This is a genomic window from Pectobacterium actinidiae (genome assembly GCF_000803315.1).
Lineage (GTDB): Bacteria > Pseudomonadota > Gammaproteobacteria > Enterobacterales > Enterobacteriaceae > Pectobacterium > Pectobacterium actinidiae.
In genome coordinates this window covers 630,719-851,331 of the sequence record NZ_JRMH01000002.1, presented here as the reverse complement: position 1 = coordinate 851,331, position 220,613 = coordinate 630,719, and the positions used below count along the sequence as shown (strand labels likewise).

Below are 220,613 nucleotides of genomic sequence, written 5' to 3'. Positions count from 1 at the left end.
CTCATGACACTATGGATTCATGTCATGATAGTGTGTCGAAACACACTGGGTTTCCCCATTCGGGTATCGTCGGGTATAACGCTTCATATCAGCTTACCGACGCTTATCGCAGATTAGCACGCCCTTCATCGCCTCTGACTGCCTAGGCATCCACCGTGTACGCTTAGTCGCTTAACCTCACAACCCGAAGGTGTCTTGAAAGACACTATCGCGCTGCGATTATTTGAGAGACTCATTGACAGACTGATGCATCACTCACACCACATTACTGTCGTGTCAGTATGTTCAGCTGTCATGTTTCAATTTTCAGCTTGTTCCAGATTGTTAAAGAGCAAAATACTTCGCAGCATACTGTTTCCAATACACTCTGAAGTCTTTTATGTTGCAAGTAGTAATGGTGGAGCTATGCGGGATCGAACCGCAGACCTCCTGCGTGCAAGGCAGGCGCTCTCCCAGCTGAGCTATAACCCCATCGTTGCTTACAGATACCTTAGATACCACTCACGGAAGAGTTGGTAGGCCTGAGTGGACTTGAACCACCGACCTCACCCTTATCAGGGGTGCGCTCTAACCACCTGAGCTACAAGCCTATTAAGGTATTTCTGCTCGTTATTTTCATCAGACAATCTGTGTGAGCACTTCACTTAACACACATCTTCTTGGTAAGGAGGTGATCCAACCGCAGGTTCCCCTACGGTTACCTTGTTACGACTTCACCCCAGTCATGAATCACAAAGTGGTAAGCGCCCTCCCGAAGGTTAAGCTACCTACTTCTTTTGCAACCCACTCCCATGGGTGTGACGGGCGGTGTGTACAAGGCCCGGGAACGTATTCACCGTAGCATTCTGATCTACGATTACTAGCGATTCCGACTTCATGGAGTCGAGTTGCAGACTCCAATCCGGACTACGACGTACTTTATGAGGTCCGCTTGCTCTCGCGAGGTCGCTTCTCTTTGTATACGCCATTGTAGCACGTGTGTAGCCCTACTCGTAAGGGCCATGATGACTTGACGTCATCCCCACCTTCCTCCGGTTTATCACCGGCAGTCTCCTTTGAGTTCCCGACCAAATCGCTGGCAACAAAGGATAAGGGTTGCGCTCGTTGCGGGACTTAACCCAACATTTCACAACACGAGCTGACGACAGCCATGCAGCACCTGTCTCACAGTTCCCGAAGGCACTAAGGTATCTCTACCGAATTCTGTGGATGTCAAGAGTAGGTAAGGTTCTTCGCGTTGCATCGAATTAAACCACATGCTCCACCGCTTGTGCGGGCCCCCGTCAATTCATTTGAGTTTTAACCTTGCGGCCGTACTCCCCAGGCGGTCGATTTAACGCGTTAGCTCCGGAAGCCACGCCTCAAGGGCACAACCTCCAAATCGACATCGTTTACAGCGTGGACTACCAGGGTATCTAATCCTGTTTGCTCCCCACGCTTTCGCACCTGAGCGTCAGTCTTTGTCCAGGGGGCCGCCTTCGCCACCGGTATTCCTCCAGATCTCTACGCATTTCACCGCTACACCTGGAATTCTACCCCCCTCTACAAGACTCTAGCCTGTCAGTTTTGAATGCAGTTCCCAGGTTAAGCCCGGGGATTTCACATCCAACTTAACAGACCGCCTGCGTGCGCTTTACGCCCAGTCATTCCGATTAACGCTTGCACCCTCCGTATTACCGCGGCTGCTGGCACGGAGTTAGCCGGTGCTTCTTCTGCGGGTAACGTCAATCGATGAGGTTATTAACCTCACCGCCTTCCTCCCCGCTGAAAGTGCTTTACAACCCGAAGGCCTTCTTCACACACGCGGCATGGCTGCATCAGGCTTGCGCCCATTGTGCAATATTCCCCACTGCTGCCTCCCGTAGGAGTCTGGACCGTGTCTCAGTTCCAGTGTGGCTGGTCATCCTCTCAGACCAGCTAGGGATCGTCGCCTAGGTGAGCCATTACCTCACCTACTAGCTAATCCCATCTGGGCACATCTGATGGCAAGAGGCCCGAAGGTCCCCCTCTTTGGTCCGAAGACATTATGCGGTATTAGCTACCGTTTCCAGTAGTTATCCCCCGCCATCAGGCAGTTTCCCAGACATTACTCACCCGTCCGCCGCTCGTCACCCAGAGAGCAAGCTCTCCTGTGCTACCGCTCGACTTGCATGTGTTAGGCCTGCCGCCAGCGTTCAATCTGAGCCATGATCAAACTCTTCAATTTAAGATTTGTTTGATTTGCTGAACTCGTCAGCGATGCTCAAAGAATTAGTCACTGTTTATTCGTAATGAATTTACTGTTGTTCACTCTTCAAGACTTTTTATATCGTCAAGATACGGTCTTGTGAGTGCCCACACAGATTGTCTGATTATATTGTTAAAGAGCAGTGCCACTTCATCGGTGGCGCGGGCTGCATATACTATGCCAATCCGCTTTAAAGTCAAGTCATTACTGACCGCCTTTAGTAAATCTTTTTCCTGTCACCACAACCGCGTGTCGCTGTTGCCGTGTCAGTGGAGGCGCATTATAGGGACTTCTCGGCAGGCCGCAATAGGTATTTTAAAGAAAAATGACTGTTTGCTGCATTCCACAGCAAAACCCCGCCTTATACCTATTTTTGCACAAACTTATCCACAGAAAGCATTCTATTCAAAAATTGACGAGCATCACGCAAACGTTTTCGCTACAATTCACCCCGTTCAAAATCGTCGTATTTTTGCGAACGCTAACTGAATATTTCTCTTTATTCCGCAATTATTGCTCTGACAAAGACGATATTCACATACCGTTCTTTACTGACTACCCAAATCCAAGGGATAACATCATCATGCAACAACGCCGTCCAATTCGCCGCGCTCTGCTCAGCGTTTCTAACAAAGCAGGTATTGTCGAATTTGCTCAAGCTCTGTCCCACCGTGGCGTCGAGCTCCTTTCAACGGGTGGAACCGCCCGTTTGCTGGCCGATGCTGGCTTAGCAGTGACTGAAGTCTCTGACTACACCGGCTTCCCGGAAATGATGGATGGGCGAGTAAAGACCCTGCACCCGAAAGTGCACGGCGGCATTCTGGGACGACGCGATCAAGATGATGCGATCATGACGCAGCACGACATCAAGCCAATTGATATTGTCGTTGTGAATTTGTATCCATTTGCCCAGACCGTCGCTCGAGAGAACTGCACATTAGAAGATGCGGTTGAGAATATCGATATTGGTGGCCCGACGATGGTTCGCTCCGCCGCCAAGAACCATAAAGATGTGGCTATCGTGGTCAAGAGCAGCGACTACAGCGCCATCATTAATGAAATCGACGCCAACGACGGTTCACTGACCTACGAAACCCGTTTCGATTTAGCTATTAAAGCATTCGAACACACCGCCGCTTACGACAGTATGATTGCCAACTACTTTGGTGCTCTGGTTCCGCCTTACCACGGTGATACTGATAAACCATCAGGTAACTTCCCACGTACGTTGAACCTGAACTACATCAAAAAGCAGGACATGCGCTACGGCGAGAACAGCCATCAGCAAGCTGCCTTCTATATAGAAGAGAATATTCACGAGGCCTCTGTCGCCACTTCTACACAGTTACAAGGCAAAGCGCTGTCTTATAACAACATCGCTGATACCGATGCAGCCCTGGAATGTGTGAAAGAATTTGCTGAACCAGCCTGCGTGATCGTTAAACACGCGAATCCATGCGGCGTAGCAATTGGCGACTCAATTCTTGATGCCTACGAGCGTGCCTACAAAACCGACCCAACATCTGCATTCGGCGGCATTATCGCTTTCAACCGCGAGCTGGATGAAGAGACGGCGCAGGCCATCATCAGCCGCCAGTTTGTTGAAGTCATCATTGCCCCCTCTGCCAGTGATACCGCACTGAAGGTGACCGCAGCCAAACAAAACGTACGTGTCCTGACCAGTGGCAATTGGCAGCAACGCGTTCCAGGTCTGGACTTCAAACGCGTCAACGGCGGTTTGCTGGTACAGGATCGCGATCTGGGCATGGTCGATGCGTCTCAACTGCGTGTCGTAACAGAGCGTCAGCCGAGCGAACAGGAATTACGTGATGCCCTTTTCTGCTGGAAAGTGGCTAAGTTCGTTAAATCCAATGCGATTGTGTACGCACGTGACAACATGACCATCGGGATAGGTGCTGGCCAGATGAGCCGCGTTTACTCAGCGAAAATCGCCGGTATCAAAGCGGGTGATGAAGGGCTGGAAGTAAAAGGTTCCGCGATGGCATCTGATGCGTTTTTCCCATTCCGTGATGGTATTGATGCCGCAGCTGCCGTTGGCATTACCTGCGTGATCCAACCGGGCGGGTCTATTCGTGATGACGAGGTCATTACTGCCGCCAACGAACACGGCATTGCGATGATCTTTACCGACATGCGCCATTTCCGCCATTAATTCTGGAGCTGACCGAAATGAACATTTTAGTAATTGGTAATGGCGGACGCGAGCACGCGCTAGCCTGGAAAGCCTCGCAGTCACCGCTGGCGAAACGTGTTTATGTTGCTCCAGGAAACGCGGGCACCGCGCTTGAACCCGCGCTGACCAACGTCAATATCGCGGCAACGGATGTCCCGGCGTTAGTCGCTTTTGCGCAGGAAAACCACATCGATTTAACCATCGTTGGCCCAGAAACACCGTTAGTTATCGGTGTCGTGGATGCGTTTCAGAATGCAGGGCTAAAAATCTTTGGCCCAACGCAAGGTGCTGCACAGTTGGAAGGCTCCAAAGCCTTTACTAAAGATTTTCTGGCACGCCACAACATCCCGACGGCGGAATACCAGAACTTTACCGAAGTGGAACCCGCGCTGGCCTATGTACGCTGCAAAGGTGCACCGATCGTCATCAAGGCCGACGGGTTAGCCGCTGGTAAAGGCGTGATTGTCGCCATGACGTTGCAGGAAGCGGAAAACGCCATTCAGGATATGCTGGCGGGGAATGCCTTCGGCGATGCCGGACACCGTATCGTGGTGGAAGAGTTCCTTGATGGCGAAGAAGCCAGCTTCATCGTGATGGTAGATGGCAAGAACGTGCTGCCGATGGCGACCAGCCAGGATCACAAACGTGTAGGGGATAAAGACACTGGCCCGAATACCGGTGGCATGGGCGCTTACTCGCCAGCTCCGGTCGTAACCGATGAAATCCACCAGCGAGTGATGGATCAGGTAATTTGGCCGACCGTGAACGGCATGGCCGCAGAGGGAAATACCTACGTCGGTTTCCTGTATGCCGGTCTGATGATTTCTACCGATGGTCAGCCAAAGGTTATCGAATTCAACTGCCGCTTTGGCGATCCAGAAACACAGCCAATTATGCTGCGCCTGCGCTCCGATCTGGTGGAACTGTGTCTGGCCGCCTGTGATGGCACGCTGGATCAGAAAGATTCAGTCTGGGATGAACGTCCGTCTCTGGGTGTGGTATTGGCTGCAGGCGGTTACCCGGCTGACTACAACACGGGTGATGTGATTTCCGGTTTACCACAGCAGGATGCCGAAGATGGCAAAGTCTTCCATGCGGGCACTAAGTTGAACGGTATTGATGTTGTCACCAACGGCGGCCGCGTACTGTGCGTCACTGCGTTAGGTAATACCGTCGCTGAAGCGCAACAACGCGCTTATGAAATAGCAGCAGGCATTCAGTGGCAAGGGGTATTCTGTCGAAAAGACATCGGCTACCGCGCCATTGAGCGTGAGCAAGCCTGATAAAAAAAGTTCGGTAAATGATTATCGGTTAAATACTGAAGCCCGGAGAAATCCGGGTTTTTTTATAGCTATTTAGGCTGCCACTGGCAGACATCATCCTCCACCACCAGCAATAACTGTGTCCCTTCTGGCGCTTCCAGCCACGCGACGTTTAGCGGGCGTGTTGCATGCGCTTTTTGCTGAACGATCCATTCACGTGAATCGTTGTCAAAATTAGGGCGAACCACCGTACCGTCACAAGACTGCACCTGCCCTTCCAGCCATTTCCCTTGCTTTAGCCTTACCTTGCCTGCACGCAGTACATCGCTCAATTCCAGCATGCGCTTCGCATCAAACTGGTTGAGCGCGATTTCATCATCAGAAACCGATTCACGTCTTTCGGCAAGCTGTCGCTGCATAAAGCTGACGGTTCCATCTTCTGCAAAGCGCAAACGCATATCTTCTTGCTGCGCCCCGAGCTGATTACGCTCTATCTCGCGTAGCTTATCCTGCTGGAACGAATAACGCGTCACCACCAGAGCATTGCCCTGAAGCGGGTTGTACACGGTGGTCAGCGCCGTCGTATTCTGCGCATCATCCTTGCGCCACAAACGCACAACACCGCGATCGGCAACATAACCGCTGGCGAAAACTTCCGGCGGTGCGGTGCGGCTACTACAAGCTACCACGGCTGTAAGCACGAAGCCTGCGCCACACAAACGTCGTAAAAGCAAAAGGGGCGAAAACGCCCCTCTGCTTAAACTTTTAACCAGCATGGGCTTATTTAACAGCGTCTTTCAGAGCCTTGCCAGAAACAAATGCTGGCACGTTGGCAGCAGCGATTTTGATTTCTTTACCGGTTTGTGGGTTGCGGCCAGTGCGCTCATTACGATGGTTCACTTTAAACGTACCAAAACCAACTAATTGTACTGCATCACCTTCTTTCAGAGACTCGGTAATTGCCGCCAAAGTTGATTCCAAAGCTGCTTTAGCCTGTGCTTTTGACAGATCAGCTTTGTCCGCAATTACATCAATCAGTTGAGTCTTATTCATAAGTTATCCTTACAGTGTGTTTATCGCTTGCTAAGCATCGAGTGCGACGGATATGCCCTTTCCCATTTCAGGGTGTAATAGCACTCTCCTGCATATACGCACCGACAGCCACTTTTTTTACGCCCCCCAAATGTAGACCAGACAGGGTGCGAATGTGAAGCCTTAAGACAGGCCATTTCAGGCCTTAAATCACGTTTTATCGCGTTATTGATGCAAATTTATCCCGATGTTACTACTTCCGGCCTCGCGCAGATCGGAACGGAGCCCTTTGATCAACTCAATATCGCGTTCTTCACAAGCCGCCAACAGGCGGAAAATCTCCCATTGAATATCCCATTCTTCTTCGATTGCAGGCAAAACCTTGAGCTCATCGTCGGTCATTTCTTTACCAGCCTGCGTCATTTCCAGCATGGCAACCGTGCGGATAGACGTTTCGCTAATCGCTATCGCATGTTCCAGCGTTTCACCGCTTAAGCGCGAATGAATCAACTCGCCCAATGCGATACAGGCATCAATAGCCGGGTAGACGCCATAAAGATCATAGTCTTCAGCAGCGGGAATCGCTTCTTCCAGTTTTTCCAACTGGCTATCGAAATTGACCTTCGCATCTTTAACAACCAATGTTTCCCATACCAGATCGAGAATACGACGGTAAACCATCGCGTCGCCGAATTCTGTTTGACGACAAAATTCGTGGTAATTTGGGTACATACGTTCACAAAGACATGCCATGAAAGTGACATGTTGCCAGCTCGCCAGCTTTTCCAGACGTAAATGAATGGGGTTACGTAACATTTTTATGCTCATTAACGGCGACGGACGGCAGTGTACCTGAAATAACAGTGACGCCCTATGCCTGAATTCCTAAAGTTTTACGACAATACGTTAGCCGCTTGCTGCCGTTGCCAACGCACAAATGCAGGACGATTTGATGCGACAGCATCAGCCCAACGGGTCGGCTCCGGTAACCGGTAGCCACGCATACAAGATTGTACCCAGTGCAATGCACTATCCTGACTGACTCGATGCCCCGTCGCCACAAACAGCGGATTACAGCGCGCTTTGCTACGCCATACCCAACCAATCTGCTCGCCCTTATCCAGTAACGGCTGCTGGCTGCCAACGCCTTCCGCTAATGGCTCAAACCGGCCACAAAGCCGACTTTTCGCCACGCCAATCGTGGGAACATCAACCAACAGACCAAAATGGCTGGCAACGCCGAGGCGACGCGGATGGGAAATCCCATGTCCATCGACAAACAGCAGATCCGGTTTCTGTTCAAGCAGCGCCCACGCGGCGAGTAGCCCAGGGCATTCACGAAACGAAAGAAAACCGGGGATATAGGGCATTGTCGTGCTGATACGCGCAATCTTGTATTCTATCAGTTCCAACGAAGGATAGCGCATTACCGCAATTGCAGCGCGAGTTACCGAACCTTCTTGTTCAAAACCAACATCCGCACCCGCGATAAACGCGGGCTGTTCAAAAGGTAAATCGTCGTGGCGAATCACATCAGAAGCGCGGGACAACTGCTCAGCCCGTAGCTGTTGTGTATCAATCACATCACCCCCAGTGAATCATGCGTGATAAGCGCGGGACAACCGATGCACGGCCTCAACAAAAACGCCTGCATGCTCTGGCGGCACATCCTGATGAATGCCGTGACCCAGATTGAAAACATGGCCGTTACCCTGCCCAAACCCAGCGAGGATCGATGCCACTTCCTGCTCGATCCGTGCTGGATCGGCATACAACATCGACGGATCCATATTTCCCTGTAGCGCGACCTTATCGCCTACGCGACGGCGAGCATCGGCAATATCGCTCGTCCAGTCCAGCCCCAATGCGTCGCAGCCGGTTTCTGCCATCGCCTCCAGCCACTGCCCTCCACCTTTGGTGAAGAGCGTAACGGGTACACGGCGGCCTTCATTCTCACGCTGTAAACCATCCACGATCTTATGCATGTAATGCAGGGAGAATTCTTTGTAGTCGCGTCCGCTCAGCGCGCCGCCCCAGGTATCAAAGATCATCACCGCCTGCGCGCCCGCCCGAATCTGCGCGTTGAGGTAAAGAATGACGCTATCAGCCAGCTTATCCAGCAACAGGTGTAGCGTTTTAGGCTCAGCGAACATCATTTTCTTAATGACGGTAAACGCTTTGCTACTCCCGCCTTCAACCATGTAGGTCGCCAGCGTCCACGGGCTGCCCGAGAAACCAATCAGCGGCACTTCACCGGCAAGGTTTTTACGGATCGTCCGCACGGCGTTCATCACATAGCCAAGTTCCTGCTCTGGATCGGGAACTGGCAGGTTAACCACATCGGCATGGGACGTAATAGGGGAACGAAAGCGTGGGCCTTCCCCCGCTTCGAAATAAAGTCCTAAACCCATAGCATCAGGGATCGTGAGAATGTCAGAGAACAAGATCGCCGCATCCAGCGCATAGCGCCGTAAAGGTTGTAACGTGACTTCACAAGCCAGCTCTGCGTTTTTACACAGCGACATAAAATCACCCGCCTGCGCGCGCGTTGCCTTATATTCTGGCAGATAACGCCCCGCTTGACGCATCATCCACACCGGAGTGACATCAACGGGTTGGCGTAATAACGCCCGCAAATAGCGATCGTTTTTCAGATCAGTCATGTTCTTTTCCTTTCAGCCTCACGGCGATTCTACACCGGATAGATGTGATGAAGCGGATGCGTGATAAAACGAACGCTTTATGACACAAATAGTACCACGTCAGCCTTCGTTCTCGTGATAAGCACGGCACAGTACCACCGTATCTTCGATAAGCCGACGCGCTACAGTGCCCGGCGGAGGCAACTGCGGGAGTTGGTCATAGCGGAACCAGCCCGCGTCACGCAGCTCTTTCGGATCGTGCTTGATGTCTCCCCCCGCATAATCGGCCATAAAAGCCATCATCAGAGAATGAGGGAATGGCCAAGGCTGCGAACTCACGTAACGCAGATTTTTTATCTGAACTTGGCTCTCTTCCATTACCTCACGCACGACCGTCTGTTCCAACGTTTCGCCGACTTCCACAAACCCAGCCAGCACGGTGTACATGTTTCCACGGTGTCGATTGTGCTGCGCCAGCAAAATTTCCTCACCACGGCGAATCGCGACGATGATGCAAGGCGCGATCTGCGGATAATAGCGTTCTTTGCAGTGGTGACATAAGCATGCCAGCTCCGTCTTGCTCCGTACCATTTCATGGCCGCAGTAGCCGCAATAACGATGGGAGCGGTAAAACTCAGCCAGTTGTACGCCTCGTCCTGCGAGCTGGAATAACCCCACGTCCTGATCGATTAGTTGGCGAACCGATGCCATATCCGAATCCCGCCCCTGACAAACCAGCCAGACAGGCAGCCCTTGCCATTCACCGATTTGGCGAGCCGTTTTCCCCTGCAACGACCACTCTATCGCCGTTCCGCGCGGCAATTCTCCCTGAGGTAGCCAGATTTGTATCGCATCGCTAACCACCCACCAGCCAGTTTCATCACCTTTTAGCGTCTGTTCCATATCTTTTTATTGCTCCACTGCCACTTCACTGGCATTTTACATTCAGAGTGATTACATAAGTTTTATAACTGGGATTTCAGTTATTTCTTACCGTTCACGGAGTCAACAATGCTAAACCAGCTACAAAGTCTGACTGAATACGTTGGTGGCAATAATGCGTTAATCGACCAATGGCTACAAGCGCGTAAGCAGCTTCTGGTGGCTTACTATCATCTGGTTGGCATCAAGCCGAACAAGGAAGCGCTTTCTCTTTTGGATGAAGAGGCATTGGATAATTTTTGCCAGAATCTGGTGGACTATCTTTCTACCGGCCACTTTCATTTATACGAAAAAATGCTGCATGAAGCAGCGACACACAGCGAACAAGTATTAGCGCTTTCCACCCAGCTCGACCTCGCCCTGCAAAATAACACGCAGCAAATTATGACGTTTTACGATAGTCACCTGGCGGCAGCCATCGACCATGATAACTGCCTCGAATTCCAGCAGGCACTCTCCCACGTCGGCGAAGCATTGGAAGCGCGTTTTACGTTGGAAGACAGAATGATCCAGCAGGTTTACGACAAATAGTCGTCATTTGACGTTATTTCAGAACATCATCGCACGCTGTGAAGGCACAAGCGGGACGCTTTGACATCTGCGTTTTGCCGACATACAGTGTAGGGGTTTTATTGGCTCGTTTAAGAAACGGGCATATCTTGTCGGAGTGCCTAGCGTGCTCGTGTTTTGTTTTACGAAATCAATCGTTATGACAAAACTTATGAGCGCACAGGCTGAGACCGTTAATTCGGGATCCGCGGAACCTGATCGGGTTAATACCTGCGAAGGGAACAAGAGTAATGCACCTCATTGAGCCCAAGGCTGCGTATTTGCACATACCTGCTCTGACGCTCAATATCATTATTACTCCCTCCGGGCTCCAGACAAGCAATCTTCCCTTTACGTCTTACAGGAACTTGCTATGTCTACAGAACCATTGTCTACAAAATCCTCGTCGGTAAAGACAGAATTATCTACAGCATCCAAATCCGGTCGCCGTGAACAGCGTGCCGCCGCCCAGCAGTTTATTGAAACCTTACAGGGAACCGCCTTTCCCAATTCCAAACGCATTTACCTTACGGGTTCACGCGATGACATCCACGTACCGATGCGGGAGATTCAGCTTAGCCCGACGTTACTCGGCGGCAGTAAAGACAACCCCCAATACGAACCCAACGAACCCATTCCGGTTTACGATACGTCAGGGCCTTATGGCGATCCTGCTGCGCAACCCGATGTCCGCGTTGGGCTAGCCAAGCTGCGCGCCAGCTGGATTGCAGAACGTCATGACACCGAAGCGCTATCCGGCGTCAGTTCCGATTTCACCCAACAGCGTCTGGCAGATGCCGGTTTGGATCATCTGCGTTTTGAACACCTGCCGAATCCGCTGCGTGCCAAAACAGGAAAACGCGTCACCCAACTCCACTATGCGCGACAGGGCATGATTACGCCCGAAATGGAATTTATCGCCATTCGTGAAAATATGGGACGCGAACGTATTCGCGGCGAGGTACTGCGCCAGCAGCATCCGGGGCAAAGTTTCGGCGCCCTTCTGCCAGAAAACATCACGCCGGAATTTGTTCGTCAGGAAGTGGCCGCCGGGCGCGCCATTATTCCCTCAAACATCAATCACCCCGAGTCAGAGCCGATGATTATCGGTCGCAATTTTCTGGTGAAGGTTAACGCCAATATCGGCAACTCCGCCGTGACGTCTTCCATCGAAGAAGAGGTAGAGAAACTGGTCTGGTCTACCCGCTGGGGCGCTGATACGGTGATGGATCTCTCAACCGGCCGCTATATTCACGAAACCCGCGAGTGGATTCTGCGTAACAGCCCCGTGCCGATCGGGACAGTGCCGATTTACCAGGCGTTGGAAAAAGTGAACGGCGTGGCGGAAAACCTGAACTGGGAAATGTTCCGCGATACGCTGCTGGAACAGGCAGAACAGGGCGTGGACTATTTCACCATCCACGCTGGCGTGCTGTTGCGCTATGTGCCGATGACGGCCAAACGCTTGACCGGCATCGTCTCACGCGGCGGTTCCATTATGGCGAAATGGTGCCTGTCGCATCACAAAGAGAGCTTCCTGTACGAACACTTCCGCGAAATCTGTGAAATCTGTGCCGCTTACGACGTCGCACTGTCGCTGGGTGATGGTTTACGTCCCGGCTCGATTCAGGATGCTAACGACGAGGCTCAGTTTGCCGAACTTCATACGTTAGGTGAGCTGACCAAAATCGCCTGGGAATACGACGTACAGGTGATGATCGAAGGCCCCGGCCACGTTCCGATGCAGATGATCCGCCGCAACATGACCGAAGAGCTGGAGCACTGCCACGAAGCGCCATTCTATACGCTCGGCCCGCTGACGACCGATATCGCACCGGGTTACGATCACTTCACCTCTGGCATCGGTGCTGCCATGATTGGCTGGTTCGGCTGCGCGATGCTCTGTTATGTCACACCGAAAGAGCATCTTGGCTTGCCGAACAAGGAAGACGTCAAACAGGGACTCATTACTTATAAGATCGCCGCTCATGCCGCCGATCTGGCGAAAGGCCACCCCGGCGCGCAGATTCGTGATAACGCCATGTCAAAAGCACGTTTCGAATTCCGCTGGGAAGATCAGTTCAATCTGGCGCTCGATCCCCAAACCGCCCGTGCCTACCACGATGAAACGCTGCCGCAGGAATCCGGCAAAGTCGCCCACTTCTGTTCCATGTGCGGCCCTAAATTCTGCTCGATGAAAATCTCACAGGAAGTGCGCGACTACGCCGCAAAACAAGAAGCGGAAGCCAAACCGATTGAGATAGGTATGGCGCAGATGTCGCAAGAATTCCGCTCGCGCGGCAGCGAGCTTTATCACAGCGCCACCAGCCTGCAAACCGAGGAAAGCAAATGACGGACTCGACGCCTTTTGCCCCGACGTCACAGCGGCTGGGGCTTTACCCCGTTGTCGATAGCGTGGAATGGATCGAACGCTTACTCAGCGTCGGGGTGAAAACGATCCAGCTCAGGATCAAAGATCGGTCAGATGAACAAGCCGAAACCGATGTGATCCAGGCGATCACATTGGGTCGCCGCTATCAGGCGCAGCTCTTCATCAACGACTACTGGAAATTGGCGGTAAAACATCAGGCATACGGTGTACATCTGGGTCAGGACGATCTGGATACCGCCGATCTGACCGCGATTAAACAAGCGGGTCTGCGTTTAGGCGTTTCCACGCATGACGCTCCTGAACTGGCACGCGCAGTGGCGCTCAACCCATCCTATATCGCGCTGGGGCATATTTTCCCGACGCAAACCAAGGATATGCCATCAGCGCCGCAGGGGCTGGCAGAACTAGCACGACATATTACCGATCTGGAAGACCGTTTTCCCACTGTTGCAATTGGCGGTATCAGCATCGACAGAGTCCCTGCGGTACTGGCAACAGGCGTCGGCAGCATCGCTGTCGTCAGCGCCATTACGCAGGCACCAGACTGGCGGCAGGCCACCACGGCGCTGCTCAAAATGATTGAAGGACGGGAGGCATGACATGGTAACGACTCACCATCCAGCGCCTGCCGGACTGAGCGATAGCGAATTCATGCGCTACAGCCGCCAACTGATGCTGGAAGATATTGGCCCGGAAGGTCAAGAAAAACTCAAAGCCGCCCGCGTTCTGCTGGTTGGGCTGGGTGGGCTAGGGGCGCCCGCCTCGCTCTATCTGGCTGCCGCTGGGGTCGGCACGCTACTGCTTGCCGATGATGACTCACTGCACATCAGTAACCTGCAACGTCAGATTCTGTATCGCACCAGCGACACCGACAAACCCAAAGCCGTGCTAGCGCAGCGTCAACTACAGGCATTAAATCCACACTCAGAAGCGATCGCACTCACCGAAAGGCTCAGCGGGGACACGTTATACCGCGCCGTCAATCGCGTCGATTTGGTGCTGGATTGCAGCGACAACATGACAACTCGCCATGCGGTTAACGCCGCCTGCTTCAGCGCAGGCAAGCCGCTAATCAGCGGGAGCGCCGTCGGTTTCAGCGGCCAGCTCGCGGTCTTCACTCCGCCTTATCACTCTGGCTGCTACGCCTGTCTGTACCCCGATACGGCCGAACCACAGCGCAACTGCCGCACTGCCGGCGTGCTGGGGCCGGTAGTCGGCGTGATTGGCACGCTTCAGGCGTTGGAAGCGATAAAACTGCTGGCTGGTATGCCGTCCGCGCTAGAGGGCAAGCTGAGAATGTTCAATGGCAAACAGCAGAGCTGGAACACACTCCAGCTTACGCGCGCCCCCCATTGCCCGGTATGTGGGGGCGCGGCATGAGAATCACGCTGAATGATGAGCCCTTTGAATGCCCAGAGGCCATCACGGTTGAGGCGCTGCTAAGCCAGATGAACCGGCTCCAGCCGGGCACGGCGCTGGCCATCAATCAAACCATTATCCCACGCGCTACCTGGTCACAGCATCAGGTGCAAGACGGCGATGATATTTTGCTTTTTCAGGCAATAGCGGGAGGATGACATGCTGCACATTGCCGATACGACATTAACTTCACGGCTGCTGACCGGCACCGGAAAATTCGCTACGCCAGAACTGATGCTGGCGGCACTCGAGGCGTCCGGTTCACAGCTCGTGACCATGGCGATGAAACGTGTTGACCTCAACGGCGGCAACGATGCCATTCTCGCGCCGTTACGTCAGCTCGGTATTAAGCTGTTGCCGAATACCTCAGGAGCCAAAACCGCAGACGAAGCCATTTTTGCCGCTCGACTGGCACGAGAAGCGCTCGGTACGCACTGGCTGAAGCTGGAAATTCACCCCGATGTGAAATACCTGCTACCCGACCCTATTGAAACGCTGAAAGCCGCCGAACAGCTGGTCAAAGAAGGCTTCACGGTGCTGCCCTACTGCGGTGCCGATCCGGTACTGTGCAAACGGCTGGAAGAGGTCGGCTGCGCGGCGGTGATGCCACTGGGCGCACCAATCGGCTCCAATCAAGGGCTGCAAACGCGTGATTTTCTCCGCATCATCATCGAACAGGCGCGTGTTCCGGTGATTGTCGATGCGGGCATTGGCGCGCCCAGCCATGCGGCCGATGCGCTGGAAATGGGAGCCGACGCCGTACTGGTCAACACGGCCATCGCGGTTGCTCGCGATCCCGTGGCAATGGCGCACGCATTTAGACTGGCAGTCGATGCAGGAGGGATTGCTCGTCAGGCCGGTCTGGGAAGTAAGCAGTTTGTCGCCAGCGCCACCAGCCCACTCACCGGTTTTCTGCATCAGCAAACGGAAGGGGCGGCGAGATGAACGTCGATTTCCAAACTGTCTGGGAACAGCTCGACTGGGATGACCTGACCCTGCGCATCAACGGTAAAACCGTCCGCGATGTTGAGCGAGCGCTTGCTGTACCACATCTGACGCGTGACGATTTTATGGCGCTCATCTCACCTGCCGCCAGCGCCTATCTGGAGCCGCTGGCTCAGCGGGCACAGCAGCTCACCCGGCAGCGTTTCGGCAATACAGTGAGTTTCTATGTGCCGCTGTATCTGTCCAATCTGTGCTCTAACGATTGCACCTACTGCGGCTTTTCGATGAGCAACCACATCAAACGAAAAACGCTGGATGAGGCAGAGATCCTACGTGAATGCGCCGCCATCAAGGAACTTGGGTTTGAACACCTGCTGCTCGTGACGGGCGAACACCAGCGCAAAGTGGGAATGGATTATTTCCGTCGCGTTTTTCCGCTGATTCGACCGCATTTCAGTTCGCTGATGATTGAAGTTCAGCCGCTGTCGCAAGATGAATATGCCGAGTTGAAAGCGCTGGGGTTGGATGGTGTGATGGTCTATCAGGAAACCTATCATCCCGCGACCTACCAGTTGCATCACCTAAAAGGACAAAAGCAGGATTTCCACTGGCGACTCGCCACACCGGATCGACTGGGGCGTGCGGGGATCGACAAGATCGGGCTGGGCGCGTTAATCGGCCTGTCCAATAGCTGGCGAACCGACTGCTACATGGTGGCGGAACATCTGTTGCACTTACAGCAGCACTACTGGCAGAGCCGCTATTCTATCTCGTTCCCTCGTCTGCGCCCCTGTGCGGGCGGCATTGAACCGGCGTCGCTCATGGATGAAGCTCAGCTCATGCAGGTCATTTGCGCATTCCGGTTGCTGTCGCCGGATATTGAGCTGTCGCTTTCCACACGTGAATCGCCTTTCTTTCGCGATCACGCGATTCCTATCGCGATTAACAACGTCAGCGCATTTTCCAAAACCCAACCGGGTGGCTATGCCGACGACCATCCTGAACTGGAACAGTTTTCGCCGCATGATTCACGACGTCCTGAAGATGTGGCGCAAGCCATCATACGTGCAGGTCTCCAGCCCGTCTGGAAAGACTGGGACGGTTATTTAGGCCGTTAGTTCCTAGCAGATAAGACGGCGATACGCCTGATAGTGGTCACTTAAGCGTGAAGTGAGAGGGAAACACGGTGATGAGGTTCCCGCAGGGACATCTCGCACCGTGGTAGCCCTCGTATCCCGGATCTTAAGCGCTCGGTATGCGTGATACGTATGATTTGGGATACGGCTCGCAGGTCAAAATGAGAATTACACGGAAAGCAATATTCTCGGGATAGCGCCGCGCAACATGACATTCGGCCTATCGTCACGGCCTGCGACGAAGAATACAGTAGCGTCGTTGGCAAGCCTGAGTGTTACAGAGTCTGCTGGCCGGAGCCGTTTGCCACTTATCGGTTCTGCACATCAACCCGCCGATACGGGGCTTATCCTTACCCGTATCGGCCCTTCCCTAAAAAACACGCCTCTGTTTGTTCTGAGGGTACGGTCTCTTATGTCATCAATCAGGGAGTTACACCTCATCAAGTAGTTGTTGTGCCGCACGACCAACAACCGATAAAACATGTTGCGTTTCTTCTGTTAACGGCAAAGCGTAGTTCATACGCATACAGTTACGGTATTTTCCCGCAGCGGAAAAAAGTGAGCCTGCGGCAATCTGAATCCCAGAGCGACGTACCACGGCATTAAGACGCAAAGCATCAAACGACTCAGGGAATTCAACCCACAGTAAAAATCCCCCCTGAGGACGGCTGACACAGATATCACAGGGGAAATGTTCTCTGACCTGACAGGTAAACATATCCATATTCGCTTTATAGAGCGTGCGCATACGCCGCATATGCGGCTGGTAATGCCCCTGAGCGATAAACTCAGCAGCAGCTAACTGCGTATGATTGACGGTATAACCCGTGCTGATATATTTCATGTGTAGCACACGTTCCAAATAGCGCCCCGGCGCGATCCAGCCGACACGCAGACCCGGTGCTATCGTTTTGGAAAATGAGCTGCATAGCAGTACGCGTCCATCACTATCGAATGATTTTAACGTCCTCGGGCGCGGGTAGTCGTATGCCAATTCACCGTAGGCATCATCCTCGATAATCGCCAGATCATACTGTTGTGCCAACGTCAGTAACGCCTTTTTACGCGCCTCCGGCATGAAAAAGCCCAGCGGATTATTACAATTCGGCACCAGCAATACCGCCTTGATAGGCCACTGTTCTAATGCAAGCGCCAAGGCTTCCAAACTGATCCCCGAAATGGCATCCGTCGGAATCTCGATAACTTTGATACCCAACCCACGCAGGAGCTGTAATGTCCCGGGGAACGTGGGTGATTCTACCGCAACAATATCACCCGACTGACAGATGGAACGCGCTGCCACAAACAACGCTTCCTGGCACCCTGTGGTGATCACAATGTCGTCTTCGGTCAGTTGACAACCGCTGTCCAGTGACAGCCTCGCGACCTGTTCACGCAACTCACTCGCCCCATACATGTTGCCATAATTCAGCAAACGAGGATCCTGACGCTGGCACAAGCGGCTCATCGATTTCCACAAGGGTTTGAGCGACGACTGATTAACATCGGGCATACCGCCACCCAGATTACAGACCGCGGCACTGAGGCGAGAATTAAAGAGCTCCAGTACAGAATCCCATTGGGTCACCTCAACCGGGCGTTGAGCGGGACGAGTCAGTGCAGGCACTGGCGGCGTCGCTTTACGTGGGGCAACAAAATACCCCGAACGCGGCTGCGGCATAATCAACTGCCGGGTTTCCAGCAGATGATAGGCTTGCTGTACGGTACTGATGCTCACGCCATGCTCTGTACTCAGTGCTCGTACAGAAGGCAGCCGCTCTCCGCTTTGGTACAACCCTTGTTCGATTCGCTGTTCTAGCAGCCCAGCCAGGTGTTGATAACGCGTCATCAGTATCATTCCCTATCAAATTTCACAGCAGTAACCAGTACAGATTCAAATAAAAATCACCATTCAGATGCAATATCACACAATCTGTATGCTAAAAAAATGGATTTTTTGAGTCTGTATTGAAAATACCTTTCACCTCATCATAGCGATCATTCACTGGCGAGGGGGAAAATATGGAATTTCATGAGAATCGATCACAAAAACCGTTCCGCGAGTCACCGTTCTGGCTCATGCTGATTTTGCCGTACCGCTTGTGGAAAGCCTGCCGGGCAAGAGCGCAAACGCTGAAGATACTACAGAACATGAGTGATGACGGGCTTAAGGATATCGGGCTGAAACGAAGCGATCTTGATCGATTCAGATAGCATAACGACAAAAGACAGTAGAAATGTTGCCGATACAGACAGCGCATCTGTATCGGCTAAATAGAGATTAGTGGGTCACAGTATCGCCTGAGGTTGCCTTCATCCGCATCCCGACAATCGCCGACAGTAAGCAGCCAATGGCAAGATAAGCCGCCACCGCGTGCCATGAACCATCCATAAACTGCACCAGCAGTACAGCGATAAAAGGCGTAAACCCTCCGCCAACCACGCTGGCGACCTGATAACCCACACCCGCCCCGCTATAGCGGTACGCCGTACCAAATAGTTCGGTAAACATCGGCTGCTGTACACTAACAATCATATCGTGGGCAATGTTCGCCAGCATGATGGCAAAGAACAGAATCAGCAGCGTGTTATGGCTTTCCAGCGCCATAAAGAATGGCACCGCACTCGCGGCACCAATCAGTGCGCCGGTAACATAAATACGACGGCGGCCAAAGCTATCTGCCAGATAGGCAAAGCAAGGAATGGATACGCAGCTGATCGCCCCCACCAGCAACCCGATATTCAGGAAAATATCCCGCGATAGCCCAAGATGGGTGGTGGAGTAATTGAGGGCAAATGCGGTGACGATATACATCGTTAACAGTTCGCCAAGCCGTAGCGCGATAATCAGCAAAAATGCCTTTGGATGCTGGCGCAGTGCTTCCATGATAGGGAACGAACGCAGTTTGTTTGCTCTTTCTCCCAGCGTTTTGTTCGCCTCAAATTCCTGAGACTCATCCATCCCGTTACGCACCCACCAGGCGATAGCCACCAGAATCAGGCTGAATAAGAACGGCAAACGCCATCCCCAGGTGGTAAATTCTTCATTGGTCGTCAAATTACTCACCACTGATACCGACCCAGTAGCCAATAACAGCCCAACCCCAAAGCCAACCTGTACACCGCTGCTGTAAAATGCTTTCTTCTTCTTAGGCGCATTCTCTACCGCCAACAGCGCCGCACCGCCCCACTCACCACCGACCGCAAAGCCCTGAATTGCCCGCAGCGTAACCAACAGCACCGGTGCCCACCAGCCAATCGAATCAAACGACGGCAATAGGCCAATCAACGCTGTAGAAATGCCCATCATCCAGACCGTAATCATCAACATCCGTTTACGGCCCAGCTTATCACCGAAGTGGCCGAACACCATTCCACCCAACGGGCGGAACAGAAAACCAACGCCAAACGTACCAAACGCTGCCAGCGTTCCCATCGTCGGGCTGACCTGCGGGAAAAATTCGGTATTAAAGACAAGGGCGGCAACAATTCCGTACAGCAGGAAATCGTACCAATCGACAACAGCACCAACAAAACTTCCCCATGCTGCGCGTTTTGCGCGATGTTGAGAATGGCTTACTGACTGTGTTTGTAGGGTTTTATCAGAAGAAAGTGAATCATCCTGATGAGATAATGAGCCGCCAGGCTGTGAGAGTGTTGGCGTAGTTGAGGTGTCCATGTCGGTTCCGTTCTATTTACTTTACACTACTGTACAATAAAAAATTTCAGGAAGATATAAAACGCCAGAAGCGTTTTTTAACAACGCATCGCGTTGACCGTCAGAATAGCCGTAAGGAACCTGCCATAAAAAAACCCCGACCATCATAGTCGGGGTTTTTGTTATTTACCGCATGATAGTGCAGCGCAAAAAGACTTATTCGTCGTCGCTGCTACCAAAGCCTGCGTTCAACAGTTCAGCCAGGTTAGCAGAAGCTTCATCGGCACTCACTTGAGGCACGACAGGCGCTTCACCCGCCTGACGGCGGCGCATACGATCCTGGTGGTACGCATAACCCGTACCCGCTGGGATCAGACGACCTACGATAACGTTCTCTTTCAGGCCACGCAGTTCATCACGTTTACCCGCAACAGCGGCTTCGGTCAGTACGCGAGTGGTTTCCTGGAACGATGCCGCAGAAATGAAGGACTCGGTCGCCAGAGATGCTTTGGTGATACCCAGCAGATCGCGGCTGTACGTTGCCGTGATCTTGCCATCCGCTTCCAGCTGACGGTTGGCAATCTTGATACGAGACACTTCTGCCTGCTCGCCTTCCAGGAACTCCGTGCTACCCGCGCTAACGATGGTGCCTTTACGCAACATCTGACGAACGATAACTTCGATGTGTTTATCGTTAATCTTAACGCCTTGCAGACGGTAAACTTCCTGAACTTCGTTGGTGATGTAACGCGTTACTGCATGTACACCACGCAGACGCAGGATATCGTGCGGAGACTCTGGGCCGTCGGAAACAACGTCACCACGTTCCACCACTTCACCTTCGAACACGTTGAGCTGACGCCATTTCGGAATCATCTCTTCGTAAGCATCGCTGCCATCCAACGGAGAAATTACCAGACGGCGTTTACCTTTGGTTTCTTTACCGAAGGAAATGATACCGCTGATCTCTGCCAGAATAGCCGGCTCTTTCGGACGACGGGCTTCGAACAGGTCGGCTACGCGTGGCAGACCACCGGTAATATCCTTGGTACCGCCGGATTCCTGAGGAATACGCGCCAAAGTATCACCGCTGCTGATTTTCACACCGTCTTCCAACTGCACGATCGCTTTACCCGGCAGGAAGTACTGAGCAGGCATATCCGTACCTGGAATCAGTACATCTTCGCCTTTGTCATCAACGATTTTCAGTGCCGGACGCAGGTCTTTACCGCTACCAGTACGCTCTGCACTATCCAGAACCACGATAGAGGACAAACCGGTCAGTTCGTCGGTCTGACGAGTAATCGTCTGGCCATCAATCATGTCAGTGAAACGAATGTTACCGCTCACTTCGGTGATAACAGGCATGGTGTGCGGATCCCAGTTAGCCACGGTTTCGCCACCGTTAACTTCTGCGCCATCACCTTTCGCCATTGCCGCACCGTAAGGCACTTTATAGCTTTCTTTCGTACGTCCGAATTCGTCGATCAACTTCAGTTCGGTATTACGTGAAGTAATAACCAATTTACCGTTGCTGTTCATAACGAACTTCGCGTTGTTCAGTTTCAGGCTACCTTTGTTTTTCACCTGAATGCTGGACTCAGCCGCCGCACGCGATGCCGCACCACCGATGTGGAACGTACGCATGGTTAACTGTGTACCCGGTTCACCGATGGACTGTGCCGCGATAACCCCGATGGCCTCACCTTTGTTGATGATATGACCACGAGCCAGATCGCGACCGTAGCAATTGGCGCAGACGCCAAAGTCGGTTTCGCAGCTTACAACTGAACGTACTTTAACGGCGTCAACGGAGTTCTCTTCCAACATGTCACACCACTGCTCGTTCAGCAGCGTGTTACGTGGAACCAGAATATCCGCCGTGCCCGGTTTGATCACGTCTTCAGCCGTTACACGACCCAGTACGCGCTCACGCAGTGGCTCTTTAACATCACCACCCTCGATAACCGGCGTCATCATGATACCTTCATGGGTACCACAATCGTCTTCGGTCACAACCAGATCCTGCGCAACGTCAACCAGACGACGCGTCAGATAACCGGAGTTCGCTGTTTTCAATGCGGTATCCGCCAAACCTTTACGCGCACCGTGCGTCGAGATGAAGTACTGGAGTACGTTCAGACCTTCACGGAAGTTTGCGGTAATCGGCGTCTCGATGATCGAACCATCTGGTTTCGCCATCAGACCACGCATACCCGCCAACTGACGAATCTGTGCCGCAGAACCACGCGCACCGGAGTCGGCCATCATAAAGATGCTGTTGAAAGAAACCTGCTGCTCGACCACGCCATCACGGTTAACCACATCCTCAACGGACAGGTTTTCCATCATCGCTTTCGCAACACGTTCGTTCGCCGCTGCCCAGATATCGATCACTTTGTTATAGCGTTCGCCCGCGGTAACCAGACCAGACTGGAACTGCTCCTGAATCTCGGCAACTTCGGTTTCTGCTTCTTCGATAATCTCGGCTTTTTTCTCCGGGATAACCATGTCATCGATACCTACGGAAGCACCAGAGCGCGCTGCGTAAGCAAAACCGGTGTACATCGTCTGGTCAGCGAAGATAACCGTCGGTTTCAGACCCAAAATGCGGTAACAGGTGTTCAGCATTTTGGAGATCGCTTTCTTGCCCAGAGGCTGGTTAACGATCGAGTACGGCAGACCTTTCGGTACGATCATCCACAGGATGGCGCGACCGATAGTCGTATCAATAATCGATGTCTGATGCGTCACATCGCCTTCGATGCTCTTGATCTCTTCCGTGATACGCACTTTAACGCGCGCATGCAGAGAGGCCAGACCAGCACGATAAACGCGCTCAGCTTCTTTCGGACCCGTGAGTACCATGCCTTCGCCTTTGGCGTTAACACAGTCACGCGTCATGTAATACAGACCCAATACCACGTCCTGAGAAGGAACGATGATTGGCTCACCATTCGCAGGGGACAGGATGTTGTTGGTCGACATCATTAACGCACGCGCTTCCAACTGGGCTTCCAGCGTCAACGGTACGTGTACAGCCATCTGGTCACCGTCGAAGTCGGCGTTATATGCCGCACAAACCAGCGGGTGCAGCTGAATTGCTTTACCTTCGATCAGTACCGGTTCAAATGCCTGAATACCCAAACGGTGCAGTGTTGGTGCACGGTTCAGCAGTACCGGGTGTTCGCGGATGACTTCGTCCAGGATATCCCATACGACGGCTTCTTCACGCTCAACCATTTTCTTGGCAGCTTTGATGGTGGTAGCAAGACCACGCAGTTCCAGCTTGCCGTAGATGAACGGTTTGAACAGCTCCAGTGCCATTTTCTTCGGCAGACCACACTGGTGCAGACGCAGGTATGGACCAACGGTGATTACAGAACGACCGGAGTAGTCAACACGCTTACCAAGCAGGTTCTGACGGAAACGACCCTGCTTACCTTTGATCATATCGGCCAAAGATTTCAGAGGACGTTTGTTAGAACCGGTGATCGCACGACCGCGACGGCCGTTATCCAACAGCGCATCAACCGCTTCCTGCAACATACGTTTTTCGTTACGTACGATGATGTCTGGCGCAGCCAGATCCAGCAGACGTTTCAGACGGTTGTTACGGTTGATCACGCGACGATACAGATCGTTCAGGTCGGAAGTCGCAAAACGACCACCATCCAGCGGAACCAACGGACGCAGATCTGGCGGCAGTACTGGCAGAACGGTCAGGATCATCCACTCTGGCTTGTTACCAGACTGTACGAACGCTTCCAGCAGCTTAATACGCTTCGTCAGCTTCTTACGTTTGGTTTCGGAGTTGGTTTCGGTCAGCTCTTCACGCAGCTGCTCGCATTCCTGCTCCAGATCCATATTCTTCAGCAGAGCCTGGATCGCTTCGGCGCCCATTTTCGCGTCGAATTCATCACCAAACTCTTCCAGCGCATCCAGATATTGCTCTTCAGTCAGGATCTGACGGCGCTCAAGGTTGGTCATGCCGCCTTCAACCACGACATAAGATTCGAAATAAAGCACACGTTCAATATCACGCAGCGGCATATCCAGCAGCAAACCGATACGGGAAGGCAGTGACTTCAGGAACCAGATGTGCGCAGTCGGAGAAGCCAGCTCGATGTGACCCATACGCTCACGGCGCACTTTAGTCTGGGTTACTTCAACGCCGCACTTCTCACAAATAACACCGCGGTGTTTCAGGCGCTTATACTTACCGCACAAGCACTCATAATCTTTTACCGGCCCAAAGATACGGGCGCAGAAAAGGCCGTCACGTTCAGGTTTGAACGTACGGTAGTTGATGGTTTCTGGCTTTTTAACTTCACCAAAAGACCACGAACGGATCATGTCTGGCGAGGCCAGAGCAATTTTGATCGCATCAAACTCTTCGGTTTTAGTTTGCGCTTTCAGAAACTTTAATAAGTCTTTCACGGATTGGCTCCTGTCGGAGTTAGACCTGATAGACACCTGAACTATGCCTTTAACAACACAATTCAGGTGTCCCTATGACGAATGCCAGCAATACAACGAGCTGGGATTACTCTTCTTCCAGCTCGATGTTGATACCCAGCGAGCGGATTTCTTTCAACAATACGTTGAAGGATTCCGGCATGCCTGGTTCCATCTGATGATTGCCATCCACGATGTTTTTATACATCTTGGTACGGCCGTTCACGTCATCAGACTTAACGGTCAACATTTCTTGCAGGGTATAAGCTGCACCATAAGCTTCCAGCGCCCACACTTCCATCTCACCGAAGCGTTGACCACCGAACTGCGCCTTACCACCCAGCGGCTGCTGAGTAACCAGGCTGTAAGAACCGGTGGAACGGGCATGCATCTTATCGTCAACCAAGTGGTTCAGTTTCAGCATGTACATGTAGCCCACGGTAACCTGACGCTCAAATTTCTCACCGGTACGTCCATCGTACAGGGTAATCTGACCGGAGGTAGGGATACCGCCCATCTGTAACAGTTCCTTGATTTCTTTCTCTTTTGCACCGTCGAATACCGGCGTTGCAATTGGCATACCTTTCTTCAGGTTTTCAGCCAGACGCATAACTTCTTCGTCTGAGAAAGTGCTCAGGTCGACTTTTTGACGCACATCGTCGCCCAGATCGTAGGCTCTCTGGATGAACTCACGCAGTTTAGTCACTTCTTCGTGCTGCTTGAGCATGGCGTTGATTTTCTCGCCGATACCTTTTGCAGCCATACCCAGGTGGGTTTCCAGAATCTGACCAATGTTCATACGTGAAGGTACGCCCAGCGGGTTCAGTACGATATCGACCGGCGTACCGTTCTCATCGTAAGGCATATCTTCGATCGGGTTGATCTTGGAGATAACACCTTTGTTCCCGTGACGACCTGCCATCTTGTCACCCGGTTGGATCTGGCGTTTAACAGCCAGATAAACCTTAACGATTTTCAGCACGCCCGGTGCCAGATCATCGCCTTGGGTGATTTTACGGCGCTTAGCTTCGAGTTTTTTCTCAAACTCGTGCTTCAGCTCATCATACTGTTCTGCCAGCTGTTCCAACTGATTCTGTTTATCTTCATCAGTCAGACCCAGTTCCAACCAGCGCTCGCGCGGCAGTTTGTCCAGTTTGTCAGCTTCTACACCGCCAGAAACCAGCACAGCGTGGATACGTGCAAACAGGCCCGCTTCCAGAATCTGCAATTCTTCAGTCAGGTCTTTCTTCGCCTGCTTCAGCTGCATTTCTTCGATTTCCAACGCACGTTTGTCTTTTTCCACGCCATCGCGGGTAAAGACCTGTACGTCGATGATCGTACCGGAAACACCGTTTGGTACACGCAGAGAAGAGTCTTTAACGTCAGACGCTTTCTCACCGAAGATCGCACGCAGCAGTTTCTCTTCTGGCGTCAGCTGGGTTTCACCTTTCGGCGTTACCTTACCAACCAGAATGTCGCCACCGGTCACTTCAGCGCCGATGTAAACGATGCCGGACTCATCCAGTTTAGAAAGTGCTGCTTCACCCACGTTCGGGATGTCCGCAGTAATTTCTTCAGGCCCTAACTTGGTGTCACGAGACACACAGGCCAGTTCCTGAATGTGGATGGTCGTAAAGCGATCTTCCTGAACCACACGCTCGGAAACGAGGATGGAGTCTTCGAAGTTGTAACCATTCCATGGCATGAATGCCACGCGCATGTTCTGACCCAGCGCCAGTTCACCCAGATCGGTGGACGGGCCATCTGCCAGAACGTCACCACGTTCTACCGGCTCACCCAGAGAGACACACGGCATCTGGCTGATGCAGGTGTTCTGGTTAGAACGGGTATATTTGGTCAGGTTATAGATGTCGATCCCAGCTTCGCCTGGATACATTTCATCGTCATTAACGCGGATTACAATACGGGATGCATCCACGTACTGTACTGTACCACCACGTTTGGCTACGGCAGTTACACCGGAGTCAACCGCAACAGCGCGTTCCATACCGGTACCAACCAGCGGCTTATCAGCACGCAGGGTCGGAACAGCCTGACGTTGCATGTTCGCACCCATCAGGGCACGGTTGGCGTCATCGTGTTCCAGGAACGGAATCAGGGATGCACCGACGGAAACCACCTGCTGTGTGGAAACGTCCATGTATTCAACCTGATCGCGGCTGAACAAGCTGGACTCACCTTTGTTACGGCAGGTAACCAGTTCGTCGATGAAGCGGCCTTCTTCGTCCAAATTGGTGTTCGCCTGTGCGATAACGAAGTTACCTTCCTCAATCGCAGACAGGTAATGGATCTCATCCGTCACCACGTTGTCACGCACACGACGATACGGGGTTTCAAGGAAACCGTATTCGTTAGTTTGCGCATAAACGGACAGGGAGTTGATCAGACCGATGTTCGGACCTTCCGGCGTTTCGATAGGACAAACGCGACCGTAGTGAGTCGGGTGTACGTCACGAACTTCAAAGCCGGCACGTTCACGCGTCAGACCGCCTGGGCCCAATGCAGAGATACGGCGTTTGTGCGTAATCTCAGACAGCGGGTTGTTCTGGTCCATAAACTGTGACAGCTGGCTTGAACCGAAGAACTCTTTCACCGCAGCCGAAATCGGCTTGGCGTTGATCATGTCCTGTGGCATCAGCGTATCGAGGTCGCCCAGAGACAGACGCTCTTTTACAGCACGTTCTACACGCACCAAGCCAACGCGGAATTGGTTTTCTGCCATTTCGCCGACGGAACGGATACGACGGTTGCCGAGGTGGTCGATATCATCCACTTCGCCTTTACCGTTACGGATATCAATGAGCTTCTTCATCACTTCGATGATGTCATCTTTGCTCAGGATACCAGAACCTTCGATCTCGTCACGCAGCAGAGAACGGTTGAACTTCATACGACCAACCGCAGACAGATCGTAGCGGTCTTCAGAGAAGAACAGATTCTCAAACAGCGTTTCCGCAGCTTCACGCGTTGGTGGTTCACCAGGACGCATCATGCGATAGATTTCAACCAGTGCGCTCAGACGATCGTTTGACGGATCGACACGCACGGTTTCAGACATGTATGCACCATGATCAAGATCGTTGGTGAACAGCGTCTCAATACGTTTGTGACCGGACTGGCTCAGTTTAGCCAGCAGATCCAGCGACAGCTCCATGTTGGCTGCGCCGATCAGTTCACCGGTGCTCTCGTCGATATAATCTTTGGACAGTACTTTTCCAGCGATATATTCAACAGGCACTTCAATGCGCTCAATGCCGTCTTTCTCTAGCTGACGGATATGACGCGCAGTGATACGGCGACCTTTTTCGATATAAACTTTACCGTTCGCTTCAATATCAAACGATGCGGTTTCACCACGCAGGCGCTCAGGAACCAGATCCATCTGCAATTTATTGCCATTGATTTCATAGACAATTTTATCGAAGAAAAGATCGAGAATCTGTTCGGTGGAATAACCCAACGCGCGCAGGATAATGGTCGCAGGCAATTTGCGGCGACGGTCGATACGGACAAACAGGTTATCCTTCGGATCAAACTCGAAATCCAGCCAGGAACCACGGTAAGGAATAATACGTGCGTTATACAGCACCTTACCTGAAGAGTGGGTTTTACCTTTGTCGCTATCGAAGAACACACCTGGACTACGGTGCAACTGAGATACGATTACACGCTCAGTGCCGTTAATCACGAAGGTACCGTTATCGGTCATGAGCGGAATTTCGCCCATGTAAACTTCTTGTTCTTTGATGTCTTTAACGGTGCCTTCAGGCGCTTCACGCTCGTAGATCACCAGGCGCAGTTTCACGCGTAACGGCGCAGAGAACGTCACACCACGGATCTGACATTCTTTAACGTCGAATACTGGCTCGCCCAAGCGATAGCTAACATATTGCAGCTCTGAATTACCGCTATAGCTTTTTATGGGGAAAACAGAACGGAATGCAGCTTCCAGACCGTACTGACCTTCCGGGTCTTGCTCGATAAACTTCTGGAACGAGTCAAGTTGGATAGAAAGGAGATAAGGTATGTCCAAAACCTGTGGACGTTTACCAAAATCCTTACGAATGCGTTTTTTCTCGGTATAGGAGTAAACCATAGGGTTCCTCAGCTAGCTGACAAGTCGAACCACTCTGTCTGCCCTAACAAGGACAGTTCATGCAACACTATTTATGTTGGTCGGAAAATAGAGAACTTTCCGTAATACGTCTTTCTATTACTCTTAAACCATTTCATTGCTCTTGCTCAAGCAAGGAGCCCATGCAGGAAAGCAGTATATTAAGTCGTCAATAGAAAAAAATATTGGGAGAAATCAATGGCTAAACAGTGTGAAATCCCATTGACACCCTACAGCGCAAAAAGGCTGGTGACTAAAAAGTCACCAGCCATCAGCCTAATAAATCAGGCTGCAACCTGAAAGATTGGCTTATTTAACTTCAACTTCAGCGCCAGCTTCTTCCAGTGATTTTTTCAGTGCTTCAGCGTCATCTTTGCTCACGCCTTCTTTCAGAACTGCTGGTGCAGATTCAACCAGATCTTTGGCTTCTTTCAGGCCCAGACCAGTTGCGCCGCGAACAGCTTTGATTACAGCAACTTTGTTAGCGCCGATAGCTTTCAGCACAACGTCGAACTCAGTTTTTTCTTCAGCAACTTCAGCTGGGCCAGCAGCAACAGCTACAGCAGCAGCAGCAGAAACACCGAATTTTTCTTCCATAGCGGAAACCAGTTCAACAACATCCATTACAGACATAGCTGCTACTGCTTCCAGAATTTGATCTTTAGTGATAGACATAACAATTGTTCCTAAGAATCAGAAATAGTTTATACGTTAGCAAGTGCGTTAGAAAAGAAAGCGCTATTACGCAGCTTCTTTTGCATCGCGAACAGCAGCCAGAGTGCGGACCAGTTTGCCGGCAGCGGCTTCTTTCATGGTCGACATCAGACGTGCCAGTGCTTCTTCGTAAGTCGGCAGCGTTGCCAGACGGTCAATTTGAGCCGCCGGGATCAGCTCACCTTCAAAGGCTGCAGCTTTGACCTCAAATTTTGCATTCGCTTTCGCGAACTCTTTGAACAGACGAGCAGCAGCGCCCGGGTGTTCCAGAGAATATGCAATCAGGGTCGGACCAACAAACGTGTCTTTCAGGCATTCAAATTGAGTGCCTTCAACGACGCGGCGCAGCAGAGTGTTGCGAACAACACGCATGTAAACGCCAGCTTCACGCGCTGCTTTACGCAGTTCGGTCATTTTATCAACGGTCACGCCACGGGAATCCGCAACAACCGCAGACAGCGCACCTTTGGCTACTTCGCTGACTTCAGCAACAATCGCTTGTTTGTCTTGAAGATTTAATGCCATTAGCTTTTGCTCCTGGATTTAGCCGGAGAACCTCTCCGGAACTCACTTCACTTATCGCCAAAATTAGAGATAAGCGTTGAAACACGGTGAGCAGAATCCAGTAAAAAATTATTCTTTATAAAAAAGAAAAACGTTATTTAGGCTCTGTCACCGTCTACGCAGGAGAATTAAGTTTCTTACGAAACACCTGCGGTCTTGGACGGAGGCCTGGATAGGCCAGGCTCCAACCGAAAAATTCTTGCGTTATTCCACTTGAGGAACAACGGGCGTAAAATTATAGGTAAATCTCACACCCGAGTAAAGCGGAACAAAAGCTATTAGTTAGCAGCAGCGTTCAGACCGCTCTGGTCGATGGCAACGCCAGCGCCCATAGTGGTAGACAGACTAACTTTCTTGATGTACACGCCTTTCGCCTGAGATGGTTTTGCTTTTTTCAGCGCAATCAGCAGAGACTCCAGGTTTTCTTTCAATTTGTTAGAATCGAAATCAACCTTACCGATAGTGGTATGGATGATGCCGTTCTTGTCATTACGGTAACGAACCTGGCCTGCTTTAGCATTGTTAACAGCTTCAGCAACGTTAGGCGTTACAGTACCCACTTTCGGGTTTGGCATCAGGCCACGTGGACCCAGAACCTGGCCCAATTGGCCAACAACGCGCATTGCATCTGGAGAAGCAATAACAACGTCAAAGCCCATTTCGCCTTTCTTAATCTGATCAGCCAGATCTTCCATGCCAACGAATTCAGCGCCAGCTGCTTTAGCAGCTTCAGCGTTTGCACCTTGGGTGAAGACAGCTACGCGAACAGAACGACCGGTGCCGTGAGGCAGAACGGTTGCGCCGCGAACGTTTTGGTCAGATTTACGTGCATCAATGCCGAGGTTAACAGCTACGTCTACACTTTCTACGAACTTAGCAGTGGCCAGCTCTTTGAGCAGAGCAACAGCTTCGTTGATGTCATACTGTTTAGTTACATCAACTTTGTCACGGATCACGCGCATGCGCTTGGTCAGCTTAGCCATTTATTAATCCTCCACTACCAGGCCCATGGAACGAGCGGTACCTGCAATAGAGCGCGCCATGGCGTCTACATCAGAACCAGTCATGTCCGCAGCTTTAGTTTCTGCGATTTCACGAACCTGAGCGCTCGTTACTTTACCTACTTTGTCTTTGTTCGGCTTGCCAGAACCAGACTTGATACCAGCCGCTTTCTTCAGCAGAACAGCTGCTGGAGGCGTTTTGGTAACGAAGGTGAAAGAACGGTCAGAATAAACGGTAATAACAACCGGAGTCGGCAGGCCTTTCTCAATGCTTTCAGTTTTAGCATTGAACGCCTTACAGAATTCCATGATGTTAACACCTTGCTGACCCAGAGCCGGACCTACTGGTGGGCTCGGGTTAGCCATACCAGCTGCAACTTGCAGCTTGACGTAGGCTTGTACTTTCTTGGCCATTTAACTTTCCTCAATTGGGTAATAACGCCTAGTGAAAGGCTCCCCATGGTTTGTATTACGTTTCAGTCGCTATTAAGGCCACTGAAAAACAAAAGGCGCGAAATTATAGGTTAATTTCGCGCCATAGGCAAGTCGCTATTTTCAGTAAGCCTTATCAGGCAATTAGCCTTTTTCGACCTGAGCAAAGTCCAGCTCAACAGGAGTTGCACGACCAAATATAGAGACAGACACCTTCAGGCGGCTCTTCTCATAGTCAACTTCTTCGACAACACCGTTGAAGTCAGCAAATGGACCATCGTTGACGCGAACCATTTCACCCGGTTCAAACAGCGTTTTCGGACGAGGCTTGTCACCAACCTGCTGGAGACGATTCATGATCGCATCCACTTCTTTGTCACTGATTGGAGCAGGACGGTCAGATGTGCCGCCAATGAATCCCATAACACGAGGTACGCTGCGCACAAGATGCCAACTAGCATCTTCCATCACCATCTGTACCAAAACATAACCTGGGAAAAATTTACGTTCGCTCTTGCGACGCTGGCCACCACGGATCTCGACGACTTCTTCAGTAGGAACCATGACTTCGCCAAACAATTCTTCCATATTATGGAGTTTGATATGCTCACGCAGTGATTGTGCTACGCGACCTTCAAAACCAGAAAACGCCTGAACGACGTACCAACGTTTTTTTGGAGCTTCAGACATCTTAGAACCTCAGGCCAGTGATAAACGATACCAGACGGACCAGAATACCATCCAGTCCCCACAAAATCAGTGACATCACGGCTGTCACCGCGGCAACGATTAACGTGGTGTGTAACGTTTCCTGACGAGTCGGCCAAATTACTTTGCGCACTTCGGTACGCGCTTCGCGAGCAAACGCTACGGTTGCTTTGCCTTTCGTGGTCAGCAGTGCCACACCACCGGCTGCGGCGATCAGGATAACAACGGCCAATGCACGCAGAGGAAGACTAAATTCGCGATAATAATAATTGCCAACAATCGCAACGACCAGCAAGGCACCTACTACTAGCCACTTAATCACTTCCAGGCCACGCCCACTATCCTGAGCTTCGGTATTCGCACTCATAAACCAACCTGTCACAATGATTCAGACAAATAACTTTGCCCCGCAACCACGGGGCAACCAAACCGAAAGATGTTCTGTAAAACGAATAATTCGGTATTTACGCCGTATCTACAGAGCCTATCTCACCAATGATTATATCTCACAATCGCTGATGAGATAGGTTCTACCATGACAGCGTAGAAAAAGGGCATCAAATGATGCCCTTTTATCGCGTGTCGCGTCAAACGTTATCAGCGATTAAGCGATAACTTTAGCAACAACGCCCGCGCCTACTGTACGGCCGCCTTCACGGATTGCAAAACGCAAACCATCGTCCATCGCGATTGGGTGGATCAGGGTCACAACCATTTTGATGTTGTCGCCCGGCATTACCATCTCTACGCCTTCTGGCAGTTCGATGGTGCCCGTTACGTCAGTCGTACGGAAGTAGAACTGAGGACGGTAGCCTTTGAAGAACGGAGTATGACGGCCGCCTTCATCTTTGCTCAGGATATACACTTCGGATTCGAACTGAGTGTGCGGCTTGATTGAACCCGGCTTAGCCAGTACCTGACCACGCTCGATTTCTTCACGCTTGATACCACGCAGCAGAACACCTACGTTCTCGCCTGCACGACCTTCGTCCAGCAGTTTGCGGAACATTTCTACGCCAGTACAGGTAGATTTCGCCGTATCTTTGATACCAACGATTTCAACTTCTTCACCCACTTTAACGATACCGCGCTCTACACGACCGGTAACAACGGTACCACGACCGGAGATGGAGAATACGTCTTCGATTGGCAGCAGGAACGGCTTGTCGATTGCACGCTCTGGTTCTGGGATATAAGAATCCAGGTGCTCTGCCAGTTCGATGATTTTTGCTTCCCACTCAGCTTCGCCTTCCAGCGCTTTCAGAGCAGAACCACGTACCACTGGCGTATCGTCGCCTGGGAAATCGTATTGAGACAGCAGCTCACGCACTTCCATCTCAACCAGTTCCAGCAGCTCTTCGTCATCAACCATGTCACATTTGTTCAGGAACACGATGATGAAAGGAACGCCAACCTGACGACCCAGCAGGATGTGCTCACGAGTCTGAGGCATTGGGCCGTCAGTCGCAGCAACAACCAGGATCGCGCCGTCCATCTGGGCAGCACCAGTGATCATGTTTTTCACATAGTCGGCGTGTCCCGGGCAGTCTACGTGCGCGTAGTGGCGAGACGGGGTATCGTATTCAACGTGAGACGTGTTGATGGTGATACCACGTGCTTTTTCTTCTGGTGCGTTATCGATCTGGTCGAATGCACGTGCGCTACCACCGTAGGTTTTAGCCAGAACGGTAGTGATTGCAGCGGTCAGCGTTGTTTTACCATGGTCAACGTGGCCGATAGTACCGACGTTAACGTGCGGTTTTGTACGTTCAAATTTTTCTTTAGACATCGATTGTCCCTCTAAGACACGGATAAATCGGTGGTATCACCACATCAACCAAGCGACAGCTTGCTGAATTTATTCACAGAAAGAAAATCAGGAGGAGGAAAAGGAAGTGGTGCTGATAGGCAGATTCGAACTGCCGACCTCACCCTTACCAAGGGTGCGCTCTACCAACTGAGCTATATCAGCACATCTTGGAGCGGGCAGTGGGAATCGAACCCACATCATCAGCTTGGAAGGCTGAGGTAATAGCCATTATACGATGCCCGCATCCTGGAACTCGGCTACCTAATTTTTCTGTAGATTTTGAAATTGGGGAATAAGGATTTATAGACCCCGCCTTCGTCGATCCGGCTTAGTATAACTACCGTATCGAATATCTTGTTACCAAGATGGAATTTGGTGGTGGGGGAAGGATTCGAACCTTCGAAGTCTGTGACGGCAGATTTACAGTCTGCTCCCTTTGGCCGCTCGGGAACCCCACCTGATTGTGTACTTGATGGTGCCGGCTACCGGAATCGAACTGGTGACCTACTGATTACAAGTCAGTTGCTCTACCTACTGAGCTAAGCCGGCATCAAGTGCTGCGCATTCTAGGTAGACAGAGCGCTCGATGCAACAAAAAAATTGCGTAAAATGTGCTTTCGCCTAGATTTTATCCAGATCCAGATATAAATCTAGAGTAGCAGTAAGAATTAGCGCAAAGAACCATCAGTTCTATCCAACGAAATGGCGATTTCGCCATCAAACATCCTCCTGTTTCTCATGCACCAACGACACGGTTTTGCCCTTTAGAAGAGCAGTCGTTGCACTGACCGATGCTATTTTGCTCGTTTTTCTAAGGAAATAGGCCTGGAATACATTTTGCTTGGTTAGAAATAAATTTCTGTCGAAAGGGAAAAATACGATGAAAACCGTTCAACTCAATGTAGCAACCTTACCTGTCTATCGTTAGGAACTAGCTCATCTATGGATAGATGCTGTAGAAAGAGGCGCTTCTGTTGGATATCACTCGCCACTGTCCCACTAAGAAGCCACAGAATATTTTCATAGTTTGCAAACATCCATTGCCAACGGTGAACGCATGCTATGGGTAGCACGCAATGAAGGGGGTTGCCCTACTTAGGTACCCAAGCAGATTCTCGTGCAGAAGCGTTCTACCAAGCCATGGGTTATCGCCATCTGGGAGAATTGCCAGACTATGCTTGCACACCCGATGGCTATTGCCCCCCAACGACCATCTATTATAAGCGCCTCTTTGCCGTGAATGGTTTAGGTAAAACCATCACTAGTTAGCAAGTACCCAATGCGTAAACATAGAAGCATCGGATACAGCACAGATTTTCTCTTCTTCTTTCTAGCAGCAAAGTGTTAACCTGCCCATTATCAAAAATTTATTACCTAAGAGAAGGTGCCGCGATCATCGCGTTGGCTAAACTAATAGCCCGTTTTCTTCGCTGGGCTGAGAGTCCCTTTTCTTACCTGTGAAGCAGGCAGAACACGACTTATGAGCAATAGAGAGCAATCCTTGGCCACGCCATATCTACAGTTTAATCGCAGCCAATGGGCCGCCTTGCGCGATTCCGTACCGTTAACGCTGGCAGAGGAGGAAATCGTTAAGCTCAAAGGGATTAACGAAGATCTTTCATTAGATGAAGTCGCAGAAATTTATCTGCCGCTATCCCGCCTGCTCAATTTCTATATAAGCTCTAATTTACGCCGTCAGGCTGTGCTTGAGCAGTTTTTAGGAACCGATGGCCAAAAAATACCTTACATAATCGGCATCGCAGGTAGCGTTGCTGTAGGGAAAAGTACCACAGCCCGTGTGCTCCAGGCGTTATTAAGCCGCTGGCCGGAACACCGCAGTGTAGAACTTATTACAACCGATGGATTTCTTCATCCAAATAAGGTGCTAAAAGAACGCGACTTGATGAAGAAAAAAGGCTTTCCGCAATCATACGATATGCACAGCCTGGTAAAATTTGTTTCTGATATAAAGTCAGGAACGCACAAAGTCACAGCGCCAACATATTCCCATTTAACATACGACATTGTTCCTAATAATAATAAAGTATTAGAGCAACCTGATATCTTAATATTGGAAGGTTTAAACGTTTTACAAAGCGGAATGGACTATCCACATGATCCACACAGAGTTTTTGTTTCTGACTTTGTTGATTTCTCTATCTATGTGGATGCACCCGAAACACTGTTACAAACATGGTATGTAAATCGATTTTTAAAATTTAGACAGGGTGCATTCTCAAATCCAAATTCATACTTCCATAATTATGCAAAATTAACGAAAGAGGAAGCTGTCGGCATTGCATCTCAATTATGGAAGGAAATTAATGGACTTAATCTAAAAGAGAATATTCTTCCTACCCGGGAGAGAGCTAGCCTTATTATGACTAAAAGCGCTAATCATGCTGTTGAATGTGTTCGATTAAGAAAATGAAAAAATGAATATGTAAAAAGGGGGCTCCGCCCCCTTTTTTTATGCACCACGCAGAGAAATCTCTCCACCAATATATGGCGTAACCAATCCGTCTTTTTCTAATAGCAGCGCCCCTTGACGATCTATTCCTCGGTCGGTTCCATATATTTCACGATTACCGATAATCAAACGAACCGGGCGGTTAAAATAGTTATCCAATTTTTCCCATCTAGGAATAAATGGTTCAAGCCCTTGTAGTTCAAAGACAGCTAAGGCCTCTCTTAATTCAGAAATAAGAGTCGAAGCAAGTGTATTACGATTAATATCTATACCTGCTTCTTGTAAATTTATCCAGCCTTGACTAATCGTATCTGGAGCAGGCTCTCTCATCTGTAAATTAATGCCCGCACCAATAACCAAATTAGCGGCATCCCCCGTTTTTCCGGTAAGTTCGACAAGAATACCTGCTAGTTTTCTATCCTTCAGATATAAATCGTTGGGCCATTTGACTCGAACACCATCAGCACCAAGCTTATGTAGTACTTCTGCCATTACGATACCGATAACCAAACTAACCCCAACAGCTGCAGCAGGCCCCTGTTCTAGGCGCCAGTATAAGGACAAATACAAATTAGCACCAAAGGGTGAGAACCATTGCCTGCCACGACGGCCACGCCCAGATTGCTGATATTCAGCAAGGCATACATCCCCGGAGGATAAGGTGTCCAATCGTTCTAAAATATACTGATTAGTAGAATCAATGATAGGTAAAACGGTCACTCCACCTTCTGGTAGGTGCTTGAGGATAGACTCCTCATCTAATAACTGCATCGGCGCAGGTAAAGAATAGCCCTTACCCGTCACAGTAAAAACATCAATTCCCCAATCACGTATAGTTTGAATATGTTTATTAATTGCAGCTCGACTCATCCCCATCATTTCACCCAGTAATTCACCGGAGTAAAATTCACCATCAGAGAGAATTTTAATTAATTTAAGGGGAACCGTAATGTCTTTCATGATAACACCTCGATGGCATTGACCTCTTCATACGCAGCAATAAAGCGGACTTCAGGCTCCAGCTGTATGGAGAATTTTTCAGCAACCTGATTACGGACGTGACGTGCTAATTCGACAACATCTGAGCTTTTTGCATTATTTTTATTAATTAAAACTAAGGCCTGTTTCTCGTGAACAGCTGCGCCACCAAGCTGGAATCCTTTAAGCTTGCATTGGTCAATTAACCATCCAGCGGCCAATTTAACGTTGCCATCGGCTTGTAAATACCGAGGTGCATTCGGATACTCTCGTAAAACAAGTTCAGCATGCTGAGGTGTAATTATCGGGTTTTTAAAAAAGCTACCAGCATTACCTGTCACGGCAGGATCAGGAAGTTTACTTCGGCGCATATGGCATACGGAATCAAATATCTGCTGCGGTGTAACGGTTGTAGGATCCAACTTGATCAAATCACCGTAGTTAAGTACCGGGTTCCAGTCTTTCTTTAAAAAAAATCCTACCGCGATAATCGCATACCCAGAACGGTATTGATGCTTAAATATGCTTTCACGGTAATCGAACTGGCATTCCTCAGAGGTAAAACGCATGACGTTACCTTCAGCCAAATCCAATACGTCAACATAATCACAAACATGCTGTAATTCGATACCGTACGCACCAATATTCTGTATCGGTGCAGAACCTACACATCCCGGAATTAATGCCAGATTTTCTAACCCTGCAATACCAGACTTGAGCGTATATTCAACTAATTGATGCCAGTTCTCACCAGCTCCGACATGAATATACCAGCCGTCACTTTCTTCTCGAATATCTATACCCTTGAGACGGTTTAACAGAATAGTACCTAAAAAATCTTCCAGAAAAAGGACATTGCTCCCTTCCCCCAGCAACAAAATCGGCTCTTGTGCTGCGCTGGCGACGCGCCATCCTTCAATCAATTTATCCTGAGTATCCGCAACCTTAATACAAAATGCGGAAACAGGTAATGAGAAAGAGTTATAAGACTTCAATGAAATAACGCTCGACGCCATGATAGAAATACCTACTAATTCAGATATCACATAGTCTACCTGATCTACGCAAGATACCGACGGTCTTTTGCCACCGGATACGTATAAACAACATGCACCAAACGCCCATAGCAAAAAGCCCCTGTCTCTCGACAGGGGCTTTCACTATTTGATGCCTGGCAGTTCCCTACTCTCACATGGGGAAGCCCCACACTACCATCGGCGCTACGGCGTTTCACTTCTGAGTTCGGCATGGGGTCAGGTGGGACCACCGCGCTATCGCCGCCAGGCAAATTCTGTTTCATTCCAACCGTCATGTCTCACTTTTTTGTGTCACATAACCACCAGAACCAATCCTAGAACAAGCTGAGTATCGTTTTTTATGAGTCACTCACAAAACACCTTCGGTGTTGTAAGGTTAAGCCTCTCGGGTCATTAGTACTGGTCAGCTCAACGTATCGCTACGCTTACACACCCAGCCTATCTACGTCGTCGTCTTCAACGGCCCTTCAGGGACATCAAGTGTCCAGGGAAGACTCATCTCGAGGCAAGTTTCCCGCTTAGATGCTTTCAGCGGTTATCTCTTCCGCACTTAGCTACCGGGCAATGCAATTGGCATCACAACCCGTACACCAGTGGTGCGTTCACTCCGGTCCTCTCGTACTAGGAGCAACCCCTCTCAATCTTCCAACGCCCACGGCAGATAGGGACCGAACTGTCTCACGACGTTCTAAACCCAGCTCGCGTACCACTTTAAATGGCGAACAGCCATACCCTTGGGACCTACTTCAGCCCCAGGATGTGATGAGCCGACATCGAGGTGCCAAACACCGCCGTCGATATGAACTCTTGGGCGGTATCAGCCTGTTATCCCCGGAGTACCTTTTATCCGTTGAGCGATGGCCCTTCCATTCAGAACCACCGGATCACTAAGACCTGCTTTCGCACCTGCTCGAGCTGTCACTCTCGCAGTCAAGCTAGCTTATGCCTTTGCACTAACCTCCTGATGTCCGACCAGGATTAGCTAACCTTCGTGCTCCTCCGTTACGCTTTGGGAGGAGACCGCCCCAGTCAAACTACCCACCAGACACTGTCCGCAACCCGGATTACGGGTCCACGTTAGAACATCAAACATTAAAGGGTGGTATTTCAAGGTTGGCTCCATGCAGACTGGCGTCCACACTTCAAAGCCTCCCACCTATCCTACACATCAAGGCTCAAGGTTCAGTGTCAAGCTATAGTAAAGGTTCACGGGGTCTTTCCGTCTTGCCGCGGGTACACTGCATCTTCACAGCGAGTTCAATTTCACTGAGTCTCGGGTGGAGACAGCCTGGCCATCATTACGCCATTCGTGCAGGTCGGAACTTACCCGACAAGGAATTTCGCTACCTTAGGACCGTTATAGTTACGGCCGCCGTTTACCGGGGCTTCGATCAAGAGCTTCGCCTTGCGGCTGACCCCATCAATTAACCTTCCGGCACCGGGCAGGCGTCACACCGTATACGTCCACTTTCGTGTTTGCACAGTGCTGTGTTTTTATTAAACAGTTGCAGCCAGCTGGTATCTTCGACTGGTTTCAGCTCCATCCGCAAGGGACTTCACCTACACACCAGCGTGCCTTCTCCCGAAGTTACGGCACCATTTTGCCTAGTTCCTTCACCCGAGTTCTCTCAAGCGCCTGAGTATTCTCTACCTGACCACCTGTGTCGGTTTGGGGTACGATTTGATGTTACCTGGAGCTTAGAGGCTTTTCCTGGAAGCGTAGCATTGGTTACTTCATCACCGTAGTGACTCGTCATCACGCCTCAGTGTTAACAATGACCCGGATTTACCAAAGTCATCCACCTTCACGCTTAAACCGGGACAACCGTCGCCCGGATAACCTAGCTTTCTCCGTCCCCCCTTCGCAGTAACACCGAGTACAGGAATATTAACCTGTTTCCCATCGACTACGCTTTTCAGCCTCGCCTTAGGGGTCGACTCACCCTGCCCCGATTAACGTTGGACAGGAACCCTTGGTCTTCCGGCGTGCGGGTTTTTCACCCGCATTATCGTTACTTATGTCAGCATTCGCACTTCTGATACCTCCAGCAGCCCTCACAGACCACCTTCGACGGCTTACAGAACGCTCCCCTACCCAACAACACCTAAGTGTCGCTGCCGCAGCTTCGGTGCATGGTTTAGCCCCGTTACATCTTCCGCGCAGGCCGACTCGACCAGTGAGCTATTACGCTTTCTTTAAATGATGGCTGCTTCTAAGCCAACATCCTGGCTGTCTATGCCTTCCCACATCGTTTCCCACTTAACCATGACTTTGGGACCTTAGCTGGCGGTCTGGGTTGTTTCCCTCTTCACGACGAACGTTAGCACCCGCCGTGTGTCTCCCGTGATAACATTCTTCGGTATTCGTAGTTTGCATCGGGTTGGTAAGTCGGGATGACCCCCTAGCCGAAACAGTGCTCTACCCCCGAAGATGAGTTCACGAGGCGCTACCTAAATAGCTTTCGGGGAGAACCAGCTATCTCCCGGTTTGATTGGCCTTTCACCCCCAGCCACAAGTCATCCGCTAATTTTTCAACATTAGTCGGTTCGGTCCTCCAGTTAGTGTTACCCAACCTTCAACCTGCCCATGGCTAGATCACCGGGTTTCGGGTCTATACCCTGCAACTTAACGCCCAGTTAAGACTCGGTTTCCCTGCGGCTCCCCTAAACGGTTAACCTTGCTACAGAATATAAGTCGCTGACCCATTATACAAAAGGTACGCAGTCACCTAACAAGTAGGCTCCCACTGCTTGTACGTACACGGTTTCAGGTTCTATTTCACTCCCCTCGCCGGGGTTCTTTTCGCCTTTCCCTCACGGTACTGGTTCACTATCGGTCAGTCAGGAGTATTTAGCCTTGGAGGATGGTCCCCCCATATTCAGACAGGATGTCACGTGTCCCGCCCTACTCATCGAACTCACAGCCTGTGCATTTTTGTGTACGGGACTATCACCCTTTACTGTGCGACTTTCCAGACGCTTCCACTAACACACAAACTGATTCAGGTTCTGGGCTCCTCCCCGTTCGCTCGCCGCTACTGGGGGAATCTCGGTTGATTTCTTTTCCTCGGGGTACTGAGATGTTTCAGTTCCCCCGGTTCGCCTCATGACACTATGGATTCATGTCATGATAGTGTGTCGAAACACACTGGGTTTCCCCATTCGGGTATCGTCGGGTATAACGCTTCATATCAGCTTACCGACGCTTATCGCAGATTAGCACGCCCTTCATCGCCTCTGACTGCCTAGGCATCCACCGTGTACGCTTAGTCGCTTAACCTCACAACCCGAAGGTGTCTTGAAAGACACTATCGCGCTGCGATTATTTGAGAGACTCATTGACAGACTGACGCATCACTCACACCACATTACTGTGTGTCAGTATGTTCAGCTGTCATGTTTCAATTTTCAGCTTGTTCCAGATTGTTAAAGAGCAATATCGTAAACATGACTCCGAAGAATCATCTTTAAGATATTCATGATAATGTCTTTCACTCATTATCGGATTGGCGTCCCCAAGGGGATTCGAACCCCTGTTACAGCCGTGAAAGGGCAGTGTCCTAGGCCTCTAGACGATGGGGACACGAAAAATCCGTACCGAATCAGAAATCCGGCACTATCGCGTCAGCATGAGTTTACACTCATCGCATCAACAGGTGCGCTTGCTCAGTATTTTCATCAGACAATCTGTGTGAGCACTTCACTCAACACACATCTTCTTGGTAAGGAGGTGATCCAACCGCAGGTTCCCCTACGGTTACCTTGTTACGACTTCACCCCAGTCATGAATCACAAAGTGGTAAGCGCCCTCCCGAAGGTTAAGCTACCTACTTCTTTTGCAACCCACTCCCATGGTGTGACGGGCGGTGTGTACAAGGCCCGGGAACGTATTCACCGTAGCATTCTGATCTACGATTACTAGCGATTCCGACTTCATGGAGTCGAGTTGCAGACTCCAATCCGGACTACGACGTACTTTATGAGGTCCGCTTGCTCTCGCGAGGTCGCTTCTCTTTGTATACGCCATTGTAGCACGTGTGTAGCCCTACTCGTAAGGGCCATGATGACTTGACGTCATCCCCACCTTCCTCCGGTTTATCACCGGCAGTCTCCTTTGAGTTCCCGACCGAATCGCTGGCAACAAAGGATAAGGGTTGCGCTCGTTGCGGGACTTAACCCAACATTTCACAACACGAGCTGACGACAGCCATGCAGCACCTGTCTCACAGTTCCCGAAGGCACTAAGGTATCTCTACCGAATTCTGTGGATGTCAAGAGTAGGTAAGGTTCTTCGCGTTGCATCGAATTAAACCACATGCTCCACCGCTTGTGCGGGCCCCCGTCAATTCATTTGAGTTTTAACCTTGCGGCCGTACTCCCCAGGCGGTCGATTTAACGCGTTAGCTCCGGAAGCCACACCTCAAGGGCACAACCTCCAAATCGACATCGTTTACAGCGTGGACTACCAGGGTATCTAATCCTGTTTGCTCCCCACGCTTTCGCACCTGAGCGTCAGTCTTTGTCCAGGGGCCGCCTTCGCCACCGGTATTCCTCCAGATCTCTACGCATTTCACCGCTACACCTGGAATTCTACCCCCCTCTACAAGACTCTAGCCTGTCAGTTTTGAATGCAGTTCCCAGGTTAAGCCCGGGGATTTCACATCCAACTTAACAGACCGCCTGCGTGCGCTTTACGCCCAGTCATTCCGATTAACGCTTGCACCCTCCGTATTACCGCGGCTGCTGGCACGGAGTTAGCCGGTGCTTCTTCTGCGGGTAACGTCAATCGATGAGGTTATTAACCTCACCGCCTTCCTCCCCGCTGAAAGTGCTTTACAACCCGAAGGCCTTCTTCACACACGCGGCATGGCTGCATCAGGCTTGCGCCCATTGTGCAATATTCCCCACTGCTGCCTCCCGTAGGAGTCTGGACCGTGTCTCAGTTCCAGTGTGGCTGGTCATCCTCTCAGACCAGCTAGGGATCGTCGCCTAGGTGAGCCATTACCTCACCTACTAGCTAATCCCATCTGGGCACATCTGATGGCAAGAGGCCCGAAGGTCCCCCTCTTTGGTCCGAAGACATTATGCGGTATTAGCTACCGTTTCCAGTAGTTATCCCCCGCCATCAGGCAGTTTCCCAGACATTACTCACCCGTCCGCCGCTCGTCACCCAGAAAGCAAGCTCCCCTGTGCTACCGCTCGACTTGCATGTGTTAGGCCTGCCGCCAGCGTTCAATCTGAGCCATGATCAAACTCTTCAATTTAAGATTTGTTTGATTTGCTGAACTCGTCAGCGATGCTCAAAGAATTAAAACTGTTTATTCGTAATGAATTTACTGTTGTTCACTCTTCAAGACTTTTTATATCGTCAAGATACGGTCTTGTGAGTGCCCACACAGATTGTCTGATTATATTGTTAAAGAGCAGTGCCACTTCATCGGTGGCGCGGGCTGCATATGCTATGCCAATCCGCTTTAAAGTCAAGTCATTACTGACTGCTTTCGTAAATCTTTTTCCTGTCACCACAACCGCGTGTCGCTGTTGCCGTGTCAGTGGAGGCGCATTATAGGGACTTCTCGGCGGCTGACAAGTGCTAAATGCAAAATAATTACCGAATGAGGATTTTTTCAGCAAAGCGAATTAAAAGACATCGTTATGCCGGATTTTTCACCGCCAATTGGGCGAAATCCTGTGCGAAACGGGCAACCTGCTGCCAGTCTGTATATTCAATCTCTTTAGTGCTATCCGTTTCACCGCCCGTCATACGCATAATAAGTTGAATCATTACCCGATCGAACCAACGATAACGCGGATAACGCAGCGCCCCCGCGAACACACAACACAGATCCGGTTGCCAAGGAGAATTCAGTAAAAACTTACGCGTATAGGCATTGGTTTGTATTGTGCGCTTTTCTGGCTTACGTGCAGTGAGGTTCACTGAGAAGAACGCGCTGGGCATCTGTTGCAGAGAAACCAAATGCTTATGGATAAATTGATTTACCGCAGGATGAAAGCGCCCGTACCGAACCGATGCCCCAATCAGAACCCGATCGTATTGGCCCAGATCGATATCATTCGTATTGAGTACGTTAACAACATCGCACTCCAAGACTCCTTTCAGCGTATTCGCGATATAGGAGGCAATCGCTCTTGTTTGCCCATCCCGACTCGAAAACACGATCAAAGCTTTCATTGTTCTTTATCCTTATGAGGACTATTCCCGCCAGAAGGTTGGCGTAAACAGCACTAAAAGCGTGAAGACTTCCAAACGACCAAACAGCATTGTCAGTATCAGAATCCATTTCGCCGTATCATTCATCGACGTAAAATTCTCCGCGACGACACCCAGACCTGGCCCCAGATTATTCAATGTGGCAGCGACCGCAGCAAACGCGGAGAAATCATCAACGCCTGTCGCAATAACGGCCAGCATGCTGACAATAAAAACGAGCGCATATGCGGAAAAGAATCCCCATACGGCCTCAAGGATGCGTTCCGGTAATGCCCGATGGCCGAGCTTGATCGTATAAACCGCATTCGGATGCACTAAACGCTTAAGCTCACGCGATCCCTGTAGAAAAAGCAGCAAAATGCGAATCACTTTCAAGCCGCCCCCGGTTGAACCTGCACACCCGCCAATAAACGCGGAACACAGAAGCAAAACGGGCAGAAAAAGTGGCCACGATGCAATGCTATCCGTCGTAAACCCTGCCGTTGTCGCCATAGAGACAACTTGGAAGAATGCCTGATTGATCGTCTGCATCCCGCTGTCATAAACGTGGTGGAACCACAGGACAATCGTACACACGGCCACCAGCGACAGCTGCACAAAAATGAACATGCGGAATTCAGGGTCACGCCAGTATACCTTCAGGCTGCGCCCGCTCAGCAGAGCAAAGTGCAAACCAAAGTTACAGCCGGAAATCAGCAGGAATACCGCGATGATGGTGTTGATTGTTGGACTGTTAAAGTAGCCAATACTGGCGTCGTGGGTGGAGAACCCTCCGACAGACACCGTAGAGAAGCTGTGCCCAATTGCATCAAATACCGGCATGCCAGCCAGCCAAAGCGCGACGGCGCAGGCAATCGTCAGTAAGAGATAGATCAGCCACAGCGTTTTTGCCGTATCGGCAATACGCGGGCGCATTTTGTTTTCCTTCAACGGCCCCGGCATCTCCGCGCGATAAAGCTGCATCCCACCAACACCAAGAATCGGCAGGATGGCAACGGCGAGTACGATGATCCCCATCCCACCAAACCATTGCAGCATTTGTCGATAAAACAGGATGGCTTTAGGCAGTGAATCCAGCCCAACCAGCGTGGTGGCACCCGTTGTCGTTAAACCAGAGAACGATTCGAAAAAAGCATCCGTTACGCCCAAATTAGGGTGTTCAGCAAACAGGAAAGGCAGCGCACCGACGCTTCCCAGCACCGTCCAGAAAAGGACGACGATCAGAAACCCTTCACGAGATTTCAGTTCATGCTTCTGTTTGCGGTTTGGTAACCACAGCACGATGCCAATCGCCAGCGCGACAATAAAGGTCTGCGTAAACGCTCGGCCTGCGCCATCGCGGTAAATTAACGCCACCAGTCCGGGAATAACCATCGTCCCGGAAAAAAGGATAACCAACTGGCCGACAATACGGGTTATGGCGCGCAAGTGCATCGCAGGGAATTCCTTAATGATTCATAAAAAGCGCTGGGATTATTATGGAATCGGCAATAAATGCAACGCACCGCGACTTAAATCACGCAATTTTGTTGCCGCTTCCTCGGTTACCCTAACGGGGATAGAGAACCGCAATACAACTTCCACGCCATACTCACTATGCAGCACTTTCCCGCCAAGCTGGAAGATCAGTGATTCCACCTGAGGCAACAGTGCATAGTCACAGTGTAAGCCATACTCTTTTTGCAATACTTTCTCTTGCAGCGATAACAGCTTCAGCGCTTGCTGGACCCCACCGCCATAAGCCTTCACCAGCCCACCCGTACCCAGCGGGATTCCGCCATAGTAACGTACCACCACAGCCGTAATCTCACCGATACCGCTTCCCATCAGCTGCGACAGCATCGGTTTGCCCGCCGTGCCGGATGGCTCGCCATCGTCAGAAAAACCAAGCTGCTGGGAATCGTTGGGCGCACCTGCAACAAACGCCCAGCAGTGATGCCCCGCCGAGGTATGTTCTTCCCTGACGTGCTGGATAAACGCTTTGGCCGCGTCGATTCCCGGCGTTGCCGCCAGGATCGTCGTAAAGCGGCTTTTCTTGATTTCCTCGCTGAAGCTCACGGGTGCAGCAGGAACGGGATAAACTTGCATCAGGCCAGATTCAGGTCGCGCGTCATGTTCTCCACGCGCCCTTCATGAATGACAATATTATCTTCGATACGGATACCGCCAAACGGCTTCAACGCCTCGATTTTTTGCCAGTCAACATGCTGACTCAATTCGCCCTCACGCCACGGCGCGAGCAAGGATTCGATGAAATAGATTCCCGGTTCGATCGTCATGACCATGCCAGGTTCAAGCACGCGAGTACAACGCAGGTAAGGATGCTGCGACGGTGCCGCCAAATGTGTGCCGCGATCGTCTTGCATAAATCCGGCGACATCATGCACCTGCAAACCCAGCGGGTGGCCAAGACCGTGCGGCAGGAAAGCCGACGTGAGCCCCTGCTCCACCATAGCTTCTTCGCTGATATCCCGCACCAGCTGATGCGATTTCAGCAGCTTCGCAATCCGCTGATGCATCTGAATATGGTAATCGGTATAACGCACTCCCGCCTGAATAGTATCAATCAATGAAAGCATTTCCTGATTGAGATCTTTAATTAGCAGGGCAAAGGCGCCATCGCTCTGTGCGGAATAGGTACGGGTAAGATCGGCGGCATAGCCGTTATATTCCGCCCCTGCATCAATCAGGAAGCTGCGGACATCGGAAGGCACCTGATGATCGAGCTGGGTATAGTGCAACACCGCGGCATGTTCATTGAGCGCGATGATATTGCCATAAGGCACATCAATATCACGATGACCAGTTGCCGTCAGATATGCCAGATTAATATCAAACTCGCTCATGCCGGACAGAAATGCTTCGTGCGCGGCACAATGACCGATAACGGCCGTCTTCTGTGCTTCACGCATGCAGGCCAGCTCGTAATCGGTTTTGTAAGCGCGATGATAGTGCAGGTAATCCAGCACACCCTGAGGGTTAATATTATCCGCACGAATGCCCAACTCCTGCGCACGCTGCGGGGCGTAGCCGATATAGGCAACACGCTCACGCTGCGATGGCAGACATTGGCCGATATCATCGGCATTCCGTAGCACGGAAATCTCAATCTCTTCAGTCCAGAAACTCTCCGGAACCGGCGCTACGTTATGCCAGTAATCAACAGGTGAGTAGAACCACAGCTTCGGCGGGTTAACACCGTCAACCCATAACCAGCAGTTCGGCACCTGCGTGACGGGCACCCAGGCTTTAAATTGCGGGTTAACTTTGAAAGGGTAGTCGTGATCGTCCAGAAAAACGGTCAATAATTCACCAGAGTGAATCAGTAATGCGTCAAGCTGATGGCGCGCTAAAACCGCCTGAGCACGCGTTTGCAGCGTAGCCAGATGGTGATGATATAAAGAAGCCAGCTTTTCCATGAGTATCCTTGTACGTCACGACATGATCTCTCCATTTTAACACAGGCATTCCTCAAGGGCAGCGTCCGGTGCTTTGTGATCGATTCGGCAAAAAATTAATCTCTTGTTTGCAAAAAATTAACATTAAAACCACAATTCGATTATCTGGTCATACCAGATCACTCACACAAACAGCGGAGATGAACATGCTTTATCAAGGTGAATCCCTCTACCTTAACTGGCTTGAGGACGGCATTGTCGAGCTGGTATTTTCTGCCCCTGGCTCCGTAAACAAGCTCGATACCCGCACCGTTGCCAGCCTGGGTAAAGCGCTGGACGTTCTGGCAGAACAACCGAACCTGAAGGGGTTGCTGCTACGTTCTGACAAACCGGCATTTATTGTTGGTGCCGATATCACGGAATTCCTTTCTCTTTTTGCCGCACCGGCCGAAAAGCTGCATGAATGGCTTGTCTTCGCCAACCGCATTTTTAGTCGCCTTGAGGATTTACCTGTTCCCACGCTGTCCGCGATTAATAGCTATGCGTTAGGCGGCGGGTGTGAATGCGTACTGGCAACCGACTTTCGTTTAGCAACGACGGATGCACGCATCGGTCTGCCTGAAACCAAACTGGGGATCATGCCGGGCTTTGGCGGCACCGTTAGGCTACCACGCCTGCTGGGCGCAGACAGCGCGCTGGAGATCATCGGCGCAGGTAAAGATATCAGCGCAGCCGATGCCTTAAAAGTGGGACTGGTACAGGCCGTTGTCACCAATGAAAAGCTGATTCCCGCCGCCATCAAGATGTTGAAACAGGCGATTGACGGTTCACTGGACTGGCAGGCTTACCGACGTCCGAAGCTTGACCCGCTGAAGCTCAATAAGATTGAAGCCATGATGAGCTTTACCACCGCCAAAGCGATGGTGCTGCAAACCGCTGGCAAGCACTATCCCGCACCGATGCTAGCGGTAAAAACCATCGAAGCCGCCGCGACCATGACGCGCGATGACGCATTGCAACTCGAAACACAGCATTTTGTTCAACTGGCACGCTCAAATGAAGCTCGCGCACTCGTCGGTATTTTCCTAAACGATCAATATGTTAAAGGAAAAGCGAAGAAACTGATTGGCGAGACATCCGTGCCGCAGCACGCCGCCGTGTTAGGTGCGGGCATTATGGGTGGTGGCATTGCCTATCAATCCGCGTTCAAAGGCGTGCCGATTCGGATGAAAGATATCAACGAGAAACCGCTCGCGCTGGGGATGAATGAGGCAGCCAAGCTACTGAATAAGCAGATGGAGCGTGGCAAGCTGGATGGAATGAAAATGGCGACGATTCTGGCGAGCATTCAGCCAACGCTGGATTATTCCGGGTTCGAGCGTACCGACATCGTGGTTGAGGCCGTAGTGGAGAATCCGAAAATCAAAGCCAGCGTACTCGCGGAAACGGAATCGCACGTGAGTGAGAATACGATTCTGGCTTCGAATACCTCGACCATCCCGATTGCTACGCTGGCGGCATCGTTAAAACGACCGCAAAATTTCTGCGGGATGCACTTCTTCAACCCGGTACACCGCATGCCGCTGGTCGAAATTATTCGCGGTTCCAAAACCAGCGACGGCACCATCGCCAGCGTGGTGGCTTACGCCAGCAAGATGGGAAAAACACCGATAGTCGTGAACGACTGCCCCGGATTCTTCGTGAACCGGGTGCTATTCCCCTACTTTGCAGCGTTCAGCCTACTGCTCAGGGACGGTGCCGATTTCCGCGATATCGATAACGTCATGGAGAAAAAATTCGGTTGGCCGATGGGGCCGGCCTATCTGCTGGACGTTGTCGGTATTGATACCGCTCACCATGCTCAGGCCGTGATGGCTGAGGGCTTCCCACAGCGCATGGCGAAAGATTATCGCGATGCGATTGATGTGCTGTTTGAACACCAGCGCTTCGGACAGAAGAATGGTCACGGCTTCTACCGTTATCAAACCGATGGCAAGGGGAAGTTGCGTAAAGAACAGGATGAGGCTGTCGAAACACTGCTTAAGGACATCAGCCAGCCGAAAAAAGCGTTCAGTGCAGAAGAGATTATCGCTCGCATGATGATCCCGATGATTAATGAAGTCGCGCGCTGTCTGGAAGAAGGTATTGTCGCTAGCCCCGCCGAAGCGGACATGGCGCTGGTATACGGGTTAGGTTTCCCTCCCTTCCACGGCGGAGCTTGCCGCTATCTGGATACACTAGGCAGCGAACACTACGTCGAGATGGCGCAACAATTGGCGCACCTCGGTGCAATCTATCAGGTGCCTGACGGCTTGCAGCAAAAAGCCAAAAGTAATGAAGGCTATTACCCATCGGTCGCGCCACACGCGGACGTTTCTTACGGCCAACCGGCATGAGGGCAGGAAATATGGAAAAGGTAGTGATTGTTGATGCCGTACGCACGCCGATGGGGCGCTCCAAAGGCGGAGCCTTCCGTCAGGTGAGAGCCGAAGACCTGTCCGCACACCTGATGCGTAGCCTGTTGACCCGTAACGCAGCGCTGGATGCCCGTGAGATCGACGATATCTATTGGGGATGTGTGCAACAGACGCTGGAGCAAGGCTTCAACGTCGCCCGTAATGCTGCTTTGCTGGCAGAAATTCCGATGAATGTCCCCGCCACCACGGTTAACCGGCTGTGCGGCTCCTCCATGCAGGCGCTCCACGATGCGGCCCGTGCCATTATGGTTGGCGACGCGAATGTCTGCTTAATTGGCGGCGTCGAGCATATGGGACATGTGCCGATGAATCATGGCGTCGATTTTCATCCGGGGCTGAGCCGCACCATAGCTAAAGCGGCGGGTATGATGGGGCTCACGGCCGAGATGCTGGGGCGTATGCACAATATTAGCCGTGAGATGCAGGATCAGTTCGCCGCACGTTCGCACCAGCACGCCCACCGCGCCACCCAGTCAGGAGCGTTTCGTCGTGAAATCATCCCCACGGCGGGCCATGATGCAGACGGCGCACTGCAACGCTTCGATTATGATGAGGTCATTCGCCCAGACACCACCGTCGATAGCCTTGCCGCACTCAAACCGGCATTCGATCCGGTTAACGGTACGGTGACAGCCGCGTCATCCTCGGCGCTGTCCGATGGCGCAGCAGCCATGTTGATCATGAGTGAATCCCGCGCGGCATCGTTAGGCTTATCCGTACGGGCTCGTATCCGGGCGATGGCCGTGGTTGGCTGCGATCCTTCGATTATGGGTTACGGCCCCGTCCCAGCGACCAAACTGGCGTTGAAACGGGCAGGACTAAGTCTGACCGATATCGGCATCTTTGAGCTCAATGAAGCATTCGCCGCCCAGACGCTACCCTGTATTAAAGATCTGGGGCTTCTGGAACAGTTGGATGAAAAGGTCAATCTTAATGGCGGCGCGATTGCGCTGGGTCATCCGCTCGGCTGCTCAGGCGCACGCATCTCTACCACGTTGATTAATCTGATGGAAAGTCGCGATGCTCAGTTTGGCGTGGCGACGATGTGCATCGGGCTGGGACAGGGTATTGCGACCGTATTTGAGCGCGTCTAAACACAGGAAAGCTCTGTCAGAGAACGGCTAGAAACCAAAAATCCCACAGCCGTGGGATTTTTACTTGCTTATGTCTTACTGTTATCGACTGCTTTAAATAAACGAAAATGCGTCGCTGAACATATGCGCTGTCAGCGCACCGCGCTCGTTACAAAAACGTTCACGGGCAATTTTCGCCATTTCAAAGCGACCAGCAATATAGATATCCTGCTCTGCCAGTGAGCCGTAGTCCTGCAATACCGCGCTCAGAACGGTGCCCGTTCTGCCATCCCATCCCTCTTCTGGCTGTTCGACGACTGGCACCACCCGCAGATTGGGGTGCTTAGCCGCAAAGCCTTCAAGCTCGGGTAAGTCATACAAATGCTGGGATTCACGTCCACCCCAGTAAATAGCGATATCGCGCTCGGGTTGCTGCGACAGCGCGGTCAGCAGGATAGAACGCACATACGAAAATCCGGTTCCACCCGCAATCAACACCAGCGGACGCGTACTCTCTTCCCGCAGCCAGGCTTCGCCATGCGGGATATCGACCGTCAGGGTTTTTTCCTTGTGAATGCGTTCCATTACCGCCATCGCGTAAAGATTCAGTTCGGACGCCCCAATGTGCAATTCAATAAAGTTTTTATCCATCGGGGTCGATGCCAGTGAAAAAGGACGTTTATCTCGATCGCCCATCACCACCATCAAATACTGGCCAGCCCGAAAGGAAAACGGCGCTTCAGGTAACAAACGAACGCGATAAACCGTATCGGTTATGGCTTCGACCGAAGTCACTTTACAGCTCAATGTTGTCATGCATTCCCTCTATAGGGTCATAAAAGCAAAACTGAGAACAGGGCAGCAGCCGTTAACGCCGGGGCTCTCTGTCACTAAAAATGGCCAATTCGTCCCACATTTCATCAATGCGGGCACAAACCTGTGGGTCTTTCTTGATGGGGTGACCCCACTCGCGCTGCGTCTCGCCAGGCCATTTATTGGTGGCGTCCAGACCCATTTTGGAGCCAAGGCCAGAAACTGGCGAGGCAAAATCAAGGTAATCTATCGGCGTATTTTCTACTAATACCGTATCGCGCGCCGGATCCATACGCGTCGTGATCGCCCATATCACGTCGTTCCAGTCACGCGCATTAACGTCATCATCGCAGACAATGACAAATTTCGTATACATGAACTGGCGTAAAAAAGACCACACACCCATCATGACGCGTTTAGCATGGCCCGCGTACTGTTTCTTCATGGTAACGACCGCCAGACGGTAAGAGCAACCCTCCGGTGGCAAATAAAAATCGACAATCTCAGGAAACTGCTTTTGCAGGATCGGCACGAAAACTTCGTTCAACGCCACGCCCAAAACAGCAGGTTCATCCGGTGGCCGGCCGGTGTAAGTCGAGTGATAAATGGCATTCTGGCGCTGAGTAATATGCGTAACGGTGAAAACCGGGAAGTGATCGACTTCATTGTAATAGCCGGTATGGTCGCCATACGGCCCTTCCGCCGCCATTTCTCCCGGTTCAATATAGCCTTCCAGAACAATTTCCGCACTGGCGGGCACTTCCAAATCGTTCGACAGGCACTTCACCACTTCAGTCTTATGCCCACGCAGCAACCCCGCAAAGGCATATTCCGATAGCGTATCAGGCACGGGCGTCACCGCACCGAGGATCGTCGCAGGGTCAGCGCCCAATGCGACAGACACCGGAAAACGCTGCCCTGGATTTTCCTGACACCACTCCTGAAAATCCAGTGCGCCGCCGCGATGAGATAGCCAACGCATGATCAGTTTGTTTTTACCCAGCACCTGCTGACGATAGATTCCCAGATTCTGCCGCTCTTTAAGCGGCCCGCGCGTCACGGTAAGCCCCCAGGTAATCAGCGGCGCGGCATCTTCCGGCCAGCACTGCATCACCGGAATCCGGCGCAGGTCAACGTCATCTCCCTGCCAAATCTGTTCCTGACACGGCGCTGAAGACAGGCGCTTCGTCGGCATATTCAATACCTGACGGAACTTCGGCATTTTATCCACCAGATCGCGGAACCCTTTGGGTGGCTCCGGCTCTTTCAGAAACGCCAGCAGCTTACCCACCTCACGCAGCGCGCTGACTTCTTCCTGCCCCATTCCCAACGCAACCCGTTTCGGCGTGCCAAATAAATTGCACAGCACCGGCATGTCATAGCCTTTGGGGTTCTCAAACAGGAGGGCGGGGCCTTCCGCACGTAGCGTTCGGTCAGCAATTTCCGTCATTTCAAGGTAGGGATCGATGGGCTGGGTAATACGTTTTAACTCCCCTCTCTCTTCCAGCAGTGAGAGGAACTCGCGTAAGTCACGGTATTTCATGCTATTCATCGGGGGCAGTCTATCGTTCTGGCTATTATAAAGTCTCTTCGCCAACCTGTCGCTTCCCGCAACGCCTATTTATGGTAAGAATCTGCTCACTATCAAGAATCCGATCGCCAAAATATGGTAACAAAAATATCTGCCGAAAATTTTTTATCCGTGCTCGCTTTTGTTATGCTTGCTCGTCGGAATCATAAGTCTGCGAAATTATGGAAGCCTGGTACTTACTGTATTGTAAACGTGGTCAACTGCTGCGAGCGAAAGAGCATCTGGAACGTCAAGATGTCACCTGCGTGAGCCCGATGATCACGCTGGATAAGATCGTTCGTGGTAAACGAACGGAAGTGTGTGAACCGCTGTTCCCGAACTATCTGTTTGTGGAGTTCGATCCCGAACGCATCCACACCACCACCATCAGCGCGACGCGTGGGGTGAGTAACTTTGTGCGATTCGGTGCGCTGCCGGCGACCATTCCGCAGCAGGTTATTGATGAATTGTCACTTCGCCCGATTCAGGGAATCATTGACCCACTGACGCCACAACCCGGCGATAGCGTGGTCATTACTGACGGTATTTTCTCTGGTCTTCAGGCTATCTACACCGAGCCTGACGGCGAAGCTCGCTCGATGCTGTTGCTGAATATGTTGAACAAACAGGTCAGGCAGAGCATTGATAACCGTGAGTTTCGCAAAGCCTAATCCTTTGAAAACATAGCCCTTTGAAAAAATAGCCCAACGCTCCTTGCCTACCCGGCGCGTTTATCCCGCGCCGGATGAGAACAGACTTAGCGTTGCATATGTTGATCGTGCAGCCACTGTGCGACACGCTTAGCAAAATAGGTCAGTACCCCATCTGCACCCGCACGCTTAAAGCACAGCAGAGACTCCATCACCACCGGTTGCTCTTGCAGCCAGCCGTTCTGAATCGCCGCCATGTGCATCGCATATTCGCCAGATACCTGATAAGCAAACGTCGGCACACCGAACGACTCTTTGACGCGACGCACCACGTCCAGATAAGGCATCCCTGGTTTGACCATCACCATATCCGCCCCTTCCTGCAAATCCTGGGCGATTTCCTGCAAGGCTTCATCGCTGTTGGCTGGATCCATCTGGTAGGTTTTCTTGTTACCACCTTTTAGATTGCCAGCTGAACCCACGGCATCACGGAAAGGCCCGTAATAGCACGATGCATACTTAGCTGAATACGCCATGATCTGGGTATTGATCAGATTCTGCGCTTCAAGGGTGTCGCGAATAGCGCCGATGCGGCCATCCATCATGTCGCTAGGCGCAATAATTTCTGCCCCGGCTTCTGCGTGGGACAGCGCCTGACGCACCAAAAGCTCCTTGGTGACGTCGTTAATCACATAACCATCCGCATCGATAATCCCGTCCTGCCCGTGTGTGGTATAGGGATCGAGCGCCACATCCGTCAGCAAACCCAGCTCTGGGACGGCGTCTTTCAGCGCGCGGATCGTGCGAGGAACCAGACCATCCGGGTTATAGGCTTCTTCGGCATAGAGTGATTTTTTATCCGCTTCAATAACGGGGAACAGCGACAGTACCGGAACGCCGAGCTTAGCGATCTCTTCGGCTTCTTTCAGAAGCACGTCGATAGTCACCCGGTATACCCCGGCATTGAGGGAACTTCCTGACGATGATTTGTCCCTTCCATCACGAAAATGGGATAAATCAAATCATTCACCGTCAGTTGATTTTCAGCAACCAGGCGACGGCTGAAATCATGGCGACGAATGCGGCGCATACGTCGGCCGGGGAAAGTGCCGGGAAAAGCAGTGCTCATGTCATTATTCTCCTGAATCAGGCCAGCCGGAAAACCCGGCGGGCGTTTTCATCTGTTGTCTGTCCCAACCATGTGGCATCTTCTCCACGCCACTCCGCAATCTGGCGAATAATATGAGGCAGATAACAGGGTTCGTTACGGCGGGAGGCCGGTTTAGGGCGTAAATCCCGAGGTAACAGATAAGGTGCATCGGTTTCCACCAACAGCCGATCGGCAGGAATATGCGGCAATAAGGCACGTAGCTCTAGCCCGCGACGCTCATCGCAAACCCAGCCGGTAATGCCAACCATCAGTCCCGCGGCCAGACATTCATCCAATTCATGACGATTGCCGGTAAAGCAGTGAACCACGGCGGCAGGTAACTGACCCAGCCACGGCGTCAGCAGAGAGATAAAGCGGGAATGGGCATCACGGCAGTGAAGGAAAACCGGCATAGACCGTTCGGCCGCTATCGCTAACTGCGCACTGAATGCCCTCTCCTGCTCTTCGGGAGTCGAGAAGTTACGGTTGAAATCCAACCCGCATTCGCCAATAGCAACCACGCAGGCGGCGCTTGCTATATGATTCAGCTGTTCAGCGATGGCGTCATTCCATTGGCTGGCATCATGCGGATGAACGCCCGCCGTTGACCAACAGTAATCGGGATAGGCTTGCGCCAGTAACATGGCCTGATGGCTTTCCTGGGCGTTGGTTCCGGTGATCAAGATGCCACGGACACCCGCTTGCTTTGCCCGGATGACGACCTGCTCCCGGTCTTTTTCAAACTGAGAACTGGTTAGGTTGACACCGATATCAAACATGACTCTCACTCTGGCGAATAAAAAAATAAGACCTCTCAAAGAGAGGTCATTTTACCGTTCTGCCGCAGGGAACCGTTCGTTACTGCGATGGCTCTTCCGTTTCAGACCGGCGGCCTTTGCCAACATAAAACCGCGCGAAGAAGACACCGATTTCAAACAGCAGATACATCGGGATCGCCAGTAGCGTCTGTGAGAAAACGTCCGGCGGCGTCAGTAGCATCCCAACAACGAACGCCCCGACCAAAATATAAGGGCGTTTTTTCTTCAGATCTTCTGGCGTCACCACACCACTCCAGCAGAGCAGCACGATGGCAACGGGCACCTCAAACGATACGCCGAACGCCATGAACAGCGCCATAACAAAATCGAGGTAATTATTAATGTCGGTCGCGATCAACACACCAACCGGCGCGGTTTTGGCAAAAAAGCCAAACGCCAGTGGGAACACCACAAAGTACGCAAACGCCATGCCCGAATAAAACAGCAGGCTGCTGGATACCAGCAACGGCATCATTAAGCGACGTTCATGTTTATACAGAGCAGGAGCCACAAACGCCCACACCTGATACAGCACCAGTGGCGCAGCGACAAACACGGAGACAATCATCGTCAGCTTTATCGGTGTAAAGAAAGGCGAGGCGACATCGGTCGCGATCATGCTGGCACCCACAGGCAACTGCTTGATGAGCGGTGCAGAAACCACTTGGTAAATATCATTGGCAAAGAACACCAGCACAATAAATACCGCTAGTACACAGAGAATACTGTTCAGTAGCCGCTTGCGTAGCTCAATCAGGTGGCTAATTAGCGGTTGAGTATCTTCATCGGCCATAAACTAACGACTATCGCTCGGTTGGCGGGCAGAAACAGTAGAAGACTGGGACTGCTCAGGTTTGACATTATCATTACCGACAGCGTCATCACTTGTGGCATTGCGACCATCATGGTGATGTGCAGCAGCACCGTTTTCAGGCTTCTGCTGTCTGTCTGCTGGACGTACTGCGGTTTCCGCTTCGATCACCCCATCGTAGGCCGCTTCAGGATCGTTTAACGGGGTGTTGCGTTGTGATTCCGCCGCCGCACTATGATCATCTGACTTTTGGTGATCATCTGAATTTTGCGGTGACGATGGCTCGGTATAGCCACGTTTCATCGCTTCTGCCGCCTCTTTGAGTTCATCCATTGAGGCTTTCAACTCTGGCGACAGATTCTGCAAACTGGCTTTTTCGACTTTCTTCAGACTTTCCTGAAACTCCTGGAGTTTCAGCTCCTGCGACAGCTCATTCTGAACCGTAGACGCCAGCGAACGCAGCGTCCTGATCCAACTTGCAACCGTTCTGACTGCCACAGGCAACCGCTCCGGTCCGAGGACAATCAGGCCGAGAACCATCACCAATAGCAGTTCACCAAAACCGATATCGAACACAGATTACACCTGCTCTTTATGCTGGCTCTTCGTTTCGCCCGGCTTGACGTCTGACTGATTGTCAGCGATAGACTTGGTAGAGAAATCCGCATCTGGCTGCGTTTTGTCTGCACTAGTAGACGGCTGATCGTCACCCATCGCTTTCTTAAAGCCTTTGATGGATGCTCCCAGATCCGAACCCAGCGTTCTCAGCTTGTTGGTTCCGAACAGTAAGATGACGATGACTGCGATAATCAACAGGTTCCAGAGACTAATACCACCCATAACATTTACCTCTTTTCAAAAAGGGGAACGACAGAATTCTCGTTATTATATCGGGTAATTCTGACGTGCATCATGATCTGCTTCAACGAGTTCGACGCCAGCCGATAATCCAGGCAACAATTCCTGCTGCCATCAACCCCGAGGGAGCCATATCGGCTTCAACACGGCTGATGAGTAACAACGTACCACTGATTAGCAGCGTTGCGCCAATACCCAAAAGATATCGTGACTGTCCTTGACGAGACTGCTGCGCCTTCAACTCATAGGCCAGTTGATCGACGCTTTGTTTTAACATCTTATGCTGGCGTAGCCCGTCATAAAATAATTCAGGCACTTCCGGTAATTTTTCAGCCCAGAACGGTGCCTTTTCTTTAAGCGCACGGAAAACCGCAGGCAAACCGACCTGCTGTTTCAGCCAGTTTTCCAGAAACGGCTTAGCGGTTTTCCACAGGTCGAGCTGCGGATAAAGCTGCCTACCCACGCCTTCGACATACAGCAGCGTTTTTTGCAGCAATACCAGTTGAGGCTGTACTTCCATATTGAAGCGACGCGCCGTATTAAACAAATTCAATAATACATGGCCGAACGAAATTTCCGCCAACGGCTTCTCGAAGATCGGCTCACAGACCGTACGTATAGCAAACTCAAAATCTGCAACATTGGTGTCTGGAGGCACCCAGCCCGAATCCACATGCAGTTCGGCAACTTTGCGATAATCACGGTTGAAGAAGGCAATAAAATTCTCAGCCAGATAGCGTTTATCTTCTTTGTTCAACGAACCGACGATACCGCAATCAATACCGATGTATTGCGGATCTTCCGGGTGCTCGTGGCTGATAAAGATATTGCCGGGATGCATATCTGCATGGAAGAAACTATCACGGAACACCTGCGTGAAGAAAACCTGAACGCCGCGTTCTGCCAGTAACTTCATATCCGTGCCATTGGCCGTCAGCGCGTCAACATCAGAAACAGGAATACCGTAGATTCGCTCCATCACTAACATGCTTTCGCTGCAATAATCCGAATAAACTTCCGGCACATACAGCATCGGGCTGTTCTCAAAATTACGCCGCAGTTGGATAGCGTTTGCCGCTTCTCGCAGCAAATTCAGCTCATCAAGCAGCGTTTTTTCATATTCCAGCACCACTTCGCGCGGACGCAGACGGCGACCATCCGGCAACAGGTGAGGCAACCAACCCGCCAGACGTTTCATCAGGCGCATATCCGCTTTGATGACAGGCAAAATATCCGGGCGGATGACCTTGATAACGATCTCTTTTCCCGTACTTTTCAGGCATGCGGTATGCACCTGTGCAATCGAGGCAGAGGCCAGCGGTTTAATATCAAAGTCATCAAACCACTCTTCCAGAGGGATTCCCCCCATCGACAGCTCAATTTGCTCACGCGCCAGCTTGCCATCAAACGGCTCAACCTGATCCTGCAACATCGCCAGTTGATCGGCGATGGCTGGTGGAAACAGATCGCGGCGTGTAGACATCATTTGTCCGAACTTAATCCACACCGGCCCCAGCTCCTGAAGCGCCAAACGCAGGCGCTCCCCTAAAGGCATGTCGCGGTGACGATTGGGCAACCAGAACAGCAGACGACGACCCGCACGCAGCGGAAGCGTCAGTCGCATTTTAGGAATAAGCTCGTCCAGACCATAGTCCAACAGCACACGCACAATGCTATAAAGACGGCGTAATTCACTGGGCGTCATCGTAAAGCCTCCAGCTTCGCCAGCCGTTCGGACAACGTATCGGCGGATTTATCCAGCGCAACAATTTCCTCATGGAACCAGGCATTTTCCAGTTTTCCCGGAGCTAGCCGCCACTCTTCCGTTAACGTCTCGGACAGGAAATGTTGCTGCTGATGTAATGACCGTCTCAGGAAACTCAGGGTTTTCTGTGCCGTTTGGGTAAGACCCTGAGCAACAATATCGCCCAGATAGGGGGACAACCACTCCGCCGGATCGAACTCCGCCAGATCAAACAGCACGATGAACTGCTGAACGACTTGAATATCGCCCTCTATCACCAGCTCGCCGCTGCGCATCAGTGACGATAGCTGTTGACGATCGCGTAATTTCATCAGAACCGGAACACGTGTTTTCAGGCAGCAATCAGCAGGTTCGCCCCATTGGCTAATAACGTCCAGCCGCTGTTCGTTAAACACCAGCACCAAAGGCACATCCAGTTCAGCCAACTCGATCTGAAGTGTTTTCCCCTGTAAGCGCTGACGGGCAGACTTCATGCTGCGATCACAAGCAACCGTATCGTGAAAAAGCAGCTGATTCAGCGCGGTTTCCAGCGTAGCAGTCAGAAAAGACGTTATCAGCATTGGCGTTTCCAATCAGAATTTGAACCCACGATGCAGCGCAACGATTCCACCGGTGAGGTTGAAATAATTAACACTGTCAAAACCGGCATCGATCATCATCCCTTTCAGCGTTTCCTGATCGGGATGCATGCGGATAGATTCCGCCAGATAGCGGTAGCTCCCAGCATCACTCGCCACGGCTTCGCCAATCCTCGGCAGGATATGAAATGAATAGGCATCATAAACGGTGCTCAGCTGTTTAATGATCGGCTTGGAAAACTCCAGCACCAGCAACCGACCACCCGGCTTCAGCACGCGGTACATTGAGCGCAGCGCTTTGTTTTTGTCCGTCACGTTGCGCAGACCAAAGGAGATAGTAATGCAGTCGAAGAAGTCATCAGGGAACGGCAGCGCTTCAGCATTGGCCTGCACGTAGTTGATGTTGTCGATAATGCCTTTGTTACGCAGTTTTTCGCGGCCCACTTTCAGCATTGATGCGTTGATGTCCGCCAGAATGACCTCACCACCTTCTCCCACCATACGGGAGAATTTGGCAGTTAAATCCCCAGTTCCTCCGGCAAGATCGAGAACACGCTGGTTACGTCTTACCCCACTGCATTCGATAGTGAAACGCTTCCAGACACGGTGGATACCAAAGGACATCAGGTCATTCATCAAGTCATACTTTGCTGCGACAGAATGAAAAACCTCAGCCACCATGACTTCTTTTTCATCCCTGGCGACAGTCCGAAAACCAAAGTCGGCCGTTTTCTCCTGCTCACTTGCCATCTTATCCGCCTACTATTTCAGTCAAATTTCGGGTCTACCCATTTATGATGAGAGTGTACCAGACCCGTATAAAAACCCCACTGCACTAATTTCGCCTAGCCTGGTGCCAAGCTCACGAAATCCATACTCATTTATATCCGTCATACTTCAAGCTGCTTGTGCGTTGGCTTCACGCAACTCGAATTGTTTAGGATAGGTTACGGGTCGCTAAGGAGGATTCCCCTTCTTCTCCTTCCGTTTTTACGGCAGGAGGAATAGCATCGGGCGCGACAGAACCCGGTAATTCATCGTGTTCAGCGTGCTCATGGGCCGTTGCTTTTTCGGCCAATGACGGGCTGATCGTGCGTTTAATTTCGACCCCCAGCGCACGGAACCCCTCAGCCTGGCCAATAAGGTTACCACGCCCAGAGGAAAGTTTATTCATCGCCTGACGATAAGTGCCCTGCGCTTTATCCAGACTCTGCCCCAGCGCTTCCATATCGTCTACGAACAGCCGCAGTTTATCGTACAGCCGAGACGCTTTTTCAGCGATCTGTTGTGCATTGCGGCTCTGCTGTTCATAGCGCCATAAATTATTGATGGTACGTAATGCCACCAGCAGCGTGGTCGGGCTGACCAGCATAATATTGTGCTTTAACGCCTCGTTGATCAATTCGGGCTGGCGATCGATAGCAACCAAAAAAGCAGGCTCAACGGGAATAAACATCAACACGTAGTCTAGCGAACGCAGACCCGGAAGCTGTTGGTAATCTTTGCTGCTCAACTGCCGAATATGGCTGCGAACTGAGAGCAAATGTTCGTTCAGCGCCACACTACACTCCGCGTCATCGTCACTATTGAAATAGCGCTCGTAGGCCACCAGCGACATTTTGGCATCGATCACGACATCTTTGCCCTGCGGTAAACGCACAATGACATCCGGTTGCAAGCGGCTATTGACCCCCGTCTGCACGCTAACCTGTGTTTGGTATTCATAGCCTTCACGCAGACCGGAGGCTTCCAGCACACGGCTTAACACCACTTCTCCCCAATTGCCCTGTGTCTTATTGTCGCCCTTCAGTGCTTTCGTCAGGTTGATGGCTTCATGTGCCATCTGTGCGTTCAGCTTTTGCAGATTGCGAATTTCATGCGCCAATGTATGACGTTCGCGCGCTTCTGCGCCAAAGCTGTCTTGTACCTGGCGACGGAACCCATCAAGCTGCTCACGCAGCGGCATCAGCAGCTTATCCAGACTCTGTTTATTTTGTTCATCCACCTTACGACCACTGTGTTCAAAAATCCGGTTCGCCAGATTCTCAAACTGTGTCGTCAACCGCTGTTCGCTGTTTGCCAGCAGCCGCTGCTTCTCTTCCGCCGCTATACGGGTTTCTTCCAACCGAATGGTGACTTCCCGCAGCTCCGCTTCCTGCGCGCTATTGATTTCACGCAACGTTCGCAGTTCCTGATTTAACTGCACGCACTCCTCACGGAGTTCACCGAGCTGTTGCAGCTTTTCATGGCAGGCAGAGAGTTGAGCGTGAGTCGTGCGCAGTTCTAGCTCGTTTTGCCGCAGCCTTTGTTCGTCCTGCTGCTTTGCCTGCTGTTGTTCGCTGAGCGACTGCTGAGTCTGGTGCAATGTCTGCGCCAGCAACCGCTGTTCGGTGTCATGCTGCGACAGCTTCTGCTGATGAATCAGGCTGGCAATCAACCACCCGACGAGTAGCCCGACCGCACTGCCGCCAAGACCATAAAATATGCTGATATCCACTTTGCCTCCGCCGGCCTTTCACGCTGTCGGTCAAGGTAAAATGATACTGTATGGATGTCCAGAAACAATTCCGGTTGGGAAGACGCTGAGCAGAAAAATGCGAGCCGCATTCCATATGAACAGGGATAGATGATAATTTGCAGAAAAATCAGATCGGTAACGTTGGGGGAACGGAAGGTACAGCTTAAATCTATTCCAGTAGGCGTTATTGGTGCAGCCAGTTTGGACTCGGACAGCGCACAGAAACCGGAGCGTACACGTAGTACGTGAGGATTTCGAGCACTGCCCAGGTTCAAACTGGCAAATAAAATAGCCTAATGGATAGATTCTTAGGCTAAGCGCTGCTTCGCATCACTGATCGCTTTAGCGACCTGCTGTGGTGAAACGCCACCTTGTGCAGCACGTTTATCCAGACAGGATTGCAGCGCCAGAATCGGGTACACGTCCTCGCCAATCACCGCGCTGAATTTTTGCAGATCGGCCAGCGGCAACGCTTCCAACGCTTTGCCCTGACGAATGGCTTCCACCACCGCTTCACCCACGATATGGTGCGCTTCACGGAACGGAACGCCTTTCGCGACCAGATAGTCTGCCAGCTCGGTGGAGTTCGCGTAGCCTTGCTCGGCCGCTTCTTTACAGCGCGGACGCTTAACCTGAATGCCTTCCAGCACCAGACCCGCCATCATCAGGCAATCGTGCCAGGTATCCAGCGCGTCAAACAGCCCTTCTTTGTCTTCCTGCATGTCTTTGTTATACGCCAGCGGCAGGCCTTTAAGCGTCATCATCATGCCGGTCAACGCGCCCTGTACACGACCGCATTTACCGCGAATCAGCTCCAGCGCATCTGGGTTTTTCTTCTGCGGCATCAGGGAAGAACCGGATGTCACACGATCAGACAGCTCAACGAACGCCGCCTCACCGCTGTTGAAGAAGATCAGATCTTCGGCAAAACGCGACAGGTGGATCATGCCGATCGACGCATCGGACAGCAGTTCCAGTACATGATCGCGATCGGAAACCGTATCCAGACTGTTACGCGTGGCCGAGGCAAATCCCAGCCAGCCCGCCAGTTGCTCACGGTCAATCGGATAAGCCGTTCCCGCCAGCGCACCGCAACCCAGTGGGCTGACATCCAGACGCTTCAGCGTATCTTCCAGACGGCTTTCATCACGCGCCAGCATCTCGTGGTAGGCCAGACACCAGTGAGCAAACGTCACCGGCTGTGCGCGCTGCAGGTGGGTGTAGCCCGGCATCACCGCATCTTGATTCGCTTCCGCCGTCGTGACCAACGTCTGACGCAGCTGGCGCACCGACAGCAGCAACTCGGCAATCTGCGCCTTGCACCACAGTTTCAGATCGGTCGCGACCTGATCGTTACGGCTACGGCCGGTATGCAGCTTTTTACCTAAATCGCCGACTTTCTCGATCAGACGTTGCTCAACCCAGCTGTGAATATCTTCTGCATCGCTTTGCAGGATCATCTCAGGATCGGCCTGTACCTCAACCAGCAGCGCATTCAGCGCCTGTTCCAGTTGCTGCTGTTCCTGTTCGCTGAGCACATTGACCGTCACCAATGCTTTCGACCAGCCGATCGAGCCAACGATGTCCTGCTCCGCCAGACGGTAATCAAACCGCAGTGAGTCATTAAATTGTTTAAAACGCTGATCTGCTGCCTGACTAAACCGACCGCCCCACAAAGCCATAACCCTTACTCCCAGAATTTAATTCATGTTGGTATCGCATCATGCCATACCCAGAAACGACTTACGCCAGAATACGTGTGCCAATCGCCACGCCATTGAACAGCGCAGGTAGCTGCTCAGCATGACGCCAGCTGGCGATATCAACCGGACGACCCAGCGCACGAGCAGCATCCAGCGCGGCGTTAACCTTAACAATCATGCCGTCGGTGATGATGCCCTGAGCGATCAATTGCTCGGCTTTCTCTGCCGTCATTTCGGCAATACGCTGGCCTTTACCGTCCAGAATGCCGCTAACGTCAGACAGCAGGATTAAATCCGCGCCCAGCGTTTGCGCCAGCGCCGTCGCTGCCTGATCGGCGTTGACGTTCATCAGGTCACCCTCGGCCGTAATACCGATGGAGCTAACAACAGGCAGATAGCCCGCAGACAGCAACGTGTTCAGCAGCGCAGGCGATCCCGCTTCTGCTTTACCCACAAAGCCCAAAGACTCATCTAACTGCGTGACCGTCGTACTGCCGCCATCGCCCAGACACAAGCCGACCGCATTGATGTCATGCTTCTTCGCCCATGACAGCAGCGTCTTGTTAGCGGATCCCGCCAACGCACCGGTGATGATGTCAATCTGATCGGCAGGCGTGACGCGCAGGCCGTTTTTCTTCACGACGGGCAGCGCCAGTTTCTTCATCAGATCATCCACCAGACAGCCGCCACCGTGCACAATCACTAGCGGACGCTGATGTTCCTGGCGGTAAGCCACCAGCGCGGTGAACAGACGTTCCAGCGCTTCTTCGCTATCCAGTAAAACGCCACCTAATTTGATAATTAACGGATTCATTATGCTTCACGCCTCGAAATGTCGGAACCAGTAGTCATTAAATTAACGATTGGGTTTCAGGGAAACCAAAACGAATGTTCATGCATTGTACAGCCTGTGCTGCCGCGCCTTTCAGCAGGTTATCCTCGGTGGCCACCACGATCAGGTGCTCGCCGTCGACGGAGAAACCGATATCGCAGAACGGCAGGCCGACAACGGATTTCAGCGCCGGAACGCCCTTATCGTACAGGCGAACCAGCGGCTTATCGTGGTATGCCGTGTGATAGGCCTCAGCGACATCCTGCTGGGTGACGCCCGGTTGCAGGCGACAGGTGATGGTTTCCAGAATACCGCGAGCAAAGTTGCCCAAATGTGGCGTAAAGATCACTGGCGTACCGAGGTGCGTTGAAATTTCAGGTTCATGGCGGTGGTTGAAAATGCCATAGGGTTGCAGGCTGACTTCACAGAAGCTGCTGGTCAGCGACGCTTTACGCCCCGCCCCGCTCACGCCGCTCACGGCATTAATCACTGGCCACTGTGCCGGATTCAGCAGTTGTGCATCCAGCAGCGGCTTCAGCGCCAACTGCGCAGCCGTTGGATAGCAGCCCGGCACGGCAATCAGCTGTGCCTGTTTTACGCTTTCTGCGCGCCATTCGGCCAGCCCGTAAACCGCTTTTGCCAGCCAGTCAGGGTGCTGGTGCTCAAAACCATAATAGCGACGATAAAATTCAGCGTCCTGTACGCGGAACGCGCCGGACAAATCAAAAACAGTACAGCCTGCCGCCAGAAAAACAGGAGCCAGATCGTGGCTGACTTTGTGGTCGGTCGCCAGAAAAACGACATCTACACCTTTCGCCGCTTCTTCCGCATCGGTCAGCGGTTTTACCGGGATATCGATGATGCCTTTGAGCTGCGGATGTAAATCAGAAATCAATTTTCCTGCATCGACACTTTGCGCAGAAACCATCAAAGCGGTTATGTTCATCTGTGGGTGACGGTTCAGGTAGAGCGCAAGCTCAGCGCCGGTATAACCACTTGCACCAACAATCAGCGTATTCAGCATGGGATCCGTATACCTTCTTACTTATCTATGGAACAGGTAACAGGGCTCACCAGCGTCGGTACGCTGTTCACCCGCGAAACTCAGTGAAAGTGACGAATCGCCATCGCCGTACCTTTGGGTTTCCTTTCGCCGAGCATTATTGTATTTTTATTCAAAATAAATGCATGAATATTGATACTATCCTAACCAGAGGCTGTCAACAGTGAAGATGAATTTACCCCCTTTTATTGAGCTATATCGGGCATTGATCGCCACACCGTCCATCAGTGCCACCGACAGCGCGCTCGATCAAAGTAATCATACCTTAATCAACCTGCTGGCAGGCTGGTTCGGCGATCTTGGCTTCCATGTGGAAGTCCAACCGGTTCCCGGCACCCTCAATAAATTTAATATGCTGGCGCGGATTGGTGAAGGAAAAGGTGGCTTATTGTTGGCAGGCCACACCGACACCGTCCCGTTCGATGACGGCCGCTGGACGCGCGACCCGTTCACGCTGACCGAACACGACAACAAGCTGTACGGCTTGGGTACGGCGGATATGAAAGGCTTCTTTGCCTTTATTCTGGATGCGTTACGCGACATCGATCCGACCAAGCTGACGAAACCGCTCTATGTGCTGGCAACGGCGGATGAAGAGACGACGATGGCGGGCGCCAAGTATTTCTCCGAATCGACGCAGATTCACCCGGATTGCGCCATTATTGGTGAACCGACTTCACTGCAACCGGTGCGTGCCCACAAGGGTCATATGTCCAACGCGATCCGCATTCAGGGGCAGTCTGGCCACTCCAGCGATCCGTCGCGCGGCGTGAACGCGATCGAGCTGATGCACGAAGCCATTTCTCACCTGCTGGTACTGCGTAACACACTACAGGAACGCTACCACAACCCGATTTTCCACATTCCTCACCCGACCATGAACCTCGGCCACATTCACGGCGGCGATGCCGCTAACCGTATTTGCGGCTGCTGTGAACTGCATATGGATATCCGTCCGCTGCCGGGCATTACGCTTAACGATCTGGACGGGCTACTGTCTGAAGCGCTCGAGCCTGTTAGTCAACGCTGGCCCGGTCGGTTAACCATCAGCGAGCTGCACCCGCCGATTCCTGGCTATGAGTGCCCATCCGATCACCGTCTGGTGTCAGTCGTGGAGAATCTGCTGGGAACGAAAACGGAAATCGTGAATTATTGTACCGAAGCACCGTTTATTCAGACGCTGTGCCCGACGCTGGTTCTGGGGCCGGGATCGATAGAACAGGCGCACCAGCCGGATGAATATATCGATACCAAATTTATCAAACCGACGCGGGAACTGATTTCTCAGGTTATTCACCATTTCTGCCACCACTGATCCGACGAAAGCGGCCTTGTCAGCCATGCTGGCAGGGTCATTTTGAGACAGATAATGAAAAAGAAAGATTTCATCGCACAGGATTTACTGAGCAAAATCTATCAGCACACCGATCCGCTGCCGGAAAAGCTGCCGCCAGAACGCCAGTTGGCGGAAGAATACGGGGTGTCGCGCTTCACTATTCGTCAGGCATTGGAAAAACTCGCCAGCATCGGCGCAATCCATATGGTGCAAGGCTCCGGTAACTTCATCAATCAGGGCGTACGCAGCAACCCGCTGGTGTATAACTCAATTACCGAAAAGAAATTTAATCAGATCTCATTCCGCTTGCTTAGCCTGCGTAAACGCCTGCCAAATCGGGAAGAGCAGCAGGTTTTTGCTATCAGCGAAAATACGTTCATATGGGAATTTAGCCGGTTGCGTTATGTCGATAATCGTAAGGTGCAGATTGAGATATCGAAGATGCCCGCCGCAGACTTTCCAGACATGAGTCAGAAGATTATTGAAAGCTCTATTCAGCAGTATGTGCTCAGCAAGGGCTATGCGATTTCACACTACCTGACACATTATCAGGCGGTTAACGTCACCAAAGCACAGGCTGAGCTGCTGGGCTGCAAGAAAGGCACAGCGGCGATGCATATTCTTAATCGCGGCATTTTACAGGGCGGTCGCGTGTACGAATCGAGCGATATCATCGATATCAACTACGCCTGCACCTACGTCATCCCCTTTAACCGCGATAACCTGAATTTCCGCCAGTCGCCGTAATACTTCACTCACGGCGTATGCATCGTGCCATCGGGCAGGCGACTCTGCGTCCACTCGTGTGGGCGATAGACAACGGGGAACTGCCGCGCCGCGTCCAGATCGATACCCACGCCAATACCAGAGCGTTCAATCGGATACAGATAGCCATTCTCCGGTTCCACCGCCTGCGGGAAGACCTTGCGGGTATTTTCCGGGTAAGCGACAAATTCCTGAATCGCAGCGTTATGCAGGTGGATATTCAGGTGAATGTTGACCGCCGCGCCAATAGGCGTCATATCCGGCGGACAGTGCCATGCGAGACGAACGCCAAAGTTCTGACAGAACGCGCCCAGCTTCAGCGCTGGCGTAATCCCGCCAATCTGTGAGACATGACAGCGGATGAAATCAACCTGACGGTTAATCACCAAGCTCTGCCACTCGGCAGGGTTATTAAACAACTCCCCAGTCGCCAGCGGCACCGCACTCTGGCTGCGGATCTGCGCCAGCCATTCATTTTGCGCGGGCGGCAAAATATCTTCGATAAAATAAGGACGATACACTTCTACCGCTTTGGCGAACTGTACGGCCTGATTCGGGAACAAGCGCTCATGAACATCATGCAGGATGTGGAAACGATCGCCGTATTTCTCGCGCAGCGCACGGAACATGGCGAGCGTGTTGGCCATGTACTGATCCTGATCGTAATAGGCTCCCTCCGTTGGCTGCCGCGTGCTGTGCAGCGCATCGGGATTACCGCCATAGAACCCTAACTGGCAGCGGATATGACGATAGCCCTGCGCATACAGCCGATCCACTTCCTGATAAAGCCCATCCAGCGTATCGCTGGCAGCATGGCTGTAAGCGGCAATGGCATCACGGGATTTCCCACCAAACAGGTGATAAAGCGGCATATCCGCCAGCTTGCCCTTGATATCCCACAGCGCCATATCAACGCCCGCCACCGCATTATTGATAACCGGCCCATTACGCCAATAAGCGTTGACCATCATCATGTGCCACAGATCTTCAATGTGGTTGGCATCTCGTCCTAGCAAAAGTGGTTTGAGGTACTCGTCCACCATCGCTTTGACAGCCAGCGGGCGCTGCTGGAAAGTCGCACATCCATAACCCGTCACGCCTTTATCCGTGTGAACCACCACCGTCACTAAATTATGGCGGTCGGGACGGGTAACAAGACATTCAATATCAGTAATGATTGTCGGCAACAAAAAAATATCCTCCAGCGCATTTACCGGAATAGCCCTACCCGGCAAAAACACAATCTAAAATCAGTTTCTTTTTTTGTTTTCTACTTATTTTTTCTTTTATTGTAAACCTATTATTTAAAAGATTTATTTTGGTTTGAAAAACGCGTTAAATTGATAAAAAAACCAGACCAATTTAAAGAAATAAACAAAAAAGATGCCTTAAAAAAGTAAGCATGTGATGAAAATCATGTTTTATTGGTTTGTTTTTTATTTTTTTAAATTTTACTATCTGAGGAAATAATTCAGCCAAAAATAACATAAGGCTATGCAGCGGGGAGTTTATTCCATGGGAAAAAGTGACGTTATTCAGTCAATCATTAAACTGGTTGGCGGAAACGAAAATATTAATAAAGCCTGGCACTGCATGACACGGCTTCGGTTTGATTTAATTGATGAAAGTAAAGTGCAAACTGAGGCCATCAAAAGTCTGCCAGGCATATTAGGTGCACAGCACCAGAGTGAGCAATTTCAGATTATTATCGGGCCGCAGGTCAATGAGTATTACGAACTGCTGACCGCCCAGCTTTCTCCGACAGCGCTTTCTTCCACAACACCATCACAGCCAGACGTGCAGAAGCAGAAAAAAGGGCTGATTTCGCTATTCATGGATACCGTTTCCGGCGTATTTGGCCCGATCGTGCCTGCCATCGCAGGAGCTGGGATGATCAAAGGCCTGCTGGCCGGATTGATCGCCATGAAAGTGATCTCCGCGAAAACGGATACCGTGATCGTCCTCGATCTGATCGCCAGCGGCGTATTCTATTTCCTCCCGTTCTTCCTCGCCGTCTCGGCCGCCAAGATATTTAAAACAAACGAATATCTGGCAGCGGCCGTTGCAGCCTGCCTGATGTATCCGTCGTTAATGGAAGCCGCAAAAGCCTTAGCCAGCAAAAGCCCTGATGCGGTCAGCGCCTTTTACTTTATGGGCGTGCTGCCCATTTCGGTGTTCAACTACGCCGCCAGCGTCATCCCGGTCATTTTCTCCGTGCTGGCACTGAGCTATATCCATCGCTGGGTCGATCGCATTATGCCTTCGGTGCTGAAAACCGTATTTACCCCGACGCTGACGCTGTTTATCGCCGCGCTGGTGTCACTCACGGTTATCGGGCCATTTGGGATTTACCTTGGCAAGCTGCTGGCGCTGTTTATCCAGAGTCTGTTCGATCTGTCCGCGGTCTTCGCGGGTTTTGTGGTGGGTGCCATCCGGCCTGTCGCCATCCTGACCGGCATGCATCACGCCATGACGCCCATTGCGCTACAAAACTTCTCCGACCAAGGTTTTGATATGCTGATGCCGATGATGTGTATGGCTAATATGGCGATTGCGGGTGCCACGTTTGCCATCTATTTCCATGCCAAAAACCGTCAGGATAAGTCCGTCGTGCTGTCTGCCGGAGTGTCCGCGTTGCTGGGTATTACGGAACCCGCGCTATTCGGCGTGCTGACGAAGTATAAAAAAGCGTTTATCGCCGCCACGGTTGCCAGTTCCATTGCCTCGGCGTTTATCGCGTACTTCGGCGTCCGGCTGTATGGCTATATCTTGTCCAGTATTTTCAGCCTGCCAGCCTATATCGGCCCATACTTTAGCTATGCCGTCTCTGGCATGGCTATCGCCATCGTACTTTCTTTTACGCTGACTTATATTCTGGTCGTCAGAGCCTCCAGACAGTCGTAACCGCACTCGCGGGGCCGTTGCGCCCCGCCATCCTTACCCGCTAATTAGTTACCCTAATATCTAAGCCTCTGTAATTAAATTTCACAAATTGCCAAGCCCGCCTTAATGCAAGTACAAAGAATAAGGAGAAGAAAGAATCGTCAATTGACGAACTCGCCTTATCGTGGCTAGATGGAGGCAGTGCGTTAAAATATGTCAAGTGAAATAAACTTACAAAAATGGTAGGGATGGGTCAGGGTAACTATGAACGAACAATATTCTGCAATGCGTAGTAACGTCAGTATGCTCGGCAAGCTGCTCGGCGATACCATCAAAGAAGCACTGGGTGAAAACATCCTTGATAAAGTCGAAACAATCCGCAAGTTGTCAAAGTCTTCCCGCGCAGGTAATGAAAAACATCGCCAGGAGTTGCTGACCACGCTGCAAAACCTGTCTAACGATGAACTGTTGCCCGTTGCCCGCGCATTCAGCCAGTTCCTTAACCTGACCAACACCGCTGAGCAATATCATACGATTTCACCGCACGGTGAAGCAGCGAGTAACCCAGCACAGCTTTCCAATGCCTTTGAGCGCCTGAAGGAAAGCAAAGATCTGACCGACCGCGATATCCGCGATGCCGTGGAATCGCTGTCGATTGAGCTAGTGCTAACCGCGCACCCGACCGAAATTACCCGCCGGACGCTGATCCACAAGCTGGTAGAAGTGAATACCTGCCTCAAGCAGCTCGACCACAACGATCTGGCTGATTATGAACGCAACCAGATCATGCGACGCCTGCGCCAGTTGATCGCGCAGTCCTGGCATACCGATGAAATCCGCAAAATTCGTCCAACCCCGGTAGATGAAGCCAAATGGGGTTTCGCCGTGGTGGAAAACAGCCTGTGGGAAGGCGTGCCTGCATTTTTACGCGAGCTGGATGAGCAGTTGGAACAGGCTTTCGGCTACCGTTTGCCAGTGGATGCGGTTCCGGTGCGCTTTACCTCATGGATGGGTGGTGACCGTGACGGTAACCCGAACGTCACGGCGGAAGTCACTCGCCATGTGCTGTTACTCAGCCGCTGGAAAGCCGCCGATCTGTTCCTGCGTGATATTCAGGTGCTGGTTTCCGAGCTGTCGATGTCCGAATGTACGCCGGAACTGTTGGAGCGTGCCGGTGGCAGCGAGGTACAGGAACCGTACCGCGCCATCATGAAGTCATTGCGTTCACAGCTGAGCAGTACGCTGAGCTATCTGGAAGCACGCCTGACAGGTGAAGAGCGTCTGCCCCCTAAAGATCTGCTGTTGACCAACGAGCAACTCTGGGAACCGCTTTACGCCTGCTACCAGTCTCTGAAAGCCTGCGGCATGGGCATTATCGCTGATGGCAGCCTGTTGGACACGTTGCGCCGCGTACGCTGCTTCGGTGTACCTTTGGTACGCATTGACGTGCGTCAGGAGAGTACCCGTCATACCGAGGCGCTGGCCGAAATTACTCGCTATCTGGGTCTGGGCGACTACGAAAGCTGGTCTGAGTCCGATAAACAGGCCTTCCTGATTCGTGAACTTAGCTCCAAGCGCCCGCTCCTGCCGCGCTACTGGGAACCAAGTGCGGATACCAAAGAAGTGCTGGATACCTGTCGGGTCATCGCCAAAGCGCCAATCGGTTCTGTCGCCGCCTATGTCATTTCAATGGCGCGCACGCCTTCCGACGTGCTGGCCGTTCACCTGCTGCTCAAGGAAGCTGGCTGCCCGTTCGCCCTGCCGGTCGCGCCGCTGTTTGAAACGCTGGACGACCTGAACAACGCTGATGATGTCATGACGCAATTACTGAGCATCGACTGGTATCGCGGCTTTATTCAGGGCAAGCAAATGGTCATGATCGGCTATTCCGACTCTGCGAAAGATGCGGGCGTGATGGCTGCCTCTTGGGCGCAGTACCGTGCACAGGACGCGTTGATCAAAACCTGTGAGAAAGCGGGTATAGCGCTGACGCTGTTCCACGGACGCGGCGGTTCCATCGGTCGCGGTGGTGCACCGGCTCATGCCGCGCTGTTGTCACAACCGCCGGGTAGCCTGAAAGGTGGCCTGCGCGTAACGGAACAGGGCGAGATGATCCGCTTTAAATACGGCCTGCCGGAAGTCACCATTAGCAGCCTCGCGCTGTATACCGGCGCGATTCTGGAAGCAAACCTGCTCCCGCCGCCGGAACCAAAACAGGAATGGCACGAGGTAATGGATGAGCTGTCTCGCGTGTCCTGCGATATGTACCGTGGATACGTGCGTGAGAACCCAGATTTCGTCCCGTATTTCCGTGCTGCGACACCTGAACTGGAGCTGGGTAAACTGCCGCTGGGCTCACGTCCGGCCAAACGTCGCCCGAACGGCGGCGTGGAAAGCCTGCGCGCTATCCCGTGGATTTTCGCCTGGACGCAGAACCGTTTGATGCTGCCTGCGTGGCTCGGTGCGGGCGCTGGTTTGCAGAAAGTGGTGGATGATGGCAAGCAGGGACAGTTGGAAGCGATGTGTCGCGACTGGCCGTTCTTCTCGACGCGTATCGGCATGCTAGAGATGGTATTCGCCAAAGCTGACCTGTGGCTGGCGGAGTATTACGATCAGCGTCTGGTAGAAGAAAAGCTGTGGCCGTTAGGGAAACAGCTGCGCGATCAGTTGGCCGCCGACATCAAGGTCGTGCTGACCATCTCCAACGACGATCACCTGATGGCTGACCTGCCGTGGATCGCCGAGTCTATCGCACTGCGTAACGTCTACACCGATCCCCTGAACGTGTTGCAGGCTGAGCTACTTCACCGCTCACGTCAGCAGGAACAGCCGGATGCCGATCTCGAGCTGGCGCTGATGGTGACGATCGCCGGTGTCGCGGCGGGTATGCGTAATACGGGTTAATTTCGAGAGCAGTAAAAATAAAGGCCGGTCAACTGACCGGCCTAAAACAATAACCTTACGCCAGATATTTATCCTGCAAATAATTCCGCGCACGATTATCCAGACCGTATTCCACTTCAAGCCAGCTATCGATCGAACCATGTCGTTCGTAGATGGCCTGCAACGCCGTCACGATGAACTCTTCCTGCACCGACAACACATAAGAGAACTGTCCCAGCGCTTTCTCATTCAACGTTGCCGACAGATGCGTCAGTAGCTGCTGGCGGAAGGGCGTCAGCGTCGTTTCGGTGAGCAGGTAATCTTCCATCACCGTCTGTTCATCCGCACCCAGCGCAAACATCACCAGCGCCGAACCGATACCCGTGCGATCTTTGCCCACGGCGCAGTGCTGTACCAGCCCGCCCTCGTCTGGCCGTAATAACAGCGACACCAACTGTGTATAGGCCGAGTTATTGAAAGGCAAACGGCGATAAAGCTCCAGCATGAATGCCCGAGAATCAAACGCCGCCAGCACATCAGATCCCAGTGAATCCAGATTAGCCGTCACTTCGTGGCGTAATGGATTGGCCGGATAAGCGTGATAGTTAGCGCCAGTCCACAATACATCGGGCTTCTGCGCAATTTCATCAGCATCCCGGTAATCCACCACATGGGAAATAGGTACGCCAGCAAGATGTTCACAGTCAGCCTGACTCAGCAGATCCAGCGAGCCGGAGCGAAAAAGTTTACCGTGTCGAATAAGCCGCCCATCAGCAGCGCGGTTGCCGCCTAAATCGCGGAAGTTGATTCCGCCGTCCAGCGGTAATAAAGAGGGATGGAGCAACGTTGGTTCGGTCATACATCTCCTTGCGAGGTTGAAAGGCGAGCAAGGCAACCGTATTACACGTGCTAAGCACGGTGCAGGTTAACCCGATGAACCTGAAGAGGCTATCAGGATACGGGCTGGCATCGATGATAGCCAGCCCAAAATACCATCAATTTTTTCGCTTATTCAGCCGCTAACAACCGGCGAGTCGCATCCAGCAATACCTTGATGACGGTAGTTTCGGCCAGTTTCATGGTCGCCGCATCTGGGATTTCCTGCTGGGTACGGTTCACGATTACACCCGCGATCATGCCTGCTTTCAGCCCCTGGCTGGCGCACATGGTCAGCAGCGTGGCGGATTCCATTTCATAGTTCAGCACCCCCATGCTCTGCCATTCTTCCATCGAGCCGCGGAAGCGACGTACAACGCGTCCAGAGAAGGTGTCATAGCGTTCCTGACCGGGGTAAAACGTATCGGAAGACGCTGTGATGCCGACGTGCAACGCCGCACCCGAGGCTTTTGCCGCATCCACCAGCGCGGTGGTACAGCCGAAATCCGCAACGGCTGGGAATTCCATTGGCGCGAAGTGGAGGCTCGCCCCGTCAAGACGGACGGCCGCAGTGGTCACTAACACATCACCGACGTTGATGCCGGGCTGAATCGCCCCCGTCGTGCCGACACGCAGGAAAGTGCGGATACCGAGCTGTGTCAATTCTTCTACCGCGATTGACGTTGACGGACCGCCAATGCCGGTCGAGCAAACAATCACTGCCTTGCCGTCCAACTCTGCACGCCAAGACGTAAATTCACGGTGTGATGCAAGATGTACCGGGTTATCCATCAGGCGAGCAATTTTTTCAACACGCTCAGGATCGCCGGGGACGATAGCCAGCGTCGCGCCCTGTAAATCGTTCTTGACCAGACCAAGATGGAACACATCAGATGTAGACATAACTGCCTCCCGAGCAATCAATTGGGTATTCAGAGAAATCGCGCCGGACGCCTTATCCAGGCAGCCTTTCGCAGCCAGTCAGCGTCCGTTCAATACAAAGACTCTAGCGCATCATTACGTTTTTTAAGTGATGCGAGTCACCTATGAAAAAGAAACAAATATCAACATACATAAAAAATGTGATACAAATCACTATTTATCAGATAAGGACGTCATTTTTGCCGATTAATTGTCTTCTAGTGTAGATTCTTTAATCATTGATAGTATTTATCATGGATATTCTGAAATCCCTTTTTCCATGAAAATCGGCCGATCACAGGAGAGCGCGTAATGAAGACTGATGAACAGACGACCTTCACACATCTTCCCCAAGGGCTATCCCCAGCGGTGGAACCGCAGACCTCCTCCATCATTACAACAGATACTATCGGTATCGTTGCCAGTGAAACCACTATTCCTTCTCAGGGTGAGCCGCTACCCGCGTATATCGCCAGACCGGCAAACCACGATGGGCCGCTCCCTATCGTTCTGGTGGTTCAGGAGATTTTCGGCGTTCATCAACACATTCAGGATGTTTGCCGCAGGCTGGCCAAGCAAGGCTACATGGCTATTGCACCCGAGCTGTATTTTCGTCAGGGCGACCCCAGCCACTATAACGACATTCAGCAAATCCTGACCGAGTTGGTGTACAAGGTGCCTGATACGCAGGTGCTATCCGATCTCGATCGCGCCGCCAACTGGGCAATTAAACAAGGCGGCGATGCCAGTAAGCTGGCGATAACGGGTTTCTGTTGGGGCGGACGCATCACCTGGCTCTACGCCGCGCACAACCCACAGCTCAAAGCGGCCGTTGCCTGGTATGGCAAGTTTACCGGTGAGAAAACGCTGAATAGTCCCAAGCACCCGGTCGATATCGCTACGGAATTGGAAGCTCCGGTGCTGGGGTTGTACGGCGCGAAAGATGAAGGCATTCCGTTGGAACAGGTTGATACCATGCGGCAGGCGCTGCGTGCAGCCAACGCGGCGGCAGATATTATCGTCTACCCCGATGCCGGACATGCTTTCCATGCCGATTACCGTCCCAGCTACCATGAAGAATCCGCACGTGACGGCTGGCAGCGTATGCTGTCATGGTTCCAGAAAAACGGCGCAGCGTAACGCCATCACGCCATTTTCGTTACTATCCACAGCCTAAAACGCCACCGAACAACGGTGGCGTTGGTATTTATCTTTACGGTTTACAGAGAAAGACAGCCTTAAAACGTCGTCCAGTCGCCGTTATTGCCCTTGTCTTTCGCTGCCGCTGGCGCTAAAGACAGCGTTGGCGTGCGCGTTGGTGCCGGTGCATAAGAAGCGGTTTTGCCGCTGCCATATGACTGCAATTTAAACGCGCTTACCGCTTCCGCCAGAACAGAGGCCTGTGCTTGCAGAGACAGAGCCGCAGAGGCCGATTCTTCAACCAGAGACGCATTCTGCTGGGTCGTCGTATCAATTTGTCCAACCGCCAGATTCATCTGGTTAATCCCATCGCTCTGCTCACGGCTAGCCTGCGAGATTTCGCTGATGATTTCATTCACATCCCGCACATAGCCCGTTAATCCGCTCATCGTTTCTTCGGCGGTATCCACCAGCAACATACCTTCCTGAATTTTGCTCACGGAGTCGTCGATCAAATCTTTGATCTCCCGCGCGGCGGTCGCACTGCGTTGTGCCAGAGAACGCACTTCCCCCGCCACCACCGCAAAGCCTCTCCCCTGTTCACCCGCACGCGCGGCTTCAACCGCGGCGTTCAACGCCAGAATGTTGGTCTGGAACGCAATACCGTCAATCACGCCGATGATCTCCGCCATACGCTGGGATGAATCACGAATGCCGCGCATTTTCTGCGTTACGGAAACCATCACATCGCCGCTATGCTTCGCCGCACCAGAGGCTTTGTTCGCGATGTCTGTTGCCTGCTGGGTATTTTCCGCCGTGTTTTTAATGGTAGACGTCAGTTGTTCCATCGAGGCCGCCGTTTCTTCCAGTGAGCTGGCCTGCTCTTCGGTGCGCGATGACAAATCCTGATTACCTGCGGCGATTTGCGAGGCTGCCGTGGAGATGGTTTCCGCCCCGTCACGCACCTGCCCGACAATCGTGCTCAGGCTGGTGTTCATGTGATCCAGCGATTGCAGCAGCAATCCGGTTTCATCTTTGCTGGTAACAGTGATACGTGAGGTCAGGTCGCCCTGTGCCACTCTGTCTGCCACTTGCAAAGCCTGCTGTATCGGTCGGGTTACGCTGCGCGTAATTGACCAGGCAATTAGTGCTCCAAATACAGCGCCCAGCGCTAAAATGAGCAATAAAATCATGCGGGTATTGCTGTACACCTCAGCCATGGCTTCAACGGAGGTATCCATCGCATCATCTTGATAATTTACCAACTGCTTTACCGCATCACGGTACTGGCGTTGGATAACATTCAGATTATTGTTGAACTCCTCAATCGCCGCTTCGCGATTGCCCGCTACCACTTCACTAATAATTTTATCGCCAGATTTCAGAAACTCGGTACGAATTCCGCGAATAGTGCGTAACTGGGAGATCGAACGCTCTTCAACCGTTTGGCTTTCCAGTTTGTCCAGCAGGCGACCAATTTCCTGACGGAACTCACCCACACGGCTCACGTTTGTCTGAATTTGTTCCTGACCCGACACCAGCATCAGCCGCTGATATGCCACCAGAATACTCGTGACATTATCGATCAGATTGTTGGCGTCCACCGTTTGTGGATAAACCTCTTTGACGATGTCTCTGGCACCATCCTGAAAACTGGATAGCTTAGACAGGGAAAAAATACTCACGGCAAACAGCATCAAGATCAGGATGGCAAACCCGGCACCCAGCCGATAGCCAATACGCCAATTCGCTAAATTCATGTCTCACTCCTTTTAGGTAATGCATAGCAATGTCAATTGCGCACATGTCGCAGCTTGATGGACAACAGGGCGGAGAATGGCTGGCTATCCGAAGGAAATAGCGGTTTCCCCTCTGACTGCACCACAGATACCTTAAGGCAAGCCTTTCCACGCACACTCTCAGCGTGAGAGGCGCGACAAAAACCAAGTAATTTCTTCAGGTGTTCAGGTACAAAAGTGGAAATAAATCTAACAATGCTATAAATACGATTGATAAGACCGCAGATACATTATCGAGGTCATAATAATGATCTTCCCTCTTCGTATTCACGCATCCTGCCGCCTCGGATTACTGATTTTATCGACACCCAACTCCCCATCCCATGAACAATCAATAAAAATAATGTTGCTGCTACGTAAAAGCATAGTCAGACATATTTAATCTTCATAATGGAGAAATGGGAATATCTTAAAAATCAGGATAACCATATGAATAAAAGATAAAAATTTGTATTTACTCCCTGTGACACAACGCAAAAAAATCAGGGAGGCTACAGCCCCCTGATGGAATAGACGTTATGTTAGCAACACTGTCATATTATTGCGGCAAATTTAGGCTTTCTTTGCCCCTGCCAGCGCCAGAGACAGCGTGGGCGTACTTATCGGCATCGACGCATAAGACTCGGTGTTGCTACTACCATATGACTGTATTTTAAATGCACTCACCGCCTCCGCCAGAACGGAGGCCTGTGCTTGCAGAGACAGAGCCGCAGAGGCTGATTCTTCAACCAAAGCCGCATTCTGTTGGGTGGTGGTATCAATTTGTCCAATCGCCAGATTCATCTGGTTAATTCCGTCACTCTGCTCACGGCTCGCTTGTGAAATCTCGCTGATAATACCGTGTACGTCCTTCACGTGAGCCGTTAATCCGCCCATCGTTTCTTCTGCGGTATCAACCAGTTCCATGCCTTCACGAATTTTGCTCACGGAGTCGTCGATCAAACCCTTAATCTCCCGTGCGGCAGTCGCACTGCGCTGTGCCAGTGAACGGACTTCTCCCGCAACCACGGCAAAACCACGCCCTTGTTCGCCCGCACGCGCGGCTTCAACGGCAGCGTTTAGCGCCAGAATGTTGGTCTGGAACGCAATACCGTCAATCACGCCGATGATCTCCGCCATACGCTGGGATGAATCACGAATGCCGCGCATTTTTTGCGTCACGGAAAGCATCACATCACCGCTTTGTTTCGCCGCACCGGTCGCTTTATTGGCAATCTCCGTCGCCTGTTGGGTGTTTTCCGCAGTATTTTTAATGGTGGATGCCAGCTGCTCCATTGAGGCTGCGGTTTCTTCCAGCGAGCTGGCCTGCTCTTCAGTACGCGATGATAGATCCTGGTTACCTGCCGTGATTTGCGACGCCGCTGTCGAGATCGTTTCCGCGCCATCACGCACCTGACCCACAATCGTGCTCAGACTGGTGTTCATGCGATCCAACGATTGCAGTAGCAGCCCAGTTTCATCTTTGCTGGTCACCGTGATACGTGAGGTCAGATCGCCCTGCGCCACTCTGTCTGCCACTTGCAAAGCCTGCTCTATTGGGCGGGTTACGCTGCGCGTGATAGCCCAGGCAATCAGCGCCCCAAATACGGCGCCCAGCGCTAAAATAAGCAGCAAAATCATGCGGGTATTGCTGTACACCTCAGCCATGGTCTCGACAGAATTATTCATCGCATCATTTTGGTAATTCACCAGTTGCCTCACCGAGTCACGGTAATTGCGCTGAATCACGTTGAGGATATTATTGAATTCCGCGACAGCGATATCGTTATTACCCGCCAGCGCGTCACTAATAATTTTATCGCCGGATTTAATGAACTCGGCACGAAACCCGCGGACAACCCCCACCTGCTTGCGAGCCTGTTCTCCTGAGGCATTCTTTTCCAGATTATCAAGCAGACGGCTAATCTCCTTGCGGTACGCCATAATCCGATCGACATACCCCTGACGCTGTTCCTGACTGGATACCAGCATCATCTGCAAATAAGCGACAAAGTGTCCATTCACATTATCGATGAGGTCATTAGCATCCACCGTTTGCGGATAAACCTCTTTGACGATATCTCTGGCGCCATCCTGAAAGGATGAAAGTTTAGACAAAGAAAAAACACTCACGGTAAACAACATCAGAATTAAGATGGCAAACCCACTTCCTAATCGATAACCAATACGCCAATTCGCTAAATTCACATCTCACTCCTTTTAGGTAATACATAATAATGACTACTGCGCACAGCTACCGTTTAATAACGCCGCAGAGTAGGAAATAATATTTTTCGGAAAAACAGATATGCTTTATGGGTATTTTAAATATACCCATAAAGGAGTAATTACAGATGCACTTTCAACCTGATGGAAACGTTAAAAAATACAAACAAACTCACTCTATTGATACATCCAGAGCTGCCTCCATGCCGTCTACCTTATCGGCACAATATTCTTTAGCTTTATGACGGCGTCGATTAACCACGCCGAAGAATAAATATATTGATAGCGGATAAATAATCCTTTTCGAGAAATAACCTACCAGTCGATGCAAGAAAATTAGAGGAGTAGTGCGGTGATTTTATTAAAGGAAAGACAATATAGTTAATGTTCGGGAAGGAAGAAAATTTGCAGGGGAGAAATAATAAACAATCGGAAGGTGGGGAAAATAGTGCGTATTTTATCTATTAGTCAGGGAGGCCATAGCCTCCCTGATGTCATCAGCCATTAACGATTACTGGGTTTCACGCAGACGTTGTGCTGCCTGAACCATATTCGCCAGCGCCTGACGCGTTTCCGGCCAGCCGCGAGTTTTCAGACCGCAATCCGGGTTAACCCACAGGCGTTCCGCTGGGATGCGCTGCGCCGCTTTCTTCAGCAGATCTTCCATCCATTCCACACTCGGTACGTTCGGGGAGTGGATATCATAAACGCCCGGGCCGATTTCATTCGGGTACTCGAACTCTTCAAACGACTCCAGCAATTCCATATCGGAACGAGAGGTTTCAATCGTAATCACGTCTGCATCCAGCGCGGCGATAGAATCCATGATGTCGTTGAACTCGCAATAACACATGTGGGTATGGATTTGCGTATCATCTTTCGCCACAGCGGCATTCAGACGGAAGGCATCCACCGCCCAGGCCAGATAAGCATCCCAGTCAGAACGATGCAGCGGCAGACCTTCACGCAGTGCCGGTTCGTCAATCTGGATGATACCAATGCCTGCGGCTTCCAAATCGGCCACTTCATCACGCAGCGCCAGCGCAATCTGCTTAGCGATGGTTTCACGCGTAACGTCTTCACGCGGGAAAGACCAGCACAGAATGGTCACCGGACCTGTCAGCATGCCTTTCATCGGCTTGTCGGTCAGAGACTGCGCGTATTTCGCCCACTCAACGGTGATCGCTTCTGGACGGCTCACATCACCAATGATAACAGGCGGCTTCACACAGCGAGAACCGTAGCTCTGCACCCAGCCGTTCTGGGTAAAGATAAACCCATCCAGATGCTCACCGAAATATTCCACCATGTCATTACGCTCGGCCTCACCGTGCACCAGCACGTCCAGACCCAGACGCTCTTGCTCAACCACAGCTTGCTTGATGTGCTCGGCAATACCGGTGCGGTAGTTATTGCCATCCAGACGACCCTGTTTGAAATCCAGACGCAGGCCGCGAATTTCCGTAGTTTGTGGGAAAGAACCGATTGTAGTCGTCGGCCAGGCTGGCAGATTAAAGCGCTCACGCTGGGCATCAGCACGAACTGAATAGACGTTCTGGCGCTGGCTGTCCTGTGCGGTAATCGCCGCCAGACGCTGTGCAACGGCGGCGTTATTCACACGCGTTGAGGTACGGCGAGCACGAATCGGTGCGCTGTAGGCTTCCAGCGCCTCGCCGTTGCCGCTGTTCAGTGCCTGAGACAACAGCGACAGCTCTGCACATTTCTGAATCGCAAAGGCAAACCAGCTCTTCACTTCATCATCCAGACGCACCTCTACGCTCAGATCGATAGGGCTATGCAGCAGTGAACATGAGCTTCCCAGCCACAGGTCGCGCGTCCCCACCAGCGGTTGCAGACGTTCGAACCAGCTGCTCAGGTCAGCACGCCAGACGTTACGACCGTTAATTACCCCCAGAGAGAGGACCCAGTTAGCGGGCAGTTGAGCACTCAGCGTAGCCGCATCATCCTTACCGTGAACCAGATCAATATGCAGCCCCTGAACCGGCAGCGCTTTGATTGTTTCCAGATTCTGGCTAACGCTATCGAAATAGGTCGTCAGCAGCAGTTTCACCTGACCTTGCAGTGCGTCATAAGCCGGTTTAAACGCGGCCAGCCACTCGTGCGGCAGTTCCAGCGCCAGTGCAGGTTCATCAATCTGCACCCATTTAATGCCGCGCTTCGCCAATTCAGCCAGCACCTGCTGGTAAACGGGCAGAATGTCCTGCAACAACGACAGACGGTCAAACTGCTCACCTTTCACTTTGCCCAGCCACAGGTAGGTCACCGGGCCTAACAGAACAGGCTTCACGTTATGACCCAGCGCCAGTGCCTCATCGACTTCATCCAGCAACTGTGTCCAGGTCAGCTTGAACTGCTGCCCTTTGGTGAATTCCGGCACCATATAGTGATAGTTAGTGTTAAACCACTTGGTCATTTCTGCCGCAGCAGCAGGTTGACCAGTTGGCGCGCGTCCACGGCCAATGCGGAACAGCGTATCCAGATCGACCGAGCCGTCTTCATTCTGATGGCGTGCAGGTACGTTACCCAACAGCAGACTTGTGGTCAGCACATGGTCGTACCAGGCGAAATCACCCACTGGCAGCAGATCAACGCCAGCATCCTTCTGTTGTTGCCAATGACGCGCACGCAGCTCGCGCCCAACGGTCAGCAACTCTTCCTGTGTCGCGTTACCTGCCCAGTAGTTTTCCTGCGCTTTTTTCAGTTCACGGCGTAGTCCAACGCGCGGAAAACCCAGTGTATGATTCACAATCGCCATCGTTAATTCCTCATTTAGCCGTCCAGATGTTTACACATCCATAATCCGCAGGTACTGTAGTAATCACAAGCGCAATTTATTCACTGTCACTGTGAAGGACTCTCATGATCGAATTTAAACACCTGCGAACGCTGCAAGCACTGCGCAATACCGGATCGTTAGCCGCCGCTGCCGCTGCACTTCACCAAACTCAATCGGCGTTATCCCACCAGTTCAGCGATCTGGAACAGCGCCTTGGGTTCAGGTTATTCGTGCGTAAAAGCCAGCCGCTGCGCTTTACGCCTCAGGGAGAAATTCTGTTGCAGTTGGCAGAGCAGGTGTTACCGCAAATCCAGCAGGCGTTGCAGTCATGCCATGAACCGCACCAAACCACGCTGCGTTTGGCCATTGAGTGCCATAGCTGTATTCAGTGGCTGACGCCTGCGCTAGATGAGTTCCATCAACACTGGCCGCAGGTGGTGATGGACTTTAAATCAGGCGTGACGTTCGATCCTCAGCCAGCACTTCAACAAGGCGAACTGGATCTGGTCATGACCTCCGACATCATGCCGCGCAGTGGCCTGCACTATTCGCCTCTGTTTGATTTTGAAGTCAGATTGGTGCTGGCTCCCGATCATCCGCTGGCAGGAAAAGAGAAAATCGAACCGGAGGATTTCACCGCCGAAACCCTGATGATTTATCCGGTACAGCGACAACGATTGGACGTCTGGCGTCACTTTTTACAGCCCGCAGGCATTAGTCCTGCGCTGAAAAGCGTCGACAATACGCTGCTGTTGATTCAGATGGTCGCCGCCCGCATGGGCATCGCCGCACTACCGCACTGGGTGGTGGAAAGCTTCGAGCGTCAGGGGCTGATTGTGACTAAATCGCTGGGTGATGGGCTTTGGAGCCGGTTGTACGCTGCCGTCCGTGACGGAGAGCAACGCCAACCGGTGATTGATGCGTTTATTCGTTCGGCGCGTCAGCACGCTTGTGAGCACTTACCATTTGTGAAGGACGCTTCACGACCCAATGCTGGTGTACCCACAGTGAGGACGCAATAATTATCGTCCCCACGATGAAGCTCAGCCAGTCTGGCGTTTTATGCCAGATAGCGAAGTTGACCAGTAGACCAGCCGGCACGTGAAAGTTATTCATTATGCTAAGCGTTCCGGCATCCACTTGGGTTGCGCCGTAGTTCCACATAAAATAACCCAGGCCAGAAGCACCAATCCCCAACCAAGCCAGTACGCCCCACTGCACGGTTGTAGTGGGTAATTTATCCAGATTACCGAAGAGCAGCCACGCCGCTATCGTCACGATCGCAGCCCCCAGATAAAACCAGGAAAACGCGCAGTGCTGCGGCACAGGATAGAGCTCCATCAGGCGCTTATAACCCACCTGACCTGCGGCAAAACACACATTCGCCGCCTGAACCAGCAGGAACCCCCACCAGAAATGTTCACTCACGCCGTGATAGTGGATCACCGCCGCCCCGAATACTGCCAGCAGAGCGCTCATTACGTAACCCCAGCGCAAGCGCTGTCGAGCAAGTAGATCGTAAATCAGCGTAACGTACAGCGGCGTCATCACCGTAAAGAGTAAAAACTCAGGTACGGTCAGGTACAGGTAAGCCTGGAACACGAACAGGTACATGATACCAAGTTGGCAAGCGCCCACTAACATATACAAGAAAATGACACGCGGCGTGTAACCCCGCAGGCGTAAGAATGGTAAAAACACCACTGCTGCGGCCGTCAGGCGAAACATGGCAGAAAACCAGCTATCAACCTGACCCGCCAGATATTCGCCAATCAGGCTGAATGAAAATGCCCACAAAATAGTGGTGATAGTGAGTAATGGCACGACAACATCCGCTTAGGAAAAAGTATCGCCATTGTAACGGAGATAGCTGAATGAATTTCAGCCAATATGGTTTACATTAGGGTGAATAACGAACAAATGAAAGACATCAGATACTCATACATTTATCCTCTGAGAGTAAACGGCTATTACCTTGATATTCATAAGGTATTGAACACTGATTTTAAAATGGTCATTAATTACAATGATATCAGGCCATTTTGATGGAATCAGTCAATTAGCATAAAGCAAGTTGACCAAAGAAAATCCACACGCCGTACAGAGTGACACACAGTATCCCAGCCGTGTAATAGACTGTTTTATAGCGATTTTTCATGTAAATATTGCGTGCTAAGGCAATGAGTAAGGGCGTTAGCAAAAATAAAGCAGCCACACCCGCCTGTAAGGTACGGTTACTGAGAGACTGATGAGGAATGCTACAGATAGAGTCTCCTGATTCCATCATCCAGTCATATTTATTGATCGAAAATAACTCCAGCGCAAAATAGGCGAATACAAAATACCCCACCATAGAGATAGCATCGACGATCTTTTCCTTACTTATGTTCATTCAGGTATTAAGTCCTAGCAGTTTTCTTACATGGTTTCTAATCTGTAGTAGCCGTACTCCATAAGAAATGTAGTCGAATTCTACAGAGCCACGTTCAGGCTTGGCATCAATAAAATGAATAAACTCTCTCAATTTTCTTTGTATACCTCGGTTGTAACGAACTCCCGCCATCATGTACTGTTCGTCATTCAAGTAAAGCGTTGCTACATCCGGATAATCATAGAGGATCATATCTCTTAAGTGCTAAGCAACAATCCAGAGGTTAAAATCATCCTCCATCAGACAAGTAGCTAATTCAAGCTGATCTCGCGTTGTCAAAGTATCAGGGTTTAACCCTAAGGTCTTGGCAGCAACCTGAATTTGCATAGCAACAGAACCAAAAGAGGTTTTATTTTCGGGAGACGACTTTAGTCCCAGAAACCTTTTTATCTCAAACACCTGAAACTTATATTCTTCTGGCATTCCGCCTGACTCAATCCAGGCAACACCATCGAGTAACTCAGGAAGAATGCCGGCCTGATTAGCATACTTTATTATTCTTTCTTTGTTGTACTGAATATAGGCATCTTTATATGCGTTTAAATAATACCCTCCACTCTTCCTTTCAGGATTACTTTTGCCAAACTTCCAGAAAAGAACGTCAATCTCATCCCATTTCCTAAATCTAATCTTAGAAATATCACAAAATTTATTTCGTACGATAATATCGTTTGTCATAACCGTACCCTTTATATTAGTACACTTGCTCTTCCCATAAACTGTAACCACCCGTTCCAGCGATATGGTGTTGCCAATCGATGCTTTGATACGCAACAGATATCATTTCTTCTGGCTGGTTCTCTGCATGGATCAAAGCATGTGGATAGGAAACAGCGATGTTGCTTATCACTGCCCCAATGAGTTTGACAGAATAATATTTCTCCTGAATTCCTGTCTGCGCTGTACGGTAAAAGTCGAACAAAAGTTCGAGTTTTTCGTTGTTTGAGATGGCATTTCCCAAAAGCGGAGAGGACTTATCGATGGGCTTACAAAACGCTATAGGTTGATGATTAATATTTTGGTTTCTGCTGATAGCGTGATCAAATTGCAACACAAAAATTTGGTCTTTATGCCCTATCTGATACTTATTCCCAATCGAGTCAACAGTGCCACAATCAGCAGAAATTTTCCCCTGCTGATTACCCGTTAACGTTAAATAAATATTATTCGCCATATAAAATCCTTTTATCTAATTTAATCTATGAGATCGTAATAATATCAATATAATTAGTAACAGAAATACGTTAACTATTCGCATAGAATATTTATTTTATATTCCTATAGGTTATAAAACCGTATTGAAGCTAATTTTTAGCCTGATATATATTGCATTTTAAAAATTAAAATCAATTTCTGATTATAATTTCACTGGCGTAAAAAAATTCAATGGATAAGTCTTATAGTATCATCGGATATAAATAGTTAGAGAAGTGTTGAGAGGGGGGGTATAGCTCCTCGCGTCAATATATATCACCGATATACGATTCACTAACACAGCAGTAACGATCCCAGTAATACGGGATCGTTAACAGCTTATATTATTGTGCATTTCTCTACGTCAAAAATATTTTTGACGAAAAGCAAATACTATTAAATCTGCCATCTAAACCAGGCAAAGAAAACATTACCGTTGTTGTATGTTCCGGGAATGTAAGTCGCCTGGAAAGAGAGCTTGCTGTAACTTATTGATGCCAGAGGCAACAACACAGGGATCGGAATGTAGTTCCAGTTATCACGCATCGTTACACCAGCCGTAAAGCCCAGACCCAATTGAAAATCCTGATCGCTGATTGGTCGCCAGCGCTTTTCATAACCGTAGCCACCGATAGGCTCCCATTTGTTATAGGAGTCTTTGAATGCCATGATATAAAGTCCGTGCCAGTCCCCATCCTTATCCAGACGGGAAACACCGTAGCCCGCGCCCCACGGTCTTTCATTATATTTGTCAGTCTTTTCTTTATCGTACGTCCAGCGGTTATGCCAGGTGATCGTCGGGATATAAATATCGTGGCTCTGTGGCGAATTCCAGGTCGTAGACAGATTATTTTTACTTCTCTGCCACCAGCTTTCCTCATGTTCATCCGACGCCGAAGCATTGGAATCAGCCATAGCGGGCATAAGATTTGCTGTGCTGCTCGTATTGTTTATCCCTACATTATTTATGCTTTCTGCTGCGTAACTCAAAAAAGGGACAATGGGTAGTGTAATCAAACTCAACGTGATTAAAATTCGCTTCAAATACATATAATGTTCTCTGTAACAGCGTCACGATTCCATTCAAACAAAGATGATCCAAACAAAACTATCTTGATTGTTACCAAAATATATAGTTCAGTTTACGTAATTTGCCTATATAGACGGGAAACTAAAGCGGCCTATTATGAAGGGATAAACAGCAACTGTACTTAAATAGATAGTGGGTTAAGAGGTGCTTTCAGACGTTTCCTAGCTGAAATAACAAAAAACCACCTGATTTATCGGTGGCTTATATTCTGGTTGGAACCCGTTCCAGACATAGCAAGAACGGTGAATCGTCAACACAGTGGGATTAGATACCATCGCCATATTCGAAGCCGCGATTGATCCCGTTGAAATACTGATCCATATCCATCGCGGGTTTATCGCTTTCCGGGCGGCCGACGATACGAGCCGGAACCCCTGCCGCTGTCGTATGTGGAGGAACCGATTGCAACACGACAGAACCCGCGCCAATTTTCGCACCACAGCCGACTTCAATGTTCCCCAAAATTTTGGCACCTGCGCCAATCATCACGCCTTCACGAATTTTAGGGTGACGATCGCCACTGGTTTTGCCTGTACCACCCAGCGTCACGGATTGCAGAATGGAGACGTCGTTCTCAACGACGGCTGTTTCGCCGATCACAATACCTGTTGCGTGATCGAGCATGATCCCACAGCCGATTCTCGCCGCAGGGTGAATATCGACACCGAAAGAAACCGAGATCTGGTTCTGGAAATAAACCGCCAGCGCTTTACGATCCTGCGACCAAAGCCAGTGGCCAATACGGTAAGCCTGTAATGCATGAAACCCTTTCAGGTAGAGCAGCGGAGTAGAATATTTATCCACCGCCGGGTCACGCAGGCAGACGGCCTGAATATCACGCGCAGCAGAAACGATCATCTGCGGGTCGGCACGGTAGGCTTCTTCCACGACTTCACGAATGGCAATCGCGGGCATAATCGAATTGGCTAATTTATTCGCCAGCATGTAGCTCAATGCGCTGCCCAGATTCTCGTGCTTCAGCAATGTGGCATGAAAAAAGCTGGCCAGCATCGGTTCACAGTCCGCGAGACTGCGCGCTTCTGCCTTGATATTGGTCCAGACCAGTTCCAGTTCTTCTGTCGACATTGCCTTACTCTCCGAGATACTACACACCACAACGTATATCTGTTCTCAAACGACAGGCTTATTAGCGCCACCGCTCGTCTACAAGAAAATGAAGATACTATGAGCCTCCCAGATTAGGAAGCCCAGCATAGAACGACGTGTTTTATAACCTGGCGGTTTCGTCTTTACGCGTACGCCCCAATAGGCTCAGCGCTGCCTCTCGGGCGTCTTTCCCACAATACAATACCTGCCAGAGTTGCTCGGTAATCGGCATCTCAACGCCGTAGCGCTGCGCTAAAGCCAGCACTTCTTTCGTATTGCGGTAGCCTTCAACAACCTGACCAATGCTATCCTGCGCGCTCTGTACATCCATTCCCTGCCCCAGCATCATGCCGAAGCGTCGGTTACGGGACTGATTATCAGTACAGGTCAATACCAGATCGCCAAGCCCTGCCATCCCCATAAAGGTGGTCGGATCCGCGCCCAGCGCTGCGCCAAGACGGGTCATTTCCGCCAGCCCGCGGGTGATCAAGGCAGTTCGTGCATTGGCACCAAACCCAATGCCGTCAGACATCCCGGCACCGATAGCAATGACGTTTTTCACCGCGCCGCCCAGCTGCACGCCGATAAAATCGGGGTTGCTATAAACGCGGAAGCTCTTCCCACAGTGCAGCAATCGCTGTAGGTCATCGGCAAATTCACTGTCCGTTGACGCCAGAGCAATAGCCGTCGGCATGCCGGCCGCCAATTCTTTGGCAAATGTCGGACCAGAGACTACCGCAAGCGGGATAGTTTCGCCCAACGCTTCGCGTGCGACATCCTGCAACAGGCGTCCCGTTTCCGCTTCCAGCCCTTTCGTCGCCCATACAATACGCGCATCGGCACGCAAATGAGGTTTCAGTTGACGCAGAACATCACCGAACACATGGCTCGGCACAACGACCAGCACGTTTCTGCTGGCAGCAAGCGCCTGCGCCAGGTTGGTTTCAAGCTGAAGTGAATCCGGGAAAGGCACATCCGGCAGAAAAGCCTGATTACACCGAGCTACCTGTAATGCCTGAATATGCACAGGATTGTGACCCCATAGCACGACTCGATGGCCATTACGCGCCAGCGTAATGGCTAACGCGGTGCCGTATGAACCGGCACCGATGACGGTCATTGAAGCGTCAGACGCGTTCATCAGGCATCCTGAGACTGCGCAGCACCTTCACCTTCGGTCTGCTGTTGCAGGTAATTCATGAACAGCGCATCAAAGTTAACCGGCGCCAAGTTCAATTGCGGGAAAGTACCGCGAGAAACCAGGCTGGTGATGCACTCACGCGCGTAAGGGAACAGAATGTTCGGGCAATATGCACCCAGGCAGTGTGCCAGTTGAGTGCCTTCGATACCGCCAACGGTAAAGATACCACCTTGCTGAACTTCACACAGAAATGCAGTTTCTTCACCCAGAGAAGCCGTTACGGTCACACGCAATACGACTTCATAGATGTCATCAGCCAGTTGGCTAGAAGCCGTATCCAGATCCAGTTTTACTTCCGGCTGCCATTCCTGCTGGAACACCTGAGGCGCATTCGGTGCTTCAAAAGAGATATCTTTGGTGTAGATACGCTGGATTTGGAAAGCCATTTCTGTGTTGTTTTGTTCAGACATGTTAAGTAATACCCTTTTGTTAGATTTTCTTGACGTCTTCCGTCGTCATGATTAGGCGGACGTCAGCACATTTCTGTCATTGTCGTACTGCAATCAATGTCGTACTGCAATCAGCCTGCCGGTTATCCTGCAAAATCGCCGCCATTTTCGCTGTGTATGATTTACACACATGGCACGATGTGGATAGTTTTACCACAAACTGTTTTATTTGCCGCGGACTAAAGGCAGATTCTCACCGCTCCAGCCAGCCAGACCGTCTTTCAGTACCTGCACACGTTCAAAACCGGCTTTGTGCAAATTCTCGGCGGCTTCGCGTGAAGAGAGACCGTTGGCGCATACCACGATAATCGGCTGCGACTTATGTTTTTCAAGTTCACCTACGCTGCCGTTTTTAATGTCGTTCGGCAACAGGTTAAATGCGCTGGCAATATGGCCACGGCGATAGTCGTCACGGTTACGGATATCAACGACGACAGCATCTTCTTTATTAATTAGTCGGATCGCTTCACCGCGAACCACTTCTTTCACGTTCGACAGTTTACTCTTCACAGTAAGCACAATGACCGCAACCAACAGGGCAACCCAGGAAATGCTCAAAATAGGGTGCTTGCTAATGAATGGCATAATCTCTTGCATGGGGTGTAACGACTCCCGGATCAGTTAAGCAACAAAAATATAAGGTTCCTGAGTATACCTGCGCGATACGGCAATTACAGCCAGTAAGCCAATATAGCGTATCGAATCTGCGGCGAGCTTTCCATTTATCTCTATATTGATGCGCGCAGACACGCACCTTTGTGCCATGCTTGTCACGTCTGGAAATAGAAATCAGACAAGAGACAACTGGTAAGCCGCTGTTCATCGTGGAATAATTCACTGATATGAGTAAAAACGCGTTATTTGTACAGAGTCGAGTGGCATGTAGCGCCGATCGCCATGTATCCGCATTACAAAGGCTGCTCACCCGCTGTGTCAGCGCACTCTGCGTTGGCGTTTTGCTGTTGCCCGCGCTCGGCCAGGCTGAAGATAATCAAGCACAGCTCAAGACCCTGCAACAAGATATCGCCGCGAAAGAAAAAAGCGTTCAAGAACAACAAAAGCAGCGCAGTGCCTTAGTTCAGCAGTTGAAAAAGCAGGAACAGTCTATCTCTCAGGCCAGTCGTCAACTGCATGAAACGCGCAATACGCTGTCTACGCTCAATAAAGAATTAACCAGCCTCAGCGCCTCTATCGCCAAACTACAATCGCAGCAGGATAAGCAACAAACCCTCCTTTCTCGACAGCTTGACGCCGCCTTCCGGCAAGGTCAGCACAGCGCACTGCAATTAATGCTGAGCGGAGAAGAAAGCCAGCGCAGCGAGCGTATCCTCGCCTACTTCGGCTACCTGAATGAAGCGCGGCAGAAATCCATCAACGAATTACAGCAAACGCGTGTGGATCTGGCTGACCAAAAACGCCAGTTGGAACAAAAGCAGACGCAGCAAAAAACGCTGCTGAGCGACCAACAGCAGCAACAGCAGACGCTGGAACAGGCCCAATCCGATCGGAAGAAAACGCTGTCGACGCTGGAAAGCTCGCTGGAAAAAGATCGTCAGCAGTTGACGGAACTGCGCCAGAATGAAACTCGATTGCGCGATCAGATCGCCCGCGCTGAGCGAGAAGCAAAAGCCCGTGCCGAACGGGAAGCGCGCGAGGCCGCCAAGGTTCGCGCTAAAGAAGAACAGGCCAAACGCAGCGGCAGCAGCTATAAACCGACTGAGGGTGAACGCTCACTCATGGCCAGAACAGGCGGTTTAGGGCGGCCTTCTGGTCAAGCCATCTGGCCGGTTAATGGCCGCATCGAGCACCGCTTCGGTGAACCGCTACAGGGCGAGTTACGCTGGAAGGGTATGGTGATTACCGCACCGGAAGGCACGGAAGTGAAAGCGATCGCCGACGGAACCGTACTGATGGCCGACTGGCTACAGGGCTACGGGTTAGTCGTTGTCGTGCAGCATGGTAAAGGCGATATGAGCCTGTACGGCTATAACCAGAGCGCATTGGTCGCCGTTGGCGCTCAGGTCAAGGCCGGACAATCTATTGCGCTGGTCGGCACCAGCGGCGGGCAGAGCCAGCCCGGACTCTATTTTGAAATCCGTCGTCAGGGTCAGGCGGTCAATCCACAACCTTGGCTAGGAAGATAGTCTTGTCTTATTTAACCAAAACACCGTTATTCGCGTTGAGCCTGCTCGCCCTGTCTCCTTTGGCACTAGCCGGAAAACTCGCCATCGTCATCGATGATTTCGGCTATCGTCCACACAATGAGAACCAGATTCTGGCGATGCCAACCGCGATTTCCGTCGCGGTCTTACCCAACGCGCCGTACGCCCGTGAAATGGCAACCAAAGCCCACCAGCAAGGGCGAGAAGTGCTGATCCATCTGCCAATGGCACCGATGAGCAAGCAGCCGCTGGAGCGCGATACGTTACGCCCTGACATGAGCAGCGACGAAATTCAGCGCATTATCCGCCAATCTGTCAATAACGTGCCTTACGCCGTGGGGTTGAACAACCATATGGGCAGCGCGATGACCGCCAGCCTGCCCGGCATGCAAAAAGTCATGCAGGCGCTAAGTGCCTACCAGCTCTATTTCCTTGATAGCATGACCATTGGCAGCAGCCAATCGAGTCAGGCGGCGGCGGGAACAAACGTCAAAGTCATCAAACGCAAAGTCTTTCTGGATGATTCGCAAAACGAAGCCGAGATTCGTAAGCAGTTTACCCGCGCGGTGCAAATTGCCCGCCGCAGCGGTTCCGCTATCGCTATCGGGCACCCGCATCCTTCAACCATCCGCGTCTTACAGCAGATGTTACCCACGCTGGATGCCGATATTGTCTTAGTCCGCCCCAGCCAGTTGCTTAATGAGCCGACGCGGCAGTATGAGCCACAGCCACAACCGCCGGTAAAACCGCGTAATCCGTTCCGCGGCATACAGCAATGTCGAGTCAAGCAGCCACTGGAACCGGTTAAGAATGATGTGTTCTTTAAGTTGGTGAGCAGCAGTATTCAGGAAAGCGCACCGGTGATGTTTATCAAGCACCGCTGGCAGACCTGGGTTGCCCCAACCGAAACCGAAATACACAAACAGCCGTAAATCTCAGGCGTGCGTTCCCTTTTGCTGTCACGCGGATTCACTGCGGCAAGGTTATTCTTCATCCCAATTGAGAATAACCTTGCCCGACTGACCCGAACGCATGGCATCGAACCCTTTCTGAAACGCATCAATGTGAAAGCGGTGGGTGATAATCGGTGACAAATCCAGTCCAGACTGAATCAGCGCCGACATTTTGTACCAGGTTTCGAACATTTCCCGCCCGTAGATGCCTTTGATAAACAGTCCTTTAAAAATCACTTCCCCCCAGTCAATCGACATCGGCTCATGCGGAATGCCCAGCATGGCGATGCGTCCACCGTGATTCATCGCTTTCAGCATGGCGCGAAAGGCTGATGGCGCCCCTGACATCTCCAGCCCAATATCAAACCCCTCGGTCATGCCCAGATCTATCATCACGTCCGCCAGATTTTCCTGCGCCACATTGACGGCGCGCGTTGCCCCCATTTTACTGGCGAGATCCAGGCGGTACGCATTCACATCGGTAATCACGACATTCCTTGCACCCACGTGACGGCACACCGCCGCTGCCATCATGCCTATCGGCCCCGCTCCGGCAATCAAGACATCCTCTCCCACTAAATCGAAGGACAGTGCGGTGTGCACCGCGTTACCGAAGGGATCGAAAATAGCAGCCAGTTCGTCAGAAATATTGTCGGGAATGCGGAACGCGTTGTAGGCAGGAATCACCAGATACTCCGCGAACGAACCGGGACGATTTACCCCGACGCCAATAGCATTACGGCATAAATGACGTCGTCCGGCACGGCAGTTGCGGCAGTAACCGCAGGTAATATGCCCTTCACCAGAAACCCGATCGCCAATATGAAAACCGTTAACTTCCTGACCAATCGCGACAATTTCACCCACGTATTCATGCCCAACGACCATCGGAACGGGAATGGTCTTCTGCGACCATTCGTCCCAGTTATAGATATGTACGTCTGTTCCGCAGATCGCGCTTTTGCGGATTTTGATCATGATGTCGTTATGCCCAAGCTCCGGCGTGGGGGCGTCTACCATCCAGATACCTTCTTCCGGCCGCAGTTTTGCCAATGCTTTCATGATGGTTTCCTCAGATAATCACACCCAGACGCTTGCCCACACGGATAAAAGCCTCGACGGCGAATTGGATTTGCTGTGGCGTATGGGCAGCCGACATTTGGGTGCGAATACGCGCCTGACCGAGGGGAACAACGGGATAAAAAAAGCCAGCGACGTAAACACCTTCCCGCTGTAGCGCCTGTGCAAAGTCTTGTGCCAACTGCGCCTCGCCCAACATGACGGGAATAATGGCGTGATCGGCCCCCGCCAGCGTGAACCCTGCGGCCGTCATCTTTTCACGGAACAGACGGGCATTTGCCCACAGACGTTCACGCCGCTCTCCGCCCTGCTCCAGCAGATCCAGTACCCTGAGCGACGCGGTAACAATGGCAGGGGCGAGCGAGTTGGAAAACAGATAGGGTCGAGAGCGCTGGCGCAGCCAGTCGATCACCTCATGCTTGCCCGCCGTATAACCGCCCGACGCGCCCCCCAGCGCCTTGCCTAACGTCCCGGTGATGATATCGACGCGATTCATCACCCCGCAGCGTTCGTGCGTTCCGCGCCCTTGTTCTCCGACAAATCCCACCGCATGTGAATCATCAACCATCACTAGCGCATCATAACGATCCGCCAGATCGCAAATCCCCTGCAAATCGGCAATCACGCCATCCATTGAGAAAACGCCGTCAGTGGCGATCATGACGTGTCTTGCCCCTTCCGCTCTGGCCAGTTGCAATTGTGCTTCCAGCTGGCTCATATCGTTATTGGCATAGCGGTAGCGTCGCGCCTTCGATAGCCGAATACCGTCGATGATCGAAGCATGATTGAGCGCATCAGAAATAATGGCATCCTCCGGCCCCATCAATGTTTCAAACAGCCCACCGTTGGCATCAAAGCAGGAGGAATAGAGAATCGCGTCTTCCATTCCCAGAAAATCCGCCAGCTTACGCTCCAGCTGTTTGTGGATATCCTGCGTTCCACAGATAAAGCGCACCGATGCCATGCCAAAACCATGGCTGTCCAATCCGGCTTTTGCAGCGGCAATCAGCTCAGGGTTGTCCGCCAGACCAAGATAATTATTGGCACAGAAGTTGAGCAGGCGGTTGCTGTCCCTCACTTCGATTTCAGCCTGCTGCGCAGAAGTAATGATGCGCTCCTCCTTGAACACCCCTTCGGTGCGTGCAGCCATGATTTGTGTCGTAAGCTGTTGATAAAAATCGGCAGGCATAGCATCACTGTCCCATAAAAAGATCGCTTTATGGTTTTTAAGCTAGCGGATGTGGGCAGAAATGCGGGGTAAACAGTCTGAAAATGCTGGCTTCGTCACGGCCTGAATCATCTTAAAAAAGCGGGACAACACGGGATAAATTAAGCTCTGGCTGCTTGCGGTAAAATGAAATGCTATTATAGCGGTCATAAACAGTGTGGGGCGCGGTGCCTCACCGGCAAGATTAATAAAGGTCGCGCCCATGATTATCGTTACTGGCGGTGCCGGTTTTATCGGCAGCAATATCGTAAAATCTCTGAATGACATCGGCTATCGGGACATTCTGGTTGTCGATAACCTGAAAGACGGCACCAAGTTCGCCAATCTGGTCGATCTGGACATCGCAGATTACGTGGATAAAGAAGATTTCATCGCCAGCATTGTTGCAGGTGACGATCTGGGCGATATCGATGCCGTATTCCATGAAGGTGCTTGCTCTTCCACCACCGAGTGGGATGGCAAATACATGATGGATAACAACTATCAGTATTCTAAAGACGTGCTGCACTATTGCCTCGATCGCAACATTCCGTTCCTGTACGCCTCTTCCGCTGCAACCTACGGTGGTCGCAACGATAACTTTATCGAAGAACGCCAATACGAGCAGCCGCTGAACGTCTATGGCTACTCCAAATTCCTGTTCGACCAGTACGTACGTGAAATTCTCCCAGAAGCGGAATCGCAGATCTGCGGCTTCCGCTATTTCAACGTCTACGGACCGCGCGAAAGCCACAAAGGCAGCATGGCGAGCGTCGCATTCCACCTGAATAACCAGATTAACCAGGGTGAAAATCCGAAGCTGTTCTCCGGTAGCGAGAACTTCCAACGTGACTTTATCTACGTCGGTGATGTCGCCGCCGTCAACCTGTGGTTCTGGCAAAACGGTGTTTCTGGCATCTTCAACTGCGGTACCGGTCGCGCCGAATCCTTCCAGGCTGTCGCCGATGCCACCCTCGCCTTCCACCAGAAAGGCAGCGTGGAATACATCGCGTTTCCTGAGAAACTGAAAGGCCGCTATCAGGCTTACACACAAGCCGACCTCACCAATTTGCGTGCAGCAGGCTATGACAAGCCATTCAAAACCGTCGCCGAAGGCGTAGCGGAATATATGGCCTGGCTGAACCGTACCGTTTAATCGGATAAGGATTCATAAGCGGTATGAAAATTTTGGTCATCGGCCCTTCCTGGGTCGGCGATATGATGATGTCGCACAGCCTTTATCGCACCTTGAAGGCTGAACACCCGGAAGCGGTCATTGACGTGATGGCGCCAGCCTGGTGCCGTCCGCTGCTGGCACGGATGCCGGAAGTCAATCAGGCGTTAGCCATGCCGCTAGGTCACGGCGCACTGGAGCTGGGCGAACGTCGCCGTCTGGGTGTCTCGCTGCGCGATGCGGGCTATGACCGCGCTTACGTGCTGCCCAACTCCTTTAAATCCGCGCTCGTTCCGTTCTTTGCTAACATTCCGCAGCGTACAGGCTGGCGTGGCGAAATGCGTTACGGGCTGCTGAACGACGTACGCGTGCTGGATAAAGCCGCATTTCCGCTGATGGTTCAGCGCTATACCGCGTTAGCCTATGATCGTAGCCGTATCCACCGTGCTGAGGATCTGCCGCAGCCGTTACTATGGCCGCAGTTACAGGTCAATCAGGCCGAAATTGCGGACATGACGCAGGCGTTTGGCCTCAGCGATGCGCGCCCCATCATCGGTTTTTGCCCCGGTGCCGAATTCGGACCGGCCAAACGTTGGCCGCATTATCACTATGCTGCGTTGGCACAATCATTGATTGAACGCGGCTACCAGATAGCGCTGTTCGGTTCGGCCAATGACCGTTCGGCCTGTGACGACATCCTTCAGGGATTAACAGAAGACGCACGACAGCATTGCGCTAACCTGGCGGGACAAACCTCGCTGGAACAGGCGGTGGTGCTCATTGCCGCCTGCCACGCCGTCGTCAGCAATGACTCTGGACTCATGCACGTTGCCGCAGCGCTTCATCGTCCTCTTGTCGCACTTTACGGTCCGAGCAGCCCTGATTTTACCCCGCCGCTGTCCCATCAAGCCGAGGTGATTCGATTGATTACCGGCTATCACCGGGTACGCAAAGGGGATGCCGAACAGGGTTATCACCAGAGTTTGATCGACATTCAGCCCGAACGCGTCCTCAACGCACTGGATAACTATCTTGTTTCGGGACAGAGCCTTGTGCAGAAAGAAAGTCTCACTCCGGGAGAAAACCGGGTGCCGGGAGCAGATGCATGAGGGTGCTGATCGTGAAAACGTCGTCAATGGGCGATGTGCTGCACACCTTACCAGCCTTAACGGACGCGATGCAGGCTATTCCCGGTATCCAGTTTGATTGGGTGGTTGAAGAAGGCTTCGCGCAAGTTCCAAGCTGGCACCCGGCGGTTTCCCGCGTCATTCCAGTCGCGATACGCCGCTGGCGAAAAAGCTGGTTCAGTGCCCCGATACGTCAGGAACGTGAAGAATTTAAACGCCAGCTACGCCAGCACCGCTATGATGCGGTTATTGATGCTCAAGGGCTGATTAAAAGCGCGCTGCTGGTTACGCGTCTCGCCAACGGGAAGAAGCACGGATTGGATTGCAAAAGCGCCCGCGAGCCGCTGGCAAGTTGGTTTTATAACTATCGCCACCCCATAAGCCGCCGACAACATGCCGTGGAGCGCGTGCGGGAGCTGTTTGCCGCCAGCCTGAGCTATAAGAAGCCTACTGAACGCGGCGACTATGCGATTGCCTCACGTTTCCTCTCCCAGTCGCCCGCAGACGCTGACCGCTATCTGGTGTTCCTCCATGCCACGACGCGTGATGAAAAACACTGGCCGGAAGCGCACTGGCGTGAGCTGATTGCCCTATTAGCACCGAGTGGACTACACATCAAACTCCCCTGGGGAGCGGAGCATGAGCACCAGCGCGCATTGCGGCTGGCGGAAAGTTTTCCGCACGTTGAAGTCTTACCACGCCTCACGCTGCAACAGGTCGCCGAGGTATTAGCTGGTGCCAAAGCCGTCGTTTCTGTCGATACCGGGCTTAGCCACCTGACAGCGGCACTGGATCGTCCCAATATCACCTTGTACGGACCAACTGATCCGGGACTAATTGGCGGCTATGGAATGAACCAAGTGGTGGAAATGTCCGAAAGCCAGAAAATGGAGACAATTCCCGCTAGCCTCATCCATCAAAAATTAGAGAAGCTGATAGAATTACCTGCATCAGGCGAGTGATATCGCTCCCGACTGTGAACAAATACATGCTTAATGAATTAAGGTACGAACTGGGCAAAACGCCCAGCATAAGTTCGGCTGTCGCACTGAAAGCCGTCTTCCCCGGCTGTTTACTCACATTAGCCATTATGCCATTTAGCAGCATTATTGCCGGATGGCTTTTTTATCTCACGGGTTCGCTGTCTGTTTTTTATGTAGCGACACACCTAAGAACCATTATCGCAGCTAAACGGTTGTTACTGATTCCACTTTTCCTACTGGCTATCGGCTTAACCAATCTCATTTGGTATCACCACTACTATCAACCAGATAGTCTTTTTCCTTATGTGTACAACGCCTACAGGACATCCGCGCATGCCGGTATTTTGGGCGCATTTATCCTGCTAACAGCCCTACATATCACGCCCAAAAAGCAAAAGCTGTCGCTCTTCTACATCATCGCAATTTGTGTGTTAACACTGAGCTATGCCTTTTATCAGTCACTGTTCAGTGGAATGCACCGTATTGGATTAGTCTTTGGTACCGCAACGAGCGCAGCCTATTTTCTTACCTTCATTGGTGCCTTAAGCGCACAGGCACTGCTTAAGCTCGATTCAGCCTATAAATATTACCTCTATCTGGGGCATTTCCTGTTAGTGACTGTCGCGATTCTGTTGACAGAAACTCGGGCAGCCATCTTGGTTTATCCTATTGTTGGCGCGACCATTTTATTGTCAGAAGTCAGGCACAATAAGCGTTTATTCATCAAAGCATTTATCGGTTCATCGGCCACTGTTCTCCTGTGTTTATTCCTCTTCCAGAATACGCTTCATCAACGTGTCAGCGATCTGATTAACGATATACACAGCTACAGCATGAATAACAGCATGACATCGGTGGGTGCGCGTATTGCGATGTACCAATCTGGTATAGAAGCGGGGGAAGAAGCCTTGCTCGGGCAATCGGCCGAACAGCGTGCGGAACATATTATTGCACAAGCAAAACAAGAGGCTGAGCTATCGGGCGCAGTAGGATATTTGAATATCCATCTGCATAACGACGTGATTGATGCCTTTTCCCTTAAGGGGCTGCCGGGAGCAATATTGATCGTGTTGCTCTATGCCTCCTTATTTTATTTTTCATTTTTTGTTCTACGTAGCCACCTCTCCGCCGCACTGCTTTTTGCCCTGCTTATGTATGGACTTAGCGATGTTATTCTCTATTCACGAGACATGCTTATTGCGTGGCTGATGGCATTTTGTCTTGGCACAACGCTGACCGGAAAATGGCTAAAAAAGTAGGCCTGTTATAATTAGCGTGTGACAGTAGCATTTACCTCTGTGAGAGGGGGATGGGTTTTAGTACCATAGCGCAAAATTAGCTATTCATGCTGTCGTACCACATGGATAGGATCAGTCTTTTGGTAGCTGTCGAGCCAGGGGCGGTAGCGTGCCTGTAAAAAAATAACCTTTTAATTACATGAAGGAAAACGAGTGAGTCAACGCATCATCCCTTATCACAGGATTCTCGTGGTGAAGCTTAGATATCATGGCGATATGCTGCTGACCACTCCGCTCATCAGCACGCTGAAAGCCAATTACCCTGACACCAAAATCGACGTATTGCTGTATCAGGATACGATGCCGATTCTCTCTGCAAACCCAGAGATACATCAGCTTTATGGGCTCAAAAGAAAGACGGGTACGCTTTTAGAAAAAATCTGTAATTTCAAAAGTATCAGGCAAGCGCTTAAGCAAAACAATTACGATCTGATCGTCAATTTAGCTGACCAGTGGCCCATTGCTCTATTAGTAAAATCATTGGGATGTCACAGTATTGCTCTCGATCGGGGCGATAACCTGAAAGGAAAGATTTGGCGTTCATTTTTCAGCACCTGCGTTCCGCCAATAGGCGCGCATATTGTTGAGCAAAATCTTCATCTCCTCACCCCGCTCAACCTGCCAGCGTCAAAGACATGTTCAACATTATCACTGCACTATCGTCAGGAAGACGCCCAGAATGTATTTACTAAACAGCCCGCTCTTTTAACGAAAAAATATGTCGTTATCCAGCCGACAACACGTCAATACTACAAATACTGGGATAACGACAAATTTGCTCAGGTCATTGACCATCTTAAAGAAAACAATCTCGAAGTTGTTTTGACCTGCGGTCCTTCAGAAGATGATTTAAACGTGGTGCGCGACATTCACTCACAGTGCACGCATAAACCAGATATGACCTTTGCAGGCAAAACGAGTTTTCTGGAGCTGGCTGCGTTAATTGACAGCGCCGTGTTGTATATCGGTGTAGATTCCGCCCCAATGCATATGGCTGCCGCATTGAACACGCCGCTAGTGTGTCTGTTTGGCCCAACAGACTACAAATTATGGCGACCGTGGTGCGACCGCTATAAGCAGATTTGGGCAGGTGAATATCAACAGATGCCAGCCCAACAGAATTACGATCAGACGGTCAAATATTTGTCCTGCATTCCAGCACAAGCGGTTATTCAGGCATCAGAACACATGCTGCAAGAGGCGCGGGAAGAGAACACCAAATGAACATCGCATTCTGCGTCTATAAATACTTTCCTTTCGGCGGGCTACAGCGGGATTTTCTGAGCATCGCACAAACTTGCCAAAAACAAGGCCACGATATTCGTGTTTACACAAGCGAATGGCAAGGCGACAAACCTGAAGGGTTTGACATCGTTCTCGTGCCCATCTCAGGGCTGGGTAATCACACTCGCCATCGCCGTTTTTCCGACTGGATACAACATCATTTACAACAGCATCCTGTCGACCGCGTTGTCGGATTTAGCAAAATGCCAGGGCTAGACTTCTATTATGCCGCAGAAGGATGTACGGCAGAAAAAGCGGTTCAGGAAAAAGGCTTCTTTTATCGACTCACCCCCCGCTACCGCGGATATGCAGCACTTGAGCGAGATGTGTTCGATAAAAATAGCCACACGCGTATGCTGATGCTAACGCCACGGCAAATTGCCCATTTTCAGAAGCATTACGGCACACAAGATGAACGCTTTTTTATGCTGCCACCGGGTATTTCGCTGGATAGAAAGTACAGCACACGCTCTCCAGACACGCGTTCACAGTTCCGTCAGCAACATAATCTGGATGAAAACGGATTTGTTCTATTACAAGTCGGTTCCGACTTCAAACGTAAAGGCGTTGGCCGTAGTCTAACCGCTATCGCCAGCCTGCCACAGGAACTGCGTCAACGCGTAACGCTGTTGGTTGTCGGCCAGGACGATCCAAAACCGTTTCAACAACAGGCAGAGCAACTCGGCATCGGCAAACAAATACGCTTCTTCTCTGGCCGAGATGACATTCCTGACTTCATGGCAGCCGCCGACTTGTTGCTTCATCCGGCTCATCAGGAAGCTGCCGGCATCGTTTTGCTTGAGGCTATCGCGGCTGGGTTACCCATACTCGTCACCGATGCATGCGGTTATGCTTTTTACATTGAGCGCTCGCAGGCCGGACAAGTCATCCCAGAACCCTTTAGCCAGACAGCACTGAACCACACGTTGTCACACGCACTCAGTCAGCCAGAAACGCTGAAACAGTGGGCAGAAAATGCCCGCTATTTTGCCGATACAGAAGATATTTATAGTCTGCCAGAAAAAGCCGCACAGTTGATTACCAGCGCAACCCCCCGTTAAACCAACACTGTATATTACAGCCAAAATGATGCGCTGATCCGCCACTTATTTTTAAGAGTCATAACCGAGTTAATTATGTATTTTTCATCGCAAGGTGTTATAAAAAGAAAAGTTTCATTTACTCGCCCCTTAGCGGAAAACGCAGAGTCCGATACGCTGAATATTGCTTACGGCATTGATAAGAACTTTATGTTTGGCTGTGCTATTTCAGCATCATCAATTTTGCTTCACAATCCTGACATCAAATTTTCATTTCATATATTTACCGATTCTCTCAGTGATGATGAAGAGAAGAAATTTCAAAATCTCAGCACTCAATATAATGCAGAAATTAGTATCTATATTGTAAATTGCGATGAACTAAAATCGCTCCCTAGCACCAAAAATTGGTCTTATGCGACCTATTTTCGCTTTGTCATTGCCGACTTGCTTTATCCAGAAATTGAAACACTGCTTTATATCGATGCTGACATTGTTTGCAAAGGCTCATTACACGACCTGTTAAAGATCGAGTTCAAAAATAACATAGCAGCAGTGGTAGCAGAAGAAGATAAGGTTTGGTGGGAGAAACGAGCAAAGGCACTTGATGAGCCAGGAATCAATGCCGGATATTTCAATGCTGGATTCTTATACATCAATCTTTCTCATTGGCAAAAATACGATATTAGCTCACAGGCCATGTCTCTTCTTGCCAATGAGGAAATAAAGTCAAAAATATCTTATCTTGATCAAGATATATTAAATATATTACTCATAGATAAAACAATATGGCTTGATAAAAAATATAATACACAATATAGCATCAATTATGAGCTTAACAAGCCTAAACCAGTCAACCCTATAAAGAATGACACGGTTATGATTCATTATATCGGGCCGACAAAGCCTTGGCATAAATGGGCTGAACATTACCCTTGCACGGAGTATTTTCTTGATGCAAAAAGCGCATCACCGTGGAATCACGCTCCCTTACTGCAAGCAACGACTACGAGCAATATGAGATATTGTGCTAAGCATCAATTCCATAAAAAATTTATTTTTCCCGGTATTCTTAGCTATCTTAAATATTTTTATAAAAAATTATCATCAAAATAAATCACTACCATATCAAATCATAAAAAATATAAAATCAGGAATGTAAATAATGAAGACATTATTTCTAAAAAGAACCGGTGGTGGATTAAACAATCAAAAAATGATCTTTCTCGCCCTGTTAATTGAAGCTATAGAAAAAAACAGCCCCATAGCACTGCCTTATTTCATTAATTTCATTGCTAATAAAAGCAAAAATAATCTGCGAGATAGATTCTACTTTTCTTATACATACAAATTTTTTCATAGAGATATAGATCTCTTCACAGTCTTCGATAAAATTTCAATAAATACTTTCTTTGAAAAATATAATATAAAAATAAATAATTATATCACTTCTCGATATACAGGAAAAAAACTCAATCCTGACAAACTATTTTTCAAAGGCGAATCTATCGTCAATGAATTTATAAAAAATAAAAACTATGAACACCGAGATATAGTAGCCGATTTTTTTAAATATTTAATACCATCTAAATACATGGAAGAAAAGATAGAGTATTTTATTTCTCATGCACGTCCATATGATGCCGTTTGTCAATTACGCATAGAGAGCGATTGGCCGTTAGACATTGAAGACTCCTGGGAGAAAAAACCCAATGAGGTTAACTCAACACCATTGGATCGCTGCAATCACATATTTAGTAAAATAAAAAAAACCTTACCCTCTCTAAAAACACTTTATATTACCTATGATAAAAGTGCTTTAACTTGCTCATTCGAAGATATAGAAAATTTAGCAAGAGATGGATTTGGGTTAAAACTAAAAGAGAAAAATACAACTACCGAGAATGAGTTCAGCCCTAAAAATGCATTAGAAGCATCGATCATTGATTTTGAAATTGCAGCACGCAGCGATATATTCATCGGTACTGACATGTCGACATTTACATCAATTTCAGCAGTGACCAAGTTTTGCCGAGATGGGCATCCACCTAAAGATAGGTATTTATATAATCTGCCTGGGAAGAATTTAGTTCCCGATGAAAAATTTTAATAGTAGTTAATTAGAATAAATAACTTCGTACATTAATGCTTCACTTCTCATTGTGCAAGGCCAGCACTGACAGAGGGCCACAGCCTGCCAGTGTGCGCTATCATACAAAGCTATTTAGAGTTAATAGTTAAACGTTGTTTTTACTGGTGAGTAACGAGCACCTCTCAATATAAAATTATTTATCAATAGTGCCCATTATAATTGAAAATGCGCTATTCCTTATCTGAACAATTCGACTATAAGAGTTAATATGTTGATAAATGCAATTGTTGTTATATATAACTCAGCACTTATGGAATCACAAACCATAAAAGCAATATTTAATTCAAACCAGAAAGATATTAAATTAAATATCATCATATGGAACAACGGGCCTAATCTATTAAAAAAAGAAGATATAGATAATTACATATCTGAGTGTAAAACTAGAAAAATATCGACGATTATTTATCAAGACATAAGAAATATTTCTTTAAGCAAGATCTACAATTTAATTATAGAAAAAGAACCCTTTGATTTTTTTGCTATATTAGATCAAGATACAAAGATATCTACAGATTTTTTCTCTAATATCTTGGAAAACAAAGAATACGAATTAATCTGCCCAGCAATATATTTAGAAAATAATAATAATCAACTTGACTCTCCGGTTTATAGTAATTCATTAGAAATTATTCCCTCCGGTGATTTTAACGCTAATAATATGTTAACTTGTGGCTCAGGGATTGCCATTTCCCACTCGCTATGTGAAAAAGTAATAAACAAGTATGGCTTCATGTTTGATGAGGCATATGCATTTTACTTGGCAGATCATAGTTTTTTATTTAATCTGAATGACTTCAATTTTATAAAAGGAAAGTGCGTAGGTAAAATACACCATAATCTATCTGGTTATGGGGTAAATTATAAAAAAATGAAAGAAACTGCAAAATTAGAGCATGGACTCGCACTAATTTTAAGAAGAGTGCACAAACAGAAGAAAACCAATATAGTGAAAAATCTTTTTCACGCTCTGAAGTTTTCTATAAAATCTCGCTGTAGTTACAAAAGCACTTTAAAAATTGTCTCTTGTGTATTAACCGGAAATCACCCGAGATCTAAATATAGTATCGAAAAAAATAAAGAACCAACGGTAATATTTAAATTATAGACACTCATTGAAACTCTACTGATCGGACTTTTATAAAAATGAATATAACTGCCGTTGTTGTCTTATACAATGTGAGTCTTTCAAAATCAGATACGTTGCAAAGTATTTTAATGAATCGACTTAACAACATTAAACTCACCTTGAAAATATGGAACAACGGCCCTGTAAAACTGGAAGAAAAAGATATAGAAGTATTTTTCTCTCTTTGTTCAAGTTTAAATATAAAAGTTGATATATTTCAGGATATGAGAAACGTATCACTCTCCAAGATATACAATCATTTTATTAAAGATATAGACTATGACTACATCACAATATTAGATCAGGATTCAGGACTACCTGAAGAATTTTTTGATAACAAGCTCTATGAAAATACAGACATTATAATACCTAAAATTTATTGTGATATAAATGGAAAAATGACTCAAACGCATCCATATAAAACTGAAAATGGTGAAAAAATAGTCACCGAAGGTTTTATCAATGAGAAAATAGAGACAGTGATGTCTGGTATTACCTTATCCAAGAGTGTTACAAATAGAATTATAGAATATCGAAAATATGTCTTTGAAGAAAGACTGGGATTTTATGGAATCGATTGTGATTTCTTTAAAATATTTAATGCAATGGAACCATCACCCAGAATAACTGTTTGCTGTAAAAATAAAATATGTCACTCTTTCGCACTATTAGATCCTAACGAATCAAGAAGTGAATTTAGGCAGATAGAGTTGTCTTACTTTAAGCTATTTTCCCGGATTGCATATCAGAAGAAAGGCTCAATCAGTACTCTCTGGGTTATTCTTAGAGATTTTATTAGGATGAAAAACAACTTAGTAACAACATATAATATGACTATGTTTGTGTTAAGAAAATGTCATCCTAGATCTATTTTTAATATAAAAAATAATTGCCCAACCCATAGACTGAAATTAATATAACTTCATCATAAGGAAAGAAATGAGAAAATATCTGTCTATTGGGATCATTACAAAAAACGAATCCGAACTAATAGAGGAGTGTCTACAATCTATCTCGTGGGCAGATGAAATCATTGTAGTCGATTCTGGCAGCACAGATAACACTGTAGAGATCGCACATCAATACGGTGCAAAAGTCTATCAACACAATGACTGGCCGGGATATGGTAAGCAAAGGCAGCGTGCGCAGGGTTATGCTAGCGGAGACTATATATTCTTTATTGATGCCGATGAAAGAATGACGCCCGAGCTGCGCCAATCCATTGAAAGCGTGTTACTCAAACCCAACCTAGATGATAAAATCGTTTACTCTTGCGCTCGAAAAAATCTCTTTCTTGGTCGCTTTATGAAGCATAGCGGGTGGTATCCTGATAAAGTTATCCGCCTCTACGCAAATAAACACTATAAGTACAATGATAACAATGTACATGAATCATTGGATTGTGGCGACGCTCCTATTCAGCACCTGGCTGGCGATCTTAAACATTTAACCTGTCGTGATTTCTCAGCATTCCAGAAAAAACAGCTGCGCTATGCTGTTGCGTGGGCAAGAGAACGTCATGAGAGAGAAATATCTTGCCGCTATTCTGAGATACTTACTCACTCCATATTTTCATTCTTAAAAACCTGGATATTCCGAGCAGGTTTTTTGGATGGAAAACAAGGACTCCTGCTCGCATTTGTTAACGCCCAATATACATTTAATAAGTATACAGCATTGTGGTCGTTTAATAAGAATAAGAAATAAAAATTACGATTATAATAAGACACTGATGTTATTAAATATGATTTAATCTTTTACCAAGTATGATACAGAGATGAAAACACCTAAAAAATCCATCAGATATACACTAAAAGCATACTTAATCTTCCGTGAAAATTCCAAATAGATAAAAACGTCTCTATAAGTAAGATATCTGTGGATATAGTCAGATCTTCCGGTTCGCCCGGTTGTCCTGCTTATCCCGTACCAGACTCAACGATTAGGGTCATGTGCGCCTCTACCAGCAATTTTCAGGAAAATCGGCAAAGGAATAAACAACAGCCGTTTTACAAATAGCCTTATCCGCACTAACCCGATAAAATCACCCCAGCGATAACTGATAACCGTAAACCTTATGCTACAAACTCTCTACACCATTATCCTGTACCTCATCCAACCGTTGATTTGGCTTCGCTTGTGGCTTCGTGGTCGCAAAGCTCCTGCCTATCGTCGGCGTTGGGGTGAACGTTACGGTTTTTGTGCGGAGAAGGTCAAACCCGATGGCATCATGCTGCATTCGGTGTCGGTGGGGGAAACGCTGGCTGCTATTCCCTTAGTCAGAGCGCTGCGCCATCGTTATCCCAACCTGCCGATCACGGTAACAACCATGACGCCAACCGGTTCCGAGCGCGTGCGTTCCGCTTTTGGCGACACGGTCTATCACGTTTACCTGCCTTACGATTTGCCCTGTGCCTTAAAACGCTTTTTTGACCAGGTTCGTCCGAAAATCGTCATCATTATGGAAACCGAGCTATGGCCGAACCTGATAGCGGAGCTGCATAAACGCGAAATTCCGTTGGTTATTGCGAATGCCCGGCTGTCAGAACGTTCCGCGGCTGGCTATAAAAAGATCGGCAAATTAATGCGCCATATCTTGCGGCGTATTACCCTCGTCGCCGCACAGAATCAGGAAGATGGTAATCGATTTATCGATCTTGGTCTGAAGCGATCCAGCCTGAAAGTGACCGGTAGCCTCAAATTTGATATCTCCGTGACGCCAGAACTGGCGGCACGAGCCATTACATTACGTCGGCAATGGGCACCACACCGTCCGGTATGGATCGCCACCAGTACTCACGAAGGTGAAGAAGCAATCGTTCTGGCCGCTCACCGACAGCTGCTTGCTACCTACCCTGACTTATTGCTCATTCTTGTACCTCGCCACCCAGAACGCTTCTCCACCACACAAGCGCTGGCAGAAAATCTGGGCTTCACCTACACGCTGCGCAGCAGTGGCGAGCAGCCTTCTGCGAATACACAGGTGGTTATTGGGGACACCATGGGCGAGCTGATGCTGTTATATGGCATCGCCGATCTGGCGTTTGTCGGTGGGAGTTTGGTTGAACGCGGCGGACATAATCCACTAGAAGCGGCAGCTCATGCTATTCCAGTGTTGATGGGGCCACACACTTTCAATTTCAAAGACATCTGCAACAAACTCGATCAGGCCGACGGGCTGATTACTGTGACCGATGCAGACTCCCTTGGAAAAGAAGTAGGGAAACTGCTCGCTGACGAAGACTATCGTCTTTACTATGGTCGACACGCCGTGGAAGTGTTACACCAAAACCAGGGCGCACTACAGATGCTGCTTACACTACTGGAACCTTATTTGCCCCAGCGGACACAGTAAAACAGTAGCTACCAATACCGTGAATGAAGGGCTGACGTGATGACAACCAAAGCGATTTATCCTGGAACGTTCGATCCATTAACCAATGGTCATTTGGATCTGCTGACGCGTGCATCACGACTGTTCGACCATGTGGTGCTGGCTATCGCTGCCAGCCCGAGCAAGCATACGCTTTTCACTTTGGATGAGCGTGTGGCGCTTGCAAAAGGTGCGACACAGCATTTATCGAACGTCGAGGTGGTTGGTTTCAGCGATCTCATGGCGCACTTCGCGCAACAGCAAAAAGCCAATATTCTTGTGAGAGGTTTGCGAGCCGTTGCCGATTTCGAATATGAACTTCAGCTCGCAAAAATGAATCACCACCTGATGCCTACACTCGAAAGCGTTTTCCTGATGCCATCGGAAGAGTGGTCGTTTATTTCATCCTCTTTGGTTAAGGAAGTGGCTCGTCACGGCGGTGACGTATCACATTTCTTACCCGATGCTATCGTTAGTTCCTTACAGGACAAACTATCAAAGAAGATGTAGAGAAATTATTTTTTCTTTGAATATAGATAAATCGTAAAATAAAAACGCAGGGCATACCAAAAGTCATTAAATGACTGCATTCCCTTGAATAAATTCCCACCAATACCTGTAGCGATAAATTTTCTAGCTAGCTGCTGCCGAACATCAGGCGATGATATTTTTTTACGCAAAAGCCCGAAAAGATGGCGACTCTCTCGATTAGCATGACGAATTAATGCTTTATTTAAAGTAACGTTATCTTTTTTCTGAGTCGCGATAGAAATCAAGCCCTGCATGATGTCAATATAGCTGTTTGCTCTGCGTGCTATTTTCTCAACGGATGATGACTTTGTGATCGAATGAGTATTACCAACGCGATAACCATAACCCATCTTTTCACAGAAACCGACGCGCTTGGCTACCAGCGCCAAATTCGCCGTCCATAGAATATCCTCATGCATCATATCTGGAATAAAATTCAAATTATTCAATAAGATAATATCGCGACGTATGAGCTGCAACCAGGCAAAGTGGCACCATTCATTATGTTGTACACCACGAATAACCCATTCATCGCCGCTGATTACCTCACCCCATGGTTGTTTCGTCTGAATAGGTTCTTTTATTTCTTGTTCCGGGTTTTCACTAAACTTGAAACCATTACCTATCAAGAGGTCGAGGCGTTGCTCCTCAGCTTTCCCAAGCCATGTCGATAGCGTATCTTTTTCCAACCAGTCATCGCCATCAACAAATGCAATCCACTCCCCATTCGCGTGCCGAATCCCTGTATTTCTCGCTTCAGATAACCCTTTATTTTCCTGGCTTACAATAATCAAATTCGTAGCCAATTTGCCTATCTCATTCAACTTCAAAAGACTGCTATCAGTGGAACCATCATTGATCGCAATAATTTCAAAAGAGACATTATCCTGAGCAAGCAACGACGAAAAAAGAGGCTCTATGTACTCTTCGCAATTATATATTGGAACAATGACGCTGATATCCACACGACTCATAATACCCTCTGAAGATTTTTATATTTAGGCTATAAAAGGATTACTTCTGACAGCGACGACAGAAAAATGTGCTGCGCTGCCCATGCTTCGCGATTTCTATCAGCGTTCCGCACGTCCGACAAGGTTCACCGTTACGGCCATAGACGCGCAGCTCCTGCGCGAAATAACCGGGTTTGCCATCTGATTGCAAAAAGTCACGCAGCGTCGTGCCCCCCTGCTCAATCGAAAGCTGTAGCACCTGTTTAATCACGCCCACCAATATAGCTGCATCGTTTTCATTTAACGATCCGGCCGTTCTGTCAGGATGGATGCCCGCAGCAAAAAGCGATTCGCTCGCGTAAATATTGCCTACGCCGACAACGACTTTGTTGTCCATAATCCACTGTTTAATTGCCGTCTTTTTACCGCGTGAAGCCTGATAAAGATAATCAGCAGAGAATTCCGCCTCTAACGGTTCTGGCCCAAGATGCGCCAATACCGAGCAGGTTTCCGGATTAGCCGTCCACAGCCAGGCACCAAAGCGCCGAGGGTCGGTATAACGCAGCACCTTGCCGCTGTCCATCACCAAATCAACATGATCGTGTTTCTCCGGCTCGCTATATTCCGGCAATACCCGCAGGCTGCCAGACATACCGAGATGCACAATAATCCAGCCGCGAGTCAACTCAATCAGCAGATACTTTGCTCGTCGACGCACACTGAGCACAGGTTCATCACTCAGCGAAAGAATCTCAGCGGATACCGGCCAGCGCAGGCGCGAGTTCCTCACTTCAGCATAAAGGATGGTGTGATCGACAAGGTACGGTGAAATTCCCCGACGACTGGTTTCAACCTCAGGTAATTCAGGCATGTGCGTCTCCTGATAAAGGTGGCTACGTTAGTAAACAGCAGGATACCATCTGTGATAACCCGTAAGACAGGGAATGCGGCGGGAAACAGGATAACTATTGGCGTATTTTACCCGCCGTATTTAATACAAAACCGTTAACCTAAATCGATGCGCTGACTGGCATATGGCGAAAAAAAACCCGACCAAGGCCGGGTTTTCATCGAGAAGCAGAAATTACTTAATTTTAGCTTCTTTGTAGAGAACGTGCTGACGGACAACGGGATCGAATTTCTTCAGTTCCAATTTTTCCGGCTTAGTACGTTTGTTCTTCGTAGTGGTATAGAAGTGACCAGTACCAGCAGAAGAAACCAGCTTGATCTTCTCGCGAACACCCTTAGCCATGATTCAGTTCCTTAATACTTTTCACCACGGGCACGCAGATCGGCCAGAACCGTCTCAATACCCTTCTTATCAATAACACGCATACCTTTAGCAGATACACGCAGTGTTACAAAGCGCTTCTCGCCTTCAACCCAGAAACGGTGTGAATGCAGGTTCGGCAGAAAACGGCGTTTGGTCGCATTCAGTGCGTGGGAACGGTTGTTCCCGGCCACCGGACGCTTGCCAGTAACTTGGCAGACTCGGGACATGTCTATTCTCCAAAAATCAAATCAGCTCGAGCTTCGTATAGGGTTTGGCCGCCTCGTCAGGCTTTAGAGCCCATCTCAGCAACTTCACTGAAAAGACTCTGTCATCAGGATAAACCTGCTGAGATAGGCTCTTAACGCCACACCCAAGATTCTCAAAGGTGGCGTAGTATACGCTCTGAAGCGTAAGTGCTCAAGTCCCGAACAGCTAAAGATCCCATTGGATCGCGGAAATATCTGTTAAATCCAGCCGCGTTCGGCAAAAGAAACGTATTCGCCATGCCCAATGACCAAATGATCGAGCACGCGGATCTCCATTAACAGACAGGCTTTGACAATCTGTTCGGTTATCGCACGGTCAGCCTGACTCGGCTCCGCTTTTCCCGACGGATGATTATGCGCCAGAATCAGCGCGGCAGCATTTGCCTTTAGCGCTTCACGCACAATTTCACGCGGGTGGACTTCCACGCTGTTAATCGTACCAACAAACATCTCCTGATGGCGAATAACGTGGTGCTGATTGTCCAAAAATAGAACTAAAAAAACTTCACGTTCACGCCGGGACAGCAGCAACTGTAAATATTGACCGGTCGCTTCCGGGTTCAGCATGGCGTCCTCTTTCGCCAGGCGAGAGAAAAACAGCCTCCGCGACAGCTCGGCGATCGCCTTGATCTGCGTATATTTTGATATTCCAACACCTTTGGCACTATGGAACGCGGACTGGTCCGCCGCCATTAGTTGGTAAAGCGACCCAAAATGTGCCAGTAAATCCTCTGCCAGTTGCATCACATGTACGCCCGGCAACCCCGTGCGCAAAAAAATCGCCAGTAATTCAACATCCGTCAGTGACTCAGCCCCTAAACGCACCAGTTTTTCACGCGGTGCCAATCCCTTTTCCCAGCCCATCACCTTCTCCCTATACCACTCGACGGCATCATGCCACGCCCGTAAAAACAGGACGACACTTGCGATAAAAGGCTGCGAAGCGCTTCGCAATCTTCTTAGGGAAAACACGACAAAGACCTTAAGATTCCTATCTGCCCGCAAGGTTATGGTAAAATGCCGCATCTTCTGACTTTCAATCGGACCATGATGATGACGGAATTTTCCAGCCTGAATGCACTCTCCGGCAAACGAATCGTGCTGGGTATCAGCGGCGGCATTGCCGCGTATAAGTGCCCGGAACTGGTGCGACGCCTGCGCGATGGTGGAGCTGACGTACGAGTTGTCATGACCTCTGCAGCTAAAGCTTTTATCACTCCGTTGACGCTGCAAGCTGTCTCCGGCTACCCGGTATCAGACGACCTGCTCGACCCTGCGGCGGAAGCCTCAATGGGTCACATCGAGCTGGGGAAATGGGCTGATTTAGTCATTCTCGCCCCAGCCACCGCCGATCTGATCGCCCGAGTCGCTGCTGGCATGGCGAACGACCTACTGACCACCATTTGCCTCGCGACCTCTGCCCCTATCGCCGTTGTCCCTGCGATGAATCAGCAGATGTATCGCGCAGAGCCCACGCAGGACAACCTGAGCACGCTGGCCGCACGCGGTTTACCAATTTGGGGGCCGGATAGCGGCAGTCAGGCGTGTGGCGACGTTGGGCCAGGCCGCATGATCGACCCAATGGAGATTGTCGGGCTGGCACAGCGTCATTTTTCTGCCATCAACGATCTGCAACATCTGAACATTCTGGTCACCGCCGGACCAACGAGAGAAGCGCTGGATCCCGTTCGCTTTATCACCAACCACAGCTCCGGGAAAATGGGCTTTGCTATCGCACAAGCCGCTGCTGCCCGTGGTGCAAATGTCACACTGGTAAGCGGCCCGGTTTCGCTCGCCACACCGCAGGGCGTCAAACGCATTGACGTCGGCAGCGCGTTAGAGATGGAACGCGCAGTGATGGATCACGCGTCACAGCAGCACATTGTTATCGGCTGTGCTGCGGTTGCCGACTATCGCGCCAAACACATCGCCGATGAGAAGATAAAAAAACAGAATCAGCAGGGCGATGAAATGACTCTCACTCTGGTCAAAAATCCAGATATTATCGCCGGTGTCGCAGCCATGACGAAAAATCGTCCTTATGTTGTCGGGTTTGCTGCCGAAACCCAGAATGTGGAAGAATACGCCCGACAAAAACTGGCGCGTAAAAAGCTGGATCTGATTTGCGCGAACAACGTCTCTCTTTCCGGGCATGGTTTTAACAGTGAAACCAATGCGTTACACCTTTTTTGGCAAGGTGGTGACACGCCGTTGCCGCAGTGCGACAAGCGTCTGCTTGGCCAAAAATTAATCGACGAGATTATCAGCCGTTATGATGAAAAAAATCGACGTTAAGATTGTTGACCCACGCGTTGGACAGCAATTTCCGTTACCAACCTATGCCACTCCAGGTTCTGCTGGGCTCGATCTGCGTGCCTGTCTGGATCAGGCGATTGAACTCAAAGCAGGGGAAACCACCCTGATCCCAACCGGGCTGGCGATTCACATTGCCGATACCGGGCTAGCGGCGGTTATCCTGCCCCGCTCAGGGCTAGGCCATAAGCACGGCGTGGTGCTGGGGAATCTGGTGGGGCTGATTGATTCGGACTATCAGGGACAACTGATGGTTTCCGTCTGGAACCGTGGTCAACAAACGTTTACGGTTGAACCGGGCGAACGCATCGCGCAGATGGTTTTTGTGCCCGTTGTTCAGGCCGAATTCAATCTGGTCGAAGATTTCGTCGGCAGCGAACGTGGAGAAGGCGGCTTCGGCCACTCCGGCCGTAGCTAACGCGATCCAGCCACCCATAGTGTAAAAATTCCTATAAGCCACAGTGTGCTATCGCGACTGTGGCGCTACCGGGTGCTTGTCAGTCAAATATTTAGCAAGGGTCTTTTCAGACATGGCAGAAAAAGAAAATACGAAAAGGAATCGCCGCGAGGAAATTTTGCAGGCGCTGGCACAGATGCTGGAATCCAGCGACGGTAGCCAACGCATCACCACGGCAAAACTGGCTGCGAACGTTGGCGTGTCCGAAGCGGCGCTCTACCGGCATTTCCCCAGTAAAACGCGGATGTTTGATAGCCTGATTGAATTTATTGAGGATAGTCTGACCACCCGCATTAACCTGATTCTGCAAGACGAAAAAGAAACGTTTAATCGTCTTCGTCTGATTTTGCTGCTTATTTTAGGGTTTGCGGAACGGAATCCGGGTCTGACTCGTATCATGACCGGTCACGCGCTGATGTTTGAACAGGATCGCTTGCAGGGACGTATAAACCAGCTGTTTGAGCGTATTGAATCGCAGTTGCGTCAGGTATTGCGCGAACACAAGCTACGCGATGGAAAAGGTTTCCAGCATGATGAAACGCTGTTGGCTAGCCAGCTGTTAGCGTTTTGCGAAGGGATGTTGTCGCGCTTCATTCGCTCTGAATTCCGCTATCGTCCGACGCAGGAATTCGACACCCGCTGGCCGCTGTTGGCGGCACAGCTGAACTAAACGCCTCCCTTAGATATTAAAACCCGCCAGATATTCTCTTCTGGCGGGTTCCTGAGTCACACGTTAAATCCCGTACTGCTCACGATAGGCTTTCACCGCATCCAGATGCGCTGCCATCTCCGGTTTTTCCGCCAGATAAGCAATCAAATCCGTTAACGTAATAATCGAAATCACCTTGCACTGATAGTCTCGCTCGACTTCCTGAATCGCAGACAGATCGGCACGACCGCGTTCCTGACGATCCAGCGCAATCATCACCCCCGCCAGCGTCGCGCCGTGCGCACCGATGATCTCCATTGATTCACGAATCGCCGTACCCGCCGTAATCACGTCATCCACCAGCATCACGCGGCCCTGTAACGGGCTACCGACCAGGCTGCCGCCCTCACCGTGGTCTTTAGCTTCTTTACGGTTGAAGCAGTACGGCAGGTCGCGATCGTGGTGTTCTGCCAACGCGACCGCAGCAGTAGTCGCAATCGGAATGCCTTTGTAAGCTGGCCCGAACAGCAAATCAAACGCCACGCCAGAATCAACCAGGGCTTCCGCATAAAAACGCCCCAGTAAGGCCAGATCGCGCCCGGTATTAAACAGCCCGGCGTTGAAGAAATAGGGACTGATACGCCCGGATTTCAGGGTGAACTCGCCGAACTTCAATACCTGCTTGCTGAGTGCAAACTCAATAAACTGGCGCTGGTAGGCTTTCATTACTGCATCTCCTAGTCTTACGGGTTAATCACGTTGTTAATTAGACACTGTTGGTCAGACATAAAAAAAGCGACCAATTGGTCGCTTATAAAATCAATCGATTAAGGCCGCTTTCTGCGCCTGAACGATGGTATCAATTCCCCCTCGGGCTAACGCCAGCAGGGTGAGTAATTCTTCGTGGCTGAACGGCTCGCCTTCGGCTGTGCCCTGCACTTCAATCATGCGGCCGTCTTCGGTCATGACCACATTCATGTCGGTTTCCGCAGCGGAATCTTCCACGTATTCCAGATCGCATAGCGCTTCGCCGTTCACGATGCCGACGGAAACTGCCGCGACCATGCCTTTCATCGGGTTCTTTTTCAACTTACCCTTGGCGACCATCTGGTTCAGTGCATCGGCCAGCGCTACGCAGGCACCGGTGATGGACGCTGTACGCGTGCCACCGTCCGCCTGCAAGACATCGCAGTCGAGCGTAATGGTGTATTCGCCGAGCACTTTCAGGTCGATAGCCGCACGCAGGGAACGCGCAATCAGGCGCTGAATCTCCAGCGTCCGCCCGCCCTGCTTGCCTTTGGCGGCTTCACGCGCGTTACGGCTGTGCGTCGCACGCGGTAGCATACCGTATTCGGCGGTGACCCATCCTTGCCCCTGACCTTTCAGAAAGCGCGGAACACCCTCTTCTACCGTGGCATTGCATAACACTTTGGTATCGCCAAATTCGACTAAAACAGAACCTTCGGCGTGTTTTGTGTAATGACGGGTCAATTTGAGGGGACGTACTTGCTGTGCACTTCGGCCTGTTGGGCGCATGGCTCATCTCCGGTGGGTCAATGAAAACTGGCGCGTATTATACACGAAATCCTTCGCGTTGCGGGAAAGCGGCATCAGAAAGCCATACCTTGAACTTAGGATATAACCTGAGGTTATACCCTACTGATGAACAAGTATTCGTCAGTGATGATGCATCATGAAATAGTCCGTTCATCCCTTGAGCGTTGATGAGAGAAAATCATGATGCGGCATATGCAAATTGAAACGGTCAATCTGCCACTAGCCCGTCCTATGGCGGTTGATAACGGCACGCGTCGCGCGGTTACCGTTATCCGCGTCGCATTGGAAGAAAAAGGATTTATTGGACAAGGCGAGTGTACGCCAGTCGCCCATTATGGCGAGTCCGCCGACAGCGTATGTCGCCAGCTCTCTGCGGTCCGTGAGGCTATAGAACACGGCCTGACCATCGAACAGCTCCAGAAAGACTTATCGCCGGGTGCGGCCAGAAATGCGCTGGACTGCGCCCTGTGGCGGCTCAACACCGCATTGGAAAAACAGACGTTGTGGCAACGTATCGGCATTCATCCCCCCACGTCCGTGGTCTGTGCGCAAACGTTGGCGCTCGATAGCGTGGAGAAAATGGCCGCCGCCGCATCCAATGCCGTATCTCACGGCGCCCTGCTGCTGAAAATCAAACTGGATCGCGAGCTGATTCTGGAGAAGGTCGCCGCCATTCGTGCCGTCGCGCCTAACGCCAAATTGATTATCGACGCGAGAGCAAGCTGGAGCGGGCTGGATTTACATAGCCTGTCCACGGCTCTGCTGCCTTATCAGGTCGCCATGATCGAACAACCGCTTCCTGTGGATAAGGACGAGGATTTACAGCGTTTTTCCCATCCGATTCCCATCTGTGCGGATGAAAGCTGCCGCCACAGCGGTGACATCGTCGGGCTGCGTCGTCGTTACGACATGATCAACATCAAGCTGGACAAGTGTGGCGGGCTGACCGAAGCGCTGGCGATGGTACGCGAAGCCCACTTTCACGGCCTGCGCATTATGGTCGGCTGCACGCTGGGCTCGTCGATGGCGATGGAAGCCGCCCTGCCCGTCGCCGCCGATGCCGAGCACGTCGATCTCGATGGCCCTATTTGGCTAGCTGCCGACAGCTCGCCTTATCTGACCTACAACCTTGGCCGAATTTGGCTATGACGCAATCAACCGCAGTAACCATCCAACCCTCAACCGGAGTGACCATGACGGATATCATGCACGCGGGTGCCGCCACAGCACCCGGTAACGCCCCCAGACCTGTACTGGAAATCGACGATCTGAGCGTCAGCTTTAGCGGTCGCTCCGGCACGCATCAGGCGCTCAAAGGCATTTCCTTTACCGTGAATAAAGGGGAAGTGGTCGCCGTGGTCGGCGAAAGTGGTTCAGGCAAGTCCGTAACGTCACTCGCCGTGATGGGGTTGCTGGCGGACTCTGCCAACATCGAACGCGGTGCGCTCCGCTTCACCGCACGCGACGGCAAGCAGCATGACCTGCTGAGTATGAAAGCGGAAGCACGTCGTAAGCTACGCGGTCGCGATCTCGCCATGATTTTCCAGGAGCCGATGACGTCGCTCAACCCGGTGCTGAAAGTTGGCGATCAGCTTACCGAAGCCCTGCTTGACCACAAAATCTGCGATGCCGCCAGTGCGGACAAAAAAGCCCGTGAGCTGCTGCACAAAGTGCGTATCGCAGACGTCGATCGCGTGATGAAAAGCTATCCGCACTCGCTGTCTGGCGGGATGCGTCAGCGCGTGATGATTGCACAGGCGCTGGCCTGCGATCCACAGCTGTTGATTGCCGATGAGCCGACCACCGCGCTGGACGTCACCGTACAGGCACGCATCCTGCAAATCCTGCGCGACCTGCAACAGCAGAGCGACATGGCGGTGCTGTTTATTACGCACGATATGGGCGTAGTAGCGGAAATCGCCGATCGCGTGGTGGTGATGTATCGCGGCGAGATCGTGGAGCAAGGCACTGTCGAACAGATTTTTGCCGCACCGCAACACGCTTATACCCAGTCGCTGCTGGCCGCCGTACCGAAGCTGGGCGACATGCGCGATAGCCTCTGGCCGAAGCGCTTTCCTTTACTGGGACAGGCTGCCGATCCGGAAAATAGTGAACAGGTTACCGCCCGCTATGACGCTGAGCCGCTGTTGGATATTCGCGGACTGAGCGTGTATTACCCCATGCGCAGCGGGATTTTATCCACTATCACCCACCACGTTCACGCGGTAGAACAGATCGATTTCAACGTCTGGCCGGGCGAAACGCTGGCTATCGTCGGTGAAAGCGGCTGCGGCAAGTCCACCACCGGACGCGCCCTGCTGCGCCTGGTACAGAGCCAAGCCGAAAGCATCCATTTTCAGGGCAACGAAATCTCGCAGATGAAAGAGCGTGATTTCCAGCCGCTGCGCCGGGAAATGCAGATGGTGTTTCAAGACCCGTATGCCTCGCTCAACCCGCGCCTGACGGTAGGCTTCACCATTGCGGAACCGCTGCTACTGCACGGGCTGGTGAAATCGCTGGAAGAAGCGACACCACAGGTGCAGGCGCTGTTAAAAAGCGTCGGCCTGCTGCCAGAACATGCTCGGCGTTATCCGCACGAGTTTTCCGGCGGACAGCGTCAGCGTATCGCGATTGCCCGCGCGATGGCGCTACAGCCGCAGGTCATCATTGCTGACGAAGCCGTTTCGGCACTCGATGTATCGATTCAGGCACAGGTCGTCAACCTGATGATGGATCTCCAGAAGAAAACGGGTGTGTCGTGGATTTTCATCTCGCACGATATGGCCGTTGTCGAGCGTATCGCCAACCGCGTCGCGGTGATGTACCTCGGCCAGATTGTGGAGATCGGCCCGCGCCAGTCGGTGTTTAACGACCCGCAGCACCCGTATACCCGCCGCCTGTTGGCCTCGGTTCCCATTGCCGACCCAACCCGTCGCGGCGCACGCCAGTTTGACGATAGCGAAATCCCCTCACCTTTGCGTAAAGCAGGTGAGACCGTCGCCAAAACGCGCTACCGCGAGGTCGCGCCGCAGCACTGGGTCGCCGACAACGAATCGGCAGCCTGAAACACGATGTAGTTATAAAAAAGCAACACGAAAAATAGCCAGAAAACACACTGTATTCACAACACACGTTCATTGCTGACCAGGAGAGATAACCATGAAGCCATTCGTTCGCCGCTCCGCCGTTGCCCTCGGGCTCTCACTGTGTCTGGCGGCTGTTGCCCAGGCGCAAGACCTTCGCATTTCCATCTATGCCGATATCACCGGGCTCGATCCGCACGATACGTCGGACACGCTGAGCTACTCCATTCAGAGTGGCATCTTCGAACGTCTGTTCCAGTTCGATAATAAAATGAAGCTGGTGCCGCGTCTGGCAACAGGTTATACCAGCAACGACACGGCGACTGAATTCGTCGTTACCCTGCGCGAAGGCATCACCTTCCAGGATGGTGCACCGTTCAACGCCGACGCCGTTAAAGCCAACCTCGACCGTCTGGCCGACCAGAGCAAAGGCCTGAAGCGCAACAGCCTGTTTAACATGGTGCAAACCGTTACCGTGCTGTCACCGACTCAGGTCAAAATCGAGCTGAATAAATCTTTCGGCGCCTTTGTCAACACGCTGGCGCACCCGTCCGCCGTCATGCACAGCCCAGAAGCGCTGAAAAAATACCCGGATGAAGCACAGCTGCGCGTGCACCCTGTCGGTACTGGCCCATTCAAATTCACCGAATGGCAGCAGGGTAAAGACGTGAAACTGGTGAAATTCGACAACTACTGGCAGAAAGGCTGGCCGAAAGTCGACAGCGTGACCTTCTACCCGACGCCGGAAGACTCCACTCGCGTGGCCTCGCTGAAATCCGGTCAGGTCGATGCCGTGTATCCACTGCCTTCCGATCTGATCGCCACCGTACAAAGCGACAGCAAGCTGGCGATTCAACGTGACCCGAGTATTTATCAATTCTGGTTGGCGATGAACAACCTGCGTCCGCCGCTTAACGACATCCGCGTACGTCAGGCGCTTAACTACGCCATCAACCGCGACATCTGGCTGAAAGTCGGCTTCGCTGGCATGGGTGTTCCAGCTTCCTCTGCAATGGCACCGGACGTCCAGTTCTTCGCACGCCAGAGTTCACCGAACTACACCTATAACCCAGAGAAAGCCAAGGCGCTGCTGAAAGAAGCGGGCTACGCCAACGGCCTGAGCCTGAAGCTGTGGACGACGAACCGCACCGACTACATCCGTAGCGCGCAGTTCTTCAAACAACAGTTAGAGCAGGTTGGCGTCAAAGTCACCGTCACGCCGATGGATTCAGGGATGCGTAACGCCAAGCTGTTTGGCGTGAAAGATCCGAAAGATGCCGAATTTGACCTGTTCTATAACGGCTGGTCTCCATCCACGGGTGATGCTGACTGGGCGCTGCGTCCACTGTTTGCCACCGAATCCTGGGTGCCAGTCGCGTACAACGTCTCCTACTACAGCAACCCGGTAGCGGATAAAGCGATTACCGCCGGTCTGGCCACCGCCGATGCCGACAAACGTGCCGCCGCTTACGCCGATGCACAGCGCCAAATTTGGCAGGATGCGCCAGTCGTCTTCCTGGGAACGCCGGACAACATCGTCGGTAAAACCAAGAACCTCGACGGCGTGTACATGCTGGCAGATGGCTCACTGATCTTCGATCAGGCTGAATTTAAGTAACCGGTCAGGGAGAACGCCATGTTTGCTTATATCGTCCGACGTTTGCTGGAAATGATCCCGGTTCTACTGGTGGTCTCCCTGTTAGTGTTCGGTTTTATCAAGCTGTTGCCGGGTGACCCGGCACGTATTTACGCAGGGGCTGATGCGACGATTGAGGCGGTGGAAGCCGCCCGTCAGCAGCTAGGATTGAACGACCCGCTGCCGCAGCAGTATATCAACTGGATCGGCGGCTTATTCAGCGGCGATCTGGGGGTGACGTACCGTACGCAGCAGCCGGTCATCGACGTCATCAGCAAGAGCTTTATGCCCACCATGTGGCTGGCGTTGGCAGGCTTCGTCTGGTCGGTGCTGCTTGGCCTGCTGATCGGCGTGGTGTCCGCGCTCAAGCGGGGCAAATGGCAGGACTGGACGCTGATGAGCTTTGCCGTCGGCGGGATTTCCATGCCGCCATTCTGGCTCGGCCTGCTGCTGATTCAATTTGTGGCTATGCCGTTCGGCGTCTTTTCCGTCAGCGGTTTTAATCAGCCCAGCGACATCATTCTGCCCGCGCTGACGCTCGGGGCATCGGTAGCCGCCGTCATGGCGCGCTTTACCCGCTCCGCGTTTCTGGAAGTCGCACAGGAAGACTACGTCCGCACCGCTCGTTCCAAGGGGCTGCGCAATCGGCTAGTCACCTGGAAGCATGTGATGCGTAACGCACTGATCCCGGTCATCACCATGCTCGGGCTGCAATTTGGCTTCCTGCTCGGTGGCTCCATCGTGGTCGAGAGCGTATTTAGCTGGCCGGGTCTGGGTTGGCTGCTGATTGAATCGATCAAGACGCAGGATCAGCCCGTTATTCAGGCGCTGGTGATGCTGTTCGTGTTTGAATTTATTGTCATTAACCTGTTGGTGGACCTGCTGTACGCGGTGGTCAATCCGGCGATTCGCCTACGTTAGGAGACACGATGAACCTCCCTTCCGAACCCGTCGTGGCCGTAGCCACGCTTGATGAAGAGACGATACGTTCGCCGTGGCGCGATTTCGTTCAGGTCTTTATCCGTAACCCGATGGCGCTGGTGTCCAGCAGCTTCGTTCTGCTGCTGGTACTGGTCGCGATTTTCGCCCCCTGGCTGGCACCGTGGAACCCGATGGAGCCAGATTGGGTATCGCTGGCTTCCCCGCCTTCAGCGGCGCACTGGATGGGCACCGACGATCTCGGTCGTGATGTGATGAGCCGTATTATCTATGGCGCACGTATCTCGTTATACATCGGTATCTTTTCCGTCACGCTGGGCATGCTGGTCGGCATCGTGCTCGGTCTGCTAGCAGGCTACTATGGCCGCTGGGTGGATACGCTGATCATGCGCGGTTCCGACGTGCTGTTCGCCTTCCCCGGTATGCTGCTGGCCATTGCAGTCGTCGCGATCCTCGGTCCTGGCCTGAATAACGTGATTATCGCCGTTGCGGTCTTCAGCGTTCCCGTCTTCGCCCGCATCGTGCGAGCCTCTACGCTGTCGCTGAAACAGGCGGCCTATGTGGAAGCGGTACGCTGCGCCGGTGCGCCGGATCGCATCGTACTGATGCGCCACATCCTGCCAGGCACGCTGCCTAATGTGATCGTCTATTTCACCATGCGTATCGGCACCAGCATCCTGACTGCGGCAGGGCTGAGCTTCATCGGCCTCGGCCCAGAGCCGGATGTACCGGAATGGGGCAATATTCTGGCGATGAGCCGCAGTTTGATGATGGCAGGTGCCTGGCACGTCAGCGTGTTCCCCGGTCTGGCAATTTTCTTCACCGTGCTGGCGTTTAACCTGCTCGGGGATGCGCTGCGTGATACGCTCGATCCCAAACTGAAAAGCTGAGGAAGGCGATGCACGGCGATCACCCGATGAACGACTATCAACAGCAGCAGCAGGCTCTATTGCTACAACGCTGGAAAACGACGCGGCAATTGGGTACGCCGCGCTCAGCCAGCGGGCCGCATAACCGCATTAGCGATGTGGCAGGCGTGCGCGTCGGCCACTGCACGCTGGCAGCGGGCGAAGTGCAAACCGGCGTCACGGCGATTGTGCCGCCCGGTGAGAATCTGTTTACCCGCCCGCTGCCCTGCGGCGCGGCGGTGCTCAACGGCTTCGCCAAACCCGTCGGACTAGTACAAATTGAGGAGTTGGGGCTGCTGCAAACGCCCATCCTGCTCAGCAATACGCTGGCAGCCGGCACGCTGTTTACCGCGCTGGTGCGCGATGCCATTTCCCGTAACCCTGAGCTAGGACGCACGCTGCCGACGGTGAACCCGCTGGCGCTGGAGTGCAACGACGGCTGGCTGAACGACATTCAGGCGCTGGCGGTGACGGAACACATGGCGCGACAAGCGCTGGATGCAGCAGCAGGCAGTTTCGCTCGTGGCAGCGTCGGTGCTGGACGTGGCATGAGCTGTTTTAGCCTGAAAGGCGGCATCGGCACCGCATCGCGTCTGATCCCCGAATTAAACGCTACACTCGGCGTGCTGGTACTGGCAAATTTCGGCACGCTTTCCTCACTGACGCTGGACGGCGTGCAGATGGGCGATGCCATTGCGCCTATCCTGCCGGAGCTCGCTCCACAGCAGGACGCGGGATCGATCATCATTATCATGGCGACAGATGCCCCGCTTGACGCCCGTCAGCTCAAACGCATCGCCAAACGTGCGGGCGCAGGATTAGGACGGCTCGGCAGCTACTGGGGACACGGTTCCGGCGATATCGCCGTCGCCTTCTCGACCTGTCCACAGCCACAGCCGCCGGAGGATGCACAGCTTGAACCGCTGTTAAGCGCCGCCGCCGACGCCACCGAACACGCGGTGCTCGACGCCATGCTTCAGGCTGACGCCGTGACCGGTTTTCGCGGCCATCATCGCCCAACGCTGCCACAGGCGTTGGATCGGCTGGCTGCGACTCTTTATCCATAAGCAAATTCTCCCGTAGGAAACTGATGATGAAAGTGTTTATCTCTGCTGATATTGAAGGTATCGCTGGCGTGATGCGCCCGGAGCAGTGCAGCCCCGGCACCGCGGAATACCAACTGGCACGCGGCCTGATGGAGCAGGAAGTGAATGCCGCCATCGACGGCGCATTCGCAGGTGGCGCAACAGAGGTGGTGGTCGCCGACAGCCACGCGGCGATGGTCAATCTGCGTGCGGAAAACATCGACGCCCGCGCCCGGTTGGTACAAGGCAAACCGCGCGGCTATTCGATGGTAGAAGGATTAGAGCAGCAGCAATTCGATGGCCTGATGTTCATCGGTTATCACAGCGCGGCGGGTGAGTTTGGCGTGTTATCGCATACCATCAACGGTCGTGCTTTCTACCGCGTGCGCATCAACGGTGAAATCATGGGCGAGAGCGACATCTACGCCGCCGCGGGCGTAGAACAAAAAACGCCACTGTGGTTGGTTAGCGGTGACGACACGCTCCAGAGTTGGATCGCCCGCTACTACCCTGCGACTGACTACGCTTGCGTCAAACGCGCCATTTCACAGCACGCAGCGGAATCCCTCAGCACCGAACAGGCGCGTCAGGTGATTCGTGACGCGGCAAAAGCGGCGGTGGAAAAAGCACACCGTACGCTGAATTCGCGGATTCAGGCACCCTATCGCCTCGAACTGATGGTGGCAAAACCGGTACTGGCCGATCTATTCTGTCTGCTGCCGAACATTGAACGTTTGGATGCTATAACCGTAGGTTATACCGCGCAGAGCATGCGAGAAATCACCAGCCTGCTGGGTGCTTTTTCCTATCTGGCGACAACGCAAAACTGATTCCGGTTTATCCGCCGCTATTCTGGGGCGTAAACCGCTTGAAAAGAGAATTTATCGCATGACGAAACCCGTGATTGTGATCCACGGTGGCGCAGGTGCGCTGACCCGCTCGGCTATGAGCGCTGAAAAAGAACAGCGCTATCTGGCCGCGCTGTCCGAGATTGTCGCCAGCGGACAGCGTATTCTGGCTGAAAACGGCAGCGCGCTGGATGCGGTGACGGAAGCCGTCCGTCTGCTGGAAGAGTGCCCGTTATTCAACGCCGGACACGGCTCGGTCTTCACCCACGCAGAAACCCACGAACTGGACGCCAGCATCATGGACGGACGCTCGCTGGATGCCGGTGCGGTGAGCTGCGTCAGCCATATCCGTAACCCGATTATGGCCGCGCGTACCGTACTCGAAGCCAGCCCGCATGTGATGTTTACCGCCGACGGTGCGGAAGCCTTTGCACAGCAGCACGGTCTGGAAAGGGTTGAACCTGCATTTTTCTCCACTGAAGAACGCCGTCAGCAGTTGCATAACGCACAGGCAGGCTCAGGCCGCGTCATCCTTGACCATGACGGCCAGAGTGACCCTATCGATCCCGACCGCAAATTCGGCACCGTGGGCGCAGTAGCACTGGACAGTGCGGGCAACCTCGCTGCGGCAACCTCAACGGGCGGCATGACCAACAAACAGGCAGGACGCGTGGGCGATAGCCCCATTATCGGCGCGGGTTGCTACGCCAATAACCAGACAGTGGCGGTTTCCTGCACCGGCACCGGCGAAGTCTTTATGCGCGCCGTCGCTGCCTATGATGTCTCCGCACTAATGGAATACGCTGGGCTGACGCTACAACAGGCCAGCGATCGCGTGGTGATGGAAAAACTGGTTCAGATGGACGGCAGCGGCGGGATGATTGCCGTGGACAAAGCCGGCAACATTGCCCTGCCGTTCAACAGCGAGGGGATGTACCGCGGCTATGGCTACGTGGGAGAAGAACCCATCGCCGATATCTATCGTTAACTTGCCAGCACATCGAAACAGAACGCCCAACATAGGTGCAACGCACCAATATTGGGCATCAAAATAGTGCACAAAACCGTCTCATCGCTTATCTATCGACCATTCATCACGGCCTTATAACCTGGCGTAATAATTGCAGACTTTTTGGTTATTACTCATACGATGCTCATTAGAAAGCATCAGCCGGAGCCTGCAACCATGCGATTACGCCATATTGAAATCTTCCAGGCCATTGTTCAGGCAGGCACCATCAGCGGCGCCGCCCGATTGCTCAACGTCTCTCAGCCGAACGTCAGCCGGGTATTGAATCACGCAGAGCAGCAGCTCGGTTTTTCCCTGTTTGAACGTCGCACACAGGGAATGATCGCCACCGAAGAAGGGCTACGCCTGATACCGAAAGTACAGGAGCTTTTCAGCCATCTGCAAAGCATCAGTTCGCTCACCGAACAAATCAAAACCAGCAAGGCACACTCCGTACGGCTTGGCGCGGCACACGCGTTCGGGCAAATGATCGTGGCACCGACGCTGGTGGAATTTCATAAGCAGGCCGCCTCGGTTAACGTGGAACTGGTAACCGAGCACTTCAGCACGCTGTGCCAGAACATCCTGCAAAACCAGCTCGATTTCGCGCTGATCTTTGGTCAGCAGGTGCCGTCCGAACTGTTGGCAGAACCGCTGTTCCAGTCCACGATGGTTGCCCTGCTGCCGAAAGACAGCCCGATAAACGGCCCTGTCTCGCTGGAATGGCTGTGCAACAACAATCTGCTGATGATGCAGCATCAGGACCCGCTCGGCCAGGTGGTACACCGCGCACTGCGCGACAAAGCGCTACAACCAGCGGCGTCGCTCTACATCAAAACCTACTCGGTGATTGCCGACATGGTGCTGGCGGGTGGCGGTGCAGGCATCGTCGATCTCTTTACCGCCTGTCGCTATGCCGACCAGCTCAAAATTGTCCCTATCGATCAGCCGCTGCCTTTTGAAGTCACGCTAATCAGTCGCCGCGACAACCCACAGTCACAGGCGACGCTACAGCTGAAACAGATGATGAAAAATCGCTGTCGCGAGATCGCCAGACAGAACGAGACACTGCTTTACGCTGCCTGATTCACGACAGACGCCATGCCACGGACGGTTTTTCCTATCCCCTGCGCGGGACTCAACGCTATAATCCCCTCATCATTTGCTTTACAGGTATGCACCAATGATTCGCAGCATGACCGCTTACGCCCGCCGAGAAATCAAGGGCAACTGGGGAAGCGCAGCCTGGGAACTGCGTTCCGTTAACCAGCGCTATCTGGAAACCTATCTTCGTTTACCGGAACAATTCCGCAGCCTCGAACCCGTCGCGCGTGAGCGCATCCGCGCCCGCTTGACCCGTGGAAAGATCGAATGCAACCTGCGTTTTGAACTCGACCCGAGTGCGCAAAGTGCGCTGATCCTGAATGAAAAGCTGGCGAAACAGCTGGTTAATGCTGCCAACTGGGTCAAAATGCAGAGCGACGAAGGGGAAATCAACCCGGTTGATATTCTGCGCTGGCCTGGCGTGATGTCGGCGGAAGAACAGGATCTGGATGCGATCAGCGCTGAACTGCTGGTAGCACTGGAAGGCGCGCTGGATGACTTCATCGCCGCCCGAGAAAGCGAAGGCAACGCGCTGAAAGGGCTGATCGAACAGCGTCTGGCTGGCGTCAGCGCCGAAGTCGTCAAAGTCCGCGCCCAGATGCCAAACATCCTGCTATGGCAGCGCGAGCGCCTGCAAAGCAAGCTGGAGGATGCGCAGGTACAGCTGGAAAATAACCGTCTGGAACAGGAACTGGTGCTGATGGCGCAGCGCGTCGACGTCGCCGAAGAACTTGACCGCCTCGACGCTCACGTCAAAGAAACCTACAAAATCCTGAAAAAAGAAGAAGCCGTCGGCCGCCGCCTCGACTTCATGATGCAGGAATTCAACCGCGAATCGAACACGCTGGCCTCGAAATCCATCAACGCCGACGTCACCGCGTCAGCCATCGAGTTGAAAGTGCTGATCGAGCAAATGCGGGAACAGATCCAAAATATTGAGTGACGTTTCATATCGCTTAAACCGTTCATATAATGCCTTGTTTTCAGGGCATTTTTTTACTATCATCGTCTAACATGTATTACCGAAATTCACTCTCAGGTAATTAACCGAACACCTTTTTATCATTTAAAAACTTATTCATGGCAGTTTTACGCTGTAGAGTTATTAAATCGGTGATTTAAAAATCAATATTATTTTTGTTCGATAAATTAAGATTATTACTCAGAAAAAATTAATAAATATAGCAACCCGTCCATATCAAATTCATCAATTTAATAATGATGATTGAATTGATATTTTCTAAAATGAACAGGATGGGTTGCTAATTTTAAATAATGTAAAATCAGGATGTATATTCACAATTGCAGCTAGTGTACTGCTGCTTAGTATTAATATAAACATGACATGACTTCTCATGCTTATTATTTTTATACAGCCTCACCGTTAAATGCATGTTCTTATCCGTTGCTGTAGTATGGGGACCAGCAACAACCATCGCACCTGTTGTCGACCCCGCCATGTTGGAATAAGCACTGATCGTTGGGCATTGCGAAACAATGTTTCCAGCTGAACTTTTACTCATGTCTACAGTGCTTACTGCATTCCAGTTTGATGAAAAATCCAGATAGCCCGCATGCGCAACGGTAGATGTAAAAATAAAAACAGAGGAAACTAATAATGATCGGAAAATTTTAGAGATATTCATAGTAATTTACTCCTGTCTTAAATCGATAGATAATTTTGACAAATCAAGAGAGTATTCTATTTAATCATCATGAATCACATATCTAAAACTCATGATAGATATATTATTAGTTAAAGTTTACTTTAATCCAATCAGCTAGAAAGCATAGAACTTTTGGCTACCTTCACATAGGGCTTGTGGCATTTAATGACTCCGCCATCATCACTTTACTTTCAATGTTTTAATATATATTTTCGTACAATAAATTTATTTTTAAATAAAATGAGACGTTCCGAAACTCATAGTATCTGAACCTGTAAAAAGCATCGACAATTGGCGACACTGACTTTCAAGGAGGATCGCCAATGACTACGATAAATGCTGCCATTACCGAGAGTTCCATCACTATTTTTCGAGATCTCATCGCTTCACTACCCGTTGATCATCTTAGTCATGCTCAGCGTGACGATCTCAGCGCAATCGCCGCTGAGTCGGTTGAAGGGTTGTGCCACGGTTTACAGTATGTTAGCGAATCACTGACTGAAGAAATCACCACAGAACACCTTCAACAACTCAGCACCTACCTCAGTACTTATGCGCACCTGATCCCTGCGCTGATGGCACTCAGCGAACAGACGGCATCAGTTCGCACCGCAAACCTCACCTAAACTGTCTCTATCCGATCCTAATAAGGACAAACCTTCTATGAATTGTCCTTATTGGCTTGAATTTTGTCCTTATCTCTACTACGTTTAGAGACACCGACTACTATTCTGTCCTTATAAAAATGAGCCAAGACAATCGTATACAGCAAGAAAAAACATCAATTTTGAAAGCAATGCTTCAGTTCTATGAAGCAAAAAGCCTGGGCGAAATTGAAGAATTATTATTATTTTCAATAAATAAGAAAAAACTACAGCGCCGACTTAAAGAGCTGTACGACGACGGGCAGATCGTGACGGTAGGGGAAAAACGCAATACTAAATATTATGCAAATAAGGACAATTCATCTTCATTGCGTGTCCTTAAGTCATTCGATAAGGACACTATCGATAACAACATAAGGACAATACGTGCAGATGAGGACAATCACCCCATCTTTTCCAAAGAGGCTATCTCACAGCTCGCCTATTTAGATACGCCTTCGTATGCACGTAAAAAATCCAGCTATCAATTTGATATTTTGGATAATTATTTACCCAACGTAACTCAGTACCTGCCGAATCAGATACAAACGACGCTGTCGAAAATGGGGAAACGATTTGATGGCACACTAGCAGCAGGGACTTATGCGAGGAATATTAGTCAACGTCTACTCATTGATTTGTCCTATAACTCTAGTCGACTAGAAGGTAATACCTACTCCAAGCTTGATACACAAAAACTCATAGAACAGGGGCTGACAGCCGATGGTAAAGTTCATGAAGAAACCATCATGATCATGAACCACAAAGAAGCGATTGAATTTTTAATTGAAAATGCCGAAGAGATAATAATTAATCCCTTTACAATCAGAAATATTCACGCCCTGCTTTCGCAAGATTTACTCGCCAATCCCAAAGCATGCGGTAACATCAGGCAGATAGAAGTCTCTATTGGAAAATCGGCCTATTTTCCGCTAAACAACCCCCATCAACTCGAAGAATACTTCTCTCTATTACTACGCAAAGCAGAACAAATCCACGACCCATTTGAACAGAGCTTTTTCTTATTCATTCATTTATCGTATCTACAAGCCTTTGAAGACGTAAACAAGCGAACCGCTCGATTATCCTGCAATATCCCTTTTATTAAGCACAATTTTTGCCCGTTAAGTTTTATTGATGTACCGCAAGAGGATTACTTTAAAGCATTGCTGTACTTCTATGAAACCAATGAGCTCCTGCCCGCTTTGGAGTTGTTCAAATGGGCCTATACGAGATCTTGCGAACAATATGATGTAGTAAAAGAGTCGATTGGCGAAATTGATATTTATCGCATACAACATCGTGTGGCACGAAAAGTGGCGATGGGGAATATTATCCGGGAAAATCTTAATGAACAGCTTGCAGAACAATATCTTGAGAAATACTGTGCAGAAAATGACATTCCTTCTGCCGATAAATTTATTGCCATGACACTCAGTGATTTAGCTCAACTTCATGTTGGCTCAATCGTTGGACTTGGCATTACAGAAAAAATGTTTATTGAGTGGAAAAAATAATTGAATAAACGGAAGAATCGCAGCGAATCGATAGGAGTTACTCGTCAGGACAGAAACGTAATAGTGGCGAGCGGCAAAACAGTATCCAAAGATCACCAAAATACCAAGCTAGACGCCGACTTTGCTCTCATCATGCAGCGCCACGGCCATACCATCGAAGCACTGCATGACCGATGATAAGTGCAACAAAATAGGGAAAAACCGTCATGCGTTACCTCGTCCTCCCGCTCATCCTTCTTGCCTTAACCGGCTGTCAGGCGCTCACCACCTTCGATAAATACGCCACAATGCGGCTTTATGAAGTGTATGAAGCCAAGAATCTTTCCGCCTGTGAGTACAAGCCGCAGTTTCGCGACTGTACCGTAGATAAACGTGCTTTTAACGTCAGGATTACGGACGATAAAAGCAAAATTGCGTTAGTGGTAGGAAAGCGCTATGCCTATTTCGGCTTCACGCGTGATGACTTTGCCCGCCAGACGCAGCCGCTACGTGATTTCCTGATTTGGGCACAAGATCCAAACGCGCAAGATAAACAGATCAAGCAGCTACGTAAGGCCGGAAACGTAGGCGGAACCCTGTTTTACAACACCGAGGTGGAATATCAGTTCGATTATTTGCATACGCGTGCCGATGTTCCGATGCTCGTCGTTAAACCTCATCAAACGGCTGATTCTTATGGCCTGACTATCGAGGAAGTGAAAAACCTGCTGTCGGTGATGGATGCCTGGTATGCCGGTACGTTTTCCGGAAAGCAGTTGACCTAAGGTCGATGAAAACGGCCAGGCGGGTCCATGTCTGGCCGAAGATGGTATTAAAATTTCTGTATTCTGGAAGTAAACTGGCCGCAGTTCTTCAGCATCAAATCTTTGACAGGTCGGCGATCGTAGTAGCCTTTTTCAGTCTTGAATACTTCGTAGACTTCAATGCGGCGTGGCGAATAAGCATCAACAAATTTACCAGTAACATAATAGTAATTCCCCACTACGGGTTTAAACGTCACGGTACTAAATCCGCCATTGTCTGCAATCATTCTGACCGCAATATTATGCTGCGCGCTGACCCAAAATTCACGGATCATCGTTGGCGTCTCTGGAATAGCCGGGAAGCCGAGTTCTTTATTATTGAGTTTAGTTTGGAACCCAAATGCATTATTGGTGTAGCCATTTTCTGGTGCATCAATATTAATACATCGGTCGGTCGTCGGATAAATGCGAATATAGTCAAGGTTACGGTTATCAAATGTCATACCAACACGATCCGTTCCCTGATAGTCCTGAAGCTTATTACTATACGTTGCAACCGAACATCCACTGAGTAATGCCACACTCATTCCGATCAGAAGCGTTTTCCCCAACATCACCATCCCCTATCTTTATAAAATCAGAACTTCCTGATTATTTGGCGTCGTTTTTTATTCGAGAATTAAAGCTGTAATTTTCTCACCTTAAACACTATTAATATACCCTAAATAATTCGAGTTGCGTGAAGGCGGCAACTGCGCGAATCCCCAGGAGCTTACACCAGTAAGTGACTGGGGTGAGTAAGGGCAGCCAACGCACAAGCAGCTTGAAGTATGACGGGTATAAACGAGGCAACATGGCAATTTCGCTCTATTACACCGCTCGACGTAAAAAATCCCTGAGCCAGACAGAGATATCTGCCGTGAAGGAGATCGTCCAACGCCATTCCGTTAATGACCAAATTGAGAACTATCTGACGACCGGAGAAGGCCTGAACTGGGAATCTTTTGATTTCGCCCTCAATGTAAAAATCGGTAACGTGTTCAGAAAGGGGATCGTGTTCTCCGGTTCAACTAAACTTCCCGACAACGATGAGGATGCCATCGTGACTGGCGTGCAACACTGGTGTCAGTGTTTATCCGAGATTCGTGGTGCCCTTGCACACTGTGAATGGTATGTCGCGGTTGACGATTGTGTGATTCCGTGGAGCCATGAGCTCAATGCCTTTGAGCCTACACGATAGCAACGTGGGATTCTGAAAAAAGGGAAAGATGAACGACGACGACATTTTTGATGCGGTAACGACCAGCGCATACGGGCTGTCGATGGGTGCGATATGGCAACATATTGCGATGGAATGTCGGAGCAACCCTAGGACGTACGACCAACGTCAGGCACTGTTTTTTACGCTACTGGAACGGCTCATCTCCACAGGGCAAATCAGGCTCGCCAGCAAGGGAGATTATCTGCAAGGCGAACCGAAACATCAGGTTGATCAACTCCGCAATGCCTTTCCACCCGATGTCTCCACTGATGAATGTGATGATGTAGACGAATTTGGCCTTTGGTTCTTAGCCAAAGCCCCCGCAGGCGTCGTGTGGATCACGCCCGAGGGGCAAGAGATTTGGACTTAACGCAAGCGGCTCACTCTACCTTCTTATTCTGTGTGCCAGGGTTTTCCACCGTCTGCTCTGTTGCCGTTTTGTCATCCGACGGCTGGCTCACCACAACATCGGCACCCTCAGAGTTGATCGTACTCGCGTAAAGGCGACCTTCCTCAATAAAATCTTCGTCGATACCCTCAATATTCTCCTGATTGTCACGCCCAGAGAGAATATTCCAGCAGGCGATGAACAGCGCCGCAATCAGCGGACCAATCACAAAACCGTTGATACCGTAGATTTCCATACCGCCCAGCGTAGCGATCAGAATCAGGTAGTCCGGCATTTTGGTGTCTTTCCCTACCAATAGCGGACGCAGAATATTGTCCACCAGCCCAATCACCAAGACGAAGAATGCGACGATGAAGATGGCTTGCCACAGCATATCCGTCGCGAACAGGAAGATAGCAGCAGGTACCCAGATAATCGCCGAACCCACGGCAGGAATCAGCGACAGGAACGCCATCAGCGAGCCCCACAGCAGACTGCCTTCTATCCCTGCGATAGAGAAGGCAATGCCGCCCAGTGTACCCTGCACAATCGCCACGACTACGGTACCTTTGACGGTCGCCCGGGATACGGCGGCGAACTTCACCAGCAAATGGTGCTTAACATGGGTGGACAACGGCAGCGATTCGAGAATCAGGTTCACCAGATAGGAACCATCTTTCAGGAGGAAAAAGAGCAGGTAGAGCATCACCCCGAAACCAATAAAGAAGGTGAACGTTCCTTTGCCGATCAGGAGCACGCTTCCTGCCAGATATTGCCCGCCTTTCAGCGCAACCTGAGACAGCTCCTGCTGTATTTTGGCGGCGTTATCCAGATTGTGTTCCGCTAGGAAATGCCGCGCCCACCTCGGCAGATGCTGAAGCAACTCCGCCAGCACCACCGGGAACCGTGTGTTACTGTCCTGTAATCGTGTATACACCTCATTAATTTCAACTACCAATGAGGAAACGATCACCCCTAATGGGATGAATACGATCAGGAAGATGATCAGGACGGTGAGCAGCGAGGCCACACCGTTGCGATCGTTTAATTTTTGCCGAATCTTGCTTTTCAGCGGATGGAAGATGATGGCCAGCACTGCCGCCCATAAAATGGCGGAATAATACGGCGCCAGTATGTCAAAAAACGCCAGCGTAACGACAAATAAGATAAGGATGAAGAATCCCTTCGTAAGCCCTTTAATATTCACAACGATTTCCCCTTCGTTCAATCTGCCCTCGAAATATAGAACGAAGTGGGACATTTGCAATACAGGAAAAAACGTCTGATGCTGAGCAACCGGCTATATTCGTGCCTCATGTGTGGCAATAAAGTCATTTTTTAGCTGACTATACACCGCAGCATCGTTGTCACATGCCAGCGCAGCAGCGCGCTTTATTGCCGCATATTCCGCACACACGTCAGGATTCACCCGGAGATAATCACGAAAAGCCAAATGTCGCTGAATAGGTTCGTCACCCACCACGAAGGCGTGAAGATGGTGAGTACGAGCGTCACCGCCCTTGGTGTAGTAACGACGCCCCGCTATCCCATTTTCGCCGCGGGGGCGATAGCCCAAATCGACCATGACGTGATCCAACCTGTCCAAATCGGACAGCGAAACCACCTCCAGCAGCATATCAATCACCGGTTTAGCGGATAACCCCGGCACGGCCGTGCTACCAATATGGTGGATGCTCACCGCAACGTCACCGAGCGCCTTCGCTATCGCACTCGCCTCTGTTGCGTAATTCATCACCCATTGTGGATCGTAATCCACCACGGCAATCGTGCGCTTGCCCATTCACTTAGCTTCCCCAACGTTGTCCTATCCCGTAAAGGTTATCAACGTTCAGAGGAAGGTTCAAAAGCCATCACGCGGCGCGTGACTCTCACCACGTGATTCGTTCTTACAGGCCATCTAATCGCCGCTGGGTGGCCTGCACCAGTGAATCCGTGGTGATATCGGCAATAGATTTAGCACCCGTGAGCGTCATCGCCACACGCATCTCTTTCTCGATCAGGTTCAACAGGTTAACCACACCCGCTTCGCCCGCTGCTGCCAGCGCGTAGACAAACGCGCGTCCAAGCATCACGCCATCCGCGCCCAACGCAATCATGCGCACGACATCCAATCCGGTACGAATACCGGAATCCGCCAGAATGGTGATATCACCTTTCACTGCATCGGCGATGGCTGGCAGCGCATGTGCCGTCGACAACACGCCGTCCAACTGGCGACCGCCGTGATTGGAGACGACGATGCCGTCTGCACCGAACTTTACCGCTTCTTTGGCATCTTCCGGGTCGAGAATGCCTTTGATGATCATCGGCCCTTTCCACATCTCGCGGATCCACGCCAAATCCTGCCACGAAATAGAGGGATCGAAATTCGCTGCAAGCCAGCCAATATAGTCTTCCAGCGTCGTCGGCGTACCACGATAGGCAGACACGTTACCCAAATCGTGCGGCTTACCGTTCAGGCCAACATCCCACGCCCACTGTGGATGCGTTATCGCCTGCAAAATACGGCGCGCCGCCGCGTTCGGCCCACTCATGCCGGAATGTGCGTCACGATAGCGGGCACCTGGTGTCGGCATATCTACAGTGAATACTAGCGTCTTGACCCCGGCAGCCTGCGCCCGCTCCAGCGCATTGCGCATAAAACCACGATCTTTTAACACATAGAGCTGGAACCACATCGGGCGGTTGATTGCAGGCGCAACCTCCTCAATCGGGCAGACAGAAACGGTAGATAAGGTAAACGGGATGCCTTTCTGTTCGGCCGCACGCGCGGCCTGCACTTCGCCCCGTCGGGCATACATACCGGTCAGGCCAACGGGAGCTAGCACCACTGGCATCGCCAGTTTTTCGCCAAATAACTGCGTCTCCAGACTCAGGTCAGACATATTTTTCAGGATACGCTGGCGCAGCGCGATATCTGCCAGATCGGCCGTATTACGCCTGAGCGTATGCTCGTTATACGCCCCACCATCAATGTAGTGGAAAAGAAACGGCGGCAGCTTACGCTGCGCCGCCGCCCGGTAGTCCGTTGAAGCAGAGATGATCATCGTCCTTTCCCATCCTTCTTCTTGTTTGTGCCACTGTTATGGTCAGTGGCATGACTGTTACTGGAACTGCTTTTAGTGAAATTGAAGGTACGCGACATGCGTTTGCAGATATTCCTGCAAGCCATGCTTGCCGTCCGCCCCACCCACGCCGGATTTACGCCAGCCCGCATGGAAGCCCTGCATCGCCTCAAAGTTCTCACGGTTGATGTAGGTTTCGCCGAATTTCAGCCCTTTCAACGCCTTCATCGCGGTGTTGATATTCTGAGTATAGATCGACGACGTCAGGCCATATTCGCTATCGTTCGCCATCGTAATTGCCTCTTCCAGCGTGTCGAAAGTCGCGACGGGCAACACTGGACCAAACACCTCTTCGTGCATGATCGGCATCTCTTGTTTCACATCCACCAGCAACGTTGGCGGGTAGAAATAGCCCGTACCGCTTTCACGCTGTCCGCCAAGCAGCACTTTCGCACCTTGTGATACCGCTTTTGCCACCTTGTCTTCCACACGCTGTAGCGCCGCTGCACTGATTAATGGCCCCATATCCAGCGCTTTTTTCTCCGCCGTGTTACCGAAGGTCACCTGCTCCATCGCCGCTTTAATACGGGAGATGAATTCGTCGTAGATGCCCTTCTGCACGTAAACACGCTCGGCACAGTTACACACCTGCCCGCTGTTGATAACGCGAGAGCTGACAATCGCTTTCACGGCCAGATCGAGATCGGCGTCATCCATCACGATGGCGGGGGCTTTGCCACCCAGTTCCAGCGATACCTTCGTCACGTTCTGCGCCGCCGCCGTCATGGTGGCAATCCCTGCCGCCACGCTGCCGGTCAGGCTGACCATCCCGACTTTCGGGTTAGCAGCCAGCTCTTGCCCTACCGTTGGGCCATAGCCAGTAACGAAATTGATGACGCCTTTCGGCAGACCAATCTTGTGAATAATTTCGGCGAAGATCACCGCGTTATTGGGGGTGATTTCACTCGGTTTGATGACGATGGTATTGCCGGTGATCAGCGCCGGTGCCGCTTTGCGCGCAATCAGGAAGAAGGGGAAGTTCCATGGCAGAATCCCGGTCGTGACGCCAATCGCTTTGCGGAAGACGAAGATATTTTCATTCGGGCGATCACTCTGAATAATCTCGCCTTCGTAACGGCGCGCCCACTCCGCCATGTAGTCGAGATAGTCAGCGGTGAATAGCACTTCCGTCTGCGCCAGGCCGTGCGTTTTACCGCCTTCTGCGATGATAGTGTCGGTCAGTTCGGCTTCGCGCTCACGGATGCCATCAGCAATCTTGTGCAGCCAGACGCCGCGCTCAACCGCAGGCAGCGCTTCCCAGCCTGGCTGTGCGGCCTCTGCCGCCTCTATCGCTCTCTTTGCGTCGTCAGCGGAACCTTCCGGGATCTGTGAAATAACCTGCTCTGTGGCCGGGTTCACTACATCAATCCACTTCCCGCTTCTGTTTTCAACAAACTCACCGTTGATGTACATACGTTTTTGGGTGGTGCTCATGTCAGGCATCTCCAAAGTAGGGTTAGAGAATACAACGCATAAACGAGTTGTTAATAAAACACGTCTTTTTTGTGAAGTTTTGCCATGCTGCGCGATCTGCACTGCATTTGCCTTTTCATGGCTGCCATCTCTGTCTAGCAAGTGGCAAAAAAGTCATGTTGAGAATGCCTGACGTAACACTTTTGCAAAGTATCGGAGAATGCAGGGGAATAACGGCAGAGTGGGAATGAGCGGGGCGATGACAGACGCCGCATTCAGCTACGGCGTCTGTCTGTGAAGCAGGGAAATTTTACTGCTCGTCGACTTTTACTATCTCTTCCTTCACCTTCCACTTGCCACCCACCAACTCGCGGGTTGTGGCTACCATCGCCTGTTTTTCTTCGGAGTAGGCTTCCGTGGTTTCGACAATCAGGACAGGTTTATTATTCGCCATCTGGTAGGTAGACCATTGGTGCCAGCAGCAGCCACTTTTGGTAAACGTCGTGATGGTCTTACTTTTCTCATCGATTTCGAACAGGCCGAGATTAGAACTGGCTAGCTCGGTCAGCGGCGCATTCTGGGTGAACTGCTGCTTTTCCACATCAAACAGGTAGACGTCGTAAGACGGCCCGCCGTAAGCACCGTTATTGCCATTACGCAGCATGATATCCGCATGATGGTCGAAGTTAGCGTCATCAATCACCAGCCCACTGTTGTTCTCACCGTAGACCTCGACCAGATTCGCTGTCACTTCCCCTTTCTTGTTCAGCTCGATGAACAGGTTTTCCATCGTGATACGCTGGAATAGCTCACCGCGCCCTTTCTTAAAAATATCCAGCGTGCCAGCGCCTTCACAGATTGAATAAGAGGTATCGAGATCGCACGTCGCCACGCTGAGAACGAAGTCCCACTGGCCTGAGGCCTGCGTAATCAGGGAGATATTTTCACTGCCGGAAAGCGCCTGAATACGGGAAACCATCTCATTCCCCAAACAAACCTCATCCTTGCAGCGGTCACGCTCGGCCAGCCACGCGCGCTGCTCCTGACGCGCTTGCGCTTTGTCTTCTTTTTTCACGTACCCCTGATAGGCCTTGTTTAATACTGCATCAAGCTGCTGTAAACGGCTGCTGGCACAAATCATTTTCTCGGTGTCTGTACTGGCCTTGCTGCAATCCATCGCCCAGACGGACGAAGTAAAAAAGAACAGCAGGGATGAAACGGCCAGAGATAAATAACGCATGAAGTCTCGCTCCTTGAATACAGATGAAAATCTAACTTATTAATAAATAGAGATAACGGGCTATTTTTTGCTGCCATTGCCCATCTTTTTAAGAAAGCGTTGTTGCTCAATCAGAATCGATTTCAGCGTAATACATTGGTAATCAATGCCGTAACGCGGGGCAATATCCGCAATGATTTTCGACAGTGCGGGATAGTGCCGGTGATTCCAGTTGGGGAAAATATGGTGGGTCAGATGCATATTGAGCTGTCCCAGCCAGTAACCGAGCCAGGCAGGGCGGGTAGTCCAGTCCACCGTGGTGGAAAACACGTGCTGATAGCGACCATGCCTGAACAGACCGTCTTCCGGTGCCTGATAGAATGTCCCTTTTGCCCAGTGCGACCCCAGAATCAGGACGACAAAAATCAGCGATGACAGCATTTGGCTCAGCAGGTAAACCAGTAGCAGTGAGCCAAAACCGACGGGAGTTGGCGACAGCAGCCAGTAAGGAATAGCCAGCGCCAATAAGGCATGTAGCACTTTGGAAAGCAGGAAAACGCCCCAGCCCTTCACGCCTTGAAGCGTCATATTTCGCGTCACCTGCGTTTTCCCCGCACGATCTATCCAGTCAAAAAACCAAATGATGCAGGGAAAGGTCAGCGACGCCACCAGCGGCCAGTAGTAGCGCTGGGCGCGCATAAAACCGCGAAACCGATGATAAGGGGACTGCCGCAAGACGCCGTTCTCTTCAATATCGAGATCGTAGTGCTGCACATTCACATGCGCATGATGAAAAATCACATGCCGCACTCGCCAGCAGTCGGAATCCATGCCGAGCGGAATACTCACCACGATATTGAGCAGGCGATTCGCCCACGGCCGCCGGAAAAAGACGTTGTGCGAGGCATCATGCACCACATTCACCGCCAGAAACATGGCGGTAAAAATAAAGCCAAAGTAACAGCACGCAAAGCCCCACAGCGTCGTCTGCAAGAGACTGAAACCATAAAACGTCAGACACAACGCCACCAGAAACAGCATCTTGCCGATAAACCCGGCGTTGGCAAAACGGTGATCGCCCGTTGCTGCCAGATAGTCATTCGCGGCTTTAATCAGCGCCCGATGCAACGCCAGATCGCGACCTTGTTCATAGCGCAGAGGCTTTAGCGGTGCGAGCATTACTCTTCCTCGACAATCGGGTGTCGGCCCCAGCCGATTGCCATTGCCAGCCCGTGGATCATCAGCGTCAGCATGGCTATCTTCCAATAGAGCGCTTCCCAGCCCAGATAGACGAGAAACACAGCGGGGAATAGCAGCCCCACCAGCAGCCAGATGTAAATACCCCAGCGTCGCCCTTCGGAAATCCCGCCCAGCGCGACCGCACCGGCGACCAACAGCAGGAAGAGCGCCGCCTGCGACAGGTTGGCGGAATCATAGCCGTAGCCATACAGATAGACGTAGCCCACTACCAGTGAAAACAGCAACATCGCACCGGCAATCAGCGCCACTGGCGTACAGTGAAACGTCGCCTGACCCGTACGGCGCACCGACAATTTCAGGTACGACATAAAAGGTTGGTTGCTGGCCCAAAACGGGTTTTTCGAGGGGGTTTCTCTGCCTGCCCCGTAGCGGAAAGGCGTATCAGGCAGCTGTGGACAAAAACTGCCAAACAGTTTGTCCCAAAAAATAAAGGTGCCGCCGAAATTCTTATCGGCGTAGGCGCGGTCATTCACATGGTGTACCCGATGGTGTGCTGGCGTCACCAGCACCTTTTCCAGCCAGCCCAGTTTGGGCGTCATCGCGTTATGGTTAAAGAGCTGAACGCTGTAATGCAGGATGGAAACGGTGACGAATACGTACAGCGGGACGCCGAGCAGCGCCAGAATCAGGAAGAACGGAATGGAGGTCAGCGAGGAATACCACGAGTTACGCACGCCCAACGACAGATTGAAATGCTCGCCCTGATGATGCACCACATGCACCGCCCACAGCACGCCAAAGGTATGGTGCAGGCGATGTAGCCAATAAAAACCAAAATCCCAGGCGAGTATCGCGAACAGCCACATTAACACTGGCGGCCAGGTTTCTACCCAACCCAAGCTGAAATGCGCTGCGACATAGCCATAGCAAAAAATTTCCACACTGCGGAAAAGCCACAGCATGATATGCCCTGAATTCAGGTTGAAAACCACATCGTGCCAGTTCACCTTCTCACGCTGCATCCACTGCAAAATCAGCGCTTCGCCAACCACCACAACTAACATGAGGACTATCGGTAATGCCAAATCGATCATGATTTCATTCCTGATGGCGCTTATCGTTAGGCAGCGGAGCCGCTGGGGAAATCGCCTTTACTGCCCCCCGGCGGTACAGAAAGACCCATCCGGTGATTCCCGCTAGCATCGCGCCAGTCACCAGATCGATGAACAGGTGGCGTCGCAGTTGCAGGATGGAAAAGGCAATCGCGACACCCCAGAGAAGATAAAAGCCCGTTTTCACCTTCTGCTGGCCGTCGCTCATCGCCCATACAGCCAGCACCGTTAGCGCAATATGCAGCGAGGGCAGGCAATTCTGTGGCGAGTCGATGCGCAGCAATAGCTGTAGCACACGAGTGGAAAGATCGTCCCCGACAACCTGTGGATACACCATCGTGGTCGGAAAAATCAGGTATACCACGCCCGCCATCACGGCAGTAAGCTGCGTTGCCTGACGTAGCCCCCCCAAACGCGCCATCGGACAGGATAAATAAGACAGCGGCACGATGATGAAAAAGGAGAGATACAGCCAGATAGCCGAGGCGCTAAAGGAAATCCATTCATCAACAAGTGACGTCGGCAGCACCGTTCCCTGCCCCTGAAACTGCGCGCTCAGTTGATACACCACCCCAACCGTTCCCCAGCCGAAGAGCAGCGCCTTCAGCCGCAATAGCAGCGTGTGTTGAGGAGATCGCCTCATGCTTCCCCCTTCAAACGGGTAATACGCCTGCGCTTTTGCGTAAATTCCGGCGCGATCTCGCCCGCGGTTAATTGCCACCATAGCCGCGACACATCAATGCCCTGTAACGCAAACTGCTGCGACAGGCTATCCCGACAGCCTTCCAACTCCGGCAAACTGCACGCAGCGGATAAATGCAGCGTCACGTCTCCCTGCTGTATCAGCCGATAATCGGCATGCAGCGGCAGCGCGTTAGCGATAATCCGACTACAGAGATCGGCAAACACGGTCTGAGTTTCACCACTGTGGTTCGGCAATCTCAGGCTGTCATCGCTGCGCCCTTCAATACGGGCAATCGCCATCGTCACGCGGCCACATGCACAGGGTTCCTGCTGTTTGACCAGCACATCATCCAGCCGATAGCGCACAATCGGCTGCGTGCTGCGGGTGAAATCGGTAATGATGGGCGTAAAGCGTGTGTCATCCAGCCACTGCGGCTCAATGTGAATAAATTCTTCGTTGAGATGCAGCGTGCCATGTTCGCAGGTCGATGCCAGAAAGCCTTCCGTTGCCTGATACACTTCCCCTACTTGCCCGAAGACCTGCTGTAACAGTTGCTTATCCTGCGGCTCCAACACCTCAGCCACGGAAATCACCTTTTTGACCGACAGGCGCAATTCACCGCGCAGTACCGCCAGCGCCAGCTCGCGCAGCACCTGTGCGGGGGCGACGATAATGGACGGCGACCACGCTTCCAGCCGCGGAAAATGGCCGGAAAACGGCGCGAAGAGATCGTAAAACGATAGGCTGAGCCAGCGGTTATCGACACTGTGATACAGGTTGTTATCCGCCCGCAGAAACAGCGCGACCCGTTCACCGGCGCGTAAACCGTCCGGCAGCATTTTCGCCAGCATTCCCCCTGCCCAAATCTGCTGTTCGCGCGGGCTGACGACAAACAGACCACGCTGACCAGACGTGCCTGACGACAGCCCGACGCTAAACCCGTTCACATTCGGCGTGAAGTCTCGATCCACTTCACTGCGACGGGCGCAAGCAAGCAAGTCATCCCGCTTAAGCCCGGCGGTGTTCATCCGATCGAATTCGGCCATCATTACGGCTTTGTCCATCGTCGGCCAGGAGGTAATCGGCAGCTGGCAGTAAGGACGAAAATAGGGGCTACGCGCCAGCACCCGCCGTGCAAAACGAGAAAGCTGACGCTGCTGATGGCGTTCAAGCGCCTGACGGGTGGCAAAGGTGAGGCGTCTGGCGCGGAAATAGTGCCAGATCGTCATCAGCGGAATCATAGGTCGCCCTCGTGACACAACCGAATCTCGACCTGTCCGTTCAGGTGCAACTGGTGCAGTTGGTCCAGCGTGTGGTAATAGGCTTGTGGATCATCCATCACCAGATTCGCCAACCGCGACGGTCCGCGACCTTCACGATAGCTGTGCGGCGACCAGGCGGCATCGCTTGCCAGCAGCACCCAGCCGTTTTCAGTCAGAACAAACGCGCCGAGGTGTCCGACTGCGTGGCCGGGCAACGGCACCAGCACAATCTCTTTATCGCTACCGGGTAGCGCGTAGCCTTGCGTAAACGGTGCCAGCTCGGCTGGCAGATCGGTAAGTGGGAAGTTCTCAACAAACTGGAGCGCCTGCTCAAATTGTTCAGGGATCAGCGCAGGGACAAACGCCCGCTTCAACGCTGCGAAACCACGCAGGTTTCGCGTCTGCTGCCAGCCCAGCGCCGAACAGATAAACGGCACGGAAGGGAAATCCCGCAGCCCCGCGATATGGTCGCCGTGAAAATGGGAGATGATCAGGCCGTCGATATCGGCAGGCTGAATGCCCTGCGCGTGTAGCTGATGAATCAGCGCGTCTTTCGTTTCAAAATGCACCGGCGTCATTCTACGGTACAGTTGGAACAGGCCGGAACGCGTAGCATCGGTAAAATGCTGGGCATAACCGGTATCCCAAAGCCAGCGCTTACCCTGACTTTCCAGCATCCAGACCCGCGCCGGAAAACGGCACACTTTCCATCCCGCACCGCGCAGCGCCATGCAGCCTGGATGCAGGCAGTATCCTACTTCAAACGTCGAAATATTAGCCATGTCCGTCAGTGCTCCGCTGCGCAAGATGTGTTTTGAACCAGCTACCGGTTAACTCGATGCCCTGCTGGAGGGAAAAACGTGGCTGATAACCCAGCTCTTGCTGCGCTTTCTCTGCGCTGAGCGTCATATCGAAATTCACCGCGCCTGCGCTGTAGCGCGTCAGTAGGGGCTCTTTGCGGCTAAACCACGAGAACAGTTCCATGCCACCAGCCACCACATGCAGCAACGGATACGGCACCGCCTTAACACGATAATTCATGCCCAACTGACCAATCAGCAGTTGCTGGAGCATATCTGCAAGGCGTGCCGGCTCATGATTGGTGATGTTGTAGGCCGAACCAGAAACCAGCCCCGTGCGCTGGCTGGCGAGCGCCATCGCTTCGACTACGTTGCCGACAAACGTCAGATCCAGCAGCGCTTCGCCACCGCGCGGAAGCCGCAGCACGCCGCCACCCACCGCGATTTGCTCCAGAATACGCGGCAGAATCACACGGTCATGTGGGCCAAACAGGCCACGCGGACGCAGGATGACATAGGTGGTTTGCGGGTAGCGTGACGCTAGCGCCTGAAGCCGCTCCTCGGCCAAAAACTTGGTCTGCGCATAGTGATTGGCAAAACGCGCCGCGCGGTAGCGTTCATCAATATTCAGGTGATGTTGGTAATCAAAATAAATCGCAGGCGTGGAGATATGCACAACGCGCGGGATACCCAGTTGACCGGCGGCTTCCGCCAGTCGCGCCGTTACCTCAGTATTATTCTGGTAAAAATCAGCATACTGCCCCCACGGTGATGATTTCGCAGCACAGTGCCAGACCACGTCGCAGCCCGCCATCAGCGTTCGAAACTGCTCTACCGGCGTTTCCACCAAATCAATGCGGGCGAACTGCGCACCCAGCGCTTCAAGCTGCTGACCCACGGTGCAATCGCGCCCACAGGCCAGCACCTGATGTCCGGCCTGAAGCAGCCATTCCACCGCGTTACGTCCCAATCCGCTGGTTGCGCCCGTGACGAAGACCCTCATGGAATCAATACCATCCCGCCCAGCGTCAACCCGGCGGCCGTACCGACCAGCATCGCGGGTTCACCTTCAGGCAGGCGTTGCGTCACAATGGCATGATGTAGTGCCGTCGGAATCGAGGCCGCAACCTGATTACCGTGATAGCGATAAATATCAATCAGCCTTTCCGTCGGGATCGCCAGCCGCTTACGCATATGTTCCAGCGACAGGTGACTGGCCTGATGGGGAACCACCGCCGCCATCTGCTCCAGCGAATAGCCACTGGCATCCAGCAGCCGTTGCAGATAGCCTTCAATTAAGGCAGACGCCTGCCTGAACAGCCGTTTTCCCTGCATGTGGAACAGAAAATCATGCAGTTCCATCCCCGCACGCGGGTTACGCAAGGTGCCACCTGCGCGGATTTGGCACAGTTCGCTGCCCTTCGGATAGGTTTCCAGCAGACACGCCGCAATCCCGCAACGCCCATCACCGCGTTCAACAATGGCGCACGCCGCACCATCGCCAAAAATCAGCGACGACTCTTCGTCATCCCAGTCGATCCCGCGTGAGGCCAGTTCAGTAGAGACAATGGCAATGCGCCGATAAGCGCCGGTATTCAGCAAGCCTGCCGCCACCTGAAGTGCAGAAATAAAACTGACGCAGCTGCTGTTAATATCGAAACAGGCCGTCCCTTTTGGCAGAGACGACGCCTTTAATAAATGGCTGGCGCTATAAGGCAGCGCCTGGATCGGAATGGCAGAAGCAAACAACAGCAGATCGATTGACGCCGGTGGAATCATTCCCCGCGCCAGTGCGTCATTTAACGCCACCACACCGAGTTCAGCCTGACTAGCATGATTATCGGCATGGTGACGATAGATAATGCCTGAACGGCTTTCGACATAGCCCGCAGGCTTATTGAGCCGCACATCTAATTCAGCCGACGTCACCCGCTGCGCAGGAAGCGCGCTGCCGGTAGAAATAATCTTGAGTGGAACCAATCCCTGAGTAAATGCATGACTTTGCGTCTTCAACATCAATCCTTTTCAGATTCATTATCGTTTTAGCTGTACTGAGCAGGCTATCACGTACAGTATTTATTCATTCTGCTGCTAAGAATAACGAAATCACCACGAATTGAAATCTTAAGCTGTGCGATCGCACTATTCCATCCCAATGCTTTTTCGCTATTCTCTGTTCATTCACGGTACTAAATTAGGCCAGAAGTTCTACTTATGTCATTGTTTATTAAATCGGTTATCGGCGCACTGATCGTATTGCTCATTAGCGTCCTGGCGAAAAGCCGAAATTATTATATTGCCGGGCTCGTGCCGCTATTTCCCACCTTCGCGCTGATCGCACATTACATCGTTGGCACCGAACGCGGGCTGGAAGCGCTGCGCGCCACCATCCTGTTTGGCATCTGGTCCGTGATTCCTTATCTGGTTTATCTCATTTCACTTTATTACTTTACCGCGTGGATGAAATTGCCACAGGCACTGCTCGCGGCCGTCGTGTGTTGGAGTGTCTCTGCGGCATTGTTGGTGAAAATCTGGACGTGGTATCAGGGGAATTAGCTTCTTTACTAGGATAAGATCATGACAAAGACGACCTACCCCGGCACGGTTCATCGCCCCATCCTCTCCGAGCAGGAAGCGAATCGCTTCACGCTCCCGCACTATTTCACGCTGCGCGGGCACGATGACCAGACTGAAGCTGATGTCTGGCAGCCCACACCGATTGAGGTCGATCCGGCGACGCCGTGGGTTGTCGGGCCGCAGGTGGGGGTGGATGGCGCAACATACGCTCATGTTCAACAGGCGGTGAACGCCGCGCTGCGAGCGCAGCAGGATCGGGCACGCATTGAGATTAAATTGCTGCCAGGCATCTATACCGGCACGGTCTACATCCCCGCCGATGCGCCACCACTCACGCTATTTGGGGCGGGAGAACAACCGAACGACGTCGTGATTCAACTCGCGCTGGATTCGATGTTTTCACCAGCAACCTACCGGGAAACGGTGAACTCACGCGGTGAGTATCAATCCGGCGACCCTGCGTGGTACCTGTACGATCTCTGTGCGTCAAAGCCGAACGCGACGATTGATACCATTTTTTCCGCCGTGGTCTGGTCGCAGAGCGACAATTTCCAAATGAAGAATCTCACTGTGGTGAATACGCTACTGGATTCAGTGGATAGTCGTGCGCATCAGGCCGTGGCACTACGCACCGACGGCGACAAGATACAGCTTGAACAGGTTCGCCTCATCGGTCGCCAGGATACGTTTTTCGTCAATACCAGTAACCTCCAGAATGAGTACGTCACGGATCGCTATAGCCGGGCCTACATTAAAGACAGCTACATTGAAGGCGATGTCGATTACGTTTTTGGGCGCGCGACCGCAGTATTTGAGCGTGTCCACTTTCATACCGTTTCCAGCCGTGGTGCGAAAGATATTCATGTCTTCGCGCCTGATAGCATGCCGTGGGTGCAGTACGGCTTTCTGGCAGTGGCGTGTCGTTTTACGGGCGACAAAGGCTTCAGTGGAGAAAGAAAGGCCAAACTGGGTCGCGCCTGGGATCAGGGAGCAAGGCAGACGGGATATCAGCCGGGTCAAACGGCAAACGGCCAGTTAGTGATTCGCGACAGCACGATTGACGCCAGCTATGACAGAGAACAGCCGTGGGGAGCTGCGGCAACGACCGCACGACCCTTTGCGGGTAACGCGGATTCAGCCCGCAATCTCGACGATGTGCATTTCAATCGGCTGTGGGAATACCGCAATATCGACGAGGTGTGAGGTATAGCGAAGAGGATAACAATATCAAAGTCGGGGGTTATTCGCGAAATAGCCGCATTGATGGAATTAATTAACTTGGGCATCTGGCGGCCTGTAACAATACAGGCCATAGAACGGTAAGAAGAATTTTATTATATTGCTGATAAATCTCGCTTAATTCGCATTCCCTGATGTTAGCCAGTCATCACGCTTATCCAGAGCGTTATTTCTTTTACTTTACGCCCTTAACTTGTCGTTCGATTGTATGTTTTTTCATTCCCCCATAACAATTAGACTTAGGTACAGGTGTAGGTATATACTTTTCCGTTACAAGGATGTTGATTCTTCAGACTGAGGTCATGAGATGTCGCCATTATTCTCCAGCAGCGAAATAATAAGCAGAGTAATCAAAGGTCATTTTAATGAAAATCTGGACCACTACGATGGCGTAAAATTCTCATTTATGGTTTTGAATAAGAAAAACCCCTCTGAGATGATCATTATTTCCAGTTATCCCGATGAATGGGTTAACCTCTATAAAGAAAATAAATACCAGCATATTGACCCTGTTGTTCTTGCTTCATTTAATAAAATATCGCCTTTCTCTTGGGAGAAAAGCTTGGTTATTAACACGCGACTACAGCTTGCCAAGATATTCGATCTCTCTAAGAAATATAATATTATCAACGGATATACTTTTGTACTTCACGATCATGGCGACAATCTAGCTATGCTATCGATTATCGTGGACAGCTCATATCCAGATGATGTTGATGCATTCATTGAAGAGAAAAAAGACACCTTTCAGATGCTATTAATTGATGCATATGAAAAAATCATCTCCCTTTGCAGGGAGATGATTGAAAGTAAAAAACAATTAAATAATAAGGAAATCTTTTCTCAGCGAGAAAATGAAATCCTTTACTGGGCCAGTATGGGTAAAACCTATCTGGAAGTTGCGATTATTCTCGGTATCAAAACCAGCACGGTAAAATTTCATATCGGCAACGTTGTGAAAAAACTTGGCGTCCTGAATGCCAAGCATGCCATCAGGCTCGGCGTTGAGTTACAGCTCATCAAGCCTGTGCAATAGCAGCAGGCACCCTTAGAGGCCACTGCTTCAATTCATCGCTCATAAATGTCCCTTTGCGGTTAATACGACGAGCCAACGCTTCCTGATTCTCATCATCGACGGGAAGAAAAACCAAATACACTCTTTCTTCCTTTTCTGACAAACCTTGTTCGACCACGCGAATCCCCCAGCCAGAGCGCTTTAATATCGTCAGCATAGGATGGCTCACTATCGTATATATTCCATCATAGCCTTTATCCCTTGAGTAATTAATCATCGAAAGAAACAACATCGAACTAATTGGGTAATCATTGCCTAAGATATCTTTCGCTCGAGATTTATCGACAAAAAACCGACTAGATTCCAGGTAATTACCTTCAGGAATATTTATCTCCTTGAAGTAAGGAAAAAATGTCCCGGTAATCATGTTAGGGTATTTTGTTTCAATAAATCTCAGACTACAGATAACGGTGTTATCTTTCATGCCAAAAAGATAAGTCGTGTTATTATTATCATACTGATCAAATTCCATTCCATCAGTACATTGCACGGCCCAATTCAGTCGATCTTTAAACGTCTCTTTTCTGAGGGTAAATAGCTCTTCTGATTTCGTTTCTGACAACAAGGTGTGATTTACATCGAATATCTCTAACATTTTTCCTCCATTGAAAAGTTAATACATAACCTCAAAAAACGATACATCATCCCACAGATCCTTCGCCTTCAGATTATTATCCTGGCTGATTATTTATAGATATTCTGTTCCTTTCTACGACGGTTGTACAGATGCAACCCGCATTGTCAGCAAGAGTTCACACACAAAAAGACAACGCGAGAAATCCAATATAAACATATGATAAGCAGGTAAAAAAAATCCGGAAGCGCGAGACGATTCCGGATTTTTATATTACTCAATCTGTGCGTTATTTCTCTGTTTTATCCTGCAATTGCCCGACCTGCGGCAAACCCGTGCTGGCGGAAGAAGACAGCAAGCCCGTTTCAACATAGTTAAACAGTTTTTCACGCGTATCGGTGATGTCCAGATTGCGCATAGTCAACTGGCCAATACGGTCATCCGGCGAGAACACTGAGTCGCCTTTTTCCATGGTCAAACGCTCTGGCTTATAGGTCAGATTGTCAGACACGGTATTCATGATGGAGTAATCATTGCCACGACGCAGCTCCAGTGTCACTTCGCCAGTAATGGCGCTGGCGATCCAACGCTGAGAAGCATCACGCAGCATCAGCGCCTGAGAATCGAACCAGCGTCCCTGATACAGGAAACGACCCAGTTGACGGCCATTGGCGTGGTATTGCTCAATGGTGTCTTCGTTGTGGATACCGGTAACCAGACGCTCATAGGCAATGTGCAGCAGTGCCATTCCTGGCGCTTCATAAATGCCGCGGCTTTTCGCCTCAATGATACGGTTTTCAATCTGATCGCTCATGCCCAGACCATGACGACCACCAATGCGGTTCGCTTCCAGCATCAGTTCAACGTCATCGGTAAAGGTTTTGCCGTTCAGCGCAACCGGGTGACCGCGTTCAAAACGGATGGTCACTTCTTCTGCCGGCACTTTGACGTTCTCGTCCCAGAATTTCACGCCCATGATCGGGTTAACGATTTTGACGCTAGAATTCAGGAATTCCAGATCCTTCGCTTCATGCGTCGCACCCAGAATATTGGAATCGGTGGAATAGGCTTTCTCGGCCGACATTTTATAGCCGAACCCTGCCTGCGACATAAACTCGGACATTTCCTGACGGCCACCCAGCTCATCAATGAAATCGGTATCCAGCCACGGCTTGTAAATCTTCAGTTCAGCGTTAGTCAGCAGGCCATAACGATAGAAACGCTCAATATCGTTGCCTTTATAGGTACTGCCGTCACCCCAGATGTTTACGCCGTCTTCTTTCATTGCGGCAACCAGCATCGTACCGGTAACCGCACGGCCCAGCGGCGTGGTGTTGAAATAGGTCACGCCCGCCGTCGTGTTGTGGAATGCGCCACACTGAATCGCAGCGATACCTTCAGCAACCAATTGCTTGCGGCAATCGATAAGGCGCGCATTTTCTGCGCCATATTCCATAGCACGACGTGGGATTTCCTCGTAGTCATCCTCGTCTGGCTGTCCCAGATTTGCGGTATACGCATAAGGAACCGCGCCCTTTTGACGCATCCAAAGCAGCGCAGCGCTGGTATCCAGACCACCCGAGAACGCAATACCAATACGCTGACCAACCGGAAGATGCTTGAGAATCGTTGTCATAAATGTAATCCCTGCTCGAAAGATCTCTGGATATAAGCTCAGTCGCCCACACCATTATGTTACGCCATACATTCGTGAGCATTCGAACCCTGTGTACATCCTACATCAGGCGGGCTGGTCGATGACCAACATCGACACGCTCACAAATGCATATTTATGCAAAATAAGTGAGTGATAATTTAAACATCTTTTTGGCGGGACAGGAAGAGAAGAGTCATGCTTTCGTGCAAAAAAATTTGCGGCCAATTCACGACCAAGTTAGCAAGTATAGCGCCATCTTCTCTTTAAGCTAAGCAGCAAAAACCGTTTACGCGACCCACTCGACATTAATAAAACATCGTTTCATTTTTTCGATGTTTCTTTGCTATCCTCTTGCGGTTAACACCTTCCCTTGCATATTGCTGGAGATGCTATGTCTAAGAAAGTCGCCGTTCTGCTGGCCCCTGGGTTTGAAGAGGCAGAAGCGATTATGGTGATTGATGTACTGCACCGTATGAAGATAGAAGTCACCATGCTGTCATGCTATGACAGACTGGAGCTATACAGTTATCACAACATTCGCATGTTTGCCGATGCTCTGCTGGAAAGAAACCAGGACACGCTGTTTGATGCCGTGGTTATTCCCGGTGGCCCACAGGGAACGGTGAATCTGGCCGCGAACCCGATGGTTGTTGAGTTTATCCGCCGCCATGACGAGGCAGGAAAACTCATCTGTCCACTGTGTTCCGCAGCCGCACGCGTGCTGGGTGGTAACAAACTGCTGAAAGGGCGTCGCTACGTCTGTTCCGGGGATTTATGGCAAGACGTGACCGATGGCGTTTATGTTAATGAGAAAGTGGTGGAAGACGGCAATCTGATTAGCGGTAAAGGGCTGGGCGTGTCATTCGATTTCGCCTTTACCATTGCCACCCGCCTGACGGGCGACAAAAATAACGCCAACTTCCAGGTTGAACATATCGATTACGATTACTGGCGCGTGCCAGCGTAACGTTCACCAGCCTAATAATAAGGCGCGCACCGTCGCGCCTTCCCGTGTGATGAATAGCCTCAATAACGACCTAACAACACCCACGATACGACGCTTCTGCGGTGATGTCATACGTCCGGTAAACCAGACAAAGGTCAACTTACCCAGCGACGCACATCGATTTTCTGTAGCGCCATCGAAAGCAGCAGGCTGGCCGCCAGCGTGACAGCGAAGACATAGAAGATATCGAAAACCGGATGAGCGGGTAGCATCACATCATGCGTACGCAGATAGTGAATGATCAACGCGTGGAAGCCGTAAATCGCCAGCGAATGGCGCGAAATGGTGGCAAAGCCCGGTAAAATCCACTGGCTAAAGTAGTGCTTAAACACCACCAGAAGGCTGACCGCAGCCAGAAACACCAGCGGGCCACAGTAGATGTAAAACGTCTGGGTGAACGTATCGTTCAATAATGTATGGTGCTTTGTCCCCAACGCAACCAGCGCAACACACACAACAAAGAATGGGATAGCCGCCAGTACGACTTTCTTTGGCACATCCAACATGCCTAAGGCACGCCCCAGCGCGGCATACAGCACATAGTAAAACGTATCGCCGTAAATATAGAGATTCACAGGCAGTAATTTAAAGCCTTCAAACTCCACCTTCCCCGTATTGGGGTTGGCGACAACGGCCAGCAAGATGATCAAGACGGCTATATATTTACCCGATACCGGCTTGATGGTAATAAGGGGAGAGAGCAAATAAATCACGATAATGGCGTAGAAAAACCATAAGTGATAAAAGATCGGTTTTTGTAGCGCATGGTGCAGTGCATTCAGACCGTTAATCGGCGTGAGCGTCGCAATATAAATCAGCGCGACCGTACTATAGAAAAGTAGACATAAACCGATACGCAGAAAATGCTTCTTCCCCGCGCTGCGTTCACCAAAGAATAAGTAACCCGAGATCATGAAAAACAGCGGAACGCAGACGCGCGAAGCGGAGTTCAGGATATTCGCCACATCCCAGTGTCCATCGCCCGGCGTGCCGCCTGCGGTAATATAGTAGGTTGTGCTATGAATCAGAACGACCATCATGCAGGCCAACGCCCGCAGGTTATCAATCCAGCCGATCTTATCCTTCATGTACAACCTCTTGAAAGCAAAGCGCTACTTAAAACAGCGTAGCCGTTGTTGAGCACGGGTACAATCAACGATCAACAACCTGTGATCAACAATCGGGCGAATCTGAGTCATCGGGATGGATTAATACGGAAAAACCATAGTGGTTTACGCCATGCGCACTCACCAGAAAAGGTAGGCACAGCATGGCGTTAGTGAATCAGAACAGCCCCATCGGCTTATCAGAGTAACTCACCAATAGGCACTTGGTTTGCTGATAGTGTTCCAGCATCATTTTATGGTTCTCACGCCCGATACCAGACTGCTTGTAGCCCCCAAACGCCGCATGCGCCGGATAAGCGTGATAACAGTTGGTCCAGACGCGTCCAGCCTGAATACCGCGCCCCATTCGGTAAGCGATGTTACCGTTACGGCTCCACACGCCAGCGCCCAGCCCGTATTCCGTATCGTTGGCGATCTCCAGCGCGTCATCCATCGTTTTGAACGTTGTGACCGCCAGAACCGGACCGAAAATCTCCTCCTGGAAGACACGCATACTGTTTTTACCAAACAATATCGTCGGCTCCAGATAGTAGCCTTCCGCCAGCCCGCCAGGCATTGCCTTACGCTGACCGCCCGTGAGTACCCGTGCGCCCTCTTTCTTACCGATATCAATGTAGTTAAGGATGGTATCAAGCTGACCTGCGGACACCTGCGCGCCCATCATGGTTTTGCTGTCCAGCGGGTTACCAATGCGGATAGCCTCAACACGCTTGATTGCCCGTTCCATAAAGCGATCGTAGATCGATTCCTGCACCAGCGCGCGACTCGGACAGGTACAGACCTCTCCCTGATTGAAGGCAAACAGCGTGAAACCTTCGAGCACTTTGTCAAAGAAGCTGTCTTCTTTATCCATCACATCGGCAAAGAAGATGTTCGGCGATTTGCCACCCAGCTCCAGCGTTACCGGCGTCACGTTCTGCGCCGCATAGCTCATGATCTGCTGACCCACCTCGGTCGATCCGGTGAATGCCACTTTCGCAACGCGTTTCGACGTTGCCAGATATTCACCAATTTCGCTGCCCGACCCATTAACAACATTGATGACGCCTGGCGGCAGCAGATCCTGAATCAGTTCCATCAAAATCAACACCGACATCGGCGTCAGTTTTGCGGGCTTTAGCACAATACAGTTACCGGCGGCCAGCGCCGGTGCCATCTTCCAACAGGCCATCAGCAGCGGGAAATTCCAGGGAATGATTTGCCCGACAACACCGAGAGGTTCATGAAAATGATAGGCCACGGTATCGCCGTCGATTTCGCTGATCGCCCCTTCTTGTGCACGGATACAGGCCGCGAAATAGCGAAAGTGGTCAATCGCCAGCGGCACATCCGCCCCGCTGGTTTCGCGTATCGGTTTACCATTATCCCAGGTTTCCACTTGCGCCAGCAGCTCAAGATTCTGTTCCATACGGTCAGCGATTCGGTTAAGCACCAACGCGCGATCTTGCACCGACAGACCACCCCATTCCGCTTTTGCCTTATGAGCAGCATCCAGCGCGTGGTCAATATCTCGCGTTGACGAACTGGCGACTTCACACAGCGGTTGACCCGTTACTGGCGTCAAATTAACAAAATACTGACCCGCATCAGGTGGAACCCAGGCTCCGCCGATAAAATTGTCATAGCGTTTTTTCAGATTGAGAGAGCCGTACTCGCCAGATGCGGATCGGCCTTCGAGATTATCGTGCGCCATTTCAGTCTCCTTTTCATTTCCGAGTGAGCGGCCATGCCGCGTGAAAAAAGAGGCAAACAGTAAGCAATTACATTAAGCCTATACGGGGTATGGGGTTAGCGACAGGATTCGGCCAGAGAAGAAGACAACTCTTCGAGTTGACGCACAGTTTCTTGCGAGAAAAAGTCGCATCCCTTCAGGCGCGGTGAGGTATACCCTAAATAATTCGAGTTTCAGGAAGGCGGCAAGAGAAGGAATCCCGATGAGCTTACTCAAGTAAGTGATTCGGGTGACTAAACGCAGCCAACGCACATGCAACTTGAAGTATGACGGGTATAATACTTTTAATTTCCAGGGTTACTAACATGCAGGTATTTCAGGTGGAAGGGGTTCATTTACCAGCGGATGCCGTCCTTGAGGGCGCAACGCAACATTCAGTCTATCATCCCGATTCGCTGCATCAGCCACAGTCTGACTGGCTAGCGGAAGAGGTGCCCGTTGCGTTGGTTTATAACGGTATATCGCATGTCGTCATGATGGCCTCACCGAAGGAACTGGAACAGTTCGCTCTCGGATTTTCCTTATCTGAAGGCATTATTCAATCACCGGCAGATATTTACGGCATTGATGTACAAGCCGCCTGCAACGGCATCGAAGTACAGATTGAGCTTTCGAGCCGACGCTTCTCTGGGCTAAAAGAACGCCGCCGGGCGATGGATGGCCGCACAGGCTGCGGCGTATGTGGTGTAGAGCAGCTTGCGGAAATCGGTAAACCGATCGCACCGCTGCCCTTCACACAAACATTTTCCCTTAGCAAACTTGAAAACGCGCTGGTGCGGCTGCGCGATGTCCAGAAGATCGGTCAAGTGACGGGTTGCACTCACGCCGCAAGCTGGGTCGCGCCAGACGGCACGCTGTCCGGGGGGAGTGAAGACGTCGGCCGCCATGTCGCGCTGGATAAACTGCTAGGCACCCGAGCGAAAAAGGGGTGGCAACAAGGCGCTGCGCTGGTTTCCAGCCGGGCCAGCTATGAGATGGTCCAAAAATCCGCCATGTGCGGCGTGGAAATCCTGTTTGCTGTCTCAGCAGCCACCTCGCTGGCCGTAGAGGTCGCACAGCGCTGCAACCTGACGCTGGTCGGTTTTTGTCGACCGGGACATGCGACTATTTACACGCATCCGCAGCGTCTAAGCGCGTAAAAGACGCCACCCACGTCACGGCGTTTTGCAGGCGACGGGTATAGATTAATTTGTTTTTACATAGTGCAATAACGACATAAGCGTTTGTTATCATGAAGTAAAGCAATCTGACTCATGCCACCTGTTCGAGAATAATCATTTTCAATATCATTTAATTAACTATAATGAAGGTATTGCTTACGCGGTACTAACAACACAGTGCCGTAACATTTTTTTTACCATGGAGATGCTAAACATGAGTTATTCACTGCCATCGCTGCCTTATGCTTATGACGCACTGGAACCGCATTTCGACAAAGAAACGATGGAAATTCACCATTCCAAACACCATCAGGCTTACGTCAATAATGCTAACGCCGCGCTGGAATCTCTGCCTGAACTGGCTAAATTGTCTGTTGAAGAGCTGATCGCTCAACTGGATAAAGTTCCTGCGGAAAAAAGAACTGCACTACGCAACAACGCTGGCGGCCACGCTAACCACAGCCTGTTCTGGAAAGGCCTGAAATTAGGCACGACGCTGACTGGCGATCTGAAAGCAGCCATCGAACGTGATTTCGGCAGCGTTGATGCATTTAAAGAGAAATTTGAGCAAGCAGCAGCAACCCGCTTCGGTTCTGGCTGGGCGTGGCTGGTACTGAAAGACGACGGCAAACTGGCCGTAGTTTCTACTGCAAACCAAGACAGCCCGCTGATGGGTGAAGCTGTTTCTGGTGCTTCTGGCTACCCAATCGTCGGTCTGGATGTCTGGGAGCATGCTTACTACCTGAAATTCCAGAACCGTCGCCCGGATTACGCTAAAGCATTCTGGAACGTAGTGAACTGGGACGAAGCTGCCGCTCGTTTCGCTAGCGCGAAAAAATAAAACCGTTGAGTGCCTGATACCATCAGGCCGCTTCTGCGTTTGAATATAAACTGGAATAACAGCCTGTTATTCCAGTTTTTTTATTATCCACCCTACCGCCTAACCTCATATCCGCTGACTATCCTCGCTCACTGGCGCATAAAGTTTCAGCGTAAAGTGCCGATATCTACTGCGGGTTTTTATCATGTTGTTTTGCAAAGACAGGCTTGGTAAGCGGTAATCCGGGATGCTAACACCGCTAAGCAAGTGTGCATCAGGATAGTGAATTCGACTCAATAAGATAGAGTGGTGGGATGGGATGGCGATGAATTTTGATAATTTAAAAGTCGGTAAAAAATTAGGATTAGGCTTTTTCCTGATTCTGCTGATGACCATGGTGATTGCCGGTGCGGGCATTATGCATATAAGTTCGCTGAAAGAGAGTATTGATAAAGTTAATTTAAGCAACAATATTAATGATGAAATTAACCAGGCCAAATATTACCGTGCATTATACGGCACCACTTATAATCCTGATGATATAAAAAAGAACATTGAGCACATTGCCAATATCAGTAAACTTGCTGAAAAAGCAAAAGAATTTAACTGGCCAGAAAGCGACGCCAAGAAGATAGCCGATATCCCTACATTAATTACCAGCTACCAGGAAAAGCAAAAAGGTTATATTAATGCAGTGAATACTAAAGACGCTGTCAGAAAAAGCTGGAATATATCAACAACAGAAAAACCGCTAGAGCAGCTCAACGATCAATTAAAGACAGACAATAACAGCACTACCCTTCAATTATTACTTTCGGACCTGAACCAAAAACTGATTGCCGTTCGCTATCATGTTCGCGGTTTATTACTTTCTACCAACAAAGAATCCGAAGAAAAACTGACGGATGCCATCAACGCGGCGCAAACGTCATTGACCTTTCTATATCAGAGCCTGTCTGCTGAACAGCGTGAAACGCTGGCGCCGGTCCTGACGATCATGAACAATTATGAAGAACAAGTATTGGCCTATATGCCAGCCTATCATGAGGAAATGGCACAGGCGGGGCAAATGCAGGTTGTCGCTGGACAGCTGAACGACGTCGTTAAATCTTTGCTTAGCGATCAGCTGGCCGCCTCACAGGCAGACATTCACAGTGCTACGCTGCAAATGAGCATTGCAGCATTGATTACGCTGCTACTTGGTCTGCTGATTTCCTGGTTCATTTCACGTCAGATCACCACACCGCTTGGCAACACCCTGAACATGGCTGAGAAAATCGCAACAGGCGATCTCACCATGTCCATCAACACAACGCGCAAGGATGAGCTGGGCCAGTTGATGAGTGCGATGTCGAAAATGAATGACAATCTGCACAATATGATCGATGACATTCGCGTCGGTGTCAGCCAGATTTCTAACGCGTCCAGCGAGATCGTCGCAGGCAACACAGACCTGTCGTCACGTACCGAGCAGCAGGCCGCCGCCGTTGAACAGACTGCCGCCAGCATGGAGCAGCTTACCGCAACAGTTAAGCAAAACGCGGATAATGCGCACCACGCTAACAAGCTGGCAATCAGCGCATCTCAAACCGCAAAACAAGGCGGCGAGCAGGTGAATAACGTGGTGCAAACCATGACAGCGATTGAGAACAGTTCTAAACGTATCGCGGAAATCACGTCCGTCATCAACAGCATCGCCTTCCAGACCAACATTCTGGCATTGAACGCCGCGGTGGAAGCCGCCCGCGCCGGTGAACAGGGTCGCGGTTTTGCCGTTGTCGCCAGCGAGGTTCGTAGTCTTGCCCAGCGCAGCTCTCAGGCCGCGAAAGAAATCGAAGGCCTGATCTCTGAATCAGTGACTCAGGTATCACACGGTGCGACGCTGGTTGGCAACGCTGGTAAAACGATGAATGATATCGTCACCTCTATTACGCAGGTGCATGACATCATGGGGGAAATTGCCACCGCGTCAGATGAGCAAAGCCGGGGAATTAGCCAGGTTAGTCAGGCGATTGTTGAGATGGACAGCACCACGCAGCAGAACGCCGCACTGGTGGAAGAATCCTCTGCCGCTGCTGACTCGCTGGAAGAGCAGGCGAGACTGCTGAAGCAGGCGGTGTCCGTCTTCCGCCTGGCAAACGCACAGCATGATGATACCCCAGCGGGTATCGCGTTTGCCGACCAAACGCATCGTCTGCACGCACCACGCTAATATCAACACCGCAACGTACGCAAAACGAAAAAGCCCCTGTTAAACAGGGGCTTTATCAACGAATCTATCACCAACATCAGTTGCGCAGAGAAGAAACCTCAGAATGGTTTCGGCGCGAAGCCTGTCATCTCTTTTAAACCCATCTCGCGCCCCAGTGCCGTCATCGGGTGCACCACCACCAAACCGCGAACGCTTTTCTTCAGCGTCCCCATATCAGCCTGCTCTTTTTTAGTAATCGCACGGTTGAAAGGCAGGTTCGCCAGTTTCTGCGCTTCTTTGCTGAGTTTCTGTTCTCTCACGTTACGCAGGCGCTCGATTTCAGCCGTTAGCTTCGCGCAGGCCTCCATATTGAGGGCAATTGCTTCAGCATCACCTTGTTCCAGCAGCGTGGTCTGCTTACGCGTCAGCTTATCCAATTGGTCGCTAAGGCGTTTGATCTCTGCTTTTTCCTGCTCTTTCATAAAAGATAACCTATATAACGGGAGAATAATGCGGGGCACAGCATACACTATACGCTAAATAATTCGAGTTGTTGAAAGACCCGCCACACCCATGCCGCTTGAAGGATGACGAGTATAAACGCCAGACATGACGCCGTGGCGTAATAAAGCGGAATGGGATTAAAACGCCTTTTTCAGACTGATTTGCGCAATCAATGCGGTCAGGGATAGCACCAGCGTGGAGCGCACCATCTGTTGATAGCGCTGCTGCTGCATACTCACCAGAAGCGGATCGACGGCATCTGTCCCCGGCGGTAAGGCGGGTTGTGTAGGCAACGCCGCCACGCAGTGCAGCTCACCGACAGGCCCCAGAATTTCATCATCGGTAAAACGGTAATGCCGATCGTCCTGTGCCAGTTCTTCGCCCAGCGCCATTAACAGTTCCGCATCTTCGTACTCTTTACGGCTGATCATTCCCAGGCCATAAATCAGTTTCAGGCGCACGGAAAGGTCGCCCAGCGGGCCCGTTCCCGTCATCAGAGGTTCAACAGCATATTTCACTGCATAGTCGTCTTTACGGAAAACCTGCAACATCAGGATACTGACCGCTTCCGCCAGCAGCTCAACGGCGCAGAGCATAAAGTCGCGCACGGTCTTCCCTGAGTTCAGTGCTTCCAGAACCCGGTTTTCAAACGCCTGTGTTTCTTCCATCGTCACTTCTCGACCCTTTAACCCCGCCCGCAGCCTACCCCATCTCGGCAGCATGCTTACCGGCAGGTGTGGCGACATCCTATCCCCGACGTCGCCCGTATACCTTACACCGTGTCGAAAAGACCACACCTGCCTGATGACGAGACGCGCCGATTACTGCATGGCGTTATACACATTCACTGCTTGCGCGACAACCTCGCTGTCAGCATCCAGGCCAGAAATCTGCACCAGCGCCGCCTGCGGTCCCTGAGTACGGATTAACTCAGCCAGTTCCAGCGCCTGCGGATCTTGTTCACTGCGATAATGCATCGCGGCAGCAATGCCAGTCATCAGGTTGTCATGCGGCAAATGGTATTCCAGCGTGCCAAGCAGCGGCTTGATCAAACGGTCGCCTGCACTCAGCTTGCGCAGCGGCTGACGGCCAACGCGCTCTACATCATCGTGCAGATGGGGGTTTTCAAAGCGGCTGAGGATCTTGTTGATATAGGCAGCGTGCTTATCCGCATCAAAACCGTAGCGCTTGATGAGTACCGCACCGCTCTCTTCCATTGCGCCTTTGACCACGGCTCTGACTTTCGGATCGAGAATCGCATCGCGGATCGTTTGATGACGCGCCTGCTGGCCGAGGTAGGCCGTAATCGCATGGCCGGTGTTCAGCGTGAAGAGCTTACGCTCAACAAATGCCATCAGATTATCGGTCAGTTCCATACCAGGAATCGCTGGCGGCTCACCGCAGAACTGGGTTTTATCGACAATCCATTCGCTGAAGGTTTCTACCGTCACCGCCAGTACATCGTCGCTACCAGCTTCGGAAGGCGGCACGATGCGATCCACCGCGGAATCCACGAACCCCACATGCTCAACAACCCATTCCTGATGGCCTTCCGGCAGCAGTTTCAACACATGCTGTTTTAACTGGCTGGTGCCACGCACCATATTTTCACAGGCGATAATGTTCAACGGCCGGGTATTGCCGTCGTGATGACGCTTAACCAGCCCCTGAGCGATAGTTCCGGCGATTTTTTCCAGAATCTGCGGCCCCACAGCGGTCGTCACCAGATCGGCTACGGCGATCAGCGCGACGGCCTCCTGGCTGCCGCTATGAACGGCACTCACGTTGCTGACGGTATCAATGCGCGTGTTATCACCGACAATCCGCACCGTGTAGCTTTTACGGCTGTTCAGGGCATCCAACAGCGGCTGATTGACGTCAGCGAATGTCAGTTCGACGTTGGCATCGGCCAACAATTTCCCAATAAACCCACGGCCAATATTACCTGCGCCAAAATGTAATGCTTTCATGAGACATAACCTTAAAAAAACATAAAAAGAGGCCGCCCGAAGGCGGCACTAGCCACATCAATTAGGCACTCTTTTTACCGGAGAGTAAGTCGAGTACTTCCTGAACATCCAGGGTGTGCGCCAGACGTTCAATGACGGCATCATCATCCAGTGCGTTGGTCAGACTGGTGATGACCTGAATATGTTCGTTGTTGCGGGCAGCAATACCGATAACCAAACGCGCAACCTCATCTTCTTCATCGCCAAAGCGAACGCCTTCAGGATATTGGCAGAAGACAACGCCCGTTTTCAGCACGCGGTCTTTCGCTTCAATCGTACCATGCGGCACGGCAATCGATTCGCCCAGATAGGTGGACGTCAGTTTTTCACGTTCCAGCATCGCTTCAACATACGCAGGCTCAACATAGCCGCCTTTCACCAGCTGTTCACCCGCGAAACGGATTGCCTGCTCTTTGTCTGTTGCATGCTGATTCAGGAACACATTGCCTGCACCTAGTTGGAACAGATTAGTCTGTGCATCGGCAACAGCAGGTGCTGGCGTCGCAACGGCCTCAGACTTCACCGCACCCTGCGCGGCCACAAGACGGGCTGCCAGATCGCTATACAGACCGCTATCAAGGAAGTTGGTCAATGAGATGTGCTGTGCCTGCGGCGCATGACGCATCGCACGCTCGGTCAGATCGCGGTGCGTAATCACCAGATCGACATCGTCCGGCAGGCTATTGATCGCGCTGTTGGTCACCGAAATATTGGCCAGCCCGGCATCCTGAACTTTCTTACGCAGCACACCAGCACCCATCGCGCTGGAACCCATACCGGCGTCACACGCGACGATGATTTTACGCACAGTGCTCATATCACCGCTGACACCGACGTTAGTCGCCGCCGTGCCTTTAGAAGACGCTTTCATTTCCTGCATGCGGCGCGTTGCGTCGCTCAGATCTTCTTCTTTTTGCTTCGTGCTTTTCAGCAGAATCGCCGACACGATGAAGGACACCGCAAAAGCCGCAGCAATAGCCGCAAGGTTAGCGAAGTAAGCGCCTTTTGGCGTCATCGCCAATACCGCCAAAATGGAGCCAGGAGACGCAGGAGAAACCAAACCGCCACCCAGCACGCTCAGCGTAAACACGCCGGTCATCCCGCCCAGAATCACCGCGATAATCAGACGCGGATTCATCAGCACGTAAGGGAAGTAGATTTCGTGAATCCCGCCCAGGAAGTGGATAATCGCCGCACCCGGTGCTGATTCTTTCGCGTTGCCACGACCAAAGAACATGTAAGCCATCAGCACGCCCATACCCGGGCCTGGGTTCGCTTCGATCAGGAAGAAAATAGATTTGCCGGTTTCCGTCGCTTGCTGAATGCCCAGCGGTGAGAAGATACCGTGGTTGATGGCGTTGTTCAGGAACAGAATTTTCGCCGGTTCAACGAAGATAGAGGTAAACGGCAGCAGGTTGTTCTGTACCATCAGGTTAACGCCGGAAGCCAGCACCTGAGAGAAGACTTCAACCAGCGGACCAATTGCCAAAAACGACAGGATTGCCAACAACATACCGATGATACCGGCAGAGAAGTTGTTGACCAGCATTTCAAAGCCGCTCTTGATTTTACCGTCGACCATACGGTCAAAACGTTTGATCGTCCAGCCGCCCAACGGGCCCACAATCATGGCACCGAGGAACATCGGGATATCGGTCCCGACGATCACACCCATCGTTGTAATGGCACCCACGACACCACCACGCTCACCGAATACCAGACGTCCACCGGTATAACCAATCAGCAATGGCAGCAAATACGTAATCATCGGACCGACGAGCTTCGCCAACGTTTCATTGGGGAACCAGCCGGTGGGGATAAACAGCGCGGTAATAATACCCCAGGCGATAAAGGCGCCAATGTTGGGCATCACCATATTGCTGAGGAAGCGACCAAAGTTTTGCACTTTGATCTTAATATCTGGTGAAAGCATAAAAACACACCCCTATTGAAACGCGCTGACAATAAGAGCGCGTGGTCATTATCGTGAGACGGAGTGGCAATAAAACACCGATTACCACAAGAATACTTCCGTCATTATTACTGTATGCAGCGCGGACTCTAACACGCTGTTTTCATACCGCAACTCCACGGCGGTAATGTGACAAAAATCACACAACCACCCTACATCAACGATACAAATAGGTGATTTACTTCACAAAAAACCATTAAAAATGAAAAACTAAACAGATTTTTAGACAAACACAGCGCCCTATATGTGATTTGAATCACACTTTCAAACCCCGCCTTTGTTTTATTTATGTGATGTTAATCACAATTTATTTTCACCCTCTCACCAACCGCGTTCATCTTATCCAGAATACCTCTCCGCCATATCGCATCGTTAACGCGTTGGGACATGGACTCTGCTAGGGATAATTCACGCCATTTATCCCTCTGAGCGCATTCATGACATTCTGCTGCTGCACGGGTAACGCCGCCACCATACTGTTATATTGCGCCACCTGCTGCGGCGTACGGAATTGCACAGACGCGCCATTAAACACGGCCTGATCGCCCTGAGCCTGAAGGAAGTCACCGATCTGAATCAGGTTCTGTGCAAATGCAATCGCATTCGGAATCGCGGGTAACAGCGCGTTGGTGGGCTGTAGTACCGTGCGTGCATACAACCGCTCATAGGGTATTTGCACCTCTTCAGGCTGTTTTAACGTTCGGTGGGCATTGTCTGCCTGCACTTTTGCTGCCTGCACATGCTGGCTCAAAAGGTTCATCGTCCCAATGGATTGCCGCAGATCATCACGCTGTGTCAGATAGTCTTTAGGGACGCGAATACGGGAAATTTGCCCCAGCATCGGCGTTAAACTGCCGGACACCGCCTGATTAAACTGCTGAGAAAAGGTGGTTAAGATCGCATAATCGTTGGCAAAATTGCCAAAGTTCTTCTTTTGCTCTTCCGTCAATGTCGGCAGCCTTCCATCCTGCTGCGACTGTACGCTTTGCAGGAACGCAACGAATGCCTTCCGTTGATCGGCTTCGCTATCACCACAGGCAGCCAACTGCAATGCCGCTAAAATAACCAGAACTGGCAGTAGCCAGCGTGAACGGTACGTCATCAACCTTTTCATTCCCTACTCCTGTTATGCTTACTGCCCCGCCAACCGTTGCTTTACTCAGACAAAACACGCTGACGACGGATTTTCCATGACAAGATTTTCTACGACATAAGCATAGTCGAATCAGGCTGGCTGTGTAGAAATAGGCCAGGTTTGACAACGAATACCGATTGTTCAAGCATCGAGATACACGAGGCGACCACAGGGGTGAGGCGTTCTGTAATGCAGAAAAAAATAGCCCCCGAACAGGAAAACCTATTCGGGGGCTGAGATGATAGTGGTGCTATCGTCGTTATTGCAGGACGGAAATATCCGCAACCTGCAAGAACAGTTCGCGCAGTTGGCTCAGCAGCGTCAGGCGGTTCACACGAACCTGCTCATCTTCCGCCATGACCATCACCTGATCGAAGAATGCATCGACAGGCTCACGTAATGAGGCCAGTTCAACCAGCGCTTCCTGATAGCGACCTTCAGCGAACAGCGGCGTCAGCTTGTCACGCAGCACGACAAGGTGCGTTGCCAGCGTAATTTCCGCCGCATCTTTCAATACGGCAGCGTTAACGCTCTCATTCAGCGTATCGGTAGACTTCGCCAGAATGTTGGAAACACGCTTGTTAGCCGCTGCCAGCGCCGCTGCGGCATCCAGTGAACGGAAGTGGCTGACGGCTTTCACGCGGGCATCGAAATCAGCCGGACGGGTAGGACGACGCGCCAATACCGCCTGAATGGTATCCACGCTGTGGCCTTCTTCCTGATACCAGGCGCGGAAGCGGCCGAGCATGAACTCAATCACGTCATCCACAACCTTGGCGTTAGACAGCTTATCGCCATACAAACGCACGGCTTCTTCGGTCAGCGTCTGCAAATCGAGCGGCAGACGCTTTTGGACGATGATGCGCAGTACACCGAGGGCGGCACGACGCAGCGCAAACGGGTCTTTGTCGCCTTTCGGGTGTTGCCCGATGCCAAAAATCCCTGCCAGCGAATCCATCTTGTCGGCAATTGCCAGCGCGCACGCCACCGCAGAAGACGGTAATTCGTCACCGGCAAAGCGAGGCTGATACTGCTCATTCAACGCAACAGCAACATCTTCCGCTTCGCCATCATGACGCGCATAGTGCATCCCCATCACGCCCTGCGTGTCGGTGAATTCGAACACCATGTTGGTCATCAGATCACACTTCGACAGCAGACCGGCACGCTTTGCGTGATCCACATCGGCACCAATCTGACCAGCAACCCAGCCAGCCAACGCCTGAATACGGTCAGTTTTGTCGCGCAATGAACCTAACTGCTGCTGGAACAAGACGGTTTCCAGACGCGGCAAGTGATCTTCCAAACGCTTCTTACGGTCGGTATTGAAGAAGAACTCGGCATCAGCCAGACGCGGACGCACCACTTTTTCGTTACCGGAAATAATCTGCTGTGGATCTTTGGATTCGATATTGGCAACAAAGATGAAGTTAGGCAGCAGATTGCCGCTGTTGTCGTAAACCGGGAAATACTTCTGGTCACCTTTCATGGTGTAAACCAGTGCTTCGGACGGCACAGCGAGGAATTTTTCTTCAAATTTCGCAGTCAGCACCACTGGCCATTCCACCAGCGAGGTGACTTCTTCCAGCAGGCTGTCGCTCAGATCGGCATTACCACCAATCTTGCGTGCGGCTTCTTCTGCATCGGCTTTGATTTTCGCTTTACGCGCATCGTAGTCGGCGACGACTTTACCGCGCTCCAGCAGAATCTGCGGATACTGTTCGGCGTTATCGATCGTAAATTCAGCTTCCCCCATAAAGCGGTGACCGCGAATAGTACGAGCGGAATCGATACCCAATACCTTACCGGGAATCAGTTCTTCACCCAGCAGCATCGTTACGGTGTGCACCGGACGCACAAACTGCGTTTCTTTGTCGCTCCAGCGCATCAATTTTGGAATCGGCAGCTTCGATAATGCGGTGTTTACCATGCCAGCCAGCAGCGCCTGCGCCTGTTCGCCTTTCGCGTGGGCGCGGTACAGCAGCCACTCGCCTTTATCGGTCGTCAAACGTTCAGCTTGCTCAACGGTGATGCCACAGCCACGCGCCCAGCCTTCTGCTGCTTTGGTCGGTTTACCTTCTGCATCAAACGCTTGTGAAATCGCCGGACCCCGTTTTTCTACTTCACGATCGGGCTGAGATGCGCTTAAGCGTGCCACTTTCAGCGCCAGACGGCGCGGCGCGGCAAACCAGCTTACGTCACCGTGTGCCAGGTTGGCGGCATCCAGCTCCGCCGTGAAATTCGCGGCAAAGGATTCTGCCAGATTACGGAGAGCCTTCGGCGGCAGCTCTTCCGTGCCAATTTCCACCAGAAAAGTCTTGTCAGTCATCGCTGCCTCTTAGCTCTCTTTCTTATTACACATCGGGAAACCCAGCGCCTCACGCGAGGCATAGTAAGCTTCCGCAACCGCTTTGGTCAGGGTACGAATACGCAGAATGTAGCGCTGGCGTTCGGTAACCGAGATCGCTTTACGCGCATCCAGTAGGTTAAAGCTGTGCGCCGCTTTCAGAATGCGTTCGTAAGCCGGTAAAGGCAGCGGTTTTTCCAGCGCGAGCAGATGCTGCGCTTCTTTCTCATATTGCTCAAAGCAGCTGAACAGGAAATCGACATCAGCGTGTTCAAAGTTGTAGGTCGATTGCTCGACTTCGTTTTGATGGAACACGTCGCCGTAGGTGGTTTTCCCTAACGGACCATCGCTCCAGACCAGATCGTAAACGCTATCGACGCCCTGAATGTACATCGCCAGACGTTCCAGACCGTAGGTGATCTCACCGGTCACGGGTTTGCATTCCAAACCGCCAACCTGCTGGAAGTAGGTAAACTGCGTGACTTCCATACCGTTCAGCCAGACTTCCCAGCCCAGGCCCCATGCGCCCAGCGTTGGGTTTTCCCAGTTGTCTTCCACGAAGCGAATATCGTGAATGGTCGGATCCATGCCCAGCTCTTTCAGAGAACCGAGATACAGCTCCTGAATATTGTCCGGTGATGGCTTAATGACGACCTGAAACTGGTAATAGTGCTGTAAGCGGTTCGGGTTTTCGCCGTAGCGCCCATCGGTCGGACGACGAGAAGGCTGCACATAAGCAGCGGCCATCGGTTCTGGCCCCAGTGCCCGCAGGCAGGTCATTGGATGTGAAGTGCCTGCGCCGACTTCCATGTCCAATGGTTGAACAATGGTGCAGCCCTGGCGAGCCCAGTAATCCTGTAACGTCAGGATCAGGCCCTGAAAGGTCTTGGTATCAAACTTTTGCATGTTGGATTCGCGCGCGATACAAGTGGATTTATAAGGAATGCGCCAGTATACCCTCTGACCGCAAGATATACAGCCAGAATGCGGCAACAAGTGCAAATCCCCCGTCATCATCTTTCAAATTTCAGGATCAGCCTGAAAAAACGGTCTGCAACATTTTCAGGCTCAGCAGCAGCAGTAGCGCGGCAAAGGCCTTTTTCAGCGTCGCGACAGGCAGACGGTGCGCCAGACGGGCACCAACGGGCGCGGTGAAGAAGCTGACGGCAGAAATCAAGAGAACAGCGGGCAGCGATACATAGCCGACGCTGTAGTCAGGCAACCCAGTCGCCGACCAGCCGTTAATCATGTAGCCCAGCGCGCCGGAAAGGGCAATGGGTAACCCAACCGCCGCCGATGTGCCAATCGCCTGCTGAATACGGACGTTGCACCACGTCAGAAACGGCACGGTGAGCGACCCGCCGCCGATAGCCACCAGCGCCGAAATACTGCCAATCACCAATCCCGCCAGCGAAACGCCTGCCGTACCGGGCAACTGGCGCTGCGGTTTTGGTTTGATATTCAGCACCATTTGCAGCGAAACGTAGGCCATAAAGCAGGAAAAAAAGATCGCCAGCGCCCGCGTCGGCAACAACGTTGCCAGCCAGGTGGCAGCGAATGTTCCGATCAGGATGGCAGGCGTAATCCGCACCACCACAGGCCACAGCACTGCCTGATGCTGATGATGCGTCCGCAGGCTGGAAATGGCCGTGACGACGATCGCCGCCATTGACGTTCCCAATGCCAGATGTACCAAATGCGTATTATCTACACCTTGCGCGGCAAACAGCGCTGTCAGCACTGGCACCATAATGCCGCCGCCGCCAATGCCCAATAATCCCGCCATAAAACCTACCACCGCGCCTAATGCCAGATAGGCTGCTATCCACTCTACTGCCATTCCCTGTACCCCTGTCTCTGTCTATACCCGTCATACTTCAACCTGCTTGTGCGTTGGCTGCCCTTACTCACCCCAGTCACTTACCTGAGTAAGCTCCTGGGGACTCGCGCGGTTGCCGCCTTCACGCAACTCGAATTATTTAGGGTATTGCTTTTCTTATGATCGATTAAACAGCCTTGAGCTGTTGGCAAAGCATTATTCACGATTCCGCGACGACTTTCCGCCCCATCCGTAAACGACTTTTCATATCTGCGAGCACGCCCGCAAAACACTGGTTGCATATACAGCACCGTAAATGCCATGATCGAAGCCTACTTGTAACAGACTGCCTTACAATGAACAGCTCACCCTCATCAGGAGAAAGGTATGCAACGCTGCGGCTGGGTTACACAAGACACCTTATATCAGGATTACCACGATAACGAGTGGGGGAAGCCCTGCACCGACAGCCAGAAGCTGTTTGAGTTACTGTGTCTGGAGGGCCAGCAGGCCGGTCTTTCCTGGATCACCGTCCTGAAAAAACGCGAAGGCTATCGTCGTTGCTTCCACCAGTTCGATCCTGAGAAAGTGGCACAGATGACACAGGATGACGTGGACCGGTTGGTGCAGGACAGCGGCATTATCCGCCATCGCGGAAAAATCGAGGCGATTATCACCAATGCAAAAGTGTGGGTGGCGATGGAAAGTCAGGGTGAGAGCTTCTCGCACTTCATTTGGTCTTTTGTCGAACACCAACCGCGTCTCAATCACCCGGCTTCGCTCGCAGAGGTTCCCGCCAAAACGGACGTTTCAGATGCCATGTCAAAAGCCCTGAAGAAACGTGGCTTCAAATTTATCGGTTCAACCATCTGTTATGCCTTCATGCAGACGGGTGGATTGGTCAACGACCATGTCACCGACTGCTTTTGTCATCAGGAAAGCAGTTCATGATCCGTCCTTACCGCGGCCGTGATCTTGAGCCATTGATGCAGCTCTGGCTAAAAAGCACCATTCTGGCACACCCGTTTATTCGTGAAGATTACTGGCGAGAAAGCGCCAGCGCGGTACGTGAGATCTATATTCCCCAGTCGCAAACCTGGGTTTATGAAGAGCAAGGAAGCCTCATCGGCTTTATCTGCGTGCTGAAAGAACGGTTCATTGGCGCGCTGTTTGTGGAACAAGCCTATTATGGAAAGCAGATTGGTACAGCGCTGATCCAGCATGTTCAGGCACAGTACCCCTTACTCAGTCTGGAGGTGTATCAGCAGAATACGCGCGCCTGCCGGTTCTACCATAAGCAAAGGTTTGTCGTCGTTGAGGAAAACGTCAATCAGGATACACAGGCCACGGCGCTGATCATGCAGTGGACGAAATAGGGGGGCTCCCTCGGGTTTAATAGATCACCTCTGAGTCATCGACTCAACGGGATATCAGTACATCGTGCAAATCCCCCATTAATCGCGGTTAACCTTGGGCAGATGCGGGGGCGGTATCACTTGCAGTCTCTCGCCAGCTACGCGATTATTCCATGAGCTATTTCTACGTTAACTTCCTTAATCTGCTGGAGTTTGTGATGAAACCTAGCGTTATCCTGTATAAAAAAGTGTCTGACGATCTACGTGCGCGTTTAGACCAACACTTCACCGTCACTGAACTTGACGCCTTTCCCTCACTCGATCACCCAGCCTTGGCAACGGCCGAAGGCATCATTGGTTCCGGCGGCAAGGTCGATAAAGACTTCCTGCAACACGCACCGCGTTTACGCGCGGCTTCCACCATTTCAGTGGGTTACGACAACTTTAACGTCGACGCGCTGAATGAAAAAGGGGTGATTCTCATGCACACCCCAACCGTGCTGACAGAAACCGTGGCGGATACGGTTCTTGCACTGATGCTCGCCAGCGCACGCCGGGTCGTGGAAGTGGCTGAGCGGGTTAAAGCGGGTGAATGGAAAGGGGGGGTCGGCAGCGACTGGTTTGGCACTGACGTTCACCATAAAACTATCGGTATTCTGGGGATGGGTCGTATCGGTCTGGCCGTCGCACAACGCGCCCACTTTGGTTTCAGCATGCCGGTTCTGTACAACGCACGCCGCCATCACGCCGAAGCGGAGCAGCGTTTCAATGCCCGTCACTGCGATCTCGATACGCTATTAGCCGAGTCTGATTTCCTCTGTATCACGCTGCCGCTGACGGCAGAAACTCACCATCTGATTGGCCGCGAACAGCTGGCAAAAATGAAACCCAGCGCCATTTTGATTAATATCGGTCGCGGTGCCGTCGTAGATGAAGAGGCACTGACGGAAGCCTTGGTGAAAGGAACGATTCAGGCCGCAGGTCTGGATGTTTTCGTCAAAGAACCGTTGCCTGTCGATTCTCCCCTGCTGGATTTACCCAACGTCGTCGCGCTACCACACATCGGTTCCGCAACGCACGAAACGCGCTACGACATGGCCGCCTGTGCCGTTGATAACCTGATTGCCGCCCTGAGCGGTCAGGTAAAAGAAAACTGCGTGAATCCGCAGGTTTTGAAATAGAGCCAGGTCATCATCGCTAAGCGTTTGTTTTCAAAATGCCCTTCACGCTCCAGTCACGATGTTTGCTGCGTTTCTGGAGACGTGCGGGTCGGATTATGTAGAGAACCGATTTTTAAATCTTACACACGCCCTGATAATGGATTGCCTGACCAATACGCGAGATCAGTGTATGACCGAGGTTATTATCCCAATTGAAGCTATTTTGCAGAACGACCACGGCAATACGATTCTGGCGATCTAACCCGATATAACTTGAATAACCGCCAATATATCCCACCTGATAGGTAATATGTTGTGTGCCAACCTCATCAGTAATCCAGGCAATATTGGCAGCCTGTTTGGTGCGGTTGTAATACGTTTTCATTGAATCGTTTATGGCTTCGTCCAGCGCGTAATAGCCCGTCGGATAAATATGTGCACGAGCAAATTTCAATAGATCATTGGCACTGGTATACAAACTGGCGGCACCTACCATATTGGAAGAAAAGTGCCAGTCAGGTATCGGCTTACCACGCAGAATAAATTTAGGCTGATCGCCAGCGTGACCAATCGCTCGGTAGGGAAAGCGCGTTAATTTTTGTGGGGTAAAACTGGTGTTTTCCAGTCTTAAAGGTTCGATAATAGTTTCATTAACCAAACGATCAATGGATTCGCCCGTTTTCAGTTGTAGAACATACCCCAGAATGGCATAGCCAAGATTTGAATACGTCGGCGTTGGATTCGTCGGTACCGTAAAGTCAGCCAAATAATCCAATACCCGATCGTCATCCAATAGCGTATAGAAGTTATTCCCGGTAAATAGATACTCGGCAAAAAGCCCCAGCATCTGCATATTCATCATCTGCCGAGGTAAGCCCGACGTGTGGGTAACCAACTGTAGTAACGTGATCTTTTTTGCACTGTCGCTTAAGAGAATATGAGCAGGCAGGAGTTCTTCAAGCGTATTTTCCCAGCGCAATATGCCCCGCTTTACCAGAATGCCGGTGGTTTCCGCCATAAACCCTTTACTCACCGACCCAACGGCAAACAGGGTATCTCCCGTAATGGGATAACGGTGATCGCGATCCGTAAAACCATATCCCCAACTGCGCATCGTTCCATCAGCCGTTAGCACCCCGACAACCAAGCCCGGTATCGCTTTTTGTTTAAGGAAAGGAACGGCCAGACTATCGACCTCAGCGGTTAAATCTTGATTGCAGGCAAGCCGCACAACATCGGCATCCGATTCATCAATAGACATATTTGATAATGCGCCACACCCTGAAAGCGTCAATAATGCTGCCGTGCCTAGCGGAAAGCGAAAGCGTAAACGCATAATAAAAATATCTTAAATTGACTATACGGGCGTTGAATTTTTTCGATCTTAAAAGGTTCACTTAAAAAGCACTATCAATATATTTCACCCCACTTAACGATGTCCCAATTCATTAACGTTATTCCCTTTCTTTCTACCTAAAACTGGATAACCAATACCGGTATTGTTCTTTGCTGTTTCCTACCTCCTATGGAAGTATCGGCTGTAACGAGCGGTTAACGTCTTCTGCTGTATTCCCCGTATCAGGACGTAATCGACACGCATATTCACCTGATAAAAAACAAATTTAATAAAAACCATCACATGTAGGAAAACCATCGTGGCGACTTTTTTGCATCCTCATCAGAAACTCACTATTTTTGCCTCATTGTTCCTTCTGGGTGGTGCGCTAGGCGCACAGGCAGCGGACGACGCGCCGAAAATCGGCGGTACGCTGGTTTATCTGGAACAGCAGGCGCACACCAATCTCTATACCCCCGCAGGCGGGTTTTATCCGAACGGCGGCATTCTCAACCAGATCACCGATAAACTGACATACCAGAACCCGGAAACACTGGAAATCGAACCGTGGGTTGCAGAATCCTGGACCGTCAATGCGGATAACACGGAATACACATTCAAGATTCGTCCCGGCATTACCTTCTCTGACGGCACCCCGCTGGATGCCAACGCGGTAGCGAAAAATTTTGATACCTACGGATTAGGAAATACGGCGCTCAACCAGCCGATTTCAGAAGTCATCAATAACTACCTGCGCAGTGAAGTTATCGACCCGCTCACGGTGAAGTTTTACTTTAAGAAGCCGTCTCCGGGCTTCCTGCAAGGCACGTCGGCCATCGGTTCTGGTCTGGTATCCCTCAGTACGCTTGAGCGCAATTTCAATCAGTTAGGCAATGCCAAAAACATTATCGGCTCTGGCCCGTTTGTGGTGAGCAGCGAGAAACTGGGGCGCGAACTGAAACTAACCGCCCGTAAGGATTACAACTGGGCGCCGGTTAAATCGAAGCATCAGGGACGTGCCTATCTGGACGGCATTACCTATCTGGTCACCCCAGAAGATAGCGTGCGTATTGGCGCGCTGGTATCAGGTCAGGCGGACTTCATTCGTCAGATTCAGGCCTATGATGAGAAGCGGGTACAGAGTCAGGGCTTCAATCTTTATGCGCCACCGACACGCGGCGTGAATAACAGCGTGGTTTTCCGCCCAGATAACCCGCTGGTCGCTGATATTCGCGTGCGTAAAGCGCTGCTGCACGCCACCAATACCAAAGAGATCATTGATACGCTGTTCTCAGACAACTACCCACAAGCCACGTCACCGCTGGCTAAAACCGCCGCAGGCTATGTCGATCTCTCCAGCAAGCTCACGTTCGATCCCACACAGGCCAACAAGCTGTTAGATGAGGCTGGCTGGAAAACCGGTTCACAGGGATTACGGCAAAAAGACGGCAAAACGTTGGAGCTAACCGCCTATGAATCCCTGCCGCAACCGCAGAACAAAGAAACGCTGCAACTGGTTTCTCAACAGTGGGCAAAAGTCGGCGTGAAGCTGAATGTACTAGCGGGGGATGCTGGCAGCAAAACCGTGGATAGCCTCGACCCGCTGAAAACTGGCGTAGCGCCAGCGATGGTAGGCCGTGCCGACCCGGATGTGCTGAAAAGCCAATATTACCCGACGGTACGCAACGTTCTGCTGCAAAAAGGCGGCTCCAGCGACAAGGTGAACACCTTTGTCGATACGCACCTAAATACGCTGCTGGATGGCATCGCCGCTGAAACCGACCGCAGCAAGCGACTGGCACTGGTTGGCGAAGTGCAGAGCTACCTGATCGATCAGGCCTATGTCATTCCTATTTTTGAAGAGCCGCAGGTGTTTGCAGGCGCGCCCACCACAAAAGGCATCGCGTTTGAAGCCGTTGGTCGCCCCAGCTTTTACAACACCTGGCTGGATAAGTAACACAGAAGAAAGAGGGAGGAGATCATCATGAACCGATATCTGGCACTGCGCATCGGTCAGGCACTGCTCGTCCTGTGGGCGGCATTCACCCTGTCTTTTATCCTGCTTCAGGCGATGCCAGGTGATGCGGTACTGATCAAGTTTCAAAACCCAGAGCTCGGCCTGAGCGCCGAGCAGATCGCGCAGCTGCGTTTATCCTACGGCGCCGATACGCCTGTACTCACACAATATTTTCATGCGATAGCCCAGATACTGCGTGGCGATCTCGGTCTCTCTCTTCAGGCTGGCGTGCCGGTCACCGAGCTTATCGCCGCCAATCTGCCACCGACGCTGCTACTCGCGGTGCTGGGTTTCATCGCCGCCGGGCTGTTGGCGTTCGCCCTCGCGTTCTTATCAACGCTGACGCCGTTTCAGTGGCTGCGCACCGCACTGCAATCGCTGCCATCGCTGTTTATTTCCGTGCCAACCTTCTGGCTCGGCATTGTGTTGATTCAGATCTTCTCTTTCCGTCTGGGGCTGATTCCGGTGATTAACCCCGGCGAATGGGAAGGGCTGATTTTGCCGGTTCTCACACTGGCGCTGCCAATCTCCGCCCCGCTCGCTCAGGTGCTGATGCGCAGCATCGATCAGGTGCAAACCCAGCCGTTTGTTGCCGTCGCCCGTGCGAAAGGCGCCAGCCGCAGCGGCGTGCTCTGGCGACATATCGCCCGTAACGCGATGCTGCCCACGCTGACCATCGCCGGTTTGCTGTTGGGTGAGCTGATTGCGGGGGCGCTGATTACCGAAACCGTGTTTGGGCGTAACGGGCTCGGCCAGTTGACACAGGAAGCCGTGAACTATCAGGACAGCAGCGTGTTACAGGCCATCGTACTGATTTCCGCCGCCGCCTTTGTCGTCGTCAATCTGGTCGTCGACCTGCTCTATCCCCTTCTCGATCCGCGCCTGAAAAGAACGCCAGGAGCCACGCTATGACTACCGTACCACTGGAAAAAATCACGTTTCCTCTTCTGCGCAAGCGGCCGCTTCTGCGTCGCTACGCCTTTCAGCCGGGGCTGGCGCTGGCCTGGCTGGTCATGCTGACCGTCGTACTCTGGGCACTGTTTCCCGGCTGGTTTACCAGCTATAGCCCGACGGAAGGCATCGCGGGCGCACAGCGGCTGGCACCTGACGCCGACTACTGGCTCGGCACCGACCAACTGGGGCGCGACCTCTATGCGCGCATTGTTTATGGCGCGGTGCACTCGCTTTCAGGCGCCTTTATCGCCGTCGGTCTGGGTCTGGTGCTCGGTTGCCTGTTCGGCCTGTTGGCGGGTGCCGTTGGCGGCTGGCTGGATAGCATCGTGATGCGCAGCATTGATGTCTTACTGGCTATTCCCGGCCTACTGCTGGCGCTGAGCGTTATCATCCTATTGGGTTTCGGCACGGTTAACGCCGCGATTGCCGTAGGTGTCACCTCCGTCGCCAGCTTTACCCGTCTGGTGCGTTCAGAGGTGTTGCGCGTACGCCATAGCGATTATGTCGAAGCCGCCTATGGCAGCGGCGGTACTTTTTTCAGCGTGCTGTGGCGACATATTCTGCCGAATTCACTGACCACCGTTTTCGCCTTTGCCGCTCTGCAATTCGGCAGCGCGATTTTGGCCATCTCCACACTCAGCTTCCTCGGCTACGGCGCACCACCGCCCACGCCGGAATGGGGATTGCTGATTGCCGAAGGCCGCAACTATATCGCAACCGCCTGGTGGCTAACCACCTTCCCCGGCCTGATTGTCGTGTTAGTTGTGCTGTCCGCCAACCGTATCAGCCAGTCGATCAGGAGGACGGAACGATGAGCCTGTCAGCCAGCTTACAAACCAGCGCAGCCGTGCCTGTGTTAGCTCTGGAGAACGTTACGATTGCCTATCGCAGTGACGATCGTGAGCAGACTGTGGTCGAAGGCGTCTCTTTTCATATTCAGCCCGGTGAAGTGGTGGCGCTGGTGGGGGAATCCGGTTCAGGGAAAACCACCACCGCGCAGGCCGTCATCGGTTTACTGGCCGAGAATGGCAGGCTAACGCGTGGGGCTATTCGCTTGAACGGCGTGGATATCAGCGGCTGGTCGCAGAAGCGGCTGGACAGCGTACGCGGTGCGCAGATCAGCCTGATCCCACAGGATCCCACCAGTTCCCTGAATCCAGTGCAGACCATCGGCGAGCAAGTGGACGAGATTCTGCGGATTCATCAGCGGGAAGATCGCCAGAGCACTCGCCGGAAAACGCTGGCGCTGCTGGAACGCGTGGGGCTAAACCAGCCGGAACTGCGGGCGAAGCAGTATCCGCACGAGCTGTCCGGCGGCATGAAACAGCGCGTCCTGATCGCCATTGCGATTGCGTTGAAGCCCGCGCTGATTATTGCTGACGAACCTACCAGCGCACTGGATGTCACGGTGCAGAAACGTATTCTCGATCTGCTTGATGAACTACGGCGCGAAAATGGCACAGCGGTGCTGTTCGTCACCCACGATCTGGGCGTCGCCGCCGAACGTGCCGATCGCCTGCTGGTTTTCCAGAACGGCTACATTCAGGAGCAAGGCCCAACGCTTGAGGTACTAAGTGCGCCGTCAAGCCACTATGCGCGCACGCTGCTGGCGAATGTTCCGTCGCTAAACCCAAGCCCACGTCCACAACGTGCCAACACATCGGAATCTGACATTATTGTCTCGGTCGAAAATCTGGTGCAGACCTTTCCCCTGTCAGGCCGTAAAGGTGAACATTTTCGGGCGGTGGATGACGTCTCTTTCAGCGTGGCGCGCGGCACAACGCACGCCATTGTGGGCGAATCCGGTTCCGGTAAAACCACCACGGCGCGCAGCCTGCTCGGGTTCCATCATCCCAGCGACGGGCGCATTCTGATCGACGGCGCCGACATCACCCACCTGAAAGGTGAAGCGCTGCGTCAGTTCCGGCAGAAAATTCAGTTGGTCTATCAAAACCCTTTTGGCTCACTCGATCCGTCACAGCGGTTATATGACATCGTCGAGGAACCGCTGCGCAATTTTAATCGCCATACCGCTGCGCAGCGGGAGCGAAAAATTCATGAGATGTTCGAACGCGTTGCCCTACCCGTCGCGCTGCTATCACGCAAGCCGCGTGAACTGTCCGGCGGTCAGCGCCAACGTGTCGCCATCGCCCGGGCGCTGGTGTTGGAACCACAGGTACTGGTGCTGGACGAAGCGGTTTCCGCACTGGATGTCACCGTGCAGGCGCAGATTCTACGTTTACTGACTGAGCTACAGGAATCACTGGGGTTGACGTACCTGTTCATTTCGCACGATTTAGCGGTAGTACGCCAAGTCGCCGACACCGTTTCCGTGCTGTACCACGGCAAGCAGCTTGAATCCGGCCCGGTGGAACAGATCTTCGCCCAGCCCGAACATCGCTATACCCGTGAACTCATCGAGGCCATCCCCGGACAGCAACATCCGGCTTTTGCCCGCTTTCACCCTCCCCACATTCACACTGAACCCACATTCGCACTAAACCAAGGACTGTAGAATGGCAACGAAACGTCTGGGATTTTTTACGCGGTTGCTGGATGACGCTTCCGCCCAGCAACGCTATCGGCTGGCAACGGAACAGATCGTCAAAGCAGAACAATTAGGCTTCGACAGCGCCTGGGTCGCACAGCACCACTTTCACGCCGATGAAGGCGGGCTGCCTTCACCGCTGGTGTTTCTGGCGCTGGTCGCCGCACAGACCCAACGCATCCAGCTCGGTACTGGCGTGATTACGCTGCCGATGGAAGAACCGTTACGCGTAGCGGAAGATACCGCCGTGCTCGATTTACTCAGCAACGGCAGGCTGGAAGTCGGCGTGGGTTCCGGCGGCACGCCGTCCTCATTCGCCGCGTTCGGCCATGACAGCACACAGCGCGGACAAATCCTCGGGCGTTATCTGGAAAAGCTGCGCGCCGCGTGGCGGGGGGAAGCATTGAGCGAAGACGGTAATCGGCTTTACCCTGCCGCCCCACATTTGGATAAACGCGTCTGGCAAGCCACATTTTCCATCGAAGGTGCCGAGCGTGCCGGTAAAGCGGGCGATGGCCTGATGCTTTCCCGTACCCAGCCGCGCCCAGAACATTTCCCGGACGCCACGCTCGCCGACTTACAAAACCCGATGATCGACGCTTATCTGGCCGCGCTGCCCGCTGGCGTCGCCCCACGCATTCTCAGCTCGCGCAGCGTTTTCGTGGCTGACGATCGTCAGCTGGCGCTGAGTCTGGCAGAGAAAGGGCTTAATCGCTCCGCTGCCCGTTCCGGTACGTTCCGCCCGATCCCTCACGACTCGGTAGAGGCGCTGATCGCCTCCTTCGATAGCCATGTCGGTACCGCGCAGGATGTGATTGCGTCACTGCGGGCTGACAGCTCGCTGGAACGCGCAACCGATGTGACATTCCAGGTGCATTCCATCGATCCGCCGCACGCGCTAATCCTTCGTTCGCTTGAACTGATTGCGACTCAAGTTGCCCCCGCTCTGGGCTGGAAGCCCGCCGTCAAACAGAAAAGCCCGATCGGGCAGGAGATTGCATGACGCACACTAACACGCTACACACCCATGACGTACTGGATGCGCTGGCTGAAATCAGCCCAGATTCCACTCTCGCGGCAGCCAGAAAAACCCGCGATGCGGCAACCCGCCATACCCAAGGCAGCTACGACGCGCTGTTTAATGTCGACGCCGCAGACAATGCGACATTACCGCTATCGCTGCGCTTCTGGTTTGCGACAAAAATCAGCGGCTGGCAGCAGGATGAGCAGCTACAGCATTTTTATGCCGAGCGGCTGGCGGACTTCCCTGAACCCGAGCTAACACCGGCGCTACAGCTGGCGCTAGATCATGCCGAACGCCTGACGAAAACGCCCGTGCAGGCGGCGGCGCCACACGTCACCGCGCTGGAAAAAGCAGGCTGGTCAGTAGACGATATCGTGACGCTATCGCAGCTCATCGCGTTTGTGAATTTTCAAAGTCGATTGCTGCGCGGCTATCGTCTGATTGCAGGCCATCGTGTCAGCCAACCGCATTCGCAGGCTGCTGTCGCGGGTCAGTGGCATACCCAGCCGCAGACGCACAGCGGTAAGTCTGCGCCACAGGCATTCACTCAGGCGGAACTGGGCTGGGAACCGTGGATCGCCCCCAAACCGCTGGCCGAATTTAATGCGGATGAGCAGGCGATTCTGGCGCGTTTCGGCCACACCGATTCCGACTATTTTCGTCTGCTAGGCCGCAATCTCCCGGTACTGGAACAGCGCACGCTGACGGATAAAGGAATTTTCTATACCGCAGGCGGCCTGCCGCGTAAAGAGCGAGAACTGATCGCCGCCGTCACCAGCAAGGTTAACGGCTGCATCTACTGCGCCTCGGTGCATGCCCGTAAAGCCAGCCAGCTCTCCAAGCAGGACAGCGATGTACAGCGACTATTAGATGTCGTCCCCGGCGGCGATTTGGGCATCGGGCAAAGTCCGCGTTGGCAGGCGATTATCGATTTCTCGGCACGTCTTTCCGCCACGCCCGCACAGGTCAACGCCAACGACCTGAAGCAGTTGCAAGAACAGGGACTGGATACGCTGGAGATTGTCGATGTGGTGCAGTCAGCCGCTTTCTTCTCCTGGGCTAATCGACTGATGCTTACGCTAGGTGAGCCGTTCTGGCCGGAGCATTAATCAGCGTTGCACGATAGAAAATCAGGCGACACGATATCTGCGCCGCCTGATGTTATTTATTTTTAGTGTCATAAATGAGCCAAATTAAGTAAAAACCAACAAGAAAGTATTACATATGGATATTAAGAAAACCTAAGGGCTATACTTAACCGATAATCGGTTATATTTAGAAGGTAGAGTCCATTTATGAACACTCCTGCCACTGCACCAACATTACTAAAGCTCGACGCCATTAGCGAAGCGATCGATGAACTCAGGCATGAACTCGCGCGTAGCGATGCCTCCAGCAAAGAGGTTATGCTGGAAGACCACATTCATTCTCTGGATGTATTTGGCGCACAGCTAAATACGCGGCGTAAGGCACTGGGCATCGAACTCGCTACGCTGGAGCTACAGACTGGCGTATCCCTATCCACGTTAAAGCGCTTATTCAAAGACCCCGCTCAGGTGAAATTTGCCACGGTTTATAGCGTCTGTTCCGCGTTAGGGATAAAACTGTGCGCCGTCAAGTAAAGGTCTACCTTTACGGTGTCCACATCGGCCAGTTAAGTCAGGACGATGACGGTTATCTGTTTGAATATAAAAAGTCCTACATCGGCCCGCCATTATCCTTGAGCCTACCGCTACAGACCGGAACATTTCGCAGCCAGACATTACCGCCTTATTTTGCCTCATTAGCTCCCGAAGGCTGGCTCCGGCGACAGTACAGCAAGCTTCAGCATCTGGATGAGAAGGATTTATTTGGCATCCTCATTCAAAACGGTAAGAACCTGATCGGTGCCGTGCAACTGATCGGGGAGGATAAGCCATGACAAGATGTCGAATTTTGCTGACACCGCTGACACACGAAGAAGAAAGTGCCACAGGCTATAGCCGTAAAGGGTTGAAGCATCTGACGGGATCAATGCACGCTTCCCCGACCTTACGTTTCACCCGACAGCAATTTATGCACGATTTGCCACAAGCACAGAAAGGCATGAGCATCTCTGGCTATCAGCCCAAAATTCAGATGGTATTAGAAGAACGGGCGTTTACCGTCGTTGATCATCAAGGGCTGTACATCCTCAAGCCTTCTCCGAGTGAATTTCCCCATTTGGCAGAAAACGAACATGCCACGATGACGCTAATGGCACGTCTGGGGTTTGCCGTTCCGCCACACGGGTTGCTTCGCTTTAAACCAGAGCAGGCTGATGACGAACCTGAGTTTGCTTTCGTTATTAAGCGCTTCGACCGCGACGAAAAAACGGGCCACCCTATCCATCAGGAACAGTTGGACGGTGCGATGGGGATCGGTGAAAAATTCGGTAAAATACACACGGATGGCAGGCAATACGTCAGTTATGAGCGGTTGGCTTTATTCCTTAGCAAACACGTGAATGACAATATCGTCTTCAAAATAGATCTGTTTCGCCGTATCGCTTACGCCTACATGCTGGGTAACAACGACATGCACCTGCGTAATTTTGGGCTGATACATTCGCGCTCAGGTTCGTTAATGCTGGCGCCGATTTATGATTTTGTTTCCGTCGCCCCCTATCCCACCTATTTTTCTTCCTGCTTCATGGCACTACCTCTGCTGATTCAAGAAGAAGGGGATAAAGCACTCGCGCCAGAATTTGAAACTGCATACGGAGAATATCTTGGTATGGATTTTATTCTGTTCGGACAGCGTATCGGGCTGAGTGAGAACCTGACCAAAAAGCTACTGGCAGACTTCATCAAAGAAGCTGAATGCGTTGAATCAACCTATCGGGATTCCTTTATGCCTGCGGAGGCGATTGATACGACGCTGCGGTGCTATCGACACCGCCTGAATCTTATGAGCATTCTCGATGCAGAAAGGATTTAGTGCTTCAGAATCAAACGTCTTGCTGCGTCACTGCGGGTATCGGTGCTGTGGCGCAGAACTTACCGTCGGGAGAAAGCCAGACGTGCAGCGAACGCTAAAAAAACAACGCCAGTCGTTCGGTCCATCCATTTAACTACCGAACCACGGCGCAAAAAACCCGACAGCGGACGCGTCGCGGCAATCAGTGTAGACGACCACAGCGTGCCGATAACGACATGAATAAGCACCAGCAGATACGTCCACAGCACCACTGAATGGCCAGCCGGGATAAACTGCGGCAGGAATGAAACGTAGAACACACCGATTTTTGGATTTAATACGTTGCCCAGCATGCCACGGATAAACCAGTTCTGCTGCTTCGGTGCGCTCTGTGGCGCAGCCATCACCAGTTCAGTTCTGGGTTTCAGGATCATTTGCAGACCCAGCCAGCAGAGATAGGCAGCACCGCACCATTTCAGGATGTTATAGGCCAGCTCCGATGCGGCAATCAGCGTGCCCAGACCAAACGCTACCATTGCGCCCCAAATCAGGCAGCCAACGTTAATACCAAACGCGGCATGAAAAGCCTTTTTACTGCCTTCAACGGTAGCGGTACGTAAAATCAGCGCGGTATCCAGACCCGGCGTCAGGGTCAGCAAGGTCGCAGCAAACGTAAAAGCCATCAGCGATTCGGTCAGGGTCACGGTAATTCATCACTCCAGCAGGGAAATGCAGCATAAACGCACCATTCTCCACGAGAATGACGCAAGATGGAACGCCACTCTCAGGCGAAATCAATCCTAATTACGTACTGTGCAGAGCCTACCACACCACTCTCTTCGGTCACGCCACGGCAGATCGCATAACGACAGGCCACCATCCGGTTCTGATTCAGGAAGCGTAAATAAACTCCCCTTATTGACACCTCTCCACTAGGCTATCCGGCAAGCATTATCCACGATACAGGCGCAATACCATGATAAAACGCTTCTCCCTCACACTCACCTTATTAACGCTTTCCGCCTCGTCACTGGCGCAAGATGCTCTGCCTGATGCGGTGAAAAACATAGAAAAACAGGGCATTACGATCATCAAGCCGTTCACCGCGCCCGGCGGCGTACAAGGTTGGCTGGGCAGCTATCAGGGAATGGGTGTCACCATCTACTTAACGCCGGATGGTAAACATGCGATTTCAGGCTATATGTATGACGAAAAAGGCAATAACCTGAGCGAAGCGCTGATTCAACAGGAAGTGTATGTACCTGCCGGTCGGGAGATGTGGCAGAAACTACAGCAGGCACCGTTTATCACCGAAGGAGCGAAGGACGCGCCGCGTAAAATCATCGTCTTTGCTGACCCGTTCTGCCCGTACTGCAAACAATTTTGGCAGCAGGCACAGCCGTGGGTAAAAGCAGGAAAAGTGCAGTTGCAAACACTCCTGGTCGGCGTCATTAAACCGGAAAGCGGGCGTTATGCTGCCGCGATTCTTGCCGCCAGCGATCCGGCCAAAGCCTGGCATGAGTATGAACTGTCGAACGGTAAAACGGTGCCCCCGTTCCCCGAGACTTCATCACGCAACATCTGGAATAACATTCAGCATAATCAGCGACTCATGGATGAACTCGGCGCAAACGTCACGCCCGCTATCTATTACCTGAATGATAAGAATGAACTACAGCAAGTGGTTGGACTGCCGGATGAACAACAGTTGGCGGAGATGATGGGGCAATAAGCGCAGGAGGGGATCGCCCTCCTGATGTTATCTTTTAGCGATGCGACCAGTAGGCCATAAAGTTGATCGTCTCTTTATCGAGGTGCCGCTCATCAAGAAGATAGCGGCGTAGCCGTTTGATGGCAGATGATTCCCCCGCTGCCCACGCGTAAAATGGACGATGCGCCGTTGCCCGCTCCCACAGTAGCTCGTCTTCTGGCGTCTCCGGTGCGATCTCATTCCGGTTGGTACAAGCACTGGCGGGAATCTTCACGTCCTGTTGCACCGCAGCCAGCAGGCGTTCGCCCCATACCGTACTGCCCGTTTCCTCACGCGGCAACCAGTGAATCTGCGCAAACGGGAAGTCGCCCGGCGTCACGCAGTCAGCCGCTTTTGGTACTTCAAAAAAAGCCTGCACCGACGGCGGAGAAGGCTGAGTCGCCAGCTGTTCAAGAATCCCCATTGCCGCAGGCAGCGCCGTTTCATCCGCAATCAGCAGCACCTGCTCAACGCCCTCGTGCGGTGCCCACTCATAGCCGCCGCTGTCGCCATCAGCTTCCGCGTTGGGCGCGACAATCTGTAGCGCATCACCCGGCTTAGCGTGACCCGCCCAGCTTGAAGCCGGTCCGGTATCGCCGTGCAACACGAAATCGATTGTTGCCTGCTGTGACTCGCGTGAGACGGAACGCAGCGTATAAGTGCGTAAAGTTGGACGACGCTCGCGCGGCAGTGCCAGATAGTCCTGATACCAGGTATCGCTCACGGCCATTGGGGTCAGATCCCCGCTTTCGCTGGCAAGCAGCAGCTTGATGCGCTGATCCGGCGCGTCCAGTTTCATCTGGCGCACTTCTGGGCCGGTAAACACACAGCGAACCAATGAAGGCGAGAGCAGCGTCTTGCTCTCTAAACGTAAATTGAACAGCCGATAGGCTGAAGACGTTGTACGGGTAGCTAAAGACATAGTGAGAAAGCCGTATGTTTTGTAAGGAAAATCAGTTCACGGGATAAACCCTATTCACCGCAACTTACCATAAACAAAACACTAACGATAATCATTATCACCATTCAGATAAATGTCGTGATAAAAGCGGCATTTTCTTCATCTCGCAGGCCAGAGGCCGTTCTGAGCGGGCATAAAAAATCATCAAAAGACTTGTTAACAGGTCTTCAGCTGCTTATTTTAAAGACCTATTAACCGGTCATTAGAGGTCTGTCATGCCGAATATTATATTGAGTGATACCAGTGCCAGCATCAGTGAACTGAAAAAGAACCCGATGGCGACGGTCAATGCTGGCGATGGCCTGCCTGTGGCTATCTTGAACCGCAACCAGCCTGCGTTCTATTGCATTCCTGCGGATCTCTACGAAAAAATGCTGGATGCGCTGGACGATCAGGAATTGGTTAAGCTGATCGACGAACGTAAAAACCAGCCGCTGGTTGACGTGGATTTGGATCGTTTCCTATGAGTTATCGCGTCAAATTCAGGGAAGATGCGCTAAAAGAATGGCTCAAGCTCGATAAAACCATTCAGCAGCAATTCGCCAAAAAACTAAAAAAATGCTGCGAAAATCCCCATATTCCTTCGGCAAAGTTACGGGGGATGAAGGATTGCTACAAAATCACGCTCCGGGCGTCAGGCTTTCGTTTGGTTTACGAAATCATTGACGACATATTGGTTATCGCCGTGGTGGCGGTAGGCAAACGTGAGCGCAGTGGCGTTTATCATCTGGCAAGTGAGCGGATGAGATAGCCACATTAGGCTGAGCATAAAAAATGCTGGCCAAATAGTTCACTATTCAACCAGCACATTTCGTTTTCCAGAAAAGCTGTAGACCCGCCTTCTTTATCGCATCGTCACAAACTCTTCCGACGCAGTTGGGTGGATGGCGACGGTGTTGTCGAAGTCTTTCTTGGTTGCGCCCATTTTGACGGCAACCGCGAAGCCTTGCAGCATTTCATCCATACCAAAACCAATGCCGTGGATGCCGACGATTTTTTCTTCTTTACCCACACAAACCAGCTTCATACGGCACGGCTGGCGGTGCTGCGTGACGGCGGTGTACATCGCGGTGAAGGCAGATTTATACACTTTCACCTGATCGTCACCGTACTGTTCACGCGCCTGCGGCTCGGTCAGCCCGACCGTACCAATCGGCGGGTGGCTGAAGACGACGGTCGGGATGTTGCTGTAATCCAGATGCTCGTCCGGTTTGTTGTTAAACAGACGTTCGGACAAACGGCGTCCCGCCGCAACGGCAACTGGTGTTAGCTCGACGGCACCAGTGTTATCGCCTACAGCGTAAATGCCAGAAACATTGGTGTTCTGGAATTTATCGACATTGATGTAGCCTTTGTCGTTCAACGCCACACCCGTAACGCTCAGGTTCAGGTTATCCGTCGCAGGTTCACGACCAATTGCCCAAATCAGGCAGTCGACGGTTTGTGACTGACCGTTTTCCAGCTCCAGCGTCAGGCTACCATCGGCATTCTTCACAATCGCTTTCGGGATCGATTCGGTATGCAGCGTCGGCCCTTCAGTGTTCATGACTTCTACCAACGTATCGACAATCAGCGGATCAAAACTGCGCAGCGGCGCGTGTTTGCGTACAAACAGGTGAGTTTCAGAACCCAGCCCGTTCAGTACCCCTGCAATCTCTACCGCGATATAGCCAGCACCGACAATCGCGGTGCGCTTCGGCAGCGCATCCAGCTCAAAGAAGCCGTCAGAATCAATACCGTATTCCGCACCGGGAATGTCAGGGTGAACCGGGCGGCCGCCCGTCGCAATCAGGATATGGTCAGCCGTAATTTTCTCACCATTCACTTCCACCGTGTGCGCATCGACAAAGCGGGCAAAACCGTGGATGACATCGACCTTGTTCTTACCCAGCACGTTATCGTACGACTGGTGGATGCGATCGATGTAGGCGCTACGGTTCTTCACCAGCGTGCCCCAGTTAAACTGGTTCACCGTGGTATCAAATCCGTAATCCGGCCCGTACTGATGGATCGCTTCGGCAATCTGCGCCGCATGCCACATCACTTTCTTCGGCACACAGCCGACGTTGACGCAGGTGCCGCCCAGATATTTTGCTTCGATCAACGCACATTTTTGTCCATACATCGCCGCGCGGTTGATAGACGCAATACCGCCGCTGCCGCCGCCAATAGCAAGATAGTCATAGTGTTTGGTCATCAGTGTATCCATGCTTAAGTGAATAAAATTTGCCTAGAGTGTAACGCCAGAGCCCTACGCCGAATAAAGGTTATGCCTATGGTTGCGATAGGGAAAACCGACCGCATTGCTCACCGCAACCGCGCGCATTACTCCGGTACGATTTGCTCCACCAGCGTATGACCAGTGCCTTCCGGTACCAGCACGCTATGCAGCCACGGCAGCACGCTCTTCATCTGCGCAGCCAGCTTCCACGGCGGGTTAATCACAATCATGCCAGACGCCGTCATGCCATAACGATCGCTGTCCGGCCGCACCGCCAGCTCAATTTGCAGAATGTTGCGAATGCCCGTGGCTTCCAGCTCTTTCAGCATGCGTTTGATGTGCTGACGCAGCACCACCGGATACCACAGCGCAAATACGCCAGTGCCAAAGCGTTTATGTCCTTCCTGAATGCCTTTCACCACCGCCTGATAGTCTGTTTTCAGCTCATACGGCGGGTCGATCAGCATGAAACCGCGACGGGAAAGCGGCGGAAGCTGTGACTTCAACTGCTGATAGCCATCGTCACGCAGCACTTTGGTACGCGAGTCTTTCTGGAATTCATTACGCAGCAGCGGGAAATCGCTAGGGTGCAGTTCGGTCAGATGGAGCTTGTCCTGCTCACGCAGCAGCTGGCGCGCAATCAGCGGAGAACCTGGGTAATAGCGCAGCTGGCCGTTGTGGTTATAGGTGCGTACGGCCTGCATGTAAGGTTCGAGTTCAGCCGGAATATCGTCACGCTGCCAGATTTTCGCAATACCATCCAGATATTCGCCTGTACGCTCGGCATGTTCGCCGCTGAGCTGATAGCGGCCAGCACCCGCATGGGTATCCAGATACAGGAAAGGTTTTTCTTTCTCTTTCAGGGCAGTGATGATCAGGCTCTGAACGGTGTGTTTCAGCACGTCGGCGTGATTGCCGGCATGGAAACTGTGGCGGTAACTTAGCATGCTTGCTTTCCGGTGAAGTTTTCATAAATAACGTCGATTAGCTGACAGTATAACCGTCTGCGGCGGAAAATATCCCACCAAACGCTTCCCCCTGCGAACCGCCCCGCAAACCAGCCATTTTTATCGTCTTAAATCAGTAAATTGTGAAAGATGGCCGTTTTTCATTCGATTGAAAGCTACCGATATTCAGGCACATAAAGTACGATCGCACGCTAACCATGATGGAATTGGACGTTATTCTGATGGAACCTGAATATCAGCGCTGGCTGATGGCGCTTTCCGCCCCGATGGTCGCACTCAACATCAAGTACGGTGCCCGCTTCTGCGAGCCGACCTTCTATGAGCCCGGTGAACCCGTCAGTCTGAGCAACAGTTGGGGCATCACCTCCCGCGAAGGCCTGATCGCAATGATTAACGATATGACAGACGGCGGCCACGCCGAGCGTCTGGCGTATGACTATCACCTTTGGCACCACCTGACAGCATCCGAATGGCAGCAACATTGTGCCAATCAATCGGAAGAAGCACAGAATAAGCTCGCACTGGTAGCCGAAACGGCAGCATTATGCGGTGAAGGCGGGATCCGCGCCTGGGATTTGGGGCGCATGAGTTTCCTGAGTCGCATCGGGTTACTCAACGGCTGGATTAGCGAAAAAGAGAACCTGTGGATTCACACCCGGCTGGCTGACAGGGCGCGTTACTATTACCGCAGTTGGGAAAATTATTACGCCGCATTCCTGATCGGCCGCACCTACTGGCTCGGCTCGGATGAGGAAGATCCAGAATGCCAGCGCTACATTTTCAGCAACTGTAGCCAGATTCCTGACTACATTGACCAGATCGGCACGCTCTATACCCACCCAGACTGCCCGATTCATGACCTCGACTGGGATGTTGATCCGATAGAAATGGATAAGCCCGAGTCCTTACCAGAAGCGGAAATATAATGGACACACAATGCTGGCAGCGACTAGGCATTGAGCCGACTCAGGATCTGGATGTTATCCGTCAGGCTTATCGTCAGAAAGTACCGCAGTTTCATCCGGAAACCGACCCCGAGGGCTTTAAACAGCTGCGTGAAGCGTACGATACCGCCTGCAAGCTGGCGAAAAATCCCGTACCGTCGGGTGATGAAGAACAGACCGCGACAGAATCACACGACGCCTCATCGGCAACCGAGAATGCCGATCCCCAGGCAGACGAGCTGGTAGCCGCGTTTGAGCGGCTGCTAAGCAACCCAGCCGAACGCTTCGTTCCGCTGTGCTGGGAACGCTACATTCAGCTGCTGAATCAGCAGGCTTTCGAGGTGATCGATCGCATTCGCTGGCCGCTGCTTCAGCGACTAATGCGCGAGTCTTGTCTCTCAACCCACTGTGTACAAACGCTGGCCGAGCGGCTGCGTTGGCAGCAGCGGCAGGGAGAGTTATCTGGCGATGGCGTCGACCCTATCCGCCACTTCCTCGACTCGCTCGGCTATGAAGATCTGTTCGATTTTTCCCTGCTATCGCACCTGAACCTGCCCGCACAGTTGGAAACTATCTTCTATTTCCAGCAAGCAAATGAGATGTTCTGGAATCGCCCGGCGTTTATGCTCGGCACATTACTACGCACCCCGACCGCGATTTATTGGCCCGATAGCCCCGCGCTGATGCAAAAGCTCGCACGCTGGCACAGCCACGCCGGTGTGCCCAACGCCACCCTGCGCGATTACTGTCTGCAACAGTTGGATGCGGCTCCGAACGACGCGGAATGGTTCGAACTCAGCGCCAGCCTCTGTTCGCTTACCGGAGAGAGTGAGCAGGCCTTTACGCTGTGGTTGACGCTTTATCAGCAAACCCACCATGCACAGGCGGAACAGTGGCTGATCGACTGGTGTAAGCAACATCAGCCGGATGCGCTTCCCCTGCTGATTCAGTCCTTCAACACCACGCCAGCGCCGGACCTGACGGGACTCACACTGGACGATCCGCGCCAGCGTTTCTTCATTTCTCAGCACAACACCCAAATGCTGATACGCTGGGGAGAAGCGCTGAAACTGCCGCTGTCGCCCATGCCGAAAAGCTACGCCCTCTGGAAGCTGGGAAAACAGGATCGTCAGAGCATCTATCAGCATCTGCTGCAACACAGCGGGGACGCGATTCAGGATCGCCTGTATTGGCACGCCAGTATGTTAACCGTGGGTAATGAGCGTCTGTTGCAGGACATTCTGGCACAACCGTTGCCCGACGAGCCGCTGTATGCGCTGATCTTACAGGGATTACAGTTTCAGGCGACACAGCGTTTAGCCTGGCTGGACACGGCTGGTGCGATTCATGCTTTCACGGAATGGCTATATTCGCCGTCAGAAGACGCCCTGCCCAGCGCATTCACTAACCAGAAATCGTTCGCCTGGCTACAGGCGCAAACCTGGCTGCGACAATGGCGTCCGCTGTCGCTGAATCAGTTGAACAAGCTGTACAGCAGTGGCATACATACGGAGGAAATCGACCCGATCAACGATTGTCTGGTCGAGCTGTCCGCACGCTACCAGTGCGATGCGTCTCTGGTGCCGCAAGGGGGCGATAAACCGCACGATCTCAGTGCCAAAGAGGAACTGAGACAAGCGATGCTGATCGCATTAATGATGACCGATCCAGCATCTTGTCTGGGTTTACCGCGTCAGTCGGTGCTGCCCGAACTGGCGTTAACCCACCCAGCACATTCACTCTCTCGGCTCTTTCGCAAGGCAGAGTGCCGTGATGGCGATACGATTACGCCGTTGAAAAAACAGCTCGATCTCACCGACCCGCTGCACTATCACTGCTGGATGAATTTCCCTGTTTCTATCGAGGAATATCTCAGCAGCGGGGAAACTTACAGCGAGTTCGCCGCCAGCCATTTTTATCTTAACGATGAACACTGGCAGACGGCACTGGCGGAATCGCCCATCATCTACCAGATCTTTTTCCACGCGTTTTATGCCCTCGTGGGCGAAGAAGAGCAGGCCGGGAAACACCTTGAACAGTTGGCCGCGATTCCCGTGGAACTGGAGCAGGAAGAGGCGATCCGCACGGCCTTGATCGAAGGTTCCGATCAACTGGAAAAACAGCTAAAGCAGCTCTCCGATGACAAGCGGGTCACCCTCATCGGCAAGCTGATTCAGAGCTGTGCACAGAATGACACCTTCCTGTTCGATAACAGCGATCAGAGTTTCTTAGCCGAGCATGTGTCCTATCCACACGAAGATGCCATGCTGAGAGTCGTGGCAAAGGTATTGCTACAATGTGCCGATCGGCGTGAACGTCAGTTCAAAGCGCCACAGGCTAAAAAAAGCTACTGGTGGCAGTTCTGGCGCACGAAGGCGCGCATTGGCCGCGTCGGTTTCCTGATGCAAGGCGGAGTAGGAAGCTATTTTCTCTATCGCGCGAGTGACTGGATAGGCTCGCCACCGGCGTATATTGAAGGGCTGTTACTGGTGCTCATGGTGCTCAATCTGCTGATCGCCGCACGTCGACGCTATAACGATATCGGCTCCAGTACGCCGTGGGCGATGAGTGTCTTCAGCATCCTGATACCGATATTTCTGCTGCTTCCTCTGTTAGCCCCAAGCCTTAACCGCTGGAATCAATTCGGGCCACCGCCGGCCAGTAAGAAAGCCAGCGCCGCAACCCCGTCAACGTGACGAGAATGAGTCGGGCGGCACGGTACGTGCCGCCCAAGCCTCAATAAATCTGATCCAGATATTGCTCAATACGCTGCCGCGTTTCGTCAATGGCGGGGGCATATTGCTCTTCCAGTACCTGCTCAAAGTCACGCAGCCAGAAGCCAATCCGTTCCCTCTCTTCCAAACGCGTTTGCGCCCAGGCTTTTTCCAGCCTAGCCAGCAGGGTACGGTTCAGCAGATTGTCTCTGGGATGAATCTTCAAAGATTGCAGTTTCTGGCGGCTTTTCTGTTGTTGCTCGGTACTTAGCCCCGTAGGACTGCGATCGATCACCTTCGTGAAGTTATCACCGCTGTCCGGCAAGTTAACGTCAACTTCCAGTAACCCATTGATGTCATAACTAAAACGTACTTCAATGGATTGCTTATACGATTTCGCCTTTATCCGCATGGTGAATTCATCAATAAACACGTTGTTATTGACGTAAGGGCTTTCCCCTTGATAGATCGCGATACAGATGTTGTCCTGTCCGGGTGAACCTGTAGAAAATGTCTCAACCCGTGAGGTCGGCACCACCGTATTGCGCTCCAGTATCGGGGAAAATAAGCCGTCTTGCTTATCGCTGCTGGTCTTAATCCCAAGAGTATACGGACACACATCTGTCAGAATCACTTCTTCGATATCCTGATCGCGTAGTCGACAGGCAGCCTGTACCGCAGCGCCCTTGGCGACAACGGTATCTGCATCCAGATGCTGGTAAGGTAATTTGCCAAACAGCCTGACCACCAGCTTCTGGATAATCGACATCTTCGATGCCCGCCGACCAGCACCACATGGTCTAGCTGCTCGGGCTTCAGGCGCGCATCATGCAGCGCCTGTTCTATCGGTGCACGAATGCGGTTCATGAGCGGTAGCCAGGCCGCTTCAATCTCGTCGCTATCCAGCACGATGCGCCACGCTTCATCGCGCCAGTGCCACTCCAGCTCATTCGATTGAGAAGGAAAGCCGGGCTGACATTTCAGCCTCTCAGTCTGGCTGTAAAGGCGTGCCAGATCCGTCGCTGGAATCTCCGACGCCTCAAGCTTCCAGGTTTTCAGACAGGTATTGACCATCGCCTGCGTGAAATCTTCTCCCCCAGATAGTTATCGCCCGCCGAGCTGTGTACTTCGATCAGCGGAAACGCGTATTCCAACACGCTAACGTCGAAGGTGCCGCCGCCTAAGTCGAAGACCAGCGTGCGCCCGAGCTCCTGCGTGTGTAAGCCGTAAGCCATAGAAGCGGCAGTGGGTTCATTGATTAAGCGAACCGCATTCAATTCCGCCAGCTCCGCCGCAAAACGCGTCTGCTTACGCTGTTCATCACTGAAATAAGCGGGCACTGAGATCACCACATCCTTGATGGGGTGCCCAAGGTAACTTTCCGCATCGGCTTTGAGCGATTTCAACACCATGGCTGACAGCTCAGCGGGAGAGAACGTTTTATCCCCAAGCCGGAAGGTTTTCTTGCTTCCCATGTAGCGTTTAAACAGCGATGCCGACACCTGCGGGTGCGTCGTTAAACGGGAAATCGCGGGTTTACCGACCAAAATACTGCCGTCTTCATCAAGACTGACAGCCGAAGGAGTGAAGTTCTCATTCAGCGCATTCGGTATCAAGCGCGCCTCGCCATTCTGCCAGACGCTAATCAGGCTGTTCGTCGTGCCCAGATCGATACCAATCGCCAAAGAAACGTCTTGCGGGTGCGTCATGCTGTTATTCCTTATTAACCATTCCGTACACTAGCGATTCCCAGAGTGCTCATCAGTCGCAGCTCAATAGCCCGTTCGGCGAGCAGGCTAATAGTATATACATCTTGCTCAGGAAAAGACCGCGCACGACGGATTCAGGAATATTTTTCAACAGATCTGGTGAGTGATAAATAAGCGTTATATTATTTACCATATAACGATCATTTGCGGAGCATTATCATGGGAAACCATTTTGAGCGGGGCGTCCTCGCGGGGTTAAGATCGGCCAACCCAAAATCCACCAACGACATTAACCCGTACTGCTACGACTATCGGCGCGGCTATATCTGTGGCTATGCTCACAATCTGGCGGAAACCAAAGGTGACCGCCAGCAGGCAGCCTTCGAGGCAGGGTTATTATCACGCCGCTACGGGCTGGAGCGGGAGAGAGTCGCCGAGTTCTTTACTGAACAAGGCAACCCTTACGCGATTCGGTTTTTTTATGCAGGCTATGATGCGCACACGCCGCGCGAATAGAAACCCGCTAGCGGCGCACTTCTCGTAAATCGAAGCTAATGGGGATGGTGATGCTGAGTTGCGCATTATCCCCAATCACCTCTGCGGGTGGAGCCGGAAGTGGCTGAGCACGCTGCGGCAAAGCGACAGACTCCTTATCCAGCGGCACCACGCCGCTGCTGCTGGCTAACGAGACAGCCAGCACATTCCCTGACCGATCCAACGTCACGCGAATTTGGGTGACGCCCTGTAATCGCTGCCGCACCGCCTGCGCCGGATAACGTTTATAGCGGCTCAGGTGTGCCAGCAACTGGCTGCTCCAGTCCGCAACCCCTTTGCGCATCTGCGCGGCATCGCTGTTATACGGCGCAGCGACTTGCTGGCTGCTGCCCGGCAGCGGTGCGCTGGTGACGGGGGCGGGCGGTTTTTCCGACGGTGCAACTTGTTCCTGTGGCGTCGTCTCCTGCACTGGCTTTTCCATTTTTTTCTGCACTTTTTTCTGCGGCTGTGGCTTTTCCTTTTGCGCCGTGGCAATCACTGGCTTTGGTGCAGGCGCGAGCAACGGCACCTCCGGCGTCATTTTTTCCGGTTGAGCCGCCGATTCTTGCGGTGTGGACAGCGTCTGCTGTGGGCCAACAGGTGCATCCTGAGGGCTGGACGTCGATTGCACGCTATCCGCTACCATTAACATCATGGCGGGCGGCGGCGCTTCAATGGAGGAATCAAGCGCATGGTAGCTAATCCAGACAATCAGCCCTGCGTGTAGCGCCACTGCTAACAGCCAGCCGCTCCCCCAACGAACCGTCGTTGCAGGCTGAGCCGTATTGTATTTCAGCGTCTGTGCAGCCATTAGCCTACAGCCCCTTGCCGTGGAGACAGAGGCTGCACTCTCAATGAATGGGTTTCCGAGGAGATCATCATGCGTTCTTCATCACATCGTTAGGTATAAAACAATCAACCGAGATAATGATAGGTCGTTCAGCGATGAGGATCGGGCAGAAAAAAAGTGAAAACAGCATAAACAGTAATGTTATTCCATTTTGACAGGATATTTTATCGCGCAGCGATCTGAACCCAGTAGCGAGAGAAATAACGCACCTGTACAGGAAGCGCCTCCGCCAGCGCCGCTAAAATATTATCGGTATCCGATAACGGAAATACGCCGGAAAACCGTAGGTTCTCCACCTGTGGCTGGCAACGAATGACACCGCTGCGGTAGCGGCTCAGTTCATCAACAAAGTCCACCAGACGCTGATTATCCGCCAGCAGTTGTCCTTTCACCCAGGCAGGCTCAGCCTTCGCTGTCTCTATCTGGCCGCAGCCCTGCGTAGTGAACGTCGCAGTTTGTCCGCTTTTCACCACCTGTACATCCTGACCGTTCTGCTGCGGATGAAGCCTTACCGCACCATCATATACTGCGACCTGTGTGTGATCATCCTGCGCTCGCAGGCTGAAACGCGTCCCCAGCGCCTGCACTGTTCCCTGTGCCGTCGTCACAATAAAAGGACGCGGATACAACGCGGTCTTCTCCGCCTGACCGGTTTCGATCATAACTTCACCACGAATCAACGCGATCTGGCGCAGATCGTCACCGTAGGCCACATTCAGCGCCGTCTGCGTATTTAGCAGCAGCGTCGTGCCATCATCCAATACCGCATGGCGCTGTTCGCCCACCTGCGTCTGGTAATCCGCCGTCAACGACTGCCAGAGATCAGTGCGCGATCCAGCCACGCCAGCGCCTCCGGTCAGACAAAGCGCCGCCAACGCTTTAAGTACGCTGCGGCGCTGCATACCATTAAGCGTCGACAGGCTCTGGTGTGCCGCTCGCGCGTTAAGCTGACCCAGATTGGCACATACGGATTCGATATGCAGCCACGCCTGTTCGTTATCCGGCGAGGCTTCCCGCCAACGCTGCCACTCGCGACGATCCTGTTCCGTGACGCTGTCGGACATCAGTTGCGTCAGCCACGCCACGGCTTCACGCGCGCTGTCTGGCTGAATCGGCTGACCTTGTCTGTCACGATAAAAAGTGCGATCGTTCATAGCGGCAGCGCAAAGAAACACTGGAGATTGGCGCGTTGCAGATACTGTTTCACTGAACTGCTGGAAACCCGCAAGCGTTCGGCAATATCGCTGTAGCGCATACCGTGGAGGTGCGCTAGCAGAAACGCTTCTCTGACTGGTGCTGGCAGGCCATCCAATGCAGCATCAAGCTGTTCAAGAATTTCGAGGGTAAGCAGACGCGTTTCCGGGGATGGCATACAGGCATCCGGCTGCGTGCTCAGCACGTCCAGATAGGCATCTTCAATCTTTTTACGACGATAATGATTGGCGACCAAACGGCGTGCCACGGTAGCCAAAAACGGGCGCGGCTGGCGAATCGTGAGCAGTTCCGGGTTCATCAGCACGCTAAGGAACGTGTCCTGTGCCAGGTCTTCCGCATGTTGGGCGCAGTCCAGTTTATGGCGCAGCCAGGTACACAACCAGCGGTGGTGATCGAAATAGAGCTGCTGGGCAAAGTCATTAACGCTGGCCGTCGCTTTCCTCACCATCGAACTTTACCCCAGAGCACTATTTAAACATAAGAATGATAATCGTTCTTATTTATGTTTTTTCCCTCTGACTGTCAAGTTCCGAAACGAAAATTATTCAAATTTGCTGAATCTGCATTACGCCCCTGCAACATCCCTTTTTTTACGGGGCGGACATGATATCCGCCCCGAGCGGGCGATTAGAAACGCTGTAACACGCTGATTTTCACGTTACGTCCCACGCCGGACACCGATTCGCCCAGATACGGGTAGTAATCGGTATTCAGCAGGTTATCGACCGTCACACGCGCCTCAAATCCTTTTATTGTCTGCGGCTGCCAACTGGCGAACAAACCATGCAGCACGTATCCCTTACTCTTCGGCAACGACCAAATATCAGCCTGTGGATCGCCATCGGCAGGTGAACGATCCTGTTTACGCACAAAGTCCCCCGTCCAGCCTACGGCCATATCCAGACTCGGAATTTTGGTGCCCAGCGTGGCGTGTGCTGTGGTAGGCGGAATTTCAGCAATCCAGGTTTTATTGCCCCACGGGTTACGTGGTGACGCATCGCGCTCGCCGCGAATCGAGGAGAAAGACAGGCTGCCAAACAGCCAGCGGCTGTCGTAGAAGGATTCAATCTCAACCCCTTCAATGGTATAGCCCGGCAGATTACGGTAGTTAGAGAGCGGTTGCCCGCATGATGATGACGTGCCACTCTGCGTCTGCGCTTCACACAGGATACCGCGACGGTAGAAAATTTCGTTTTTACCGCGGTTACGGAACAGCGTGGTACGAATTTGCAGGCTGTCTTCTTCCAGCATCAGGTTATTGAAGTCCAGAATCGCGCCCAGACGAAATGCTTTAATGCTTTCCACTTCCAGATTACGGCTGGTTCCCGGCACGCTGGATGCCGCAGATTGCACTTCATACTGCTCATCAACGACAGGTGCGCGCCAGGTTCGGCTGGCATCGGCAAACAGAGACAGATTATCCGTCGCTTTCCACAATGCACCAATGCGCGGTGACCAGCCGGTATAGGTCACGCTGCTGTAGTCATGTCCAGCGGCCGGAATGCTGCTGTTATAACGTGGCGCAGCATTGGGTTTCCCCGTATTCGTCACATGGTCATAGCGCACGCCCGGCGTGATGGTCACGCTGCCCAGCGTCACAGCGTCCTGCACATACAAACTACGCGTTTCCTGCTCACCAGCCGGCATGTAGTAAGGCTGGAAATAGCCGTAGTTATACTCGGCGTTATTCTTACCAGATGGATAGTAGATCAGCGTGTCGCGCTTATGCTGGTGCCAACGCATCCCGACCAGCAGCTTATGGTCGAGCGGGCCGGTGGTGAACTGGCTTTCGTTACTGACCTCCGCGAGCTGATCTTTATAGCTTACCCAGCTTTCATTCCCCAACGTGCCCAGATAGCTACCTTGAGAAGCCGAATCAGGGCGTCTGTCGTGCTGTTCGGTTCTCGATGTCGCAAATGACGCGGTCAGATTCAGCCACGGCTTATCCTCAGGCGCAATATTCCATTTCAGCGAGTAGTTTTTATCGACCTGATCGCGGTAAACCAGCTTACGCCGCCAGGCTTCTTCCCAACCGTAGCGATCAATCTCCGACTGCGTCGGTGTCGCCATATCATCACGCTTCGCAGCAAATGGCTGCCAGCCGTCAGATTCGGAGCGCATCGCGGAGAACGTCAGCGTCTGCGCATCCGTCAGGTAGATGTTGGTCTTCAGCAGGTAAGACGCCATATCGCTGGTGGAGTAGACAAAGCGCGAGCCATCGGGACGTTTAATGTTGTCGCCATCGCGCTTGCTCATATAGAGCAGGCCGTCTGCCATCCCGTCTTCCGTGCGGCCATACAGCGCGCCGCTGTAGATATTTTGCCGATCGTTGGTGTGATAGCTGTATTTGACCATCCCACCGAAATTTTCGCCCGGCAGCAGCAGATCGCTGGCGTCTTTGGTATCAACGTGAATGGTGCCGCCGAAGCCGCCGTTACCGCTGCGAATATCATGCGGGCCTTTATCGACATCGATCCGCTTAATCAGCTCTGGCTCAATAAACACCGAGCCTTGGCGGTATTTCTCAAAGCCTTTTGGCGCACCGTCCAGCACGACTTTGACGTCTTCCATATCCCCCATGCCCCAGATATTCAGGCTCTGCCCACCCGGTCGGGGGGAGCCCGCCATCGACACGCCGGGAAGCTTATCGAGCAGGCTGGCAATATTATCAGCCTGCACGCGGTCAACATCAGCCTGACGCAGCACAGAACGCCCAGCGGCAGCACTGTCCGATGTGCCACCAACCACCGAAAGCGTCGGGATCATCAGGCTGCCGTCGCTTCCCTCAGCGGCAAGTGCCGACTCCAGCCGATAACCCGTGGCCGTCGGAACCGCACTCAATCCTGTTCCCGCCAGTGCAACTGCAAAGGCCTCCTGAACGCGGTAGGTTCCCTGCACGCTCCCGCTGGTTTTATTCTGTGTTTGATCGGGAGAAAACGTGAGAATGACATTGGCGCGGCTGGCGATGGCCTGCAACGTGGTGCCTAACGACCCAGCCGGAATAGAAAACGTTATTGTTGGTGCCGTAGTCGCAGCGGCTGTTTCCGCCGCCAACGCCGAGCTGGCTACTCCAGCACTCAATATCAACATGCCAGACAGTGCCAGATGCACTGCCCGCGCCACCGTTAAGGCGGGTTTCTGCCCGGTGCACCCGCCATTATGATTGTTTATCGCCATTGTCATTCCCCTGAAATATTGAAAAAAAAGACACATCAGGTAGGTCACGTGAAAAACAAAATCGGGCAGAAAAATAGCAAAAATTTTCGAGGAAAAGCGTTTAGTACGGCGTTAACGATGATGTTCAGGTAACACATAGCGCTTATTTATGGCGGCAAAACGCACCTTTGGTCACGAGCGGTACACCCTCTGCCATTGATTTTCATGGCACTTGACCTCATCTTAGTAATTAATCCGCAATAGATATCCGCCTTGCCGGTTTCTCTTCAACAGATTCCACTTACTGGCAACGAGATCACCCACAATTATCAGGACGGCACCATGACGAATCCATTACTGACCTCATTTACCCTGCCCCCGTTCTCCAACATCAAAACGGAATATATTGTCCCGGCTGTGAAATCTGCGCTGGATGAATGCCGCGAGACGGTAGAACGCGTAGTGGAGCAAGCGGGGCCGTTTACATGGGATAATCTGTGCCAACCGCTGGCAGACAGCGACGATCGTCTTGGCCGTATTTTCTCTCCCATCAGCCATCTGAACGCGGTGAAGAATAGCCCAGAACTGCGTGCTGTGTATGAAGAGTGCCTGCCGCTGCTGTCCGAGCACAGCACCTGGGTAGGCCAACATGCCGGGCTCTATCAGGCTTACCGCAGCCTGCGTGACGGCGAACAGTACACCGCACTGAGCGTGGCACAGAAGAAATCCGTGGATAACGCGCTGCGCGACTTTGAGCTGTCCGGTATCGGTCTGTCGCCAGAAAAACAGAAACGCTACGGTGAAATCTCCGCTCGTCTGTCCGAACTGGGTTCGCAATACAGCAACAACGTGCTGGATGCCACCATGGGCTGGAGCAAGCTGATTACCGACGTCGCCGAGCTGGATGGCATGCCGGAAAGCGCGCTGGCAGCGGCCAAAGCGCAGGCAGAAGCGAAAGAACAAGAAGGTTGGCTGCTGACGCTGGATATCCCAAGCTATCTGCCAGTGATGACCTACTGCACCAATCAGGCGCTGCGCGAAGAGATGTACCGCGCCTACGGCACCCGAGCCTCCGATCAGGGGCCAAACGCAGGAAAATGGGACAACAGTGAGGTGATGGCGGAAGAGTTGGCGCTGCGTCATGAGCTGGCACAGCTGCTGGGCTTCGACAGCTACGCGCACAAATCGCTGGCAACCAAAATGGCAGAAAACCCGCAGCAGGTGCTCGATTTCCTGACCGATCTGGCGAAACGCGCCCGTCCGCAGGCTGAAGAAGAACTCGCGCAGCTACGCGCCTTCGCCAAAGAACACTACGGCGTGGATGAATTGCAGGCCTGGGATATCACCTACTACAGCGAACAGCAGAAACAGCATCGCTATTCCATCAGCGATGAGCAACTGCGCCCGTACTTCCCGGAAGAACGCGCGGTGAACGGCCTGTTTGAAGTGGTTAAACGCATCTACGGTATTACCGCCAAAGAGCGCAAAGACGTGGATGTCTGGCACCCGGACGTTCGCTTCTTCGATCTGTTCGATGAAAGCGGTGAACTGCGCGGCAGTTTCTACCTCGATTTATACGCCCGTGAACACAAACGCGGCGGAGCCTGGATGGACGACTGCGCGGGTAAACTGCGCAAAGGCAACGGCGAGCTGCAAAAACCGGTCGCCTATCTGGTTTGTAACTTCAACCGTCCGGTTAACGGCAAACCCGCACTGTTCACCCACGACGAAGTCACCACGCTGTTCCACGAATTCGGCCACGGCCTGCACCACATGCTGACCCAGATCGATACCGCCGGTGTCGCGGGCATCAACGGTGTACCATGGGATGCGGTCGAACTGCCGAGCCAGTTCATGGAAAACTGGTGCTGGGAACCTGAAGCGCTGGCCTTTATCTCCGGCCACCACGAAACCGGTGAACCGCTGCCGCAGGAACTGCTGGATAAGATGCTGGCGGCGAAGAACTATCAAGCCGCGCTGTTCATTCTGCGCCAGTTGGAATTCGGCCTGTTCGATTTCCGCCTGCATGCCGAATTTGATCCTGCGAAAGGCGCGCAAATTCTGCCGACGCTGGCGGAAATCAAAGCGCAGGTGGCCGTGGTGCCAAGCCCAAGCTGGGGCCGTTTCCCACACGCGTTCAGCCACATCTTCGCAGGTGGCTATGCCGCAGGCTACTACAGCTATCTGTGGGCCGATGTACTGGCCGCCGATGCCTACTCACGCTTTGAGGAAGAAGGGATCTTCAACCGTGAAACCGGTCAGTCATTCCTGGATAACATCCTGACGCGCGGCGGTTCCGAAGAGCCGATGGAGCTGTTCAAACGTTTCCGTGGCCGTGAACCGCAGTTGGATGCCATGCTCGCGCATTACGGCATCAAAGGATGAGCATCTGCTTAATCGCAGAAGAAGGCGCCGATAGTGGCGCCTTATCTTCTCTGGCTGAGCGCTGGGGACTGGTTTCCGACCCCGATGCGTTGATGGCGTTGGTGCTGACCGCGGAACGCCTGGAACTGCGCAAGCAGGATGAACCGAAGCTTGGCGCGATTTTCGTCGATTTCGTTGCCGGGACAATGGCGCATCGCCGTCGCTTTGGTGGCGGACGCGGCGAGGCTGTCGCTAAAGCCGTCGGTATCAAAAAAGATTACCTGCCGGATGTCGTGGATGCGACGGCCGGGCTAGGGCGCGATGCCTTTGTGCTGGCAGCATTAGGCTGCCACGTGCGTATGGTGGAGCGCAATCCCGTGGTTGCCGCCCTGCTGGACGACGGATTGCGACGTGGTTATCAGGACGCAGAGATTGGCTCGTGGCTACGGGAGCGGCTTACGCTGTTGCACGCATCAAGTATGACCGCGCTGCGTGACATCACGCCGCCACCGGATGTGGTCTATCTCGATCCGATGTTCCCGCACAAACAAAAGAGCGCACTGGTGAAGAAAGAGATGCGGGTATTTCAGTCGCTGGTTGGTGCCGATGACGACGCCGATGCACTACTGGAACCCGCACGAGCACTCGCCAAGAAACGCGTGGTGGTGAAGCGGCCAGACTATGCGCCATCGCTGGCTGGCATACCAGCACAATCTATGCTGGAAACCAAAAGCCACCGCTTCGATTTCTATCTTCCCGCCTAAAAATCTTACCGCCGCGACGCGAAGCGTCCTGGCGGCTAAAAACTTAGCCTGCTTCGCATTTCCTACGCTACTTTTGCAAAGTCTGTAGCACAAATGGGAAGTAAATCGCATAATTTCACGCTATCACCTTTTATGACACTAAGATGACATAATGAAAAAAACGCTTCTGTCACTTCTGCTTTGTTTGAGTACTTCTGCTATGGCCGCTCAAGAACCCGTCAATATTACGATTCTGGGGACATCCGACCTGCATGGCACCTTTGTTCCCTGGGATTACGCCACCGACACCGCCAACATGGCTGGCAGCCTGAGTCAGATCGCCACACAGGTGCATAAAGTTCGTGCGCAGCAGCCGAATGTGATTCTGGTTGATGCGGGCGACACCATTCAGGGCAACTTTGTCGAAACCTTCAAAAATGACAAAACCAGCCCGATGATTCTTGGTTTTAACGCCATGAATTACGACGTCTGGGTCATGGGCAACCACGAGTTCGATTTTGGACTGAACGTGCTTTCCACCTCGCTTGACCAGTTCAAAGGCACCGCGCTGGCGGGCAACATTTTTTGGGAAAGCGGTAAACCTTACTTACCCGCCTATAAAATTGTCGAACGACAGGGCGTGAAGATTGGCATCATCGGTATGGATACGCCGATGACCGCTGAGTTCGCCAAGGGCACTGACCGCGTAAAAGGGCTGAACTTTACCGATCCCGTGGGGGCAGTGAAAACCGTTATCCAGCAAATCCACGGTAAAGTGGATGCCATCGTGCTGGTCGCCCATATGGGAATCGATAACGAGAACCAGCGACCGGGTACTGGCGTCGGCGATATTGCCCGCGCGAACCCTGAATTAGCCGCCATCGTCGCAGGTCATATGCACGTAAAAGTGGATAAAGAGGTGATTAATGGTGTGATCGTCACCGAACCGGACAGATATGGCCGCGCGCTGTCGCGCATCGATTTACAGTTTGAACAGCAAAACGGCAAGTACGTGCTGATCAACAAAGACAGCTATACCTATTCGATTAAAGACGTGGATTCTGACCGCAAGATGGAAGACATCTACGAGCCTTATCACAATACCCTGCGCGCCAATGCGAACCGCCCGATTGCACAGCTCCTCGAGCACGATCTGGTGCCGCAAGATGCCGTGAAAGGTATTCCTCAGGTACACGTACAGGATACCGGCATCAGCGCCCTGTTCCAGGAAGCCAGCCGTCATTACGCCCCTAAAGCGCAGGTCATCGCGCTGCAAATTGATAACGATAAGCCAAAGCTGAATGTCGGCACCATCGCCGCGAAGGACATTGCCTTTAACTATCAATATGCTGGCGGCGAGATCACGGTTTATCAGCTCACCGGAAAAGAACTGAAGAAATACATGGAGTGGTCAGCGGGTTACTTCAACCAGTTGCAGGACGGCGATGTCACTTACAGCTTCAATCCGCAGCGTCGCGCGTCCAAGTATTCCACCAATGATTTCTTCGACGGCGTAACTTACACCATCGACCTGACGAAACCCGCTGGGCAGCGCATCACCGACTTGAAACTGAATAACGGCATGCCGGTTACCGACGACATGCCGATTCGTCTGGGCATGAACAGCTATCGCATGGGCCATCTGACGCAGAAAGGCGGCGTACTGGAAGGTAGGCAATTCCCTGTGCTGTCGGATACCAAAGTGGAATATGGCGAAGAGGCGGGTACGATCCGTAACCTAACCATCCGTTATCTGACTGAGGTGAAAAAAGGCCAATACGAAGGTACGGTGCCGCAGCGCTGGAAACTGGCGGGATTGCAGGGCTATGAGCGTGAACGCCACATTGTCGCATCGTTGCTCAACAGCGGGAAAATCAGCGTACCGACCTCAGACGATGGCCGCTACAGCAACGTGCAATCCATCAACGTGAAATCGTTACTGCTGCCTGATGCCGCGCAGCGGGAGAAACGCGTAGCGGAACTGACACAACAGCGCGACAGCGCCACCAACGCGTTGACCAAACAGCGGCTGAACGATCAGCTGACGATTATCGCGGCGATTAATTAATAGTCGCTCCCTTGCCGCACACGTAACTCTGCGGCAAGGGTAAACGTAGATGACAGATTACACGACGCCCTGCGCCAGCATCGCGTCGGCCACTTTTACAAAGCCCGCCACGTTGGCACCGCGCACGTAGTTCGTCTGGCTGTCTTCGCCGCCATACTGCACACACGCATTGTGAATGTCTAACATGATGTGGTGCAGACGCGCATCCACCTTCTCGGCTTTCCAGCCCAAACGTGCCGCGTTCTGCGCCATTTCCAGCCCGGATGTCGCCACGCCGCCGGCGTTAGCCGCTTTGCCCGGCGCAAACAGCACGCCAGCATCCAGGAACGCATCGGTCGCAGGGATCGTGGTTGGCATGTTGGCACCTTCTGCCACGGCTTTCACACCGTTAGCAATCAGCGTCTGTGCCGCTGGCAGATCCAACTCATTCTGCGTCGCACACGGCAGCGCGATGTCTACCGGTACTTCCCACGGTGTTTTGCCTGCAAGGTAGGTCAACTTCGCTTCGCGCGCGTAATCTTCCACGCGGCCATAGCGTTTATTCTTGATCTCTTCCAGCAGCGCCAGTTTTTCTGGGGTAAATCCGCTCTCATCCACCACCGTGCCGTTGGAATCCGATGCCGTGACCACACGCGCACCCAGTTCCATCGCTTTTTCAATCGCGTACTGCGCCACATTACCGGAGCCGGATACCGCAACACGCATGCCTTCAAAGCCCAAACCGTGGCGTTTCAGCATCGCTTCCGTGAAGTAGATCAGGCCGTAGCCCGTCGCTTCAGGACGAATAAGACTCCCGCCGAACGACAATCCTTTACCGGTGAAAACGCACGCCGTGTTGTTGGTCAGCTTCTTCATCATGCCGGTCATGAAGCCGACTTCACGGCCACCCACGCCGATATCGCCCGCCGGAACGTCCGTATCCGCCCCCAGATGACGATACAGTTCCGTCATCAGCGCCTGACAGAAGCGCATGACTTCACCCTGGCTTTTCCCTTTCGGGTTAAAGTCCGAGCCACCTTTGCCGCCGCCCATTGGCAGCGTCGTCAGCGCATTTTTGAACGTCTGCTCGAATCCGAGGAATTTCAGAATCGACAGGTTAACGGACGGGTGGAAACGCATACCGCCTTTGTATGGCCCGATCGCGGAGCTGAACTGGACGCGCCAGGCGCGGTTTACCTGTACCTGCCCTTTGTCGTCCGTCCATGCGACGCGGAACTGAATCACACGTTCCGGCTCTACCAATCGCTCCAGCAGGCTGTAATCCGCATAGTGAGGGTTCTGCTCCAGAAAAGGCCACAGTGTGGAAAGGACTTCATTAACAGCCTGTAGAAATTCAGGCTGATGCGGATCGCGTTGTTGAACAGAATCAAGAAAACTTGCCAGAGATACGATTTGTGCCATGAACAGCTCCTGATTGAACGAATAAGCTCCCTTCTGCTTCTTTATTTTTAGACACGCAGAAGCTTGTGGGATCGGTGAAAATGATGTTGTGTCCTCTGGACTATAACACTGGCGATGGATATTTAAGCAAGCGTTTTCTTTTCAGATAAACGTTATAATCCAATGAGATAGGAAGTGGTTTTCGGTGATTTTGGAAGGAAAATTTGCCATAAGTTTTTGTTATATAACAAAAGGCACAGCTAAGAAGCCGTGCCTTTCATCACTGAAAAAAAATGCAAAAAAAGCTAATTTTTATTCGTCTTCCTCATCACGCAGCGGCACGATGAGCATGTCGATATGCACGGTATTAATCAGTTGGCGTGCCGACGACATCAGTTTGCTCCAGAAGTCCTGATGGTGGCCGCACAACACGAGGTCGACATCGTATTTCTTGATTGCATCAACCAGTACCTGCCCTAAATCGCCGCTGCCGCTCAACGTTTCGCTGATGGGGTAGCCCGCGCTCTGAGACAACTCAGTCAATGCATTCTGGGTTTCTTCGGAAATACGCTGTTGCATGTCCCCCAGATTGACGTCAATAAGTCCCGTGTAAAGATCGGAGTAATTAACATCGACATGGATTAACGAGACTTTCGCATTGTACGGTCTTGCCATTGAAACGGCTTTTTCCACTAACACTTTGCTTTCTGGAGAAAGGTCAACAGCAATAAGGATGTGTTTGTAAGCCATAATAAGACTCCTTCCGTAAAGACTAATTAAGGGTTAGCAGATATTTCTCCTGCCGCTCAAATACTTAACAGCTAATTATATACCCTAAATAATTCGAGTTGCGTGAAGGCGGCAACCTAGCGCTGGCCCGAAGGGTGAACCTCATAAAATGAGGTTCATTAATCCCCAGAAGCTTACACAGGTAAGTGACTGGGGTGAGTAAGGGCAACCAACGCACAAGCAGCTTGAAGTATGACGGGTATAAGATAGCACTCGTCCGTGCTATCGTACTGTTCAGTCGATCACAACCCGTTTTCAAACCTGTTAATTCTATTGATAAGTGTAGTAGAAACCGCTCCTTTTCACAGGTAAATCGCGCAGCTTCTTCTTTCGAAAAGGGCATTGCCTCGTCGAAAATCGTCCTTCATGCTGATTGCGCCTGCCTCTCTGGCACAAACGAACATTCTTCTTCTACACTACAAGTAGGGAGCGGTGAGCCTGTTCGCTGCACCTTGGGATGGAAAACGAGAGTGGGGCTAGCCGTGATGCCGTTGGCTAGCCAAAATGACAATAAAATCGTGCGCAAGCGCGTGGCATAGCTATTCGTTACTATTCGTTCGTAGAAAAACATCGCAGAAAAACGTCGTCGACAAGCGTCGCAGATAAAGAGTAACGCTTGTCATCGGTGACAGGTGGACAACGGGAAGATATGGCCATCAAATCTGACGAATAGAACGACCGGGAGGGAAGCATGATTAGTACATTTGCGCTTTTCTGGGCTTTATGTATCGTCTGCATCATCAATATGGCGAGGTACTATTCTTCATTACGCGTGTTACTGCTGATTTTGCGTGACTGCGACCCACTGCTTTACCAATACGTTGATGGAGGAGGTTTTTTTACATCGCACGGTCAGCCAAGTAAACAGATCCGGCTGGTAGGCTATATCTACGCACAACGCTATCTCGATCATCACGACCCTGAATTCATTCGCCGCTGCGAGCGGGTACGGGGACAGTTCCTGCTTACTACCGCCCTGTGCGGCCTTATCGTTACCAGCTTGATTGCCATGATGTTGTGGTATTAAAACGCTGGTACTTACACAATCACGGGTATTAACACAGTCATTGGTCCTAACACCATGAACGTCGATAAAAAGTAAAAAGGCGATTCCCCACAGAATCGCCTTTTTTATGACGGACATTCTTGTCCGTCATGCGGGCCGTCGCAAGCGACGTGAAAACGTTCCCTACGTTTTGCTGAGGTTAGATCAGCTTCAACGCCAGCCAGTACAGCGTACCGGACATCAGCATTGAGACAGGCAGCGTCAACACCCAGGCCAGCAGAATACTTCTTATCGTCTTGCCCTGTACACCACCGCCGTCCGCAATCATCGTTCCGGCAACCGCCGAAGATAATACGTGCGTGGTGGAAACCGGCATACCGGTGTAGCTGGCAACACCAATCGACAGAGCCGCCGTCACCTGCGCTGAAACGCCCTGTGCGTAAGTCATGCCCTTCTTACCGATCTTCTCACCGATGGTCACGGCAACACGTTTCCAACCCACCATCGTGCCCAGAGACAGCGCTAATGCGACAGCAACGATGATCCAAAGCGGTGCATACTCAATGGTCTGAAGCATGTCTTTACGCAGGTTGCTCAGGTAGCGTTTATCTTCGCCCGACGTTTCTGGCAGCTTGATCACCTTATCCATCGTGTCAGAGATACACATCAGCAAACGACGCACTCTGCTGCGATCGTCAGGGTTCAACTGATCGTAACTTTTCAGGTTACTCAGCAGACCCTGTGTACGCTCAATCGCAATCATCACGCGTGAACTGTCACAGTGGAACTCTTTCTGACCGTTGCCGGGAATCGTGTTTTCCGGCGTAGGAATCACAGGAGGAGACAAGTCAATAACGTGCGCCAATGCGTCGCCGTGCTGCTTGTAGTACTCCTGCAAATTGACAACGGCATCACGGGTACGGCTGATGTCATAGCCAGACGCATTCATGTTAACAATAAACCCGGCTGGCGCGACGCCAATCAGCACCAGCATAATCAAGCCGATACCTTTCTGACCGTCATTTGCACCGTGAGAGAAGCTCACCCCAATCGCCGATAAAATCAGCGCGGTACGCGTCCAGAACGGCGGCTTACGTTTGCCATCCTGCTTTTCGCGATCGACGGGCGTTAGATGCACGCGCTTACGCTTTTTACTGTTGTTCCAGAAGCGGCGCAGAACCAGCAGCATCAGGCCAGCGACCACCATGCCCACAATCGGCGAGAGCAGCAGCGACAGGAAAATACTGATCATTTTCGGCACATTCAGCGCATCCACGACGGAAGTATCCGTCAACAGCGCGTTGGTCAAACCAATACCGATAATGGAGCCGATCAGCGTGTGAGAACTAGAGGCAGGAATACCGAAGTACCAGGTACCCAGGTTCCAGATAATGGCAGCCAGCAGCATGGAAAAGACCATTGCCAAACCGTGCGCCGAACTCACGTTCAGTAATAAATCCGTGGGGAGAAGGTGAACAATTGCATAGGCCACGCTCAGGCCGCCCAGCAACACACCGAAGAAATTAAAGATACCCGCCATCACAACGGCAAACTCGGCGCGCATGGCTCGGGTATAAATAACAGTGGCAACGGCATTCGCAGTATCGTGAAAACCGTTAATGGCTTCATACATCAGTACAAACAACAAAGCCAGTATCAACATCAGGCCAGTGTAGTAATCCAAACCGGCAAATAAATGTAGCATAAACGTTAGGCCATTTAGTGGTCATGAACGCGGCGCATTATCGGCGACAAGCAGGGGTCGGGAAAAGCAAAATATGACATTTTTTTGACTTAATATGTGACGGCAATCGGTGGATAAACCACTTAATCAATAAAAATCAAATAATTATATATTTTTACTAAAATATGCAAATTGTTACGCTGGTATCGAACAAAAACCAACACTACAATTTGCCGCCCTACGGCTTTCAGCCTGTGGCAATCCAAGAAGATAAACTCACTCATCGGAGAAATGCATTGTGGAACAGTTTGACGCTGTCATCATCGGTGCCGGTGCAGCAGGCATGTTTTGCGCGGCACAGGCAGGACAACGCGGACTGCGTGTTCTACTGCTCGATAACGGCAAGAAAGCTGGCCGGAAAATATTGATGTCCGGCGGCGGTCGCTGCAACTTTACCAATATGTATGCAGAGCCCGCGGCGTATCTGTCCCACAATCCTCACTTTTGCAAATCGGCACTGGCGCGTTATACCCAATGGGATTTCATCAGTCTGGTCAACAGCCACCGTATCGCTTATCACGAGAAAACGCTCGGCCAGTTATTTTGCGATGATTCCGCGCAGCAAATCGTGGACATGCTGGTAACAGAATGTGAGCAGGCGAACGTCACTCTCCGTCTGCGCAGTGAAGTTACCTCGGTGGAGAAATCAGACGATCTGTTCACCGTCCAGCTAAGCAACGGCACAGCATTCCAAAGCGCATCGTTAGTCGTTGCCTGCGGCGGTCTGTCGATGCCCGGCCTGGGTGCGACGCCGTTTGGCTACCAGCTTGCCGCACAGTTCGGCATCAACGTGCTCCCAACTCGCGCTGCACTGGTGCCCTTTACGCTGCACAAGCCGCTGCTAGAACAGTTACAAACACTCTCCGGCGTCTCCGTGCCTACCGTCGTCACCGCAGAAAACGGCGTGACGTTCCGTGAAAACATCCTATTTACGCACCGTGGGCTATCTGGCCCCGCTATTTTGCAGATTTCCAGCTACTGGCAGGCTGGTGAATTCGTCACCATCAACCTGCTGCCCGATCGCGATCTCACGCAGCTCATCAACGACGAGCGCACTGCTCATCCGAACCAAAGCCTGAAAAACACGTTGGCACAATGGCTACCTAAACGGCTGGTTGAATGCCTGCAAGCGTTAGGGCAACTGCCGGACGTCACGCTGAAGCAGTTGAATAGCGCACAGCAAACGCAGATTGAACAGCGCCTGCAAGAGTGGCGCGTGCAGCCAAACGGTACGGAAGGTTATCGCACGGCCGAAGTGACCATCGGTGGCGTTGACACCCGCGCGCTGTCCTCCAAAACCATGGAAGCCAGTACAGTGCCAGGGTTGTATTTCATCGGTGAAGTGGTCGATGTGACCGGCTGGCTCGGCGGCTATAATTTCCAATGGGCGTGGAGCTCAGCATGGGCGTGTGCACAGGCGCTGCCTTTCTGCAAATAGGCACTATAATAACCTTTATTCAGCGCTCTCCTTTAATTTATGGAGAAAAGGACGTCTCTACATAGGCCTCAGCTGCCAGAAAGGAGATGTGGATGAGCCCCAGACGTAGTGAACATAAAATCAACCTATTCCAGTTACTGGTTGCAGGCATGCTGCCACTGCTGCTTGGATTATTGTTCACGTTTGTTGAGTCCAGATTAATGGTAAAGCGTGATTTGGAATCCACCGCGCAAATCGCGATGAATCATGCCGAGAATATTTCGACACAGGCATGGCAGATGGTGGATCGCCTCCAGCGCTTTCATGGTCAGCCCTGCGACATCATCGGCGATGAACTGCAACGTCTTGGTTCGGTCTTTTCTTACTTCCGCGCTATCGGCGTTATCCATAATACTGACGTCTATTGCTCTTCAACGTTTGGTAGCACGCTGACGCCACTGAGCCGCGTCATTCAACAACCGCTACCGGAGACCTATTCTGAGCGCTGGAGCCTGTCAATTGCAGGTTCAGACAACGTAAAAGGACGCCCGGCGCTGATCTTCGTCCAGATGCCTCTCACAGGTTACGGCGCTTACGCGATGGTCGATGCGCAATACCTCATTGATCTTATGACTGCGATTAGTAAGATTCGCGGCTATCAACTTATCCTGCAAATGGATAACGGTCACCCGATTCAAACGGGTCCAACCATTACGCCCCACAGGAGCCTATTTTCTACCTCTGCGCTTGAAATCAAATCGAGCCGCTTTCCGATTACCCTCAATGTTACCGCACCCGTTTCTCAAGAAATTATCAACTGGAAGCAGGCGTTCTTCACGTTTCTGCCACTGGCCATTATTCTCTCTCTGCTTTTCACTACGGCAATGTGGTACTGGCAAAAACGTAAGTTATTCTTCCGCGAAGAAATCCGTAAGGGCATCGCTAACGGCGAATTCTCCGTCTATTACCAGCCGATCTATGACGCACAATCACAAACCTGCACCGGAGTAGAGACGTTGCTGCGCTGGCGACGCAGCAATGGGCTGTGGATTAGACCCGATATATTTATCTCGGCCGCCGAAGCAGAAAGTATGATCATTCCCATCACCCGGCATTTATTTGATCTGGTGGCGTCAGATATCGCCAGTTGGCAGGTAAAACCGGGGTTCCACTTGGGGCTCAACGTTGCAGCAGAGCATTTGCATCACCCAAGTTTCGTCTCAGACGTACACCGCTTCGCAGAGAAAGTCGCCTCTCATTCATTGAGCATTACACTGGAGCTGACGGAGCGTAACCTCATCAGCAACGGCCCTGAAATCATACAGCGCCTGCATCAGTTGCGTGAAGATGGCTTTATGATTGCCATTGATGACTTCGGCACCGGCCACTGCTCACTCTCTTATCTGCAAAACTTTCCGCTGGATTGCCTGAAAATAGATCAGGGATTCGTCAGTGCGATCTCATCTCCGGATGAAGAAGCCCCTATTCTTGATGCCATTATTAATTTGAGCCATCGCATCAAGCTTCAATCCGTAGCAGAGGGCGTGGAAACTGAACAACAGCTCATGTATTTACAACGGCGCGGCGTCAAATATATACAAGGATTTCTTTATGCTAAGCCGATGGACAATGAATCGCTGCTAGTCTGGCTTCACTACAATGGTAATAGATCGATAGAGAGCTTTATGATGAAAAATGAAGAAGGGAAGAAAAACAACTAACCGGCGGAAGCATGTCCACCGGTTTTCTATATCATATATACCCTAAGCATGACAAAACGTTAGCGTTTTGAACAACGCATAAGCAGCTTGAAGTATGACGGGTATAAATCAGAAACGATAACCGACGCCAACATTAAAGGCATCTACACGCGTTTCATAAATCTTCGTGCCTTCGTAACCAATATCAATCGCCCAGTTTGCTACTGGCGTAATTTGAATACCGGCGCCGTAAGCAAAGCGGGTCTCCTTCTCACTACCGGAATCAGCAAAAGTACCGTAATCGTATTTCCAGTCTACTTTCCCATGACCAACACCCGCTAAACCATAAACGCTGACATAGTCGTTAAAGCGGTAAGATGGGCCTGCCATCAAGGAATAGTATTTAAGTTTAGTCGTGTCATTGGAGTTGAAGTCACGATCATAATAATCTTCTTTTGCTCCCAGATAAGTGAAAGAACCGATAATGCCAAGAGCAGAATCGCCCTGATAATGGTATTTGGCCGTAATCCCTTTCGGATCTTTAAAGTCATCGACTTTCGCCTGAGCATAACCCAAAGATACCGTTTGTGTTGCCTGAGCAGCAGACATTCCCATGGCACAAGCAATCAGAGTGGAAAGCAGCAGTGTTGTTTTTTTCATGATCGAAACATCTTCCATGTTTGAATAAAAAGACGGTTTCAACATAGCGAATATACAAGTATCGCGGATGTTGGTCGCACATAAATTTACATTTAAATACGGAGAGGTAAAGTCAGTCTTATTTTTAAACAACTGGAGGGTTTTTTATTTAAACATTTAAAAAACAAAAAGATAAGTATTTATTATGGTGATTAATGTGAGATTTCAAACGCTATTTTTGGGAACATTCCGAACTGGAAGTAGTGAGAATATGAAAATCTTCGACACCCAGGAATACTGAGAGAAACCTTGAATTTGCTAAGGGAATTTTCACAAACAACTATTTTCAAGCGATACTGTTTCTAAAATAGACAGTATGAATAGACGATGATTGAAACAAGAGAAAAACTGAGAATGATTTACTGAGGAAGTGTGTTGGTCGGCGAGAGAGGATTCGAACCTCCGACCCACTGGTCCCAAACCAGTTGCGCTACCAAGCTGCGCTACTCGCCGAATGCGGGCGCATATTACTGCTACCTTATTAGAGCGTCAATACCTTTTTAGCAAAAGGATTTCAGTTGCCGTTAAAGTATCCATCCTTGTATTCGCAGCCTGAAATCGACGTCCTTGTCCGTGATTCATGTCAATTAGCGGGTCTCTGACACCAGTTATTTTTAGGGTTAATACCACCGTCAGGCGATGTGTATCCAACACATCCAAGAATGGTGTCAAACAGCTCTTCATGGCGATGTGTTTTGCCAACGCGCTGCTGCGCTTTCAACTGCTCAAACGCATGCAGATTATCGGTGTCAGCCAGAAATTTGTCTGATGTCCAGACCATCATCGGTGAACGAAACTGTTCGGGTGGTGCCATCTCACGCGGCGTACCGTGCAAATGGTAGTTATCATCAATGGATTCACCGTGATCGGATGCGTAAAACACGATCGCTTTCTTATCCCGAACCTGATCGATCACACTATCGATAAAGCTATCGGTATAGAGCACGCTATTATCAAACGCATTAATCAACTGCTCACGGGTACAGGAGGCATCAACGCCCATACACTCTGGCTGATAGCGCGCATAGCTGCGAGGATAACGCATGGAATACAGGTAATGAGAACCTTTGGTATGCAGCACAATCAGATGCTTACCTTTGGGGTAGCGGGCCAGCGACTCCTTGACCTCATCGACCAGCAACATATCCTGCACCGATTTACCGTCGTTGTGCTTCTCTGATGCAATCATTTCGCGGAAAGAGTAGTTGTTCGCCTCAATGCTATTGTAGAACCACACCTCACTTTGCATAGCAAACAGCTCAGAGGTAAAGCCCAACTCTTTCATTACAGCAAAGACATTCTGTTCTTTCAGCGTTCGCTGCGGGTTGTCTTCCGTACCGCCTTCTCGCACAAACATACAGCGCATGGAAAGCTTGGTTGAGGTATCACATGACTGACCACGGAATGCGACCAGATTCTTTTCTTTCGATAGCTTCGGCGTCGTATCTCGCTCGTAGCCTAACAGCCCCATATGATCCCAACGGGTTGTTTCACCGATAATGAAAACCACGTAGGTATCATCAATGCCCTTCGGCGGGACATAGGTAAAATGCTGAGCTGGATCGAAAAGATGGGAGGAATCCTGACTCTCGTCATACTTGGTATACGCAAATAACCCTACCGCAGACAACCAGTTAGAAGGAAGATACGAGTGAGCCACTACGCCACCATAGCTGGGCAAATCCACATTGGACTCTCGCTCGGACACTGACTGAACGTTGTCCATATAGCGAAGCGGCATCCAAACCAGCGCAACGACAGAGGCAAGAACCAGAAGAGGAAGCAACCGCTTTCCCGGTGATTTAAGCTGTTCGATCAGCGTATGACGTAGCGAGTTCTTCCAGATCAAAAACAGCGGCAATGCACTCACTGCCAGCATCCACAGGAAAAAACGAAAACCAATAACTTCTTTAGAAAGATCAATATCCGTGGTCATGACCGCAGCAATAATGCCATAGCCAATCACGACATTAAAAAATGTCATGTAATAGCTGGCTGCAACGGAAATCAATACCAAAAGAGACGCGATAATCCGATAAAAACGACGTCCCCCGAGTGAAATTATCCTCATTAGGAAAAAGGTAAATAATATACTCGCCGTCAATTCAACAAGAGCGGGAATAAATGTTGGAACCTGGTTACCGGCAGAGAGTGAAAAATAATCAAACCGGCGATAATACACTGAGATATTGAGAAAAAGACCAATATAAATTGCCAGGACAAACGATAATTTGGGTTGCGAAAAAGATGCTACAAACTTCATTATGACAAGTGCTCCAACAAACTTTTCTTATTATCTGAAGCTATACGACAACATGCGTATGCCTGAGTTCAACGGAAGTAATCAGACTATCAGGCATTTCTATATCGTAAAACAGCAAATAGTCTTATACCCATCATACTTCAAGTTGCATGTGCGTTGGCTGCGTTCAGTCACCCGAATCACTTACCTGAGTAAGCTCATCGGGATTTCTTCTCTTGCCGCCTTCCTGGAACTCGAATTATTTGGGGTATAGATCTTTAATTCGTAAATTTCACTTATGATTAAGTGGAGAGAATAGAAAAAAATTGTCCTTTTGTGTGAATGAACACACGAAAAAATAAAAGGATCGATACCAATATGTTTTAAAAAATTACCACCACTTATCTATGTATGCCTTCACGATCTAATCGGGTAATTAATTCCATGACGATAGGGTGCTTCAGGAACGCCATAATCTCTTCTGCACGTCGCTCCCCAATACCGGAAAACTGTCGCCACTGTTGCGCCGTCCACTGCTGTAACGCCAGCCAATCCACATTATCTAACGCGCTAATTGCGGAACGAGGAACAGGAATACCCAAGGCAAGTAGCCAGCGGGAGAGCGGCATCTTCCGTGCCGACTGCAAGCTCTCATAGATATCTCGCGCCCGCTTATCGCCCATGCCATTGACCGCATTAAGCTGTGCCTCCGTCAGAGATAACCATGACAGCACATCCTCCAGTAAATCATGTTGCATCAGGCGTAGCCACATCCCTTCACGTAATCCCGCGAGCTTTAAACCGTGCTCTCCACTCAACCAGACTAAACGCGCTAGAAATTGCTGCTGACAAACCGCACTATACCGAAAACAGCTAAAAGCATGGAAATCATGTTCGCTGGGGGAGACGATCGCTGGCCGTTCAGTGCCACGCCATACCACATTATCAAGACGTGGAATCCCCTGCCCTGCCAGGCTAACGCTCACCCGATCGCCGGGCAATACGTCCCACTGTTTCCAACGAGACAGCGACCCTACATTCACCCGACTGACCGATTTGTCATCTAATTTAAGAGGATTGAGTTTTAACACCACGGCGATCTTACCCGTCCGCCCGACAGAAAACACCACATCAGCCACTTCCGCAACCTGATGAACAGGCGGGTATTTCCATGCGATCGCCCAATCGGCGGATGTATTGCGCCAATAGCGCCCCTGCGGCTCTTTAGTTTGGCGGATAACTACGCCATCCGTCACAAAAGGCAGCGGACCGTGATACCAGTCATGACGCCATTTCTCAGCGTCGGCGAGTGACTCAATGGCTTGGGTATAGTCCGCCGTCATGGCAAACCCCATTTCCTTCAATTTCTCCAGACGCTCAGGCATCGTCTTTGGGCCATCCGGCCATTCCCAGACAAACAGCCCCATCTGCGACAACACAGAAGATGGCTGATGACGACGCATTTCACCGGCCACGACCGAGCGTGCATTAACACCGCCCTGAATACGCTGTCGATGATCGGTCATCTTCAGGAACAGCTCCCCTTGCAATACCAATGAAGAAGGCGCATCGGTTAATAGGTGAGGTATTCCCGGAATCAAGCGGGCTTTTTCCGTCCAGTCTTCACCTTGCAGGCCGTTACCCCGGCTAACCGCGGACATGAGCTTACCGTGCTGGTAGACCAGCGTAACAGCCACACCATCCACTTTTGGCTGAATCCATAAATCCTCATGCTGTGCGATCCATTGCATCAACTGTCTACGATCGGACAATTTTTTCAGTCCCGTATGGGCAACAGGATGGGGCTGCTTGCCATTATCGGGTAACCGGGTGGGAATAGGGTTTTGGGGCTGGAAACATCCTAGCCACTGGTTTAACTGTTCCCGCAGTTGATCATAAACATCATCTGCTATCGGGCTTTTCCCTTCGGTGTAATACACGTCATCCCACTGTTCTAACTGGTGACGCAATGCATCAATTTCTTTGCCGGAACGCGTGCTATCCCAATCGGGGCACACCGCACCAGCCACAGGGAAACTACTGCTTCCAACCACGAAGATAATCAAAAATGCTCTGATCCTGCGCCACATAGCCCTTCCTGCCATCCATTAGCGAATGGCCGCAGTACATAGCAATGCAGAGGAGAATACGAGGCGAAAAAAAGAGAAATGCCAAACGCGCCGCAAGATGATTTATCGTTTGCAGCACTCATAAAAAAGACGGGAACGCGCTTCGCAATCTAAAAAATAAACGTTGGCAAAAGGTTTGCCCAAGGGCATAACAAAAAAACAGTCAGCGGAGAATTTATCGCAGCGCGACTGATGACATATAGGCGTGTATAATGCGGGGAAATGCGCATTTTTCTGCTGCATATCACCATTCACCATCGTAACCGTTAATAAAACTTCATTATGGCTCAAGGCACGTTATATATCGTTTCTGC

185 protein-coding genes, 8 tRNA genes, 5 rRNA genes, 5 pseudogenes and 1 riboswitch (1 of these 204 cut by a window edge) are annotated in these 220,613 nt (G+C 51.6%); of the genes and pseudogenes, 86 read left to right on the top strand and 117 right to left on the bottom strand.

The annotated features are described in order from the left end of the window. The 4 genes from KKH3_RS21305 to KKH3_RS21290 all read right to left on the bottom strand — a co-directional run. Nucleotides 1-177 (bottom strand): 23S ribosomal RNA (locus KKH3_RS21305); the annotation flags it as partial. 218 nt (nt 178-395) lie between these two features. Beyond that, nucleotides 396-471, bottom strand: a tRNA-Ala gene (locus KKH3_RS21300). 42 nt (nt 472-513) lie between these two features. Further along, nucleotides 514-590: transfer RNA gene (locus tag KKH3_RS21295), tRNA-Ile, on the bottom strand. 73 nt (nt 591-663) lie between these two features. After that, a 16S ribosomal RNA gene (locus KKH3_RS21290) occupies nt 664-2,206 on the bottom strand. Nucleotides 2,207-2,810: 604 nt separating this feature from the next. Between KKH3_RS21290 and purH the strand changes: the two genes are divergently transcribed. After that, nucleotides 2,811-4,400, top strand: coding sequence for a bifunctional phosphoribosylaminoimidazolecarboxamide formyltransferase/IMP cyclohydrolase (gene purH, locus KKH3_RS21285; protein WP_039364304.1), 1,590 nt, complete (start codon nt 2,811-2,813; stop codon nt 4,398-4,400). Between the two features lie 17 nt (nt 4,401-4,417). Next, nucleotides 4,418-5,704, top strand: a complete 1,287-nt coding sequence (gene purD, locus KKH3_RS21280; RefSeq protein WP_039364301.1) for a phosphoribosylamine--glycine ligase — start codon at nt 4,418-4,420, stop codon at nt 5,702-5,704. 68 nt (nt 5,705-5,772) lie between these two features. Here the strand turns inward: purD and KKH3_RS21275 are convergent, their stop codons facing one another. From KKH3_RS21275 to nudC, 6 genes are all read right to left on the bottom strand, one after another. Next, nucleotides 5,773-6,459 (bottom strand): DUF1481 domain-containing protein, encoded by a 687-nt coding sequence (locus KKH3_RS21275; RefSeq protein WP_080756564.1) that lies wholly within the window; start codon nt 6,457-6,459, stop codon nt 5,773-5,775. Nucleotides 6,460-6,463: 4 nt separating this feature from the next. After that, the gene (gene hupA, locus KKH3_RS21270) at nt 6,464-6,736 is read right to left on the bottom strand and encodes a nucleoid-associated protein HU-alpha (protein ID WP_005970302.1); all 273 of its coding nucleotides are present in this window, start codon (nt 6,734-6,736) and stop codon (nt 6,464-6,466) included. A 204-nt stretch (nt 6,737-6,940) separates the two neighbouring features. Then, on the bottom strand, nt 6,941-7,531 hold the full coding sequence (locus KKH3_RS21265; protein WP_012772950.1) for a YjaG family protein: 591 nt from the start codon (nt 7,529-7,531) through the stop codon (nt 6,941-6,943). Nucleotides 7,532-7,608: 77 nt separating this feature from the next. Next, a complete protein-coding gene (gene nfi / locus KKH3_RS21260; RefSeq protein ID WP_039364298.1) occupies nt 7,609-8,298 on the bottom strand; it encodes a deoxyribonuclease V in 690 nt (229 codons plus the stop codon). Between the two features lie 15 nt (nt 8,299-8,313). Then, nucleotides 8,314-9,378, bottom strand: a complete 1,065-nt coding sequence (gene hemE / locus KKH3_RS21255; protein ID WP_039364294.1) for a uroporphyrinogen decarboxylase — start codon at nt 9,376-9,378, stop codon at nt 8,314-8,316. Nucleotides 9,379-9,477: 99 nt separating this feature from the next. Next, nucleotides 9,478-10,260, bottom strand: coding sequence for an NAD(+) diphosphatase (gene nudC / locus KKH3_RS21250; protein WP_039364291.1), 783 nt, complete (start codon nt 10,258-10,260; stop codon nt 9,478-9,480). 108 nt (nt 10,261-10,368) lie between these two features. On the opposite strand from nudC, the gene KKH3_RS21245 reads away from it, so the two are divergent. From KKH3_RS21245 to thiH, 7 genes are all read left to right on the top strand, one after another. Then, complete coding sequence (locus KKH3_RS21245) at nt 10,369-10,830, top strand: Rsd/AlgQ family anti-sigma factor (protein ID WP_039364288.1); 462 nt, start codon at nt 10,369-10,371, stop codon at nt 10,828-10,830. 122 nt (nt 10,831-10,952) lie between these two features. After that, nucleotides 10,953-11,107, top strand: a riboswitch (TPP riboswitch). 114 nt (nt 11,108-11,221) lie between these two features. After that, nucleotides 11,222-13,201 (top strand): phosphomethylpyrimidine synthase ThiC, encoded by a 1,980-nt coding sequence (gene thiC / locus KKH3_RS21240; RefSeq protein WP_039364285.1) that lies wholly within the window; start codon nt 11,222-11,224, stop codon nt 13,199-13,201. Beyond that, complete coding sequence (gene thiE, locus KKH3_RS21235) at nt 13,198-13,839, top strand: thiamine phosphate synthase (protein ID WP_039364282.1); 642 nt, start codon at nt 13,198-13,200, stop codon at nt 13,837-13,839. Before thiC ends, thiE begins: the two co-directional genes overlap by 4 nt. Before the next feature lies 1 nt (nt 13,840). Beyond that, a complete protein-coding gene (locus KKH3_RS21230; RefSeq protein WP_039364279.1) occupies nt 13,841-14,620 on the top strand; it encodes a HesA/MoeB/ThiF family protein in 780 nt (259 codons plus the stop codon). After that, nucleotides 14,617-14,817, top strand: coding sequence for a sulfur carrier protein ThiS (gene thiS, locus KKH3_RS21225; RefSeq protein ID WP_039364276.1), 201 nt, complete (start codon nt 14,617-14,619; stop codon nt 14,815-14,817). Before KKH3_RS21230 ends, thiS begins: the two co-directional genes overlap by 4 nt. Before the next feature lies 1 nt (nt 14,818). Continuing rightward, nucleotides 14,819-15,604: a thiazole synthase gene (locus tag KKH3_RS21220; protein ID WP_039364272.1), complete on the top strand. Its 786-nt coding sequence runs from the start codon at nt 14,819-14,821 to the stop codon at nt 15,602-15,604. Then, nucleotides 15,601-16,722: a 2-iminoacetate synthase ThiH gene (gene thiH / locus KKH3_RS21215; protein ID WP_039364269.1), complete on the top strand. Its 1,122-nt coding sequence runs from the start codon at nt 15,601-15,603 to the stop codon at nt 16,720-16,722. Before KKH3_RS21220 ends, thiH begins: the two co-directional genes overlap by 4 nt. Nucleotides 16,723-17,170: 448 nt before the next feature. Here thiH and KKH3_RS21210 read toward each other — a convergent pair whose 3' ends face one another. Continuing rightward, a complete protein-coding gene (locus KKH3_RS21210) occupies nt 17,171-18,589 on the bottom strand; it encodes an aminotransferase-like domain-containing protein (RefSeq protein WP_039364266.1) in 1,419 nt (472 codons plus the stop codon). A 173-nt stretch (nt 18,590-18,762) separates the two neighbouring features. On the opposite strand from KKH3_RS21210, the gene KKH3_RS21205 reads away from it, so the two are divergent. Then, nucleotides 18,763-18,954: a DUF1127 domain-containing protein gene (locus KKH3_RS21205; RefSeq protein WP_039364264.1), complete on the top strand. Its 192-nt coding sequence runs from the start codon at nt 18,763-18,765 to the stop codon at nt 18,952-18,954. A 67-nt stretch (nt 18,955-19,021) separates the two neighbouring features. Here KKH3_RS21205 and shiA read toward each other — a convergent pair whose 3' ends face one another. From shiA to KKH3_RS21135, 14 genes are all read right to left on the bottom strand, one after another. Continuing rightward, nucleotides 19,022-20,419 (bottom strand): shikimate transporter, encoded by a 1,398-nt coding sequence (gene shiA / locus KKH3_RS21200; RefSeq protein ID WP_039364261.1) that lies wholly within the window; start codon nt 20,417-20,419, stop codon nt 19,022-19,024. 195 nt (nt 20,420-20,614) lie between these two features. Then, nucleotides 20,615-24,838 carry a DNA-directed RNA polymerase subunit beta' gene (rpoC, locus tag KKH3_RS21195; RefSeq protein WP_039364258.1) on the bottom strand — a complete coding sequence of 1,408 codons (4,224 nt, stop codon included), beginning with the start codon at nt 24,836-24,838 and terminating at the stop codon, nt 20,615-20,617. Nucleotides 24,839-24,944: 106 nt separating this feature from the next. Further along, entirely contained in the window at nt 24,945-28,973 is a 4,029-nt protein-coding gene (gene rpoB / locus KKH3_RS21190) for a DNA-directed RNA polymerase subunit beta (RefSeq protein WP_012772936.1), read from the bottom strand. Nucleotides 28,974-29,300: 327 nt separating this feature from the next. Then, nucleotides 29,301-29,666 (bottom strand): 50S ribosomal protein L7/L12, encoded by a 366-nt coding sequence (rplL, locus tag KKH3_RS21185; protein ID WP_010285496.1) that lies wholly within the window; start codon nt 29,664-29,666, stop codon nt 29,301-29,303. Between the two features lie 66 nt (nt 29,667-29,732). Beyond that, nucleotides 29,733-30,230 (bottom strand): 50S ribosomal protein L10, encoded by a 498-nt coding sequence (gene rplJ / locus KKH3_RS21180; RefSeq protein WP_010285495.1) that lies wholly within the window; start codon nt 30,228-30,230, stop codon nt 29,733-29,735. Nucleotides 30,231-30,547: 317 nt separating this feature from the next. Next, nucleotides 30,548-31,252 (bottom strand): 50S ribosomal protein L1, encoded by a 705-nt coding sequence (rplA, locus tag KKH3_RS21175; protein ID WP_010285494.1) that lies wholly within the window; start codon nt 31,250-31,252, stop codon nt 30,548-30,550. Nucleotides 31,253-31,255: 3 nt separating this feature from the next. Further along, nucleotides 31,256-31,684: a 50S ribosomal protein L11 gene (gene rplK, locus KKH3_RS21170; RefSeq protein WP_039348150.1), complete on the bottom strand. Its 429-nt coding sequence runs from the start codon at nt 31,682-31,684 to the stop codon at nt 31,256-31,258. 162 nt (nt 31,685-31,846) lie between these two features. After that, nucleotides 31,847-32,392: a transcription termination/antitermination protein NusG gene (nusG, locus tag KKH3_RS21165; protein WP_005970339.1), complete on the bottom strand. Its 546-nt coding sequence runs from the start codon at nt 32,390-32,392 to the stop codon at nt 31,847-31,849. Between the two features lies 1 nt (nt 32,393). Further along, a complete protein-coding gene (secE, locus tag KKH3_RS21160) occupies nt 32,394-32,777 on the bottom strand; it encodes a preprotein translocase subunit SecE (RefSeq protein ID WP_010285488.1) in 384 nt (127 codons plus the stop codon). A gap of 237 nt (nt 32,778-33,014) precedes the next feature. After that, nucleotides 33,015-34,199 carry an elongation factor Tu gene (tuf, locus tag KKH3_RS21155; protein ID WP_010277443.1) on the bottom strand — a complete coding sequence of 395 codons (1,185 nt, stop codon included), beginning with the start codon at nt 34,197-34,199 and terminating at the stop codon, nt 33,015-33,017. A gap of 107 nt (nt 34,200-34,306) precedes the next feature. Then, nucleotides 34,307-34,382, bottom strand: a tRNA-Thr gene (locus tag KKH3_RS21150). 6 nt (nt 34,383-34,388) lie between these two features. Further along, nucleotides 34,389-34,463, bottom strand: a tRNA-Gly gene (locus tag KKH3_RS21145). 130 nt (nt 34,464-34,593) lie between these two features. Further along, nucleotides 34,594-34,678, bottom strand: a tRNA-Tyr gene (locus tag KKH3_RS21140). Nucleotides 34,679-34,693: 15 nt separating this feature from the next. Beyond that, nucleotides 34,694-34,769: transfer RNA gene (locus KKH3_RS21135), tRNA-Thr, on the bottom strand. Nucleotides 34,770-35,166: 397 nt separating this feature from the next. Here KKH3_RS21135 and KKH3_RS22495 point away from each other — a divergent pair. Both KKH3_RS22495 and coaA read left to right on the top strand, forming a co-directional pair. Continuing rightward, nucleotides 35,167-35,489: pseudogene (locus tag KKH3_RS22495) on the top strand (hypothetical protein). Nucleotides 35,490-35,700: 211 nt separating this feature from the next. Then, complete coding sequence (coaA, locus tag KKH3_RS21130) at nt 35,701-36,651, top strand: type I pantothenate kinase (protein ID WP_039364255.1); 951 nt, start codon at nt 35,701-35,703, stop codon at nt 36,649-36,651. Between the two features lie 39 nt (nt 36,652-36,690). Here the strand turns inward: coaA and birA are convergent, their stop codons facing one another. The 10 genes from birA to pepQ all read right to left on the bottom strand — a co-directional run bounded on the left by birA (nt 36,691) and on the right by pepQ (nt 48,356). After that, nucleotides 36,691-37,650 carry a bifunctional biotin--[acetyl-CoA-carboxylase] ligase/biotin operon repressor BirA gene (gene birA / locus KKH3_RS21125; protein ID WP_039364252.1) on the bottom strand — a complete coding sequence of 320 codons (960 nt, stop codon included), beginning with the start codon at nt 37,648-37,650 and terminating at the stop codon, nt 36,691-36,693. Then, nucleotides 37,647-38,684, bottom strand: coding sequence for a UDP-N-acetylmuramate dehydrogenase (murB, locus tag KKH3_RS21120; RefSeq protein ID WP_039364249.1), 1,038 nt, complete (start codon nt 38,682-38,684; stop codon nt 37,647-37,649). Before murB ends, birA begins: the two co-directional genes overlap by 4 nt. A gap of 153 nt (nt 38,685-38,837) precedes the next feature. After that, a 5S ribosomal RNA gene (gene rrf, locus KKH3_RS21115) occupies nt 38,838-38,953 on the bottom strand. Nucleotides 38,954-39,077: 124 nt separating this feature from the next. Beyond that, nucleotides 39,078-41,985 (bottom strand): 23S ribosomal RNA (locus tag KKH3_RS21110). Between the two features lie 227 nt (nt 41,986-42,212). Continuing rightward, nucleotides 42,213-42,288, bottom strand: a tRNA-Glu gene (locus KKH3_RS21105). A gap of 140 nt (nt 42,289-42,428) precedes the next feature. Then, nucleotides 42,429-43,969: ribosomal RNA gene (locus KKH3_RS21100) — 16S ribosomal RNA — on the bottom strand. A 389-nt stretch (nt 43,970-44,358) separates the two neighbouring features. Continuing rightward, nucleotides 44,359-44,898, bottom strand: coding sequence for a menaquinone-dependent protoporphyrinogen IX dehydrogenase (gene hemG, locus KKH3_RS21095; RefSeq protein WP_039364246.1), 540 nt, complete (start codon nt 44,896-44,898; stop codon nt 44,359-44,361). Nucleotides 44,899-44,919: 21 nt separating this feature from the next. Continuing rightward, nucleotides 44,920-46,371, bottom strand: coding sequence for a Trk system potassium transporter TrkH (gene trkH / locus KKH3_RS21090; RefSeq protein WP_039364242.1), 1,452 nt, complete (start codon nt 46,369-46,371; stop codon nt 44,920-44,922). Between the two features lie 42 nt (nt 46,372-46,413). Beyond that, nucleotides 46,414-47,025 (bottom strand): IMPACT family protein, encoded by a 612-nt coding sequence (locus tag KKH3_RS21085; RefSeq protein WP_039364241.1) that lies wholly within the window; start codon nt 47,023-47,025, stop codon nt 46,414-46,416. Then, entirely contained in the window at nt 47,025-48,356 is a 1,332-nt protein-coding gene (gene pepQ, locus KKH3_RS21080; RefSeq protein WP_039364239.1) for a Xaa-Pro dipeptidase, read from the bottom strand. The genes KKH3_RS21085 and pepQ overlap by 1 nt, the downstream gene beginning before the upstream one ends. A gap of 185 nt (nt 48,357-48,541) precedes the next feature. Here pepQ and fadB point away from each other — a divergent pair, with 185 nt between their 5' ends. Beyond that, nucleotides 48,542-50,731: a fatty acid oxidation complex subunit alpha FadB gene (gene fadB, locus KKH3_RS21075; protein ID WP_039364237.1), complete on the top strand. Its 2,190-nt coding sequence runs from the start codon at nt 48,542-48,544 to the stop codon at nt 50,729-50,731. A gap of 11 nt (nt 50,732-50,742) precedes the next feature. Further along, entirely contained in the window at nt 50,743-51,906 is a 1,164-nt protein-coding gene (gene fadA / locus KKH3_RS21070; RefSeq protein WP_039364235.1) for an acetyl-CoA C-acyltransferase FadA, read from the top strand. A 93-nt stretch (nt 51,907-51,999) separates the two neighbouring features. Here fadA and fre read toward each other — a convergent pair whose 3' ends face one another. Together fre and ubiD are read right to left on the bottom strand one after the other, a co-directional pair. After that, a complete protein-coding gene (gene fre / locus KKH3_RS21065; RefSeq protein WP_039364232.1) occupies nt 52,000-52,701 on the bottom strand; it encodes an NAD(P)H-flavin reductase in 702 nt (233 codons plus the stop codon). Between the two features lie 52 nt (nt 52,702-52,753). After that, nucleotides 52,754-54,250, bottom strand: coding sequence for a 4-hydroxy-3-polyprenylbenzoate decarboxylase (gene ubiD, locus KKH3_RS21060; protein ID WP_039364229.1), 1,497 nt, complete (start codon nt 54,248-54,250; stop codon nt 52,754-52,756). Nucleotides 54,251-54,450: 200 nt separating this feature from the next. On the opposite strand from ubiD, the gene rfaH reads away from it, so the two are divergent. After that, nucleotides 54,451-54,939, top strand: coding sequence for a transcription/translation regulatory transformer protein RfaH (gene rfaH, locus KKH3_RS21055; RefSeq protein ID WP_039364226.1), 489 nt, complete (start codon nt 54,451-54,453; stop codon nt 54,937-54,939). Nucleotides 54,940-55,025: 86 nt separating this feature from the next. Here rfaH and hemB read toward each other — a convergent pair. From hemB to argC, 12 genes and pseudogenes are all read right to left on the bottom strand, one after another. Further along, nucleotides 55,026-56,008 (bottom strand): annotated as a pseudogene (gene hemB / locus KKH3_RS21050) (porphobilinogen synthase). Nucleotides 56,009-56,064: 56 nt separating this feature from the next. Continuing rightward, complete coding sequence (tatD, locus tag KKH3_RS21045) at nt 56,065-56,847, bottom strand: 3'-5' ssDNA/RNA exonuclease TatD (protein ID WP_039364224.1); 783 nt, start codon at nt 56,845-56,847, stop codon at nt 56,065-56,067. A 79-nt stretch (nt 56,848-56,926) separates the two neighbouring features. After that, nucleotides 56,927-57,679: a Sec-independent protein translocase subunit TatC gene (tatC, locus tag KKH3_RS21040; RefSeq protein ID WP_039364220.1), complete on the bottom strand. Its 753-nt coding sequence runs from the start codon at nt 57,677-57,679 to the stop codon at nt 56,927-56,929. Nucleotides 57,680-57,682: 3 nt separating this feature from the next. Beyond that, on the bottom strand, nt 57,683-58,273 hold the full coding sequence (gene tatB / locus KKH3_RS21035) for a Sec-independent protein translocase protein TatB (RefSeq protein WP_039364217.1): 591 nt from the start codon (nt 58,271-58,273) through the stop codon (nt 57,683-57,685). 3 nt (nt 58,274-58,276) lie between these two features. Next, the gene (gene tatA / locus KKH3_RS21030) at nt 58,277-58,537 is read right to left on the bottom strand and encodes a Sec-independent protein translocase subunit TatA (protein WP_039364213.1); all 261 of its coding nucleotides are present in this window, start codon (nt 58,535-58,537) and stop codon (nt 58,277-58,279) included. An 82-nt stretch (nt 58,538-58,619) separates the two neighbouring features. Further along, nucleotides 58,620-60,260, bottom strand: coding sequence for a ubiquinone biosynthesis regulatory protein kinase UbiB (gene ubiB, locus KKH3_RS21025; RefSeq protein WP_039364209.1), 1,641 nt, complete (start codon nt 60,258-60,260; stop codon nt 58,620-58,622). After that, nucleotides 60,257-60,880: a ubiquinone biosynthesis protein UbiJ gene (gene ubiJ, locus KKH3_RS21020; RefSeq protein WP_039364205.1), complete on the bottom strand. Its 624-nt coding sequence runs from the start codon at nt 60,878-60,880 to the stop codon at nt 60,257-60,259. The genes ubiB and ubiJ overlap by 4 nt, the downstream gene beginning before the upstream one ends. Nucleotides 60,881-60,892: 12 nt before the next feature. After that, a complete protein-coding gene (gene ubiE, locus KKH3_RS21015) occupies nt 60,893-61,648 on the bottom strand; it encodes a bifunctional demethylmenaquinone methyltransferase/2-methoxy-6-polyprenyl-1,4-benzoquinol methylase UbiE (protein WP_010283801.1) in 756 nt (251 codons plus the stop codon). Between the two features lie 187 nt (nt 61,649-61,835). After that, nucleotides 61,836-63,395 carry a DNA recombination protein RmuC gene (gene rmuC / locus KKH3_RS21010; RefSeq protein WP_039364202.1) on the bottom strand — a complete coding sequence of 520 codons (1,560 nt, stop codon included), beginning with the start codon at nt 63,393-63,395 and terminating at the stop codon, nt 61,836-61,838. A gap of 329 nt (nt 63,396-63,724) precedes the next feature. Further along, the gene (argH, locus tag KKH3_RS21005; RefSeq protein ID WP_039364199.1) at nt 63,725-65,098 is read right to left on the bottom strand and encodes an argininosuccinate lyase; all 1,374 of its coding nucleotides are present in this window, start codon (nt 65,096-65,098) and stop codon (nt 63,725-63,727) included. A gap of 61 nt (nt 65,099-65,159) precedes the next feature. Next, complete coding sequence (gene argB, locus KKH3_RS21000; RefSeq protein ID WP_039364196.1) at nt 65,160-65,933, bottom strand: acetylglutamate kinase; 774 nt, start codon at nt 65,931-65,933, stop codon at nt 65,160-65,162. 37 nt (nt 65,934-65,970) lie between these two features. Beyond that, nucleotides 65,971-66,975, bottom strand: a complete 1,005-nt coding sequence (gene argC, locus KKH3_RS20995; protein WP_039364193.1) for an N-acetyl-gamma-glutamyl-phosphate reductase — start codon at nt 66,973-66,975, stop codon at nt 65,971-65,973. A 202-nt stretch (nt 66,976-67,177) separates the two neighbouring features. On the opposite strand from argC, the gene argE reads away from it, so the two are divergent. Then, nucleotides 67,178-68,329 carry an acetylornithine deacetylase gene (gene argE, locus KKH3_RS20990; protein WP_139338675.1) on the top strand — a complete coding sequence of 384 codons (1,152 nt, stop codon included), beginning with the start codon at nt 67,178-67,180 and terminating at the stop codon, nt 68,327-68,329. A 54-nt stretch (nt 68,330-68,383) separates the two neighbouring features. Then, entirely contained in the window at nt 68,384-69,097 is a 714-nt protein-coding gene (locus KKH3_RS20985) for a GntR family transcriptional regulator (protein WP_039364187.1), read from the top strand. 8 nt (nt 69,098-69,105) lie between these two features. Here the strand turns inward: KKH3_RS20985 and KKH3_RS20980 are convergent, their stop codons facing one another. Then, entirely contained in the window at nt 69,106-70,305 is a 1,200-nt protein-coding gene (locus KKH3_RS20980) for a starvation-sensing protein RspA (protein ID WP_039364420.1), read from the bottom strand. A gap of 325 nt (nt 70,306-70,630) precedes the next feature. On the opposite strand from KKH3_RS20980, the gene KKH3_RS20975 reads away from it, so the two are divergent. Continuing rightward, complete coding sequence (locus tag KKH3_RS20975) at nt 70,631-72,019, top strand: PTS transporter subunit EIIC (RefSeq protein ID WP_039364184.1); 1,389 nt, start codon at nt 70,631-70,633, stop codon at nt 72,017-72,019. A 243-nt stretch (nt 72,020-72,262) separates the two neighbouring features. Next, nucleotides 72,263-74,902 (top strand): phosphoenolpyruvate carboxylase, encoded by a 2,640-nt coding sequence (gene ppc / locus KKH3_RS20970; protein WP_039364181.1) that lies wholly within the window; start codon nt 72,263-72,265, stop codon nt 74,900-74,902. 55 nt (nt 74,903-74,957) lie between these two features. Here ppc and KKH3_RS20965 read toward each other — a convergent pair whose 3' ends face one another. Together KKH3_RS20965 and udp are read right to left on the bottom strand one after the other, a co-directional pair. Continuing rightward, entirely contained in the window at nt 74,958-75,740 is a 783-nt protein-coding gene (locus tag KKH3_RS20965; RefSeq protein ID WP_039364178.1) for a tyrosine-protein phosphatase, read from the bottom strand. 149 nt (nt 75,741-75,889) lie between these two features. Further along, complete coding sequence (udp, locus tag KKH3_RS20960; RefSeq protein ID WP_039364174.1) at nt 75,890-76,660, bottom strand: uridine phosphorylase; 771 nt, start codon at nt 76,658-76,660, stop codon at nt 75,890-75,892. Between the two features lie 330 nt (nt 76,661-76,990). Here udp and KKH3_RS20955 point away from each other — a divergent pair, with 330 nt between their 5' ends. Further along, entirely contained in the window at nt 76,991-77,818 is an 828-nt protein-coding gene (locus KKH3_RS20955; RefSeq protein WP_039364171.1) for a dienelactone hydrolase family protein, read from the top strand. A 98-nt stretch (nt 77,819-77,916) separates the two neighbouring features. On the opposite strand, the gene KKH3_RS20950 is transcribed toward KKH3_RS20955, so the two are convergent. From KKH3_RS20950 to metE, 3 genes are all read right to left on the bottom strand, one after another. Beyond that, nucleotides 77,917-79,578 (bottom strand): methyl-accepting chemotaxis protein, encoded by a 1,662-nt coding sequence (locus KKH3_RS20950; RefSeq protein WP_039364167.1) that lies wholly within the window; start codon nt 79,576-79,578, stop codon nt 77,917-77,919. A 591-nt stretch (nt 79,579-80,169) separates the two neighbouring features. Beyond that, on the bottom strand, nt 80,170-81,804 hold the full coding sequence (locus tag KKH3_RS20945) for a methyl-accepting chemotaxis protein (protein WP_039364164.1): 1,635 nt from the start codon (nt 81,802-81,804) through the stop codon (nt 80,170-80,172). Between the two features lie 529 nt (nt 81,805-82,333). After that, on the bottom strand, nt 82,334-84,598 hold the full coding sequence (metE, locus tag KKH3_RS20940) for a 5-methyltetrahydropteroyltriglutamate--homocysteine S-methyltransferase (RefSeq protein WP_039364161.1): 2,265 nt from the start codon (nt 84,596-84,598) through the stop codon (nt 82,334-82,336). 104 nt (nt 84,599-84,702) lie between these two features. Here metE and metR point away from each other — a divergent pair, with 104 nt between their 5' ends. Then, entirely contained in the window at nt 84,703-85,641 is a 939-nt protein-coding gene (metR, locus tag KKH3_RS20935; protein ID WP_039364158.1) for an HTH-type transcriptional regulator MetR, read from the top strand. On the opposite strand, the gene KKH3_RS20930 is transcribed toward metR, so the two are convergent. From KKH3_RS20930 to KKH3_RS20890, 10 genes and pseudogenes are all read right to left on the bottom strand, one after another. After that, the gene (locus tag KKH3_RS20930; RefSeq protein ID WP_039364155.1) at nt 85,544-86,443 is read right to left on the bottom strand and encodes a carboxylate/amino acid/amine transporter; all 900 of its coding nucleotides are present in this window, start codon (nt 86,441-86,443) and stop codon (nt 85,544-85,546) included. The two genes, metR and KKH3_RS20930, sit on opposite strands and share 98 nt — an antisense overlap. A gap of 235 nt (nt 86,444-86,678) precedes the next feature. After that, complete coding sequence (locus tag KKH3_RS20925; protein ID WP_039364152.1) at nt 86,679-87,011, bottom strand: YjeO family protein; 333 nt, start codon at nt 87,009-87,011, stop codon at nt 86,679-86,681. Continuing rightward, nucleotides 87,012-87,728, bottom strand: a pseudogene (locus KKH3_RS20920) (hypothetical protein). Nucleotides 87,729-87,744: 16 nt separating this feature from the next. Beyond that, nucleotides 87,745-88,224: an Hcp family type VI secretion system effector gene (locus KKH3_RS20915; protein ID WP_039364149.1), complete on the bottom strand. Its 480-nt coding sequence runs from the start codon at nt 88,222-88,224 to the stop codon at nt 87,745-87,747. 416 nt (nt 88,225-88,640) lie between these two features. Then, entirely contained in the window at nt 88,641-89,159 is a 519-nt protein-coding gene (pagP, locus tag KKH3_RS20910) for a lipid IV(A) palmitoyltransferase PagP (protein WP_234991566.1), read from the bottom strand. A 38-nt stretch (nt 89,160-89,197) separates the two neighbouring features. Beyond that, nucleotides 89,198-89,294 (bottom strand): annotated as a pseudogene (locus KKH3_RS22630) (lipid IV(A) palmitoyltransferase PagP); the annotation flags it as partial. A 304-nt stretch (nt 89,295-89,598) separates the two neighbouring features. Continuing rightward, nucleotides 89,599-90,420 carry a serine O-acetyltransferase gene (gene cysE, locus KKH3_RS20905; RefSeq protein WP_039364143.1) on the bottom strand — a complete coding sequence of 274 codons (822 nt, stop codon included), beginning with the start codon at nt 90,418-90,420 and terminating at the stop codon, nt 89,599-89,601. 142 nt (nt 90,421-90,562) lie between these two features. Further along, nucleotides 90,563-91,582, bottom strand: a complete 1,020-nt coding sequence (gene gpsA / locus KKH3_RS20900; RefSeq protein WP_039364140.1) for an NAD(P)H-dependent glycerol-3-phosphate dehydrogenase — start codon at nt 91,580-91,582, stop codon at nt 90,563-90,565. Then, a complete protein-coding gene (gene secB, locus KKH3_RS20895) occupies nt 91,582-92,052 on the bottom strand; it encodes a protein-export chaperone SecB (protein ID WP_039364137.1) in 471 nt (156 codons plus the stop codon). The genes gpsA and secB overlap by 1 nt, the downstream gene beginning before the upstream one ends. Before the next feature lie 204 nt (nt 92,053-92,256). Further along, nucleotides 92,257-92,688: a rhodanese-like domain-containing protein gene (locus KKH3_RS20890; RefSeq protein WP_010300789.1), complete on the bottom strand. Its 432-nt coding sequence runs from the start codon at nt 92,686-92,688 to the stop codon at nt 92,257-92,259. A gap of 245 nt (nt 92,689-92,933) precedes the next feature. Between KKH3_RS20890 and envC the strand changes: the two genes are divergently transcribed. Then, nucleotides 92,934-94,235 carry a murein hydrolase activator EnvC gene (envC, locus tag KKH3_RS20885; RefSeq protein ID WP_039364134.1) on the top strand — a complete coding sequence of 434 codons (1,302 nt, stop codon included), beginning with the start codon at nt 92,934-92,936 and terminating at the stop codon, nt 94,233-94,235. A gap of 2 nt (nt 94,236-94,237) precedes the next feature. Further along, nucleotides 94,238-95,185 (top strand): divergent polysaccharide deacetylase family protein, encoded by a 948-nt coding sequence (locus KKH3_RS20880; protein WP_039364131.1) that lies wholly within the window; start codon nt 94,238-94,240, stop codon nt 95,183-95,185. Between the two features lie 51 nt (nt 95,186-95,236). Here KKH3_RS20880 and tdh read toward each other — a convergent pair whose 3' ends face one another. Continuing rightward, nucleotides 95,237-96,268, bottom strand: coding sequence for an L-threonine 3-dehydrogenase (tdh, locus tag KKH3_RS20875; protein WP_039364128.1), 1,032 nt, complete (start codon nt 96,266-96,268; stop codon nt 95,237-95,239). 10 nt (nt 96,269-96,278) lie between these two features. After that, nucleotides 96,279-97,475 (bottom strand): glycine C-acetyltransferase, encoded by a 1,197-nt coding sequence (locus tag KKH3_RS20870; protein ID WP_039364125.1) that lies wholly within the window; start codon nt 97,473-97,475, stop codon nt 96,279-96,281. Between the two features lie 241 nt (nt 97,476-97,716). On the opposite strand from KKH3_RS20870, the gene rfaD reads away from it, so the two are divergent. From rfaD to coaD, 13 genes are all read left to right on the top strand, one after another. Continuing rightward, nucleotides 97,717-98,649: an ADP-glyceromanno-heptose 6-epimerase gene (gene rfaD / locus KKH3_RS20860; RefSeq protein ID WP_039364119.1), complete on the top strand. Its 933-nt coding sequence runs from the start codon at nt 97,717-97,719 to the stop codon at nt 98,647-98,649. 23 nt (nt 98,650-98,672) lie between these two features. Beyond that, nucleotides 98,673-99,776 (top strand): ADP-heptose--LPS heptosyltransferase RfaF, encoded by a 1,104-nt coding sequence (gene rfaF / locus KKH3_RS20855; RefSeq protein WP_039364116.1) that lies wholly within the window; start codon nt 98,673-98,675, stop codon nt 99,774-99,776. Beyond that, nucleotides 99,773-100,756: a lipopolysaccharide heptosyltransferase RfaC gene (gene rfaC / locus KKH3_RS20850; RefSeq protein ID WP_039364113.1), complete on the top strand. Its 984-nt coding sequence runs from the start codon at nt 99,773-99,775 to the stop codon at nt 100,754-100,756. Before rfaF ends, rfaC begins: the two co-directional genes overlap by 4 nt. 26 nt (nt 100,757-100,782) lie before the next feature. Then, nucleotides 100,783-102,036, top strand: coding sequence for an O-antigen ligase family protein (locus tag KKH3_RS20845; RefSeq protein WP_234991564.1), 1,254 nt, complete (start codon nt 100,783-100,785; stop codon nt 102,034-102,036). A gap of 192 nt (nt 102,037-102,228) precedes the next feature. Then, nucleotides 102,229-103,299 carry a lipopolysaccharide core heptosyltransferase RfaQ gene (rfaQ, locus tag KKH3_RS20840; RefSeq protein ID WP_039364107.1) on the top strand — a complete coding sequence of 357 codons (1,071 nt, stop codon included), beginning with the start codon at nt 102,229-102,231 and terminating at the stop codon, nt 103,297-103,299. Further along, on the top strand, nt 103,296-104,420 hold the full coding sequence (locus KKH3_RS20835; RefSeq protein WP_039364104.1) for a glycosyltransferase family 4 protein: 1,125 nt from the start codon (nt 103,296-103,298) through the stop codon (nt 104,418-104,420). Before rfaQ ends, KKH3_RS20835 begins: the two co-directional genes overlap by 4 nt. 75 nt (nt 104,421-104,495) lie before the next feature. Next, on the top strand, nt 104,496-105,515 hold the full coding sequence (gene waaO, locus KKH3_RS20830) for a lipopolysaccharide 3-alpha-galactosyltransferase (protein WP_039364101.1): 1,020 nt from the start codon (nt 104,496-104,498) through the stop codon (nt 105,513-105,515). A gap of 49 nt (nt 105,516-105,564) precedes the next feature. After that, entirely contained in the window at nt 105,565-106,509 is a 945-nt protein-coding gene (locus tag KKH3_RS20825) for an O-fucosyltransferase family protein (RefSeq protein WP_039364100.1), read from the top strand. Between the two features lie 250 nt (nt 106,510-106,759). Then, complete coding sequence (locus KKH3_RS20820; protein ID WP_039364098.1) at nt 106,760-107,659, top strand: glycosyltransferase family 2 protein; 900 nt, start codon at nt 106,760-106,762, stop codon at nt 107,657-107,659. A gap of 38 nt (nt 107,660-107,697) precedes the next feature. Beyond that, nucleotides 107,698-108,600 carry a glycosyltransferase family protein gene (locus KKH3_RS21385; protein ID WP_052201401.1) on the top strand — a complete coding sequence of 301 codons (903 nt, stop codon included), beginning with the start codon at nt 107,698-107,700 and terminating at the stop codon, nt 108,598-108,600. Nucleotides 108,601-108,619: 19 nt separating this feature from the next. After that, nucleotides 108,620-109,387 (top strand): glycosyltransferase family 2 protein, encoded by a 768-nt coding sequence (locus tag KKH3_RS20810; RefSeq protein ID WP_039364095.1) that lies wholly within the window; start codon nt 108,620-108,622, stop codon nt 109,385-109,387. Nucleotides 109,388-109,757: 370 nt separating this feature from the next. Next, on the top strand, nt 109,758-111,035 hold the full coding sequence (gene waaA / locus KKH3_RS20805) for a lipid IV(A) 3-deoxy-D-manno-octulosonic acid transferase (RefSeq protein ID WP_039364092.1): 1,278 nt from the start codon (nt 109,758-109,760) through the stop codon (nt 111,033-111,035). Nucleotides 111,036-111,074: 39 nt separating this feature from the next. Further along, a complete protein-coding gene (gene coaD, locus KKH3_RS20800; RefSeq protein WP_039364088.1) occupies nt 111,075-111,563 on the top strand; it encodes a pantetheine-phosphate adenylyltransferase in 489 nt (162 codons plus the stop codon). Between the two features lie 5 nt (nt 111,564-111,568). Here the strand turns inward: coaD and KKH3_RS20795 are convergent, their stop codons facing one another. The 5 genes from KKH3_RS20795 to radC form a co-directional block, all read right to left on the bottom strand. Next, on the bottom strand, nt 111,569-112,558 hold the full coding sequence (locus KKH3_RS20795) for a glycosyltransferase (protein WP_039364086.1): 990 nt from the start codon (nt 112,556-112,558) through the stop codon (nt 111,569-111,571). Nucleotides 112,559-112,598: 40 nt separating this feature from the next. Continuing rightward, complete coding sequence (mutM, locus tag KKH3_RS20790; protein ID WP_039364084.1) at nt 112,599-113,408, bottom strand: bifunctional DNA-formamidopyrimidine glycosylase/DNA-(apurinic or apyrimidinic site) lyase; 810 nt, start codon at nt 113,406-113,408, stop codon at nt 112,599-112,601. 213 nt (nt 113,409-113,621) lie between these two features. Beyond that, entirely contained in the window at nt 113,622-113,789 is a 168-nt protein-coding gene (gene rpmG / locus KKH3_RS20785; RefSeq protein ID WP_002208990.1) for a 50S ribosomal protein L33, read from the bottom strand. Nucleotides 113,790-113,800: 11 nt separating this feature from the next. Further along, nucleotides 113,801-114,037, bottom strand: a complete 237-nt coding sequence (gene rpmB, locus KKH3_RS20780; RefSeq protein ID WP_005967968.1) for a 50S ribosomal protein L28 — start codon at nt 114,035-114,037, stop codon at nt 113,801-113,803. 237 nt (nt 114,038-114,274) lie between these two features. Further along, on the bottom strand, nt 114,275-114,940 hold the full coding sequence (gene radC / locus KKH3_RS20775) for a RadC family protein (RefSeq protein WP_039364083.1): 666 nt from the start codon (nt 114,938-114,940) through the stop codon (nt 114,275-114,277). Nucleotides 114,941-115,093: 153 nt separating this feature from the next. On the opposite strand from radC, the gene coaBC reads away from it, so the two are divergent. From coaBC to slmA, 3 genes are all read left to right on the top strand, one after another. Beyond that, nucleotides 115,094-116,371 (top strand): bifunctional phosphopantothenoylcysteine decarboxylase/phosphopantothenate--cysteine ligase CoaBC, encoded by a 1,278-nt coding sequence (coaBC, locus tag KKH3_RS20770; RefSeq protein ID WP_412458870.1) that lies wholly within the window; start codon nt 115,094-115,096, stop codon nt 116,369-116,371. Continuing rightward, entirely contained in the window at nt 116,349-116,807 is a 459-nt protein-coding gene (gene dut, locus KKH3_RS20765; RefSeq protein ID WP_010285710.1) for a dUTP diphosphatase, read from the top strand. Before coaBC ends, dut begins: the two co-directional genes overlap by 23 nt. Before the next feature lie 112 nt (nt 116,808-116,919). Continuing rightward, nucleotides 116,920-117,516 carry a nucleoid occlusion factor SlmA gene (gene slmA / locus KKH3_RS20760; RefSeq protein ID WP_005967978.1) on the top strand — a complete coding sequence of 199 codons (597 nt, stop codon included), beginning with the start codon at nt 116,920-116,922 and terminating at the stop codon, nt 117,514-117,516. A gap of 63 nt (nt 117,517-117,579) precedes the next feature. On the opposite strand, the gene pyrE is transcribed toward slmA, so the two are convergent. Then, on the bottom strand, nt 117,580-118,221 hold the full coding sequence (pyrE, locus tag KKH3_RS20755) for an orotate phosphoribosyltransferase (protein ID WP_039364082.1): 642 nt from the start codon (nt 118,219-118,221) through the stop codon (nt 117,580-117,582). A gap of 93 nt (nt 118,222-118,314) precedes the next feature. Further along, the gene (gene rph, locus KKH3_RS20750; protein ID WP_039364080.1) at nt 118,315-119,031 is read right to left on the bottom strand and encodes a ribonuclease PH; all 717 of its coding nucleotides are present in this window, start codon (nt 119,029-119,031) and stop codon (nt 118,315-118,317) included. Between the two features lie 204 nt (nt 119,032-119,235). Between rph and ycjG the strand changes: the two genes are divergently transcribed. The 10 genes from ycjG to KKH3_RS20700 all read left to right on the top strand — a co-directional run bounded on the left by ycjG (nt 119,236) and on the right by KKH3_RS20700 (nt 130,607). Continuing rightward, a complete protein-coding gene (gene ycjG, locus KKH3_RS20745; protein ID WP_181939678.1) occupies nt 119,236-120,201 on the top strand; it encodes an L-Ala-D/L-Glu epimerase in 966 nt (321 codons plus the stop codon). Between the two features lie 44 nt (nt 120,202-120,245). Then, the gene (locus KKH3_RS20740; RefSeq protein WP_039364075.1) at nt 120,246-122,117 is read left to right on the top strand and encodes an ABC transporter ATP-binding protein; all 1,872 of its coding nucleotides are present in this window, start codon (nt 120,246-120,248) and stop codon (nt 122,115-122,117) included. Between the two features lie 94 nt (nt 122,118-122,211). Beyond that, nucleotides 122,212-123,753 carry a glutathione ABC transporter substrate-binding protein gene (locus tag KKH3_RS20735; protein ID WP_039364073.1) on the top strand — a complete coding sequence of 514 codons (1,542 nt, stop codon included), beginning with the start codon at nt 122,212-122,214 and terminating at the stop codon, nt 123,751-123,753. An 18-nt stretch (nt 123,754-123,771) separates the two neighbouring features. After that, nucleotides 123,772-124,692 (top strand): ABC transporter permease, encoded by a 921-nt coding sequence (locus KKH3_RS20730; RefSeq protein WP_039364072.1) that lies wholly within the window; start codon nt 123,772-123,774, stop codon nt 124,690-124,692. Nucleotides 124,693-124,700: 8 nt separating this feature from the next. Next, entirely contained in the window at nt 124,701-125,600 is a 900-nt protein-coding gene (locus KKH3_RS20725; protein ID WP_039364068.1) for an ABC transporter permease subunit, read from the top strand. A gap of 26 nt (nt 125,601-125,626) precedes the next feature. Beyond that, nucleotides 125,627-126,685, top strand: a complete 1,059-nt coding sequence (locus KKH3_RS20720) for a DmpA family aminopeptidase (RefSeq protein WP_039364411.1) — start codon at nt 125,627-125,629, stop codon at nt 126,683-126,685. Nucleotides 126,686-126,711: 26 nt separating this feature from the next. Continuing rightward, nucleotides 126,712-127,533, top strand: a complete 822-nt coding sequence (locus tag KKH3_RS20715; protein ID WP_039364065.1) for a M55 family metallopeptidase — start codon at nt 126,712-126,714, stop codon at nt 127,531-127,533. 58 nt (nt 127,534-127,591) lie between these two features. Further along, entirely contained in the window at nt 127,592-128,539 is a 948-nt protein-coding gene (locus tag KKH3_RS20710) for an isoaspartyl peptidase/L-asparaginase family protein (protein ID WP_039364062.1), read from the top strand. A gap of 198 nt (nt 128,540-128,737) precedes the next feature. Then, nucleotides 128,738-129,646, top strand: coding sequence for a LysR family transcriptional regulator (locus KKH3_RS20705; protein WP_039364059.1), 909 nt, complete (start codon nt 128,738-128,740; stop codon nt 129,644-129,646). A 97-nt stretch (nt 129,647-129,743) separates the two neighbouring features. Further along, the gene (locus KKH3_RS20700) at nt 129,744-130,607 is read left to right on the top strand and encodes a YicC/YloC family endoribonuclease (RefSeq protein WP_039364050.1); all 864 of its coding nucleotides are present in this window, start codon (nt 129,744-129,746) and stop codon (nt 130,605-130,607) included. Nucleotides 130,608-130,947: 340 nt separating this feature from the next. Here KKH3_RS20700 and KKH3_RS22035 read toward each other — a convergent pair whose 3' ends face one another. Beyond that, nucleotides 130,948-131,310 carry a hypothetical protein gene (locus KKH3_RS22035; RefSeq protein WP_072034583.1) on the bottom strand — a complete coding sequence of 121 codons (363 nt, stop codon included), beginning with the start codon at nt 131,308-131,310 and terminating at the stop codon, nt 130,948-130,950. A 344-nt stretch (nt 131,311-131,654) separates the two neighbouring features. On the opposite strand from KKH3_RS22035, the gene KKH3_RS20695 reads away from it, so the two are divergent. The 3 genes from KKH3_RS20695 (at nt 131,655) to KKH3_RS20685 (ending at nt 134,256) form a co-directional block, all read left to right on the top strand. Further along, on the top strand, nt 131,655-131,957 hold the full coding sequence (locus tag KKH3_RS20695) for a hypothetical protein (RefSeq protein ID WP_039364047.1): 303 nt from the start codon (nt 131,655-131,657) through the stop codon (nt 131,955-131,957). A gap of 119 nt (nt 131,958-132,076) precedes the next feature. Beyond that, entirely contained in the window at nt 132,077-133,492 is a 1,416-nt protein-coding gene (locus tag KKH3_RS20690) for a Fic family protein (protein ID WP_039364408.1), read from the top strand. A gap of 206 nt (nt 133,493-133,698) precedes the next feature. Further along, a complete protein-coding gene (locus KKH3_RS20685) occupies nt 133,699-134,256 on the top strand; it encodes a hypothetical protein (RefSeq protein WP_039364045.1) in 558 nt (185 codons plus the stop codon). A 47-nt stretch (nt 134,257-134,303) separates the two neighbouring features. Here the strand turns inward: KKH3_RS20685 and KKH3_RS20680 are convergent, their stop codons facing one another. Continuing rightward, nucleotides 134,304-134,849 carry a hypothetical protein gene (locus KKH3_RS20680; RefSeq protein ID WP_181939676.1) on the bottom strand — a complete coding sequence of 182 codons (546 nt, stop codon included), beginning with the start codon at nt 134,847-134,849 and terminating at the stop codon, nt 134,304-134,306. A 239-nt stretch (nt 134,850-135,088) separates the two neighbouring features. On the opposite strand from KKH3_RS20680, the gene KKH3_RS20675 reads away from it, so the two are divergent. Continuing rightward, nucleotides 135,089-135,475, top strand: coding sequence for a hypothetical protein (locus KKH3_RS20675; protein WP_181939675.1), 387 nt, complete (start codon nt 135,089-135,091; stop codon nt 135,473-135,475). Between the two features lie 28 nt (nt 135,476-135,503). Further along, a complete protein-coding gene (locus KKH3_RS20670; protein WP_039364040.1) occupies nt 135,504-135,866 on the top strand; it encodes a DUF596 domain-containing protein in 363 nt (120 codons plus the stop codon). A gap of 10 nt (nt 135,867-135,876) precedes the next feature. Here KKH3_RS20670 and KKH3_RS20665 read toward each other — a convergent pair whose 3' ends face one another. From KKH3_RS20665 to KKH3_RS20610, 12 genes are all read right to left on the bottom strand, one after another. After that, nucleotides 135,877-137,091, bottom strand: coding sequence for an AI-2E family transporter (locus KKH3_RS20665; protein WP_039364037.1), 1,215 nt, complete (start codon nt 137,089-137,091; stop codon nt 135,877-135,879). A 93-nt stretch (nt 137,092-137,184) separates the two neighbouring features. Continuing rightward, entirely contained in the window at nt 137,185-137,685 is a 501-nt protein-coding gene (locus KKH3_RS20660) for a GrpB family protein (RefSeq protein WP_039364034.1), read from the bottom strand. Between the two features lie 106 nt (nt 137,686-137,791). After that, entirely contained in the window at nt 137,792-138,952 is a 1,161-nt protein-coding gene (gene lldD, locus KKH3_RS20655) for an FMN-dependent L-lactate dehydrogenase LldD (RefSeq protein WP_039364031.1), read from the bottom strand. 72 nt (nt 138,953-139,024) lie between these two features. After that, complete coding sequence (aldA, locus tag KKH3_RS20650; protein WP_039364027.1) at nt 139,025-140,464, bottom strand: aldehyde dehydrogenase; 1,440 nt, start codon at nt 140,462-140,464, stop codon at nt 139,025-139,027. A 289-nt stretch (nt 140,465-140,753) separates the two neighbouring features. After that, entirely contained in the window at nt 140,754-141,683 is a 930-nt protein-coding gene (locus KKH3_RS20645; protein WP_039364024.1) for a lysozyme inhibitor LprI family protein, read from the bottom strand. A 60-nt stretch (nt 141,684-141,743) separates the two neighbouring features. Next, nucleotides 141,744-142,841 (bottom strand): fatty acid desaturase family protein, encoded by a 1,098-nt coding sequence (locus KKH3_RS20640; protein WP_039364023.1) that lies wholly within the window; start codon nt 142,839-142,841, stop codon nt 141,744-141,746. Then, complete coding sequence (locus tag KKH3_RS20635) at nt 142,841-143,956, bottom strand: sterol desaturase family protein (RefSeq protein ID WP_039364020.1); 1,116 nt, start codon at nt 143,954-143,956, stop codon at nt 142,841-142,843. The genes KKH3_RS20640 and KKH3_RS20635 overlap by 1 nt, the downstream gene beginning before the upstream one ends. A gap of 4 nt (nt 143,957-143,960) precedes the next feature. Then, the gene (locus KKH3_RS20630) at nt 143,961-144,617 is read right to left on the bottom strand and encodes a phosphatase PAP2 family protein (protein WP_039364018.1); all 657 of its coding nucleotides are present in this window, start codon (nt 144,615-144,617) and stop codon (nt 143,961-143,963) included. After that, complete coding sequence (locus KKH3_RS20625) at nt 144,614-145,900, bottom strand: F390 synthetase-related protein (protein ID WP_039364017.1); 1,287 nt, start codon at nt 145,898-145,900, stop codon at nt 144,614-144,616. Before KKH3_RS20625 ends, KKH3_RS20630 begins: the two co-directional genes overlap by 4 nt. Beyond that, nucleotides 145,897-146,703 carry an MBL fold metallo-hydrolase gene (locus KKH3_RS20620; protein WP_039364015.1) on the bottom strand — a complete coding sequence of 269 codons (807 nt, stop codon included), beginning with the start codon at nt 146,701-146,703 and terminating at the stop codon, nt 145,897-145,899. The genes KKH3_RS20625 and KKH3_RS20620 overlap by 4 nt, the downstream gene beginning before the upstream one ends. Then, complete coding sequence (locus tag KKH3_RS20615; RefSeq protein ID WP_039364013.1) at nt 146,696-147,724, bottom strand: NAD-dependent epimerase/dehydratase family protein; 1,029 nt, start codon at nt 147,722-147,724, stop codon at nt 146,696-146,698. Before KKH3_RS20615 ends, KKH3_RS20620 begins: the two co-directional genes overlap by 8 nt. Beyond that, the gene (locus tag KKH3_RS20610; RefSeq protein WP_052201400.1) at nt 147,721-148,737 is read right to left on the bottom strand and encodes a 3-oxoacyl-[acyl-carrier-protein] synthase III C-terminal domain-containing protein; all 1,017 of its coding nucleotides are present in this window, start codon (nt 148,735-148,737) and stop codon (nt 147,721-147,723) included. Before KKH3_RS20610 ends, KKH3_RS20615 begins: the two co-directional genes overlap by 4 nt. Nucleotides 148,738-148,935: 198 nt before the next feature. On the opposite strand from KKH3_RS20610, the gene KKH3_RS20605 reads away from it, so the two are divergent. The 3 genes from KKH3_RS20605 (at nt 148,936) to KKH3_RS20595 (ending at nt 151,573) form a co-directional block, all read left to right on the top strand. Then, nucleotides 148,936-149,277: a GlpM family protein gene (locus KKH3_RS20605; protein WP_010284221.1), complete on the top strand. Its 342-nt coding sequence runs from the start codon at nt 148,936-148,938 to the stop codon at nt 149,275-149,277. A 21-nt stretch (nt 149,278-149,298) separates the two neighbouring features. Then, nucleotides 149,299-150,501: a pectinesterase PemB gene (gene pemB, locus KKH3_RS20600; protein ID WP_039364012.1), complete on the top strand. Its 1,203-nt coding sequence runs from the start codon at nt 149,299-149,301 to the stop codon at nt 150,499-150,501. A gap of 343 nt (nt 150,502-150,844) precedes the next feature. Next, on the top strand, nt 150,845-151,573 hold the full coding sequence (locus tag KKH3_RS20595) for a helix-turn-helix transcriptional regulator (RefSeq protein ID WP_039364011.1): 729 nt from the start codon (nt 150,845-150,847) through the stop codon (nt 151,571-151,573). Here KKH3_RS20595 and carI read toward each other — a convergent pair. After that, entirely contained in the window at nt 151,557-152,207 is a 651-nt protein-coding gene (carI, locus tag KKH3_RS20590; RefSeq protein WP_039364010.1) for an acyl-homoserine-lactone synthase CarI, read from the bottom strand. The two genes, KKH3_RS20595 and carI, sit on opposite strands and share 17 nt — an antisense overlap. A 268-nt stretch (nt 152,208-152,475) precedes the next feature. Beyond that, nucleotides 152,476-153,822 carry an argininosuccinate synthase gene (gene argG, locus KKH3_RS20585; RefSeq protein WP_039364009.1) on the bottom strand — a complete coding sequence of 449 codons (1,347 nt, stop codon included), beginning with the start codon at nt 153,820-153,822 and terminating at the stop codon, nt 152,476-152,478. A gap of 412 nt (nt 153,823-154,234) precedes the next feature. Between argG and KKH3_RS20580 the strand changes: the two genes are divergently transcribed. Beyond that, nucleotides 154,235-154,810: a DJ-1/PfpI family protein gene (locus tag KKH3_RS20580; protein ID WP_039364008.1), complete on the top strand. Its 576-nt coding sequence runs from the start codon at nt 154,235-154,237 to the stop codon at nt 154,808-154,810. A 134-nt stretch (nt 154,811-154,944) separates the two neighbouring features. On the opposite strand, the gene KKH3_RS20575 is transcribed toward KKH3_RS20580, so the two are convergent. Together KKH3_RS20575 and exaC are read right to left on the bottom strand one after the other, a co-directional pair. Further along, nucleotides 154,945-155,937 (bottom strand): acyltransferase, encoded by a 993-nt coding sequence (locus tag KKH3_RS20575; protein WP_039364005.1) that lies wholly within the window; start codon nt 155,935-155,937, stop codon nt 154,945-154,947. Between the two features lie 196 nt (nt 155,938-156,133). Further along, complete coding sequence (gene exaC / locus KKH3_RS20570; protein WP_039364003.1) at nt 156,134-157,669, bottom strand: acetaldehyde dehydrogenase ExaC; 1,536 nt, start codon at nt 157,667-157,669, stop codon at nt 156,134-156,136. A gap of 344 nt (nt 157,670-158,013) precedes the next feature. On the opposite strand from exaC, the gene fdhD reads away from it, so the two are divergent. From fdhD to KKH3_RS20555, 3 genes are all read left to right on the top strand, one after another. Next, entirely contained in the window at nt 158,014-158,847 is an 834-nt protein-coding gene (fdhD, locus tag KKH3_RS20565; RefSeq protein WP_039364000.1) for a formate dehydrogenase accessory sulfurtransferase FdhD, read from the top strand. Nucleotides 158,848-159,082: 235 nt separating this feature from the next. Further along, entirely contained in the window at nt 159,083-159,709 is a 627-nt protein-coding gene (gene sodA / locus KKH3_RS20560; RefSeq protein ID WP_039363998.1) for a superoxide dismutase [Mn], read from the top strand. 298 nt (nt 159,710-160,007) lie between these two features. Then, nucleotides 160,008-161,900, top strand: coding sequence for a methyl-accepting chemotaxis protein (locus tag KKH3_RS20555; protein ID WP_039363995.1), 1,893 nt, complete (start codon nt 160,008-160,010; stop codon nt 161,898-161,900). A 98-nt stretch (nt 161,901-161,998) separates the two neighbouring features. Here the strand turns inward: KKH3_RS20555 and KKH3_RS20550 are convergent, their stop codons facing one another. The 8 genes from KKH3_RS20550 to KKH3_RS20515 all read right to left on the bottom strand — a co-directional run bounded on the left by KKH3_RS20550 (nt 161,999) and on the right by KKH3_RS20515 (nt 171,686). Next, entirely contained in the window at nt 161,999-162,361 is a 363-nt protein-coding gene (locus KKH3_RS20550; protein WP_039363992.1) for a YibL family ribosome-associated protein, read from the bottom strand. A gap of 159 nt (nt 162,362-162,520) precedes the next feature. Beyond that, on the bottom strand, nt 162,521-163,105 hold the full coding sequence (locus KKH3_RS20545) for an MltR family transcriptional regulator (RefSeq protein ID WP_167371729.1): 585 nt from the start codon (nt 163,103-163,105) through the stop codon (nt 162,521-162,523). Between the two features lie 99 nt (nt 163,106-163,204). After that, complete coding sequence (locus tag KKH3_RS20540; protein ID WP_039363986.1) at nt 163,205-164,353, bottom strand: mannitol-1-phosphate 5-dehydrogenase; 1,149 nt, start codon at nt 164,351-164,353, stop codon at nt 163,205-163,207. A 61-nt stretch (nt 164,354-164,414) separates the two neighbouring features. Then, complete coding sequence (locus tag KKH3_RS20535; protein ID WP_039363983.1) at nt 164,415-166,325, bottom strand: PTS mannitol transporter subunit IICBA; 1,911 nt, start codon at nt 166,323-166,325, stop codon at nt 164,415-164,417. Nucleotides 166,326-166,761: 436 nt separating this feature from the next. Next, on the bottom strand, nt 166,762-167,478 hold the full coding sequence (locus tag KKH3_RS20530; protein WP_039363980.1) for a DUF3053 domain-containing protein: 717 nt from the start codon (nt 167,476-167,478) through the stop codon (nt 166,762-166,764). A gap of 280 nt (nt 167,479-167,758) precedes the next feature. Next, a complete protein-coding gene (glyS, locus tag KKH3_RS20525; protein WP_039363977.1) occupies nt 167,759-169,828 on the bottom strand; it encodes a glycine--tRNA ligase subunit beta in 2,070 nt (689 codons plus the stop codon). A gap of 9 nt (nt 169,829-169,837) precedes the next feature. Further along, complete coding sequence (gene glyQ / locus KKH3_RS20520; RefSeq protein WP_010286428.1) at nt 169,838-170,752, bottom strand: glycine--tRNA ligase subunit alpha; 915 nt, start codon at nt 170,750-170,752, stop codon at nt 169,838-169,840. Between the two features lie 127 nt (nt 170,753-170,879). Beyond that, nucleotides 170,880-171,686, bottom strand: a complete 807-nt coding sequence (locus tag KKH3_RS20515) for a sulfite exporter TauE/SafE family protein (protein ID WP_039363972.1) — start codon at nt 171,684-171,686, stop codon at nt 170,880-170,882. Nucleotides 171,687-172,052: 366 nt separating this feature from the next. On the opposite strand from KKH3_RS20515, the gene KKH3_RS20510 reads away from it, so the two are divergent. The 3 genes from KKH3_RS20510 (at nt 172,053) to ghrB (ending at nt 174,201) form a co-directional block, all read left to right on the top strand. Beyond that, nucleotides 172,053-172,616 (top strand): DNA-3-methyladenine glycosylase I, encoded by a 564-nt coding sequence (locus KKH3_RS20510; protein WP_039363970.1) that lies wholly within the window; start codon nt 172,053-172,055, stop codon nt 172,614-172,616. Next, entirely contained in the window at nt 172,613-173,041 is a 429-nt protein-coding gene (locus KKH3_RS20505) for an N-acetyltransferase (protein WP_039363968.1), read from the top strand. Before KKH3_RS20510 ends, KKH3_RS20505 begins: the two co-directional genes overlap by 4 nt. A gap of 197 nt (nt 173,042-173,238) precedes the next feature. Then, nucleotides 173,239-174,201 carry a glyoxylate/hydroxypyruvate reductase GhrB gene (gene ghrB, locus KKH3_RS20500; RefSeq protein ID WP_039364399.1) on the top strand — a complete coding sequence of 321 codons (963 nt, stop codon included), beginning with the start codon at nt 173,239-173,241 and terminating at the stop codon, nt 174,199-174,201. A gap of 112 nt (nt 174,202-174,313) precedes the next feature. Here ghrB and KKH3_RS20495 read toward each other — a convergent pair whose 3' ends face one another. Next, entirely contained in the window at nt 174,314-175,516 is a 1,203-nt protein-coding gene (locus KKH3_RS20495; protein WP_039363965.1) for a serine hydrolase domain-containing protein, read from the bottom strand. Nucleotides 175,517-175,835: 319 nt separating this feature from the next. Here KKH3_RS20495 and KKH3_RS20490 point away from each other — a divergent pair, with 319 nt between their 5' ends. The 9 genes from KKH3_RS20490 (at nt 175,836) to KKH3_RS20450 (ending at nt 185,017) form a co-directional block, all read left to right on the top strand. Then, the gene (locus KKH3_RS20490; RefSeq protein WP_039363962.1) at nt 175,836-177,473 is read left to right on the top strand and encodes a TIGR04028 family ABC transporter substrate-binding protein; all 1,638 of its coding nucleotides are present in this window, start codon (nt 175,836-175,838) and stop codon (nt 177,471-177,473) included. Nucleotides 177,474-177,500: 27 nt separating this feature from the next. Next, complete coding sequence (locus tag KKH3_RS20485; RefSeq protein ID WP_010296559.1) at nt 177,501-178,445, top strand: ABC transporter permease; 945 nt, start codon at nt 177,501-177,503, stop codon at nt 178,443-178,445. After that, entirely contained in the window at nt 178,442-179,302 is an 861-nt protein-coding gene (locus KKH3_RS20480; protein ID WP_039363957.1) for an ABC transporter permease, read from the top strand. Before KKH3_RS20485 ends, KKH3_RS20480 begins: the two co-directional genes overlap by 4 nt. Beyond that, nucleotides 179,299-181,002, top strand: a complete 1,704-nt coding sequence (locus tag KKH3_RS20475; protein WP_039363954.1) for a dipeptide ABC transporter ATP-binding protein — start codon at nt 179,299-179,301, stop codon at nt 181,000-181,002. The genes KKH3_RS20480 and KKH3_RS20475 overlap by 4 nt, the downstream gene beginning before the upstream one ends. Nucleotide 181,003: 1 nt before the next feature. Next, nucleotides 181,004-182,038 (top strand): putative FMN-dependent luciferase-like monooxygenase, encoded by a 1,035-nt coding sequence (locus KKH3_RS20470; protein WP_039363951.1) that lies wholly within the window; start codon nt 181,004-181,006, stop codon nt 182,036-182,038. Continuing rightward, the gene (locus KKH3_RS20465) at nt 182,035-183,168 is read left to right on the top strand and encodes an alkylhydroperoxidase domain protein (RefSeq protein ID WP_039363948.1); all 1,134 of its coding nucleotides are present in this window, start codon (nt 182,035-182,037) and stop codon (nt 183,166-183,168) included. Before KKH3_RS20470 ends, KKH3_RS20465 begins: the two co-directional genes overlap by 4 nt. Before the next feature lie 186 nt (nt 183,169-183,354). Further along, complete coding sequence (locus KKH3_RS20460; RefSeq protein WP_039363945.1) at nt 183,355-183,681, top strand: helix-turn-helix domain-containing protein; 327 nt, start codon at nt 183,355-183,357, stop codon at nt 183,679-183,681. Beyond that, on the top strand, nt 183,666-183,980 hold the full coding sequence (locus KKH3_RS20455) for a HipA N-terminal domain-containing protein (RefSeq protein WP_039363942.1): 315 nt from the start codon (nt 183,666-183,668) through the stop codon (nt 183,978-183,980). The genes KKH3_RS20460 and KKH3_RS20455 overlap by 16 nt, the downstream gene beginning before the upstream one ends. Beyond that, nucleotides 183,977-185,017: a type II toxin-antitoxin system HipA family toxin gene (locus KKH3_RS20450; RefSeq protein WP_039363940.1), complete on the top strand. Its 1,041-nt coding sequence runs from the start codon at nt 183,977-183,979 to the stop codon at nt 185,015-185,017. The genes KKH3_RS20455 and KKH3_RS20450 overlap by 4 nt, the downstream gene beginning before the upstream one ends. A gap of 59 nt (nt 185,018-185,076) precedes the next feature. Here the strand turns inward: KKH3_RS20450 and KKH3_RS20445 are convergent, their stop codons facing one another. Then, nucleotides 185,077-185,700 (bottom strand): LysE family translocator, encoded by a 624-nt coding sequence (locus KKH3_RS20445; protein ID WP_039363936.1) that lies wholly within the window; start codon nt 185,698-185,700, stop codon nt 185,077-185,079. A 272-nt stretch (nt 185,701-185,972) separates the two neighbouring features. Here KKH3_RS20445 and dsbG point away from each other — a divergent pair, with 272 nt between their 5' ends. Then, nucleotides 185,973-186,728 (top strand): thiol:disulfide interchange protein DsbG, encoded by a 756-nt coding sequence (gene dsbG, locus KKH3_RS20440; protein WP_039363933.1) that lies wholly within the window; start codon nt 185,973-185,975, stop codon nt 186,726-186,728. A gap of 34 nt (nt 186,729-186,762) precedes the next feature. Here the strand turns inward: dsbG and KKH3_RS20435 are convergent, their stop codons facing one another. After that, nucleotides 186,763-187,668 (bottom strand): siderophore-interacting protein, encoded by a 906-nt coding sequence (locus tag KKH3_RS20435; protein WP_039363929.1) that lies wholly within the window; start codon nt 187,666-187,668, stop codon nt 186,763-186,765. Between the two features lie 254 nt (nt 187,669-187,922). Between KKH3_RS20435 and KKH3_RS20430 the strand changes: the two genes are divergently transcribed. Further along, a complete protein-coding gene (locus KKH3_RS20430; RefSeq protein ID WP_039363926.1) occupies nt 187,923-188,174 on the top strand; it encodes a type II toxin-antitoxin system Phd/YefM family antitoxin in 252 nt (83 codons plus the stop codon). After that, on the top strand, nt 188,171-188,458 hold the full coding sequence (locus tag KKH3_RS20425; protein WP_039363923.1) for a type II toxin-antitoxin system RelE family toxin: 288 nt from the start codon (nt 188,171-188,173) through the stop codon (nt 188,456-188,458). Before KKH3_RS20430 ends, KKH3_RS20425 begins: the two co-directional genes overlap by 4 nt. 93 nt (nt 188,459-188,551) lie before the next feature. Here KKH3_RS20425 and gorA read toward each other — a convergent pair whose 3' ends face one another. Then, complete coding sequence (gene gorA / locus KKH3_RS20420; protein ID WP_039363920.1) at nt 188,552-189,904, bottom strand: glutathione-disulfide reductase; 1,353 nt, start codon at nt 189,902-189,904, stop codon at nt 188,552-188,554. 128 nt (nt 189,905-190,032) lie between these two features. Further along, nucleotides 190,033-190,875 (bottom strand): 23S rRNA (adenine(2030)-N(6))-methyltransferase RlmJ, encoded by an 843-nt coding sequence (locus tag KKH3_RS20415; RefSeq protein ID WP_039363917.1) that lies wholly within the window; start codon nt 190,873-190,875, stop codon nt 190,033-190,035. A 218-nt stretch (nt 190,876-191,093) separates the two neighbouring features. On the opposite strand from KKH3_RS20415, the gene KKH3_RS20410 reads away from it, so the two are divergent. Beyond that, the gene (locus tag KKH3_RS20410) at nt 191,094-191,822 is read left to right on the top strand and encodes a DUF1266 domain-containing protein (RefSeq protein WP_039363913.1); all 729 of its coding nucleotides are present in this window, start codon (nt 191,094-191,096) and stop codon (nt 191,820-191,822) included. Further along, complete coding sequence (locus tag KKH3_RS20405) at nt 191,822-194,536, top strand: J domain-containing protein (protein WP_039363912.1); 2,715 nt, start codon at nt 191,822-191,824, stop codon at nt 194,534-194,536. Before KKH3_RS20410 ends, KKH3_RS20405 begins: the two co-directional genes overlap by 1 nt. Before the next feature lie 40 nt (nt 194,537-194,576). Here KKH3_RS20405 and KKH3_RS20400 read toward each other — a convergent pair. Then, a pseudogene (locus KKH3_RS20400) lies at nt 194,577-196,263 on the bottom strand (Hsp70 family protein). A gap of 219 nt (nt 196,264-196,482) precedes the next feature. Between KKH3_RS20400 and KKH3_RS20395 the strand changes: the two are divergent. Then, complete coding sequence (locus KKH3_RS20395) at nt 196,483-196,779, top strand: DUF2623 domain-containing protein (protein WP_039363909.1); 297 nt, start codon at nt 196,483-196,485, stop codon at nt 196,777-196,779. Between the two features lie 7 nt (nt 196,780-196,786). Here KKH3_RS20395 and KKH3_RS20390 read toward each other — a convergent pair whose 3' ends face one another. The 4 genes from KKH3_RS20390 to KKH3_RS20375 all read right to left on the bottom strand — a co-directional run bounded on the left by KKH3_RS20390 (nt 196,787) and on the right by KKH3_RS20375 (nt 202,039). Further along, nucleotides 196,787-197,608: a TonB family protein gene (locus KKH3_RS20390; protein ID WP_039363906.1), complete on the bottom strand. Its 822-nt coding sequence runs from the start codon at nt 197,606-197,608 to the stop codon at nt 196,787-196,789. A gap of 203 nt (nt 197,609-197,811) precedes the next feature. After that, complete coding sequence (locus tag KKH3_RS20385; protein WP_039363903.1) at nt 197,812-198,801, bottom strand: FecR domain-containing protein; 990 nt, start codon at nt 198,799-198,801, stop codon at nt 197,812-197,814. Further along, on the bottom strand, nt 198,798-199,310 hold the full coding sequence (locus KKH3_RS20380) for a sigma-70 family RNA polymerase sigma factor (RefSeq protein ID WP_039363900.1): 513 nt from the start codon (nt 199,308-199,310) through the stop codon (nt 198,798-198,800). Before KKH3_RS20380 ends, KKH3_RS20385 begins: the two co-directional genes overlap by 4 nt. A gap of 179 nt (nt 199,311-199,489) precedes the next feature. Continuing rightward, nucleotides 199,490-202,039, bottom strand: a complete 2,550-nt coding sequence (locus tag KKH3_RS20375) for a TonB-dependent receptor (RefSeq protein WP_039363896.1) — start codon at nt 202,037-202,039, stop codon at nt 199,490-199,492. Between the two features lie 321 nt (nt 202,040-202,360). On the opposite strand from KKH3_RS20375, the gene prlC reads away from it, so the two are divergent. From prlC to KKH3_RS20360, 3 genes are all read left to right on the top strand, one after another. Then, nucleotides 202,361-204,403 carry an oligopeptidase A gene (gene prlC / locus KKH3_RS20370; protein ID WP_039363893.1) on the top strand — a complete coding sequence of 681 codons (2,043 nt, stop codon included), beginning with the start codon at nt 202,361-202,363 and terminating at the stop codon, nt 204,401-204,403. Next, on the top strand, nt 204,400-205,146 hold the full coding sequence (gene rsmJ / locus KKH3_RS20365; RefSeq protein WP_039363890.1) for a 16S rRNA (guanine(1516)-N(2))-methyltransferase RsmJ: 747 nt from the start codon (nt 204,400-204,402) through the stop codon (nt 205,144-205,146). Before prlC ends, rsmJ begins: the two co-directional genes overlap by 4 nt. Before the next feature lie 151 nt (nt 205,147-205,297). Next, nucleotides 205,298-207,193: a bifunctional metallophosphatase/5'-nucleotidase gene (locus KKH3_RS20360; protein WP_039363886.1), complete on the top strand. Its 1,896-nt coding sequence runs from the start codon at nt 205,298-205,300 to the stop codon at nt 207,191-207,193. A gap of 57 nt (nt 207,194-207,250) precedes the next feature. Here the strand turns inward: KKH3_RS20360 and gdhA are convergent, their stop codons facing one another. After that, nucleotides 207,251-208,594 (bottom strand): NADP-specific glutamate dehydrogenase, encoded by a 1,344-nt coding sequence (gene gdhA / locus KKH3_RS20355; RefSeq protein WP_039363883.1) that lies wholly within the window; start codon nt 208,592-208,594, stop codon nt 207,251-207,253. A gap of 291 nt (nt 208,595-208,885) precedes the next feature. Beyond that, on the bottom strand, nt 208,886-209,323 hold the full coding sequence (uspA, locus tag KKH3_RS20350) for a universal stress protein UspA (RefSeq protein WP_039363880.1): 438 nt from the start codon (nt 209,321-209,323) through the stop codon (nt 208,886-208,888). Between the two features lie 730 nt (nt 209,324-210,053). Here uspA and uspB point away from each other — a divergent pair. Further along, nucleotides 210,054-210,389, top strand: coding sequence for a universal stress protein UspB (gene uspB / locus KKH3_RS22020; protein WP_072034580.1), 336 nt, complete (start codon nt 210,054-210,056; stop codon nt 210,387-210,389). Between the two features lie 178 nt (nt 210,390-210,567). Here the strand turns inward: uspB and pitA are convergent, their stop codons facing one another. Continuing rightward, nucleotides 210,568-212,073, bottom strand: coding sequence for an inorganic phosphate transporter PitA (pitA, locus tag KKH3_RS20340; RefSeq protein ID WP_039363874.1), 1,506 nt, complete (start codon nt 212,071-212,073; stop codon nt 210,568-210,570). A 277-nt stretch (nt 212,074-212,350) separates the two neighbouring features. Between pitA and KKH3_RS20335 the strand changes: the two genes are divergently transcribed. Continuing rightward, nucleotides 212,351-213,550 (top strand): BaiN/RdsA family NAD(P)/FAD-dependent oxidoreductase, encoded by a 1,200-nt coding sequence (locus tag KKH3_RS20335; protein ID WP_039363871.1) that lies wholly within the window; start codon nt 212,351-212,353, stop codon nt 213,548-213,550. A gap of 92 nt (nt 213,551-213,642) precedes the next feature. Beyond that, a complete protein-coding gene (locus KKH3_RS20330) occupies nt 213,643-215,250 on the top strand; it encodes an EAL domain-containing protein (RefSeq protein ID WP_039363868.1) in 1,608 nt (535 codons plus the stop codon). Between the two features lie 108 nt (nt 215,251-215,358). Here the strand turns inward: KKH3_RS20330 and KKH3_RS20325 are convergent, their stop codons facing one another. The 4 genes from KKH3_RS20325 to ligB all read right to left on the bottom strand — a co-directional run bounded on the left by KKH3_RS20325 (nt 215,359) and on the right by ligB (nt 220,260). Then, nucleotides 215,359-215,889 carry an Ail/Lom family outer membrane beta-barrel protein gene (locus KKH3_RS20325; protein ID WP_039364395.1) on the bottom strand — a complete coding sequence of 177 codons (531 nt, stop codon included), beginning with the start codon at nt 215,887-215,889 and terminating at the stop codon, nt 215,359-215,361. A gap of 415 nt (nt 215,890-216,304) precedes the next feature. After that, nucleotides 216,305-216,381 (bottom strand) — tRNA-Pro (locus tag KKH3_RS20320). A 130-nt stretch (nt 216,382-216,511) separates the two neighbouring features. Continuing rightward, nucleotides 216,512-218,191: a kdo(2)-lipid A phosphoethanolamine 7''-transferase gene (eptB, locus tag KKH3_RS20315; RefSeq protein WP_039363866.1), complete on the bottom strand. Its 1,680-nt coding sequence runs from the start codon at nt 218,189-218,191 to the stop codon at nt 216,512-216,514. A gap of 380 nt (nt 218,192-218,571) precedes the next feature. Continuing rightward, nucleotides 218,572-220,260 (bottom strand): NAD-dependent DNA ligase LigB, encoded by a 1,689-nt coding sequence (ligB, locus tag KKH3_RS20310; protein WP_039363862.1) that lies wholly within the window; start codon nt 220,258-220,260, stop codon nt 218,572-218,574. A 321-nt stretch (nt 220,261-220,581) separates the two neighbouring features. On the opposite strand from ligB, the gene gmk reads away from it, so the two are divergent. After that, on the top strand, nt 220,582-220,613 hold the 5' end (the start) of the coding sequence (gmk, locus tag KKH3_RS20305) for a guanylate kinase (RefSeq protein ID WP_039363859.1). The gene runs 592 nt beyond the window's last position; the window shows 32 of its 624 coding nt (coding positions 1-32); it begins with the start codon at nt 220,582-220,584; its stop codon lies beyond the right edge, outside the window.

Coding starts and splice junctions, on each gene's coding strand:
- ubiJ (WP_039364205.1), bottom strand. CDS start 60,880: ATGCTGATAACGTCTTTTCTGACTGCTACGCTGGAAACCGCGCTGAAT.
- tatA (WP_039364213.1), bottom strand. CDS start 58,537: ATGGGTGGTATTAGTCTCTGGAACCTGTTGATTATCGCAGTCATCGTC.
- KKH3_RS20715 (WP_039364065.1), top strand. CDS start 126,712: ATGAAAGTGTTTATCTCTGCTGATATTGAAGGTATCGCTGGCGTGATG.
- KKH3_RS20405 (WP_039363912.1), top strand. CDS start 191,822: ATGGACACACAATGCTGGCAGCGACTAGGCATTGAGCCGACTCAGGAT.
- KKH3_RS20550 (WP_039363992.1), bottom strand. CDS start 162,361: ATGAAAGAGCAGGAAAAAGCAGAGATCAAACGCCTTAGCGACCAATTG.
- KKH3_RS20495 (WP_039363965.1), bottom strand. CDS start 175,516: ATGCGTTTACGCTTTCGCTTTCCGCTAGGCACGGCAGCATTATTGACG.
- KKH3_RS20710 (WP_039364062.1), top strand. CDS start 127,592: ATGACGAAACCCGTGATTGTGATCCACGGTGGCGCAGGTGCGCTGACC.
- ligB (WP_039363862.1), bottom strand. CDS start 220,260: ATGTGGCGCAGGATCAGAGCATTTTTGATTATCTTCGTGGTTGGAAGC.
- KKH3_RS20530 (WP_039363980.1), bottom strand. CDS start 167,478: ATGAAAAGGTTGATGACGTACCGTTCACGCTGGCTACTGCCAGTTCTG.
- metR (WP_039364158.1), top strand. CDS start 84,703: ATGATCGAATTTAAACACCTGCGAACGCTGCAAGCACTGCGCAATACC.
- rph (WP_039364080.1), bottom strand. CDS start 119,031: ATGCGCCCAACAGGCCGAAGTGCACAGCAAGTACGTCCCCTCAAATTG.
- KKH3_RS20475 (WP_039363954.1), top strand. CDS start 179,299: ATGAGCCTGTCAGCCAGCTTACAAACCAGCGCAGCCGTGCCTGTGTTA.
- fadB (WP_039364237.1), top strand. CDS start 48,542: ATGCTTTATCAAGGTGAATCCCTCTACCTTAACTGGCTTGAGGACGGC.
- KKH3_RS21210 (WP_039364266.1), bottom strand. CDS start 18,589: ATGACGCGTTATCAACACCTGGCTGGGCTGCTAGAACAGCGAATCGAA.
- KKH3_RS20460 (WP_039363945.1), top strand. CDS start 183,355: ATGAACACTCCTGCCACTGCACCAACATTACTAAAGCTCGACGCCATT.
- KKH3_RS20610 (WP_052201400.1), bottom strand. CDS start 148,737: ATGTTGAAGACGCAAAGTCATGCATTTACTCAGGGATTGGTTCCACTC.
- KKH3_RS20505 (WP_039363968.1), top strand. CDS start 172,613: ATGATCCGTCCTTACCGCGGCCGTGATCTTGAGCCATTGATGCAGCTC.
- coaA (WP_039364255.1), top strand. CDS start 35,701: ATGAGCAATAGAGAGCAATCCTTGGCCACGCCATATCTACAGTTTAAT.
- ubiE (WP_010283801.1), bottom strand. CDS start 61,648: ATGGCAAGTGAGCAGGAGAAAACGGCCGACTTTGGTTTTCGGACTGTC.
- KKH3_RS20635 (WP_039364020.1), bottom strand. CDS start 143,956: ATGATCGATTTGGCATTACCGATAGTCCTCATGTTAGTTGTGGTGGTT.
- KKH3_RS21230 (WP_039364279.1), top strand. CDS start 13,841: ATGGTAACGACTCACCATCCAGCGCCTGCCGGACTGAGCGATAGCGAA.
- uspB (WP_072034580.1), top strand. CDS start 210,054: ATGATTAGTACATTTGCGCTTTTCTGGGCTTTATGTATCGTCTGCATC.
- coaD (WP_039364088.1), top strand. CDS start 111,075: ATGACAACCAAAGCGATTTATCCTGGAACGTTCGATCCATTAACCAAT.
- tatD (WP_039364224.1), bottom strand. CDS start 56,847: ATGTTTGATATCGGTGTCAACCTAACCAGTTCTCAGTTTGAAAAAGAC.
- udp (WP_039364174.1), bottom strand. CDS start 76,660: ATGTCTACATCTGATGTGTTCCATCTTGGTCTGGTCAAGAACGATTTA.
- glyQ (WP_010286428.1), bottom strand. CDS start 170,752: ATGCAAAAGTTTGATACCAAGACCTTTCAGGGCCTGATCCTGACGTTA.
- radC (WP_039364083.1), bottom strand. CDS start 114,940: ATGGGCTGGGAAAAGGGATTGGCACCGCGTGAAAAACTGGTGCGTTTA.
- fadA (WP_039364235.1), top strand. CDS start 50,743: ATGGAAAAGGTAGTGATTGTTGATGCCGTACGCACGCCGATGGGGCGC.
- argC (WP_039364193.1), bottom strand. CDS start 66,975: ATGCTGAATACGCTGATTGTTGGTGCAAGTGGTTATACCGGCGCTGAG.
- rpoB (WP_012772936.1), bottom strand. CDS start 28,973: ATGGTTTACTCCTATACCGAGAAAAAACGCATTCGTAAGGATTTTGGT.
- argB (WP_039364196.1), bottom strand. CDS start 65,933: ATGAATCCGTTAATTATCAAATTAGGTGGCGTTTTACTGGATAGCGAA.
- purH (WP_039364304.1), top strand. CDS start 2,811: ATGCAACAACGCCGTCCAATTCGCCGCGCTCTGCTCAGCGTTTCTAAC.
- glyS (WP_039363977.1), bottom strand. CDS start 169,828: ATGACTGACAAGACTTTTCTGGTGGAAATTGGCACGGAAGAGCTGCCG.
- KKH3_RS20730 (WP_039364072.1), top strand. CDS start 123,772: ATGTTTGCTTATATCGTCCGACGTTTGCTGGAAATGATCCCGGTTCTA.
- rpmG (WP_002208990.1), bottom strand. CDS start 113,789: ATGGCTAAGGGTGTTCGCGAGAAGATCAAGCTGGTTTCTTCTGCTGGT.
- gdhA (WP_039363883.1), bottom strand. CDS start 208,594: ATGGCACAAATCGTATCTCTGGCAAGTTTTCTTGATTCTGTTCAACAA.
- eptB (WP_039363866.1), bottom strand. CDS start 218,191: ATGAAGTTTGTAGCATCTTTTTCGCAACCCAAATTATCGTTTGTCCTG.
- KKH3_RS20410 (WP_039363913.1), top strand. CDS start 191,094: ATGATGGAATTGGACGTTATTCTGATGGAACCTGAATATCAGCGCTGG.
- KKH3_RS20915 (WP_039364149.1), bottom strand. CDS start 88,224: ATGGCGAATAATATTTATTTAACGTTAACGGGTAATCAGCAGGGGAAA.
- KKH3_RS20675 (WP_181939675.1), top strand. CDS start 135,089: ATGGCAATTTCGCTCTATTACACCGCTCGACGTAAAAAATCCCTGAGC.
- KKH3_RS20685 (WP_039364045.1), top strand. CDS start 133,699: ATGCGTTACCTCGTCCTCCCGCTCATCCTTCTTGCCTTAACCGGCTGT.
- fdhD (WP_039364000.1), top strand. CDS start 158,014: ATGCAGGTATTTCAGGTGGAAGGGGTTCATTTACCAGCGGATGCCGTC.
- thiS (WP_039364276.1), top strand. CDS start 14,617: ATGAGAATCACGCTGAATGATGAGCCCTTTGAATGCCCAGAGGCCATC.
- pepQ (WP_039364239.1), bottom strand. CDS start 48,356: ATGGAAAAGCTGGCTTCTTTATATCATCACCATCTGGCTACGCTGCAA.
- waaA (WP_039364092.1), top strand. CDS start 109,758: ATGCTACAAACTCTCTACACCATTATCCTGTACCTCATCCAACCGTTG.
- tdh (WP_039364128.1), bottom strand. CDS start 96,268: ATGAAAGCATTGGCAAAACTGCGGCCGGAAGAAGGTATCTGGATGGTA.
- nusG (WP_005970339.1), bottom strand. CDS start 32,392: ATGTCTGAAGCTCCAAAAAAACGTTGGTACGTCGTTCAGGCGTTTTCT.
- purD (WP_039364301.1), top strand. CDS start 4,418: ATGAACATTTTAGTAATTGGTAATGGCGGACGCGAGCACGCGCTAGCC.
- dsbG (WP_039363933.1), top strand. CDS start 185,973: ATGATAAAACGCTTCTCCCTCACACTCACCTTATTAACGCTTTCCGCC.
- slmA (WP_005967978.1), top strand. CDS start 116,920: ATGGCAGAAAAAGAAAATACGAAAAGGAATCGCCGCGAGGAAATTTTG.
- ghrB (WP_039364399.1), top strand. CDS start 173,239: ATGAAACCTAGCGTTATCCTGTATAAAAAAGTGTCTGACGATCTACGT.
- rplA (WP_010285494.1), bottom strand. CDS start 31,252: ATGGCTAAGCTGACCAAGCGCATGCGCGTGATCCGTGACAAAGTTGAT.
- KKH3_RS20415 (WP_039363917.1), bottom strand. CDS start 190,875: ATGCTAAGTTACCGCCACAGTTTCCATGCCGGCAATCACGCCGACGTG.
- KKH3_RS20605 (WP_010284221.1), top strand. CDS start 148,936: ATGTCATTGTTTATTAAATCGGTTATCGGCGCACTGATCGTATTGCTC.
- KKH3_RS20890 (WP_010300789.1), bottom strand. CDS start 92,688: ATGCAAGAGATTATGCCATTCATTAGCAAGCACCCTATTTTGAGCATT.
- gorA (WP_039363920.1), bottom strand. CDS start 189,904: ATGACCAAACACTATGACTATCTTGCTATTGGCGGCGGCAGCGGCGGT.
- thiC (WP_039364285.1), top strand. CDS start 11,222: ATGTCTACAGAACCATTGTCTACAAAATCCTCGTCGGTAAAGACAGAA.
- coaBC (WP_412458870.1), top strand. CDS start 115,094: ATGCCGCATCTTCTGACTTTCAATCGGACCATGATGATGACGGAATTT.
- carI (WP_039364010.1), bottom strand. CDS start 152,207: ATGTTAGAGATATTCGATGTAAATCACACCTTGTTGTCAGAAACGAAA.
- envC (WP_039364134.1), top strand. CDS start 92,934: ATGAGTAAAAACGCGTTATTTGTACAGAGTCGAGTGGCATGTAGCGCC.
- KKH3_RS20450 (WP_039363940.1), top strand. CDS start 183,977: ATGACAAGATGTCGAATTTTGCTGACACCGCTGACACACGAAGAAGAA.
- KKH3_RS20670 (WP_039364040.1), top strand. CDS start 135,504: ATGAACGACGACGACATTTTTGATGCGGTAACGACCAGCGCATACGGG.
- nudC (WP_039364291.1), bottom strand. CDS start 10,260: ATGGAACAGACGCTAAAAGGTGATGAAACTGGCTGGTGGGTGGTTAGC.
- pemB (WP_039364012.1), top strand. CDS start 149,299: ATGACAAAGACGACCTACCCCGGCACGGTTCATCGCCCCATCCTCTCC.
- KKH3_RS20870 (WP_039364125.1), bottom strand. CDS start 97,475: ATGCCTGCCGATTTTTATCAACAGCTTACGACACAAATCATGGCTGCA.
- KKH3_RS20810 (WP_039364095.1), top strand. CDS start 108,620: ATGAGAAAATATCTGTCTATTGGGATCATTACAAAAAACGAATCCGAA.
- KKH3_RS20540 (WP_039363986.1), bottom strand. CDS start 164,353: ATGAAAGCATTACATTTTGGCGCAGGTAATATTGGCCGTGGGTTTATT.
- tatC (WP_039364220.1), bottom strand. CDS start 57,679: ATGGCCGATGAAGATACTCAACCGCTAATTAGCCACCTGATTGAGCTA.
- pyrE (WP_039364082.1), bottom strand. CDS start 118,221: ATGAAAGCCTACCAGCGCCAGTTTATTGAGTTTGCACTCAGCAAGCAG.
- KKH3_RS20630 (WP_039364018.1), bottom strand. CDS start 144,617: ATGAGGCGATCTCCTCAACACACGCTGCTATTGCGGCTGAAGGCGCTG.
- secE (WP_010285488.1), bottom strand. CDS start 32,777: ATGAGTGCGAATACCGAAGCTCAGGATAGTGGGCGTGGCCTGGAAGTG.
- KKH3_RS20380 (WP_039363900.1), bottom strand. CDS start 199,310: ATGGTGAGGAAAGCGACGGCCAGCGTTAATGACTTTGCCCAGCAGCTC.
- birA (WP_039364252.1), bottom strand. CDS start 37,650: ATGAAAGACATTACGGTTCCCCTTAAATTAATTAAAATTCTCTCTGAT.
- argG (WP_039364009.1), bottom strand. CDS start 153,822: ATGACAACGATTCTCAAGCATCTTCCGGTTGGTCAGCGTATTGGTATT.
- KKH3_RS20955 (WP_039364171.1), top strand. CDS start 76,991: ATGAAGACTGATGAACAGACGACCTTCACACATCTTCCCCAAGGGCTA.
- KKH3_RS21275 (WP_080756564.1), bottom strand. CDS start 6,459: ATGCTGGTTAAAAGTTTAAGCAGAGGGGCGTTTTCGCCCCTTTTGCTT.
- murB (WP_039364249.1), bottom strand. CDS start 38,684: ATGGCGTCGAGCGTTATTTCATTGAAGTCTTATAACTCTTTCTCATTA.
- shiA (WP_039364261.1), bottom strand. CDS start 20,419: ATGGACACCTCAACTACGCCAACACTCTCACAGCCTGGCGGCTCATTA.
- KKH3_RS20390 (WP_039363906.1), bottom strand. CDS start 197,608: ATGGCTGCACAGACGCTGAAATACAATACGGCTCAGCCTGCAACGACG.
- KKH3_RS20925 (WP_039364152.1), bottom strand. CDS start 87,011: ATGAACATAAGTAAGGAAAAGATCGTCGATGCTATCTCTATGGTGGGG.
- sodA (WP_039363998.1), top strand. CDS start 159,083: ATGAGTTATTCACTGCCATCGCTGCCTTATGCTTATGACGCACTGGAA.
- KKH3_RS21205 (WP_039364264.1), top strand. CDS start 18,763: ATGGAATTTCATGAGAATCGATCACAAAAACCGTTCCGCGAGTCACCG.
- rsmJ (WP_039363890.1), top strand. CDS start 204,400: ATGAGCATCTGCTTAATCGCAGAAGAAGGCGCCGATAGTGGCGCCTTA.
- KKH3_RS21265 (WP_012772950.1), bottom strand. CDS start 7,531: ATGTTACGTAACCCCATTCATTTACGTCTGGAAAAGCTGGCGAGCTGG.
- KKH3_RS20690 (WP_039364408.1), top strand. CDS start 132,077: ATGAGCCAAGACAATCGTATACAGCAAGAAAAAACATCAATTTTGAAA.
- KKH3_RS20705 (WP_039364059.1), top strand. CDS start 128,738: ATGCGATTACGCCATATTGAAATCTTCCAGGCCATTGTTCAGGCAGGC.
- KKH3_RS20580 (WP_039364008.1), top strand. CDS start 154,235: ATGTCTAAGAAAGTCGCCGTTCTGCTGGCCCCTGGGTTTGAAGAGGCA.
- rfaH (WP_039364226.1), top strand. CDS start 54,451: ATGGAAGCCTGGTACTTACTGTATTGTAAACGTGGTCAACTGCTGCGA.
- KKH3_RS21220 (WP_039364272.1), top strand. CDS start 14,819: ATGCTGCACATTGCCGATACGACATTAACTTCACGGCTGCTGACCGGC.
- rfaD (WP_039364119.1), top strand. CDS start 97,717: ATGATTATCGTTACTGGCGGTGCCGGTTTTATCGGCAGCAATATCGTA.
- pitA (WP_039363874.1), bottom strand. CDS start 212,073: ATGCTACATTTATTTGCCGGTTTGGATTACTACACTGGCCTGATGTTG.
- KKH3_RS20640 (WP_039364023.1), bottom strand. CDS start 142,841: ATGCTCGCACCGCTAAAGCCTCTGCGCTATGAACAAGGTCGCGATCTG.
- KKH3_RS20325 (WP_039364395.1), bottom strand. CDS start 215,889: ATGAAAAAAACAACACTGCTGCTTTCCACTCTGATTGCTTGTGCCATG.
- ubiD (WP_039364229.1), bottom strand. CDS start 54,250: ATGAATAGCATGAAATACCGTGACTTACGCGAGTTCCTCTCACTGCTG.
- KKH3_RS20645 (WP_039364024.1), bottom strand. CDS start 141,683: ATGCGTTATTTATCTCTGGCCGTTTCATCCCTGCTGTTCTTTTTTACT.
- KKH3_RS20720 (WP_039364411.1), top strand. CDS start 125,627: ATGAACGACTATCAACAGCAGCAGCAGGCTCTATTGCTACAACGCTGG.
- hupA (WP_005970302.1), bottom strand. CDS start 6,736: ATGAATAAGACTCAACTGATTGATGTAATTGCGGACAAAGCTGATCTG.
- secB (WP_039364137.1), bottom strand. CDS start 92,052: ATGTCTGAACAAAACAACACAGAAATGGCTTTCCAAATCCAGCGTATC.
- gpsA (WP_039364140.1), bottom strand. CDS start 91,582: ATGAACGCGTCTGACGCTTCAATGACCGTCATCGGTGCCGGTTCATAC.
- KKH3_RS20430 (WP_039363926.1), top strand. CDS start 187,923: ATGCCGAATATTATATTGAGTGATACCAGTGCCAGCATCAGTGAACTG.
- mutM (WP_039364084.1), bottom strand. CDS start 113,408: ATGCCTGAATTACCTGAGGTTGAAACCAGTCGTCGGGGAATTTCACCG.
- KKH3_RS20825 (WP_039364100.1), top strand. CDS start 105,565: ATGAAGACATTATTTCTAAAAAGAACCGGTGGTGGATTAAACAATCAA.
- trkH (WP_039364242.1), bottom strand. CDS start 46,371: ATGCACTTGCGCGCCATAACCCGTATTGTCGGCCAGTTGGTTATCCTT.
- KKH3_RS20395 (WP_039363909.1), top strand. CDS start 196,483: ATGGGAAACCATTTTGAGCGGGGCGTCCTCGCGGGGTTAAGATCGGCC.
- KKH3_RS20375 (WP_039363896.1), bottom strand. CDS start 202,039: ATGGCGATAAACAATCATAATGGCGGGTGCACCGGGCAGAAACCCGCC.
- KKH3_RS20975 (WP_039364184.1), top strand. CDS start 70,631: ATGGGAAAAAGTGACGTTATTCAGTCAATCATTAAACTGGTTGGCGGA.
- KKH3_RS21085 (WP_039364241.1), bottom strand. CDS start 47,025: ATGCAAGTTTATCCCGTTCCTGCTGCACCCGTGAGCTTCAGCGAGGAA.
- rfaC (WP_039364113.1), top strand. CDS start 99,773: ATGAGGGTGCTGATCGTGAAAACGTCGTCAATGGGCGATGTGCTGCAC.
- KKH3_RS20620 (WP_039364015.1), bottom strand. CDS start 146,703: ATGGCTAATATTTCGACGTTTGAAGTAGGATACTGCCTGCATCCAGGC.
- KKH3_RS20545 (WP_167371729.1), bottom strand. CDS start 163,105: ATGCTGCCGAGATGGGGTAGGCTGCGGGCGGGGTTAAAGGGTCGAGAA.
- metE (WP_039364161.1), bottom strand. CDS start 84,598: ATGGCGATTGTGAATCATACACTGGGTTTTCCGCGCGTTGGACTACGC.
- KKH3_RS20385 (WP_039363903.1), bottom strand. CDS start 198,801: ATGAACGATCGCACTTTTTATCGTGACAGACAAGGTCAGCCGATTCAG.
- KKH3_RS20680 (WP_181939676.1), bottom strand. CDS start 134,849: ATGTTGGGGAAAACGCTTCTGATCGGAATGAGTGTGGCATTACTCAGT.
- KKH3_RS20595 (WP_039364011.1), top strand. CDS start 150,845: ATGTCGCCATTATTCTCCAGCAGCGAAATAATAAGCAGAGTAATCAAA.
- KKH3_RS20700 (WP_039364050.1), top strand. CDS start 129,744: ATGATTCGCAGCATGACCGCTTACGCCCGCCGAGAAATCAAGGGCAAC.
- KKH3_RS20740 (WP_039364075.1), top strand. CDS start 120,246: ATGACGGATATCATGCACGCGGGTGCCGCCACAGCACCCGGTAACGCC.
- exaC (WP_039364003.1), bottom strand. CDS start 157,669: ATGGCGCACGATAATCTCGAAGGCCGATCCGCATCTGGCGAGTACGGC.
- KKH3_RS20555 (WP_039363995.1), top strand. CDS start 160,008: ATGGCGATGAATTTTGATAATTTAAAAGTCGGTAAAAAATTAGGATTA.
- KKH3_RS20435 (WP_039363929.1), bottom strand. CDS start 187,668: ATGTCTTTAGCTACCCGTACAACGTCTTCAGCCTATCGGCTGTTCAAT.
- rplJ (WP_010285495.1), bottom strand. CDS start 30,230: ATGGCATTAAATCTTCAAGACAAACAAGCGATTGTTGCTGAAGTCAGC.
- KKH3_RS20950 (WP_039364167.1), bottom strand. CDS start 79,578: ATGAATTTAGCGAATTGGCGTATTGGCTATCGGCTGGGTGCCGGGTTT.
- KKH3_RS20795 (WP_039364086.1), bottom strand. CDS start 112,558: ATGAGTCGTGTGGATATCAGCGTCATTGTTCCAATATATAATTGCGAA.
- KKH3_RS20845 (WP_234991564.1), top strand. CDS start 100,783: ATGCTTAATGAATTAAGGTACGAACTGGGCAAAACGCCCAGCATAAGT.
- KKH3_RS20820 (WP_039364098.1), top strand. CDS start 106,760: ATGTTGATAAATGCAATTGTTGTTATATATAACTCAGCACTTATGGAA.
- waaO (WP_039364101.1), top strand. CDS start 104,496: ATGTATTTTTCATCGCAAGGTGTTATAAAAAGAAAAGTTTCATTTACT.
- argH (WP_039364199.1), bottom strand. CDS start 65,098: ATGGCTTTGTGGGGCGGTCGGTTTAGTCAGGCAGCAGATCAGCGTTTT.
- aldA (WP_039364027.1), bottom strand. CDS start 140,464: ATGAGCACCACCCAAAAACGTATGTACATCAACGGTGAGTTTGTTGAA.
- KKH3_RS20985 (WP_039364187.1), top strand. CDS start 68,384: ATGAAAAAGAAAGATTTCATCGCACAGGATTTACTGAGCAAAATCTAT.
- KKH3_RS21245 (WP_039364288.1), top strand. CDS start 10,369: ATGCTAAACCAGCTACAAAGTCTGACTGAATACGTTGGTGGCAATAAT.
- KKH3_RS20470 (WP_039363951.1), top strand. CDS start 181,004: ATGGCAACGAAACGTCTGGGATTTTTTACGCGGTTGCTGGATGACGCT.
- KKH3_RS20615 (WP_039364013.1), bottom strand. CDS start 147,724: ATGAGGGTCTTCGTCACGGGCGCAACCAGCGGATTGGGACGTAACGCG.
- KKH3_RS21385 (WP_052201401.1), top strand. CDS start 107,698: ATGAATATAACTGCCGTTGTTGTCTTATACAATGTGAGTCTTTCAAAA.
- KKH3_RS20510 (WP_039363970.1), top strand. CDS start 172,053: ATGCAACGCTGCGGCTGGGTTACACAAGACACCTTATATCAGGATTAC.
- prlC (WP_039363893.1), top strand. CDS start 202,361: ATGACGAATCCATTACTGACCTCATTTACCCTGCCCCCGTTCTCCAAC.
- rpmB (WP_005967968.1), bottom strand. CDS start 114,037: ATGTCCCGAGTCTGCCAAGTTACTGGCAAGCGTCCGGTGGCCGGGAAC.
- KKH3_RS20465 (WP_039363948.1), top strand. CDS start 182,035: ATGACGCACACTAACACGCTACACACCCATGACGTACTGGATGCGCTG.
- KKH3_RS22035 (WP_072034583.1), bottom strand. CDS start 131,310: ATGAATATCTCTAAAATTTTCCGATCATTATTAGTTTCCTCTGTTTTT.
- lldD (WP_039364031.1), bottom strand. CDS start 138,952: ATGATCATCTCTGCTTCAACGGACTACCGGGCGGCGGCGCAGCGTAAG.
- rplL (WP_010285496.1), bottom strand. CDS start 29,666: ATGTCTATCACTAAAGATCAAATTCTGGAAGCAGTAGCAGCTATGTCT.
- rplK (WP_039348150.1), bottom strand. CDS start 31,684: ATGGCCAAGAAAGTACAAGCCTACGTCAAGCTGCAAGTTGCAGCTGGT.
- ppc (WP_039364181.1), top strand. CDS start 72,263: ATGAACGAACAATATTCTGCAATGCGTAGTAACGTCAGTATGCTCGGC.
- KKH3_RS20330 (WP_039363868.1), top strand. CDS start 213,643: ATGAGCCCCAGACGTAGTGAACATAAAATCAACCTATTCCAGTTACTG.
- KKH3_RS20965 (WP_039364178.1), bottom strand. CDS start 75,740: ATGACCGAACCAACGTTGCTCCATCCCTCTTTATTACCGCTGGACGGC.
- KKH3_RS20725 (WP_039364068.1), top strand. CDS start 124,701: ATGAACCTCCCTTCCGAACCCGTCGTGGCCGTAGCCACGCTTGATGAA.
- ycjG (WP_181939678.1), top strand. CDS start 119,236: ATGCGGCATATGCAAATTGAAACGGTCAATCTGCCACTAGCCCGTCCT.
- thiE (WP_039364282.1), top strand. CDS start 13,198: ATGACGGACTCGACGCCTTTTGCCCCGACGTCACAGCGGCTGGGGCTT.
- KKH3_RS20575 (WP_039364005.1), bottom strand. CDS start 155,937: ATGAAGGATAAGATCGGCTGGATTGATAACCTGCGGGCGTTGGCCTGC.
- pagP (WP_234991566.1), bottom strand. CDS start 89,159: ATGGCTGATTCCAATGCTTCGGCGTCGGATGAACATGAGGAAAGCTGG.
- ubiB (WP_039364209.1), bottom strand. CDS start 60,260: ATGACGCCCAGTGAATTACGCCGTCTTTATAGCATTGTGCGTGTGCTG.
- hemE (WP_039364294.1), bottom strand. CDS start 9,378: ATGACTGATCTGAAAAACGATCGCTATTTGCGGGCGTTATTACGCCAA.
- KKH3_RS20360 (WP_039363886.1), top strand. CDS start 205,298: ATGAAAAAAACGCTTCTGTCACTTCTGCTTTGTTTGAGTACTTCTGCT.
- KKH3_RS20485 (WP_010296559.1), top strand. CDS start 177,501: ATGAACCGATATCTGGCACTGCGCATCGGTCAGGCACTGCTCGTCCTG.
- dut (WP_010285710.1), top strand. CDS start 116,349: ATGATGAAAAAAATCGACGTTAAGATTGTTGACCCACGCGTTGGACAG.
- tuf (WP_010277443.1), bottom strand. CDS start 34,199: ATGTCTAAAGAAAAATTTGAACGTACAAAACCGCACGTTAACGTCGGT.
- cysE (WP_039364143.1), bottom strand. CDS start 90,420: ATGTCGACAGAAGAACTGGAACTGGTCTGGACCAATATCAAGGCAGAA.
- hemG (WP_039364246.1), bottom strand. CDS start 44,898: ATGAAAGCTTTGATCGTGTTTTCGAGTCGGGATGGGCAAACAAGAGCG.
- KKH3_RS20660 (WP_039364034.1), bottom strand. CDS start 137,685: ATGGGCAAGCGCACGATTGCCGTGGTGGATTACGATCCACAATGGGTG.
- thiH (WP_039364269.1), top strand. CDS start 15,601: ATGAACGTCGATTTCCAAACTGTCTGGGAACAGCTCGACTGGGATGAC.
- KKH3_RS20535 (WP_039363983.1), bottom strand. CDS start 166,325: ATGCTTTCACCAGATATTAAGATCAAAGTGCAAAACTTTGGTCGCTTC.
- KKH3_RS20695 (WP_039364047.1), top strand. CDS start 131,655: ATGACTACGATAAATGCTGCCATTACCGAGAGTTCCATCACTATTTTT.
- KKH3_RS20480 (WP_039363957.1), top strand. CDS start 178,442: ATGACTACCGTACCACTGGAAAAAATCACGTTTCCTCTTCTGCGCAAG.
- KKH3_RS20835 (WP_039364104.1), top strand. CDS start 103,296: ATGAACATCGCATTCTGCGTCTATAAATACTTTCCTTTCGGCGGGCTA.
- KKH3_RS20515 (WP_039363972.1), bottom strand. CDS start 171,686: ATGGCAGTAGAGTGGATAGCAGCCTATCTGGCATTAGGCGCGGTGGTA.
- KKH3_RS20625 (WP_039364017.1), bottom strand. CDS start 145,900: ATGATTCCGCTGATGACGATCTGGCACTATTTCCGCGCCAGACGCCTC.
- uspA (WP_039363880.1), bottom strand. CDS start 209,323: ATGGCTTACAAACACATCCTTATTGCTGTTGACCTTTCTCCAGAAAGC.
- KKH3_RS20425 (WP_039363923.1), top strand. CDS start 188,171: ATGAGTTATCGCGTCAAATTCAGGGAAGATGCGCTAAAAGAATGGCTC.
- KKH3_RS20735 (WP_039364073.1), top strand. CDS start 122,212: ATGAAGCCATTCGTTCGCCGCTCCGCCGTTGCCCTCGGGCTCTCACTG.
- fre (WP_039364232.1), bottom strand. CDS start 52,701: ATGACAACATTGAGCTGTAAAGTGACTTCGGTCGAAGCCATAACCGAT.
- rfaF (WP_039364116.1), top strand. CDS start 98,673: ATGAAAATTTTGGTCATCGGCCCTTCCTGGGTCGGCGATATGATGATG.